208 protein-coding genes, 4 tRNA genes and 10 pseudogenes (1 of these 222 cut by a window edge) are annotated in these 230,686 nt (G+C 42.5%); 116 read left to right on the top strand and 106 right to left on the bottom strand.

All coding sequences use genetic code 11. The annotated features are described in order from the left end of the window. The first annotated feature begins 33 nt into the window (after positions 1–33). From HGD77_RS10990 to epmA, 4 genes are all read left to right on the top strand, one after another. A tRNA-Ser gene (locus HGD77_RS10990) sits at positions 34–123 on the top strand. A 273-nt stretch (positions 124–396) separates the two neighbouring features. Beyond that, a tRNA-Ser gene (locus tag HGD77_RS10985) sits at positions 397–486 on the top strand. A gap of 180 nt (positions 487–666) precedes the next feature. Next, positions 667–1,734: a 4-phosphoerythronate dehydrogenase gene (locus HGD77_RS10980; RefSeq protein ID WP_005103929.1), complete on the top strand. Its 1,068-nt coding sequence runs from the start codon at positions 667–669 to the stop codon at positions 1,732–1,734. Beyond that, positions 1,731–2,705 (top strand): EF-P lysine aminoacylase EpmA, encoded by a 975-nt coding sequence (gene epmA / locus HGD77_RS10975; protein WP_168386988.1) that lies wholly within the window; start codon positions 1,731–1,733, stop codon positions 2,703–2,705. The genes HGD77_RS10980 and epmA overlap by 4 nt, the downstream gene beginning before the upstream one ends. 83 nt (positions 2,706–2,788) lie before the next feature. Here epmA and HGD77_RS10970 read toward each other — a convergent pair whose 3' ends face one another. From HGD77_RS10970 to ahcY, 6 genes and pseudogenes are all read right to left on the bottom strand, one after another. Next, the gene (locus HGD77_RS10970) at positions 2,789–4,024 is read right to left on the bottom strand and encodes a multifunctional CCA addition/repair protein (RefSeq protein WP_168386987.1); all 1,236 of its coding nucleotides are present in this window, start codon (positions 4,022–4,024) and stop codon (positions 2,789–2,791) included. A gap of 94 nt (positions 4,025–4,118) precedes the next feature. After that, a pseudogene (locus HGD77_RS10965) lies at positions 4,119–6,397 on the bottom strand (NADP-dependent malic enzyme). 140 nt (positions 6,398–6,537) lie between these two features. After that, a complete protein-coding gene (locus tag HGD77_RS10960; protein ID WP_168386986.1) occupies positions 6,538–9,414 on the bottom strand; it encodes a putative bifunctional diguanylate cyclase/phosphodiesterase in 2,877 nt (958 codons plus the stop codon). Between the two features lie 177 nt (positions 9,415–9,591). Further along, on the bottom strand, positions 9,592–10,302 hold the full coding sequence (locus HGD77_RS10955) for a 16S rRNA (uracil(1498)-N(3))-methyltransferase (RefSeq protein ID WP_168386985.1): 711 nt from the start codon (positions 10,300–10,302) through the stop codon (positions 9,592–9,594). Positions 10,303–10,339: 37 nt separating this feature from the next. Continuing rightward, on the bottom strand, positions 10,340–11,176 hold the full coding sequence (gene metF / locus HGD77_RS10950) for a methylenetetrahydrofolate reductase [NAD(P)H] (protein ID WP_005103921.1): 837 nt from the start codon (positions 11,174–11,176) through the stop codon (positions 10,340–10,342). 181 nt (positions 11,177–11,357) lie between these two features. Beyond that, entirely contained in the window at positions 11,358–12,740 is a 1,383-nt protein-coding gene (gene ahcY, locus HGD77_RS10945; RefSeq protein WP_168386983.1) for an adenosylhomocysteinase, read from the bottom strand. Between the two features lie 228 nt (positions 12,741–12,968). On the opposite strand from ahcY, the gene HGD77_RS10940 reads away from it, so the two are divergent. After that, positions 12,969–13,502 carry an SLATT domain-containing protein gene (locus tag HGD77_RS10940; protein WP_168386982.1) on the top strand — a complete coding sequence of 178 codons (534 nt, stop codon included), beginning with the start codon at positions 12,969–12,971 and terminating at the stop codon, positions 13,500–13,502. A gap of 77 nt (positions 13,503–13,579) precedes the next feature. Here HGD77_RS10940 and HGD77_RS10935 read toward each other — a convergent pair whose 3' ends face one another. From HGD77_RS10935 to radA, 6 genes are all read right to left on the bottom strand, one after another. Continuing rightward, complete coding sequence (locus HGD77_RS10935) at positions 13,580–14,104, bottom strand: tetratricopeptide repeat protein (RefSeq protein ID WP_168386981.1); 525 nt, start codon at positions 14,102–14,104, stop codon at positions 13,580–13,582. 97 nt (positions 14,105–14,201) lie between these two features. Beyond that, entirely contained in the window at positions 14,202–14,540 is a 339-nt protein-coding gene (locus tag HGD77_RS10930) for a DUF3325 domain-containing protein (protein ID WP_168386980.1), read from the bottom strand. Next, a complete protein-coding gene (locus tag HGD77_RS10925; protein WP_168386979.1) occupies positions 14,537–16,270 on the bottom strand; it encodes a PepSY-associated TM helix domain-containing protein in 1,734 nt (577 codons plus the stop codon). The genes HGD77_RS10930 and HGD77_RS10925 overlap by 4 nt, the downstream gene beginning before the upstream one ends. Before the next feature lies 1 nt (position 16,271). Continuing rightward, complete coding sequence (locus tag HGD77_RS10920) at positions 16,272–16,628, bottom strand: hypothetical protein (protein WP_016807069.1); 357 nt, start codon at positions 16,626–16,628, stop codon at positions 16,272–16,274. A 223-nt stretch (positions 16,629–16,851) separates the two neighbouring features. Further along, complete coding sequence (locus HGD77_RS10915) at positions 16,852–17,856, bottom strand: Tim44 domain-containing protein (protein ID WP_168386978.1); 1,005 nt, start codon at positions 17,854–17,856, stop codon at positions 16,852–16,854. Between the two features lie 118 nt (positions 17,857–17,974). Next, positions 17,975–19,366 (bottom strand): DNA repair protein RadA, encoded by a 1,392-nt coding sequence (radA, locus tag HGD77_RS10910; RefSeq protein ID WP_168730844.1) that lies wholly within the window; start codon positions 19,364–19,366, stop codon positions 17,975–17,977. A 174-nt stretch (positions 19,367–19,540) separates the two neighbouring features. Here radA and HGD77_RS10905 point away from each other — a divergent pair, with 174 nt between their 5' ends. Next, entirely contained in the window at positions 19,541–19,945 is a 405-nt protein-coding gene (locus HGD77_RS10905; RefSeq protein ID WP_168386976.1) for a hypothetical protein, read from the top strand. Between the two features lie 96 nt (positions 19,946–20,041). Here the strand turns inward: HGD77_RS10905 and HGD77_RS10900 are convergent, their stop codons facing one another. Continuing rightward, positions 20,042–21,388, bottom strand: coding sequence for an alanine/glycine:cation symporter family protein (locus tag HGD77_RS10900; protein WP_168386975.1), 1,347 nt, complete (start codon positions 21,386–21,388; stop codon positions 20,042–20,044). Positions 21,389–21,707: 319 nt separating this feature from the next. Between HGD77_RS10900 and HGD77_RS10895 the strand changes: the two genes are divergently transcribed. From HGD77_RS10895 to dapF, 4 genes are all read left to right on the top strand, one after another. After that, positions 21,708–23,111 carry an amino acid permease gene (locus tag HGD77_RS10895; RefSeq protein WP_004731814.1) on the top strand — a complete coding sequence of 468 codons (1,404 nt, stop codon included), beginning with the start codon at positions 21,708–21,710 and terminating at the stop codon, positions 23,109–23,111. A gap of 132 nt (positions 23,112–23,243) precedes the next feature. Continuing rightward, entirely contained in the window at positions 23,244–23,477 is a 234-nt protein-coding gene (gene lptM, locus HGD77_RS10890) for an LPS translocon maturation chaperone LptM (protein ID WP_129716745.1), read from the top strand. Positions 23,478–23,501: 24 nt separating this feature from the next. Further along, entirely contained in the window at positions 23,502–24,746 is a 1,245-nt protein-coding gene (gene lysA, locus HGD77_RS10885; protein ID WP_168386974.1) for a diaminopimelate decarboxylase, read from the top strand. A 12-nt stretch (positions 24,747–24,758) separates the two neighbouring features. Next, positions 24,759–25,604 carry a diaminopimelate epimerase gene (gene dapF, locus HGD77_RS10880; RefSeq protein ID WP_005103901.1) on the top strand — a complete coding sequence of 282 codons (846 nt, stop codon included), beginning with the start codon at positions 24,759–24,761 and terminating at the stop codon, positions 25,602–25,604. A gap of 54 nt (positions 25,605–25,658) precedes the next feature. On the opposite strand, the gene HGD77_RS10875 is transcribed toward dapF, so the two are convergent. Then, entirely contained in the window at positions 25,659–25,988 is a 330-nt protein-coding gene (locus tag HGD77_RS10875; RefSeq protein WP_005103900.1) for a hypothetical protein, read from the bottom strand. Positions 25,989–26,166: 178 nt separating this feature from the next. Here HGD77_RS10875 and xerA point away from each other — a divergent pair, with 178 nt between their 5' ends. Together xerA and HGD77_RS10865 are read left to right on the top strand one after the other, a co-directional pair. Further along, positions 26,167–27,084: a site-specific tyrosine recombinase/integron integrase gene (gene xerA, locus HGD77_RS10870; RefSeq protein WP_168386973.1), complete on the top strand. Its 918-nt coding sequence runs from the start codon at positions 26,167–26,169 to the stop codon at positions 27,082–27,084. 230 nt (positions 27,085–27,314) lie between these two features. Continuing rightward, positions 27,315–27,698, top strand: a complete 384-nt coding sequence (locus tag HGD77_RS10865) for a hypothetical protein (protein ID WP_004731804.1) — start codon at positions 27,315–27,317, stop codon at positions 27,696–27,698. Positions 27,699–27,906: 208 nt separating this feature from the next. Here the strand turns inward: HGD77_RS10865 and HGD77_RS10860 are convergent, their stop codons facing one another. After that, the gene (locus HGD77_RS10860; protein WP_035341055.1) at positions 27,907–28,401 is read right to left on the bottom strand and encodes an Lrp/AsnC family transcriptional regulator; all 495 of its coding nucleotides are present in this window, start codon (positions 28,399–28,401) and stop codon (positions 27,907–27,909) included. A 112-nt stretch (positions 28,402–28,513) separates the two neighbouring features. Between HGD77_RS10860 and HGD77_RS10855 the strand changes: the two genes are divergently transcribed. The 6 genes from HGD77_RS10855 to HGD77_RS10830 all read left to right on the top strand — a co-directional run bounded on the left by HGD77_RS10855 (position 28,514) and on the right by HGD77_RS10830 (position 35,952). Beyond that, complete coding sequence (locus HGD77_RS10855; RefSeq protein WP_005103894.1) at positions 28,514–29,119, top strand: LysE family translocator; 606 nt, start codon at positions 28,514–28,516, stop codon at positions 29,117–29,119. A 523-nt stretch (positions 29,120–29,642) separates the two neighbouring features. After that, positions 29,643–30,395 carry an electron transfer flavoprotein subunit beta/FixA family protein gene (locus tag HGD77_RS10850; RefSeq protein ID WP_004280496.1) on the top strand — a complete coding sequence of 251 codons (753 nt, stop codon included), beginning with the start codon at positions 29,643–29,645 and terminating at the stop codon, positions 30,393–30,395. A gap of 18 nt (positions 30,396–30,413) precedes the next feature. Further along, the gene (locus tag HGD77_RS10845; RefSeq protein WP_004645709.1) at positions 30,414–31,346 is read left to right on the top strand and encodes an FAD-binding protein; all 933 of its coding nucleotides are present in this window, start codon (positions 30,414–30,416) and stop codon (positions 31,344–31,346) included. A gap of 208 nt (positions 31,347–31,554) precedes the next feature. Continuing rightward, positions 31,555–32,220: a hypothetical protein gene (locus tag HGD77_RS10840; protein ID WP_005103891.1), complete on the top strand. Its 666-nt coding sequence runs from the start codon at positions 31,555–31,557 to the stop codon at positions 32,218–32,220. Between the two features lie 256 nt (positions 32,221–32,476). Continuing rightward, positions 32,477–35,458 carry a DNA gyrase subunit A gene (gene gyrA, locus HGD77_RS10835; protein WP_168386972.1) on the top strand — a complete coding sequence of 994 codons (2,982 nt, stop codon included), beginning with the start codon at positions 32,477–32,479 and terminating at the stop codon, positions 35,456–35,458. Between the two features lie 68 nt (positions 35,459–35,526). Then, positions 35,527–35,952, top strand: coding sequence for a hypothetical protein (locus HGD77_RS10830; RefSeq protein WP_004280487.1), 426 nt, complete (start codon positions 35,527–35,529; stop codon positions 35,950–35,952). A 27-nt stretch (positions 35,953–35,979) separates the two neighbouring features. Here the strand turns inward: HGD77_RS10830 and HGD77_RS10825 are convergent, their stop codons facing one another. From HGD77_RS10825 to HGD77_RS10810, 4 genes are read right to left on the bottom strand one after another with little or no spacing between them, the layout of a single operon-like run. Next, positions 35,980–37,080, bottom strand: a complete 1,101-nt coding sequence (locus HGD77_RS10825) for an ABC transporter permease (RefSeq protein ID WP_168386971.1) — start codon at positions 37,078–37,080, stop codon at positions 35,980–35,982. After that, entirely contained in the window at positions 37,077–38,207 is a 1,131-nt protein-coding gene (locus HGD77_RS10820) for an ABC transporter permease (protein WP_168386970.1), read from the bottom strand. The genes HGD77_RS10825 and HGD77_RS10820 overlap by 4 nt, the downstream gene beginning before the upstream one ends. Beyond that, positions 38,207–39,337, bottom strand: coding sequence for an HlyD family secretion protein (locus tag HGD77_RS10815; protein ID WP_168386969.1), 1,131 nt, complete (start codon positions 39,335–39,337; stop codon positions 38,207–38,209). Before HGD77_RS10815 ends, HGD77_RS10820 begins: the two co-directional genes overlap by 1 nt. Positions 39,338–39,348: 11 nt before the next feature. Continuing rightward, on the bottom strand, positions 39,349–40,809 hold the full coding sequence (locus HGD77_RS10810; RefSeq protein ID WP_168730843.1) for a TolC family protein: 1,461 nt from the start codon (positions 40,807–40,809) through the stop codon (positions 39,349–39,351). Positions 40,810–41,169: 360 nt separating this feature from the next. On the opposite strand from HGD77_RS10810, the gene serC reads away from it, so the two are divergent. Next, entirely contained in the window at positions 41,170–42,249 is a 1,080-nt protein-coding gene (serC, locus tag HGD77_RS10805) for a 3-phosphoserine/phosphohydroxythreonine transaminase (protein ID WP_168730842.1), read from the top strand. 581 nt (positions 42,250–42,830) lie between these two features. Here the strand turns inward: serC and HGD77_RS10800 are convergent. Further along, positions 42,831–43,763, bottom strand: a complete 933-nt coding sequence (locus HGD77_RS10800) for a hypothetical protein (protein WP_005247636.1) — start codon at positions 43,761–43,763, stop codon at positions 42,831–42,833. Positions 43,764–44,013: 250 nt separating this feature from the next. Between HGD77_RS10800 and HGD77_RS10795 the strand changes: the two genes are divergently transcribed. Together HGD77_RS10795 and HGD77_RS10790 are read left to right on the top strand one after the other, a co-directional pair. After that, positions 44,014–44,499: a YaiI/YqxD family protein gene (locus tag HGD77_RS10795; RefSeq protein ID WP_171260766.1), complete on the top strand. Its 486-nt coding sequence runs from the start codon at positions 44,014–44,016 to the stop codon at positions 44,497–44,499. Between the two features lie 21 nt (positions 44,500–44,520). Further along, positions 44,521–45,435, top strand: a complete 915-nt coding sequence (locus HGD77_RS10790) for a DMT family transporter (protein WP_004645697.1) — start codon at positions 44,521–44,523, stop codon at positions 45,433–45,435. A gap of 9 nt (positions 45,436–45,444) precedes the next feature. Here HGD77_RS10790 and HGD77_RS10785 read toward each other — a convergent pair whose 3' ends face one another. Continuing rightward, the gene (locus tag HGD77_RS10785) at positions 45,445–46,008 is read right to left on the bottom strand and encodes a PilZ domain-containing protein (RefSeq protein ID WP_004279140.1); all 564 of its coding nucleotides are present in this window, start codon (positions 46,006–46,008) and stop codon (positions 45,445–45,447) included. Between the two features lie 26 nt (positions 46,009–46,034). On the opposite strand from HGD77_RS10785, the gene HGD77_RS10780 reads away from it, so the two are divergent. The 3 genes from HGD77_RS10780 to HGD77_RS10770 all read left to right on the top strand — a co-directional run bounded on the left by HGD77_RS10780 (position 46,035) and on the right by HGD77_RS10770 (position 50,495). Further along, a complete protein-coding gene (locus HGD77_RS10780; RefSeq protein WP_004645695.1) occupies positions 46,035–47,270 on the top strand; it encodes a lipoprotein-releasing ABC transporter permease subunit in 1,236 nt (411 codons plus the stop codon). Further along, the gene (gene lolD, locus HGD77_RS10775) at positions 47,263–47,946 is read left to right on the top strand and encodes a lipoprotein-releasing ABC transporter ATP-binding protein LolD (protein ID WP_114540849.1); all 684 of its coding nucleotides are present in this window, start codon (positions 47,263–47,265) and stop codon (positions 47,944–47,946) included. Before HGD77_RS10780 ends, lolD begins: the two co-directional genes overlap by 8 nt. An 86-nt stretch (positions 47,947–48,032) precedes the next feature. Beyond that, positions 48,033–50,495: a DNA internalization-related competence protein ComEC/Rec2 gene (locus tag HGD77_RS10770; protein ID WP_168730841.1), complete on the top strand. Its 2,463-nt coding sequence runs from the start codon at positions 48,033–48,035 to the stop codon at positions 50,493–50,495. Here the strand turns inward: HGD77_RS10770 and HGD77_RS10765 are convergent. Continuing rightward, positions 50,484–51,458 (bottom strand): lysophospholipid acyltransferase family protein, encoded by a 975-nt coding sequence (locus tag HGD77_RS10765; protein ID WP_004279136.1) that lies wholly within the window; start codon positions 51,456–51,458, stop codon positions 50,484–50,486. The genes HGD77_RS10770 and HGD77_RS10765 overlap by 12 nt on opposite strands. A gap of 125 nt (positions 51,459–51,583) precedes the next feature. On the opposite strand from HGD77_RS10765, the gene sppA reads away from it, so the two are divergent. Together sppA and HGD77_RS10755 are read left to right on the top strand one after the other, a co-directional pair. Beyond that, a complete protein-coding gene (gene sppA, locus HGD77_RS10760; protein ID WP_168730840.1) occupies positions 51,584–52,606 on the top strand; it encodes a signal peptide peptidase SppA in 1,023 nt (340 codons plus the stop codon). Further along, a complete protein-coding gene (locus HGD77_RS10755) occupies positions 52,603–53,406 on the top strand; it encodes an alpha/beta fold hydrolase (RefSeq protein ID WP_168730839.1) in 804 nt (267 codons plus the stop codon). The genes sppA and HGD77_RS10755 overlap by 4 nt, the downstream gene beginning before the upstream one ends. 65 nt (positions 53,407–53,471) lie before the next feature. Here HGD77_RS10755 and purN read toward each other — a convergent pair whose 3' ends face one another. Both purN and purM read right to left on the bottom strand, forming a co-directional pair. After that, entirely contained in the window at positions 53,472–54,101 is a 630-nt protein-coding gene (gene purN, locus HGD77_RS10750) for a phosphoribosylglycinamide formyltransferase (RefSeq protein WP_168730838.1), read from the bottom strand. A 6-nt stretch (positions 54,102–54,107) separates the two neighbouring features. Next, positions 54,108–55,178, bottom strand: a complete 1,071-nt coding sequence (gene purM, locus HGD77_RS10745) for a phosphoribosylformylglycinamidine cyclo-ligase (protein WP_168730837.1) — start codon at positions 55,176–55,178, stop codon at positions 54,108–54,110. A gap of 135 nt (positions 55,179–55,313) precedes the next feature. On the opposite strand from purM, the gene cxpE reads away from it, so the two are divergent. From cxpE to HGD77_RS10725, 4 genes are all read left to right on the top strand, one after another. Further along, entirely contained in the window at positions 55,314–56,534 is a 1,221-nt protein-coding gene (cxpE, locus tag HGD77_RS10740; protein ID WP_004645686.1) for a chloramphenicol efflux transporter CxpE, read from the top strand. Between the two features lie 14 nt (positions 56,535–56,548). Beyond that, complete coding sequence (locus HGD77_RS10735) at positions 56,549–57,253, top strand: DnaA regulatory inactivator Hda (RefSeq protein WP_168730836.1); 705 nt, start codon at positions 56,549–56,551, stop codon at positions 57,251–57,253. Positions 57,254–57,373: 120 nt separating this feature from the next. Beyond that, positions 57,374–59,173 (top strand): rhombotarget A, encoded by a 1,800-nt coding sequence (gene rbtA / locus HGD77_RS10730; protein WP_005247619.1) that lies wholly within the window; start codon positions 57,374–57,376, stop codon positions 59,171–59,173. A gap of 9 nt (positions 59,174–59,182) precedes the next feature. After that, positions 59,183–61,594, top strand: a complete 2,412-nt coding sequence (locus tag HGD77_RS10725) for a CSLREA domain-containing protein (RefSeq protein WP_168730835.1) — start codon at positions 59,183–59,185, stop codon at positions 61,592–61,594. Between the two features lie 56 nt (positions 61,595–61,650). Here HGD77_RS10725 and HGD77_RS10720 read toward each other — a convergent pair whose 3' ends face one another. The 5 genes from HGD77_RS10720 to HGD77_RS10700 all read right to left on the bottom strand — a co-directional run bounded on the left by HGD77_RS10720 (position 61,651) and on the right by HGD77_RS10700 (position 64,949). After that, positions 61,651–62,061 (bottom strand): DUF3106 domain-containing protein, encoded by a 411-nt coding sequence (locus tag HGD77_RS10720; protein WP_153566694.1) that lies wholly within the window; start codon positions 62,059–62,061, stop codon positions 61,651–61,653. Continuing rightward, complete coding sequence (locus HGD77_RS10715; protein WP_004279120.1) at positions 62,051–62,368, bottom strand: hypothetical protein; 318 nt, start codon at positions 62,366–62,368, stop codon at positions 62,051–62,053. Before HGD77_RS10715 ends, HGD77_RS10720 begins: the two co-directional genes overlap by 11 nt. After that, positions 62,365–62,979, bottom strand: coding sequence for an RNA polymerase sigma factor (locus tag HGD77_RS10710; protein ID WP_004645678.1), 615 nt, complete (start codon positions 62,977–62,979; stop codon positions 62,365–62,367). Before HGD77_RS10710 ends, HGD77_RS10715 begins: the two co-directional genes overlap by 4 nt. A 167-nt stretch (positions 62,980–63,146) precedes the next feature. Next, a complete protein-coding gene (locus HGD77_RS10705) occupies positions 63,147–63,923 on the bottom strand; it encodes a TrmH family RNA methyltransferase (protein ID WP_004279118.1) in 777 nt (258 codons plus the stop codon). Positions 63,924–63,974: 51 nt separating this feature from the next. After that, the gene (locus HGD77_RS10700; RefSeq protein ID WP_044112048.1) at positions 63,975–64,949 is read right to left on the bottom strand and encodes a class 1 fructose-bisphosphatase; all 975 of its coding nucleotides are present in this window, start codon (positions 64,947–64,949) and stop codon (positions 63,975–63,977) included. Positions 64,950–65,129: 180 nt separating this feature from the next. Here HGD77_RS10700 and HGD77_RS10695 point away from each other — a divergent pair, with 180 nt between their 5' ends. Beyond that, positions 65,130–65,315, top strand: coding sequence for an NF038105 family protein (locus tag HGD77_RS10695; RefSeq protein ID WP_004645674.1), 186 nt, complete (start codon positions 65,130–65,132; stop codon positions 65,313–65,315). 79 nt (positions 65,316–65,394) lie between these two features. Here the strand turns inward: HGD77_RS10695 and pal are convergent, their stop codons facing one another. The 7 genes from pal to HGD77_RS10660 form a co-directional block, all read right to left on the bottom strand. Then, a complete protein-coding gene (gene pal, locus HGD77_RS10690) occupies positions 65,395–65,967 on the bottom strand; it encodes a peptidoglycan-associated lipoprotein Pal (protein ID WP_005103853.1) in 573 nt (190 codons plus the stop codon). A gap of 54 nt (positions 65,968–66,021) precedes the next feature. Beyond that, positions 66,022–67,305: a Tol-Pal system beta propeller repeat protein TolB gene (gene tolB, locus HGD77_RS10685; RefSeq protein WP_171488346.1), complete on the bottom strand. Its 1,284-nt coding sequence runs from the start codon at positions 67,303–67,305 to the stop codon at positions 66,022–66,024. Positions 67,306–67,509: 204 nt separating this feature from the next. Next, positions 67,510–68,805 carry a cell envelope integrity protein TolA gene (tolA, locus tag HGD77_RS10680; protein ID WP_071850622.1) on the bottom strand — a complete coding sequence of 432 codons (1,296 nt, stop codon included), beginning with the start codon at positions 68,803–68,805 and terminating at the stop codon, positions 67,510–67,512. Between the two features lie 3 nt (positions 68,806–68,808). Beyond that, a complete protein-coding gene (gene tolR / locus HGD77_RS10675; protein ID WP_004731735.1) occupies positions 68,809–69,258 on the bottom strand; it encodes a protein TolR in 450 nt (149 codons plus the stop codon). After that, on the bottom strand, positions 69,258–69,956 hold the full coding sequence (gene tolQ, locus HGD77_RS10670) for a protein TolQ (protein ID WP_004645669.1): 699 nt from the start codon (positions 69,954–69,956) through the stop codon (positions 69,258–69,260). Before tolQ ends, tolR begins: the two co-directional genes overlap by 1 nt. A 27-nt stretch (positions 69,957–69,983) precedes the next feature. Continuing rightward, on the bottom strand, positions 69,984–70,391 hold the full coding sequence (ybgC, locus tag HGD77_RS10665; RefSeq protein ID WP_004645668.1) for a tol-pal system-associated acyl-CoA thioesterase: 408 nt from the start codon (positions 70,389–70,391) through the stop codon (positions 69,984–69,986). 267 nt (positions 70,392–70,658) lie between these two features. Next, positions 70,659–72,002, bottom strand: a complete 1,344-nt coding sequence (locus tag HGD77_RS10660; RefSeq protein ID WP_168731001.1) for an amidohydrolase — start codon at positions 72,000–72,002, stop codon at positions 70,659–70,661. Positions 72,003–72,307: 305 nt separating this feature from the next. Here HGD77_RS10660 and HGD77_RS10655 point away from each other — a divergent pair. After that, a pseudogene (locus tag HGD77_RS10655) lies at positions 72,308–72,889 on the top strand (hypothetical protein). Between the two features lie 66 nt (positions 72,890–72,955). Here HGD77_RS10655 and HGD77_RS10650 read toward each other — a convergent pair. The 6 genes from HGD77_RS10650 to HGD77_RS10630 all read right to left on the bottom strand — a co-directional run bounded on the left by HGD77_RS10650 (position 72,956) and on the right by HGD77_RS10630 (position 78,795). Next, positions 72,956–73,342: a hypothetical protein gene (locus tag HGD77_RS10650; RefSeq protein WP_168730834.1), complete on the bottom strand. Its 387-nt coding sequence runs from the start codon at positions 73,340–73,342 to the stop codon at positions 72,956–72,958. Between the two features lie 73 nt (positions 73,343–73,415). Then, positions 73,416–74,423, bottom strand: coding sequence for a Holliday junction branch migration DNA helicase RuvB (ruvB, locus tag HGD77_RS10645; protein ID WP_168730833.1), 1,008 nt, complete (start codon positions 74,421–74,423; stop codon positions 73,416–73,418). Positions 74,424–74,758: 335 nt separating this feature from the next. Further along, positions 74,759–75,361 carry a Holliday junction branch migration protein RuvA gene (gene ruvA / locus HGD77_RS10640; protein ID WP_168730832.1) on the bottom strand — a complete coding sequence of 201 codons (603 nt, stop codon included), beginning with the start codon at positions 75,359–75,361 and terminating at the stop codon, positions 74,759–74,761. Positions 75,362–75,478: 117 nt separating this feature from the next. After that, on the bottom strand, positions 75,479–76,819 hold the full coding sequence (locus HGD77_RS10635) for a deoxyguanosinetriphosphate triphosphohydrolase (protein ID WP_005106412.1): 1,341 nt from the start codon (positions 76,817–76,819) through the stop codon (positions 75,479–75,481). Positions 76,820–77,014: 195 nt separating this feature from the next. Beyond that, the gene (locus HGD77_RS16915) at positions 77,015–77,146 is read right to left on the bottom strand and encodes a putative transporter small subunit (protein ID WP_004645659.1); all 132 of its coding nucleotides are present in this window, start codon (positions 77,144–77,146) and stop codon (positions 77,015–77,017) included. Between the two features lie 11 nt (positions 77,147–77,157). Further along, positions 77,158–78,795, bottom strand: a complete 1,638-nt coding sequence (locus HGD77_RS10630; protein WP_005265803.1) for a sodium:solute symporter family transporter — start codon at positions 78,793–78,795, stop codon at positions 77,158–77,160. A 1,300-nt stretch (positions 78,796–80,095) separates the two neighbouring features. On the opposite strand from HGD77_RS10630, the gene purL reads away from it, so the two are divergent. The 3 genes from purL (at position 80,096) to HGD77_RS17160 (ending at position 85,214) form a co-directional block, all read left to right on the top strand. Then, positions 80,096–83,929, top strand: a complete 3,834-nt coding sequence (purL, locus tag HGD77_RS10625) for a phosphoribosylformylglycinamidine synthase (RefSeq protein ID WP_168730831.1) — start codon at positions 80,096–80,098, stop codon at positions 83,927–83,929. A gap of 120 nt (positions 83,930–84,049) precedes the next feature. Beyond that, positions 84,050–84,793 carry an abortive infection family protein gene (locus tag HGD77_RS10620; RefSeq protein ID WP_005097594.1) on the top strand — a complete coding sequence of 248 codons (744 nt, stop codon included), beginning with the start codon at positions 84,050–84,052 and terminating at the stop codon, positions 84,791–84,793. A gap of 295 nt (positions 84,794–85,088) precedes the next feature. After that, the gene (locus HGD77_RS17160; protein ID WP_004645654.1) at positions 85,089–85,214 is read left to right on the top strand and encodes a KGW motif small protein; all 126 of its coding nucleotides are present in this window, start codon (positions 85,089–85,091) and stop codon (positions 85,212–85,214) included. A gap of 42 nt (positions 85,215–85,256) precedes the next feature. On the opposite strand, the gene HGD77_RS10615 is transcribed toward HGD77_RS17160, so the two are convergent. After that, the gene (locus tag HGD77_RS10615; protein ID WP_168730830.1) at positions 85,257–86,999 is read right to left on the bottom strand and encodes an FAD-dependent monooxygenase; all 1,743 of its coding nucleotides are present in this window, start codon (positions 86,997–86,999) and stop codon (positions 85,257–85,259) included. Between the two features lie 170 nt (positions 87,000–87,169). Here HGD77_RS10615 and HGD77_RS10610 point away from each other — a divergent pair, with 170 nt between their 5' ends. The 3 genes from HGD77_RS10610 (at position 87,170) to HGD77_RS10600 (ending at position 89,996) form a co-directional block, all read left to right on the top strand. Next, on the top strand, positions 87,170–88,051 hold the full coding sequence (locus HGD77_RS10610; protein ID WP_114540868.1) for a LysR substrate-binding domain-containing protein: 882 nt from the start codon (positions 87,170–87,172) through the stop codon (positions 88,049–88,051). A gap of 17 nt (positions 88,052–88,068) precedes the next feature. Further along, positions 88,069–88,386, top strand: a complete 318-nt coding sequence (locus HGD77_RS10605) for an NGG1p interacting factor NIF3 (RefSeq protein ID WP_168730829.1) — start codon at positions 88,069–88,071, stop codon at positions 88,384–88,386. Positions 88,387–88,526: 140 nt separating this feature from the next. Then, complete coding sequence (locus HGD77_RS10600) at positions 88,527–89,996, top strand: carotenoid oxygenase family protein (protein ID WP_168730828.1); 1,470 nt, start codon at positions 88,527–88,529, stop codon at positions 89,994–89,996. A 227-nt stretch (positions 89,997–90,223) separates the two neighbouring features. Here HGD77_RS10600 and HGD77_RS10595 read toward each other — a convergent pair whose 3' ends face one another. Further along, positions 90,224–91,018, bottom strand: coding sequence for a nitroreductase family protein (locus HGD77_RS10595; protein WP_071850390.1), 795 nt, complete (start codon positions 91,016–91,018; stop codon positions 90,224–90,226). A 70-nt stretch (positions 91,019–91,088) separates the two neighbouring features. Beyond that, on the bottom strand, positions 91,089–91,889 hold the full coding sequence (locus HGD77_RS10590) for an enoyl-CoA hydratase-related protein (RefSeq protein ID WP_168730827.1): 801 nt from the start codon (positions 91,887–91,889) through the stop codon (positions 91,089–91,091). Positions 91,890–91,992: 103 nt separating this feature from the next. Here HGD77_RS10590 and HGD77_RS10585 point away from each other — a divergent pair, with 103 nt between their 5' ends. After that, on the top strand, positions 91,993–92,562 hold the full coding sequence (locus tag HGD77_RS10585) for a nicotinate-nicotinamide nucleotide adenylyltransferase (RefSeq protein ID WP_004731698.1): 570 nt from the start codon (positions 91,993–91,995) through the stop codon (positions 92,560–92,562). A gap of 5 nt (positions 92,563–92,567) precedes the next feature. On the opposite strand, the gene HGD77_RS10580 is transcribed toward HGD77_RS10585, so the two are convergent. Then, a complete protein-coding gene (locus HGD77_RS10580; protein ID WP_168730826.1) occupies positions 92,568–93,473 on the bottom strand; it encodes a LysR family transcriptional regulator ArgP in 906 nt (301 codons plus the stop codon). A 104-nt stretch (positions 93,474–93,577) separates the two neighbouring features. Between HGD77_RS10580 and HGD77_RS10575 the strand changes: the two genes are divergently transcribed. Both HGD77_RS10575 and HGD77_RS10570 read left to right on the top strand, forming a co-directional pair. Next, positions 93,578–94,183: a LysE/ArgO family amino acid transporter gene (locus tag HGD77_RS10575; protein WP_005265788.1), complete on the top strand. Its 606-nt coding sequence runs from the start codon at positions 93,578–93,580 to the stop codon at positions 94,181–94,183. 409 nt (positions 94,184–94,592) lie between these two features. After that, positions 94,593–95,156: a YceI family protein gene (locus tag HGD77_RS10570; protein WP_168730825.1), complete on the top strand. Its 564-nt coding sequence runs from the start codon at positions 94,593–94,595 to the stop codon at positions 95,154–95,156. 87 nt (positions 95,157–95,243) lie between these two features. Here the strand turns inward: HGD77_RS10570 and HGD77_RS10565 are convergent, their stop codons facing one another. The 5 genes from HGD77_RS10565 to dapD all read right to left on the bottom strand — a co-directional run bounded on the left by HGD77_RS10565 (position 95,244) and on the right by dapD (position 98,580). After that, positions 95,244–95,702: a peroxiredoxin gene (locus HGD77_RS10565; protein ID WP_138742572.1), complete on the bottom strand. Its 459-nt coding sequence runs from the start codon at positions 95,700–95,702 to the stop codon at positions 95,244–95,246. Positions 95,703–95,783: 81 nt separating this feature from the next. Further along, positions 95,784–96,197 (bottom strand): hypothetical protein, encoded by a 414-nt coding sequence (locus HGD77_RS10560; protein ID WP_004645640.1) that lies wholly within the window; start codon positions 96,195–96,197, stop codon positions 95,784–95,786. Between the two features lie 16 nt (positions 96,198–96,213). Beyond that, positions 96,214–96,882: a 7-cyano-7-deazaguanine synthase QueC gene (gene queC, locus HGD77_RS10555; RefSeq protein WP_005097579.1), complete on the bottom strand. Its 669-nt coding sequence runs from the start codon at positions 96,880–96,882 to the stop codon at positions 96,214–96,216. Between the two features lie 34 nt (positions 96,883–96,916). Continuing rightward, positions 96,917–97,627: a 7-carboxy-7-deazaguanine synthase QueE gene (gene queE / locus HGD77_RS10550; RefSeq protein WP_168730824.1), complete on the bottom strand. Its 711-nt coding sequence runs from the start codon at positions 97,625–97,627 to the stop codon at positions 96,917–96,919. 131 nt (positions 97,628–97,758) lie between these two features. Then, the gene (gene dapD, locus HGD77_RS10545) at positions 97,759–98,580 is read right to left on the bottom strand and encodes a 2,3,4,5-tetrahydropyridine-2,6-dicarboxylate N-succinyltransferase (protein WP_004645637.1); all 822 of its coding nucleotides are present in this window, start codon (positions 98,578–98,580) and stop codon (positions 97,759–97,761) included. Between the two features lie 319 nt (positions 98,581–98,899). On the opposite strand from dapD, the gene carO reads away from it, so the two are divergent. After that, positions 98,900–99,631 carry an ornithine uptake porin CarO gene (gene carO / locus HGD77_RS10540; protein ID WP_168730823.1) on the top strand — a complete coding sequence of 244 codons (732 nt, stop codon included), beginning with the start codon at positions 98,900–98,902 and terminating at the stop codon, positions 99,629–99,631. A gap of 58 nt (positions 99,632–99,689) precedes the next feature. Here carO and HGD77_RS10535 read toward each other — a convergent pair whose 3' ends face one another. The 8 genes from HGD77_RS10535 to HGD77_RS10500 form a co-directional block, all read right to left on the bottom strand. Next, positions 99,690–100,919 carry an OmpP1/FadL family transporter gene (locus HGD77_RS10535; RefSeq protein ID WP_168730822.1) on the bottom strand — a complete coding sequence of 410 codons (1,230 nt, stop codon included), beginning with the start codon at positions 100,917–100,919 and terminating at the stop codon, positions 99,690–99,692. An 89-nt stretch (positions 100,920–101,008) separates the two neighbouring features. After that, positions 101,009–101,932 carry a CysB family HTH-type transcriptional regulator gene (locus tag HGD77_RS10530; RefSeq protein ID WP_168730821.1) on the bottom strand — a complete coding sequence of 308 codons (924 nt, stop codon included), beginning with the start codon at positions 101,930–101,932 and terminating at the stop codon, positions 101,009–101,011. Between the two features lie 53 nt (positions 101,933–101,985). Further along, entirely contained in the window at positions 101,986–103,047 is a 1,062-nt protein-coding gene (locus HGD77_RS10525; RefSeq protein ID WP_004645633.1) for a sulfate/molybdate ABC transporter ATP-binding protein, read from the bottom strand. Between the two features lie 11 nt (positions 103,048–103,058). Further along, the gene (cysW, locus tag HGD77_RS10520) at positions 103,059–103,952 is read right to left on the bottom strand and encodes a sulfate ABC transporter permease subunit CysW (RefSeq protein WP_004279077.1); all 894 of its coding nucleotides are present in this window, start codon (positions 103,950–103,952) and stop codon (positions 103,059–103,061) included. After that, a complete protein-coding gene (cysT, locus tag HGD77_RS10515; protein WP_004279076.1) occupies positions 103,949–104,782 on the bottom strand; it encodes a sulfate ABC transporter permease subunit CysT in 834 nt (277 codons plus the stop codon). Before cysT ends, cysW begins: the two co-directional genes overlap by 4 nt. Positions 104,783–104,868: 86 nt before the next feature. Next, on the bottom strand, positions 104,869–105,474 hold the full coding sequence (locus HGD77_RS10510; RefSeq protein ID WP_004731675.1) for an RBBP9/YdeN family alpha/beta hydrolase: 606 nt from the start codon (positions 105,472–105,474) through the stop codon (positions 104,869–104,871). A 32-nt stretch (positions 105,475–105,506) separates the two neighbouring features. Continuing rightward, on the bottom strand, positions 105,507–106,520 hold the full coding sequence (locus HGD77_RS10505; protein ID WP_004731673.1) for a sulfate ABC transporter substrate-binding protein: 1,014 nt from the start codon (positions 106,518–106,520) through the stop codon (positions 105,507–105,509). A gap of 175 nt (positions 106,521–106,695) precedes the next feature. Then, a complete protein-coding gene (locus HGD77_RS10500; protein WP_004279073.1) occupies positions 106,696–107,703 on the bottom strand; it encodes a sulfate ABC transporter substrate-binding protein in 1,008 nt (335 codons plus the stop codon). 159 nt (positions 107,704–107,862) lie between these two features. Between HGD77_RS10500 and pabC the strand changes: the two genes are divergently transcribed. The 3 genes and pseudogenes from pabC to tmk form a co-directional block, all read left to right on the top strand. Then, entirely contained in the window at positions 107,863–108,675 is an 813-nt protein-coding gene (pabC, locus tag HGD77_RS10495) for an aminodeoxychorismate lyase (RefSeq protein ID WP_004279072.1), read from the top strand. A 1-nt stretch (position 108,676) separates the two neighbouring features. Beyond that, positions 108,677–109,735, top strand: a complete 1,059-nt coding sequence (mltG, locus tag HGD77_RS10490; RefSeq protein WP_004279071.1) for an endolytic transglycosylase MltG — start codon at positions 108,677–108,679, stop codon at positions 109,733–109,735. Between the two features lie 2 nt (positions 109,736–109,737). Continuing rightward, positions 109,738–110,043, top strand: a pseudogene (tmk, locus tag HGD77_RS10485) (dTMP kinase); the annotation flags it as partial. Between the two features lie 1,193 nt (positions 110,044–111,236). On the opposite strand, the gene HGD77_RS10480 reads toward tmk, so the two are convergent. Further along, positions 111,237–112,169, bottom strand: a complete 933-nt coding sequence (locus tag HGD77_RS10480; RefSeq protein ID WP_081408502.1) for an IS5-like element IS17 family transposase — start codon at positions 112,167–112,169, stop codon at positions 111,237–111,239. Positions 112,170–112,326: 157 nt separating this feature from the next. On the opposite strand from HGD77_RS10480, the pseudogene HGD77_RS10475 reads away from it, so the two are divergent. Continuing rightward, positions 112,327–112,483: pseudogene (locus HGD77_RS10475) on the top strand (IS982 family transposase); the annotation flags it as partial. A 32-nt stretch (positions 112,484–112,515) separates the two neighbouring features. On the opposite strand, the gene HGD77_RS10470 reads toward HGD77_RS10475, so the two are convergent. The 3 genes and pseudogenes from HGD77_RS10470 to HGD77_RS17240 form a co-directional block, all read right to left on the bottom strand. Further along, entirely contained in the window at positions 112,516–119,247 is a 6,732-nt protein-coding gene (locus HGD77_RS10470; RefSeq protein WP_168730819.1) for an Ig-like domain-containing protein, read from the bottom strand. A gap of 88 nt (positions 119,248–119,335) precedes the next feature. After that, a protein-coding gene (locus HGD77_RS10465) for an IS5 family transposase (RefSeq protein WP_415877826.1) occupies positions 119,336–120,087 on the bottom strand; the annotation gives its coding sequence in 2 pieces (ribosomal slippage) (positions 119,336–119,853 and positions 119,853–120,087; 753 coding nt in all). Positions 120,088–120,150: 63 nt separating this feature from the next. Then, positions 120,151–120,267: pseudogene (locus tag HGD77_RS17240) on the bottom strand (ATP-binding protein); the annotation flags it as partial. 45 nt (positions 120,268–120,312) lie between these two features. On the opposite strand from HGD77_RS17240, the gene HGD77_RS10460 reads away from it, so the two are divergent. The 5 genes and pseudogenes from HGD77_RS10460 to HGD77_RS17235 all read left to right on the top strand — a co-directional run. Beyond that, positions 120,313–121,245, top strand: coding sequence for an IS5 family transposase (locus HGD77_RS10460; RefSeq protein WP_168730818.1), 933 nt, complete (start codon positions 120,313–120,315; stop codon positions 121,243–121,245). Positions 121,246–121,445: 200 nt separating this feature from the next. Then, positions 121,446–122,909 carry a TolC family outer membrane protein gene (locus HGD77_RS10455; RefSeq protein WP_216077182.1) on the top strand — a complete coding sequence of 488 codons (1,464 nt, stop codon included), beginning with the start codon at positions 121,446–121,448 and terminating at the stop codon, positions 122,907–122,909. After that, a complete protein-coding gene (locus HGD77_RS10450) occupies positions 122,906–125,047 on the top strand; it encodes a type I secretion system permease/ATPase (protein ID WP_168730817.1) in 2,142 nt (713 codons plus the stop codon). Before HGD77_RS10455 ends, HGD77_RS10450 begins: the two co-directional genes overlap by 4 nt. Then, positions 125,044–126,231 (top strand): HlyD family efflux transporter periplasmic adaptor subunit, encoded by a 1,188-nt coding sequence (locus tag HGD77_RS10445; RefSeq protein WP_168730816.1) that lies wholly within the window; start codon positions 125,044–125,046, stop codon positions 126,229–126,231. The genes HGD77_RS10450 and HGD77_RS10445 overlap by 4 nt, the downstream gene beginning before the upstream one ends. 39 nt (positions 126,232–126,270) lie before the next feature. Further along, a pseudogene (locus HGD77_RS17235) lies at positions 126,271–126,404 on the top strand (IS3 family transposase); the annotation flags it as partial. A gap of 162 nt (positions 126,405–126,566) precedes the next feature. Here the strand turns inward: HGD77_RS17235 and tnpC (HGD77_RS10440) are convergent. The 3 genes from tnpC (HGD77_RS10440) to HGD77_RS10430 all read right to left on the bottom strand — a co-directional run bounded on the left by tnpC (HGD77_RS10440) (position 126,567) and on the right by HGD77_RS10430 (position 128,961). After that, entirely contained in the window at positions 126,567–128,171 is a 1,605-nt protein-coding gene (gene tnpC / locus HGD77_RS10440) for an IS66 family transposase (RefSeq protein WP_005100285.1), read from the bottom strand. Between the two features lie 74 nt (positions 128,172–128,245). Then, complete coding sequence (tnpB, locus tag HGD77_RS10435; protein WP_004282310.1) at positions 128,246–128,581, bottom strand: IS66 family insertion sequence element accessory protein TnpB; 336 nt, start codon at positions 128,579–128,581, stop codon at positions 128,246–128,248. Beyond that, complete coding sequence (locus tag HGD77_RS10430) at positions 128,578–128,961, bottom strand: transposase (protein WP_005100287.1); 384 nt, start codon at positions 128,959–128,961, stop codon at positions 128,578–128,580. Before HGD77_RS10430 ends, tnpB (HGD77_RS10435) begins: the two co-directional genes overlap by 4 nt. A gap of 387 nt (positions 128,962–129,348) precedes the next feature. Between HGD77_RS10430 and HGD77_RS17230 the strand changes: the two genes are divergently transcribed. From HGD77_RS17230 to HGD77_RS10400, 6 genes and pseudogenes are all read left to right on the top strand, one after another. Continuing rightward, positions 129,349–129,639, top strand: coding sequence for a transposase (locus HGD77_RS17230; RefSeq protein WP_415877825.1), 291 nt, complete (start codon positions 129,349–129,351; stop codon positions 129,637–129,639). Positions 129,640–129,705: 66 nt separating this feature from the next. Continuing rightward, positions 129,706–130,625, top strand: a pseudogene (locus HGD77_RS10420) (IS3-like element ISAcsp5 family transposase); the annotation flags it as partial. A gap of 81 nt (positions 130,626–130,706) precedes the next feature. Continuing rightward, on the top strand, positions 130,707–131,090 hold the full coding sequence (tnpA, locus tag HGD77_RS10415; RefSeq protein ID WP_004646130.1) for an IS66-like element accessory protein TnpA: 384 nt from the start codon (positions 130,707–130,709) through the stop codon (positions 131,088–131,090). After that, positions 131,087–131,422, top strand: coding sequence for an IS66 family insertion sequence element accessory protein TnpB (tnpB, locus tag HGD77_RS10410; protein WP_159373125.1), 336 nt, complete (start codon positions 131,087–131,089; stop codon positions 131,420–131,422). The genes tnpA and tnpB (HGD77_RS10410) overlap by 4 nt, the downstream gene beginning before the upstream one ends. 74 nt (positions 131,423–131,496) lie before the next feature. After that, on the top strand, positions 131,497–133,143 hold the full coding sequence (gene tnpC / locus HGD77_RS10405) for an IS66 family transposase (protein ID WP_168730815.1): 1,647 nt from the start codon (positions 131,497–131,499) through the stop codon (positions 133,141–133,143). 8 nt (positions 133,144–133,151) lie between these two features. Continuing rightward, positions 133,152–133,397 (top strand): annotated as a pseudogene (locus HGD77_RS10400) (integrase core domain-containing protein); the annotation flags it as partial. 167 nt (positions 133,398–133,564) lie between these two features. On the opposite strand, the gene HGD77_RS10395 reads toward HGD77_RS10400, so the two are convergent. The 5 genes from HGD77_RS10395 to HGD77_RS10375 form a co-directional block, all read right to left on the bottom strand. Then, entirely contained in the window at positions 133,565–134,845 is a 1,281-nt protein-coding gene (locus HGD77_RS10395; protein ID WP_168730814.1) for a site-specific integrase, read from the bottom strand. After that, complete coding sequence (locus HGD77_RS10390) at positions 134,811–135,821, bottom strand: hypothetical protein (RefSeq protein WP_168730813.1); 1,011 nt, start codon at positions 135,819–135,821, stop codon at positions 134,811–134,813. Before HGD77_RS10390 ends, HGD77_RS10395 begins: the two co-directional genes overlap by 35 nt. Continuing rightward, positions 135,818–137,848, bottom strand: coding sequence for a tyrosine-type recombinase/integrase (locus HGD77_RS10385; protein ID WP_168730812.1), 2,031 nt, complete (start codon positions 137,846–137,848; stop codon positions 135,818–135,820). The genes HGD77_RS10390 and HGD77_RS10385 overlap by 4 nt, the downstream gene beginning before the upstream one ends. Beyond that, a complete protein-coding gene (locus HGD77_RS10380) occupies positions 137,841–139,919 on the bottom strand; it encodes a hypothetical protein (protein WP_168730811.1) in 2,079 nt (692 codons plus the stop codon). The genes HGD77_RS10385 and HGD77_RS10380 overlap by 8 nt, the downstream gene beginning before the upstream one ends. Positions 139,920–140,036: 117 nt before the next feature. Continuing rightward, positions 140,037–140,840 (bottom strand): deoxynucleotide monophosphate kinase, encoded by an 804-nt coding sequence (locus HGD77_RS10375; protein ID WP_168730810.1) that lies wholly within the window; start codon positions 140,838–140,840, stop codon positions 140,037–140,039. A gap of 168 nt (positions 140,841–141,008) precedes the next feature. Here HGD77_RS10375 and HGD77_RS10370 point away from each other — a divergent pair. Both HGD77_RS10370 and HGD77_RS10365 read left to right on the top strand, forming a co-directional pair. After that, positions 141,009–141,320, top strand: a pseudogene (locus tag HGD77_RS10370) (dTMP kinase); the annotation flags it as partial. Between the two features lie 95 nt (positions 141,321–141,415). Continuing rightward, the gene (locus tag HGD77_RS10365) at positions 141,416–141,832 is read left to right on the top strand and encodes a PaaI family thioesterase (protein WP_004279069.1); all 417 of its coding nucleotides are present in this window, start codon (positions 141,416–141,418) and stop codon (positions 141,830–141,832) included. 109 nt (positions 141,833–141,941) lie between these two features. Here the strand turns inward: HGD77_RS10365 and nadB are convergent, their stop codons facing one another. Then, on the bottom strand, positions 141,942–143,576 hold the full coding sequence (gene nadB, locus HGD77_RS10360; protein ID WP_167513710.1) for an L-aspartate oxidase: 1,635 nt from the start codon (positions 143,574–143,576) through the stop codon (positions 141,942–141,944). 229 nt (positions 143,577–143,805) lie between these two features. Here nadB and HGD77_RS10355 point away from each other — a divergent pair, with 229 nt between their 5' ends. From HGD77_RS10355 to HGD77_RS10305, 11 genes are all read left to right on the top strand, one after another. Next, positions 143,806–145,191: a Do family serine endopeptidase gene (locus HGD77_RS10355; protein WP_004279067.1), complete on the top strand. Its 1,386-nt coding sequence runs from the start codon at positions 143,806–143,808 to the stop codon at positions 145,189–145,191. A 120-nt stretch (positions 145,192–145,311) separates the two neighbouring features. Continuing rightward, positions 145,312–145,764 (top strand): acyl-CoA thioesterase, encoded by a 453-nt coding sequence (locus tag HGD77_RS10350; RefSeq protein ID WP_004279066.1) that lies wholly within the window; start codon positions 145,312–145,314, stop codon positions 145,762–145,764. 250 nt (positions 145,765–146,014) lie between these two features. Next, complete coding sequence (gene lepA / locus HGD77_RS10345; RefSeq protein WP_004279065.1) at positions 146,015–147,832, top strand: translation elongation factor 4; 1,818 nt, start codon at positions 146,015–146,017, stop codon at positions 147,830–147,832. 20 nt (positions 147,833–147,852) lie between these two features. After that, the gene (gene lepB, locus HGD77_RS10340; protein ID WP_004279064.1) at positions 147,853–148,680 is read left to right on the top strand and encodes a signal peptidase I; all 828 of its coding nucleotides are present in this window, start codon (positions 147,853–147,855) and stop codon (positions 148,678–148,680) included. A gap of 23 nt (positions 148,681–148,703) precedes the next feature. Beyond that, on the top strand, positions 148,704–149,075 hold the full coding sequence (locus HGD77_RS10335) for a DUF4845 domain-containing protein (protein ID WP_004279063.1): 372 nt from the start codon (positions 148,704–148,706) through the stop codon (positions 149,073–149,075). Further along, positions 149,047–149,745, top strand: coding sequence for a ribonuclease III (gene rnc, locus HGD77_RS10330; protein ID WP_004279062.1), 699 nt, complete (start codon positions 149,047–149,049; stop codon positions 149,743–149,745). Before HGD77_RS10335 ends, rnc begins: the two co-directional genes overlap by 29 nt. Continuing rightward, on the top strand, positions 149,745–150,773 hold the full coding sequence (era, locus tag HGD77_RS10325) for a GTPase Era (RefSeq protein ID WP_004279061.1): 1,029 nt from the start codon (positions 149,745–149,747) through the stop codon (positions 150,771–150,773). The genes rnc and era overlap by 1 nt, the downstream gene beginning before the upstream one ends. A 38-nt stretch (positions 150,774–150,811) precedes the next feature. Continuing rightward, the gene (locus HGD77_RS10320) at positions 150,812–151,009 is read left to right on the top strand and encodes an NF038104 family lipoprotein (protein WP_005263469.1); all 198 of its coding nucleotides are present in this window, start codon (positions 150,812–150,814) and stop codon (positions 151,007–151,009) included. Positions 151,010–151,020: 11 nt separating this feature from the next. Then, on the top strand, positions 151,021–151,731 hold the full coding sequence (gene recO / locus HGD77_RS10315) for a DNA repair protein RecO (protein ID WP_005263466.1): 711 nt from the start codon (positions 151,021–151,023) through the stop codon (positions 151,729–151,731). Between the two features lie 13 nt (positions 151,732–151,744). Further along, positions 151,745–152,470 (top strand): pyridoxine 5'-phosphate synthase, encoded by a 726-nt coding sequence (gene pdxJ, locus HGD77_RS10310; protein ID WP_004279058.1) that lies wholly within the window; start codon positions 151,745–151,747, stop codon positions 152,468–152,470. Positions 152,471–152,483: 13 nt separating this feature from the next. Beyond that, positions 152,484–153,137 carry a tRNA-(ms[2]io[6]A)-hydroxylase gene (locus tag HGD77_RS10305; protein WP_004279057.1) on the top strand — a complete coding sequence of 218 codons (654 nt, stop codon included), beginning with the start codon at positions 152,484–152,486 and terminating at the stop codon, positions 153,135–153,137. A 194-nt stretch (positions 153,138–153,331) separates the two neighbouring features. On the opposite strand, the gene HGD77_RS10300 is transcribed toward HGD77_RS10305, so the two are convergent. Further along, positions 153,332–153,407, bottom strand: a tRNA-Asn gene (locus HGD77_RS10300). A 236-nt stretch (positions 153,408–153,643) separates the two neighbouring features. On the opposite strand from HGD77_RS10300, the gene HGD77_RS10295 reads away from it, so the two are divergent. Beyond that, positions 153,644–154,099: a hypothetical protein gene (locus HGD77_RS10295; RefSeq protein WP_004731657.1), complete on the top strand. Its 456-nt coding sequence runs from the start codon at positions 153,644–153,646 to the stop codon at positions 154,097–154,099. Positions 154,100–154,134: 35 nt separating this feature from the next. Here the strand turns inward: HGD77_RS10295 and HGD77_RS10290 are convergent, their stop codons facing one another. Then, the gene (locus HGD77_RS10290; RefSeq protein ID WP_004279054.1) at positions 154,135–154,572 is read right to left on the bottom strand and encodes a PaaI family thioesterase; all 438 of its coding nucleotides are present in this window, start codon (positions 154,570–154,572) and stop codon (positions 154,135–154,137) included. Positions 154,573–154,839: 267 nt separating this feature from the next. Between HGD77_RS10290 and HGD77_RS10285 the strand changes: the two genes are divergently transcribed. Further along, the gene (locus HGD77_RS10285) at positions 154,840–156,186 is read left to right on the top strand and encodes an MATE family efflux transporter (RefSeq protein ID WP_004279053.1); all 1,347 of its coding nucleotides are present in this window, start codon (positions 154,840–154,842) and stop codon (positions 156,184–156,186) included. Between the two features lie 63 nt (positions 156,187–156,249). On the opposite strand, the gene HGD77_RS10280 is transcribed toward HGD77_RS10285, so the two are convergent. Further along, a complete protein-coding gene (locus HGD77_RS10280) occupies positions 156,250–157,485 on the bottom strand; it encodes a pyridoxal phosphate-dependent aminotransferase (protein WP_004279052.1) in 1,236 nt (411 codons plus the stop codon). Between the two features lie 254 nt (positions 157,486–157,739). Continuing rightward, complete coding sequence (gene map / locus HGD77_RS10275) at positions 157,740–158,567, bottom strand: type I methionyl aminopeptidase (protein WP_138742588.1); 828 nt, start codon at positions 158,565–158,567, stop codon at positions 157,740–157,742. A 206-nt stretch (positions 158,568–158,773) separates the two neighbouring features. On the opposite strand from map, the gene rpsB reads away from it, so the two are divergent. The 3 genes from rpsB (at position 158,774) to HGD77_RS10260 (ending at position 161,185) form a co-directional block, all read left to right on the top strand. Beyond that, positions 158,774–159,520 (top strand): 30S ribosomal protein S2, encoded by a 747-nt coding sequence (rpsB, locus tag HGD77_RS10270; protein WP_004279050.1) that lies wholly within the window; start codon positions 158,774–158,776, stop codon positions 159,518–159,520. Between the two features lie 142 nt (positions 159,521–159,662). Then, positions 159,663–160,538, top strand: a complete 876-nt coding sequence (gene tsf / locus HGD77_RS10265) for a translation elongation factor Ts (RefSeq protein WP_004279049.1) — start codon at positions 159,663–159,665, stop codon at positions 160,536–160,538. A gap of 146 nt (positions 160,539–160,684) precedes the next feature. Beyond that, entirely contained in the window at positions 160,685–161,185 is a 501-nt protein-coding gene (locus HGD77_RS10260; protein ID WP_026056543.1) for a DUF3465 domain-containing protein, read from the top strand. 33 nt (positions 161,186–161,218) lie between these two features. Here the strand turns inward: HGD77_RS10260 and HGD77_RS10255 are convergent, their stop codons facing one another. From HGD77_RS10255 to HGD77_RS10225, 7 genes are all read right to left on the bottom strand, one after another. Next, positions 161,219–161,674, bottom strand: a complete 456-nt coding sequence (locus HGD77_RS10255; RefSeq protein ID WP_005106461.1) for a DUF962 domain-containing protein — start codon at positions 161,672–161,674, stop codon at positions 161,219–161,221. Between the two features lie 240 nt (positions 161,675–161,914). After that, positions 161,915–162,529, bottom strand: a complete 615-nt coding sequence (locus HGD77_RS10250; protein WP_004279046.1) for a septal ring lytic transglycosylase RlpA family protein — start codon at positions 162,527–162,529, stop codon at positions 161,915–161,917. Between the two features lie 287 nt (positions 162,530–162,816). Continuing rightward, positions 162,817–163,818, bottom strand: coding sequence for a lytic murein transglycosylase B (gene mltB, locus HGD77_RS10245; protein ID WP_005265760.1), 1,002 nt, complete (start codon positions 163,816–163,818; stop codon positions 162,817–162,819). 304 nt (positions 163,819–164,122) lie between these two features. After that, a complete protein-coding gene (locus HGD77_RS10240; RefSeq protein WP_004645603.1) occupies positions 164,123–164,776 on the bottom strand; it encodes a hypothetical protein in 654 nt (217 codons plus the stop codon). Between the two features lie 19 nt (positions 164,777–164,795). After that, the gene (queF, locus tag HGD77_RS10235) at positions 164,796–165,611 is read right to left on the bottom strand and encodes an NADPH-dependent 7-cyano-7-deazaguanine reductase QueF (RefSeq protein WP_005265759.1); all 816 of its coding nucleotides are present in this window, start codon (positions 165,609–165,611) and stop codon (positions 164,796–164,798) included. Further along, complete coding sequence (locus HGD77_RS10230; protein WP_004279041.1) at positions 165,611–166,384, bottom strand: ABC transporter permease; 774 nt, start codon at positions 166,382–166,384, stop codon at positions 165,611–165,613. Before HGD77_RS10230 ends, queF begins: the two co-directional genes overlap by 1 nt. Further along, positions 166,381–167,316 (bottom strand): ABC transporter ATP-binding protein, encoded by a 936-nt coding sequence (locus HGD77_RS10225; RefSeq protein ID WP_005265758.1) that lies wholly within the window; start codon positions 167,314–167,316, stop codon positions 166,381–166,383. The genes HGD77_RS10230 and HGD77_RS10225 overlap by 4 nt, the downstream gene beginning before the upstream one ends. A 189-nt stretch (positions 167,317–167,505) precedes the next feature. On the opposite strand from HGD77_RS10225, the gene HGD77_RS10220 reads away from it, so the two are divergent. Continuing rightward, positions 167,506–167,581, top strand: a tRNA-Arg gene (locus tag HGD77_RS10220). A gap of 35 nt (positions 167,582–167,616) precedes the next feature. Here the strand turns inward: HGD77_RS10220 and HGD77_RS10215 are convergent. Beyond that, complete coding sequence (locus tag HGD77_RS10215) at positions 167,617–169,188, bottom strand: sensor domain-containing diguanylate cyclase (RefSeq protein ID WP_005265757.1); 1,572 nt, start codon at positions 169,186–169,188, stop codon at positions 167,617–167,619. Between the two features lie 225 nt (positions 169,189–169,413). Between HGD77_RS10215 and HGD77_RS10210 the strand changes: the two genes are divergently transcribed. Beyond that, complete coding sequence (locus HGD77_RS10210) at positions 169,414–169,743, top strand: helix-turn-helix domain-containing protein (RefSeq protein ID WP_168730809.1); 330 nt, start codon at positions 169,414–169,416, stop codon at positions 169,741–169,743. A 31-nt stretch (positions 169,744–169,774) separates the two neighbouring features. Next, positions 169,775–170,023 (top strand): annotated as a pseudogene (locus HGD77_RS10205) (hypothetical protein); the annotation flags it as partial. On the opposite strand, the gene HGD77_RS10200 reads toward HGD77_RS10205, so the two are convergent. Continuing rightward, complete coding sequence (locus HGD77_RS10200; protein ID WP_004282341.1) at positions 170,020–170,721, bottom strand: IS1 family transposase; 702 nt, start codon at positions 170,719–170,721, stop codon at positions 170,020–170,022. The pseudogene HGD77_RS10205 and the gene HGD77_RS10200 sit on opposite strands and share 4 nt — an antisense overlap. Before the next feature lie 974 nt (positions 170,722–171,695). On the opposite strand from HGD77_RS10200, the gene HGD77_RS10195 reads away from it, so the two are divergent. Next, positions 171,696–171,914 (top strand): hypothetical protein, encoded by a 219-nt coding sequence (locus HGD77_RS10195; RefSeq protein ID WP_004645598.1) that lies wholly within the window; start codon positions 171,696–171,698, stop codon positions 171,912–171,914. A 252-nt stretch (positions 171,915–172,166) separates the two neighbouring features. Here the strand turns inward: HGD77_RS10195 and HGD77_RS10190 are convergent, their stop codons facing one another. Beyond that, positions 172,167–172,517, bottom strand: coding sequence for a hypothetical protein (locus HGD77_RS10190; RefSeq protein WP_004731641.1), 351 nt, complete (start codon positions 172,515–172,517; stop codon positions 172,167–172,169). Positions 172,518–172,775: 258 nt separating this feature from the next. Here HGD77_RS10190 and HGD77_RS10185 point away from each other — a divergent pair, with 258 nt between their 5' ends. Continuing rightward, entirely contained in the window at positions 172,776–173,477 is a 702-nt protein-coding gene (locus HGD77_RS10185; protein ID WP_004282345.1) for an IS1 family transposase, read from the top strand. Positions 173,478–173,512: 35 nt separating this feature from the next. On the opposite strand, the gene HGD77_RS10180 is transcribed toward HGD77_RS10185, so the two are convergent. Together HGD77_RS10180 and HGD77_RS10175 are read right to left on the bottom strand one after the other, a co-directional pair. After that, complete coding sequence (locus HGD77_RS10180; protein WP_004279028.1) at positions 173,513–174,178, bottom strand: hypothetical protein; 666 nt, start codon at positions 174,176–174,178, stop codon at positions 173,513–173,515. 101 nt (positions 174,179–174,279) lie between these two features. Then, positions 174,280–174,978 carry a DUF3820 family protein gene (locus tag HGD77_RS10175; RefSeq protein WP_004279026.1) on the bottom strand — a complete coding sequence of 233 codons (699 nt, stop codon included), beginning with the start codon at positions 174,976–174,978 and terminating at the stop codon, positions 174,280–174,282. Positions 174,979–175,309: 331 nt separating this feature from the next. Between HGD77_RS10175 and HGD77_RS10170 the strand changes: the two genes are divergently transcribed. The 7 genes from HGD77_RS10170 to ahpF all read left to right on the top strand — a co-directional run bounded on the left by HGD77_RS10170 (position 175,310) and on the right by ahpF (position 183,918). Next, on the top strand, positions 175,310–176,554 hold the full coding sequence (locus HGD77_RS10170; RefSeq protein ID WP_004731639.1) for an alpha/beta hydrolase family protein: 1,245 nt from the start codon (positions 175,310–175,312) through the stop codon (positions 176,552–176,554). Between the two features lie 154 nt (positions 176,555–176,708). Next, positions 176,709–177,959: a serine hydroxymethyltransferase gene (gene glyA / locus HGD77_RS10165; protein WP_004279023.1), complete on the top strand. Its 1,251-nt coding sequence runs from the start codon at positions 176,709–176,711 to the stop codon at positions 177,957–177,959. 505 nt (positions 177,960–178,464) lie between these two features. Then, positions 178,465–178,869, top strand: coding sequence for a nucleoside diphosphate kinase regulator (gene rnk, locus HGD77_RS10160; protein ID WP_004279022.1), 405 nt, complete (start codon positions 178,465–178,467; stop codon positions 178,867–178,869). Positions 178,870–179,210: 341 nt separating this feature from the next. Beyond that, positions 179,211–180,002 carry a hypothetical protein gene (locus HGD77_RS10155; protein WP_004279021.1) on the top strand — a complete coding sequence of 264 codons (792 nt, stop codon included), beginning with the start codon at positions 179,211–179,213 and terminating at the stop codon, positions 180,000–180,002. A gap of 16 nt (positions 180,003–180,018) precedes the next feature. Continuing rightward, the gene (locus HGD77_RS10150) at positions 180,019–181,152 is read left to right on the top strand and encodes a toxic anion resistance protein (protein ID WP_004279020.1); all 1,134 of its coding nucleotides are present in this window, start codon (positions 180,019–180,021) and stop codon (positions 181,150–181,152) included. A 37-nt stretch (positions 181,153–181,189) separates the two neighbouring features. Then, positions 181,190–182,107 (top strand): hypothetical protein, encoded by a 918-nt coding sequence (locus HGD77_RS10145; RefSeq protein ID WP_004279019.1) that lies wholly within the window; start codon positions 181,190–181,192, stop codon positions 182,105–182,107. Positions 182,108–182,352: 245 nt separating this feature from the next. Further along, positions 182,353–183,918 carry an alkyl hydroperoxide reductase subunit F gene (gene ahpF / locus HGD77_RS10140; RefSeq protein WP_004279017.1) on the top strand — a complete coding sequence of 522 codons (1,566 nt, stop codon included), beginning with the start codon at positions 182,353–182,355 and terminating at the stop codon, positions 183,916–183,918. Between the two features lie 249 nt (positions 183,919–184,167). Here the strand turns inward: ahpF and HGD77_RS10135 are convergent, their stop codons facing one another. From HGD77_RS10135 to HGD77_RS10125, 3 genes are all read right to left on the bottom strand, one after another. Then, positions 184,168–184,422: a YfhL family 4Fe-4S dicluster ferredoxin gene (locus HGD77_RS10135; protein WP_004645588.1), complete on the bottom strand. Its 255-nt coding sequence runs from the start codon at positions 184,420–184,422 to the stop codon at positions 184,168–184,170. Positions 184,423–184,424: 2 nt separating this feature from the next. Continuing rightward, positions 184,425–185,834, bottom strand: coding sequence for a tRNA 5-hydroxyuridine modification protein YegQ (gene yegQ, locus HGD77_RS10130; RefSeq protein ID WP_004645587.1), 1,410 nt, complete (start codon positions 185,832–185,834; stop codon positions 184,425–184,427). 133 nt (positions 185,835–185,967) lie between these two features. Then, positions 185,968–186,378, bottom strand: coding sequence for a Cd(II)/Pb(II)-responsive transcriptional regulator (locus HGD77_RS10125; RefSeq protein ID WP_004279012.1), 411 nt, complete (start codon positions 186,376–186,378; stop codon positions 185,968–185,970). A gap of 86 nt (positions 186,379–186,464) precedes the next feature. Here HGD77_RS10125 and HGD77_RS10120 point away from each other — a divergent pair, with 86 nt between their 5' ends. From HGD77_RS10120 to HGD77_RS10110, 3 genes are all read left to right on the top strand, one after another. Beyond that, positions 186,465–187,088: a cation transporter gene (locus HGD77_RS10120; protein ID WP_004279010.1), complete on the top strand. Its 624-nt coding sequence runs from the start codon at positions 186,465–186,467 to the stop codon at positions 187,086–187,088. Between the two features lie 171 nt (positions 187,089–187,259). Continuing rightward, positions 187,260–187,511, top strand: coding sequence for a hypothetical protein (locus HGD77_RS10115; RefSeq protein ID WP_004279009.1), 252 nt, complete (start codon positions 187,260–187,262; stop codon positions 187,509–187,511). Between the two features lie 18 nt (positions 187,512–187,529). After that, a complete protein-coding gene (locus HGD77_RS10110; protein WP_004279008.1) occupies positions 187,530–187,712 on the top strand; it encodes a hypothetical protein in 183 nt (60 codons plus the stop codon). Positions 187,713–187,776: 64 nt separating this feature from the next. On the opposite strand, the gene HGD77_RS10105 is transcribed toward HGD77_RS10110, so the two are convergent. Continuing rightward, positions 187,777–188,556, bottom strand: coding sequence for a ferredoxin--NADP reductase (locus HGD77_RS10105; protein ID WP_004279005.1), 780 nt, complete (start codon positions 188,554–188,556; stop codon positions 187,777–187,779). A gap of 105 nt (positions 188,557–188,661) precedes the next feature. On the opposite strand from HGD77_RS10105, the gene tsaA reads away from it, so the two are divergent. Next, positions 188,662–189,381, top strand: coding sequence for a tRNA (N6-threonylcarbamoyladenosine(37)-N6)-methyltransferase TrmO (gene tsaA / locus HGD77_RS10100; RefSeq protein WP_004731629.1), 720 nt, complete (start codon positions 188,662–188,664; stop codon positions 189,379–189,381). A gap of 1 nt (position 189,382) precedes the next feature. On the opposite strand, the gene HGD77_RS10095 is transcribed toward tsaA, so the two are convergent. Next, the gene (locus HGD77_RS10095) at positions 189,383–190,633 is read right to left on the bottom strand and encodes an MgtC/SapB family protein (RefSeq protein WP_005103613.1); all 1,251 of its coding nucleotides are present in this window, start codon (positions 190,631–190,633) and stop codon (positions 189,383–189,385) included. A gap of 209 nt (positions 190,634–190,842) precedes the next feature. Here HGD77_RS10095 and HGD77_RS10090 point away from each other — a divergent pair, with 209 nt between their 5' ends. From HGD77_RS10090 to HGD77_RS10075, 4 genes are all read left to right on the top strand, one after another. Continuing rightward, positions 190,843–192,600 carry a GspE/PulE family protein gene (locus tag HGD77_RS10090; RefSeq protein WP_004279001.1) on the top strand — a complete coding sequence of 586 codons (1,758 nt, stop codon included), beginning with the start codon at positions 190,843–190,845 and terminating at the stop codon, positions 192,598–192,600. 93 nt (positions 192,601–192,693) lie between these two features. Beyond that, complete coding sequence (locus HGD77_RS10085; RefSeq protein WP_004645581.1) at positions 192,694–193,059, top strand: NirD/YgiW/YdeI family stress tolerance protein; 366 nt, start codon at positions 192,694–192,696, stop codon at positions 193,057–193,059. 135 nt (positions 193,060–193,194) lie between these two features. After that, entirely contained in the window at positions 193,195–193,860 is a 666-nt protein-coding gene (locus HGD77_RS10080) for a response regulator transcription factor (protein ID WP_168730808.1), read from the top strand. 4 nt (positions 193,861–193,864) lie between these two features. Beyond that, positions 193,865–195,199: a sensor histidine kinase gene (locus HGD77_RS10075; protein ID WP_004278998.1), complete on the top strand. Its 1,335-nt coding sequence runs from the start codon at positions 193,865–193,867 to the stop codon at positions 195,197–195,199. Positions 195,200–195,272: 73 nt separating this feature from the next. Here the strand turns inward: HGD77_RS10075 and hemP are convergent, their stop codons facing one another. Beyond that, complete coding sequence (gene hemP / locus HGD77_RS10070; protein WP_004645578.1) at positions 195,273–195,443, bottom strand: hemin uptake protein HemP; 171 nt, start codon at positions 195,441–195,443, stop codon at positions 195,273–195,275. A gap of 138 nt (positions 195,444–195,581) precedes the next feature. On the opposite strand from hemP, the gene HGD77_RS10065 reads away from it, so the two are divergent. Beyond that, positions 195,582–196,481, top strand: coding sequence for an NUDIX domain-containing protein (locus HGD77_RS10065; protein ID WP_005103610.1), 900 nt, complete (start codon positions 195,582–195,584; stop codon positions 196,479–196,481). A 58-nt stretch (positions 196,482–196,539) separates the two neighbouring features. Here the strand turns inward: HGD77_RS10065 and HGD77_RS10060 are convergent, their stop codons facing one another. Further along, positions 196,540–197,085, bottom strand: a complete 546-nt coding sequence (locus tag HGD77_RS10060; protein ID WP_005103606.1) for a hypothetical protein — start codon at positions 197,083–197,085, stop codon at positions 196,540–196,542. 14 nt (positions 197,086–197,099) lie between these two features. Then, entirely contained in the window at positions 197,100–199,490 is a 2,391-nt protein-coding gene (gene mrcB, locus HGD77_RS10055; protein ID WP_005103605.1) for a penicillin-binding protein 1B, read from the bottom strand. Between the two features lie 191 nt (positions 199,491–199,681). Between mrcB and HGD77_RS10050 the strand changes: the two genes are divergently transcribed. Both HGD77_RS10050 and HGD77_RS10045 read left to right on the top strand, forming a co-directional pair. Further along, on the top strand, positions 199,682–200,620 hold the full coding sequence (locus tag HGD77_RS10050; RefSeq protein WP_004645573.1) for an NAD(+) kinase: 939 nt from the start codon (positions 199,682–199,684) through the stop codon (positions 200,618–200,620). A 3-nt stretch (positions 200,621–200,623) separates the two neighbouring features. Next, the gene (locus HGD77_RS10045; RefSeq protein ID WP_004278992.1) at positions 200,624–200,896 is read left to right on the top strand and encodes a YeaC family protein; all 273 of its coding nucleotides are present in this window, start codon (positions 200,624–200,626) and stop codon (positions 200,894–200,896) included. 85 nt (positions 200,897–200,981) lie between these two features. On the opposite strand, the gene HGD77_RS10040 is transcribed toward HGD77_RS10045, so the two are convergent. Beyond that, positions 200,982–201,983: a glycosyl transferase family protein gene (locus tag HGD77_RS10040; RefSeq protein WP_004278991.1), complete on the bottom strand. Its 1,002-nt coding sequence runs from the start codon at positions 201,981–201,983 to the stop codon at positions 200,982–200,984. A 409-nt stretch (positions 201,984–202,392) separates the two neighbouring features. On the opposite strand from HGD77_RS10040, the gene HGD77_RS10035 reads away from it, so the two are divergent. Next, on the top strand, positions 202,393–203,736 hold the full coding sequence (locus tag HGD77_RS10035) for a dicarboxylate/amino acid:cation symporter (RefSeq protein WP_004278990.1): 1,344 nt from the start codon (positions 202,393–202,395) through the stop codon (positions 203,734–203,736). Positions 203,737–203,895: 159 nt separating this feature from the next. Further along, entirely contained in the window at positions 203,896–205,038 is a 1,143-nt protein-coding gene (locus tag HGD77_RS10030; RefSeq protein ID WP_004278989.1) for an acyl-CoA dehydrogenase family protein, read from the top strand. Between the two features lie 51 nt (positions 205,039–205,089). On the opposite strand, the gene HGD77_RS10025 is transcribed toward HGD77_RS10030, so the two are convergent. Next, complete coding sequence (locus HGD77_RS10025) at positions 205,090–206,241, bottom strand: IS4-like element ISAbe18 family transposase (protein ID WP_168730807.1); 1,152 nt, start codon at positions 206,239–206,241, stop codon at positions 205,090–205,092. 161 nt (positions 206,242–206,402) lie between these two features. Beyond that, complete coding sequence (locus HGD77_RS10020; protein WP_004731605.1) at positions 206,403–206,921, bottom strand: DJ-1/PfpI family protein; 519 nt, start codon at positions 206,919–206,921, stop codon at positions 206,403–206,405. A 487-nt stretch (positions 206,922–207,408) separates the two neighbouring features. Here HGD77_RS10020 and pheA point away from each other — a divergent pair, with 487 nt between their 5' ends. The 5 genes from pheA (at position 207,409) to HGD77_RS09995 (ending at position 212,918) form a co-directional block, all read left to right on the top strand. Continuing rightward, the gene (gene pheA, locus HGD77_RS10015; protein WP_004278987.1) at positions 207,409–208,518 is read left to right on the top strand and encodes a prephenate dehydratase; all 1,110 of its coding nucleotides are present in this window, start codon (positions 207,409–207,411) and stop codon (positions 208,516–208,518) included. Between the two features lie 66 nt (positions 208,519–208,584). Then, positions 208,585–209,676 carry a histidinol-phosphate transaminase gene (hisC, locus tag HGD77_RS10010; RefSeq protein ID WP_004645569.1) on the top strand — a complete coding sequence of 364 codons (1,092 nt, stop codon included), beginning with the start codon at positions 208,585–208,587 and terminating at the stop codon, positions 209,674–209,676. Positions 209,677–209,679: 3 nt separating this feature from the next. Beyond that, positions 209,680–211,926 carry a bifunctional prephenate dehydrogenase/3-phosphoshikimate 1-carboxyvinyltransferase gene (locus tag HGD77_RS10005; RefSeq protein ID WP_004278985.1) on the top strand — a complete coding sequence of 749 codons (2,247 nt, stop codon included), beginning with the start codon at positions 209,680–209,682 and terminating at the stop codon, positions 211,924–211,926. 99 nt (positions 211,927–212,025) lie between these two features. Continuing rightward, positions 212,026–212,388 carry a hypothetical protein gene (locus HGD77_RS10000; protein WP_004278984.1) on the top strand — a complete coding sequence of 121 codons (363 nt, stop codon included), beginning with the start codon at positions 212,026–212,028 and terminating at the stop codon, positions 212,386–212,388. Then, the gene (locus tag HGD77_RS09995; RefSeq protein WP_004278982.1) at positions 212,376–212,918 is read left to right on the top strand and encodes a GNAT family N-acetyltransferase; all 543 of its coding nucleotides are present in this window, start codon (positions 212,376–212,378) and stop codon (positions 212,916–212,918) included. Before HGD77_RS10000 ends, HGD77_RS09995 begins: the two co-directional genes overlap by 13 nt. 32 nt (positions 212,919–212,950) lie before the next feature. Here HGD77_RS09995 and HGD77_RS09990 read toward each other — a convergent pair whose 3' ends face one another. Beyond that, a complete protein-coding gene (locus HGD77_RS09990) occupies positions 212,951–213,583 on the bottom strand; it encodes an alpha/beta hydrolase (protein ID WP_004645565.1) in 633 nt (210 codons plus the stop codon). Between the two features lie 123 nt (positions 213,584–213,706). Here HGD77_RS09990 and yaaA point away from each other — a divergent pair, with 123 nt between their 5' ends. From yaaA to HGD77_RS09970, 4 genes are all read left to right on the top strand, one after another. Beyond that, positions 213,707–214,489 (top strand): peroxide stress protein YaaA, encoded by a 783-nt coding sequence (gene yaaA, locus HGD77_RS09985; RefSeq protein ID WP_004278979.1) that lies wholly within the window; start codon positions 213,707–213,709, stop codon positions 214,487–214,489. Positions 214,490–215,696: 1,207 nt separating this feature from the next. After that, positions 215,697–217,019, top strand: coding sequence for an NCS2 family permease (locus tag HGD77_RS09980; protein WP_004278978.1), 1,323 nt, complete (start codon positions 215,697–215,699; stop codon positions 217,017–217,019). A 76-nt stretch (positions 217,020–217,095) separates the two neighbouring features. Then, positions 217,096–218,097, top strand: coding sequence for an adenosine deaminase (locus HGD77_RS09975; RefSeq protein ID WP_004278977.1), 1,002 nt, complete (start codon positions 217,096–217,098; stop codon positions 218,095–218,097). A gap of 46 nt (positions 218,098–218,143) precedes the next feature. Next, on the top strand, positions 218,144–218,497 hold the full coding sequence (locus tag HGD77_RS09970; protein WP_004278976.1) for a hypothetical protein: 354 nt from the start codon (positions 218,144–218,146) through the stop codon (positions 218,495–218,497). Between the two features lie 43 nt (positions 218,498–218,540). On the opposite strand, the gene HGD77_RS09965 is transcribed toward HGD77_RS09970, so the two are convergent. Next, positions 218,541–219,104, bottom strand: a complete 564-nt coding sequence (locus HGD77_RS09965; RefSeq protein ID WP_004278975.1) for a cytochrome b — start codon at positions 219,102–219,104, stop codon at positions 218,541–218,543. 217 nt (positions 219,105–219,321) lie between these two features. Here HGD77_RS09965 and HGD77_RS09960 point away from each other — a divergent pair, with 217 nt between their 5' ends. Both HGD77_RS09960 and rnhB read left to right on the top strand, forming a co-directional pair. Continuing rightward, complete coding sequence (locus HGD77_RS09960) at positions 219,322–219,693, top strand: hypothetical protein (protein ID WP_004278974.1); 372 nt, start codon at positions 219,322–219,324, stop codon at positions 219,691–219,693. Between the two features lie 59 nt (positions 219,694–219,752). Then, positions 219,753–220,340, top strand: coding sequence for a ribonuclease HII (rnhB, locus tag HGD77_RS09955; protein ID WP_004278973.1), 588 nt, complete (start codon positions 219,753–219,755; stop codon positions 220,338–220,340). Positions 220,341–220,435: 95 nt separating this feature from the next. Here rnhB and csrA read toward each other — a convergent pair whose 3' ends face one another. The 3 genes from csrA to alaS form a co-directional block, all read right to left on the bottom strand. Next, positions 220,436–220,690, bottom strand: a complete 255-nt coding sequence (gene csrA / locus HGD77_RS09950; RefSeq protein WP_004278972.1) for a carbon storage regulator CsrA — start codon at positions 220,688–220,690, stop codon at positions 220,436–220,438. Positions 220,691–220,940: 250 nt separating this feature from the next. Then, a complete protein-coding gene (locus HGD77_RS09945; RefSeq protein WP_004278971.1) occupies positions 220,941–222,221 on the bottom strand; it encodes an aspartate kinase in 1,281 nt (426 codons plus the stop codon). A 64-nt stretch (positions 222,222–222,285) separates the two neighbouring features. Continuing rightward, the gene (alaS, locus tag HGD77_RS09940) at positions 222,286–224,979 is read right to left on the bottom strand and encodes an alanine--tRNA ligase (protein WP_171526258.1); all 2,694 of its coding nucleotides are present in this window, start codon (positions 224,977–224,979) and stop codon (positions 222,286–222,288) included. Positions 224,980–225,367: 388 nt separating this feature from the next. On the opposite strand from alaS, the gene HGD77_RS09935 reads away from it, so the two are divergent. Continuing rightward, the gene (locus tag HGD77_RS09935) at positions 225,368–226,390 is read left to right on the top strand and encodes a type I glyceraldehyde-3-phosphate dehydrogenase (protein ID WP_004278969.1); all 1,023 of its coding nucleotides are present in this window, start codon (positions 225,368–225,370) and stop codon (positions 226,388–226,390) included. A 192-nt stretch (positions 226,391–226,582) separates the two neighbouring features. Beyond that, positions 226,583–226,879 (top strand): hypothetical protein, encoded by a 297-nt coding sequence (locus HGD77_RS09930; protein ID WP_004278968.1) that lies wholly within the window; start codon positions 226,583–226,585, stop codon positions 226,877–226,879. Positions 226,880–226,921: 42 nt separating this feature from the next. Here the strand turns inward: HGD77_RS09930 and HGD77_RS09925 are convergent, their stop codons facing one another. Together HGD77_RS09925 and HGD77_RS09920 are read right to left on the bottom strand one after the other, a co-directional pair. After that, positions 226,922–227,221 carry an AzlD family protein gene (locus tag HGD77_RS09925; protein ID WP_005263421.1) on the bottom strand — a complete coding sequence of 100 codons (300 nt, stop codon included), beginning with the start codon at positions 227,219–227,221 and terminating at the stop codon, positions 226,922–226,924. Then, a complete protein-coding gene (locus tag HGD77_RS09920; protein WP_005263420.1) occupies positions 227,218–227,967 on the bottom strand; it encodes an AzlC family ABC transporter permease in 750 nt (249 codons plus the stop codon). Before HGD77_RS09920 ends, HGD77_RS09925 begins: the two co-directional genes overlap by 4 nt. A gap of 147 nt (positions 227,968–228,114) precedes the next feature. Here HGD77_RS09920 and HGD77_RS09915 point away from each other — a divergent pair, with 147 nt between their 5' ends. The 3 genes from HGD77_RS09915 to HGD77_RS09905 form a co-directional block, all read left to right on the top strand. Beyond that, positions 228,115–228,570 (top strand): Lrp/AsnC family transcriptional regulator, encoded by a 456-nt coding sequence (locus HGD77_RS09915; RefSeq protein ID WP_004645552.1) that lies wholly within the window; start codon positions 228,115–228,117, stop codon positions 228,568–228,570. 206 nt (positions 228,571–228,776) lie between these two features. Next, positions 228,777–229,943 (top strand): ATP phosphoribosyltransferase regulatory subunit, encoded by a 1,167-nt coding sequence (locus HGD77_RS09910; protein ID WP_004278964.1) that lies wholly within the window; start codon positions 228,777–228,779, stop codon positions 229,941–229,943. A 70-nt stretch (positions 229,944–230,013) separates the two neighbouring features. Beyond that, positions 230,014–230,686: the 5' portion of an adenylosuccinate synthase gene (locus HGD77_RS09905; protein WP_004278963.1), read on the top strand. Its footprint extends 647 nt past the window's final position; the window shows 673 of its 1,320 coding nt (coding positions 1–673); it begins with the start codon at positions 230,014–230,016; its stop codon lies off the right edge, out of view.

The following is a 230,686-nucleotide window of genomic DNA, read 5'->3' as shown; positions in this document are numbered from 1 at the left end:
AAGCGTGATTTTTGTTTATATCATGTCGGCCATGGAAGCGTGGCAGAGCGGTTTAATGCACCGGTCTTGAAAACCGACGAGGGTGTGAGTCCTCCGTGAGTTCGAATCTCACCGCTTCCGCCAAATTTTAAAAACCCAGTCAATTTGACTGGGTTTTTTTATGTCTGAATATTTTTTCAGTTGTTGATCCGCTTGATGCTGAATGTGGTTATTTCTCTCATTATTCTCTACTGAGTTAAATACAACTCAAGATCATTTCAAGATTCAAATCTTTGAATGAAAATGCCCAGGTTGGCTTTGATTCCGGATGATTTTTAGCTGAATAAGCCGCTTTTTATAGAAGTTTCGCTAAATTTTATTGCCAAAAATCTAATTTATTTATATGATGGCGACCAAGGAAGCGTGGCAGAGCGGTTTAATGCACCGGTCTTGAAAACCGACGAGGGTGTGAGTCCTCCGTGAGTTCGAATCTCACCGCTTCCGCCAAATTTTTAAAACCCCAGTCGAAAGATTGGGGTTTTTCTTTTTAGGCTGCAGATATTGAATACTCAATTCCTCAGTCCTGAACTCAAGGCATAAAATCTTGAAAAATGGGCGTATCGGCCAAATATAGAGTCAGAGGCGCCAACGCGCTATCATACGCCCAAGCATCATATGGATTTCATTATGAAAATTGTCGCAGATGAAAATCTGGCATTTACCGATTATTTCTTTTCCGAATTTGGTGATATTCAACATCGTGCAGGGCGAACCTTAAGCGCTGATGATGTCAAAGATGCCGATAGCCTGTTGGTACGTTCAGTGACTCAGGTCAATGAAGTATTGCTACAGAATAGTTCGATCAAATTTGTGGGCAGTGCCACCATTGGTACGGATCATTTGGATATTGCTGCATTAGAACAACATGGGATTCAGTGGAGTAATGCAGCTGGCTGTAATGCGCAAGCAGTGGCTGAATATGTGATTACTGCGTTATTGCAGGTACGTCCTGAATTACTCGATGCCAATGCGACATTTACTCTGGGTATTGTTGGCTTGGGTAATGTCGGAACTCGACTGGCCTATATGGCGAAGCTCTTGGGCTGGCGTGTGCTCGGTTACGATCCTTTTGTGCAAAGAGAGCAGATTAATCAAGTTGAATTTAATAAATTGCTGCAACAAGCCGATGCAATTTCGATTCATGTCCCTTTAACCAAAATAGGCACATATCCAACTTATCATTTATTCAATGCTGCTGCATTGGCAAAAATGCAGCCTGATGCAATCCTGATTAATTCAGCACGTGGGCCAGTCATTGAAGAGGCCGCGCTAATCCAGGATATACAGGCGACACACCGAACCGTGATTTTGGATGTCTTTGAACACGAACCGCTGATTTCAGCAGAGCTTCTGGATCTAGTAACCTTGGTGACTCCGCATATTGCCGGTTATAGCTTGGAAGGCAAAGCGCGCGGTACTCAGATGATTTATGAGGCTTTTTGTCACATTTTTGGTTTTGCAGCCAATAAACAGTTTGAATCTCAGCTGCCTGTCTGTGAGCAGTTTTTTCAGGGGCAGGATTTAAAAATGGCTTTGCAACAGCATTTATCCCAAATTTATGACATTGCTTGTGATGATGCCAATCTACGTGCCTGTCTCAAAGAAGGTAAAGTCGATCAGCAGGCATTTGATCATTTACGTAAAACCTACCCACTACGTCGTGAGTGGGCAGCACACGGTGGGCCGAAGGCATGACAATGACGTATCAACCCACTTGTGACCTTCAAGCCATGCACGCGCGGGCGAATTTATATCGTCAAATCCGTCAGTTTTTTGCTGAGCGCGATGTATTAGAAGTCGAAACACCGATTTTATCTCAAGCCGGTGTGACTGATGTGCATTTAGCCTCGGTACAGGCCCAGCGCCATGTGCTGGGTAAAGTGCATACGCATTATTTGCAAACCTCACCTGAATTTGCCATGAAGCGCTTATTGGCAAGTGGTTCTGGACCCATTTACCAGATCTGTAAAGTCTTCCGTGATGATGAGCATGGGCGTAAGCACAATAGCGAATTCACCATGCTGGAATGGTATCGTCCGGGGTTCAGTTTAAAAGATTTGATGTTTGAAGTATCTGATCTGTTGAATGTGACTTTGAAAGCACGTTTTGGCGAAATCCGTCCGACCATTCTGAGTTATAAGCACGTGTTCATGGATCGTCTGGATCTCAATCCGCTTCAGGCAACTTTACAAGAATTGAAAGATTGCTGCCGCCGCGTTGGTCTTAATCTGGATCTGGGAAATGACCGTCTTGGCTATATCGACTTGTTATTTTCACATATGGTTGAACCGAGTCTGGGGTTTGATACCGCAGTATTCCTGACCGATTTCCCCCCTGAAATGGCTTCTTTGGCCAAAACCCGAATCGATGAAGAGGGTGAACTGGTCGCCGCACGTTTTGAGCTGTATATCGAAGGTTTAGAATTGGCCAATGCTTATGATGAACTGATTGATGCTGACGTATTACGTTCGCGCTTTGAGGCGGATAATGCTGAACGAGCCAAACTTAGCTTGCATGTCATGCCCATCGATGAATATTTACTGGCGGCTTTACCGAAGATGCCGGAATGTTCAGGGATTGCCTTGGGAATTGACCGTTTATTGATGATTGCAACTAATCAAATGAAACTGGAAAAGGTGATTACTTTTCCGGCAGATATTTCCTGATCCAGCGAATTAGATAGTTTTAATTCCTTTTTTGATAAAGAGAAATTAAGCTATAAAAAAAGCACCCGAAGGTGCTTTTTTTATTATTCAATTGTTGCGGTTTGTTGTGCTTTAAGCTCACCAAGTGCCTGAATCCGTCGTTCAATCAGCATTTCGCCAATATCCGGTCCCTGAATATCGGCAGGCAGGTCTTGTGCCTTGATGGCACGTACGGTCTGCATGGCATCAAGGACATATTGCCCTTGTGGATAGGCACGATCTTCCAGACCTAGACGGCCACGTGAATCACATTCACAAGCCTGTACAAAAGCTTCAACACGTTCAGGGCGACGTAACACATCCAGACGTTGCAATAATCGCCATAAGGTTCCCGGCTTAAGATTAAAGGCCTGATGGCATTTTAGATGCTCTTTACACACAGCCAAAGCCAGTTGCTTGGTATACGTCGGTACTTTTAAGCGATCACACAGTTCATTTACTGGCTTGATGCCACGTTCTTCATGCATGATATGTCGCGGTAATTCGTCAACCGGCGTCAAAGCTTTTCCTAAGTCATGCACTAAAACGGCAAAACGTACATCCAGACTATAATTTTGACGACACGCCTGCTGCAAGGACATCATGGTATGAATGCCACAGTCAATTTCCGGATGATATTCAGGGCGCTGTGGAATGCCATATAAGGCGTCAATCTCAGGGAATAGCACCTTTAAAGCACCACACTGACGTAATACTTCAAAATACACATCAGCATGACGTTCAGATAATGCACGGGAGGTCTCTTTCCAGACGCGTTCCGGTGTCAATGCATTTAATTCACCGGTTTCAGTCAAGCGTTGCATTAATGCCAAGGTTTCATCGGCAATCACAAAACCTGCACTGGTATAACGGGCAGCAAAACGGGCAATTCGTAGCACGCGTAATGGATCTTCGATAAAGGCATCGGAAACATGACGTAGAATCCGGTTTTCTAGATCCTGTTGACCACCATAAGGATCATAAACCTGGCCGGCATCATCCATGGCCATGGCGTTAATGGTCAGATCGCGACGAATCAGATCTTGCTCCAGGGTAACGCTGACATCGGTATGAAACTCAAAACCATGATAACCGGAACCAGATTTACGTTCGGTACGCGCCAGTGCATATTCTTCTTTTGTTTGGGGATGTAGAAAAACAGGGAAATCTTTGCCTACGGGCTGATAGCCTAAGTCAAGCATTTGCGCGGGGGTTGCACCAACGACTACATAATCTCTTTCGTGATAGGGGTGTCCGAGCAAATGATCTCGAACTGCGCCGCCTACTAAATAAACTTGCATGAAAAAACCTCTATTCTTACAAGCATCATGCTACAGAATAGAGGTTTTCTCAAGTTAAGAAACGAGGCTGATGCGTCGTTATCTTGTCATTGGCTTAAAGTGCATCTTGTTCCGCTTGCTGGATTTCTGCAACAGTCAATGCAGTCATGTTGATCACACGACGCGTAGTTGCAGTCGGTGTCAAGATGTGCACAGGTTTCGCAGCACCTAGAAGAATTGGACCAATCGTTACGTTGTTGCCTGAAGTTGCCTTTAACAGGTTAAACGAGATATTGGCAGCATCCAGATTCGGCATGATCAGCAAGTTTGCAGAGCCTTTGAAACGTGAATTCGGGAATGCAAACTGACGAATGTTCTCATCCAGTGCGGCATCACCGTGCATTTCACCTTCAACTTCCAGCTCAGGCGCGATTTCAGACAAGATGTCATATACCTTACGCATTTTTTGCGCGCTGGCATCATGCTGGTCTGAACCGAAGCTTGAGTGAGAAAGCAGGGCAATACGTGGCGTCATACCAAAACGGCGAACTTCTTCAGCAGCTAGAATCGTCATTTCAGCTAGCTGCTCAGCCGTTGGATTAGTGTTGACATAGGTATCGGCAATGAACAGGTTACGGTCTTCAAGCATCAAGGCATTCAGGGTAAAGAAGGTGTTATGACCATCTTTCTTGCCAATGATGTTGCTGACGAAGTCCAGGTGAATGTCGTAGCTTGAATACGTACCACACAGCATACCGTCTGCCATACCATGTTTCACAAGCATCGCTGCGATCAGGGTCGAGCGACGACGTGCTTCACGCTGTGCATATTCAGGCGTTACACCCTTACGCTGCATGATGTTGTAATAATCGTCTGCAAACATTTCATAGTTCGGGTTCTTTTCCTGATCAACAATCGTGATATTCACGCCATCTTCAAGACGCAGACCCAATTTTTAATGTTGGCTTCAATTACAGCTGGGCGACCCACCAGAATTGGAATTGCCAAACCATCATCTACCGCAATTTGAACTGCGCGAAGTACACGCAGGTCTTCACCTTCCGCATAAGCAATACGTTTAGGATCAGATTTGGCTTGTTCGAAAATCGGTTTCATCATGAATGCAGAGTTGTAGACAAACTCAGACAAACGTTGACGATAATGCGAGAAATCCGTGATTGGACGTGTTGCCACGCCAGAATCCATGGCTGCTTGTGCAACAGCAGGTGCGATTTCTAGAATCAAACGTTGATCCAGTGGTCCCGGAATCAGGTATTCACGGCCAAATGATGCAGATTTTTCACCATAAGTCGCCGCATCAGCTTCAACGTGTGCCATACGCGCGATCGCGTGGACACAGGCAATTTTCATTTCTTCGTTAATGGTGGTTGCACCAACGTCCAATGCACCACGGAAGATGTACGGGAAGCACAGTGCGTTATTCACCTGGTTCGGATAGTCAGAACGGCCAGTTGCCATGATCACGTCATCACGTACTTCATGCGCATGTTCAGGCAGAATTTCTGGATCCGGGTTTGCCAAGGCAAAGATGATCGGATCTTCAGCCATGACCTTGACCATTTCTTTGGTCAGAATGCCCGCAGCAGAAAGACCGAGGAACATGTCTGCACCCGCAATCACGTCACCGAGCTGAGTAGCTTCGATGTCTTGTACATAGGCTTTCTTGGATTCATCCAGGCCTTCACGATGCGTAGTCAGCAGACCGCGTGAATCGGCAACGATGATGTTCTCTTTTTTAGCACCCAGAGCGCAAAGCAGATTCAAACAAGACAGTGCAGCAGCACCCGCGCCTGAAGCCACAATCTTGATGTCTTCAATTTTTTTGCCGTTGATTTGTAACGCATTGAGAAGTGCAGAACCCACAATAATCGAAGTACCGTGCTGATCATCATGGAATACCGGAATATTCATGCGTTCACGCAATTTTTGCTCGATATAGAAACACTCTGGCGCCTTGATATCTTCAAGGTTAATCCCGCCGAAAGTCGGTTCTAATGCAGCGACAATATCCACAATTTTGTCTGGATCATTTTCAGCAATTTCGATATCGAATACATCAACGCCAGCAAATTTTTTGAATAATACGCCTTTACCTTCCATAACAGGTTTAGAAGCCAAAGGACCAATATTACCCAGGCCAAGCACGGCAGTACCATTGGTCACGACAGCAACCAGGTTACCACGAGCCGTATACAATGCAGCAGTTGAAGGGTCGCGTTCAATCTCAAGACATGGTGCAGCTACGCCAGGCGAGTAAGCAAGGGCCAAGTCACGTTGGTTGACCAATTGTTTGCTTGGTGTAACGCTGATTTTCCCCGGGGTAGGAAATTCGTGATAGTAAAGGGCCTGTTGCTTTAAAGATTGTTCGTCCATCAGTCTCTCGATCGTTGTAAAGATTACCCGGTCAGCGGGCAAAAAATTTATTTATGTTCCTGAATATACCATTTGTTGGCCAGTTCGGACAGACAAAGACGGCCGTTTTTCCAACAAACTTATTGTGCTCGGGTATGGACTTAGACTTGAGATATATAAGTCTGATGCGTCTTGTCTCGTACTAAATAAGCGGTTGCATCCTGCTCAGGAAGCGGTTTGGAAAATAAGTAACCCTGGGCAATATCACAATCTAAATCACGTAGATATTCTAGCTGTTCTTCAGTCTCGATCCCTTCCGCGACCACGGTCATGCCCATGGCTTTACCCATGGCCACCATGGCGCTGACAATCGCTGCCTGTTTGTTTTCCCCAATCTTGCAAACAAAACTGCGATCAATTTTTAAGGTATCAATTGGAAAATCAGCAAGATAGGAGAGAGAAGAATAACCTGTACCGAAATCATCTAGGGCAATATGAATATGTCGCTGTTTAATTTCATTCAGCAGGTTTTTGACCGCTTCCGAATTTTCAATTAAAGAAGATTCGGTAATTTCCAGCTCCAGGCTGGCGCCAGAAATATGGTTGTCTGCAATGGCTTGGTCCAGATCATCAAGTAATTGACCACGACGCAATTGCTGCGCCACGATATTGACTGATACACAAATATGATTAAAGCCCAGATCATTCCATTGGCGAATCTGTTTAGCGGCCTGCTGGATCACCAGACGGCCAATGTCTGAAATCAGGCTGGTCTGTTCAGCTAAGGGGATAAACAGCCCGGGTGCAATAATGCCTTTTTCTGGATGGTTCCAGCGAATCAGCGCTTCGAAGCCATAAATGCTTTGATCGCTGAAATTAATTTTTGGCTGATAATACACCACCAGTTCATTATTCTGGATTGCTTTGCGCAAATCACGTTCCAGGAAAACCCCTTTGTTCTGTAAAGCATTATTTTCACTGGAATAAAAGTGAATAGTATTGCCGCCGAGATTTTTGGCTTCGTTCAATGCCTGTTCAGCGCAGTTATTTAAATAATCGAGCTGACGGCCATGATCCGGATAAAATGCCACTCCCATGGACAGGGTAATCACATGCTCCTGACCGTAAATATTAAATGGTCTGCTAAAGGCCTGAGCAATGCGTTCACAATGGTGCTGAACTGAAGGGCGAATATGCGAAATTTCATAGAGAATGGCAAAATCATCACCGTTTAGATGTGCCACAAATAGCGCTTCTGCATTGGTCATGCGCAGCCGCTGCGCCACCTGACGTAAAAGTTCATCACCACCGTTATTGGACAGGTATTCATTCAATGGCCGGAAACGGTCGATGTTAAGCCGAATCACAGCCATCTCTTTAATAGAGTCTTTTTGCGAAACTAGATATTGATGTAGCTGATAGTTATAGTAGAAGCGGTTTGGTAAATCGGTCAGTGTGTCGTAATTTTCCAGATAGGACAGGCGCTGTTCCTGTAATTTACGTTCAGTCAGATCCGAGACAATGCCAATATAATGGGTAATCCGGCCTTCATCATCAGTCACGGCATTAATATGCAGCCATAAGGTCGACTCTTTGCCAGACAGAAATTTGGCATAGACCTCTCCATCATAAGAGCCAATCTTTTGAATCTGTTTGACAATATTGGCCTGAAAAGTACGTTGCTGGGATTTATTTTGCACCGCAATATCAAATAAGGATTTACCAATAATCTCGTCACGCTCAAAACCGCTCAAGTATTCGTAGTGAGGATTGACATCGATATAATCTAATTCAGGATTCAGAATGAAAATCCCTTCCGCAGCCTGTTCCAGTACACTGGCCACCAGCTTTAAACGTTCTTGAGACAGACGTTCCTGCTGGATATCACGACGGATGCCCACCATACGCAAGGGTTTTTTATTTTTAGGATCACGACTGATCACCCGGCCAATATCATGTACCCAACTCCAGCCACCTTCACTGAGCTTGATCCGGTAAGTGGCATCATAGCGTTCAATCTGGCCACGCAGATGCTGCTTCATATTGCGCTTAAAATAGGCCAGATCTTCAGGGTGAATCAGATACTGTAATTGCAGATGATGATCTTTGGAATCGCGCAGAATCTTTTCGTCTTTATGATTGGTTAAGGTGATGCTGCGCTCTTGAATATTCCAGTCCCATGGCCGAATACCGGCAATTTCATGTGCAAGTTTTAGATTGTGCTGCTGATTCTTCAGGTCATGATTGATCTGTTCAATATCATAGGTACGTTCCCGTACTTTTTGCTCCAGCAATTGGTTACTGAGCTGTAATTGCTGTTCAATATCTTTGGATTTATTGACTTCAGTTTTGAGTTGCTGGCACAGTTCATCAGTCCAATACACTTGCTGTTCTGCATTTTTCACCAAAATATCATTTTCCGCATACAGACGTGAGGTGCGGCTGTGAATTCGATAACTACTTGTCGCGCACAGCAGAATCACTATGAGCGCAAAGTTTAAGGCCAGACCAAAAAAGGGATTGGAATGACCGACATGGTCAAGCTGCGACAGTAAAAAAGGGAATAAGGACGGCAAAAAGACCAGACAAAAATAGCTCAGTTTCTGGGTCAGGTAGGTCAGGCCAAATGCTTGGCTTACAATCAGCAACAAGGCAGACAAGGTCAGTGCTTCAATATCTTCAAATACAGGATTGGCCTGCGGCAAATAGTAATAAATTGTATAAATACCGGCCGCGATACAGCTTCCGACTGCAAGGCTCTGCATCTGTAACCAGCGGTGCGCGCTTTTCTGATTATATTGTTCGGGTTTGAAATACAGCGTATTCACCAGCCAGCACATGCTGACCAGAAGTTCTGTCAGAATAAACCAGGTATTAAAATACGTATTAGAAGGGCTATATTGAATGTGATAAATACAAAAAATATAGAGGCAGATCACCATGATACTGAGCAAAAAATAGCGACTATGGCGAAGCGTATTCGCAATTTGAGCATCATGCAAATGCTGCTGAATATAGTCGTCCTGATTATCAACCATGTGATTCAATGCCTGTATTCATCCTAAACGGTTTTCGTCCTTGTGCATTGTTGTTATAAAAACCCCAGGAAATGTGTGAAATCAATTAATAAGTATTTGTTATTCTTTAGTCGAGATTAGATGTCTTAAAAATAAAAATCAACAAAATTAAAGACAAATTTTTACCCATCCGATGAACTAAAGCACATAATTCAAAATTGACAGGGCAACAACAGGAGCAGTTTCGGTACGTAGTACACGCTCGCCGATACACCAGTTGAGAAAACCTTTCTGGTTTGCGGCACTAATTTCTGCCTCACTCAAGCCACCTTCGGGGCCAATCAGCAGGGCAAGATCTAAAGTCGCATCTGCCAGTACATCTGTTTCATCTTTATTGGGTGCTAAAACCAGTTTGGTGTTCGGAAGTTCAGTATCCAGCCATTTTTCAAGTGACATGGGCGCTAAAATTTCAGGCACAATGTTTAGACCACATTGTTCACAAGCCGCAATAGCAATGCCTTGCCAGTGATCCAGCTTTTTCTGGTCGCGATCATACTTTAAACGCATTTCACAACGATCCGAAATCAGCAGCTGAATTTCGGAAACGCCCAGTTCGACTGCTTTCTGAATCGCATAATCCATACGGTCGCCTTTACTCATCACCTGACCGAGCAAAGCCTGGAACTTTGGTGTGCGATTGGCAGGATTAAATGCATTGACCGAGACAGTGGCTGATTTTTTAGCAACCTCGGTTAAAGTCACGTCATATTCGCCACCCTGTCCATTGAACAGGGTCGCGCTTTCACCGACTTGCGCGCGTAAAACCTTTACCCAATGATGAAATACAGTTTCCGTAAGCTCAAGGCTGACATCAATAGTTAAATCAGCATCTATATAAAAACGTGGCATTGATCGTTCTACTCAAAAAATCGGTGAAATAAAGGGCTTAAGCTAAACCAAGATCGGTGACCAGCTGACGGGTCGGGTCAGTAGTATTCATGGTGTAGAAATGCAAGCTTGGCGCACCACCTGCAAGTAGACGCTCACAGAATTTAACCACAACTTCATGGCCAAAGGCTTTAATGCTGGCAGTATCGTCACCATAAGTTGCCAGTTGCTTGCGAATCCAGCGTGGAATTTCAGCACCGGTACCATCAGCAAAGCGAATCAGGTTGCTGGAATTGGTAATTGGCATGATGCCTGGCGCAACCGGAATATCGATTCCTGCTTTCTGGATACGATCTACAAAGTAAAAGTAAGCATCTGGATTGAAGAAGAACTGGGTTAAAGCGGCATTGGCACCGGCCTGAACTTTTTCAACAAAGTGCTGAATGTCTTTGTCAAAGCTTTCTGCCTGTGGATGCATTTCCGGATAAGCTGCGACTTCAATTTTAAAATGATCGCCTGAATGTTCGCGGATAAAGCGAACCAGATCAGCTGCATAAGGTAATTCACCCAAACCCACTTGGCCTGAAGGCAAGTCACCACGCAGGGCAACAATACGGTTAATGCCTTGAGATTTGTACAGGTCTAGAAGTTCAGCAATACGTGCTTTGTCATCGCCAATACAAGACAAGTGAGGGGCAACAGGTGCGCCTTTGCCATTAAAGTCATTGATAGTAGACAGGGTGCGTTCACGAGTGGAACCACCAGCACCATAGGTCACAGAGAAGAACTCTGGATTTAAGAGTTGTAGCTCTTGATGCACAACTTTGAGTTTTTCCGCACCTACATCAGTTTTGGTCGGGAAGAATTCAAATGAAATTGGAATCTGTTTAGACATGTTCAAATCCTTTTATAAATACTTTTTAATTAGTTTTACCTCTCCTAAATCCTCTCTTGCGCTGAGCTTCAAAGCAGTGCTTTAAGCACGCTCAGGAGAGGATTTACCCTCGATGACATACATTTGGTAATGAATGTTCCCTCTCCCTATGGGAGAGGGTTAGGGAGAGGGTGGAGTTTAATTAGTATTTATAAGCATCAGACTTGAATGGACCTTCAACTTGAACGCCTAAGTAATCCGCTTGTTCTTGAGTCAATTGAGTCAAGACACCACCGAAACCAGCAACCATCGCAGCAGCAACTTCTTCATCTAATTTCTTAGGAAGAAGTTCTACACGAATTTGTGCAGCTTTTTCAGATTCTGGAAGATCAGCAAATTTCTCAGCGAATAAATGCATTTGACCCAATACCTGGTTGGCAAATGAACCATCCATAATACGTGATGGGTGACCAGTCGCATTACCAAGGTTCACCAAACGGCCTTCAGAAAGAAGGATCAGGTAATCATTTTCATTTTCTGAACGATACACCTGGTGTACTTGAGGTTTAACTTCAACCCACTTGTAGCCACGTAGGTAAGCTGTATCAATTTCAGTATCAAAGTGACCGATGTTACAAACAACTGCGCCAGCTTTTAATGAATCAAGCATTGCAGCGTCACATACGTGGTAGTTACCTGTTGTAGTTACGATAAGGTCAGTGTTTTGAAGAAGGTCAACATTGATGTCTTCTTTCTTGCCAGTTTGCACGCCATTTTTGTATGGAGATACAACTTCGTAACCGTCCATGCATGCTTGCATTGCGCAGATTGGATCAACTTCAGTTACGCGTACAATCATGCCTTCTTGACGAAGGGATTGCGCAGAACCTTTACCTACGTCACCATAACCGATCACAAGTGCACGACGGCCAGATAAAAGCATATCTGTACCACGTTTGATTGCATCGTTCAGTGAGTGACGGCAACCGTATTTGTTGTCGTTTTTAGACTTGGTTACTGAATCGTTTACGTTGATTGCAGGAACTTTTAAAGTGCCATCACGAAGCATTTCATACAGACGTTGAACACCTGTCGTTGTTTCTTCAGTTACACCGTGAATTTTTTCAATCACTTCTGGGTATTTTTCATGAACAAGTAGTGTTAAATCACCGCCATCGTCAAGAATCATGTTGGCATCCCAAGGCGTGCCATTTACATTGATTTGTTGTTCAAGACACCACATGTATTCTTCTTCAGTTTCGCCTTTCCAAGCAAACACAGGAATGCCCGCAGCAGCGATAGCAGCAGCAGCATGGTCTTGAGTCGAGAAGATGTTACATGAAGTCCAGCGAACTTCTGCACCCAATTCAACCAGCGTTTCAATTAAAACGGCAGTTTGAATGGTCATGTGGATACAGCCGAGAATTTTCGCGCCTGCAAGTGGTTTAGCAGCAGCATAGCGTTTACGCAGACCCATGAGGGCTGGCATTTCAGCTTCAGCAAGTTTAATTTCTTTACGGCCGTAATCAGCAAGTGAAATATCAGCAACTTTGTAATCTGTAAATGAAGCAGTAACCGCGTTCATCAGGATCTCCTAGGAAAAAATAGATTGGATCGTTCTGTTCGCGGATGCCGTTGTTGATCAGAACGAATGTCTGACCGATGGTCGAGCCTAGCGATTTTACATTTAGTGCCTGTAAAACGTCGCAGCATCCCTCGACTAGCGCAGTATTGTACTTGTATTTAATTTTATATCCAAGTTATAAAACAGTTACAATTAATTAGTTGCTTAATAAATAGAAAAGGAAAAAGTATGGTCGAGAAAGTTAATGGGGCTTTAATAATTTTAGAAGAGCTCAGATTAGATTCTAAAATAGGCAAAAGTAAGCACTTCTCGGCGAGTGATAGACAGAAAAAATATCATAATCTAATTGGCATCCCTGCAATTTGTTTTAATATTTTTATTGGGACTGTGCTTATAGCATTTCTAACATCTGAATATAACAATACAATTCTTTCAATTGTAGCTGCATGTCTTTCTTTTCTTAGCGCCGTATTGGGAGCGGTACAGACATTTTTTAATTTCAGTAAAAATTCAGAAGGTCATCGATCAATAGGAAATAGATATTTAGAAGTTTCTAGAAATTGTAAAATGTTAATAATGAAACATGAAGATAAGCCTTTTACCTCAGAAGATTTATGGGGTGAAGTTATAAACTTACAGAAAGTATACCTTCTTATTAACCAAGAGGCCGAAGCTTTTCCGACATCAGAGAAAGATCTAAAAAAGGCTAGAAGTTCAGTAGAGATAACTCCTTTTAAAAAGGGCTATAATTTAAAAAATTGAATTTAAAAATAGGCAACTATTGGTATAAATATGGGAGCAATAAGAAAAAAAGCCCATCATCTGACGGGCTTTTCGTTTTATTTAGCTTCTTGCTCAGCAGCATCCGCTTTTTGGGTCCAGAACTCAGCTAGTTCTTCATCGCCATCTACACCTAAACCATTTGCATAAATAAAAGCAAGATCGCGCATGGCCTGAACTTCACCCCATTCCGCAGCCTGTTTGACTAAAGAAATTGATTTCTCTACATCTTTTTCAATCACATCACCGCGACGGTAGAAACCGGCCAGCTCTAAAGTCGCAGCAGGGTGCTTCTCGATATTGGCCTTGCTTAACCAGTAATAGGCTAACTCAAAGTGAGCTTTAGATTCTTCCGGATCTTCTTCTGCTAATTCTTTGGCATACACGGTGTAACCTTCACCTAGCCAATACATTGCATCCACCAGACCGCCATTTGCTGCTTTTAAAGCCCATTCTTCAGCAAGAATGATGTCATCATCATGCTCGCTTTGCATATACAGTTCAGCCAGTTCAAATTGCGCTTCAGCATTGCCTGCTAAGGCAAGATTGGTCAGGACAGCAGAGGGAGAAACACGCTGGGTCATATCAACATCTCAAAAATATTGTGCGTAGACTAAAAGGTTTAAAGCAAAAAAGCCAATCCGAAGGCCAGCTTTTTAAAGAGATTGGTCAATCAAATGATTAGATCAAGCAAAGAATCCCTGAGATCGAGGCGATGAACACACAGAACATTACGATCACTTTAATTCTACTTGCCAGATAACTCAGGCTTAAGCCGACCACCAGTGCTGCAAAAGTCAGACTACCCAGCCAGTAACTGATCATATTGCTGATAGCTCCTGTACACAGGCACAGAATTAGGGCGAGTATGAGCAATACCCAACCGAGAATAGTCGCAAGTTGTGTTTTTGCAGGGTTGAGTTCTGTGTCAAAAATCTGTTTTTGATGTTTGGACATCGACGTTGTAAGCGCAAAGAAACCCAGTGAAGTTAAAGCCCAAATCAGTAAGAAAAACATCATGACTGATTCTCCTTGAGAGCAACCTTGGCTTTTTTAGGCGACAAGCCTTTATGGTTTTTCACTTTTTTAAATGAAAACCAGAACAAGATCGCAAGCACCCACATCGCTAGATCAAAAGAAGCAATGACCCATTGACCATGCATAATGGTGTTCCAGATCGCCTGACCGCCGGTCAGAAAATTGACGATTGGGAGCAAGGCAAATGTCCCAGTTGCAAGCATGAGAAGCTCTAGCCAAGCTTGTCGATGACTGCGAATCATGGCATACAGTAAAGTCAGTAACCAGACAATAAAGAAGCTACGTATTTCCCAGTTCAGACGCATGTCCATGTCTGCCGGAATAAAACGGTTGGCATAGAAATAGGCAGCACAGGCAACAGGTAAACCAATAATGGCAGCGATATTGGTGACTTCCACAAGACGATAACCAAACGATTTATAGCCTTGTTTCTGTTGCTGTGGTGCACGTTTGACACACCATAGAATCAAGCCGGTGGCAATCATCAAGGTACCCACCACACCTGACATGAACAATAACCAGCGTAACGCCAGATCTACGCCACGTGCTTCATGCAATGTGGTGAATACATTATAAATACCATTTGCGATTGAAGGCATTTTCAGTGTGGTTTGATCTGGCTTTAATTCACCTGTTACGCCATTAAAAGCAAGGCTCGGATAAACATTGCGATAAGCTACGCTGACTCCGTTTAAGGCACGAAGCTCAATTTCTGCTTTTACGGTATTTGGCTGGATAATAGTTATCATACCCACCGGATTATTTTTCCATTCTTTTTCGGCTGTTGCCAAGATCGGAGCTAGATCGGTTAACGGTGCAGGAGGTGCAGCTTGCATTTCATCACGAGAGCGGCGACCTTCACTGCGTGCAGACATTTCACCGCGCTCGCCACGATTTTCTCTCTCAGCTTGCGGTCGACGTTCTTTGCGCTCACTATGGCTTTCACGGGATTCAGCCTGAATACTGTTGTCTTGAACCAAACTCTTACGTTGATCCTGAAGGAAAGCACCACGATTTTCATAAATCTGGTTTACGCCCCAGGGCATGAGGGTAAAAAGCAATAATAATAAGCCACTGAAGGTAATCATGATGTGAAAGGGCAGGGCAAATACCGCAGTAGCATTGTGTGCATCCAACCATGAACGCTGACCTTTGCCGGGGCGGAAAGTAAAAAAATCCTTGAAAATTTTCTTATGGGTAATGACACCGCTGATGATTGCCACCAGCATGAGCAGGGTCGCAACGCCGACCATCCAGCGCGCCCAGATTCTTGGCAAACCATACAATTCAAAGTGGAAACGGTATAAGAATGAACCACCGCGTGTTTCACGCGCTTGCAAAACTTCGTCGGTGGCGCTGTCAATCGTCACGCGGGTACCGCCACGACGGGCACGCGGATCTTCGCCGGCACTACGAATAGTCAGGGTGGTAGTATTTTGGCGTGAGTTAGGAAGCTGGATTGCCCAGCTGCCAGCATCCGGATGGTGCTGTTGCAGATAAGCCAGTGCCACACGGGTTTGTTCGATTTGAGTCTTTGGTGGAACTGATTGATGAAATTCCGGTTTCATCCAGACGGTAATTTCGTTCTGGAAAAAGCTTAAGGTTCCGGTCAAGAAAATCGCATATAAAAGCCAGCCTAAAATCAGACTGGCCCAGGTATGCAACCACGACATCGACTGGCGTGGACCTTCGGGTTTTGCATCTACTCTCATCTCAATTTCCTAAAAGCTTATAGGCGATATAGAGTAAAACACCGGGAATCGCGATCCCGAGCGTAGCTTTGAGCGTCTTATTCACCATAAATACCCAGATAAATGCAGCAGCATTCAAGCTAAAGCCAATCAGGGTGGCGGACATGGCTGCACTGCTTCCACTGTCGATAAAAAGCTGGGCAATCACGATCGTTGCCAGTGTAGCCAGTAGATAACCGCCAGCACCCGCCAGAATAAAGCGATATAAAATCATCCCACGATAAGCCAGCATACTTGCTTTGACTTTATTTTTGCTTGATGGTTTCGGTGCAGTAACTGTTCCAGTCGCTATGGCTTGCATATTCGGACTATTCATCATCGAAAATTCTATTTACAAACTTATGAAGTAATTAATGATAATGATAACAATTATTGTTTAGATTTTAAATATGGGTTGTTGAACTATTTATATGAAAAATAAGTAAAACTGGAAGTTAGGTTAAAAAAGAGAGGGGAAAGGGAATTAAAAAAGATCAAAATGTAAGGCTTGAAAATAAAAACAGCGGCTCGAAGGCCGCTGTCTAAACTTCATTTATTCACGATTAGTCTTGCTGAATACCTGCAACCACCCAGTCCTGATTTGAACCTGCTGGTTTGGTGAAATGCCAGATTTCTGCGAACGGTTGCGGCAAGCTGTTTAAGTCTTCGCTTACCGTACCTGTAAAGCGTACGCTGACAATATACTGGCCATTGTCAGTCGATGAGTCGACGACCATCGCATTCAGATTTGAAAACTCGGCAACATCCTGATCCTGATTGCTCATGATGTCGTTATACATTGACTGATAAAGTTCAGGAGTCAGATAACGCTGAATTTCAGAAATGTTGCTTGCTGTATTCATGGACTGAATATGGTTAAAACGCTGACGCGCTACACGCAAGAATGCTGCAGGTTCAGTACCATCCGGTAACTGGCTGCCACTTTGGGTATAAGCTGCACCAAAAGGCGCGTTATTTACCGGAGCAGAACCGAACGGCGCATTATTGCTTGACGTTTGACCGCCTACGTTCTGGCCAAAAATATTGGTACTGTCACCACTGCGAGGTGTGGTTGGTGCCTGACCAAACGGCGCTGCATTGGCAGCACCGCTATTTGGCGCAAATGGATTAGACGCTACTTTTTTTTTTGCGCCCATCTTACGGAAAATGAAGAAGGCAACAGCAGCAGCGAGAAGGATCCAGATCCAGCTCGGAATACCACCTTTTTCCTCTTCGGCTTGAGCAGCTTGAGCTTCAGACGCTGCTACACTTTGATCATCCGCCAAAGCATTGGCAGCGACTGCACCAATTGCGGCACCCGCTACACCCGCAGCAACCATACCACCCACACCCGGGCCAGATTTTTGCTGGGTTGCAGCACCCGCTGTTGGCGCTTGTTGAGCAGGCGCAGCTTGACGAGGTTGTTGATAAGATTGAGTAGGCTGTGCAGAACGTTGCATACCGTGACTTTTACCGCCACCAGCACGTTTTGCTTCAGCAGCAAAAGGCGCAATCAATAAAACTGCTGTCAAGATACCTGTGATCAAACCGCGCTGTCGAACTTCCATTCATTTTTCCTATGAGAATAAAACCTGTTTGTACAGTCTATTTATATAGGCTTTGTGTGGAATTTCAATCAAAAATCTGTATTTTTTTGCTCTTTGTACGAAATGAGCCGGTTTACAGTTAATTGAGTTCATCACTCAGCGCCATTGCCTCGCTCAAGGCTTCATGTAAACGCGCAACTGCAATAATTTGCACGCCCTCAATGGATTTTTGCGGTGCATTGCCGCGAGGGACAATAATGTATTTAAAACCATGTTTAATCGCTTCTTTCAGCCGTTCCTGACCGTTCGGCACAGGGCGAATCTCTCCAGACAGTCCGACTTCCCCAAAAACCGCCAGCTGTTGCGGTAAGGCTTTGCCACGAATGCTGGAAGCGCAGGCGAGAAGTACCGCCAGATCCGAACCTGTTTCGGTGATTTTCAAACCACCGACAATATTGACATAAACATCCTGGCCGGAGGTTTGCACACCACCATGCCGATGCATGACTGCAAGGAGCATATTTAGACGGTTCTGATCCAGGCCGAGCGCTACACGTCTTGGTTGGCCATGTGCATCATCGACCAGTGCCTGAACTTCAACCAGAAGCGGGCGCGTACCTTCGCGGCTGATCATTACAATCGAACCGGGAATCGCTTCATCATAACGGCTTAAAAAGATGGCTGAAGGATTGGAAACTTCGCGCAGACCTTTATCGGTCATGCCGAACACACCGAGCTCATTGACCGCACCAAAACGGTTTTTGACCGCTCGGATCATCCGGTAACGTGAATCCGACTGGCCTTCAAAATACAGCACACAGTCCACCATATGTTCCAGTACACGTGGGCCGGCCAGTGCGCCTTCTTTGGTGACGTGACCAACCAGAAATAAAGAGGTACCGCTATTTTTGGCAAAACGCGTCAACAGGGCCGCGGATTCACGAATTTGCGATACACCACCCGGAGCAGATTGTAAGGTCTCGGTATACAAGGTTTGAATAGAGTCTAGAATAGCCACCGCAGGGCGTTGTTGGGCCAATACTTCACAAATACGTTCAACACAGGTTTCGGCCATAACTTTGAGCTGATCGGTCGGCAGATCCAGACGCTGGGCACGTAGCGCGACCTGAGACAAGGATTCTTCGCCGGTGACATATAAGGCCGAATTTTTGGCAGAAGCCATGTGCGCGGCTGTTTGCAGCAAAATAGTCGATTTACCAATTCCGGGATCACCGCCAATCAGAACGACGGAACCTGTTACCAGTCCGCCACCCAGAACCCGGTCAAATTCACTGATCCCCGTCGGCAGACGGGTTTCGTGAGAGACTGAGACCTGATTTAAAGTCGTGATGCTGGACGCCTGGCCTGCATATCCACCAGCGATTTTTGGCTGAGCCCGATGTATAACCGCAGGTGCAATGCTGACCTCAGTCAGGCTGTTCCATTCCCCACATTCCGAACATTGCCCTGACCATTTTGGATGATCCGCGCCACATTGTTCACAACGATAGACACTTTTTGCTTTAGCCATATTTTAAGATGAAGCGATTGAAATTGACTGACAGCATAGCGGTGAATGTAATCGAAAACCAAGCCTTTCACCTGAAAATTCATGGTTTTTACGACAAGGCTTGTCGTTTTTATTTACGCTTATTTAGATGTTGTGCATCAACGCCGTCTATAATACCCGTCTTGTTATGCTGAAATGGAACAGATCTTGTCACAATTGCTGAAACATATTGATGCGATCGCACGTGAAAAAAACCGTGATGTGCTGTTTGTGCATTTTGATCATTATGTACATCCAGATCGGGACGCAAACTCGGTTCGGCAGATGTTGATTGACTGGCTAGAGCAACAGGGCATTGTCTATATGCCGTGTTTAGGTGTGGATCAAACCGTCCATAGTGAAATCTACCTGGGTGGGCTTTACTTAGATGTACCTTTTGATCTGCATCATAAAACCTATCAAAAACTGAGTGGATATCTGGAAGATGAACAGGGCAATATGAAAATTAAAGGCATTCAGTTTTTTGTTTTATCTTTGGGACTAGCACTGGAGCTTGAATCTGAGTGGGACAAGCTGGCTTGTAGTGGTTTACGTTGCTAAAATTTCATAATGAAAAATGGGAAAACTGAAGTATAAAAAAGCCACGATTTACGTGGCTTTTTTATATGTGAATTGAATATTTACACCACTTATCAATTAATAAAGTTCACCAGATTTACGTCTTGCAATGAAGTCTTTCGACTCTTTGGCAATAACACCAGACAGAAGTAATAAGCCAATCAGGTTTGGAACCGCCATGAGCCCATTAAAGGTATCGGCGAAGAGCCAAACCAGATCAAGGGTCGCCACACAGCCAATAAATACCGAAGCGATATAAATAATGCGATAGGGCAGCACAAACTTCTCACCGAGCAAATAAGTGGCACATTTCTCGCCATAGTAGCTCCAACCCAAGATGGTGGAATAAGCAAAGAAAATAATCCCGAGGGTCACAATCCAGCCGCCGATCCCAGGCAACAGTTTGTCAAACGCGCTGATGGTCAATACTGCGCCGGTCTGGTCACCGAATGAGTTGCCGGCCATGATATAACCCATCACCAGGACAATACCGGTAATTGAACAGACAATAATCGTATCAATGAAGGTACCGGTCATGGATACCAAACCTTGACGGGCCGGATGATCGGTTTTTGCCGCTGCGGCAGCAATCGGCGCAGAACCCATGCCGGCTTCGTTGGAGAATACACCACGTGCCACACCATAACGAATCGCCGCACCAATCGCACCGCCTACTGCAGCTTCACCGGTAAATGCATAGGTGAAGATCATTTTCAGTGCCGGCACGACCAGTTCCAGATTATTTAAAATAATAATCAGACCGCCAGCAACATAACCCACCGCCATAATCGGCACGATCACAGAAGAAGCTTTGGAAATCGATTTAATCCCGCCCAAAATCACCAGTGCTGAAAAGGCAGTGATAATGATCCCCGTCATCCAGGTTTCAATGCCCAGGCTGTTTTCAACTGCCAGTGCTACGGTATTCGACTGTACTGAACTGCCGATCCCAAAAGAAGCCAGTGTCCCGAACAAAGCGAAAATCAGTGCCAGCCATTTCCATTTCAGACCACGCTCGATGTAGTACATCGGACCACCGGACATTTCACCTTTCTCATTTTTGACTCGGTATTTGACTGCGAGAACACCTTCGCCATATTTGGTCGCCATACCAAATAGGGCAGTCATCCACATCCAGAACACGGCGCCCGGACCACCGAGAACACAGGCAGTGGCTACACCGGCAATATTACCGGTACCAATCGTGGCAGAGAGTGCGGTCATCAATGAAGCAAATTGGGAAATATCACCTGAATGCTCAGGGTGCTTGCCAAAGACCTGTTTAAAGGCTAAAGGCAACATGCGGAACTGCCAGAACAATAAACGGAAGGTGAGAAATATCCCGGTACCGACAATCAGTACCAGCATATAAGGGCCCCAGACCCAGCCGCTTAAAGTTTCCATTAAACTTTGTAAATTTTGCATAAAATTCTTCTTATTGATCCATGTCTGTGTAGTTCGAGGTATTGATTAAAAAGCAATTGCTATGCCAGATGCATTCATCCTGAATGCATAAATTGGCTGAATAGTGTTCTATTTTTTACACAGTTTTAAAAATTTGACAAGAAATTACTGGAATATCGCAGGTCAAAAATAAAGCAGAAATGTAACTGTAGAGCGATATAAGAAAAATAAATTAACTTCTTCAATTAATCAGGAAATACAAATGATGCAAATTTTATTTTTGTATTCAGCATTTTTTACGTTAATTTGTCGCGAGTAAAACTCAAAGTTGTAATTAATAATGTCAGAAAAATATAACAATTCGTCGGCAGAGCACGGTGAATTAAAGCGGAGTTTGTCCAATCGGCACCTACAGTTAATTGCCATTGGGGGCGCCATTGGAACCGGCCTGTTTATGGGTTCGGGTAAAACCATCAGTCTCGCAGGTCCTTCGATTCTGGTGATCTATATGATCATCGGTTTTATGGTCTTTCTGGTGATGCGAGCATTGGGTGAGCTGTTACTCTCCAATTTACAATATAAATCATTTATTGATTTTGCCACGGATTTGATCGGGCCTTGGGCCGGATACTTTGTTGGCTGGACCTACTGGTTGTGCTGGATTACCATCGGGATCGCGGATCTGTCAGCCATTATTTACTATCTGCAATTCTTCAATAATGGCTTGCCCTTTAGCCCTGAAGAAGGCGTCATGATCAGTGTTGCCGCGATTGTGTTTATCATGGGCTTGAATCTGGTCACGGTAAAACTGTTTGGTGAAATGGAATTCTGGTTTGCCCTGGTCAAAATTATCGCCATTGTGGTGCTGATTGCCGTTGGTCTGTGGATGGTATTTACCGGCTTTACCAATGATGTCGGTACGGTCGCATCCTTTAGTCATATCTGGGAGCATGGCGGTTTGTTCCCGACGGGTGCCATGGGCTTCCTGGCCGGTTTCCAGATTGCCATCTTTGCCTTTGTGGGGGTGGAACTGGTGGGGACTACCGCGGCTGAAACCAAAGATCCGGAAAAGAACCTGCCAAAAGCGGTGAACTCTATTCCGATCCGTATCATTATTTTCTATGTATTGGCACTGCTAATTGTGATGTCAGTAACTCCATGGAACCAGATTGACCCGAATGTCTCGCCTTTTGTAAACCTGTTCAGTCAGGCTGGCATTGCAGCGGCTGCGATCATCATGAACCTGGTGGTATTGTCCTCGGTGATGTCATCGATGAACAGTGGCGTATTCTCGACCAGCCGTATGCTGTTTGGCCTGTCGCGTGAAGAGCAGGCACCGGTTGCTTTTGGTCGCTTGAACCGTCGCGCAGTGCCTGCAAATGCCCTGTATTTTTCTGCCGTGTGTTTGTTGCTGGGTGCAGCACTGCAGTATTTCGTTCCGGATACTGTTCGGGCCTTTACCTTGGCCACGACTTTATCCACGATTCTGTTTATTTGTGTCTGGATCATCATTATCTGGAGCTATATCGTGTATTACAAAACACGTCCAGAGCTGCATGCCAAATCGACCTTTAAGCTGCCAGGTGGATTGGTGACCTGTTGGATCGTGATTATTTTCTTCCTGAGCATGATCGTGGTTTTGGCGCTGGAAGAGGATACCCGCCAGGCACTGATGATCAGTCCGATCTGGTTTATCCTGCTGATCATTGGATATTTTGGTTTCTATAAACAGAAACATAAATAAACCTTATCAATAAAAACGTCAGCGATCTGCTGGCGTTTTTTTTTGTCTAAAGATACTCTCTAGCGTTTAACGCTTGGGTCATGCCGAATGATCGCGTTATACTTCATCGAAACTATTACATTAGGTGGTCAGATGCGCCAAGTCATTTGCTACATCAGTATCTTAGCGACAGGTCTTGCTCTTGCAGGTTGTGGACAGTCAGGTGCTTTGCACTTGCCGAATGATCCGAATTACGACAAGCGTGCCAAGTATCTGTTATACAAGAATACTGACACTGAGCCTAAAGCGTCCGATGAAGAACGCGAGGCACCTGTGCAACAACAGTTTGCTGCACCTACCGATTCAGACGTTAAAACCACACCATAACGCTTTCACAGAAAGGATACCTTCATGAGTTTCACCCGCATTAATGGGGTATTGCACGCTGAGCAATGTTCATTACAACAGCTCGCGGAGCAATTCGGCACACCACTCTATGTTTATTCTAAAGCCACTTTGGAAAAGCATTTTTTAGATATGGATCGTGCTTTTGATTTTATCGACCATCAAATCTGTTTTGCGGTAAAGTCCAACTCTAATCTTGCGGTATTGAATGTATTGGCCAAACAAGGCGCCGGTTTTGATATTGTGACCGGCGGTGAATTGGCGCGTGTGCTGAAAGCCGGTGGTGATGCATCAAAAATCGTATTTTCGGGTCTGGGTAAAACTGAAGCAGATATCAAAAAAGCGTTGGAAGTCGGGATTGCCTGCTTTAACGTAGAATCTTATGCCGAGCTGGATCGTATCCAGAAAGTTGCGGCTGAATTAAATGTCAAAGCGCCGATTTCATTGCGTGTCAATCCTGATGTCGATGCCAAAACCCATCCTTATATTTCAACCGGCTTAAAAGAAAATAAATTCGGTATTCCATCGGATAGCGTGTTTGAAACTTATCAATATGCAGCGTCATTGCCAAATCTGGATGTGGTTGGGATTGACTGCCATATCGGTTCACAGCTGACTGAAACCCAGCCATTTGTGGATGCACTGGATCGTGTCATTGTGATGATCGACCAGTTAAAAGAGCTGGGCATTCACCTCAAACACATCGATATCGGCGGTGGTCTGGGTGTGACGTATAAAGATGAAACCCCGCCGTCGGTTGAAGAATATGCCAATGCGCTACGTCCAGCTTTAGAAAAATTGGGCTTGAAAGTGTATATGGAACCGGGACGTAGTATCTCTGCCAATGCAGGTGTGCTGCTGACTAAAGTGGATCTATTAAAACCAACGAATCACCGTAATTTCGCGATTATTGATGCTGCGATGAATGACCTGATTCGTCCTGCTTTATATGAAGCATGGATGGACATTCAATTTGTTACACCTCGTACCGATGTCGAAACGAAAGAATGGGATGTCGTGGGCGCAATTTGTGAAACTGGTGATTTCCTGGGTAAAGAGCGTGAGCTTGCGATCAAGGAAAATGATGTGCTGGCAGTACTCGGTGCAGGTGCGTATGGTTTCGTGATGAGTTCAAATTACAACAGCCGTGGACGTGCTGCTGAGGTAATGGTCGATGCTGATCAGGCACATTTGATTCGTGAACGTGAGACGATTGAATCACTTTGGGAACGTGAGCGTTTATTGCCTTAAGGATAAATCAGGATGTTATTAGAATTTACCAAGATGCATGGTCTGGGCAATGACTTTATGGTGGTTGACCTGATCAGCCAGCGTGCTTATTTAGACACTTTGACCATTCAGCGTTTGGCCAACCGTAACTTCGGCATTGGTTTTGATCAACTCTTGGTGGTTGAGCCACCCGATGTGCCAAGTGCAGACTTTAAATACCGGATTTTTAATGCCGATGGTTCGGAAGTGGAACAGTGTGGCAATGGCGTGCGCTGTTTTGCCAAATTTGTGCATGATCGTCAGCTGACTACCAAAACCAAAATCAAGGTGCAAACCAAATCTGGTATTGTAGAGCCGGAATTGGGTGCGAATGGCTGGGTACGCGTCAATATGGGCTATCCAAAATTCCTGCCTCAGGAAATTCCATTTGTGGCTGATGCACCGGAGAGCCTGTATGACATCGAGCTTGCTGGCGGTGAAAAGCTGACCATTGATGTAGTGAATATGGGTAATCCACATGCGGTGACGATTGTACCGGATGTGATTGCTGCCGATGTCGCACGTATTGGCCCACAAGTTGAATCGCATGTGCGCTTCCCGGCACGGGTCAATGCTGGCTTTATGCAGATTATTGATGAAAAACATGCGCGTTTACGCGTATATGAGCGTGGTGTGGGCGAGACCTTGGCTTGTGGTACAGGTGCCTGTGCTGCCGCAATTTCAGGTATGCGCCGTGGTCTGCTTTCGAGTAAAGTTGAAGTTGAGCTGGCAGGCGGCAAGTTGCAAATTGAGTGGAAAGAAGGTGATGTGGTCTGGATGACTGGACCAACGGCGACCGTATATGAAGGGCGTCTGGATTTACGTTATTTCCAGGGTTAAGCGGTATTACTTTGAAACAAGCCTATCCATGAGATAGGCTTTTTGCTTTCTATTTTATTGATCTAATTCTGCTTGCAGGTCTGCCATCATTTGTTCATACGTGGCTTCAAATATCATTCGATCGCCACCAATGCTGTAGAAACTTGGAATGATAAAAGTCACTAGATTGCTAAATTCAGGGTTGGCATAAAGCATGTCTACAAATACTTCAATTTGATCATCTTGAATGCCAAAGCTTGAGGCAATTTTTTCAAATTCAGGATAGAAGTCTTGGATATTATCTGGATTAAAGCGCTTTTGTAACTCCTTTAATTCATTGGTGAGTTCTTCGACCTGTAGGCTGTTCAAATTAAAAGATGCTGCAATTTTTTCAAATGAATGCATTTTATACTCGCTATGAAATCGTTTTTATGTCATGTTTTTTGGTAAGTGATTTGATATTAGCAAAAGCTGATCAGAATTTATCTTATAAAATGAATTTTAAATGATTGATTTTTTAGATACAAAATATAGATAGATGTAATATTGAGAAAGGTGGATTGGTGTAGGAAGGTTTATATTAATGGATGCAACACAATTATTATCCATCTGGCTAAAAGAACGTGAAATTCAAAACCAGTCCAAACATACCTTGCAAGCCTATGAACGTGATGTCTCGGATTTTTTAGAATTTTGCCAGCATGAACAGCTCAATTTAAATGATGTAGAAGCTACCGATTTACGCCAGTTTCTGGCTGAGAAAGTGGAACAGCATCAGTTAAGTCCCAGCAGTCTGCAACGTATGCTTTCGGCTATTCGCCAGTTTATGAAATGGGCCGAGCAGGCTCAGCATATGGCTTTTAATCCGGCGGATGATTTTCAGTTAAAACGTCAATCGCGTCCTTTGCCGGGCATGGTGGATATTGAAACAGTCAACCAGATTATTGATCAGCCTGCGCCCGAAAATGAAATACAGCAGCAAATGTGGCTCCGGGACAAAGCGATTTTGGAATTGCTTTATTCGAGTGGGTTGCGTCTGGCAGAACTGCAAAGCCTGAGAATTAAAGATATTGATTTCAACCGGCAGTTATTACGCATTACTGGTAAAGGCAATAAAACCCGGATTGTGCCTTTCGGTTCCAAGGCCAAAGACAGCGTGATGGCTTGGTTGCAAGTCTATCCCTTATGGAATGGCGATTTTGTACCGGAGGCGAATGTATTTATTACCCAGAAAGGCAATCCGCTCGGTGCAAGACAGATTGAGAATCGGGTTAAATTTCAGGCGCAGCGCGCAGGCGTCAATGTGGATCTGCATCCGCATTTGTTAAGACATTGTTTTGCCAGTCATATGTTGTCGAATAGCCGGGACTTACGAGCGGTGCAGGAAATGCTAGGGCATAGCAATTTGACCACCACGCAAATTTATACTCATGTCGATTTTGATCATCTGGCCCAGATTTATGATCAAGCCCATCCACGTGCACAACATAAAGAAGATTGATCATGTGCCAAGTGTTATAGAATAAAAATCATGAAAATTGTATTTTTGGCACAAAACTTTCATATATAAATCTTAAAATGGAATTAAACTGAACACTGGCGTTCGGGTAAGCATTTCACTATTGTCTTATTCGTTAAATGCGCCATTTCAGGTATAACAATAAATAGTATTTAATATTTAAAATGAATATTGCTGAGTAACATCTCAGTATTGGACCGATGGGAGGTGACATGGACACACTGGTAATTGCAGATATAGAGCAAAAATATGCACAGTTAAGTGAAGCTCAAAAAGAAATGTTTGCAGGTTATGGTCTGCGACAAATCAAGCATTTTGTGGACATTAGCTTACCCAATCTTGAAGCGACTTTACCTGAAGGCGCCATCATTCAAGGGATCAATGCCGATGGGAAAGTTCAGGCCTTTAATGCGGCTACTGGGCAATACTATTTATGGATTTCTGACCTGCAATGGCAATTGTCGAATCGTGCGACCCAGGCAGTGGATTTAAAAGAAGATGCGATTGCGATTTGGCAAATTTTTGAATTGGCAGACTATGAACTGGTGGATTTGAGCCATGTACATCGTGATTTTTTAGCACAAGAAACTGAGTAAATTCTGAAGTATCCACACAGCATAAAAATAAGATTCAGTCCTGTGGTTTGGCTTTGCTCAAGAGGAAAAAGTTGTCTTCTATAGGCAACCTTTTCTTATAGTAGAACTTGTAATCTATGCGCTTGCAGCACAGGTTATAGTTTCAGCAAGCTACGATTATTTAAACCGCAAATTAAGAACATAGCTTCGTTATCTAAAATCAGTTTGTCTATAAATCTTCTAAAGGTAGCTGGAAACTCTGTTTAATAATCTGGCTGGGTAAATCTGTTTTGACACTGGTAATACCATTTTTTTTGGTTAGATGTGTGGACTGAAATTTACGGTAACTTTCCAGATCAGGTACCACGACTTTCAGCATCGCATCACTTTCCCCCAAAATAATGTAGCACTCCATCACCTGAGGCAGTTCTTTCATTGCCTCAATAAAGGTATCAATAGTTTCGGCATCCTGACCGACCAGCCAGATGCGTGAAAATAAAATCAACTGAAAACCAATTTTTTGTTGATCGACAATAGTCGTGTAATTCTGAATGACGCCTGCATCTTCCAGTAATTTCACCCGGCGTAAACAGGACGAAGGTGAAAGTCCGATTTCACGTGCCAGATCATTATTCTGAATACGGCCATTGGCCTGTAAATGTCGAATGATATTTTTATCAATTCGATCAAGTTTTACCCGCATAGACTTGGTGGATATTTTCATAAATTAGAATAATATTCGAAAAATAATACTTATTATAAAATAAATTGAAAGCCAATTTTGTAAAAAATTGCAGATACTTATTTCACTTTCTGGAGTTTGAAAGGAAAAGGAAATGTCTGTATTTGTACTCTTTGCACTGACCGTGCTTCCCCTGATTTTTACGCCTGGACCCGATATGTTATTTATCCTGTCTCAAGTGATGGGTAAAGATGCAAAAGCAGGCATGATGGCAACCTTAGGGGTGTGTTGCGGTTATCTGGTGCATTCTATTCTGGTAGCACTCGGGATTGCGGCTATTATTGTCTCTTTTCCGGTGCTGTTTGAAACGATTCGCTGGCTTGGAATTGCTTATCTGCTGTATTTAGCCTTTGGTTTGCTCAAATCGGTATTCAGTAAAAATGCGCTGAACATTGAGAAAAAGACCTCAGCCAATCCGATTAAAAAAGGTTTTTTTACTGCGCTGTTAAATCCGAAAGGGATGTTGATTTATTTTGCGATTTTGCCGCAGTTTATTGATAAATCGGCCAATACTATCAGTCAAGGTTTGATTCTGTCCTTTATTTTTATCAGTCTGATTTTTGTGGTGTATTGTGGCTTAAGTATTTTGTTCAGCAAAATCAGCCAAAAAACTCAAATGGATGAACGTAAACAAAAATGGGTGGATGGAACTTCTGGTGGTTTACTGGCACTTGCTGCAAGCTGGCTCATCATTAATTAATCTGGTTGCAAAAAAGCATACTGTTCGCAGTATGCTTTTTTTTATAATTGCGAAGATTTGAAATTAAACATTCACTGTGTAGGCGTAGAATTCAATGCGCTGGTTTATTATTTGGTCAATTTGTCTTTATATGGGGTTTAATTCGCTCTCAAAAATAGTTCTGTCCAAAATGACAAAAGCTGACATATCTATATTCCGGCTGTTTTGCTTCAAGCTGCTTTAAATCAATTTAAATTAAATGTGATCAATCAAAACTTCTGATGTGATTAATCAGATAAAAAAATAATATAAATCAATAATTAAATTTTAAGTAAATATTGATACATTTCATTGTAATAAAACGATAACAATTAATTGTGAACGCATCGTTCAGGGAAAATTACGCATTTTTACACCTCTTTGTTGAATTGTGACTTGACCGAAATGCCGTACACATTGCAAGATAGGGCACCTAAAAAATTTAAGTGAAGAGTTACACTAACTTTTCTCAACATTTACATTTGCTAAAACAGCCGAGGATTACATGAAGGCTCTTGTTGCTGTAAAACGTGTGGTTGATGCCAACGTTAAAGTTCGTGTTAAACCGGACAACAGTGGTGTTGACTTAACTAACGTTAAAATGTCAATTAATCCATTCTGTGAAATCGCAGTGGAAGAAGCGGTTCGTTTAAAAGAAAAAGGAACTGTTTCAGAAATCATTGTTGTTTCTATTGGTCCTAAAGAAGCCCAAGAACAGATCCGTTCTGCAATGGCGCTTGGTGCTGACCGCGGTATTCTGGTTGAAGCTGATGACAGCCAACTGGGTGCGCTGGAAATCGCTAAAATTCTGAAAGGCGTTGTTGACGCTGAACAACCACAATTGATCCTTCTGGGTAAGCAAGCAATTGATGATGACTCGAATCAGGTTGGTCAGATGCTTGGCGCTCTAATGGGTGCAGGTCAAGGTACATTCGCTTCTGAAGTAAAAGTAGATGGCGATAAAGTACAAGTAACACGTGAAGTAGACGGCGGTTTACAAACTGTTGAGCTGAAACTTCCAGCAATCATTACCACGGACTTGCGTTTGAACGAGCCTCGTTATGCGGCACTTCCAAACATCATGAAAGCGCGTAAAAAACCGCTGGATACCAAGTCACCTGCAGATTTCGGTGTAAACCCTGCAACTAAACTAAAAACAGTGAAAGTTGAATCACCTGCAGAGCGTAAAGCTGGCGTACAAGTGAAGTCTGTAGACGAGCTTGTAGAAAAATTGAAAAACGAAGCGAAAGTGATCTAATACAGAAGGATAAAAATCATGAGTATTTTAGTTATCGCTGAGCACGACAACAAAGCATTAAACGCTGCTACTTTAAACGTTGTTGCTGCAGCGCAAAAAATCGGTGGTGATATCACTGTATTGGTTGCTGGTTCTGGCGCTCAGGTAGTTGCTGACCAAGCGGCTAAAGTTGCGGGTGTAAGCAAAGTATTGCTTGCTGATGACGCTGCTTATGCAAACCAATTGGCTGAAAACGTGGCTAAACTTGTTGCTGAATTAGGTAAAGGCTATACACATATCCTTGCTGCTTCTACAACAACTGGTAAAAATATTTTACCACGTGCAGCTGCGCTTCTTGACGTAAGCATGATCACTGACATCATCGCGGTAGATGGTCCTAAGACTTTCAAACGTCCGATCTATGCAGGTAACGCAATTGCGACTGTAGAATCAGGCGAAAACATCGTATTGGCGACTGTTCGTGGTACAGCATTTGATGCTGTAGCTGCTGAAGGCGGTTCTGCTGCTGTTGAAGCTGCTGCGTCTACTGGTGATGCGGGTATTTCTAAGTTTATCAACGAAGAAATCGTAAAGTCTGAACGTCCTGAACTGACAGCTGCGCGTATTGTGGTTTCTGGTGGTCGTGGTGTAGGTTCTGGTGAGAACTATCACAAGATCCTTGATCCATTGGCCGACAAGCTTGGTGCTGCTCAAGGTGCATCACGTGCTGCGGTAGATGCTGGCTTCGTACCAAACGATATGCAAGTGGGTCAAACTGGTAAAATCGTTGCACCTGACCTGTACATCGCGGTAGGTATCTCTGGTGCGATTCAGCATTTGGCGGGTATGAAAGAGTCTAAAGTGATCGTTGCGATCAACAAAGATGAAGAAGCACCAATCAATGCAGTCGCTGACTACTGGTTAGTCGGTGACCTGAACACTGTAATTCCAGAATTGGTTTCTAAAATCTAATTCCTGAATCAGCTTTAAAAAAACGCTCTTGCGCAGGCAGTGAAAGCAATGCTTTCCTGTTTTGTGCAAGGGCGTTTTTTATTTTCTAATCCTGAAAATACTTTATCTAAACTGTGAAGTCATGGATGGCAGACTCACAATTTCAGCTGTTGTATAATTTATGTTAATATTATTCTTTTTATAAACTTGCCACTTTGGCGGAGTATTCGTGAAATTTGATGTTCAGTTACCAGTAAGTATTTTGGTGCTGATGATTTGCTGTTTGATTTTCCCCTTTCTCCCGAGTCTACATCTTCCTCTGCTAGATGGTATGGCTGTAACAGCAGTTGAGTCAGTTCAAGCATTCATGTTGCTTGGTTTTGCAGTATTTAGTTTCTTCTATATACGTCCATTCGAATTGAGCCAGGGACAAAAACAGTTTTGGCTTTGGTCAGTCGTATGGTGGATTTTGCTGTTCGGTAGAAGTACCAGTTGGGGCCGTGACTATTTCCCGGAAGTGCCAAAAATTTATTTCCGTGGTATCTCGATCCTGGTCATTGCTCCGGTTGTTTTCATGTTGTTTTTAGCGCCTTTGCGTCAAGAGATTGCAAATAAATTCAAGCATGCAAAATTTTCATTCTGGGCTTTAATCCTGGCAATTACCGGGTTGGTTATTTCAGATGCAATTGAGCATAATCGGTTTTTTATTCATATGATCTTTACTGATCTTGTATATAAAGATCTTCTGGAAGAGTTGTACGAATTTCCTCTTATTATCGGTTTGTTCCTGGTAGCTTATCCATTGCTGAAACAGGACTGTGCCAATGCTAAACGAGCCGAATTGATAATGGCTAAAGATGATTTACATGAAGTGGATTCAAAATTAAGCATTTAAACAAGTTCTATTGCTGAACAAAAAACAAACCTCTGCTCGTAGAGGTTTTTTTGTCATTATAACTTTGTGAAGTGGTTAAAATTGCTACTAAAAATCCTGCAGATAGTTGAGGTTGTAACAGGTAAATTTAGACTGAATTATGCTATACTGTGTGACTAAATTTTAATATTGGTTCAGCTTTTTTTGAACCGATTTATAGCTGGATTTACGACATATAAATACAAGTCAAAATTGGCTTGTAGAATAAGGAGTATGCATGAGCGTATCGGAAATTAGACCGATTGCCATTGAGGATGAACTTAAAAGCTCATATCTCGATTATGCGATGAGCGTGATTGTGTCACGTGCATTGCCCGATGTACGAGATGGTTTAAAACCTGTTCATCGTCGTGTGCTTTTCGCAATGCACGAATTAGGCAATGACTATAACAAAGCTTATAAAAAGTCTGCACGTGTAGTCGGTGACGTGATCGGTAAATATCACCCGCATGGTGATTCTGCCGTATACGAAACCATTGTACGTATGGCGCAAGATTTCAGCTTGCGTTACCAATTGGTTGATGGTCAAGGTAACTTCGGTTCGGTTGATGGCGATAGCGCAGCAGCCATGCGTTATACCGAAGTGCGTATGCGTAAACTGACCCACGAACTGTTAGCGGATCTTGAAAAAGATACCGTCGAGTGGGAAGACAACTATGATGGCTCTGAGCGTATTCCTCAAGTCATGCCAACCCGTGTTCCGAACTTATTGATTAATGGTGTCACTGGTATTGCAGTTGGTATGGCGACCAATATGGCGCCGCATAACATGACTGAAGTTGTGAATGCGTGTCTGGCCTATGCCAATGATCCTCAAATCAGCATTGAAGGATTGATGGAACATATTTCTGGTCCGGATTTCCCGACAGGCGGCATCATTTACGGTAAATCAGGTATCGTCGATGCATACCGTACCGGTAAGGGCCGTTTGCATATCCGTGGTAAATACCATTTCGAAGAAGATCCGAAGAATGGCCGCACCACGATTGTCTTCACTGAAATTCCATATCAGGTTAATAAAGCAAAAACCATTGAGCGTATTGCTGAACTGGTCAAAGAGAAAAAACTGGAAGGCATTTCAGAGCTTCGTGACGAGTCTGACAAAGACGGTATGCGTATCGCGATTGACCTGAAGCGCGGTGAAAACGCTGAAGTGATCGTGAACAACCTGTTCCAGAACACCCAACTTGAAAACTCTTTCAGCATCAATATGGTTTGCCTGGACAATGGCCAACCAAAATTGATGAACCTGAAAGACATCATTGCCGCGTTTATCCGTCACCGTCAGGAAGTAGTCACGCGTCGTACCATGTTCGAATTACGCAAAGCGCGTGAACGTGGTCATATCTTGGAAGGTTTAACCGTTGCTCTGGCAAATATTGATGCCATCATCGAAACCATCAAGAGTTCTGCAAATCCGGCTGAAGCGCGTGAGCGTTTGCAGGCAGGTGAGTGGGCAGGTGGCGGTGTTTTGGCCTTGTTGGAAAAAGCCGGTTCAGTTTCTGTGCGTCCGGATGAGATTGAAGGTGAAGACCCAAGTCGCCCATTTGGTTTGGATGGCGAGATTTATCGTTTGTCACCAACCCAGGTGAATGCAATTATGGAACTTCGCTTGCATCGTTTAACTGGTCTGGAACAAGACAAGTTACATGCTGAATATAGTGAAATCCTGTCACAAATTGCTGAACTGACTGCAATTTTGAATGACTTTAATCTGTTGATGAACGTGATTCGTGAAGAATTGGCATTAATTCTTCAGCAGTATGGCGATGCACGTAAAACGTCGATTGTCGAGTCACGTATCGATTTCTCTCGTGAAGATCTGATTCCTGAAGAGCAAATGGTGCTGACGGTATCGAAATCAGGTTATGCGAAAACTCAACCATTGTCTGACTACGCTGCACAGCGTCGTGGTGGCCGTGGTAAGTCTGCGACCAGCATGAAAGAAGATGATTACATTCAACATCTGATTGTGACGTCAAGTCATGCGACGGTACTTTGCTTTACCAATGTTGGTAAGGTCTATCGTCTGAAAGTCTATGAAGTGCCGCAAGCATCACGTGGTGCGAAAGGTCGCCCAATGGTGAATTTGTTGCCACTGGATGAAAACGAGACCATTACTGCGATCTTGCCTGTGATTGACGCGCCGAAGAAATTCAAAGAACGTCTGGCTGCCTTCAAGGCATTTGTCAAAGCCAATGCAGCGCAGTTGCAAGCCAATGAAGTGATCAATGCTCATTTTGCCGAGCTTGAAGCAGCGCTGACAGAATCTGAAGATGGTGCGGATGATATTTCTGATGCATTGCGTATTCAATTGAAACAGTTGGGCTTGGAGCTTTCTGCAACAGATCTTGATGATGACATCATCAATGACTTTGCTCAGCAGGCTGAAGCGGTACGTAAAAACTTCTATGTGTTTATGGCAACCGAATACGGTACGATTAAACGTGTAGAGCTTGAGCAGTTCTCGAATGTTCGTTCAAACGGTTTACGTGCGATTGAGTTGAATTGTGACGATACCCTCATTGGTGTGGCGATTACTGATGGCGAACAGCAAATCATGTTGTTCTCGAACGAAGGTAAAGCCATTCGCTTCGCTGAGACGGATGTACGTTCAATGGGCCGTTCTGCCAAAGGTGTACGTGGTATGCGCGTGACCATTGGTGCAGCTGCACAGCTAGAAGAAAATGACGAAACTGAGATCGAGTCTGATGACGAAGATGGTTCAGATTCAGCATTGATTAGCCGAATCGTATCACTGGTTGTTGTACCTGAAACTGGCGAAGTACTGTGTGCATCTGAAAACGGTTATGGTAAACGTACTCCAGTAGATGATTTCCCGACCAAGAAACGTGGCGGTAAGGGCGTGATTGCGATCAAGACCTCTGAACGTAACGGTCAATTGGTGGGCGCTGTTGCCATCGATGCTTCTAAAGAACTGATGCTAATCTCTGATGGCGGTACGCTGGTTCGTACCCGTGCATCTGAAGTGGCGCAAACCGGTCGTAACGCACAGGGTGTTCGTCTGATCCGCCTAGGTAATGAGGAATTGCTGGTTGGTGTCGTTTCAATCGAAGCGGTTGAAGAAGATGAGTTTGTTGAAGCGATTGAAGGTGCAGAATCTTTAGTAGCAGAAACAGATGTAGCAGCTGAAACTGAGCAAGTTGCAAAAGATGGTGAAAATTCAGTAGAAGAATAAGTTTTTTACTGATAAAAAGGGCGCTTCGGCGTCCTTTTTTATAAACCTTGACTGCATAAGGGTAAGCGATGAAAACCAAATTAATGTTGTTGGCAGCAGCGGTTGCATTGACTGGCTGTAATTCAATGGACAATATTCCGAATCCGAGTCCTGAACAGGAAAAGGCGGCACAGCTGGCTTATGAGGATTTGCGTGACGGGAAATATGAGGAATTTCTGGATCAGTTAGAACCGCAGTTGCAAACCCAGTTTAAGGATAATGAAAAGCTGATGAAACGCTTTTCACGTTCAATTCCTCAAGGTGAATACAAGTCTAAGACTTTAATGACCAAAGAGATTGAAGAAGCAACCAATCAGCCTGGACAATATAAGGTCAGTTATGAAATTGCCTATCCGGAGAATCTGGTTCAGTATGATGTGAGTTTTGATAAGCCGAATGGTAGCAACAAGATTCGTAATTTCAATATTCAGGTCTTTGGCGAATCAAGTAAATAAGTGGAATAGGCGCATTGCTATAATGTTCTATCTGCTTTGATGACCAGAAATTAAACGTCGATAAGCCAAGAAAAAGCACAAGCTGCCGATCATTCCGAGATAAAGCAATTTAGGCAAGACTAGCTCTGTAGGTACACCCATCTGATTGAGTTGAATAAACATCTGCACAATTTGGGTGGAAGGCAGGATTTCGCCAACGACTTGCATCCAGATAGGCATTGCAGCATGCGGCCAGGCCGCACCAGATAAAAAGAACAGTGGAATGGAAGTGAATACAATTACATGACCCGCACGTTCTGGCAGATCCAGAAAACTGGCAAATAGGCAGGTCATACCAATTATCGTGTAGATAAAAACCGGAACAGCCAGTAGCATCCCGAACAGGTTGCCACCACGTGGATAATCAAATAGCCAGAAGCTAAAGCCGAATAAATAGAAACATCCCAGACAGCCAATAGTAAAGACCGCTAAACACATCCCAATCAATGCATTTGTGTTTAATTCTACTTTTCTTTCCCGATATACCAAAATCAGCATACTCAAACCCAAAAGAATGGTTTGGTGGATAATTAAGGGTGCAACCGCAGGAAAGACATAACTGCCATAGCCGGACAGCGGATTAAATAAAGGAATTTGATGCACAGAAAGGGCCGGTGAAAAATCCGAGACCTCACCAAAGCGTTCAGTATAGTCTGCTAAAGTTTGCTCAACCGATGTGGCTAAGCCCAGACCAATTTGTTTGGTCACTAAAAAGTTGGCTGTACTTAAATACAGTCCAATGCCACCTGTTTCACCATGCCTTAAGCTTTGCGATAAATTGTCCGGCAGCAGTAAAATGCCATCGGCTTTTTGTGACTCCACCCATTGTTTGGCTTCGGCAAAATTTCCGGTAATCGCCTGAATTTCGACATTGGGGCTTTGTGCCACCTGACCAATAATACGGGTGCTTAAGCTACTTTGTTCTTCATCGACAATAATAATCGGTAAGGCTTCAGCCTGCTGTGCCTGATAAGCGGTTGGATAAAAAAAGCTGTAAAACAAGACGGATAGAATCAGCGTGGTAAAGATCGTGCCGTGACTGACGATATCTTTAAAGCTTTGTAGATAGTAAAACCAAAGGGATTTCATGGTGTTGCTCCTTTGGCGATTTTTTTAAGAAACAGATAAGCCAGCAGAGCGTAGACTAGGGCATAGATCAGCAGCATTAATCCAGCTTGCAGTGAAATATACATTGGACTGCCAATCACCCATTGTTCAGTTTGTAATTTGGCATAGGGCGTAAACGGAATAATATTGGACCAAAACTGGGTGAATAGGGGCGCATTATTTAAAGGTAAAGTCACACCGGCAAAACTTAAAGATGAACCACCATAGACCGCAATGATGCCAAAAGATTTACTTAAATCTTTGGTTGCCAGAACCACTGCACTGCTTAAAAATGCATAAGCGCTATATAGCAGAAATTGTGCCGATAGAATCAGAGCGAGCGAGCCGGCAACAAACCAGCCGCGAATTTCAATCAGCCAGAACATCCAGATCCAGGTCCATAGACTAAAAATAGCCACATAGACCAGGTTCTTAGACAGTAATGCCATCCAGATGGATGAGTTGCTGATCCAGCTTGTTAAGGTCTGCCGCTTCAGTTCCTGACCGACGGAAAATGCCACACAACAACACAGTAGTAAATGCAGAATTGCCGGAATGACATAGGGCTCCAGATAGAATTCATAATTCAGCTGCGGATTATACAGCGGCGATATTTTGATATGCGGTGACGGTGCTTCGAGAGAAGGCAACCGGTTGCCCAAATATTGTTGTCCACTAAATTCAGCCAGTGCTTGAAGGGTACTGACCAGCATGGCAGAGGAAATGGTATTTCCGATACTGAAATAACTCTGGTTAAAGGCAATACTGATGTCAGCATCCTGAGCACGAACCAGACGTTGCTCGGCACCGCTTGGAATATGGATATAACCCCAAATTTTATTTTGATTTAGCAGGCGCTCAATCTCAGCTGTTTGTTCCGACACCGTAGCAATTTTAAGAGTATGATTCAGCGCCACATGCTGATAAATGCTTTGACTCAGCGCACTCTGGTCTTGATCAATAATCGCAATCGGTAAATGATCCGGTTTCCCTTGAGCAAACATGCTGCTGAATAAAATAATCACCAGTGCAGGTGCCAGCGTGACCAGACACAGATCCCATTTTTCGCGGAGCAGATAGCGCAGTTCGCGCCATATACCCGTCCACATTATCGGGTCTCTTTCAGTTTAAATAACACGCTCATCCCAACTTTCAGTTCAGGAATCGCTGGTGCGGGCACAAGATGCAGCTTAAAACTGCGCACATCATAACCACCGGTTTGGCGTGTGGTCTTAATGGTGGCAAATTCGCCCTCGGCACTGATCTGCTTGATTTTAAAAGTAGCGGTTTTATCTAGGGCGGGAATATAACCTTCAATACTGCTCATTTTCTGAAATGGGGCATATTGATCTTCACGAATATTCAGGCTCACCCACATTTGATCTTCAATCAGGCTGACCACAGGGACTGCGGTGGCTACCAGCTCTGAGACTTTGCCATAGGTTTTAGACACCGTTCCGTTTATAGGTGCAACTAATTGGGTTTCTGTTTCTAAAGCATTGGCTTCATCCAGCGCAGCCTGGGCAATATCTACCTGTGCATCGGCGGAACTCTTTTGCTGCGAGGTGCTGCCACGTTTGGCACGTGCATATTGCTGATACGCCGCTTCTGTCATTTGCGCCGCTGATTGACTGGCTGCATACAATTCATCACGGCGCTGGCGTGAAATCACACCTTCCTTAAATAAATTTGCACCACGCTCATAAGAAACTTTGGCTAAATTTTGCTGTGCTTTCAGCGATTGCCAGTTGGCATACAGGCTAGCGATATTTTCTTCCTGCGAGCCACGTTCAGCAGTCGATTGTAAAGCCAATGCAGATTGTAAAGCCGCTACGGCTTGCTGTTTTTTTGCTTGAATCTCCGGGCTGTTTAAGCGCACCAGTACATCACCTTTTTTGACCCGCTGACCTTCTTCTACATAAATTTCTTCAATACGGCTTGGCACTTTGGTCGCTACCTGAACCGTTTCAGCTTCTACACGACCCTGCAATTCCAGCGGAGCAGGTTGGTAGCTTTTCCATAATCCAAAAGCGATGACTGCCAGTAGAATTGGAATCAGGGCAAGCAATAAATATTTTTTCTTTTTGGAGATTTCAGGAGCTTGTTCATGCTCGGTCGAAGTCGTCGCGTTATTTTCTATTTCAGTTTTTGTTTCTACCTGTTGTGCAGGCGATTTTTCTGTATCGCTGGATGAAGCCGCTTCATTCACAGGATCATTGGGTTTTTGATCTTCGTTCATGTTCGGCTCCATTAGCGAATATAGTGGGTGTTGGTATGTTGGATGTAGTTCGGAAATTCTGCAATCGAGCCATGGCTTTGTAATAGGGTGGCCAGTGACATCACATATTTGTAGGCATTCAAGGCAGTTTCAGCTCGTAATCCGCTCAGCATATTTTGTGCATCGATGACCTGTGTGGCGGTGCCCATATCTTCTTTAAAAGACAATTCTTGGATGCGTAAATTTTCCTGTGCGGCTTTCAAGTTTTGTGCCAGAAGCGCATCACTTTGCTGTGCACTGAGTGCTTCGCTATAAGATTTATAAATCAGATTTTCAATTTCCTGCTGGGTGCGTGCAGTGAGAAGTTCTGTGGCAGAGCGTTTGAGTTCGGCAGCCTGAATATTTTTGTTTTTATCGATCCCGGAAAAGAGGTTATAGCGTGCGGCAATCCCGACAATCCAGTTTTCATTTTGATCCAGACTATATTCGCCAAAAGCAAAAACATTCGGTTTTTTTGCCGCTTGCTGGGCTTTGACATTGGCTTGAGCTAATTGAGTATCCAGCTGCATTTTTTGAATCAGCGCAGAGTTCTGACTAAAGGTTTTCAGCAGATGATTTAAGGCCTGTGGCTCGGTTTTATTGACAAATAAAGGCGTCGAAAGTTCGGTGATGCTACTTTCCTGAAGCAGATTATTCAGCTGGAACAGGGCAGCATTCAAATTGGCCTGCGTATTTTGCTGGCTGCGCTCGGCATTATTGCGTGCCACTTCAAACTGCATGCGCTGGCCTTTACTGATAAAACCTTGCTGTTCCATCTTTAAGGCATTGCGATAATGCTGCTGCATGGCATTCAGATTAAACAGCGCAGCTGCATGCAGTTGCTTTTGGAGCTGTACATTAAAATAACTTTGAATCAGTTCAAAACGCTGCGTATCTTGCTGCTGTTTGTTGCTGAGCTGACTGCGACCGACCTGAATATTGGCGATTTCTTTAGCGCTACTTGTCAGTCCACCGGTATAAAGCGGCATCATGACTGAAACCGTCGGGCGAATCACCTGATCATCCAGCACGACATTCGAACTATCAGGAATTAAGCCAACTCCATTTTGAATAGGTTGTCTTAAACTATTTTTTAGTGGGTCAGCCAGATCACCTAAGTTCAGTTCATCAATTCTATTATTTACACCATCCGTTAGAGATTGCTCTAAATTATTTTTTAATGCACCTAAAGGCAGATCGAGTTCATTATGAAAGGCATACGCACGAACATTCAGATCGACACGCGGCAGACCTACGCCTTTTACTGCTTCAGCTTCAAGTTTTGAGGCCTGTTCCAGACTTTGATAGGCTTGGCTGCTATAAGAATTTTGCAACAACTGACGTTCAGCGTCCTGAAAGCTGATGCTCTGCGCATGAGTAAAGCTGCCATACATCATCGATGCAAGCAGATTTAAACCCCAGACAAGCTGTCTTTTATTTTTCTTTAAGTTCATAAAGTCGCTAAACTGATTTAAAGCCGGTGATGTTATCCGGCTAGTATAAATCAAAGGTTCGCAGATAGAACTAGTGTAAAGTTATAGTATTGTTTCTTTTACATCTGTATTTCAAATACTTATCGGCTGTTTTTAATGGAATATCTAGAATCAAAAAATGGCTTAATCTTGAATATTTTCAATTGTTAGTTCAAAGATGATAAAAACAGTAGGCTAAAATACTGGTCAATTTATCTTGTGAATCTACATTGATTTTTTGACTCTATCTTGACTCATAGATTGAAATAATTTTGTGCAAGACCCTGCCAGATATGGTTAAATGCCATCATTTGATTGTGTTTCACTCTGAAAGGAAAAATCATGCGCGCGTACAACTTCTGTGCTGGTCCTGCTGCATTACCGACTGCCGTACTTGAAAAAGCTCAAGCTGAAATGCTCGACTGGCATGGCAAAGGTCTTTCGATCATGGAAATGAGCCACCGTAGTGCCGACTATGTTGCCATGGCTGAAAAAGCGGAAGCAGACTTGCGCAAACTCATGAATATTCCTGAGAACTACAAAGTATTGTTCTTGCAGGGTGGGGCATCACTACAGTTCTCGGCAATTCCATTGAACCTGCTTGGCAAAAACAACAAAGCAGACTATATCGATACCGGTATCTGGTCTGAAAAAGCCTTGAAAGAAGCGCAACGTTATGGCGATATCAACGTTGTAAAAGCGGGTATCCAAATTGATGGCAAATATGCGATCAGTGCACAAAGCGAATGGAACCTGTCTGCGGATGCAGCTTATGTACATTATGCGGATAATGAAACCATTGGCGGTCTGCAATTTGCTTCAATTCCTGAAACAGACAAGCCATTAGTTTGCGACTATTCATCTAGCATTTTATCTGCACCATTAGATGTCTCTAAATTTGGTTTGATCTATGCGGGTGCGCAAAAGAATATCGGGCCTGCAGGTTTAACGCTGGTGATCATTCGTGAAGATTTACTCGATCAAGCTAAACCTGAAATTCCAAGCATCTTGAAATATTCAGATCAAGCGAAAAATGGCTCAATGGTCAACACACCATCAACCTATGCATGGTATTTATCTGGTCTGGTATTCGAGTGGTTGCTGGAAAATGGCGGTGTAGATGCCATGCACAAAGTGAACCTTGAGAAAGCCAACCTGCTTTATGGTTATATCGATCAAAGCGATTTTTATGCGAATCCAATCGCAAAAGCAAACCGTTCGATCATGAACGTACCATTTACCTTGGCCAATGCAGATCTTGAGAAACAGTTCCTGAAAGAAGCCGAAGCGCAGCATTTATTGAATCTTGCTGGTCACCGTTCGGTTGGCGGTATGCGCGCAAGTATTTATAATGCCGTGCCTTTAGAGGGTGTGCAGGCATTGGTGAACTTTATGGATGACTTTGCCAAACGCAATGGTTAATTCCTGAAACGAAAAAACCCAGCACAGGCTGGGTTTTTTATGCATTCAATAATTTTAGAAAATAAAAGTATGCAGGATGAATCCGCAGATCAGCATCCCCAACATGAAAAAAAGGCATGACATCATATCAATATTATAGCGGGAGCTAAGATGATGCTCGACCTGTTGTAATGTTTCTTCTTGCACGATTTTCATAGATATTTATTGTCCGATCTATTTATCGTTAATACTAATTTGTTGTGAGTATTTTTATCATAAAAAATTGATTAAATAAAGTACATTTTTAATTAAAGAGCATAAATTTTCATTTTATTTAAATATCAGATTTGCACGACATCAGATTATTTATATGAGAAATCAATCGCTTATTTTTACAAGGTTTTTAGGGTTATTTTAAATATTTAAAATGAATTTATTTGAATTTAAAAATGTGGATAACTCGGTTTTTAATGAATTTAAATAGATTATTAAGCCAGAAAATATGTATAAAAAATAATCAAAAATTAAAATGACAAATAAGGATATAGATGGATTAAAAGAAGATACCCATCAAAATGAATATCTTCTTTTTCTGTTTGAACTTAGGCCGCTTTTCTATAAATATTGGCCTGAATCCACAAGTTGCCACGAATATACTGGCCAATCTGAAAGTCTCTGTACTGGTCATTCCGCGTTGCAATCCGGATCAAGGTCGCAGGCTGGCCTTCATCATGAATGAGGGTGACATCATACAGGGTATAGTCCTGACCCATAAACTGCATAGTCGTTTTACCGACAATATTGCCCTGGAACCAGGCTTCATCTTCCTGACCCATGGTTTCGCCGTATAGATAAGCCACCATTTTAGAAAAATCTACGGTTACAGGTTCTTTATCTTCTTCGCACTGCGGCTGCCAGGCATCAATCTGTTCCTGCAAATTATCCGGTGCTACACCATTATTGGCAGCCAGAATATCATTCAAGGCACGGTGGTGCTTGATCGAAGCCGGATCATCAACCACCAGATGCTCATGATCTGCGACCGCTTCAAGTTCATAGGCCCAGCCATTCAGATTCACCACATAGGACTGGTCTTTTTCATAATGCGGATGATTGACGCTATACAGGTTATCGAAAGCGTAAATAATATTATTAGCACCCAGATTCAGGCGCAATACAGCCTGAGTATTGGATTTACAGCTAATAATCCGGTCAATCGTGGCTTTCACCTGATAAGGACTGTCAAAGCACGGAAATGCAGTTTTTACTGCTTGAGGTTTGTTGTTTTCGACGGCAATCACTTGACTCAACTGTACCGCAGCTTTGCTCGGTCCCTGAATCAGCCAGGTCTCTGCATCCATATCACATTCTTGTGTACAAAGGCCCATCGGCATGATTGGTTCATCAAGAGCTTTGCCTAACCACTGTGGAACATCTGTGCCAGGGTTGTCGGTGAGCAAGGTCCAATGTTCGACATGACTACCGAAATTTTGATCATCAATGGTGATGATCTCTGGGCTATTCTGATTTTTCATATGCACAATTGATCTTGGATGATGTATTTATAGTTAATCGAGGGTCATTGCGATTTTTCAAGTCAATCGAATGAATTTTAAAATTAAAATGCCAGTCAAATGAAGTCAATTTTTTTTCTCGCGTGAATCATGCCAGTTTTACCGGGCACATACTTTTTAAAATATTGATGACAGATGCAATGAAAATGGAGCGATTTAATCATCAACCTGATCACTGCAATTTGCTAGAATAACCATGATTTATACCTTAATGGGAAGCCCTGTGTTGCCATTCAAACTTTGGGTCGATGCCGATGCATTGCCCCGTATTCTGCGAGATGTGATTATTCGTGCTTCGGATCGCTATCAGCTAGAAGTCACTTTTGTTGCCAACCAACCAGTTGGAATAACTCCTTCGATCAGAATTAATTCAATTCAGGTGATGAGTGGGGCGGATGCTGCGGATAAAGAGATTATTCTGCGCATGAAAGAGCATGATATTGTCATGACCCAAGATATTCCTTTGGCTGCGGAAGTGATTGAAAAAGGCGGAATTGCGATTCATCCCCGTGGTGAAATTTATACTACGGCCAATGTCAAAGCGCGCTTACATCTGCGCGATTTTATGGACAGCTTACGCGGAGCGGGCGTGCAAACGGGCGGTCCGCCACCGATTTCAGAACGGGATAAACGCGAATTTTCCAGCGCACTCGATCAGACCATCCAAAAACAAAAACGTAAAACTTCCGCGCTTTAAGCCTTATTCAGAGTGACTCGCATGCCCACACAAACCAATATGATTGCCACCTATCTTTTATTGGTTTTTATCTGGGCGACGACACCGCTAGCTATTGTCTGGAGTGTGACGGATTTGCATCCGCTCTGGGCTTTGGCATTGCGTTTCTTTTTGGCTTTGCCTTTTGCATTTGCCTTGTTGTGGCTATTTAAAACCCGTTTTCCCTTAGATAAATTATCCATGCACAGTTACCTGGCTGGCGCATGCAGTTTTATCGGCTCACAGATTTTCACTTATCTGGCCACGGATTATCTGAGTTCAGGCATTATTGCCCTGATGTTCGGACTGGCGCCGATTATTACCGGTTTAATTGGCCGTTTTGTATTTCAGCTTAAGCTCTATCCTTCGCAGTGGGGTGGTATGGCGATTGCCTTGCTGGGTCTGGGCATTATCTGTGTCGGTGGCAAAGATCAGCATATTCAGCCGATTGGCATAGGCCTGATGTTGCTCAGTGTTTTTATTTACTGTGTTTCGATGTTCTGGGTGAAAAAAGTTAATGCACCTCTCGAACCTATGGCACAAGCGGCCGGTTCTATTGCTGTTTCAGCGGTCATGGCCTGTACCATGTTGCCATTTATCTGGCAATTTGCACCAACCCAGATCCCACAGGCAAAATCGCTAATTGGACTCAGTTATGCTGTAATCATGGCTTCCCTGATTGCGATGTTCTGTTATTTTAAACTGGTGCAGAAAATCAAGGCGACCACTTTGTCATTGACCACCGTATTGACGCCGATGCTGGCCTTATTTGTCGGGGTGATTCTGAATGATGAAAAATTATCGGGTGGAGCAGTCTTTGGCGTCGTTATCTTACTGGCTGGTTTGTTGTTATATTTTTCCAGAGAAATTAAAGCGAGCTATAACGCTCGCCTTTCATCACCCAGCAGCACTGACTAAAGCAGTAATTTAAACAAAGTGAGCCTTGACGCATTCACCCAGTTTGACACGGTCTTGGGGATGCATGGTAATAAAATATGCACCAGTCCGATATTTGCCATTTTCTTCTTCGCGACTGTAGGCCACCTGAGCGGTTGCTGCAATATGGAAGAAATTTTCCGGATGACTCAAAGTCACGTGCAGATAGGTGCCTTCAGCGATAGGGCGCTCATTAAAGAAACTAAAACCGGTTTCTGAAAAGTTCACTTGCTCTGGTACAGGTAACATGCTTTGTACAATTGCGTCATACAAAGAACCGGTAATAAGGTTTAACTTTTGATTAAATAAGGATAAGATTCGAGCAATTTGTTGATCTTTTTCAGATAATTGTTCTAATTCGTAGTTAACCGCATGATCAAATTGATCTAGTTCTGCAAGTAGTAGAAAATAGCGGGGCAAGACGAAGTTAGGATCGTAAGGATCATTCAAGGCAACATCATCGGAAATAATCTGATAATTAATTCGTAAGGCAGCATCGATTCGAGACATGACGCGTCTTTCCGTAAATCCGTTTGGATGCTGTACATTTTCCATAATTTATTACCTCGGACTAGATGGTTATGTTCAAACCAATCTCGCTGTATATAGGGTTGAAATATACTCGCGCACGGCGTAGTAACCACTTCATTTCTTTTATCGCGTTGGTCTCAATGATCGGCCTCACACTCGGTGTGGCAGTCCTCATTACAGTGTTGTCTGTGATGAATGGTTTTGACCGAGAGTTAAAGAATCGTGTCTTAGGAATGATACCTCAAGCGACTGTTTCCTCAACACAAATTTTAACAAATTGGCCAGAACTTGCAAAGCAAATTGAAGGGCATGAGCATGTTCAGGGAGTCGCACCTTTTACTCAATTACAAGGCATGCTGACCGCACAGGGTCAGGTCGCCGGCATTATGGTCAGCGGGATTGAACCCGAGTATGAGAAAAAAGTTTCAATTATACAAAACCATATGGTTGAGGGCAGTATCGACAGCCTGAAAAAAGGTGAATTTGGTATTGTTTTGGGCAAGCAAATGACCGATGCCATGGGTGTGGGTTTAAATGACAATATTACTCTGGTTTTGCCAGAAGCCACCCCATCACCAGCTGGTGTCGTCCCGCGTTTCAAGCGTTTTAAAGTGGTGGGAATCTTCAGTATTGGTGCTGAAGTTGACTCGATGATGGGTTATATCGCTTTAAATGATGCCTCGACCTTGCTGCGTCTACCGGATGGTGCGCAGGGTGTGCGTATGAAGCTGGATGATATTTTCCTGGCACCACAAGTGTCTCAGGAAATTGTGCGTGATTTGCCGGGGAATTTCTATGCTTCGGACTGGACTTATACCCATGGTAATCTGTTCAGCGCGATTCAGATGGAAAAAGCCATGGTCAGCCTGCTTTTATTCCTGATCGTTCTAGTCGCGGCATTTAATATTGTGTCTTCACTGGTGATGGTGGTGACGGATAAAAAATCGGACATTGCCATTTTAAGGACTTTGGGGGCTTCACCTGCCACCATTACCAAAATCTTTATGGTGCAAGGTACCGTGATTGGGGTGATTGGAACTTGTGCAGGGGCCATCCTCGGGATTATTGCGGCAACCAGTATCAGTAGCTTTATTGGCTGGCTCAACAATACTTTAGGCCTGAATATGTTTGATGCCTATTTTATTAACTACTTACCTTCGTATCTGCGCTGGCAGGATGTCTTGGTGATTGTAGGCTTGTCACTGGCACTCAGTTTTGTCGCGACAATTTATCCGGCTTTACGTGCAGCAAAAATTCAACCGGCAGAGGCTTTGCGTTATGAATAATCTGATTTTAGATGCCCAGAATATTCACAAATCCTTTACCGATGGCAAGGCCACTGTCGATGTGATTCGCGGCTTGTCGCTACAGGTAAAAGCAGGTGAGTTTGTTTCGATTGTAGGTTCAAGTGGTTCAGGCAAAAGTACCTTATTACATGTTTTGGGTGGATTGGATCGCCCGACGTCAGGTCAGGTCATGGTGAATGGCCGCCGTTTTGATACCTTGTCTGAAGCAGAACGCGGTTATGTGCGGAATGAGCATTTGGGCTTTGTTTATCAGTTTCATCACCTGTTGCCAGAATTTACGGCACTGGAAAATGTGGCCATGCCGCTGATGTTACGCGACAACATGAAGTTTAAGGAAGCCAAACAGCAGGCCGAATATTTGCTGGAACGTGTTGGTCTTTCGCATCGTCTGACTCACAAGCCGGGTGAATTATCCGGAGGTGAGCGTCAGCGTGTAGCTTTGGCGCGTGCAGTGGTCGGTAAACCTAAACTGATGATGGCCGATGAACCGACCGGAAATCTAGACCGCAAGACTGCAGCAAAGATTTTTGAACTGCTGACCGAATTGCAACGTGAGTTCAATATGGCGATGCTGATTGTGACGCATGATGAACAGCTAGCCCATGCAGCAGATCGGATTTTACATATGCAGGATGGTCTCTGGATTGAACCATAAATAACGAGAATATTCGCATTTGATTGAAGCTCACTCCGGTGGGCTTTATTATTGGGCAAAATAATAACAAGACAGAATAAGATTCAATGTTGCAGTGGCTATGTATTGGCTGGATTTTAGGCCTTGCGTGTATGGGGAAAAGTTTCCTGTCTGTTCAACTGAGCGGAACGGCAGTTTTGATCGTTGCGCTGTTGTGGTATCTGTGTTGCCATAAATTAAAGCTCATCTTGAATACACCACTGCGAAGCTTGTTGATCACTGGATCAAGCCTGCTTTTGGGACTATTTTTAGGTCATGCTTATGCCAATCTGCAATTGGCTGAACGTTTATCCAAACGAGAGCACGAGGTCTCTGAAAAAGAAATCGTGGTCTATATCAAAGAGCTGAATAAACTGGGCGATCAGAATATCCAGCAAGCCCTGCATGTGCTTAACCCTGATGGCACTACAGTCAAATGGATGGGTTTTCTGCCAGTTTCAGATCCTGTCACATCCAGTTTAGTAAATGATGAAACCAAACAGCAGACTCTTGAACTGGAACACTATTATTTATTACAAGGCCAGATTCGACCTAACCATAGTTATGCCACACCGGGTGCTTTTGATGCAGAAAAGTGGGCATTGCAGCAAAATGTTATGGCCGGTTTCCGGATCAAAAGCATTCAGGAGTTGCAACCGCAACAACTCTATGCACTAGGTCATGGCAAATATCTACGCCAGCAACAAAAGTTGGATCAGCGATTTTTGCTTTGGGTAGAGCAACAGCGACTGGCTTTAAGAGAGTTTGTGGCCAGACAGCCGGTACAGCAGAAAGGCTTGTTACTGGCTTTATTAAGCGGTGATGAAAGTTTTTTGGATCAAGCAACTGAGCAGAAATTCCAGCGTTTTGGCATGAGTCATTTACTGGCGATTTCCGGACCGCATGTCCTGATCTTTGCCTTTATTGTCTGTGGTACGTTGCAATATCTGATTTCAAGGTACACACCGCAGATTTATCTGAAATGGCCAAGGCAGTATTTTTTGAGTCTGCCTTTTTTATTATGTGTACTGCTGTATTGTGCCTTCGTCGGTTTTGAAATTCCGGCGTTACGCACTTTACTGATTTGTGTGATTGTGACTTTTACGCTGTTGCTCAGGCAAAGTGTGCAGCCATTAAAACTGTTGATTTTAAGTGCTGCCTTATTGTTGTTATTTGACTCTTTTAGTATTTTATCGGCCGCATTCTGGCTGTCTTATGGAGCCTGTTTTGTCTTGCTGCGAATCTATCAAACCATTCAGCAGCAACCGCATCAAACAATACAAACAGCATTACAATGGCTGTATTTTGCAATGAAAGTTTTAGTGGAGTCGCAGTGGAAAATTTTTCTGGCCCTGTTTCCCTTAATGATGTTGTTTTTTAAGCAGGTGGCTTGGATTACCCCGCTAAGCAACCTGGTGGCTATCCCGTGGATTGGCCTGCTGATAGTTCCCGTAGATATTCTGGCGGCTTTATTATTTTTCATTTCTGAACCACTTTCGAGTCTGCTGTTTCAGCTCAATGATATTTTTATTCATATACTGCTGGCATTTTTGAATCTGCTTGATCGGCTGTTTGCACCGCAACTGATTCCTGTGGCCATGAATTTCTGGATGATTGCTCTATGTATTTTGGGCTTATTAATTGTCTTTTTGCCGCGTGGCTTAGTGCCCAAAAGCTGGACAGCACTTGCCTGTTTACCACTGTGCATTCCTCAACTTAATCAGCATGCATTTCAGCTGTCTGTTCTGGATGTCGGGCAGGGACAGGCCATCTTCATTCGGGAAGGGCAAAAGAGCATGATGATCGATATGGGCGGTTATTATAATGAAGAAAAATTCAGTATTGGTCGGCAAGTGATTATGCCATTTTTGTCTGTGCAAGGTGTTGGAGAACTGGATCAACTGATTTTGACCCATCTGGATCAGGACCATAGCGGTGCATATCACAGCATTAAAGATCAACTAAACATCCGACAAGTGTCATCCAATCAGATGCCTGAAACAGCTGCTTCTTCAAGTTTTCAGTTTTGTTATGCAGGACAGCAATGGCAATGGTCTGAGACGATTAACTTTAAAATTCTGGCACCTCGGCAGCAGCAGTTAAATACGCCAAACTTCAATAAAAACGACCGCTCTTGTGTGATATATCTGCAAGTTAAAAATGCCGGACCGTATCAAAACTTTTTACTGATGGGGGATGCGGGTTGGGAAACTGAATATCAGCTGCTCCAAGACTATCCCGAACTTCAGGTCGATGTGCTGATACTCGGGCATCATGGCAGTCAGCACAGTTCAGCCTATCAATTTTTAGAAGTTTTGCGGCCTAAATTGACGATTGCCTCGGCTGGGAAATTTAACCGTTATGGCCACCCGAGCCAACTGACCCAGCAACGGTTGAAAGCACTTAATATTCCCTTATTGACCACAGCAGAACAGGGGAGTGTGCACTTCCAGCAACAAGGCTCAAAACTGGTGCTTTCTGCCGAACGACATGAATGGCAGTGGTTGTATCGTCAGCCCTTAAGTGACTGATTCCAATATGGGCGAAACTTTATGTAGTTCTTGAGTTCTTAATGCATTTACTTTGCCCAAAGCTTGTTCATGCTCAAGTTTGTAGAGATTTCCCAAGTCTTGATGCGCATTAAAGCGTTTATAACTCCAATGATAATGTTCCGGATGGCGACGAATTAAATTTTCAATACTATTGATAATGACTTGTGTGCCTTGATTGGCATTGCCATTATAAATTTTTTCATCAACTGCTTCGATAAAAATATCGAATCCATCTTCAGTATTACGTAGAGCATATAAAAACAGGGCACGCGCTTTGGTCTTTTGAATCAGCTTGGCACTTAAATTACTGGTGGCCAAAGGCACGCCGAAATAGGGAATATATTCACCACCGATATTCGGGGTATGATCCGGAAGGATGACCGTAGTGCCACCTTGTTTTAAGGCTTTAAAAATCTGACGGACGCCAGATTCATCGGTCGGCACCAGATGCGCCTGTTCACGACTACGGGCGGCCCGTACAAATTGATCTGCAGCCTGATTTTTCACAGGTTTGTACATAATGGTCATTGAGGTGAACTGGGCAATATAGGCATTCATAATTTCCCAGGTACCAAAATGCGGCACGATTAACACGAGGCCTTTATTTTGTGCAATGGCATCATGAAGTAGATCTTCGCCAATAACGCGATGAACGCGTTTAAGATTTTTCTGATTGCTTGAGCCCCAAATAGTAAAGAACTCGAAATATGACATTAATTCATTGCGAACCGCAGCACGGTTAATCTGTTCACGTTCCTGATTAGACAGTTCTGAAAGACTGATTTCAAGGTTGAGACGAATGACTTCCGAAGTTTTAGTGACTTTAAAACTGTTCACAATAAAGGCCAGAATACGGGCCATCCAGCGAGAAACCGGAAGCGGTTGGCGGCTAATGTATTTGAGTAATCCGTAAGCTGAATTCCGTGAGCCCTGTTTCGTCATTGATTTCGTCTAAGTACAAAAAAAGAGAACAAAATTTATTATAGGCGAAAACGTTTTGTTTAGACAGAATTACCCGATTCAGTGTATATAATGGATTCAATATAAATCAATTTATTGGATTATTTATGTCCGATTGGCCACCAAAACCTGAAAATCAAATACAAAATACGCAACAGCCAGTTCAACCGACTGGTCCGGAATGGAAATTGCTTGAAAAAGCAGTTTTAGCTTCGGTAGAAGAACAGCGCCGTGCACGCCGTTGGGGAATTTTCTTTAAATTTCTGACTTTTGCTTATCTGCTTGTTGTCATTTTGGCATTAGGCAAAAGCTGTAGTTCAGTTTCTTCAGATGCTAGCGCTGCTGCGGGTTCGCATATCGCAGTCGTGGACATTGTGGGTACGATTGCAGCTGACAAACAGAGTGTCAACAGTAGCAATACCATCAAATCATTGAAAAAAGCCTTTGAAAATAAACAAAGTAAAGCGGTGGTGCTGAATATTAACTCACCTGGCGGTTCACCGGTACAGTCTGATGAAATCTGGCAGGAAATTCAGTATCTGAAAAAACAGCATCCTGGGAAAAAACTGTATGCGGTAATTGGTGATACCGGTGCTTCAGGGGCCTATTATATTGCCTCTGCTGCGGATGAAATTATTGTCAATCCATCGAGTCTGGTCGGTTCAATTGGGGTGATCATGCCGAATTATGGTGTGAATAATCTGCTGCAAAAGTTAGGCGTTGAAGATCGCACCATGACTTCAGGTGAAAATAAAGCTTTACTGTCGATGACTCAGCCAGTTGATCCTGCGCAAAAAGCTCATGTACAGGGCGTGCTGGATAATGTCCATGGTCACTTTATTAATGCAGTGAAACAGGGGCGTGGGGCTAAGTTGAAATCCAATGACCCTGCCATTTTCTCTGGCTTGTTCTGGACCGGTGATCAGGCGGTGAAATTAGGTATCGCAGACCGTATTGGCAGTTTAAATACTTTAAAACGTGAACTTAAAACTGAAAAAGCGTTGAATTACACCATTGAATATAGTCCATTTGAATCCGTCTTGGGTCGTATGGGTTCATCGATTGGGGATGGAATTGCTTCTTCGGTTGCACAAAAGCTTCAGTCAGAAAATAGTACAACACTGCAATGAAACCATTGATTCATTTCGCGCACGCCAATGGCGTGCCATCCAAAGTCTATCAAAAGCTGTTTGATGGATTGCAAGATGATTACGATATTATCTATGTGCCGCTTTTGGGGCCGGATAAACGTTATCCGGTTGATAACCACTGGAAAAGCCTGACCCAGCAAGTGATTGATAGTATTGTGCGCCAGTCACATGGGCGACCTGTCATTGGTCTGGGGCATTCTTTGGGATCTGTGTTAACTCTGCAGGCGGCTTTGCAGCGCCCAGAGCTGTTTTCGCAAATGATCATGCTGGACCCGCCGATGATTATGGGTAAAGAAGCCTTTGCCTTACATATTGCCAAGACTTTGCGCTTAAAAGCTTTGGACAAGATGTCTCCGGCAGGTTTGTCGAAACGCCGTCGCGACCATTGGGATTCACGGGAACAAGCCGCTGAATTGCTGCGCCCTAAAGGTTTTTATCAGGATTTTGATGCAGATTGCTTCCAGGCGTATATTGATTATGCCTTACAGGATGATCCCATCCGGGGTGGAGTAGAACTTACTATCCCTAAAAGGGATGAGGTCGCAGTCTTTAGAACCAATCCGTCACTCTGGTGGTTGCCTCAGGCGAAACCAAAAATTCCTGTGCATCTGGTCGTTGCCGAGAAAGGTCCATTTCTGGCCCGCAAGTTCCCGCAGCAAGTGCAAAAGAAGTTTGGTATTCCTTTTACCGTAGTCGATGGCGGGCATATGTTCCCATTGGAACAACCCGATCAAGTCGCGAGCTTGCTCAAACAATTGATTCAGCAACAGTCTGCCTGAGTCATTGAATATATTGGAAATAAAAAAACGCATCCTAGGATGCGTTTTTTATATCTAAATTTTTTTTAAAACTTGCAGAATTGAACAGGCGCTTGCATTTTCTCATTTCGATATAACACACCATCTTTAGTATGTTGAATCGTTCCGCTACAAATCCATTCTACGACTTGTGGATAGATCACATGCTCGAGGCTATGCACACGTGTTGCCAAACTTTCTACCGTATCGTGATGAGAAACCTTGAGAACACCTTGCGCAAGCGCTTGGCCTGCATCCAGTTCAGCCGTGACATAATGCACCGTACAACCGTGCAGAACATCACCGGTATTGAGTACACGCTGATGCGTATGCATGCCTTTATAATGAGGTAACAGAGAAGGGTGAATATTCAACATTTTACCTTCCCAGGCTTTCACAAATTTTTCACTTAAAATTCGCATAAAGCCGGCAAGCACCACCAGATCTACATCCCAATCGAGTAACTGTTGATGCATCACATCATCAAAAGCTTCACGATTCGGATATTGCTTGTGTTCAATAACTGCAGTCTGAATGCCTGCCTGCTGTGCACGCGTTAAAGCAAAGGCTTCAGGTTTGTTGGAAATCACCCCTACAATTTGCCCGGAAAGATTGGCATCCATCAAGGCTTGCAGATTTGATCCGCTACCTGAAACAAGTACAGCAATTTTAATCATGCGAAATTACGCGAAGATCACACGAATTTTTTCGTCTGCACCTGCAACCGATTCAGCATTCTCTTGAATCTGACCCATTGCCCATGCTTTTTCGCCGAGCTTGTTGAGTAATTCAACGGTTTTGTCTGCATCAGCTGCATCAACAACCAGCACCATACCGACGCCACAGTTGAAAGTACGATACATTTCAAACTGTTCTACACCGCCTTCACGTTGTAGAAGCTTGAATAGTTCAGGCCATTCCCAAGAAGATTCATTCACAAGCGCTTGAGCACCGTTTGGAAGTACGCGAGGTAAGTTACCTGGTAAACCACCACCAGTGATGTGTGCCATCGCATGGACATCAACGTGTTTTAACAGTTCAAGAATTGATTTGACATAAATACGTGTTGGTTCCATTGCAGCATCTGCAAGTGGGCGACCATCCACGATTTGATTCAGGTCAACGTTTTTCACGTCCAGGATTTTACGAAGCAGTGAGTAGCCGTTTGAGTGCGCACCTGAAGAAGCTACACCAATTAAAACGTCACCCGCTTTGACTTTAGAGCCATCAATAATTTTGCTTTGCTCAACAACACCGACACAGAAACCTGCAAGATCGTAATCTTCGCCTTCATACATGCCTGGCATTTCAGCAGTTTCACCGCCAACTAATGCACAGCCAGCAAGTTCACAACCAGCGCCAATACCAGTGACTACATTTGCAGCAACATCAACATTTAAGTGACCAGTTGCATAATAATCAAGGAAGAACAGTGGCTCAGCACCACAGACAAGAAGGTCATTCACGCACATTGCAACCAGGTCTTGACCAATTGTGTCATGACGGTTCAAATTCAGTGCCAGACGTAATTTTGTACCAACACCATCTGTGCCAGATACGAGAACAGGTTCTTCATAACCTTTAGGAATTTTACAAAGTGCACCAAAGCCACCTAGACCGCCCATAACTTCGGGACGTGAGGTACGCTTAGCGACAGATTTGATACGATCGACTAACGCGTCGCCCGCCTCAATGTCGACACCTGCATCTTTGTAGCTTAAACCAGTGTTTGGGGTAGAAGTTGAGTTGCTCATAATGAAGTCTCCGCATTCGCGGGTGCGATTATAACCTGAATATGTAAAACTCTTATGGTATTTGTGGCCTAAAATGCTATCTTTATTAAAATATTTTAATTTTTAGAATGATTAATAGAGAAAAGGCAAGATTCTATGGTCGATCGTACTTTACGGCGCATTCTTATACTTGCTGGTATAGCATTGATACTTTGGGTTTTATATCTGCTTAAACCAGTTGTAGTTCCTTTTGTTGCAGCTTTTCTAATTGCTTATTTATTTAGCCCCTTGGTTAATGTTTTGCACCGCATTGGGCTGGCTCGATGGCTCTCGATCAGTATCGTATTTATCGGGATTGGGATCGTGGTTACATTGGTGATGTGGTATCTGGTGCCACTAGTCTGGCAGCAGCTGATGTATGCGCGTGATAGCATTCCGGCCGGGATTCACTGGATCAATTACACGTTCCTACCTTGGCTTTCCGATAGCTTTAATCTGGTTCCGATGGAGATCGATACTGACCAGATTTCCTCAGTAGTAATGGACTATGTCCAGACCAATTATAGTGCTGACAGTATTCAGGCAATGCTGCTGAAACTGGCACAATCTGGTCTGAACTTTATCCAGATTGGTGGCACGATTGTCCTGATTCCGATTATTGCCTTTTATTTCTTGCTGGATTGGGATCGTATGTTAGACAGCTTACGCCGTCTAATTCCCCGTCCTTATGAAAAAACAACCTTAACTATTGTGAGTGAATGTCATAGTGTGTTAGGTGCCTTTGTTAAAGGTCAGTTCCTAGTCATGGTTCTGCTGGGCGTAGTCTATGCAGTGGGACTGCAACTGATTGGCCTAGAGATTGGCCTGATCATTGGGATGATTGCCGGATTGTGCAGTATCATTCCGTATCTTGGTTTTGCGGTTGGAATTATTGCCGCAGTCATTGCAACCTTTTTCCAATTTGGAATCGACTGGTGGCAACTGGTATTGGTCGGGATTGTCTTTATGGTCGGGCAGGCCGTCGAAGGCTATATTCTGCAACCGTTCTTGCTAGGTGATAAAATCGGTCTTTCTCCTGTAGCTGTAGTGTTTGCAGTTCTGGCAGGTGCACAACTGGCCGGTTTCTTGGGCATGCTGATTGCCTTACCGGTGGCAGCCGTGATTGTGGTACTGCTGCGGCATATCCGTGAGTATTATGAACATACGCCATTTTATGGTGATCGGGCTGTTATCATACAAGATGCCTCTACCGGTTCAATCAATATTGAAACAGCAGACTTAGATGTTGATATTGAAATGAAAAAGCCACAGAAAAAACCGCTGCAAGCAGAGGAGAACTCAAGTAAAATTCACGATCCACATCGTAAAGACTCATAAGGCCAAAAAATCGTATGCGTCAATTGCAGTTAGATATAGAACCTCAGCTCGATGCCCGAATCAGTGATTTTTCAGGGCCGGGTTGGGGGCATGTCATTGATGCTGTCCGTCAATTACATGCAGGCCTGATCAACCAATTTTATGTCTATGGGGGAGCCGGTACAGGTAAAAGTCATTTGTTGTCTGCCATCTGTGACTCTTATCTGGAAGTAGGTAAATCTGCAATTCAGGTATCTTTGCTTGAGCTTTTAGATGCACCGACTGAGGCGATTACTTCTCTAGATCGTTTTGATCTGGTAGCACTTGATGATATCGAAGCGATTAGTGGCGTACCCCATTGGCAACGCGCAGTATTTCACTTGATTAATTATAATAATGAAGGTGGTGGGCAGTTGGTGTTTTCGTCACGTTTTGCACCTATCGAACTCAAACTCGAATTGCCAGATTTACAATCCCGTCTCACGCAGGCGGTCAGTGCCCGTGTTCCGAGTGGCAGTTTGTATGCTGATCGCTATGCGCTGGTTTCCTCGGTACTCGATCGTCGTGCGATCCATTTAGACCCTCAAATCTTTGACTATTTACTCAGCCATGGGCCACATCAAACTTCAGTGCTGCTTCAAAGATTAGAGCAGATTATTCAATTGCTTAAAGGGGAAAAATTGAAAGTCAGCAATGCTAATCTGCGGCAGATATATGCCTTGATTGACGAATATCGGTAAAATATAAAAATTCTTGAGTAATTACTCAGTCTATGACACAGTAAGGCAAAATAATTCGCTGTTGCAAGGATTCTGCAACTTTAGAAGAAAAAGAAAGAAATAAAAATTAAGGAGAAGGTTATGCTCAAGAAGAGCATAGGCATAGCTTTGCTATGTATAGCGGGGCAGTCGTATAGTGCAGATATTATTGTAACCACTACAGAAGATATTGAAAAAGATGACAAGGAATGTTCACTTCGAGAAGCTGTTGAGTATGTTAACCGTGGCTTAGCTAAATCAGGTTTTATGGGGTGTGGTGGGGAGAACTCATCCAGTACCATTATTTTAAAAGAAAAAAATACCTATGTGTTGAACCAGCATATCGCGATTAAAAAATCTCTTACCATCCGTGCGGTCGCAGAAAGTGATGGCGAATTCAGTACGGATGAAAAAGCATTAGGCTTGCATAATGCTCATATTCAAATGAAAGGTACTGATAACCTTTTCCGGATTAACAGTACAGATACATTGGTTCAGTTAAATTTGAAAGAACTGGATCTTGAAGGCTGTGGTAAAACCAGTTGTGCTGAACAAGGTGGCCTAATTTATAATAAAGGTCAGCTAATTCTAGAATATAACCGTCTATTTAATGCTGCTGCCAACTTGGGTGGGGCAATTTATAATGCTGGCAAGTTTGGTCAGAACTTAACAAGCCGTGCACAAATTAAAAATAGTCTGATCGAAAATAATAAAGCCCAACGAGGCGGGATCCTGTATAGCGAGCTACCTGCTTTCCTCATTTATCAAAGTGTACTTAAAAATAATCAGACACTGGATAATTCCGCGACCAATATTTATAGCGCGGGACAGTTTGCTGACTCCAGTAAAGATCAAGGTATTAGTGGGGAGGTATTAAGTAGTACGATACTAAAAAATAAGGGTGTATTTATTAATGTCCTGGACGGGATGGGATTGAATAATCTCACCATAGTTGACAATGAAAATACTGCTTTAAATATTCATGCACCGTATGGAAGAGCTTATGTAGCGAATAGTATTATTTTAAGAAATGGTACACAGGATTGCCAAATTATCACTGGTGACAAGTCTGTGTCGCAAAATAATCTGCTGACAGCCTCGTGTGGTGTAGGGGATGCCGTCGCGCCGAACCAGTTCTGGAATGGTACACGACTTTTTGCTGAATCCTCAGATAAAAGTGAAGGTATTTGTCAGACCCTACAAGAAAATAATAATGCCATACTTTGTCCATATAGCGTTCCTAAAGGACAATTTCTCGGTTATATGCGCCCACGAATTTTGTTGAACTATATCCTTGTGAGTGAATCACCGATTGTGAATAGAGGCACAGGATTGAGTTTAGCAAATCCAACGGTAGCATGTGAAGCGGCAGATCAGCGCGGGATCAACCGTTTGATGGATAATCTGTTTTGTGATCGTGGTGCTGTTGAAATCACGATACCAATCTCAGGCAGTCTGGTGGGACAAGATCTGTTAAAGGGTGAAATTGCCAAGTTTTCAATTGAATCTTATCTGGGAGATAGTGATTTAATTCCAAAAGAACAGTGTAATGCCATTGTTGGTCAGAATCCGACGGGGGAGCCTTGGCAAGATGGCTGTTTGAAAGTGGTACAAACCAAAACAGCTTCCAAGGGTAAAACAATCATCGATATTCATGGCAATGTCGTTTATACCCCGGATTCTACCTGGCATGGAGCAGATATTTTCGAACTACAAGTGGTGACCTCATCGACACGGTTTAATAAAAGTAAACCTTATTTGACTATTACTACTCAAATTGTTCAGGAGCCAAAAAATGAAATGGAAGACAAAGCAGTCAAAACTTCAGGCGGCTCATGGGGTGGTGGTGGGCTACTGATTTTACTCGGATTAATAGGTTTACGCCGTGGATTAAAAGATTAAGGAAAAATCATGAAAAATTATAAAAAAGGACTGCTTGCGGCCATGATTTTATCTGCCATGAGTTTGATGGCAGCCGAAGATAAAACGATATATGTAACTACTTTTGCTGATGAAGATGGCGAGAATAATAATGCCTGTTCTTTGCGAGAAGCCATTAAAACTGCAAAACTGGATAAATCTTATGGTGGATGTAATGTAGGACGTACGCTTCGATTGGATGGTTCAGCTGCAGATGTGATTCAGCTTGAAGCAGGCGAGTACAAATTAGATAAAGAGCTGATCGTAGAGTCAGCGCTCAAAATTTATGGGAAAACTCCGCTTAACTATGCTAGTCGTAGTCCGATTACGCTGTTATATCCAACCCGGGAGGCTTTAAAAAGTACTATTTCAGGCCAGGGGAAAACCAGATTATTTAATAGTATGGCTAGCCAATCCAGTCTGGAAATTCATCATCTGATCTTAAAGGATGGTTATGCAGCAATAAATACCTTGGATAAAGGTAATGGCGGTACTTTTTATGTAGCTGGGCCTTTAAGTATTAATACCAGTGAAATAGTAAATTCCCGAGCAGCTGCAGAAGGTGGGGCGATTTATAGTGTAGCAATGAATACGGAAAGGAATATTGTCATTCAGGATTCTTTGATTCAAAAAAATCAGGCGAGTTCATATGGTAGTGTTCTGGCGATGGATTGTCAGGGAAATTTAGGTACAACTCAAACCAATGTGAAAATTAATTCCAGTAGTATTGTTAAAAATGGTTCAGACACTGCTAACAGTATTATTGATTTTTGTGGCTATGCCACAGTAGAAATTGTTAACTCTACTATTGCGAAGAATACTGCCAGTACCACAGGACATATTGTGCGTATGACGAATGAAGTTAATCGTCCGCTCAGTAAATTCTCCAGTTTAACTGCATTAAGTAATACTATTGTTGAAAATACAGCCCAATCTACTTTATTTTATGACAATACCGGGTTTAGGTATTTTAATTTCAATATTTTAGCCTTTAACCAAGGCCTGTCTTGTGAATATGCCTTAAATCAGGGAAATCCGACCAAGGCACAACGTGTTGAATTTTCTACAATTCGAAATGCAATTCAAACGACTGGGCCATCACGTTGCGTATTGCCAGAATTAGACGAAGATACTACTTCAAATAATCTTGATGTCTCTAACAATATAATCAGCAGTTTATTAACAAATTATATTGAGCCTGCTATTGATAATCGCTATTTAGGGCTGTATTACCCGCGTGATAATCAGACCGCAACGGATTTGGTAGATATCGGGGTGAGTGGCTGTATTGAACAAGACCAGCGTGGTATTGATCGTGTGATTGGATCCACATTAACATTTGATCCAAGTGCAAAAAATACCTGCGAGATCGGCTCAGTTGAAATCCGACGTTTGACTGCAGCCGATATTACGGACTTGCAAAATAAGAGTTTGGTAGAACTCAATGACTTTTATCAGGAGAATATAGATGATCTCGAAGAAATCATTGCTGATAAAAATACTCCAGAAAATGAGCTTCCTGGTTTAAAGGAAGAATTGAAAAGTTATCAGGATTTACTTAAATATACCAAGCAATATCAGAAATATCGTGCAATCTATATTAATCCTTTTATCTTGGCTATGCCTCAAGAAACTCTAACCAATGATAAGATTCAAATTAAAGCCTTAAATTCACAAAATTATGAGGTCAGTGTAAAAACTTTAGGTGTTGGTAAGTTAATTGGTACAGGTAATTCAACCACTGTGGAAGGAAATCCAAATGATCCAAATCTTAAATGTGAGTGGAAACCTGATTTAAACCGGATCATGATGTATCGCACTGATGGTAAGCAGACCAGTTCGGTTGATATGGAGTTCTGTAGTTATACCCTTAAAGACCGGGCTACAGGTGCGAGCAGTGCTGGCCTCTTAAGAGCAGCTTTTAACAACATTGCACCAATTGCAAAAGATGATGAATATCAGCTTAGTCCAGAGAATAATCTTACAGTGGCGGTAAATCCGCTTGAAAATGATAGTGATGATGGGGATGGGCCTCTACCATCAGGAAAGTCGGCTTTTTATCAAGATAAAGATGGAAAAGAGATCCCGATTCATATTGTTAAGCTGCCTGCGGGAGTTTCACTGAAGGCAGAGCGACAAGGAGCCTGTCCTGATACCTATCAAAATCAGACCTGTTATGGGGGACAGCTGACATTTAGTGTAAAAAATAATTTAAGCCAGGCAAATTACAGCATGGATTATGCGATTTTCGATGCTGATGAAAAAATGTCAGAAAAAGCGACAATCTTGTTACGTAATACAGTTAAAAATACGAATACGTCCTCAAGTGGTGGTGGGGCAATTGGAATGTGGGGGCTACTAGGATTATTAGGGCTTGCAGGTTATCGCCGCTTAAGAAAATAAAATATGATTGAAACATCAAAAAAGCCTCCATATGGAGGCTTTTTTATATTAAGTTTTTAATGCGAGTTAGGCTGCTGAGTCACTTGCTGATATTTGAGAATATATTCTTCACGAATGGCGAGGCGTTGCTCAGGAGACGCTTTTTGCATACGTGCGCCCAGTTCTTTGCGTTCCTGACTGCTCATCATTTGCCAAGTCTCACGCATTCTCTGTTTTTCCGCATCAGGGAGTTGGGTAAACCAGTCCATGCGCTGCTGCAAGCTGACACGTTGTTGTTCGGGGATTTCTTTGAGAGATTGGTAACGTTTAATCAGTGCCAATTGTTCAGAATCAGAAAGACTATCCCAAGTATCAGTTACTTGGGTATTCGCATCCTTGGAAAATAGCCAAAAACGTTCAAATCCTGCAAAGCTGGTTTGCAGAAAACTGAATGCACAAAAAGCAATCACCAATTTTTTAGCTGCCATGTGGAACTTTGTCCTCACCTAAAACCATTAACATTTCTAAATCTTCAAGCATTTGCGGAGACAGTTTTGGGACTGACACCATTTGAGTTTGCGGTTCGTTATGGTCCGAAAGATTCGGTAATACCACAATGCCTGCAATCGCAGCTGCCAAAGCAAAACCTGACATTTTTAGAAATGCAAAGCGTGAATGTTTTGAATCCTGAATTTCTTCAAGAACATGGTGCATGACAACAGGTTTATCTTTATGTTGTTGTGCCAGTCCATCAAGTTTGGAAGTTACTTGTTTTAAGAAATCATCTTGATTCATTCGGATGACCCTCCCAGATATGGATTTAAATGTGCTAAAGAGGCACGTAAGCCTTGGATAGCACGGTGATAATGGGTTTTTACACTGCCTTCTGTGCAGTTCATAATTTGTGCGGTAGTATGCGTATCAAATCCTTCCCAGGCTCTGAGCATAAATGCCTGTTGCTGACGCACAGGCAATTTTGCAATCGCTTCCTGGATTTCTTCAGCAGTGACTGCCTGATCGAGAAAGTCCAGCGGCGTTGGTGTTGATTCATCGACGACATCATCAAATTCAATTTCGTCGTCATCGAGACTGACTTTCTTGAAAAATGAAAACATTTGACCACGCCGTGATTCTTTACGACGCCAGTCCTGTAACTTATTGTTGAGAATGGTATAAAACAGGGGATACCATTCTTCAGTGCTTTTTTCTGCATAGGATTTGTGTAAGGAAATGAAAGCTTCCTGAACCAGATCCATGGCAATACCATGATGACCTTGAGTCGCACTTTCCATCATCACCAAGGCGCGCCCAGTCACATCCTGCATGAAATTCTTCAGACGTGCTTCAGCCGTACTCTTCAGAATACTTACATCATGTGTTTGCAGCTGTTTTGGTGCTAAATCCATAGAGATGGAAAATCCTGTCATTGGACACCCACCATTATTCCCAAGTTCATAATCATATAACGTTGGGAATTCTGGTTTGGTTGACAATTAAGTTTATTATTTTTGTAGTTTAATCTATTTTATACATGGGCAGGCCCGTATTAAAACACTGTAACCTAAATCCTTAATTAGATACGTTGACGTACCATTTCAAAGAAACAGATCGAACCTGCAATTGCGACATTCAGTGATTCCTGGCCCCCAGGTTGCGGAATGCTCACGGCTTCAGCATGTTGCATCGCATAGTCAGACACGCCTTGGCCTTCATTACCCAGAATCCACACGCAAGGTTTACGTAAGTCTTTTGAATATAGGCTTTCAGCACGGTGTGAGCTGGTTACATAGACAGGGATTTGAAATTGCTCAAGAATTTGTTCAAGCGCGATATTTTCAAAGGTTTGTAGTGTGAAATGCGCACCCATACCGGCACGTAATACGCGTGGAGACCAGAGCGATGCAGAACCTTTGGTACACACAATCTGTTCAATACCGGCAGCAGCAGCAGAGCGAAGCAGAGTGCCTACATTACCCGGATCCTGTACATTTTCCAGAATCAAAGTGTCTGCTTTAAAATCCAATGCATAATTTGCTGTCGGTAGAGTCACCACAGCTAAACAGGCTAAAGACGTTCCTAAGGTGCTTAAATCTTTGTATAAAGACTCGCTTAGAACAAAGACCATACCTGTGTATTTTGCGAGAATTTTCTCGAAATCAGGATGTGAAAGTGCATGTTCAGTAGTGAAAATCGAATCAATCTTACGGTTTTCATGTAGCCAGGCCAGAGACAGATGTGTGCCTTCTAAAACCGTTTGACCTTGTTTTTTACGATAGGTATTTTGTTCGATTAAACCACGTAAGTGTTTAATCTTTGGATTGTCTTTTGAATCAAGAAAAAAAGTTGGCATGGGAGATATAATCCACGGCAGCCGATTCAATATCGACTGCCGCTATAAAAATTAGTTGTGGTAGCTGGTCACAAGATCAACTTCGTTTTTAGAACCAATGATTACTGGCACACGTTGATGTAGATCTGTCGGTTCGATCTCAAGAATACGGACACGACCTGTAGTTGATGCACCGCCAGCCTGTTCCATGAGCATGCTCATTGGGTTAGCTTCATACATTAAACGCAGACGGCCAGCTTTAGCCGGATCTTTAAGGTCATATGGATACATGAAGATACCGCTACGGCAAAGAATACGGTGAATGTCGCCCACCATACAAGCAACCCAACGCATATTGAAGTCTTTTTCACGAGGACCGGTTTTGCCTGCTAACAATTCATCGATATAACGCTGTACTGGTGCTTCCCAATGACGTTGATTCGACGCATTGATCGCATATTCTTTAGTATCTGCAGCTACCTGAATTGCTTCAGAAGTCAGTAGGAATTCTTGAGTCTCAGGGTCATAGGTAAAGAACACTACGCCTGCGCCGACGGTCAATGCCAACATGGTCGATGGACCATAAAGCACATAACCTGCAGCTACCTGATGAACACCGGCTTGCATAAAGTCTTCTGCCTGAGTCACGGCATTTTTTGCAGGAAGAATCGAAAAAATGGTACCAACACACATATTGATGTCGATATTGCTTGAACCGTCTAATGGATCGAACAATACCAGAAATTGACCATTTTCTTGTGCAGGGGTGAATTCATCCAGTTCTTCTGAGGCCAAACCACCCACATTTGGATGTTGCTGCAAGGCATCAATCAAATAGTCATTAGAAATGACATCTAGTTTCTTTTGCTCTTCGCCTTGAACGTTTTCATGCTGTGCACTTCCCAATACACCCGCTAAAGCACCTTTTTGCAGTAATTGATCAATATCTTTGCAAGTGTTTGCAATTGTTTCAATAACTTGCGCAAGTTCAGGTGTGAGATTCCCGCTTTGTTGTTGTAAAAACTGGGATAAAGTGCGGTATGACATAGGGGAAACTCCAAAACTTAAATCGGGAAAAAATGATCAAAACGATATGCGGCTATATTTTAGATGAGAACGTACTAAAAGAAAAATTAAACTGGATTATTTGTATCGATTTTGCCCTTGCAACTCCTGCGGAAAGTGCTATGTTGAAGACAAAGGAAAATTGAGAATAGGAGCACAGATATGACAACATTGAAGTTTGATGCGACTCCAACGCCAAGCGAAGGCATTACTTTAGATGATATCTCTGAAGACAAGATGAAAGAAGCCTGGCGGGATTATGAAGCAAAACCAGAGTACAAACAATTCAATAAACATGACCTGATCGAATCGATGCATCCGGCTGAACAAGATCAGCTTCCCAAGTAGACCGATTCTTTCATTGAAGCAAATAAAAAGCACTCATGATTGAGTGCTTTTTATTTGATGAAAGCATCATGAATGAAAATTATTTCAACAATGGTGGTACTGCTTCATAATTAATTTCTACACGGCGGTTTTCTTTCCATGCATTTTCATCATGGCCCGCATTGATTGGCATTTCCTTGCCATAGCTGACTGCTTCTAATTGACCAGGATTAACACCCGTCGTCACCAGGAAGCTTTCTACTGCTTTGGCACGACGCTCGCCAAGTGCCATGTTGTATTCACGAGTACCGCGTTCATCGGTATGGCCGGTGAGTGCTACACGTGAATTGGCATTGGCCATCAGGAACTGCGCATGGGCTTGCAGCGTATTTAAATCTTCATTGCTGAGTTCAGTACTGTCATAGTCAAAATGCACCACGCGTTTTGCCAAGAATGCTTTATTTTCTGCAGTAACGCCTTTTGCAGAAGCACCTGCCATGTTTTGTGCATTCAGTGCTGCATCTTCACTTAGGCCTGCAGTATTCACAGTTGTTGTACCAGTCGTATCTAAACCGCCCGTTTGAACTTCAGCTGCAGGCTTACGGCTCGCACAACCTGTCATGACAACCGCTGCTGCTAAAAGTGGCAAGGCAAATAATTTTACTTTGTTCATCTTCATCTCCATGAAGTTTGATTATGGGGTAAAGGGTTTATCAATATAAAAATCTTATTTTGGTGCCCAAGCCGGTTCACGGACTTCGCCCGTTTCACTTGGCAAATTCATACGGAAGCGGCCATCCAGCGACATGATCGACAAGAGTCCGCGTGCACCTTCACGGGTGGCATAGACCACCATCTGGCCATTTGGCGAGAAGCTTGGCGATTCGTCCAGCGTTGTTGGTGTCAAAATGTTGTTCACACCAGAGGTCATGTCCTGAACCGCAACTCGATAGTTACTGCCGCTTGGGCGATGAACTAATGCAAGTTTTTTACCATCTGCGCTCAGCGTGCCGCGTGCGTTGAATGCACCACGGAAGGTCAGGCGTTTATTGCTACTTGATTCAAGATCATGGCGGTAAATTTGTGGAGAACCCCCACGGTCAGAAGTGAAAATAAAAGATTTTCCATCTGGTGAATAACGTGCTTCAGTATCAATGGCACTGTCATTGGTCATACGTTGTAGCTGACGCGTTTCCAGATTCATCTGGTAGATTTCCGGATTGCCGTGCATAGAAGCAGTAAACAGCATGCTCTTGCCATCTGGAGAGAAGCTCGGCGCACCATTCAAGCCGCGGAAGCTGGCCAGTTTTTCACGTTGTCCGGTCGCCAGATCCTGTACATAAATCGCCGGGCGTTTGGTTTCAAAGGACACATAAGCGATTTTTTTGGCATCTGGTGTCCATGCTGGAGAAAGGATCGGATCACGCGAGGTCAAAATGGTCTTTGGCTGTTCGCCATCGGTATCGGCAATCTGCAGCGTATAGCGTTGTTCCGGCGTAGCAGGATTACGCAGCACATAGGCAATACGTCCGCTAAAGTCACCCGGAATACCGGTCAATGCCTGATAGATGGCATCACTGATCATATGCGCTGCCTGACGGGTGCGTGAGGCTGGAACAGTTAGCAATTCATTTAATAGATATTGTTTTTTTTCGACATCATAAAGCTGATACTGGATTTCAAAAGAACCATCGGCTGTGGCCTTGGATGAACCAGTGACCACATAGGGAACACCAGCCGATGCCCAAGCTTCTGCATTCGGATTATTCAATGTTGCTGTTGCAGGCAGGTTTTTTGAAGCACTGGTAAAGCGGCCAGAACGATTCAGGTCATTTTCCACAATAGGATAAATGCTCTGATCCTGGCTGAAAGGTACAACGGCAATTTTAGGTGCTGCCTCAGGTGCCTTGGTAATTTCCAGATGCAATTGGGCATAGGACTGGGTTGCCAATACAGGGCTTAAAGTGCTAATGATTGCGAGGCAGAGTAGATGTTTGCGAGTCTTTTCCATCATTCGTTATTTACTCAAATCAACGGATTTATTGTATAGGTGCTTGGGCTACATCATCGCATGGATTTAATAGAATAAAACCATGAATTTATGACCAAACTGTTATGACACTGTGAAAAGTGAATATTATTCAATCAATTTGAAGTGAAGTTTAGCTTAAAAAATAAAAGCCATCACAACATTATTTATGTGATGGCTCCGTTTTTATTGTGCAGTAAAGGTTGAGGTAAAGCTTCGTGCTTCACGGCGTGCATCTGGATCGGAAGGCATTGGATAAGGTGCAGCAGCACGGACTGCAGCTTCTACACTGGCTTTCATGTCTGAATCACTTGAATTCACAATGACCGAGACCACACCGCCATTATCATTCAGGGTTACACGTGCAGTCGCACGCTGGCCTGATGATCCGACTGGTGTATCCCAGGCGCGTTTGATCTTATTTTCAAAATCGCGCTTCGCAGTGGATGCAATCCGTTTTGATTCCGCTTTTTTCTGTGCAGCTTCTTCAGCAGCCTGTTTAGCGGCTGAAGCTTTGGCCTCTGCATCAGCTCTGGCTTTTGCTTCGGCATCTGCTTTGCGCTTGGCGTCTGCATCCGCTTTTGCCTTAGCGTCGGCATCTGCCTTGCGTTTGGCATCAGCGTCGGCTTTTGCTTTAGCAGCCGCATCCGCTTTGGCTTTCGCATCAGTGTCCGCTTTGCGTTTTGCCGCTGCATCATTTTTAGCCTTAGCTGCCGCGTCTGCTTTGGCTTTAGCCGCTGCATCGGCTTTAGCTTTCGCATCCGCATCTGCTTTACGTTTCGCCGCTGCATCATTATTGGCTTTTGCTGCCGCATCTGCCTTTGCTTTAGCAGCAGCTTCAGCCTTACGTTTGGCATCAGCCTCTGCTTTGGCTTTTGTTGCAGCATCCGCTTTTTGCTTGGCAGCTAAGTCAGCTTTTTTCTGTGCTTCCAGTTTGGCTTTTTGAGCAGCATCGGCTTTGCGTTGTGCATTCAGTTCAGCTTGGCGTGCAGCTTCGGCTTCCGCCTTGGATTTTTGCGCTGCATCGGCTTTAGCTTTGGCTGCTGCCTGTTTGGCCTGTTCAGCGGCTTGGGCACGTTTTGCTGCTTCCGCTGCTTGCTGCGCAGCCTTGGCTTGTGCTGCCTCTGCCGCTTTTAGCTCCTGCTGCGCTTTTTGTGTATCGACTTTTGGCGGAGGTGGAGTCACAGGTACAGCAGGGGCAGCAGTTGGAATGACAGGAGCCGGTTCTATACTGGGTTCAGCAGTTTGGGTAATTTCTTCTGCGACGTTTTCATGTGCAGTTTCCTCAAATTCGGTTTCTTCGCGAGTCACCGGTTTAAGGTCTTCTGGCTTGATCAGAACGGTTTTGATCTGTTTTGGCGGTTCAGGGGGTTTACTCATGCCCAGATAAAGTAAGCCCACCAAAGCCACTGCATGGATGCCGAGCGTAAATCCAATCGCAATTGCTTTTTTTTGAAAGGGCGGTTTCTGATAATTTTTCATACTTTATTCTAGGGGTTTGGTCAGTAAACCGACTTGAGAAAGGCCAGCATCCTGCAGGCTGGACATCAAGGCCATGACATCGCCATATGGACGGGTATTATGGCCATTGATCACGACATTGAGCACCTTGTTTTCATTTTGTGCCTGGGTTTGGGCATCAACCAGAGTACGCGTCAATTCTTCCAGTGTGACCGGACCAGTCGCCTGATTTTTATATTCTAGATAATATGAACCATCTTCTTTCAGTGTGACAATGGTCGGGGCATCCTTGGATTCGATCGGTAATCCGTTGGCCTGAGGCAAGTCAACCTTGATGCCACTGGTAATCATCGGAGCGGTGACCATAAAGATCACCAGAAGTACCAGCATGACATCGATATATGGTACGACATTCATGTCACTTTTCAGTGGCTTTTTAATACGCTGAAAGCGTCCTGAACCTTGAATCGCCATTAGTCTTTGTCCTGAGTTACGCCCACAGACTGACGTTGCAATAGCGCCACCATTTCTTCGGCAAATAGCGCACGGTCAGAGTAGACCGTTTCACCTTTGGCCGTGAAGTGGTTAAAGGCCAATACCGCTGGAATGGCTGCAAACAGACCGATCGCTGTTGCAATTAGTGCTTCGGCAATACCGGGTGCGACTGTCGCCAAAGTCACCTGATCAACATCTGCCAGGCCAATAAAGGCGTTCATGATGCCCCAGACTGTACCGAACAGACCAACATAAGGTGCAACAGAACCAATACTTGCCAATGCACCCAGACCTTGTTCCAGATGACCTTGGTCACGGCTTAAACCGACACGCAGAATACGTTCAGTTCCTTCAATCGACTGGGCAGTCGGCGCATGGCGTTTTTTCAGTTTCAGGAACTCGCCCAGACCCTGATAGAAAATATCTTCAAGGCCGGTACGTTTGGAGTTGAGTTGTGCATTGTTATACAGGGTATTCAGTTCAGCACCAGACCAGAAGATTTTCTGGAAATGTTCATCATCGGCCTGGGCTTTTTTATAACTCATATAGAGCCTGGCAATCAGATACCAGCTATATATTGAGGCTAACAGGAGAGAAAGCATCACCAGTTGTACGACAGGGCTTGCTTGTAAAATAAGATCTGAAACTTGAAGAGATGATTCTAACTGAGTCGCCATAGTTGTTACGTGTGCCAATAAATTTTTTTAGTCTTGTTCCAATTCTTTTTGAATTAGTTCGCGGATTTCATCCGGGAGTCGACGTGGTCGCATCTCTGCACTGATACATGCCAACTCAACCTCACCTGATGCAAGCATGATTTCACCACGATAAATATTTTGTTGCAATACAAATGATGAAGCTTTACATGAAATGACACGTGCCGTAACAGTAATTAAATCATCCATCAGGATCGGACGCATGTATTTGACATTAATTTTATGCACCACAAAATTGTAGTCTGTCTGATGCCAGTAATGGCTTACTCCAGCGGCACGTAACCATTCGGTACGGGTACGTTCCATATAGCGAATATGATTGGCGTGATAGACAATGCCACCCGCATCAGTATCTTCAATATAAACGCGGATATTGAATTCAAAGTGATTCGCCATAGTTTTGTTCCATGCAGATTTTCGAAATTTTTGCTTGTTTTTAGATGCAGGAAAGGTATTAGAGTTTGCCGGATTCCTGCCAACAGTCAAGCAATTTAGCGGTTCAAAGTTTAGCATTGTGAGTCTTGAGACCAATGGCACAAGGTGTCAAATCTGGAGAAAAGTCGCCAAGATGAAGTACTGAGCGCTTAACAGCTCATTTATAAAACAGCAGCAGATACTAAAATGCGCGAGTCCTTGGAGCCGCGCATTTTTAGTAATAGAAGATTAGCCTTTATTTTTCTGTTTCCAGTTGGCCTGAACCTGCTCGGCCACTTTTGGATAGTCCAGAATAAAACGGACATGGCTTTCGACACCAGTTTTCAAGGTCGCATCATCGACAATGAAATTCGGGTTGTGGTTCGGTGCGGCTTTTGCCGGATCCTGATCTGCTGGTGTGGCACCAACAAACACGAAGAGTGATGGCATGAGCTGGCCATAGTAAGCAAAATCTTCACTGGCGCTGGCATTGTTGTCTAAAACATGTAATTTATCTTCACCATGTACACTCGCCAATGTCGGGCGCATCAATTCAGTCAAGGTTTTATCATTGGTGGTCACTGGTGCATAAGGTGCAATTTCGACTTTCACCTTAACGTCATTGGCTGCGGCATTGTGTTCCAGCATTTTCGGCAAGTCTTTTAAAATGCCCTGACGTACATCTTCACTATTGGAACGGATAGTGCCGACCATATTGACCTGATCTGGAATGACGTTACCGGTGGTGCCACCCTGAATACTCCCAATACTCACCACACCCATCCCTTTGGTCAGGTCGGCTTTACGGCTGATCAGGCTTTGTAAATTGGTGACCATCTGGGCAGAGGCATAAATTGGGTCTTTACCTGCCCAAGGCATGGAGCCATGCACCTGACTACCATTGACCTGAATACGTAAATGATCGGCACTGTTTAAAATCGCACCATCTTTGTAGAAGATATTGCCGCTTGGCATGCCTGCCATGACATGCATCCCGAAAATCACTTCAGGTTTTGGATTTTTTAAGGCACCGTCGGCAATCATTTTACGTGAGCCAATTTGATCGCCATGAGTGAAGTTATCAATATCTGCACCGCCTTCTTCAGCCGGCTGGAATACAAACAGCACTGTCCCCGCAATTTTATCTTTATTGGCGGCCAGAACTTTGGCTGCACCCAATAACATGGCGGTATGTGCATCATGTCCACAGGCATGCATCACATAAGATTCTTTGCCTTGATAAATGGCTTTTTGCTTGCTGGCGAAAGGCACGGGCGCAGTTTCTTTAATTGGCAATGCATCCATATCTGCGCGTAAGGCCATCACAGGGCCGGGTTTTACACCTTTTAATACACCGATTACACCAGTTTTGGCATAGCCTTTACGTACTTCAATGCCGTAGGATTTTAATTCTTTTTGGACCAGCTCCGAGGTTTTGAATTCCATATTGCCCAGTTCAGGATGCTGGTGGATATGTTGGCGTAATTTGATGGTATGTGCTTCAGCAGCTTGTACAGAATCATCAATCCAGTCGGCCAGGCTGAACTGGCTACAGAAAAGAAGAGGAAGACAAAGGGATATCTGCTTATACATATTCATACTTCGGGAGAACCTTAAGAATTTGAAATGGTTAAAGTGATTCTTTAGGATGGCATACTGATCTAATTCGACCAAAACCCTCTAAGTATTTTTCGATACCTTAAAGGTATTTTGGGTGTTAATAGCTGTTCTCAAAGAGCTTTATTTGTTCTTTTACATTGTAAGAATATGTATTTCATGTGAAATTGAGTTTATAAAATTTGTATATGGTACTTGCTTTTCGGATTTATACTTAGTGATTTCATTTGATTCACCTAGGGGATAACCCTTTATATTATGGATAAATATTCGAGTTTAAAATGAACCGTTTTTTGAAATATCTTATTATTTTCGTCATGGGTTTTACACTGTGGTTCTATTGGCTAAAACCGGATAAAGGTATTTCAGATGCTACTGATTATCAAGTCACAGAGGGCATTCATCAGTTTCAGGGTTATACCATGACAAATTTAGAACCTTATGCGGGAGAGTTTCGGGTTTTATCACGAGAAGATTATAGTTTTGGGCGAGAAGCGGAACTTAGTCCTGTCGATTTTGCCCTGGGCTGGGGAAGCATGACCAATCCGGCTGTTTATAAGCAGTTGTCGATCCGGCAAAGTAACCGCTGGTATTATTGGCGTTATGAAAATGCGCCTCCTATTCCGGTACGTGAAATTGAAATTCAGAGTGCTAATACTCATTTGATTCCTGCAAGCAAAGCGATTGCTCAACAACTCGCTCAAATCGATCAAGATGATTTGATTTATTTAAAAGGGCAGTTGGTGGAAGTGAAGTCTTCAGATGGATGAACCTGGCGTAGTTCTTTAAGTCGTGAGGATACTGGCAATGGTGCATGTGAGTTGATGCTGGTGGAGGAAGTACGTGTTGTTTCTAATTTATAAATGTCGAACTGATGAGGAAAATCACTCTAGATGCTCAACATAAAGCAGTTTCTAATCAGAGCCATTTTATTCTGGTGTGCAGTTTAATGGTAGGCTAAAACCTTCTCCCAATAAAAATCCCGTATGATTTCGGGTATCGATGCCTAGCAAAAATGCTTCAGCTTTTGATGTGTGCTCATTCCAAGTTAATGTCTGGGTAGAATAGCTAGTAAAATGCAGATGTTTTGTGGAATTGGTTTGTCCCGACCAACAGCCTGAATAGGCGCAGATGCTGATTTTATTGTCCTGCGCAATGTTAATCTGGAAAGGGGTGAAACTTTCAGTTTTAATATCACACTGATGTTCTGTGCAGGAAATTTCAGTCAGTGTATTGCTGCATGACCAGCTCTGAGCCGCATAAAGGTTTGGAGCTGTCATCAAAAAGCTGATTACAACAAAACGAGATAATTTCATTAAAGATCACGAGCAAAATGGTGCGAAATAAAGGTAATTGAATACTATTAAAAGCAGCCTAAGCTGTTTTTAATCATTTATCTTTTGGCTCAGGTGGAGTCATACCAAACTGCAAATAGGCCATATTGGTGGCAATACGACCACGCGCAGTACGCATCACATAACCTTGCTGAATCAAGTAAGGTTCAATTACATCCTCCAACGTACCAGAATCTTCCGCCATGGCAGCAGCCAAGGCTTCAACACCGGCAGGACCACCATCAAAACGCTCAAGAAGCATAGATAAATAACGACGGTCGAGTGTGTCTAAACCATCTTTATCGACTTTGAGCATATCCAAAGCACGTTGGGCCATATCCTGGTCGATTTCACCGGTACCTTTGACCTGAGCATAATCACGCACACGGCGTAATAAACGGTTGGCAATACGTGGTGTGCCTCGTGAACGACGGGCAATTTCTTTTGCGCCATCTCCGGTCATAGGCACATCCATCAAGTTGGCTGAACGTTTGACAATGTGGGTTAAATCTTCAACCGAATAAAACTCTAAACGTTGCACGATTCCGAAGCGGTCACGCAGCGGAGAGGTGAGTAGACCGGCACGTGTAGTTGCAGCTACCAAGGTAAATGGCGGTAAATCCAGTCTAATCGAGCGAGCAGCAGGGCCTTCACCAATCATGATATCGAGCTGATAATCTTCCATCGCCGGATACAGAATTTCTTCAATCACGGGTGAAAGACGGTGAATCTCGTCAATAAACAGCACATCGCCTTCTTCCAGATTCGTTAGCATCGCGGCTAAGTCACCGGCACGTTCCAGTACCGGGCCAGAAGTTGACTTGAGATTGCCACCCATTTCTCGGGCAATAATATTGGCCAATGTCGTTTTACCCAGACCTGGCGGGCCAAAGATCAATGTGTGATCAAGAGCTTCTTCACGGCCACGGGCTGCACCAATGAAAATTTCCATCTGCTCACGAACCACCGGCTGACCGATGTAGTCATCGAGGGAAGTCGGGCGGATGGCGCGATCGAAATGATCTTCGGGTTTTTCAGAACTACTGATGAGACGGTCTTGCATAACGTTTATATACCAATGTTTTAGTGATCCTTTGAGCTGGTAATTTTGACACGGCCTCAAATATGGATCTGAATCCTAAGATTTTCGCCTAGGCGAGGAATTGAATTTTTGCAGAGTCTTTCCAATCAGATTTATATCTGAGTATTAACCTGCGGTTCGCCTTACTTTTGTTTCGGCAAAAGTAAGCAAAACCACTGTCATTCGCAAAACTCGTCGAATATTGATTCTTATCGAATATATCGCAGAAACATTTAACTATAAATGTCTCCTGCCTCAAACAGTTGCGAATGACTTTTACACGTATCAGACTTTATCCTGTAACTTGGATATCATCTCTATTTATTCATCGACTTTAATGCAGCCCGGATAATATCACTGGCTTCAGTAAATTCACCTTTGGCAGCATTCACCAGTTTTTGTGCTTCAGCAGGTTTATAGCCCAAGGACTGTAATGCAGCTTCCGCTTCAGCCACGGCTGAATTGCCCATAAACTGAATTTGTGGTGCAGTTGAATTGCTTGGTGCAGCACCTGAAGCCATGGCTTTAAAGCGGTCACGCAATTCAATCATCAAGCGTTCTGCAGTCTTTTTACCCACCCCCGGAACTTTTACCAGAGTGTTGATATCTTCATGTTCAACGGTATGGATCAGCATTTCCACACTTAAAGTTGAAAGAATACCAAGCGCCATTTTCGGACCTACGCCGTTCACCTTTAATAAGGTACGGAAAATGGTTTTTTCCTGCGTATTGATAAAGCCATAAAGTAACTGGGCATCTTCACGAACAGCAAGATGGGTCCACAGGGTAATTTTCTGGCCTTTTTGCAACTGACAGAAAGTGGTTAAATGGGTGTCAATCTCATAACCTACGCCGTTTACATTTAATAAAACAGTCGGTGCTTCCAGCGCCAGCACTTCCCCAATCAGGCATCCAATCATTTTTTATACATACTCAAATTTAATACAGGCATAGTAGTCAGCATTTTTGATAAAGGCAAAACTCTATCATTCAAATCCAGTGATTTTGCTGAGATTATCATCAGGCGCTCGTTCGTGTTAGAGTAACCCGGCTTTATTGCCATGCAGTTCCTGCGCCAGATTATAAGCCTGATGATCCGAGAACTTGGAGACAATATCTAGCACCTGCATAATGTTGTCATAATGATCAGCGCTAAACTGCGCACCCGAGCGTTTTAAAATAGCCATTAAACGCTGCTCTTTAAAGCTTAAAGTTTTGTGCGGCGTGGTCAGTGGAATAAAGGCATCCAGAATCGTTTGCAGACTTTGATGCGCGATAATTTCCAGACCGGCTTTTTGCGGATGTTCGAAGATCTTGTCTCGCGCCAGTTCTTTGGCCCGGTTAATGCCAATCTCAATGTCGGCACTACAATAACCCAGCAATGAGCCTTGCAATTGGCCCATCAGAATTTCCTGCTGATGTCGGGCAAAGGCTGTGGTGACTTCATCTACCAGACGTTTCATGACCCGACCACGTAAGGCGGCAATTTTTTGTTGCCAGGTGGTATTAGGCAGATTGATTTCTTCAGGTGTGCCATATTCTCCCAGCAAGTTCAGGAAAACTGGCTCGACTTCGGTGTAACTGAGCATATTCAGGCTAATACCATCTTCCAGATCAATCAGGGCATAGCAGATATCATCCGCAGCTTCTAGAAGATAGGTCAGCGGATGACGACAATAATGATATTCACCAAGCTGGATTAATCCTAGCTGTTCAGCAATTTCCTGCAAAATCTCTTTTTCAGACTGGTAACAACCAAATTTAGGACGTCGGCTGGCAGGGGTGTTGCCAGTCGGGTCAATCGCCTCAGAGAGCCACGGATATTTAAGATAGGCACCGAGCGTGGCATAGGTCAGGCGCATGCCGCCATCATAAGGATGGTAATCGATCTTGGTCAGCAGGCGCAGGCCTTGGGCATTGCCTTCAAACTGGCGTACATCGGCTTCCTGTTCAGGACTCAAATCTTTTAAAAAGTCGGTATGAGATGCATCGTCAAACCATTCCCGAATGGCGTATTCACCGGCATGCCCAAAAGGTGGATTACCGATATCATGTGCCAGACAGGCGGCCTGAATGATGGCACCGACATCAGCCGGAGAAATCCAGGCAGGTAAATTATCTTTGATTTTCTCGGCAGCCAACATACCGAGTGAACGGCCAATACAGGAAACTTCCAGCGAATGGGTTAAGCGGGTATGAATGCCATCATGCTGGGTCAGTGGATGGACCTGGGTTTTGCGGTTTAACTGCCGGAAGCTTTGCGAAAAAATAATACGGTCATAATCTTTATGAAACGGGCTGCGTGCCAGTTCAGTGCTCTGCTTTTTACTACCAATCCGAACTGTCGAAAGCAGTTCTAACCAACGCATTTGAGTCATTTATCATTATTCAGTGATCCACTATTTGCATCATGCCAAAAAACTAGCTCCTGCACTAGGGCAGTGCGACATGAATTGTCATGCTGCATATGGTTATTTCAGTCAGCTGGAAAAGACTGAGATTAAAAATCGAAATCATCAAATGAACAATAAAAAAGCAGACTCAATGGCCTGCTTTTTGTTTAGGATGAAGAATCAAATTAGCTCTTCGCCATTTTTCTTGGCCTGTTGTGTGTCTTTATAGACATTCAGGCAAATCGTGAACAGGACCAGGCTTGCCACCAATGGCCAAAAAAGTACATATAGGGTCAATAATTGACTTGTCATCTGAAATCTCCTTATTTACTTTTCTCAGATAGCTGGTGAAATTCAATCACCATCTTATTGATTTGTTTAAAATCAAATCGTTCTTTACTGTAGACCAGCGTCAACACAGTACATACCAGCGCACTACTGCCATAAGCTGTTAGTGAGCTTAACAAGGTGCCGTATTCACGCAGGAAACCGATGGTCCATGGCATGAAGCCAATACTGGCCAATATGCCAACGACCAAGCCCACTTTCTTGCCGAAGAAACCAAAGGTCATCAGACCCAGCACAACACCAATCCCCAGGGTCGCAACGAGTTCAAAGCCAAGTGCGATCAATCCCTGAATCGGAAGCCATTCAAAACGTACAATCAGAAAGCTGAAAAATGCGAGGCCCACTGACCAGTTAAAGGCCCGGGCATTCACCTTGTCCCAATACAGGCTAACAATCACCGGGAATACAATAGAACCCCAAAGTGCACCCACAAAAATCAACATCGATAAAATGTCAAATTTCAAGGTGGCAATCACAATCCCCAGCATGGTGGCAACGATCATGGTCATCCGGCCAATAAACAGCATTTTCTTTGGATCAGGGCGGTTTTTCGCAATCTGTTTGCCATAAATGTCCGTCATGACAATCGCAGACAGGGCAGACAGATCCGAGTCAGCGGTAGAAGAAAGGGCTCCAATCACCATGATGAATAAAAGCGCGACCATAAATGGCGAAAGATAAGTCGCTGCCATTTGCGGAATCAGGTTATTCAGGTTCCCATCAATGGGCTGAATACCTGCAAATAGTGCCAATAACCCCAGCATGCCTAGACCAATAACAATTGCAGCATAACCAATGGTTGCAGTGATAAAACTCGGTTTGATCAGGTCTTCACGGACTGCAAACAGGCGCTGGGCAATGGTCTGATTACCAATCGCGTAGGCCAATACAGCAACAAAAAACGGCGCGCCTTGTTCCAGAAACGCTGTTTTAGAGAAAAAATCCAGCTGCTCCGGTTGCAGATGATGAATCCCGCTTTGAAACAGGGATGGCCCACCTAGGGTAAAGAATAAGGTTGGAATAATAATCACAGCCGCGACAATCATCGCCACCAGTTGACCAAAATCGGTAAACACCGAAGAACGGAAGCCCGACCAGAGGGTATAGGACAGCACACCGATACCGGTAATCAGCACGCCATGGATAAAGCTTAAAGGAGATAAAATCTCAACCAGTGCCCCAGCGGCGGTAAAGTTCACCATCAGGCTGATCACGCTGCCCACAATATTGGAACCTGCCAGAATCATCTGGCTTTGGTTGCCATGCCGGGCATGCATAATTTCTGCCAAGGTGTGGGCATTAGGCGCCAGTTCACGAAAGCGCTTGCCAAAGGGATAGATAAATAAAATCATCAGCGCACCCCACAAACCATAGTGTAGGGCACCGGAAACGCCGTATGTATATCCGGATGAAGCTGCTGCATAAAACGAGGCGGCCCAGATCCAGGTGGCGGTCATACTGGCCGCAGACATTCCAAATCCGATGGAGCCATTCGAGACCATGTAGCCATCAACATTTTCATTTTTCTGTTTAATACGTAACGATAGTAAAAAAGTGATGCCATAGAAAAGCACCATCAATAGTACAGTTGCTGTACTAGTGAATTGAAACATACATACTCCTTAAGCGGGTCACCTTTTGTTTTTGAAAATTAAATCATTGGTGACAGATTAAGGCTCTAAAATAGACAGAGCAGTGAAGCTATAGAACATCAAAAAATTAGTGTCCGAATATAGAATTTATATTCATCTCTACAGCAGAAAGGAAAAACCATTGCCAGGCCCAGAATTTGGACAATTCCTCAGCAATTCGGCTAGAGCTTAACATAAAATCATCAAATTTACTGATGAAGTGTCTATTTGGTAAGATTTTTAGCTGATATAGACGTGTGGGCCTGTTATTCTGTTAGTTGAATAAAAAAGAAAATTTTTGATATTTTTCTATTAATTACAAATATTTATTTTAAATTTTCAAGTTAAATAAAACATGGTAATAAGGATTAAATAAAAAGTAACAAAATTTTATTATTAATCATTTCTTCATTATTTTTTTATATGAGCCTCATAATTCCTGGTGAATTTTCTTATAAATACGAGTGGTGTTTTGCTATTTATATTGTGCTTTTTACGCATAATAGAACTAATGAATAAGTGATGAAATTTCAAAATATTAGATATGGTGGAGTAATTTTATGGATATGATTTTTGGTCTTTTAGATGAGTAAATTCCGCTTAATTATGATCTGAGAAGATAAACATCAAATATGAAAAAATAAAAGGCCCAAATAAGAAACTTTATTTTTATTCTTTTAGAAGGTGAGAATAGATGTCCGGTTTTTCCCCCGCAGATGATGTCAGATTAAAATACCACTCAGTATTAATTATTTGTTTATAGAGGGTAGTAATTTGCCTCTGTTACTGTAATGGCGGAGATCAGCGGAGAACTGTTCCTTGTGGTGCAGAACAGCAGAAGACTTTTAACCAGTTTTCTAATCTTAGAAGTCAAAGTTAAGAGTCAATCAAAAGAATTAAAAACAGTCCGTAAAAAATACGACTTCATGAAATCTTGTAATTAAGTATTTCATTTTGGCCTAAATCGAAGCTTTGACAGGTCATGACAATAAAACCTGAATTTGATTTTGCACTGATTGTTATTGAAAAATAATACAATTTTTATGCAGAAAATTATTCTGAAGCGGTTTTGATTTTTCTTGAAAAAAATGTGTTAACCTGTGCGACTACATTCAATTTTCCTACCTGAAAATAAAAGAAATATTTTAAAAGTCCAGGATATTTCAGACGTAGTTTTCTGATTTGGCATCTAGCCGATTTCCTTATTTCACAGTAGAATATGCGCTCTCTCAAGTCACATTGTGGCATGGTCGCTCGATCATCCCGTGGAGCCAAAATCAGCATGTTTATCGTTGCCGGTGCACCTGCACATTCTTCTTTTAAGAAAGCTCAACTATTATCGCGTTTATCGTCAATTAGTTCTGTTCAATCACTAGAAAGTCAATTTGTTTATCTTTTTGACCAAGCGCTCAACGAGCAACAACAGCAATCCGCTTTACAGCTTCTCAACGATGGTCAATCATTTGAACTGCACCAGGCTGCAAGTGATGAAATCCAGATTCTGGTGACACCGCGTGTCGGCACGATTTCACCGTGGTCATCAAAGGCAACTGATATTTTTGCCAACTGTAATACACCGGTTCATCGTTTAGAACGCGGTGTTTTGTTTACTTTGAAGGGCGAAAAAGAGCTTTCTAAAGAAGCATTACAAATCTTGCATGACCGCATGACTGAAAGCGTTTTCAATGCGATTGAAGATGCTGCAGTATTATTTACTGAAACTGCTCCGAAACCTTTGAACTCGATTGATATTCTGGGTCAAGGTAAAGAAGCACTGGTTAAAGCCAATAATGAGTTCGGGTTTGCGCTGTCTGAACAGGAAATTGATTACCTGACTGATGCATTCACCAAACTGGGCCGTAACCCGAATGACATCGAACTGATGATGTTTGCGCAAGCCAACTCTGAGCACTGTCGTCATAAAATTTTTGGTTCGGAATGGACGATTGATGGTGAAGTTCAGCCATTATCATTGTTCCAGATGATCAAGAACACCTATAAAGAATCACCAACAGATGTATTGTCGGCTTATAAGGACAACGCTTCGGTGATTGTTGGTTCAGATACCCAGCGTTTTTATCCAACTCAAGAAGACAACGGCCATCAGGTTTATAAATACAAGAGCCAAGGTGCTCACATCCTGATGAAAGTGGAAACCCACAACCATCCAACTGCGATTGCGCCATTTGCCGGTGCAGCGACAGGTTCAGGCGGTGAAATCCGTGATGAAGGCGCGACCGGTCGTGGTGGTAAACCGAAAGCAGGTTTAACCGGCTTTACGGTATCTAACCTGAATATTCCAGGCTTTGAACAGCCTTGGGAAGAAAACTACGGCAAACCATCACGTATGGCATCGCCGTTACAAATCATGATTGAAGGCCCATTGGGTGGTGCTGCGTTTAACAACGAATTTGGTCGTCCAGCTTTAAACGGTTACTTCCGTACCTTTGAACAAAACGTGAATGGCGATGTTAAAGGTTTCCATAAGCCAATCATGATCGCTGGTGGTTACGGAAATATCCGTCCAGATCACGTTGAAAAAGATCCGATCTTACCGGGCGATTTGCTGATCGTACTCGGTGGTCCAGCCATGCTGATCGGTCTTGGTGGTGGTGCTGCATCTTCTGTAGATAGCGGTAAATTGGGCGAGAACCTTGATTTTGCTTCGGTACAACGTGAAAACCCGGAAATGGAACGCCGTTGCCAAGAGGTGATCGATACTTGCTGGCGCATGGAAGACCATAACCCAATCGTGTCGGTACATGATGTAGGTGCGGGTGGTGTATCAAATGCCATGCCTGAACTGGTGAATGATCACGAGTTAGGTGCAGTGCTGGATCTTCGTAAGATTCCATCTTTAGAACCTGGCATGTCGCCAATGGAGATCTGGTCAAACGAAGCGCAAGAACGTTATGTATTGGCGATTCGTCCATCTTCTTTAGAATTATTTGAGTCAATCTGTGCGCGTGAACGTTGTCCGTTTGCAGTACTGGGTGAGGCGACTGAAGCACGTCACTTAACCGTTGAAGATCCATTGTTCGGCAACAAACCAGTGGATATGCCAATGCAGGTGATGCTTGGTGGTACGCCACGTATGAGCCGTACCTATGAAACGATTGAACGCAAAGGCGATGACTTTGATGCGGCTAAAGTCATCGATTTAAAAGATGCGATTTATCGCGTTCTTAAAAACCCGACTGTTGCTTCTAAATCATTCCTGATCAGTATTGGTGACCGTTCAATTACCGGTATGGTCGCACGTGACCAAATGGTAGGTCGCTGGCAGGTTCCTGTCGCAGATGCTGCTGTGACTACAACAAGTCTTGTCGGTTACACTGGTGAAGCGATGGCAATGGGTGAGCGTCCTCCAGTAGCCTTGTTAAATCCTGCTGCTTCTGCACGTTTATCGGTGGCTGAATCGATCTCGAACATCATGTCTGCGAAGATTGAAAAAATCAGCGACATCAAATTGTCTGCAAACTGGATGGCTGCTGCGGGTCAACCGGGCGAAGATCAGGCATTGTTCGAAGGCGTGAAAGCCATCGGTATGGAAATGTGTCCTGCACTGGGTATCGCGATTCCAGTCGGTAAAGACTCATTGTCTATGCGTACCACCTGGAATGATGAAGGTGAAGACAAGTCTGTGACTTCTCCAATGTCGGGCGTGATCACTGCATTTGCGCCAGTGACTGATGTGCGTCAAACATTGACTCCTGAACTGAAAGATATTGAATCTATATTGGTTCGTATTGATCTGTCTAAAGGTCAGTTCCGTTTAGGCGGTTCGATTCTGGCGCAGGTATACAAAGCAATTGGTTCAGTTACTCCTGATGTGGATAGCTTCGATGACTTCAAAGCATTCTTCGCATTAGTTCAAGACTGGAACAACCGTGGTTTGATCAAGGCGTATCATGACATCGGTGATGGTGGTTTATTGGCGACTGTTGCAGAAATGATGTTCGCATCACGTCTGGGTGTTGCTCTAGAAGATCAATCAACTGCAAGCCTATTTGCTGAAGAGATTGGTGCAGTTCTACAAATTGCCAAAGCAGATTGGGAAGCATTACAAGCTGAAGTTGCAGCATCTACGCTTAAAGATGCAATTGCAGTGGTTGGTAGTGTAAACAATACGGACCAATTGTCTATCAATGGTCTGGTACTTGAACGTGCTGACCTGCAAGTGGCATGGACTGAAGTTTCTCATCAAATCCAGCGCCTACGTGACAACGTACAAACTGCAGATCAGGAATTTGCCTTAATTACTGATAAAGCGCACAAAGGTATTATCGCCCAACCAACATTCGACTTGAACGAAGCGATTGAAGCACCTTTCATTAACTTGCGTCGTCCAAATATGGCAATTCTGCGTGAGCAGGGTGTGAATGGTCATATTGAAATGGCGGCAGCTTTCGACAAAGTCGGTTTCAATACCGTTGACGTCCACATGAGTGACTTGCTGGCAGGTCGTATCAGCCTGGATGATTTCGAAGGTTTGGTAACGTGTGGTGGCTTCTCGTATGGTGACGTGATGGGCGCTGGTGGGGGTTGGGCGAAATCCGTATTGTTCAATGCTAAATTGCGTGACCAGTTTGAGAAATTCTTCAACCGTCAAGAAACCTTCTCGCTCGGTATCTGTAATGGTTGTCAAATGTTGTCTCAATTGGCTCCATTAATTCCGGGTGCGGATGCTTGGCCACGTTTCCATCGCAATACGTCTGAAGTATTTGAAGCGCGAGCAGTGAACGTTCGTGTGGAAAAATCGAATTCAGTATTGTTACAAGACATGCAAGGTTCGATTCTGCCGATCGCTGTGGCGCATGGTGAAGGTCGTGCAGTTGCAACGGCGGAAAACTTTGCTGCACTGAATGCATCGAATCAGGTGGTTCTACGTTATGTCGACAGCCATGGCAATGCAACTGAACAATATCCGTTGAACCCGAATGGTTCACCGGAAGGTATTACCGGTGTAACCTCTCAGGATGGCCGTGCAACGATTATGATGCCGCACCCTGAACGTAACTTCCGCGCGCTCCAGCATTCCTGGAAACCAGAAGACTGGGATCAAGACGGTGCTTGGTTACGTATGTTCCGTAATGCACGTAAATTTATTGGCTAATTGATATAATCAAGAATTAAAAAAGCCCCGAAAGGGGCTTTTTTAATAAGCAAATTATAGATTTATAGGTGATTAGATATAGAATTGAAAAAGATTAAAAAATGAATAAAGAGTCCTCAAATGTCCGATTTAATTGAAAAAGTTTTACTTTTACAAGAATTGCTAATAGCTAGAGCTACTGATACTTATGAAAAAGGTTCTTCAGAGGCATTTATGCAGCTTAGACAAGAGTTACTGACATTTAAAAACTTTTATGAATATATTCCATTTTTTATTAAAGACACACGCACATTAGATGAATTTGAAGCTAGGATTAAGTGGGATTTTGAATCTTACGCTGAACGTGAAAATTATATTTATTCGGAATTTAAAGAATTCTTTAATGTATTAGAAAGTCTAGATGTTCCTCCATTGGATCAGGTAGTACAGTTGAAGATTGCTGAATTAAGCTCGGATTATATACATCAAATATGGCAGAAAGCATTAGAGCGAAGAAGTACAGATCCCGAAGGTGCGATTACATTAGCTCGAACACTTTTAGAATCGACCTGCAAATATATTCTTGATGAATACGAAGTCGGTTATGGCAATGCTCCAGATATAAATCAACTGTATAGATTGGTGAGTAAAGAATTAAACCTTGCTCCATCTCAACATACGGAGCAGACTTTCAAACAAATTCTCGGAGGATGTAGTTCCATCATTGAAGGTTTAGGATCATTGAGAAATAAAGTGGGTGATGCTCATGGGCAAGGTAAAATAAACTTTAAACCTTCTCCAAGACATGCAGAATTAGCAGTGAATTTGGCTGGTACAATGTCCGTGTTTTTATTCTCATCTTGGAAATTAAAACAAGGTGAATGAATTTTTTATTATAAATATTGTTTTTAAATAGTATCTTAATTTTACTGTATGGAAAAATTAAAATAAATTCACTAACATAGGATTATTCAACCACCAATTTGGTGGATTTTTGCTTTTTAAGCATTCTGATTTTTTAATTTTTTTTCTTCCTGCTGAGTTGGTTTAGATTTTGCTTTTATATTGTATATAAAGTGCTATGGTATGTTTTATGCACAACTTTATTGCACTATAAAAGAAGGATGGAATAGATCGGTTCAGTATCAATTCTCAAAGATCTCAAAGATGAGGTGATGACATGGCTAAAACACTTAGAATAATGGATAAGGCGGCAATGCGTCAGAAAGGCTGGATGTTGTTTTGTATTGTTGTAGGACTACAAATATTGTTCGTTGTGGGCAGTTACTTGCTGCAGGGTTCTTGATCATCAGCTTTAAGAAAGCCACCATTAAGGTGGCTTTATAATTTAAATAACCAATTGAACCTGCTTCAATACCGCCTTTAACGTATTTTCATAATCAAAAGCTTTATTGGTACTGTCCTGATAACGCCAAGCCACATAACCATCCGGACAAACCAGTACTGCACCAGATTCATGAATTTCAGACTTGGCATTCCAGGTTCCATACACATCACGATAGTCACGTGAACCAATCTGAGTCACATCCAGATATGGCAAATCCAATGCTTCTGCCGCCTGTTTCCAGCCTTTACCGGATAAACCTGTGAGCAGGGTAAAACGACCTTTACCCGTAATATCCAGTGTCGACTGCTTTTGACCTTTGGCATTGATCAGCCAAGTATGCGGAACTTTAGCGCCTGGGCGAGTGGTTGCCTGTAAATAAAGCTGCTCATCTTTTTCAAAAATCTCAGGCTCGGATTCTGCAATCACCGTATTGGAGCTATATCGCTGGTTCAGTTCTACACCTTGTGCATTAAATTCGAAGTTTTTAATTTCCAAAGCTTCAAATAGTTTTTGACGGATTTCAGCACCTTGCTCATCTTCCGCAAAGATACGTTCCAGCATTTGCTTCTGAGTCGTCACACCTTGATCAAAACCAAAGACTTCTTTCAGGTATTTATAATCAAAACGTGACTGGTTCGCACGCGCTACAATCTGCTTGCCGACCGGTGCACGCTCGGTGGTATAGGAATCCAGCAGGGAAGGTGCAGCCCAGCCTTTTACCGCGTATGCCAGTTTCCAGCCTAGATTAAAGGCATCCTGCATGCAGGTATTTGAACCTAGGTCACTCGATGGTGGATGACGGTGTACTGCACCACCACCACAGAACACTCGACCTTTAGAATATTCAGTGGCCCAGGTCTGGTTCACATACCAGTACGATAATTTCTGGATTTCAACTTCTTCGACTTCAGTACCAACAAAAGCATTCAGGCGGGCACGGACCTGTTCTTCAGTAACTTGTGGTTCGCCTTTGGAAATGTCAAAGCCCCAACCCATGATCCATTCATTCCATGGCGTAATGGCACGTAACAATCCCATACCGAGATCGCCAAAGCTGGCTTCAGGATTCACGATCCATTGCAGAATCGCAGGACGGTGCTGAACGTATTGAGAAAGATCAGCTTTAAAGGTCACATAGACGGTACCGGCACGTGCCATCACGCCTTCCAGTGGCAAGCCGAGCTGTTCCAATACACGAGATTTAGCACCATCCATACCCACCAGATATTTTGCTCTTAAGCTAAATTCAGTATTGGTAATGCGGTTCAGGAAAGTAGCAGTCACGCCATCTTCGTCCTGCACATGTGACAGGTATTCAGTATTGAAGTTATAAATTGCACCACGTTCACCGGCATTTTTCACCAGTAAAGCTTCCATTTTTGGCTGAATCAGATCGACTAATGGACATGGACTGCCTTGGATATAGTCACCATGACGTTCATCACCGGTACCCCATGCACTTAAACGGGCGATTTCTTCGCCGACCAGACTGGTGGTAATCAGGCTTTCACCCATCTGTTCCCATGGTGTTGCAATCTCTTTAACCTGTTCTTCAATACCTAAATCACGTAATACTTCCATGGCACGCTGATTGGTAATATGGGCACGTGGACTATTGGCCAGCCAGCTAAACTGGGTAAACAGTTGTACCTTGATACCATAATTCGCCAAAGCCAAACCTAATGTTGAACCTGCAGGACCAGTACCAATGATCAGAACATCAGTGTCATAGTGTTGTGTCATACAAGACTCCATGTGTATAGGTGAAGAACAAGCTATCTATATAATCAGGCAGTCTAGTAAAACAGGATCTGTTGATATAGCGATATTCATATAAACTATCGACCTATTCTTATTTGCAATACGTGGGTCATAATCTTAAGATGCTGACCTGATCAGAAACCGGGCAGGCTATGGAACTTCGACATTTACGCTATTTTATTACTGTGGCGCAGCAACAAAGTTTTACCAAGGCTGCCGAAAAACTGTTTACCGCTCAGCCGTCATTAAGCCAGCAAATTAAGGATCTGGAGCAGGAAGTAGGCGTCATGCTGTTTGATCGTTCATCCAGAAAGGTCAAACTCACCGATGAAGGGCAGGCTTTTCAGATCTATGCCGAAAAAGCACTGGAAAATGCCAAACTGGCAGTAGCAGCAGCGCGTCAGGTTGCGCAGCAGAAAAATAACCAGATTCACATTGGCTTCCTGAATGTCGCAGAAATAAAAGTGATGCCACAGATTCTGGCTCAGCTTAAAAAAACCATGCCGGACTTAAAAATCCATCTGCATAGCCTGACCTGTATGGAACAGATTCAGCGGCTAAAAAATGCTGAACTGGATTTATGTATTACCCGCTTTCATCTGGACCATCCAGATTTTGAGAATATTCATTTATTAACCGAGCAAATTTATCTGATAGCCGCTCAGCACTTACATTCTACAGATCGAATCCTGAAATTACAGGAACTAAAAAACCATAATATAATTATGTGTGAGCAGAATGCTTCACCAGTATTTTATGAAAAGCTGGATAGACTACTCTGCATTGATCAGCTTGAGCATGAACAGCTGTTGTGGGTGACCAATGTCTTGCAACACATCAATCTGACCAATATGGGAATGGGCTTTAGTTTTGCGCCTGAATATTTACTGCGGTTTTTGAATGATCATGTGAAAATTGTCCAGACTGATCAGGCACTGCCAAAACTGGGCTTGTATGCAACATTTAACAAGAATTCCCAAAATCCTGCATTGAAGATGATTACCCAAGCCCTTAACAATACGACAAGTATCTGAATTGCAGGAAGGAATATATGTTAAAGCTGATTTATTACGTACCGGATGAAAATTTGGAAGACACCAAGAATGCGATATTTGCAGCAGGGGCAGGCGGCATTGGTGAGTATACGGACTGTGCCTGGCAGGTTTTAGGAACCGGACAGTTTAAGCCGCAGGAAGGTGCAGATCCTCATATTGGTGAAGTGGGTAAACTGGAACAGGTGGAAGAATGGCGGGTAGAAATTCTGGTGCCGGATGAAAAAGCAGTCAAAGTGGCCAAGGCGCTGAAAGAAAGCCATCCTTATGAAGAGCCAGCTTTTGAGTTTATTCAACTTCTGGATATCAAAGTCTAAAATTATAAAATTGATGCTCTGCTGCGGCGCGTTTGACTTGGCGCGCCGTTAGTCTAGATTCAGAAACCATCCAACCTGTTTTTGTTATTATCATCTCTGCCAGAATAATCCAAAGAAAAAATATAATAAGGAAAATAACAATGCCGTGGCCAAAACCGCTGAGCAGCGTGCTTAAGAATGCCCTCAGCAAATCTATCCAGTATGGGGCAGAAATCCTGCATCAGCGCATTCCATATTCAGCGGATAATCCCTATCTGGAAGGTATATTTGCACCAGAGCGGCAGGAACACTTTTCCACAAATTTAAAGGTTGAAGGGCAAATTCCTGCAGAACTGGATGGCGCATTAATGCGGATTGGTCCAAATCCTATTAATGTTAAAAACCCACGCAACTATCACTGGTTTACGGGCGATGGTATGTTGCATGCGCTCAGACTGAAGGGTGGCGAGGCACATTGGTATAAAAGCAGTTATATCGGTTCTGCCAGTGTGCAGAAAAAACTTCATCGACCACAAATTCCAGGTAAAACCCGAGGTGTCGCGGATGCAGTCAATACCAATATTATCCACTTTGCCGGAAAAATCTGGGCACTGGTAGAAGCGGGAGCTTATCCAGTTGAGTTGAATGCTGCACTGGAGTCAAAACGACATCATTTGTTTGAAGATGATCAGGATCTGCCATTTACTGCCCATCCGCATATTGATCCTGAAACCGGCGATATTCATGCAGTTTGTTATGATGCTTTAAGTCAGAACAAAGTTTTTTATTTGCTGATAGATTCAAAAGGTAAGTTGAAACATCACGTCGACATTCCAGTGAAACATGGTCCGATGATTCATGATTGTGCCATTACCAGATCTCAGGTGCTGATTCTGGACCTGAATGTGAACTTTTCTGTACGCAGTGCTTTAAAGGGTTCAATATTGCCATATCAATGGAATCCAAAACGGCAGGCACGCATGGGTATATTGCCTTTTGGCGGTAAGGCAATAGATATTCGCTGGTATGAGATTGATCCCTGTTTTATTTTTCATACCGTGAATGCTTATGAGCTGGATTCTGGTGATGTGGTTATGGATGCGGTGGTGCACTCCAAAGCATTGGTCAGTTCGATTCAGGGACCGATTGAAGATCAGGATATTCGGCTAGAACGATTCATTTTTGAACACGGTACTGGAAAAGTGGTTCGGACGATATTATCCGAGATGAAACAGGAATTCCCACGGATTAATGAAGCTTATACCGGACGGCCTTATCGCTATGTCTACACTATTTCCTTTGGCGAGTTTGATGATCCTCCTCATGTCAGCAGCAATAATCTTTTGAGCCATGATGTGGAAACTGGCAATTCAGAAAGCTATTCTTTTGGAGAGAATTGGGTGACAGGAGAGGTGATATTCGTCGCACGGGAAGGGGCGCAAGCTGAAAATGATGGCTGGCTGATGTCTTATGTTCATGCTTTAGATGGATGCCCATCCAAAGTGGTGATTCTGGATGCACAGCATATGGCTGAAGGGCCGATTGCAACCATTCATTTACAGGTACGTGTACCCGTCGGGTTTCATTGTAACTGGGTTGATTATCGGAAATTGAGAACCCACTATTCATAGGTTTTGATTATTTACTGGCATTTTTAAGATGGCATAGCCTTCATATAGCGTGAAGACTTCACTCTCTGTTTGCAGGCTGATAGGGCTTTAAAGAACGAAAAATATATTGCATAGGATAAGCAAAATTATGTGTTAGGCAGAAATTCATTCTTGAATCTCTGCCTAAGCGCGATATCCATATCACCAAATGAGGTAGAACTTAAGGCTTTGTTTTTCTATAGCTGCTATTAAACCTTCTGAATAAACAGCTCACGATCAAAACGGTACTGAGGGAAGAATACTCCATCTTCGGCACGTTCACCTGCACCAATTACCATGACCGGATACTGTTCATCATTTAATTTCAGAATTTCACGAACCATCGGCTCATCAAAACCTTCCATCATACAGCTGTCAAAACCATAAGCACGTAAAGCTAAGACCAGATTTTCACAAGCGAGCGCCGTTGTTTTGGTCGCCCACAGTTTCGCATCAGCTGGGCTGAAAGCAGACACTGGCATTTGTTTGTCCAGTGTACGGGCAACTTTGAAAGCCACTTTCTTAAAGTTACCAAAAGCATTCAGATAACCAGTCTTATAGTTGTAAGGAATATATTTATAGTATTTCTTAATCGCGGGCGGTGCTTCAGGAAATGGAAATTCATTCACATTACGTTTCGCCATTTCATCGATACGATCGGTACGTGCGATACAGACAATTAGCTCAGAAGCAGTTTTAGCTGCCAGTTGACTCATACAGGCTTTGACCAGACGTTTTTTCTTGCCCGGATTTTGTACCACATAAAAAGTCCAAGGCTGCAAGTTCGACGAATTTGGTGCCAACAACGCCAGATCCAGACAGGCATCCAGCACTTCGACAGGAATTGGCTTTTTGGTAAATTTACGCACTGAACGTCGACTTTCAATCACTTTACGAAAATTATCGACATCTATATCTTGAGGTGTAGGTTCGTAATAACGTTTCTTTTCTGGATTTGAACTATCTGTTGTTTCGGAAGAGTTTTGAGAGTTTTGATTTGGCATATTCAAATTCTTGGAAAAATAAAAGATTGAGGCAGTCTAAACTACCTCACTGAACTCATAAGTTTGAAAATTAGTTGAATTGTGTGAAATCAGGTTTACGTTTTTGCATAAAGGCTTGAACCGCTTCCAGCATTTCTGGCGAGCCGACACGCTGCATGAAAATTTCTGCTTCATGGTCAATCCATTCCACAATTTCATTCACATTGTGTTTCATCAAGGCTTTAGATTGCACCAGTGATGCCAATGGCAGAGCAGAGAGCTGGGCAGCTTGTGCTGCTGCTTTAGTGTAAACATCTTCTTCAATGTTATTCACCAGACCTGCGTCGAGCGCTTTTTCACTATTGAATTTTTGCGCAGTCAGCAATAATTCGGCCGCTTTATGATAACCCGCTTGCTGAATCAACAGCTTGCTTGAAGCACCTTCAGGCGATAGACCCAGACTGACAAATGGAATCTGGAACAGGGCGGTATTGTCACTATAGACCAGATCACAATGCAGTAAGATCGTCACGCCAATGCCGATTGCAACACCACGCACGGCTGCAATCAATGGCTTGGAAAATTTTGCAGCAGATTTCAGTAAAACAAACGGTGGGCCTTCAGCGGCGGGTGCCTGACCTTTCTTCGCAGCAGATTTCATAAAATCCTGCATATCATTGCCCGCACTAAAGTCTGCATCCTGACCACGTAAAACGACCACACGAACTTCAGGCGCCTGATCTGCTTCATCTAAAGCTTTCGCAATCCAGAGATAAAGTTCGCTATATAACGCATTTTTCGCTTCCGGACGATTGATGGCTAAAGTGAGTACACCATGTTCTAAATTCGCATTCAAATGCTCATGAGGTTGTTGAATACAGCTCAGTGTCATCGTACTATCCTTGCTTTAAAACTTAATTTGATTTTATGGGAATGATTATGTCGCATATTTATTGGGGCAGCACAACTCATGAGTCATAAAAAACTGATCCCTTATGAACTATACATTTGATTATCTGGTTTTCATTGGCCGCTTTCAGCCTTTTCATCTGGCGCACATGCAAACGATTAACATTGCCCTGCAACACAGTCAACATGTGATTTTGGCTCTCGGCTCTGCGCAAAATGAACGCAATATCAAAAATCCATTCTTGGCTTCGGAGCGTGAAGCCATGATCCTGTCAAATTTCAGTCCTGAAGATCAAGCTCGGATCAAATTTGTAGAAGTCATTGATGTTTATAATGATGAAAAATGGCAAAAACTGGTGAAATCGCTGGTGAATCAGGTTATTGAACCGGATGCCAAAGTTGGGCTGATTGGGCACTTTAAAGATGATTCTTCTTATTATTTAAAGTTTTTTCCAGAATGGGAAATGGTCGAACTTGACAGCCTGGAAGATGCCTTATCCGCCACGCCGATGCGTGAAGCTTATTATCGTGGCGAAATTCAACGAGATAAATTTCCACAAGGCACGATTGATTTTCTAGAGAATTTCCAAAAAACCACGACCTATCAGCAACTCAGTGAAAAATTTGCCCAGAATGATAAAACCAATCTGCTTTAAAAGTATCAGGTTGTTATGGGTTGATTCATGGTAGTTTGAGCATGCTGTTTCAAACACTCCCCAAGGATTTCTAGACCAGGAGACTGTTCTTTCCAGTGATGCCAATACAAGGGCACTTCAATTCGCATCTCACTTGAAAGTTCAAGCAGTCGACCTGACTCCAGCAAATTCCTAGTTTGATAGTCCGGCAGCCAGCCATAGCCTAGACCCATGACAATCGCATCAAAAAATGCATGAGTCGATGGAATAAAAAAGTGAGGATATTGTGCTAGATTCAGGCCAAATTCGTGCTGAATAAATTGGGTATGGAGTTGGTCTTTTTCATTAAAAATAATGGCAGGGGCAAGGCGTAGCGCATCCCGATGTACGCCTTGATGAAACCAGTTTCGGGAAAATTCAGGCGTAGCAACGAGACGGTATTGCATCTGTCCGATCAATTCTGCCCGGCAACCTTTCATTGCTTTGGCTTCAGTACTCAAACAGGCATTGACGAGACCTGCTTCTAACAGATGATGAGTCTGTGATTGATCATCCACCTGAAAATGCAACACAATTTTATGCTGGATCAGCTGGGCTTGTAAGGTTGGTAATAGCCAGGTCGCGAGCGAATCAGCATTGGTGGCAATATTCAGACAATAGAAACCTTCCTGTTGCAATTGTCCACCCAAATCCTGCATCAGATTCTGTTCTAGCAAACGTTGATGCTGTAAATAATGCAATAAGGTTTGTCCGGATTGAGTCACACGGCAAGGCCGATCTCTCACCAGAAGCAATTGTCCCAATTTTTTTTCCAGACTTTGAACACGAAGGGTCACTGCCGAGGCAGTAATATTTAGCTGCTCGGCAGCAAGATCGAAACTTCCCGTTTTTGCAACTGCGTAAAAAGCATCACATTGTTTTGCATTCAGCATATCTGTTATCTAAAAATAATTTAGTTAAATTGATATTAACTTAGTTTTAATTAATCGCACTCATTTTTTTGCATAATTCATTTATTCAAAAAAAGGGGAATGTGATGTTCAGTTATATGATGAGTGGTTTTGCTGTGGGAATGAGCCTGATTGTCAGTATCGGTGCACAGAATGCTTTTGTATTAAAGCAAGGTTTAAAACAGCAGCATGTGTTCTGGGTCTGTGTGATTTGTGCCTTGTCTGATTCCATTTTAATTCTGCTTGGCGTACTGGGCTTTGCGCGTGTCATTGAACATTATCCGGATATTATTATATTTTCTAAATATATTGGCGCAGGATTCCTGTTTTATTATGGTTTGCACCATGCGATCAGCGCATTTAAATCAACAGAGGTTTTGGCACCAAGTGATCAGCTCACAGAGCATTTTCTACAAGTACTGATGATCTGCCTGGCTTTTACCTGGCTGAATCCGCATGTTTACTTAGACACAGTTATATTGATTGGATCAATTTCAACTCAATACGCCTTAGGAAAATGGTGGTTTGCTTTAGGCGCTGTCTGTGCTTCCTGGTTTTTCTTCTTTAGTTTGGGATATGGGGCAAAGATACTGACGCCTTGGTTCCAACATCCAAAAGCATGGAAAATACTGGATGCTATTATTGCCTGTACCATGTGGGGCGTCGCAGTGTCATTAATTCTCAGTATTTGATTCAGGCTACGAAAGCTGATAGATCGGTTAAGAGTTGTCTAAGCGTGTCATTTTAGATAGTGATCGTGAATAGGCAGCGTAGAAAACAACTCTTTTCAGTGCTGCAAGCACATGGATATTTCCAATATAAATTGAACTTAAAATAAAGGATCTGGTTTGTATAAAAAATTTATAAAATCAAAATTTTATAAGATGAAACCAGTCTCCTGCTAGGCTAGCAGGGCCACTTATTAGAGAAAAATCAAAGCAAGTATTTTGTCCGTTAGTCATGAATGATTTTACAAAAACTTCAATAAACTGGTATAAAAATAACGAAAACCTGTTCGCTCAAAAACAAGAAAGTTTAGTTTCAGATTAAGCGGTGTACTTAAATCCGATCAATAAGAAATTAAACAAGGTGGATTTAAAATTGAAAACAATAATAAAAACTGGGCTCCTTAGCCTAGCGATCTGTTTAGCTTTGACCAGTCAGTCTTTTGCAAGATCATGGACCTTAACTCCCAAAAGTGATGTCGGTTTTGAGATTAAGTCGATGGGTCTTACTGTAGTTAAAGCCAAGTTCAATCAGGTTCAATCCACGATGCAGTTTGACGTTAAAGCACCGCAAAATGCCTCAACTCATCTGGTCATGGATGTGGAAAGTTTAAGCTTTAGTAAACCGCTATTTAAACATATGATTTTGGGCGAAGACCTGTTTTATGTAGAAAAATATAAGACTGTAATTTTTAAAAGTATCCAGTTTAAAGACTTGGGTAATGGCAAATACAATGTTTTAGGTCATTTAACCCTACGTGGTGTGACCAAACCTGTGATTTTTGAAACCACGTTTAAACCCAGTATGTCAAATGCCAACCTGCTTGATGTTCAGGCATCAGCCGTGATTAACCGTGGGGATTTTGGTATGAAAAAAGGAATTGCCGGGGTAGGGGATAAAGTTAATCTTCATCTATCAGGCCAGTGTGAAATGAACTAGGGTAGATATAAAATACTTGATGATATGAACGTTATTGTAAAAAAAGCTCGAATATTTCGAGCTTTTGTCTATACGGTAAGCATGCAATTAAGCAGCTTGCAAAGCTTTTAAATCTTCCAGAACTTGTTCTGCGTGACCTGCTGCTTTGACCTTACGGTATTCTTTGACCAGTTGGCTATTATGGAAAATAAAAGTTGAACGCTCAATGCCCATTACTTGTTTGCCATACATGTTCTTTTCTTTAATCACATCAAAGTGATTGCACAACACTTCTTCTTTATCGCTGATCAGATTGATACTCAAATTTTGCTTTTCAGTAAAGTTCTGATGCGCTTTTACCGAATCACGTGATACGCCAAGAATTGTGGTGTTTAAAGCATCGAACTGATCTTTTAAACAGGAAAAGCCAACTGCCTGAGTCGTACAGCCTGGCGTAGAATCTTTAGGATAAAAATAAATCACCAGCCATTCTGTATTCAACTGGGTTAAATTGATTTCGCCTGTCGTCGCAGGAAAATTCTGGTCAAGCAAACTCATTTCAGACATAAAAACTCCTGTTTTCTTTAAATTTTTTTAAAAAAATAAGCCACACTATAGTGGCTTATTTTATCAAAGAATAAGCAGATCTTATTTCTTTGGTGCCGCTTGAGCTGATTTCATTGCTTCTTCAGTCAAAGTTTTCAGTTTGCCTGTTAACTGTGGACCAAAGCATGCTTGAAGATCTTTATTCTGCTTCTGTACAAAAGCTAAAGTGCCTGGGCTTTTCTTCTGGTTAATAGTGCTTTGAATTTCCCATTTTTGTGCATTGGTTAATTTGCCATCTGCTTCAATAGCACAACCACAATATTTGCTGACTTCAGCAGATGTCAATTTTTTGCTTTTGCCAGTTTCATTTTTACAAACATTGATCAATGCAGATTTTACATTGGTGCTTTTATAAGCTTGTTGTAATTTGTCATCAGCCGCTTGAGCCGTAGTTGCGAACATAGCAGCAGCTGAAACAATTGCTGAAAGCACGATGCTTGATTTTAAATTCTTCATAAACTCTACCTTGTTATTACGGTATATAACGTGTCGGGTCTTCAACACCTGCGTCCGCAAAACCCTGTTTACGTAAACGACAACTGTCGCATTTGCCACAGGCACGTCCTTGGTCATCTGCTTGATAGCATGACACCGTTTGACTGTAGTCTACGCCATGTTCAATACCTAAGCGAATGATATTTGCTTTGGATAAATGTAACAAAGGTGTTTCAAATTTGAGCGCCTGACCCTCTACGCCAACCTTGGTCGCAAGGCGTGCCATGTTGGCAAATGCGTCAATAAATTCCGGACGGCAATCCGGATAACCGGAGTAATCAACCGCATTAATTCCGATCACAATCGCTTCAGCTTCGAATACTTCTGCCGCGGCCAGAGCGTAAGACAGGAAGATAGTATTACGTGCTGGAACATAGGTAATTGGAATGCCAGCCTGTTCATGGTCAGGTACCTCAATACTATGATCGGTAAGGGCTGAACCACCCAGATTACCCAGATCAATATTGATCACTCGATGTTCCACACCCGCACGTTGTGTTAAAGCTTTTGCTGCATCCAGCTCGGTCGTTGAACGCTGACCATATCGAAAACTGAGTGCGATACATTCATAGCGTGCCTGCGCCCAAGCCAGACATGTTGTTGAGTCTAATCCGCCAGATAACAGGACAATGGCACGAGGGCGCATAAGCTGATTCTCCAAAAAAATACTTTACAAAAAATTAACGACCAGTTTCATCATTCCATAACAACTTATGTAGCTGTAACTGGAAACGAACAGGGAGATGGTCTTCTAAAATCCACTGAGCCAAATCACGTGCCAGTGGTGGTAAACGAACCGCACCTTTTTCAACCGCAAATGCAGGCGAAAACCAAACTGTACTCACTTTGTCTTGAAGTTGGTACAGCTCTAACTGCTGCTTTGACCATTCATAGTCTTCACGATTGCATATCACAAACTTGATTTGATCATGTGCAGTTAAATGAGCGAGATTAAAAAGCAAATTTCGTGCAACTTCACCTGAAGTTGGCGTTTTTAAATCTAAAACTTTGGAAACACGTGAATCCACTTTGGACACATCTAAAGCCCCACTGGTTTCAAGTGAAACCTGACATCCTAAATCTGCCAGTCGCTGCATCAGGGGTAGGGCATTGGGCTGCGCCAGTGGTTCACCGCCGGTCACACAGACATAAGGGGTTTTAAAATCAAGCGTGGTCTGGATAATATCGTCCAGAGACTGACGCTCACCGCCTTCAAAGGAATAGGTGGTATCACAATAGCTACAACGCAATGGGCAACCGGTTAAACGGATAAATACTGTTGGCAGTCCTGCAGCATTGGCTTCACCTTGCAATGAATAGAAAATCTCCGTAATGCGTAAACCCGCAGACGGATCAGAGACAGGAATTGCAGAAGATCGAAGCGTATTCATAACAAAACTAACCAATGAGAAATAAATAACCGGGTATAAAAATAAAAATCCCTACGATTATTACTAATCGTAGAGACGAGGAGCGGTTGAAGCTCCGAGGAACACGAATGTATCCTCTAAGTTAAGACATCTTAGTCTTCGCGTAATAGATCGTTCAGGCTTGTTTTAGAACGAGTTTGTGCATCAACTTTTTTCACGATGATGGCAGCATACAAGCTGTAAGTACCACACTTAGAAGGGAGGCTACCAGCAACAACGACTGAACCTGCTGGTACGCGACCATAATGAATTTCGCCAGTGGCACGGTCATAAATCTTGGTCGATTGACCAATGAATACACCCATTGAAATTACAGAACCTTCTTCAACGATTACGCCTTCAACGATTTCAGAACGTGCACCGATAAAGCAGTTATCTTCAATAATGGTTGGATTCGCTTGAAGCGGTTCAAGCACACCACCAATACCTACACCACCTGACAAGTGAACATTTTTACCGATTTGCGCACATGAACCTACAGTTGCCCAAGTATCAACCATCGTGCCTTCATCTACATAAGCACCGATGTTGACATAAGAAGGCATCAAGATTACGCCTTTGGCCTGAAAAGAACCTTTACGTGCGACAGCAGGTGGTACGACACGTACACCAGCAGCCTTGAATTGTTCTTCAGTCCAACCAGAGAATTTCGTCTCTACTTTGTCATAGAAACGAAGATCACAAGCTTCCATTGGTTTGTTGTCGTTTAATTTAAATGATAACAATACCGCTTTTTTAATCCATTGATGAACAACCCATTCACCATCGATTTTTTCAGCAACACGTAAAGTACCATTGTCTAGACCAGCAATTACTTCCTCAACTGCTTGACGGATTTCAGCAGAGCAATCTGCAGCTGTAAAATTCGCACGGTCTTCAAACGCTTGTTCAATGATTGTTGAAAGCTGCGACATGATCTTCCTTCCAGAAAAAAATTTTCTAGATTTTACACTATATTGCAGGAAAAATAGTTGAAAGCACTAAAAATAGATGAAAAATAACCAGAAGTGTAGAAAACGTGAAATTATTAAAGTGATAAGTGTACTTTTTCATTATGTTGAAATGTAGGAGAAGTGTTAGAAAACACTTGGTTCTCAACAAGAAAAATTAATTTGTATCAAAAAATAACAAAAGATGAGCAAAATGTGAATAAAAAATATTTTTTAAGTCCTTTATATTGAGCCTATCACGAATAACTAATGATCAAAATAAGTTCTTTTGAGGAGAGAAATAATGAAATCTTTACATAATATTTTAGCAGTATCAGTCTTAGCTCTAGCAGCGGGTTCTGCGATGGCTGCTGATGAAACAATCGTAACAGATGAAGGCGTTGCTGAATTCTCTTTCTTTAAACCAGCTTCTGTTCGTGCTGAAGTCGGTACTACCGGTTATGGTGGTGCAATTTCCTGGAGTGCTAACCCATATGTAGGCGTCACTTTAGGTTATAACGGCGGTGATATTTCCTGGTCGGATGATTTATCAATCAATGGTTCTGATTATGACCTGGATATGGACAATAACCTGACTTACCTAAATGCTGAAATCCGTCCTTGGGCAAACTGGTTCTATATGGCGGCTGGTGTAGCTTATGTAGATAATCAATATGATATCGATCGTCGAGTTCGTTCGGGTGAAACCTTCTCCGTAAATGATGTTGAATTCAAGGCAGTAGGAGATGCACGTATTAGTGGTGACCTATCTTATAAAAATAATATTGCACCCTACCTAGGTATTGGTTTCTCTCCAGCGATTACTAATCGTTGGGGTGTGTTTGGTGAAATTGGTGCTTACTACAATGGAAATCCAACAGTTAACTTAACTTCAAGTGGAGTTGCTACTCCTACAAATCCTGGAGTTATTGCTGACTTTAACCAACAAGTTCAGTTGGAAGAAGATGATATTCGTAACGACAATGAGTACGAATGGCTACCAGTCGCTAAACTTGGTGTAAGCTTCCGCTTCTAAGATTTAACCTCATAAAAAAACGGGCTTCGGCTCGTTTTTTTGTTTTTTTAGAACAATTTTAAAAGTGGTAACCCAGTTTCAAACCTGCGATCCAGGCACTATTGTCAGAAACAGCGGATAAACCCGCTATTTGAGGAGTAAGCGAATCAGATATTGCAACCTCAGGTTTCTGAAATTTTAAATAATAGAGTCCTGTAGCAATATCCCAGGTCTCTTGGATCTTATAAAGATGGCCTAGTCCGATGCCCCAATATCCATCACTCGGATTTAATGTTGAAGCCGGATTTCCTGTACCGGAATCCCATAAAAGTTCGATAGAATTTATGCCAAAAGATGGCCATTGATGGGCAAGTCCAATTTTGCCAGACCATTGATCCTCACGATAATCAATCATTCTAAAAGGTTTTACTTCAGGGAACTGTAAGGCCGCATAGTCAATTACAGCGCCAAATTTAGGTGGCTGGATCACGAAATTTTGCCAGTTCGACCAACGCAGCGTGCCATAGAGCGCATTTTGATCAGTTAAAGCTGTCTGAAAATCCAAGTTCACAGACTGTGGAGTTTGAATTTCTGTATAAGGTGCTGGATTTGTACCTACAATAATTGATTCAGTGGTTTTATTGTGATGAGTAATTGCAGAACGATAGGTCAGTGCGGTTCTAAAAAAATATTCAGGAATCTGATAACTGATTCCTGCAAGCCAGCCCCAAGCGGGATCTCGTTCAAATGTGGCTCGATAACCATTGAATATATAAAATGTCTGCCCGGCTAAATATAAATTTCCCTCTAAGCTTTGATAACTTAGCCCTGTATAAAAATTCCAGTCAGCGTCTGGTTGAAAGCCAATTAATGAGGTCAAATTATGGCTCTCAAACTGAATGGTAGCAGCCTCAATGGGAAGTGCCGCACCTGCAAAAACAGGATCATAATGATAAGCGATATCTATAGAATAAGGCTGATCGTAAATCAGTCCCCACGACACTTGAGGATGCAACTGGAATTTTAATGCGACATTGGAGATCAATTGGTTATGGGCAAGATTTCCTGTTGAAAAATCGGTAATGCCTAATTGTTGCAGCTCTTCGGTATGTTGTACCTGACCGCTGGTATCAGGGCGAATCCAGGCCAATGAAACTTCAGCATAATGATTTTTTTCAAAAAACGATTGGATGCTTTGGTTAGATTGTTCAAACGCTGCTGCATAACCTGACCCGGAGAAAAACAAGCCCACGGAGAAAAGAGCAAATTTATTATTGATCATCTTGGTATAATTCAATTTATTATGCATGTGATTATGCTTGATATTTATATTCTTTATCTACTCAAAAAATAAAAAAGAGGCCAATGAGCCTCTTGAGTTTAAAGCCTGAATTTAGTTCAGTCGTCTGGATAGGCGACTTTTTTAAGTGCTTTAATATTGGCATCTGGCGAGCATAGGGAAATAAACTCGTAGCCATAGCCACGCAGTAAATGTCCTTTACGTACCGCAATCCAGGTGGTATTGACACCAAAAATGTCGGTTTTAATTTGCTTTAAACGATAATCGCGCTCAGGGTTATAAGCGACATCGTTGACGATACCCACGCCCATGTTCATTTCGACATAGGTTTTAATCACATCGGCATCAAGTGCGGACATCACAATATCCACATCAAAACCAGCTTCTTCAAAGGCGGTATCAATCTTGGAACGACCGGTAAAACCACCATGATAGGTAATAATCGGGTAGTGAGCCAGATCTTCAATCCGGATGTTTTCCTTACTCGCCAGCGGATGATTTTGCGGCGTAATAATACTGTGTTGCCAGTTATAATAAGGCACGCTGGCCAGATTGTCTTCAGTCGTCAGGGCTTCAGTCGCAATACCGATATCGGCTTGGCCTTCCAGCAGCATTTCCGTAATTTCCATCGGGCTGGCCTGTTGCAAAATCAAATGTACTTTAGGGAATTCTTTTTTGAATTGGCTGACAATTGGTGGTAACACATAACGCGCCTGGGTATGTGTGGTGGCAATGGTCAATGTGCCTTCATCGACTTTATTGAAATCATCGGCCAGACGTTTGATATTGTCGGCATCGACCAGCATGCGTTCCACAATGCCTAAAAGTGCCTGACCCGGTTCGGTTAAGCCCAGTAGACGTTTACCTTTGCGGATAAATAGCTGCACCCCCAGTTCATCTTCCAGATCTTTAATATGCTTACTGACCCCGGACTGCGAAGTATAAAGCGCAGCGGAAGCTTCAGTTAAATTAAAGTTTTGTCTAACCGTTTCTCGTATAATTCTTAATTGTTGGAAATTCATAATTCTTTTACCCTAGAAGAGGATGGGGCATTTTAAAGCCCCATCTTTTGATCTTAAGCGACCTGGTTTTCAAATAAATGCAAGTTCACCGCACTTAACCAAACAGTTTGATTTGGGCGGAATTGGTGCGCTCTCGCTTCATCAGGCGTCAGTAAAATTTCAATCAGATTGCCTTGACGGTCATTTAGCTCTGCAACGACTTTACCCGCGATCCATAATTCACGAATGAAGGTCGCCTGAATGGCATTGTCGTGTGGCTGTGCATGGATGCGTAGTTCATCTGGACGTGCGAATAAAATCACTTCACCTTGAGCGGCATTTTTTGCACCCTCGAATTGAATACGGTCTTCACCGAGCTGGATGATGCCTGCATTGTTTTGACCTTCAAAACGGTTCGCCTGACCCAAAAAGTCGAATACAAATGGAGTTTTCGGGGTTTCATAGACCTCACGCGGTGAACCGATCTGCTCTACATTGCCTTTGTTCATTACTACGATCTGATCTGCAACTTCAAGTGCTTCTTCTTGGTCATGCGTCACGAAAATAGAGGTGATGTGTAATTCATCATGGAGGGTACGTAACCAGCGACGCAGTTCTTTACGGACTTTGGCATCCAGTGCACCGAAAGGTTCATCTAGTAATAATACACGTGGTTCAACGGCCAGAGCACGTGCAAGGGCAATACGCTGACGCTGACCCCCAGAAAGTTGAGCTGGATATCGGTCAGCCAGGAAACCGAGCTGAACCAAGTCGAGTAAACGTGTCACACGTTTTTTAATTTCCGCTTCGGATGGACGGGTTTTACGTGGACGCACACGCAGGCCAAAGGCGATGTTGTCAAATACCGTCATATGACGGAACAGGGCATAGTGCTGGAATACAAAACCGACTTCACGCTCACGCACATGAACATTGGTGGCATCCTGACCTTCTAAAATCACTTGGCCACCATCCGCAGATTCCAGGCCGGCAATAATCCGTAGCAAAGTGGTTTTGCCACAACCAGATGGGCCAAGAAGCGCGACCAGTTGACCATCTGGAAAATCCAGCGAAATGTTTTTTAGTGCGTGGAATGCACCAAAGTGTTTTTCAATATTTTGTACTTGAATACTCATGTGGGCATTCCTTAAGAAACTGTTGAATCTTCATTACGTTTGTCTTGTTTTTCCTGGCGCAGTTCCACCCATGTTTTTAAAATCAGGGTTACAATTGCGAGGAGAGCCAGGAGTGATGACACGGCAAACGCAGCACTAAAGGTATATTCGTTATATAGAATTTCGACGTGTAGCGGCAAGGTGTTGGTTTCACCACGGATATGGCCGGAAACCACCGACACCGCACCAAATTCACCCATGGCCCGCGCATTACACAGAATCACGCCATAGATCAGACCCCATTTGATATTGGGCAGGGTCACTTTCCAGAAAGTCTGCCAGCCAGATGCACCGAGTACAATCGCAGCTTCTTCTTCTTCGGTTCCTTGTGCTTCCATTAACGGAATTAGCTCACGCGCAACAAAAGGTACCGTAATAAAGATAGTCGCTAGGACAATCGCAGGCACTGCATAAAGGATCTTGATATCGTGATCCATCAGCCAAGAACCCATCCAGCCTTGGGTACCGAAAATCAGCACCAGCATCATACCCGCGATCACAGGTGAAACCGAGAAAGGGAGATCAATAATGGTGGTCAGGAATGATTTCCCCGGAAAGTTGAACTTCGCTACAGACCAGGCTGCCGCAACACCAAATACGACGTTGAGCGGTACTGCGATTGCAGCCGTCAGCAAGGTAAGTTTTACTGCCGACAGAGTATCCGGATGCACCAGCGCTTGGGTATAAACGCCAACCCCTTGTTTAAAGGCTTCAACAAAAACCAGAATCAAGGGCAGAATCAGGCAGCTTAAAAAGAAGATTAAGGCAATAGTGAGCAGCGTATAACGTACCCAAGTTGGCTCACGGGTTGCATCACGGGATTGCAACTTTTCAGCCAGCGCATTGCTGTTGGTATTTAAACTCATCGCGCAGTTCTCCCGGTACGACGGCTAGCCCATGCCTGTAATAAGTTAATCAGGAATAGCATCACGAAGGAAATCAGTAGCATGACGACAGCAATCGTGGTTGCACCGGCATAGTCATATTCTTCTAGGCGAGAAATAATCATTAAGGGTGCAATTTCCGTTTCAAAAGGCTGGTTACCAGCAATAAAGATCACTGAACCATATTCACCGACACCACGGGCAAAGGCTAAAGCGAAGCCAGTGATCAGCGCAGGCAGCAGAATTGGGAAAATCACTTTGGTCACAATCTGAAAACGGTTGGCACCCAATGCAGATGCAGCTTCTTCCAGTTCGGTTTCCAGATCGCTAAGGACTGGCTGAACCGTACGCACTACAAAAGGCAGACCAATAAAGATCAATGCCAGTGTAATACCAATCGGGGTATAAGCGACTTGAATGCCAATCGGTTCTAAATATTGACCAATCCAGCCGGTCGGTGCATATAAAGAGGTCAGGGCAATACCCGCAACCGCAGTGGGTAAGGCAAAAGGCAAATCTACCAGGGCATCGACAATACGTTTGCCCGGAAAGCTGTAACGTACCAGACACCACGCCAGTAACAGGCCAAACACTACATTGACCAGTGCAGCGACAATGGCCGCGGTGAAACTTAACTGCAATGATTTCAAGATACGTTCAGAGCTCAGGATTTCCCATAAGCCATCCCAGCCAATGCCCAGTGATTTAATAAAAACAGCTGACAGCGGGATCAAAACGATTAATGACAAATACGCTAGGGTAAAGCCTAGAGAAAGACCAAATCCTGGCAGCACTCGGGATCGCTGCGACATGATTACTCCTCAGAAGAGAGAAAGCTGATTGAAGTCAATCAGCTAAAATAAAAAAACAATTTGGGCACAAGCATAATTTGCAGCGACTAAAATGCAAATTTAAAATAACACTTGCTCTCATCAACTTTGCTGATATGGGGCATAGTGTTTTCTGAAATCAAATAGTGTTCAATTTCAGGAAAAGGGCCAAAACCAGAAGCGACATTGACATGACCGACTGCACCCAGATTAATTGGTTTGATTTTCCAGGTTTGGGCCAGTATGTGGGCATCTTCAAAACTTAACCAGGGATCATTTTCACTGATCAATAACGTGGTGGGCACCTGAAGCTTGAGCTGTTGAAAATAGGTGCTGTAGTCAGTCTGACTGTCGCGCGAAAAACCATTTTCCCCAAATCGTGCCGGATTAGCTGGTGCCACCAATAGCAGATTTTTTACTTTTGCATTGAGTTCGGGATGTCGGGCAAGGGCCGCAATACTGGTCAGACAGCCAAAGCTGTGTGCGACAATCTGAACCTCTGCTGGAATGGCTTGCAGAGTTTTGACAAATTCTGCTACCCAGATATCCAGTACCGGATGATTCCAGTCCTTTTGCTGCACACGGGAGCATCGCATCAGCCGGTGCTGTAAGCAGGTTTGCCAGTGGTTGTATTCACTGCCACCTACACCAGGAACGATAAGCGTATGAATCATGTCGATGCTCCTATATCAATCAGCTTGGAAAATTATTTCGCGCTGTTGGCTTTAACGATCTGGTCAAATACACCACCATTTTCAAAGTGAGCCTTTTGTACTTTGTTCCAGCCGCCAAATTCCTGATCAACCGTCACCAGTTTTAATGGCTTAAATACTTGGCTGTATTTGGCCAGTACTTTGGCATTACGTGGACGATAATAATGTTTACCTGCCAGGTCTTGACCCAATGGCGAATACAGGAAGTTCAAATAACCTTGAGCCAAGTGCTGGTTGCCTTTTTTCTTGGCATTTTTTTCTACAATCGCCACCGGTGGCTCAGCCAGAATCGACAGAGAAGGGGTAATAATTTCAAACTTGCCCGGCTGTTCGCGAAGGGCTAAATGCGCTTCGTTTTCCCATGCGAGTAAAACATCCCCAATGCCACGTTCAGCAAAGGTCGTGGTTGAACCACGTGCCCCGGAATCCAGAACTTTGGTATTTTTATAAATTTTACGAACAAATTCTTGCGCAGTCTTATCGTTGCCGCCCGCCTGATGTTTGGCCCAAGCCCAAGCCGCCAGATAATTCCAGCGTGCACCGCCTGAAGTTTTCGGGTTTGGGGTAATGATCGCTACGCCCGGTTTGACCAGATCACCCCAGTCCTTAATCTCTTTCGGATTGCCTTTACGCACCAGGAACACGATGGTTGAAGTATAAGGCGTCGAGTTTTGCGGCAATTTCTTCTGCCAGTCCGCAGGTAACAGTTTAGCTTTTTCTGCCAGCACATCAATATCGGCAGCCAATGCTAACGTTACGATATCTGCATCCAGACCATCAATCACGGCACGTGCCTGTTTGCCTGAACCGCCATGCGATTGCTTGAAATTGATTTTTTGACCGGTACGGCTTTCCCAATATTTGCCAAAATTCTTATTTACATCTTCATACAGTTCACGGGTCGGATCATAGGATACATTGAGAAAATCACGTGCTGCTGCACCAAATGAGGTTGCCGAGATAACAGCTGCTAAAACCCCAAGTTTTAATGTGTTTGAAATGCTCATCTGGACTGAATCTCTGATATGTTCTGTAACATAAGCGCAGAATAAACTTATTCTTTATGCATAAAAAATAATTAAAAATGAATTTTATATGAAAAAAAGAGATAAATAAGCTCTTAAGTGTTTGAAATAAGAATGGCCTTATGAATAAAGGCCATAATGAACTGCATTTAAAGTATTATTTTGCGTGATTGGTTTTGACAATCTGATCAAACACACCACCATTGTCAAAATGCTGTTTCTGAACCTTGGTCCAGCCACCAAATTCTTTATCAATGGTGACCAGTTTTAAGGACTTGAATACGGTACTGTATTGCTTTAATACATTCGCATTACGTGGACGGTAAAAGTTTTTCGCCGCCACAGTCTGTCCAGCAGGTGAATAGAGGTAATTTAAATAGGCTTTGGCCAGATGTTCATTACCATCTTTCTTGGCATTTTTTTCTACGATTGCCACGGGTGGTTCAGCCAGAATAGACAGAGAAGGAGTAATGATTTCAAATTTTCCCGGCTGTTCGCGGACGGCCAAATGTGCTTCATTTTCCCAAGCCAGTAATACATCCCCAATCCCGCGTTCAGCGAAAGTCGTGGTAGCACCACGTGCACCCGAATCCAGTACTTTGGTTTGTTTGTAGATTTGACGGACAAAGTCTTGTGCTTTGGCATCATTGCCACCTTTCTGGTGTTTGGCCCACGCCCAGGCAGCCAGATAATTCCAGCGTGCACCACCTGAAGTTTTTGGGTTCGGGGTAATAATGTCTACGCCTGGTTTAACCAGGTCTCCCCAGTCTTTGATTCCTTTTGGATTGCCTTTACGTACAAGAAAAACGATGGTTGAAGTATAGGGTGTCGAATTCTGCGGGAATTTCTTTTGCCAGTCTTTAGGCAGCAAACCACGTTCTGCAATTTCATCAATATCTGCTGCCAGTGCCAGTGTTACAACATCGGCACCCAGTCCGTCAATCACGGCACGTGCCTGTTTGCCTGAACCGCCATGTGACTGTTTATAGTTAATATCCTGACCGGTGGTTTTTTTCCAGTATGCGCTGAATTCCTTATTGAAATTGTCATATAATTCACGAGTCGGGTCATATGAAACGTTTAGGAAATCTTTTGCAGAGACACTAAAAGCGCTTGCTGATACCAGTGCTGCCAATACCCCAATTTTTAATTTACGAATGCTCATTTTTTCCTCAAGTTTTTTAGCTTTTGTTAGATGAGGCAAGAATAGCTTGAGTTTTTTTGCATAAAAAATAATTAAAAAAGAATTGGATGTGAGTAAAAAAGATATATAGGTGAAGCCTGAATCTGACTGCTCAATTTTTCATTTTAGAGGCTGCAAAATATGCTGTATTTAAAAAATGCCCAACAGGTCAGCCAGATAGATGTGCTGGATCGTGGCTTTCATTATGGTGATGGCTGTTTTACCACGGCCCGGATTCGGCATAACCGGATTGAATTATATGATCGTCATCTGGCACGTTTGCACATTAGCAATCAGAAATTAAGCCTGAATGCCAATCTTGATCTGATTGCAGAAAGCTTACAGATTTTACGTGCATCAGAACATGAACTGAATGGCACATTGAAAATCGTGCTGAGTCGTGGAATTGGTCAGCGCGGTTATAGCTTGCCGGATCATCCTGCAGATCTCTGGCTATTTTATTATCCTCAAACCGTACAGGATTTTAAGTTTGAACAGATTCAAAGTGGCGTATTGCAGCAGGCAGTGGGATTGACTATGCCCAGTCTGGTTGGACTGAAAACCCTGAACCGCCTGGAGCAGGTTTTACTGAAACAGGAAGCAGATCAACGCGGCTGGCCTGAGGCAATAGTGACAGATGTACAAGGTGGCATTGTCGAAGGGGTGAGCAGTAATTGTTTCATTCTTATAAAGAATACATGGATTACGCCAGAACTCCGTTATAATGGCGTCTTCGGTGTCATGCGTGCAGAAATTCTACAACGTATGCAAGATCAGGGTATTGTCTATGAGCAACGATATATCGGTATGGATGAAATTTCCCATATTCGGAGTCTGTTTTTCTGCAATGCACTCAGCCCGATGAAAATTGTCACACAATTTGAGCAGCGCGCCTTGGATGGCAATGCTTGTATTGAACTTTTTAACCGTCTTCGATTAAACCAGATGTCTTAATATGTCAGCTTCCAAACCTAAAGCCAAAAAGAAAAATAAAGCGAGATTCTCCTCATCTTTCAAAGGAATTGCCTTGGTCCTGATGGGGATTGTTTTGATCTTGGCGTTGATCCTGAAAAGCAGTTTGTGGAAGGATTATCCTGTAGAAGGAAAAAAACAGCTGCTCGCGATCGAATCTGGTCAAACCTATTCCGGTTTTATTGATCGTCTGGCCACAGAAGATCAGGTGAGTTTCCCGATCATTCTCAAGCTGTATCAGCGCATCATGATTCATGACACCATGAAAGCGGGCGTGTATGAAGTACGCCAAGGCATGAGCATCCGTCAGGTCTTGGAGATGATTTCCGATGCAGACAATGCCCAGATGAGCCGGATTCTGGTAATTGAAGGCACGACCTTTAAGCAACTGATTGATGCCCTGAAGAAAAATGATTTAGTCACCAAAGAAGTACTGCATCTGCCTACTGAGCAATTACTCAAAGAATTGAATATTCCGTTTTCACATCCTGAAGGGCTGTTTGCACCGGATACTTATTTCTTTGCCAAAGGTGAAACTGACCGTAAAATTCTGACCAATCTGTATCAGCGCCAGATGAAAGCACTGGATGAGGCGTGGGCGAAGCGTGCAACTGATCTGCCGTATCAGAATAAATATGACGCGCTGATCATGGCCTCAATCATTGAAAAAGAGACCAGTGTGGATCGTGAATTGGAACAGGTTTCTGGGGTATTTGTACGCCGTTTAAAAATTGGCATGCGTTTACAGACCGATCCAACAGTGATTTATGGCATGGGTGACAGCTATAACGGCAATATTACTCGCAAGGATTTACGCACACCGACGCCGTATAACACCTATACCATTTCAGGTTTGCCGCCAACACCGATTGCCTTGCCAAGCAAGAAAGCCATTGAAGCAGCCATGCATCCGGATAATTCTGACAACCTGTATTTTGTCGCTACCGGTAATGGTGGGCATAAATTCACGAGCAATCTGAATGACCACAATAAAGCCGTACAGGAATATCTGACGATTTTACGCTCGAAAAATAAGGAATGAGTATGTTTATTAGCTTTGAAGGCACAGAAGGTGTAGGTAAAACCACGCTCATTCGTTCGATCTATGAAGATTTTATCGCACAGGGCAAAGATGTTATTTTGACTCGTGAACCCGGTGGAACCCCGATGGCTGAGCAGATTCGCTCGCTGTTGCTGGCTGTGAACCATGAAGAAGCCATGGCGCATGATACCGAGCTGTTATTGATGTATGCGGCGCGTGCCCAGCATCTGGCACAAGTGATTCTGCCCGCATTAGAAGCTGGGAAAATTGTCTTATGTGACCGTTTTAGCGATGCCTTATATTCCTTTTTCTCTAATGTAAATGTAATAAGTAGGCTATAATATGCATGTTTTTTAAAAGATTTTTATTTAATAGCTTGTTTTAATGTAAACATGTAAGATTTTTTAGAAGTTTGTTTGTTAGTGGAAACCTTTGTAACTGTATTTATAACCAGAATTTAGCTATTTATCTTCTATAAATGTAAACACAATTTAAACTTAATTAGCTTCAGGAAGTGTTGTAAGTCTTTTTTCAACTGGATTTTGAGTTTATGGCTTTTAACTCAAAATACAAAAGTTCTAAATTTAATGCTCAATTTCTTGTATTAAAAAACAACTTTCAAAAATTATGTATAGATTGCAACGGCATAAATTTGCATGATCGTAATATCCCCACTGTAATTTCATACGATCTTCCAAAAATGTGAATTTTCAATGTTTAATTTTTCATAGATAGAAGCAATTTCATCATTTAGTAATATGAAAGTATGGAAATATGCTTTATTTAGAGAGAAATGTTTTTTTATGCCTTGGCGACATGAAAAAAGAACGAGCTGATCAGTGTATGTTTGATGAAAACTTTAATCCAGTAACATTAGATGAATTTAGGTTGAAGTAAGCTTATCATCGTCATAGGTTCTAAGTATCCAAAAATATACTGATCCAAATTCAAGCTAGAAATATCAGCTTTAATGGAGAGTGAGGGAGTTTAGGAAAAATTTCTTTCTTTGCTTAGAGGTTGCTCGCTGGGAAATTCTTGAATAACCCTTGCAGCTTTAATTTCATCTAAAATGAAAGATACAGATAGAGCCTCTATCTTATGATTTTGGAAAAAATCCTTATCCATGATCCGAGTTAATATAGTAACTGTTATAAATGTTTATTTTTATTAAATTTTTATTAGAAATCATCTGTTGTGTATTTTAATAATCTTATCTATTGTTTTTATTTTTAGGTTGCAATAATCAATCTGATAATCAATTTCTTCTCTATATTTTTTTATTGAATAGCAAAATTCTGGGTAAGATAAAGTTAACTCATTAATGAATTCAGCCTGTTTTATCAAAAAAATTAACTCTTTTTTAGTTTGTTCTTTTGAATATTTAAAGGATTTCTTGATTCATTCTCGATCAACTGCTTTCTCAATTCTTTTAATTTTTGAGTTTCACTAGGCTTTGTTGCACAAAGATTTGAAATGCAAAGCGCCCCTAATTGAGCCAAATTTAAGGCGTAACTTGGGTAAGTGGTCGACCTAATTCCGTAAATCTGTTGAGGACTGCTACACGTGCATGAATTTCATTCACCTGACTAGGAAAGCTTCTTGCCATTAATTTATCGCCTAATAATTTGATGCAATGCATCTTGGTTTCCACCAAACTGCGGCGATGATAGCCTGACCATTTTTTCCATAATGTCCTGCCTAAACGTTTAACTGTTCGAAGTAATTCATTTCGCTCTAGCGAGCTACTCTTTGTATCTTTCCATGGTTTCGCATTTTTTCTAGGTGGAATCACCGCATGTGCTTGCCGATCTGCAATGACCTGACGGCATTGCTTGGTGTCATAAGCTCCATCGGTATAAACAGAGTCAATCTGCTCATCTTGTGGAATCTGATTAAGTAAATCACCAAGCACCTGTGAATCACTGACATTATTGGTTGTGAGCTGAATAGCGCGTATTTGTAGGGTTTTGGCATCTATACCAATATGTAGTTTACGCCATTGGCGACGATATTCAGCTCCATGTTTCTTGCGTTTCCATTCGCCCTCACCTAGAAACTTCATGCCTGTAGAGTCTACGAGTAGATGCAGCCCATCGCTACTTTTTTGGTAGCTGATTGCAATATCAATATGCTTTTGTCTTCTACAAAGCGTACTGTAATCTGGTGCGGTCCAATTTAATCCGCAAAGTTTAATCAGACTTTGCACAAAGCCAGTGACCATACGTAAAGATAGACGGAATAAGGATTTAATCATTAAGCAGCATTGGATGGCTGCGTCGGAGTAGGTTTGATTTCGCCCTTGTTTGCCTTTTGATGGCGCATACCATTGCGTAGCAGGATCAAACCAAATGGCAATATTTCCGCGACTCATGAGTGCTCGGTTATATGCGGGCCAATTGGTTGTGCGGTAGATTTTCTGTGTAGGCTTATTCATTTGGAAATTATATCGCTGAAAAAGCCTTTACAGATAGGTTTGTGCAACAAAGCCGGTGTTGTTCAAATTTCCTGATCCACCTCTGTTTTGTGTGGTAACTCAACTGATGGCTGTAGTCCTTCTGTTTTTCAAGTCCATTTCTTATCCGCGATTCGGGTTATTTAGCTTATTGAAAGGTCAATACAATTTAGTAACGAGTAGAGCACGTAGTATTCATGGATTCCTTAGCGGAATATATGCTTCGTTATGTGCATATCAATTAACCCATCGGAAGGAATAAGCCAATAATTCAAATTATGGAATCATCGGCTTAAGCAGGATTCGGGTTACTTAAAACTGACCAATATTAGATGCTCATTGTATTTGGCATCAACAGATCATCATACACATCTACTCGATAATTACTAACTAATGTAGCGGCATCAACACCCGATGCTGATACAGTCGTTGCAGTTACATCATCAACAAATGGAGTTAAGTCAATTTCGTTATCAGTTGATTCAATTAACAATGATGTCACTAGGTTCTCATTGAATAACATCTCATCAGCAGAATGATCGAATAAATCAGCATCTTCTACACTCAATACATCATGTAGCGATTCTTCACCTATTGAGAACTGTGCATGTTGAGGCGCACTGACTTTATTTAAGATGGTTTCACGATCCCAAATAGTACCATCATCAAATTCGATTTCACTGATCCCATAATTTTTATAAATTTCTAGATCAGACAAATGATTTTCAACCTTTAACGGTTTGCTATAACCATTGACATAGATCTCTAGAGTACTACCAGCCTGTTTTAAAATTACCTCTGAAGTGCTATAACCTTTAAGCTGTAGAACATTTTTATCTTGATCAGAATTACTATCAATAATAGTAATTAATTGATTTGCATCTTGATAGATATCTGCCTTTTCAAAAATATATGTATCGCTACCTTCACCACCTCTTAATGCTGAAGTCGTTCCGCCTTGAGCATTCAAGATATCATCACCCTCTTCACCATATAGGAAGCTCTGACCACCACCACCGAGTAAAATATCATCGCCAGCGCCACCATAAAGATGGTCATCATTATCAAACAGCCCTAAATCGTACGAGTTACCTACCAAAGTATCGTTACCATTACCGCCATAAACATAACTATTTGGACCTTTTGCTTCTAAATAGTCATCTCCATCATATCCATAGATCGTAGCGCTTTCTTCAGCGATAAGGATATCATTCTGATCTGTCCCATCAATTCTATTGACTAACATATCAAGGATGGTTTCACGATCCCAAATAGTGCCGTCATCGAATTGAATTTCACTAATTCCGTAATTTGTATAAATGCTCAAATCAGATAGATGATTTTCAATAACGATTGGTTTACTATAACCATTGACATAGATCTCTAGAGTACTACCAGCCTGTTTTAAAATTACCTCTGAAGTGCTATAACCTTTAAGCTGTAGAACATTTTTATCTTGATCAGAATTACTATCAATAATAGTAATTAATTGATTTGCATCTTGATAGATATCTGCCTTTTCAAAAATATATGTATCGCTACCTTCACCACCTCTTAATGACGATGTCGTTCCACCTTGAGCATTTAAGATATCATCACCTTCTTCACCATAGAGGAAGCTTTGACCACCTCCACCAAGCAAAATATCGGATCCTGAACCACCATAAATCCAATCAGTAATCTCTGTACCTTTTAAAATATTAATTTCAGAGGTATCTGTAGGCTTGTAAGTACCAGTTGCCAATCCAATATTAAAAATTTGTTCCGCTGTATTTCCTGCTACATCAGTTGCAACAATTTTATATTTGGCTGAATCCCAACCTACCGTATTGTTCAGCTTCACAGCCTGCCATTCATCATTTACCCATTTGTAAACCTCATATGCATCTGTTGGCGCATTAAAAATGACTTGATCTTTCTGCGCATCATAACTAAATACAGATTGCAACTCAGGTGCAGTCAAATCAACTGTAATGGTTTTCGTATCGGTGTAGCTTTCATTGCCTACAAAATCGGTTACTTTCGCTCTAAAGCTATATGTACCTTCATTGAAGTTAAATCCATCACCCCAATAATCAAATTGACGATCAAATTTAGTCCAAGTCACACCACCATCTGTTGAATACTGATACTCGACTTTACTATTTAGCTCATTGCCTTGAATCGCCAAATCAAATGATGAATCATTCGTGATACCATCAATCTCCGAGATACCAGAATCATCTAAACCAGTAAAGATCAATTCACCAGCAACAGGTGGTGTAATATCCGTGGTGATATAAACTTGATAATCACTTTGGATCTGACCATCCATACTGCTAATTTGAATGTTGAGTTGATCATTCAAACCTTTTGCATTTAAACCTGATTCAGACCAACTTGACTGATATGTATAAGAACCATTGGCTTTTAATGTAAGAGAACCATGCTGAGTATGATAGGTGATGGATTCTACGTCGCCCTTACCATTTTCAACTCGGATTTCTTGGTCACCTACTTTTAGAATATAGCTTTGTGGGGCTGAAACTTTACCATTTACATCAGCAAAAATATGACCGACTACAGTTTCATAGCCTTCGAACACCAATTCATTTACGAGTTTTTCTTGTTTTACGACTAACTCAAAATCCGTATTCCAAGAATATGCATCGAGCTGTAAAGTGTAATGACCAGGTGCCAACCCTTCAGCAACAATCACTTCTTGATAAGTTAAACCTACACTTGAAAGTGATTGAGAACCAGTAGAACTAAGCCCATTACCATAGATACTATAGTTATAAGAACCATTTATACTGCCCGATGCGTTAGTTAAGCTGAGAAGAATTAATGAATTTTCACCTGTGACTTCAAAATCAACATAAATATACATCGAGCTTTGATCTTGCTGACTATAGACGATGTCATCTTTCAATACCGTCTGTGTTTCAAATATTTCAGCTAATTCAAAGTGTGCATCTGCATTTTCTAACTGAGCAATTGGAGCATATAAGTTTTTCGTTACTGCATTATCCGCCTGATCTTTAGCAATAATTTCAAGTTTCTCACCATTGTTATACACTTTGTCCAAGGTCACGCTGTATGTGCCATCAGTACCTGCAACTGCAGTGCCAATCACTTTACCTTTATAACTCACCATCACTGTCGCATTTGCTTCGGTCATACCTGTTACGGTTTTATTGTCTGCTGACAATACTTGCGTCAAGGTTGCTGGGGCTGTCGTATCCGGTGCAATGATCGTGTTTGGTTTGGTGCTGTTATTGGCTTTATCTGTTGCCGTGACTTGCAGACTTTCACCATTGATGAAGGCTGGGTTCAAGGTCAATGTATATTGACCATCTGTACCCACAACCGTTTTACCAACAACTTTTCCATTATACGTTGCTGTAACTGTTGCACCTGCTTCGGTTTGACCTGTCACTGTTTTACCATCGGCACTGATCACTTGCGTCAAGCTCACAGGAGCTGTCGTATCTGGTGCGGTGATACTATTTGGTCCAGTGCTGTTATTAGCTTTATCGGTCGCAATCACTTCAAGCTTTTCACCATTGCTATAGGCTTTATCTAAAGTAATGCTGTATTTGCCTTCAGCATCTGCAACCGCAGTGCCAATCACTTTACCTTTATAACTCACCATCACTGTCGCATTTGCTTCGGTCATACCTGTTACGGTTTTATTGTCTACAGCAAGCTCTTGGGTCAAGGTTGCTGGGGCTGTCGTATCCGGTGCAATGATCGTGTTTGGTTTGGTGCTGTTATTGGCTTTATCTGTTGCCGTGACTTGCAGACTTTCACCATTGATGAAGGCTGGGTTCAAGGTCAATGTATATTGACCATCTGTACCCACAACCGTTTTACCAACAACTTTTCCATTATACGTTGCTGTAACTGTTGCACCTGCTTCGGTTTGACCTGTCACTGTTTTACCATCGGCACTGATCACTTGCGTCAAGCTCACAGGAGCTGTCGTATCTGGTGCGGTGATACTATTTGGTCCAGTGCTGTTATTAGCTTTATCGGTCGCAATCACTTCAAGCTTTTCACCATTGCTATAGGCTTTATCTAAAGTAATGCTGTATTTGCCTTCAGCATCTGCAACCGCAGTGCCAATCACTTTACCTTTATAACTCACCATCACTGTCGCATTTGCTTCGGTCATACCTGTTACGGTTTTATTGTCTACAGCAAGCTCTTGGGTCAAGGTTGCTGGGGCTGTCGTATCCGGTGCAATGATCGTGTTTGGTTTGGTGCTGTTATTGGCTTTATCTGTTGCCGTGACTTGCAGACTTTCACCATTGATGAAGGCTGGGTTCAAGGTCAATGTATATTGACCATCTGTACCCACAACCGTTTTACCAACAACTTTTCCATTATACGTTGCTGTAACTGTTGCACCTGCTTCGGTTTGACCTGTCACTGTTTTACCATCGGCACTGATCACTTGCGTCAAGCTCACAGGAGCTGTCGTATCTGGTGCGGTGATACTATTTGGTCCAGTGCTGTTATTAGCTTTATCGGTCGCAATCACTTCAAGCTTTTCACCATTGCTATAGGCTTTATCTAAAGTAATGCTGTATTTGCCTTCAGCATCTGCAACCGCAGTGCCAATCACTTTACCTTTATAACTCACCATCACTGTCGCATTTGCTTCGGTCATACCTGTTACGGTTTTATTGTCTACAGCAAGCTCTTGGGTCAAGGTTGCTGGGGCTGTCGTATCCGGTGCAATGATCGTGTTTGGTTTGGTGCTGTTATTGGCTTTATCTGTTGCCGTGACTTGCAGACTTTCACCATTGATGAAGGCTGGGTTCAAGGTCAATGTATATTGACCATCTGTACCCACAACCGTTTTACCAACAACTTTTCCATTATACGTTGCTGTAACTGTTGCACCTGCTTCGGTTTGACCTGTCACTGTTTTACCATCGGCACTGATCACTTGCGTCAAGCTCACAGGAGCTGTCGTATCTGGTGCGGTGATACTATTTGGTCCAGTGCTGTTATTAGCTTTATCGGTCGCAATCACTTCAAGCTTTTCACCATTGCTATAGGCTTTATCTAAAGTAATGCTGTATGTGCCATCAGTACCTGCAACTGCAGTGCCAATCACTTTACCGTTATAACTTACCGTCACCGTTGCATTTGCTTCAGTCGTACCTGTTACGGTTTTGTTGTCTGCTGACAATACTTGCGTCAATGTCACTGGGGCTGTCGTATCCGGTGCAATGATCGTGTTTGGGTTGGTGCTGTTATTGGCTTTATCTGTTGCCGTGACTTGCAGACTTTCACCATTGATGAAGGCTGGATTCAGTGTCAATGTGTATTGACCATCTGTACCTGCAACCGCTGTACCAACCACTTGACCATTGAATGTTGCTGTGACTGTTGCGCCAGCTTCAGTTGTACCTGTGATCGTTTGACCATCAGCACTGATCGCTTGCGTTAAGCTTGCTGGCGCTGTTTTATCAGGCGCTATGATGCTATTTGGTGTTGTACTGTTATTGGCTGTGTCTGTTGCAATAACCTCTAGCTTCTCACCATTGTTATATACCTTGTCCAAGGTCACGCTGTATGTGCCATCAGTACCTGCAACTGCAGTGCCAATCACTTTACCGTTATAACTTACCGTCACCGTTGCATTTGCTTCAGTCGTACCTGTTACGGTTTTATTGTCTGCTGACAATACTTGCGTCAAGGTTGCTGGGGCTGTCGTATCCGGTGCAATGATCGTGTTTGGTTTGGTGCTGTTATTGGCTTTATCTGTTGCCGTGACTTGCAGACTTTCACCATTGATGAAGGCTGGGTTCAAGGTCAATGTATATTGACCATCTGTACCCACAACCGTTTTACCAACAACTTTTCCATTATACGTTGCTGTAACTGTTGCACCTGCTTCGGTTTGACCTGTCACTGTTTTACCATCGGCACTGATCACTTGCGTCAAGCTCACAGGAGCTGTCGTATCTGGTGCGGTGATACTATTTGGTCCAGTGCTGTTATTAGCTTTATCGGTCGCAATCACTTCAAGCTTTTCACCATTGCTATAGGCTTTATCTAAAGTAACGCTGTAATTACCGTTTGCATCTGCAACTGCAGTGCCAATCACTTTACCGTTATAGCTTACCGTCACTGTCGCATTCGCTTCGGTCATACCTGTTACGGTTTTATTGTCTACAGCAAGCTCTTGGGTCAAGGTTGCTGGGGCTGTCGTATCCGGTGCAATGATCGTGTTTGGTTTGGTGCTGTTATTGGCTTTATCTGTTGCCGTGACTTGCAGACTTTCACCATTGATGAAGGCTGGGTTCAAGGTCAATGTATATTGACCATCTGTACCCACAACCGTTTTACCAACAACTTTTCCATTATACGTTGCTGTAACTGTTGCACCTGCTTCGGTTTGACCTGTCACTGTTTTACCATCGGCACTGATCACTTGCGTCAAGCTCACAGGAGCTGTCGTATCTGGTGCGGTGATACTATTTGGTCCAGTGCTGTTATTAGCTTTATCGGTCGCAATCACTTCAAGCTTTTCACCATTGCTATAGGCTTTATCTAAAGTAATGCTGTATTTGCCTTCAGCATCTGCAACCGCAGTGCCAATCACTTTACCTTTATAACTCACCATCACTGTCGCATTTGCTTCGGTCATACCTGTTACGGTTTTATTGTCTACAGCAAGCTCTTGGGTCAATATCGTTGGGGGAGTTATATCTCCTGATGTACTACCACCTCCACCACTACTTGCTGCAGCCACAACCCCTGCTGTTAAAATTCCACCTCCACCATACGTAATAAATTTATTATCGAACCAAAAATTTGATTCCTGTGCTAAAAATTTTTCTAATTCACTCAGGCTTTCTAGATTAGAAGAATCTAGTCGCAGTATGCTTTCATTATTCTCCAAAACATCAATAGAAAATTTTTCATTTTTAGATAGGATAATTTGCTCACCATTCTTGAGCTTTACAACAATTTGTTCCGACTGCTGAACAATATTTTCTACTTGGCTAGCCTCTAAAGTTGTTTTAATGCCATCTTTTAAAATTAAAATTTGCTTTGACACGAATTAATCCTCTGTTTTACAGAAACAAAACTATAAGATTACATTAAATAGACATGAATACAATTTTATTAATTACTAGGGCGTGTGGTCATTTGGCTTTGCACCAAATAAATATGCAAGCAATGTAGATTATAGACTGATAATTTCGTGCAAGCTTATCAAATCGGGTGGCAATAGCACGGAAATGTTTTAATCTCGCAAATGCATTTTCAACTAAATGCCTTAATTGATATAGATATTTATCAAACTCCTTATTCGACCTCTTCCTATTTGATCTTATTGGAATAATAGGAATCATATCCTTATTCTGGGCATATATTCTAATGTGCCCAGCATCATATCCCTTATCAGCAATAAGATAAGTTGCCTCATCTACAGTATCAATTAGTTGTTTTGCAACTTGACTGTCGTGGACGTCACCCCCAGTGATTTTAAAATCAATCGGTAATCTATTCGCGTCGGTTGCAAGATGTATTTTTGTTGTTCGTCCACCACGTGATTGTCCAATTGCTCTTTTGAAACCATGCCGAGCTCCACTTGCATGTTGATGCACGCGTATGTAGCTTCCGTCAATGAATACCCATTCTTGATCCAGGACGCCTCGTAATCTAAAAAAAATTTATCCCACAATCCCTTGCTTGCCCAACGATTAAAGCGATTGTAAGCAGTTTGCCAAGGACAAAATTCTTGGGGAATATCTCGCCATGTGGCGCCTGTACGCAGTTTCCATAAGATCGCTTCCATGATATTTTTACTATTCTTTGAACAGTAGCAACCATGTAATCGCATAGTATCTTGAATTTTCTGCCAGATATCATCGGTAAGAAGAGTGCGTGCCATTAAAAAAGTTAGAAAGAAAGCCAATCATCTCAGCAAGATAATTGGCTTAAGCGATAGTTACGCTTATCCTGTTATTCGTCGATCATCCCAATAACACGATACTACAATTAAATGGTTCTCATGTAACCGTGACCATAATCGGACACCTAAATCCCGCTGTATATTTTGGACGGCTTTGTTGCACAAACCTATCTGTAAAGGGTTTTTCAGCGATATAATTTTCAAATGAAGAAGCCTACACACAAAATCTACCGCACAACCAATTGGCCCGCATATAACCGAGCACTCATGAGTCGCGGAAATATTGCCATTTGGTTTGATCCTGCTACGCAATGGTATGCGCCATCAAAAGGCAAACAAGGGCGAAATCAAACCTACTCCGACGCAGCTATCCAATGCTGCTTAATGATTAAATCCTTATTCCGTCTGTCTTTACGTATGGTTACTGGCTTTGTGCAAAGTCTGATTAAACTTTGCGGATTAAATTGGATAGCTCCAGATTACACCACGCTTTGTAGAAGACAAAAGCATATTGATATTGTAATCAGCTACCAAAAAAGTAGCGATGGGCTGCATCTACTCATGGACTCTACAGGCATGAAGTTTCTAGGTGAGGGCGAATGGAAACGCAAGAAACATGGACCTGAATATCGTCGCCAGTGGCGTAAACTACATATTGGTATAGATGCCAAAACCCTGCAAATACGAGCAGTTCAGCTTACAACCAATAATGTCAGTGATTCACAGGTGCTTGGTGATTTACTTGATCAGATTCCACAAGATGAGCGGATTGACTCTGTTTATACCGATGGAGCTTATGACACCAAGCAATGCCGTCAGGTCATTGCAGATCGGCAAGCGCATGCGGTGATTCCACCTAGAAAAAATGCGAAACCATGGAAAGATACAAAGAGTAGCTCGCTAGAGCGAAATGAATTACTTCGAACAGTTAAACGTTTAGGCAGGACATTATGGAAAAAATGGTCAGGCTATCATCGCCGCAGTTTGGTGGAAACCAAGATGCATTGCATCAAATTATTAGGAGATAAACTCAGTGCAAGGAGTTTTGATAGCCAAGTGAATGAGATCCATGCACGTGTAGCAGTCCTTAACAGATTTACGGAATTAGGTCGACCACTTACCCAAGTTACGCCTTAAATTTGGCTCAATTAGGGGCGCTTTGCATTTCAAATCTTTGTGCAACAAAGCCAAGGAAGTCTAATGTATATTTTTTTAAATTTTGATATATTCATTGCAAAATACGAAACACAAGAAATCATGTTATTTAGGATCCAAAATAGGAATAAAAATCGAAAGAAAAATTTAGGAAAAAGAAAAATAGTAATATTTTCTCTTTTTTGTTGAAAATTTCTTTAAGTCATGCGGAAACTCCACAAGATTATTTTGCCAATCTCAAAAATGGCTTGGGGCAGCTGATTGCACCCAAGCCGACACGGTCAGCGCATAACATAGATATTACCTCGCTTGGTCATTATTCATTAGATACATCAAAAGTAGCTGAGCTGCCGCAAATTACCCGGCCACAGTCAGAACAGCCAGCTTTAAGTTCTACGATCACAGCTGGTATTCCAAAGACAATGAATCTGGTGGAAGCCGTACACCGGGCAGTGCAACGACGACCTGAAATTACCCAGAGTATTTCGAAATTATCTGCACAGGCCGCGAATATTGATGTGGCGAGATCGGGTTATTATCCGCAGTTATCCGGAGGTATCGGGACAGGGGATCTCACTTCAGGTGAACGTGGACGACAAATCGTTTCTTTGAATGCCACCCAGATGCTGTATGACTTTGGCAAAATTAAAACCAATGTCAGTGTGGAAGAAGCCCGTTTAGCAGAAGAACAGGCAAGGGTACTGGTCAGTCTGGATCAGATCGCATTTGAAGTGGCTGATGCCATAGTGAATATCAAACGCTATCAGCAAATTACCCAGATTGCCCAGCAGCAGATTCAGGGCATTGGACGGATTGCAGAAATTGCCAATTTGCGTGCCCGCGCCGGGATCAGCAGTCAGGCTGACCCGATTCAGGCCCAGTCCAATCTGGAAGCAGCACAATCGAATCTGATTGTTCAGCAGACCCAGCTCAGACAATATCAACAACGCTTGCGTACCTTGCTAGGATTTGATGTATCTGCAATTGAATGGGAGATTCCTGAGCGTATTGTGGCACAGGCTGATCTTTATCAGGATCCGGAATTTACCCAGATTCCGAACATGATTCTGGCCCATGCCGGGGTCAATGTTGCCCGTTTGCAAAAAGATCAGGCGCGATTAAGTCCTTATCCGACTATTAGTATTAAAGGCAGTCTAAGTCAGGCGATGAATGGGCGGAATCCAAATAATAATGAAGATGATGGCTTTTATAATTCAGTCATGATTGAAGCCAGCAGTAATTTGTATCAGGGTGGTGCAATACGTTCACAGACCCGTGCCGCCAGTTATGCCGAAGAAGCTGCACGCGCACAGGTCAATACGGTCTATCTGGATGTGCTGGATCAGGTGCGCTTGATCCGAGAACAGATTGAAAATAAACAAAAACAAATGGGAGTTTTATCCCAGCGCCGCGCAACCACGGTACGCACCAAAGAGCTGTATCAAGAACAATATAAATTGGGTACCCGAACCGTGGTGGACTTGCTGAACGCAGAGCAAGCCATTCATAGTGCCGCGCAGGAAATTGAATCGGCGCGCTATGACATTTATTCGGCGATCGTACAGTACATTCAGGTCACGGGCCGCACACGGGATATTTACGCGCTTAACAGTATTTCTATTCAGGGGTTTGAAGTTCAGCCATGAGTACTACAATAATAAATTATCAACCTTGGCTTCAGGCAGTTTTAAATATTGCCCGGCATTACCGGATCGAACCTTCTGAGGAACGGATTCGCCTGCAACTGGACTGGAACCAACATCATGACATCGATGACATGCTCAAGATAGTCAGTCGTCAGATGGGTTTAAACGTCCGTAAAAATAAATTTGACCACAGCCTGCTGAATCCATGGCGTTTACCTTTACTGGTTGAATTCGATAGTGGTGATGTGGGGGTGATCGAACGCATCGACACCCAGGGCAATGTCAGCATTCAGCTCAGTGGAGATGAAGGTTTATCTCAAAGCTTTACAGTTGAACAGTTAGAGACGGGCATAAAGCATCTTTATGTGCTGCGTCCTGAATCTTCAGTTCCAGATGCGCGGGTGGATGAATATATCAAACCCTTTGAAAAGAACTGGTTCTGGTCGATTGTCCTGAATGACTGGAAGCGCTATATCGATGTGATGTTTGCGTCTTTAATTGCCAATATTCTGGCACTGGCCACGATAGTCTTCTCGATGAATGTCTATGACCGTGTCATTCCATCACAATCTATTCCGACGTTATGGGTGTTGGCCGGTGGTGTGCTGATCGCCGGGATTTTCGAGTTTATTTTACGTGTCTCGCGGATCTATCTGTCAGACATCATTGGTAAACGCGCGGATTTAAAAATTTCTGACCGGGTTTTTGGTCATTCATTACGTATCAAAAACAGTGAACGTTCCAAATCGACAGGAACCTTTATTTCACAAATTCGCGAGCTGGAAGGTGTTCGCGAACTGGTGACTTCAACCACAGTTACGGCCATTGCCGATCTGCCATTCTTCTTTCTGTTCTTAGGGATCTTCTGGGTGATCGGTGGCAATCTGTTCTGGGTCATGTTACTCGTTGTGCCCTTAATGATTCTTCCGGGAATTCTGGCGCAGAAAAAACTGGCACAGCTGGCCCAGTTGGGGATGCGCGAATCTGCCATCCGCAATGCCTTGCTGGTAGAAGCCGTACAAGGCATTGAAGACATCAAGCTGTTAAGGGCTGAAACACGTTTCCAGAATCAGTGGAATCATATGAATGAAGTATCAGCCGATGTCAGCATGCAGCAACGTAAAATTGTCGGCTTGATGACGGCCTGGACCCAAAAAATCCAAGGCTTGACCTTTGCCATTGTGGTATTGGTCGGTGCTTTTGCGGTGATGGACGGCGAGATGACCACAGGTGCATTGGTGGCCTGTTCGATTCTGTCTTCACGAATGCTGGCACCCATTTCACAAATTACTGGCGTGTTGGGTCGTCTGCAACAGGCCAAAGTGGCCAAAGCCGGTCTGGATGAGTTGATGAAAAAATCGGTCGATCAGCCGGATTATTCTCATTTGATTCATCGCCCAGCTCTGGATGGTCATTATGAACTCAGTGGTGTGGTATTCAAGTACGGCGAAGATGATCCAAAACCAAGCCTGATGATTCCAAAGCTTGAAATCAAACCGGGTGAAAAGATTGCGATTCTGGGCCGTAACGGTGCCGGGAAATCAACCTTGTTGCAGCTCTTGTCTGGTATGCAGACACCGTTACAGGGCAAGGTCAAGCTGGATGGTATTGACCTGACCCTGATTGATCCTTCAGATGTACGTCGTGATATGGGCTTGCTGAATCAGAACTCGCAGCTGTTTTATGGTTCGATTCGTGAAAATCTCAGCCTGGGTGCGCCCTTGGCCACCGATCAGCAAATTCTGGAAGCATTGCAAATCACCGGTGCATTCGCTTTTGTGCAGGAGAAAAAAGAAGGTCTGGATCATATCATTCTGGAAGGTGGTGTTGGTTTTTCTGGCGGTCAGCGTCAGGCGCTGTTGTTAACACGGTTATTGATCCGTCAACCGAAAATTCTACTGCTAGATGAACCTACTGCTGCGATTGATGATGTGTCAGAAAAGCAGTTGATTGATCATCTTAAAAGTTATTTGAGCCATCGTACCATGGTGGTTGCGACGCATCGCCGTGCGGTACTGGAGCTGGTGGATCGTATTATTGTGGTGAATGATGGGAAAATTGTCATGGATGGTCCACGAGATCAGATCCTGAATCAGTCACAGGGTGGCAATAAGCGGGTTGTTGGAGCAAGTGCATGAGTGAACTCAAAGAACTAAAACGTTCAAGCAAAGTCAGCTTTCAGGAACCACCTTTACCTAAATCGAGTGTCATTATCTGGATTGTCGGCATTGGTTTATTGGTATTGCTGATCTGGGCCTGGTTATTTAGCCTGGAAGAAGTCTCTACCGGTACGGGTAAAGTGATTCCATCTTCTAAAGAGCAGGTGGTTCAGTCTTTAGAAGGCGGTATTTTGACCACGCTCAATGTTAGAGAAGGTGAAATTGTAGAGCGCGGCCAAGTATTGGCTCAGCTCGACCCGACCCGTTTTGAATCCAATGTCGGTGAATCTGAATCCTTACTGATTTCATCACGTGCGACCTCAGCTCGCTTACGCGCGGAAGTGAGCGGTACGCCATTGGTATTTCCCGAAGAAGTCTTGAAATATCCAAAACTGGTGAAAGAAGAAACGGCACTGTATCAGTCACGTCGTGCCAATCTGGAGGAATCCGTGGCCGGTCTAGAACAGGCCTTGGTACTGGTACAGCAAGAGCTGGAAATGACAGCACCACTGGTGGCCAAAGGGGCAGCCAGTGAGGTTGAAGTACTACGCTTAAAACGTGAAGCCAACGACCTGCGTAATCAGATGAATGATATCCGGAATCAGTATTATGTCCAAGCGCGGGAAGAATTGTCCAAAGCCAATACCGATGTGGAAACCCAGCAACAGGTGGTTCGTGGCAAGTCGGATACTTTGAGTCGAACTGTTTTTAAATCCCCGGTTCGCGGTGTAGTCAAAGAGATTGATGTGATGACACTGGGCGGCGTGATTCCACAAAATGGCAAGTTAATGACCATCGTGCCACTGGATGAAAAATTACTGGTTGAAGCGCGAATTTCGCCGCGTGATATTGCCTTTATTCGCCCTGATCAGGAAGCATTGGTTAAAATTACAGCTTATGATTATTCGATCTATGGTGGGTTAAATGGTAAAGTTGCGATGATTTCACCAGATACCTTGCGTGATGAAGTCAAGCAGGATCAGTTCTATTACCGCGTCTATATTCGCACAGACAGTGACAAGCTCAGCAATAATGCCGGGCAGGAGTTCAATATTACTCCAGGGATGGTGGCCACCGTGGATATTCGTACAGGTTCAAAAACCGTGATGGATTATCTGATCAAGCCGTTTAACAAGGCTAAAGAGGCTCTAAGAGAAAGATAATTCTTTTATTTTTTAGTAACTTAAATAAGTAAAGAATTAAAAATAATGTATAAAACTCGAGAAATTTCCTGTACAAATGTGTTTGATTATATCGAGGTATTTTACAATCGAATCAGGCGTTAATGCCTTTCGACAGGATAAGTCCAGAAGCCTTTGAGGCAGCTTCAAAATGAGGCTGTCTCATGTCTAGGATACTGGAGTCCAAAATTTACTAATATTAAAAGCCTGGCTAACGAGTTTTATAATAACCCGATATCGAGGATAAGAAATGAATTTGAAAAACAGGGTAATTCTTTCTATCAAAAGTAAGCGTCCGCTGAACCCCATGTCTATTTTTAATTCGGTTCAGGTTTCCAGCGGTGTGGCAGTAATTCTTCTATTTGGGTCACTTTATGGGTCGGCAATCTTTTCAGCACATCACTTAAATAGGCATATGGATCCAACCCATTCAGCTTTGCTGACTGGATTAAAGTCATGATGTTTGCCGCTCGCTGACCACTACGCAGCGAACCTGCAAATAACCAGTTCTTACGTCCCAACGCCCAAGGCCGCACCTGGTTTTCCACCCAATTATTGCAAATCGGTAGATTGCCATCATCCAGATAGCGGCTTAAAGCTGGCCAACGCTTCAGAGTGTAATTGATGGCCTTGGCGGTTGGAGAACTCGATGGCACCGTCAGTTGATGCTGGTTGAGCCATTCATACAGTTGTTGCATCACTGGTTGACTATGCTGTTGTCGGTATTCGCGGCGCTGTTCTGCTGTACCATCGGTCTTTTTCCTGAGTTCTGCTTCTATGGCATACAGTTTCTGAATCAGCACTAAGGCCTGTTCAGCGACCTGACTTTTCCCGGTCACATGCAGTTCATGGAATTTACGACGCGCATGCGCCATGCAGCCCACCTCAATGACCTGGCCTGATTTAAAGCGTGCTTTATAACCACTGTAATCATCACAGACCAGATGGCCCTGCCAGTCTTTCAGGAACGCTTCAGCATGCTGGCCTGAACGACTATCCTGAAAGTCATAGATCACGGCTTGAATTGGATTATATTGGGTTGTTGCATAGGCCCAGACATAACCTTTCTTCGGTTTTTTCTCATCATCACCCATCCGCATGATGGTGACTGGTGTTTCATCGGCATGGATCACCCGCTGTTGCAGCACCACCTCTTTTAAAGCATTGGCCAGAGGCTCCAGCTCTACACCGCAGCGACCTATCCAGTCAGATAAAGTTGATCTAGAAAGCTCGATTCCCGCCCGCTGATAGATCAGACGTTGACGGTACAGCGGTAAATGATCTGCGTATTTCGAGACCAACACATGGCTAAGCAGTTCAGGACTGGCAATACCTTTATCAATCACATAGGCGGGCATCGCTTGCTGAGTCAGGGTGTCACACTGATCACAGACCCATTTGCCACGCACATGCTGTTCCTTATAGAACTGTGCCGGTCTGAAATTCAATTTTTCACTGATATCTTCGCCGATACGACGTAACTGGCAGCCACAAGCACATTGGGTTGATGTTGGTTCATGCTCGATACGGATGGTGTGTAGATGATCGGGCAGCAGTCGACGTTTAGGTTTGTTGACTGTGGCTTTCTGTGTCGCTGCATCGGTTTTATCTGCATTTAATCGTTCTAATTCTAGATCAACGGCTGCGATATCTTCTTCGACCGCTTCGTCCCATAGATGGATTTGTTTTGCGGTGAGATGTTCGTTTTTACTGCCGAATTTGTGCTTTTTAAACAGCGCCAGTTCATGCTCGTATTTTTGATTGAGAATGGAAAGATGTTGGTTGCATGCTTCAAGATGCTGAACTTTGGTATCTAATTGTTGGTTATCTTCTGCGAGTTGTTGATGCTGCATTGCCAACTGTCTGGTAAATTCCAGCAGTTGTTCATGGGTCAGTTGGCTTAAGTCAGGCAGCGTATTCATGACCGCAGTATGCCTGAGGTCATGACGCAGAGGAAATAGAACGTTTGGAGAATAGCAGAATGCACCAACCTGGTTTAGAGCATCGTCACTACCTGCTGTTGTCCAATGCGCTGCCAGGGCAAACCCTGGATCAGTGCCTGTAACTGTTCCGGGCTGAGGGCTACGCTTTCACCCTGGTGAACTTTAGCCCAGTGGAATTTTCCCTGTTCCAACCGCCGAGCACACAGCCAGATCCCCAGTCCATCATGTACCAGCACTTTCATGCGATGGCCACGTTTATTACAGAACAGGTAAGCACAATGCGGTTTGATGTAGCCAAAGGCTCTCACCACCTGAGCCATGGCCGTATCCATACCTGCACGCATGTCCATGGGCTGAGTAGACAACCAGATTTCATCGATACGGATCATGTTGTAAGTGCCTTGAGTAATTTTGCTAAAGCAGATATTTCTGATACTTGCCATTTCAAGCCAATTTCTGCTTTTGAGTGGGGTAAAGTAATTTGAACCGTTAACATGCCAGTAGAAATAGGATCTAATGGTGCAGAGCAAGATAAGGCAATAAATGCAGGTTTATTCGGTAGTAGTGAGCGATCATTCCCTGGCTTAGCATCAATTAAGCGAATCCATTTGGATACAAGATGTGTATTCAATCCATGTTGCAAAGCGACCGAAGCAATTGAAACCTCCGATGCTTTACACGCCTGAACGATCTGCTGTTTAAATTCAGCACTATATGTTCTTCGTATTATCGTAAGAGATGCGATGGATGTCTGGTTATTTGTAGTCATAAATTTAAGTTCCCACTTGTTTTTAAGTGAGGACTAAATTAAGGCTTATAGGACGAATTCATAAGGTGTGTTCAGCGGACGCTTACTATCAAAAAAGAACCGGATTATAAATACATGATCGTATTTTATCCCCTATTTAACTTATGTTCACCAAAAGTCTAGTTCATAAATAAAACACAAGATATATCTATAAAATTTAATAACTTATAAAACATTTTAATTTTCATTGAAAAATAGGTTCATGAACCTATTGGAAAATTTCAATTTTTGCAAAATAACGAGTAGAAGTGCTTCCTCAAAAGTAAGCGTCCGCTGAACACACCTTATGAATTCATCCTATAAGCCTTAATTTAGTCCCCACTTAAAAACAAGTGGGGACTAAAATTCATGACTACAAATAACCAGACATCCATCGCATCTCTTGCGAAAAAACGAAGAACATACAGTGCTGAATTTAAACAGCAGATCGTTCAGGCTTGTAAAGCACCGGACGTTTCAATTGCTTCGGTCGCTTTGCAACATGGATTGAATACAAATCTTGTATCCAAATGGATTCGCTTAATTGATGGTAAGCCAGGGAATGATCGCTCACCACTACCGAATAAACCTGCATTTATTGCCTTATCTTGCTCTGCACCATTAGATCCTACTCCTACTGATGTGGTTCTAGGATTTTAGACCACGCCTATAAGTGATAATCTACTCCCCAATAAGCATGGGAAATGCTTGTTTTTGGAGTCAACCATGACACGAAGAAAACGTCGTAATCATTCAGCAGAGTTTAAAGTTAAAGTTGCTCTCGCAGCAATTAAAGGCGACCACACACTCGCTGAACTTTCTACTCAATTCGATTTACATCAAAACCAAATCATCGATTGGAAAAATCAACTGCTTGAGCAATCAGTCAATATTTTTTCACGACCAACAGCACAACAAGAACCAGAGATTGACCTCAAAGCTCTACATGCCAAGATAGGACATCAGGCATTGCAAATTGATTTTTTAGAAGGTGCGCTCAGAAAAATAGGGCAGCTGAGCGGCAAAAAATGATCGATAAGACCCATCAACTTTCGGTACGACAACAATCGCAATTGATTCAAATCAATCGCAGTACGTTGTATTACAAGCCCAAAGAGATTTCATCAACTGATTTGAGTTGGATGCGTCTAATCGATGAAATTCATCTCGACTACCCATTTATGGGCAGTCGAATGATACGAGATATGCTACAGCGTCAAGGACATCAAATAGGTCGGCGTAAAGTCCGACGTTTAATGCGCTTGATGGGAATACATGCCTTGTATCCAAAACCCAATACCAGTAAGCCTAATCTTGCACACCGTATTTTCCCATATCTGTTGAAAAACATGGTCATCGATCACTCTAATCAAGTCTGGTGTACAGATATAACGTACATTCCTATGGCTAAAGGCTTTGTCTATCTGTGTGCAATTATAGATTGGCATAGTCGTAAAGTACTGGCTCATCGAGTATCGATCAGTATGGAAACAGACTTTTGCATAGATGCGTTGCAAGAAGCAATTGTGAAATATGGTTGTCCTGAGGTGTTTAATACAGACCAAGGCAGTCAATTCACAAGCGAGGCATTTTTGAATGAGTTAAAATTGCGAAATATCCGTATCAGTATGGATGGGAAAGGTAAGCGTCCGCTGAACACACCTTCTGAATTCATCCTATAAGCCTTAATTTAGTCCCCACTTAAAAACAAGTGGGGACTAAAATTTATGACTACAAATCACCAGACATCCATCGCATCTCTTGCGAAAAAACGAAGAACATACAGTGCTGAATTTAAACAGCAGATCGTTCAGGCTTGTAAAGCACCGGACGTTTCAATTGCTTCAGTCGCTTTGCAACATGGATTGAATACAAATCTTGTATCCAAATGGATTCGCTTAATTGATGCTAAGCCAGGGAATGATCGCTCACCACTACCGAATAAACCTGCATTTATTGCCTTATCTTGCTCTGCACCATTAGATCCTACTCCTACTGACATGTTAAAGGTTCAAATTACTTTACCCCACTCAAAAGCAGAAATTGGCTTGAAATGGCAAGTATCAGAAATATCTGCTTTAGCAGAATTACTCAAGGCACTGGCAACATGATCCGTATCGATGAAATCTGGCTTTCTACCCAACCTCTGGATATGCGAGCAGGGATGGATACTATCATGGCTCAGGTGGTGAGAGCCTTTGGCTACATCAAACCGCATTGTGCTTACCTGTTCTGTAATAAACGTGGCCATCGCATGAAAGTACTGGTGCATGATGGACTGGGGATCTGGCTGTGTGCCCGGCGGCTGGAACAGGGCAAATTTCACTGGGCTAAAGTTCACCAGGGTGAAAGCGTAGCCCTCAGCCCGGAACAGTTACAGGCACTGATCCAGGGTTTGCCTTGGCAGCGCATTGGACGACAGCAAGTGGTCACAATGCTCTAAACTAGCTTGGTCCATTCTGCTATTCTCCAAACGTTCTATTTCATTCTTCTCATGACCTCAGGCATACTGCGGTCATGAATACGCTGCCTGATTTAAGCCAACTGACCCATGAACAACTGCTGGAATTTACCAGACAGTTGGCAATGCAGCATCAGTCTCTGGCACAATCAAATCAAGAATTAGAAAAATCAAACCAACAATTAGATACCAAAGTTCAGCATCTTGAAGTATCCAATCAGCAATTAGATGCTCAAGTTCAACATCTTTCCATTCTCAATCAAAAATACGAGCATGAACTTGCGCTGTTTAAAAAGCACAAATTCGGCAGTAAAAACGAACATCTCACCGCAAAACAAATCCATCTCTGGGATGAAGCGGTCGAAGAAGATATTGCAGCCGTTGATCTGGAACTGGAACGGCTGAATGCAGATAAAACCGATGCAGCGACACACAAAGCCAAAGCAAATAAACCTAAACGTCGACTGCTGCCCGATCATCTACACACCATTCGTATTGAGCATGAACCAGCATCAACCCAATGCAGTTGTGGCTGCCAGTTACGTCGTATCGGCGAAGATATCAGTGAAAAACTGCATTTCAGACCGGCACAGTTCTATAAGGAACAGCATGTGCGTGGCAAATGGGTCTGTGATCAGTGTGACACCCTGACTCAGCAAGCGATGCCTGCCTATGTGATTGATAAAGGCATTGCTTCACCTGAACTGCTCAGCCATGTGCTGGTATCGAAGTATGCCGATCATTTACCGCTGTACCGTCAACGTCTGATCTATCAGCGGGCGGGAATCGAACTTTCTAGATCAACTTTATCTGACTGGATAGGTCGCTGCGGTGTGGAACTGGAACCTCTGGCCAATGCCTTAAAAGAGGTGGTGCTGCAACAGCGGGTGATCCATGCCGATGAAACGCCGGTCACCATCATGCGGATGGGTGATGATGAGAAAAAACCGAAGAAAGGTTATGTCTGGGCCTATGCCACTACACAGTACAATCCAGTTCAAGCGGTGATCTATGACTTTCAGGATAGCCGTTCAGGTCAGCATGCAGAAGAGTTCCTGAATGGCTGGCAGGGCCATCTGGTCTGTGATGATTACAGTGGTTATAAAGCACGCTTTAAATCAGGCGATGTCATTGAGGTGGGCTGCATGGCGCATGCGCGTCGTAAATTCCATGAACTGCATGTGACTGGGAAAAGTCAGATCGCTGAACAGGCATTACTGATGATTCAGAAACTGTATGCGATAGAAGCAGAACTCAGGAAAAAGACCGATAGTACAGCAGAACACCGCCGCGAATACCGGCAACAGCACAGCCAACCGGTGATGCAACAACTGTATGAATGGCTCAACCAACATTATCTGACGGTGCCATCGATTTCTCCAACCGCCAAGGCCATCAATTACAGTCTGAAGCGTTGGCCAGCCTTAAGCCGCTATCTGGATGATGGCAATCTACCCATTGACAATAACTGGGCAGAGAACTCAATGCGTCCCTGGGCATTGGGCCGTAAGAACTGGTTGTTTGCAGGTTCGCTGCGCAGTGGACAGCGAGCGGCAAATATCATGACTTTAATCCAGTCAGCAAAGCTGAATGGGTTGGATCCGTATGCCTATCTCAGTGATGTGCTGAAAAGGTTGCCGACACATAAAGTGACCCAAATAGAAGAATTACTGCCACACCGCTGGAAATCCGACCAAAATTAAAAAATAGGCATGGGATTCAGCGGACGCTTACTGGGAAAGGACGATGGATGGATAATGTAATGATTGAGCGTTTATGGCGCAGCGTGAAGCATGAGGAAGTCTATTTGAAGGCTTACGATACGGTTAAACAAGCGAAACAATCAATTGCTGAATATTTGGATTTTTATAACATGATACGTCCTCATTCAAGTTTGAATAAGGCAACACCGGATGAATTTTATGATCAACATTTACTAAAAGTAATGGCAGCATAATTTAAATATTTAGAGCGGATTTATCACTTATAAAACTGAATTGAGTGGTCTAATTAACGGAACCACATTAGACACCTTAATTTATCAAAGAATTTATTAAAGTGTCCAACTTGAATAACAATGGATGTTCAATTAAATGTTGATTTTGCAAACTTTAATAAGCTTCGCTATTTCATTTCATCTAACATTTCTTGAACTGTTTTTTGAGGTGAGACAAGTAATTCATGAACAGTCCTTTGATGTGCTGAATATACTAGTCTTGCCATATCGATGTAGTATTTGTAGGTGGTTTCTAAATCCTCATGTCCCATCTGATTCTTTAATGCTTCAGCAAAAGCTGCATAAAGAACCTCTGAGGAACTATCGAGAAGCTTTTCCTTAAAAAACTCAAGTGCAAACATAGTGGGCCACCAATGCCTAGCTTCATAAAATGTAATTTTTTCTCTAAAGTCTGGATAAAATTTCATTGCTCTTAATTTGGCATCATTTGAGCGTTTGGAAATCATTGTTGGCGTTATAGGTTTCCCCACTTTATTTAAAAACAAGATTGATGGTGGGCACTCAATTCCATATTTTTCTCGATATAATTTTCTTCTTTCATTGTAAAAAGGCTTGATATAAGTATTATCTAATTCTTTAAGATCTTTGATATTAATTCTGACAGTTCGAAGCTTTTTCCCTTTGCCTATTACTTCGAACCCGATGGTGGGATTATCTTTATCCATCTCAGAATATGGCATTATATGTTTATTCTCTCCATTTCCAAGGTATGGGAATTGGACAAGTTCTATAGGACGCATACCAGTGCCAAGAGACAGCTTAAACAAGGCAGAGTAGGCGGGATCAGTATAAGCATTAATCAAAGCCTTAATCTCATGATTTGTAATAAGAGACTTTGAAGAGCTCTGTCGTCTTTCTTTATCTAGAACTTTTATATTTTTCGCATCTATAACCTGTTTAGCTGTTTGTTGAATATAATTAAGCATTCTTTGATTTTTGAAATTAGCAATCCAATTCTTATGCTCTATAGATACATTAGTGATGTATCCAGAATTATGTAACCATTTGAAATAATTTAAAATAATTTTTGCATCTTCAAAAATCGTCTTTGAAGTCGGTTTATTAGACTGTTTTTGTACTCTTTTTATTTGACGATAAATTTGCCATTTTCTGATGTCACGGTTATCAGTAAGAACATGATATTTGCTGATCTCAATATCCCGGAACTTTTCATCTGTAGATAAATATGAATAAAATTGAGCTAAGATATTTGCATACCGCTTGGATGTGTTAATTGCTCTATTTGTTTCGTAGTATAGAAATAAATTAGGATGGCTAAGTAATATTTCTTTATCACCAGGAAGTATAGCTTTTAAGACAAAATGCTGACTATCATTAAGTGTATCGACGCTTTTATATTCGATCAGTATGGACTGTATTGTTATCATTAATCCCCTGATTTATTCGATATTGGCATACTTTATCAAAACCATCCTGTACTGAAGGTATAAATAGTTTATCAGCTGCCTGAAATTCAGAATTAGGGATATTTCTGAAAAAAAATTGACGTTGTGATTTAGTGATTGCCTCTGAATCTGAATGTGGAATGTAGATTTGTATTCCTGATTGGTTGTTTAGTTTTTTCAAGATTAATTTTAATTCTGATCTTGAGTGGATGGGAAGTCTGACAAATAAATGGAGGGTATCGGAATTAAATACATAATTTTGGACAAATTTATTAAAACTGCATAGATACCTTTCCATAAATATGATAACAACTACTTTTCTATTAACTGAAAGTTTATTCAATTTTGTTATTATGCGATTAATAGCACTATCTTTTTCATCTTCGAAAGTGTCAATATTGTCAGTATCTTTATAATTTTTAAAAATCGATTCAAAATTCTCTTCTAAGACTTCAAATTTAGCAGAGAAAGAGGGGATTGCAGAATTAGTACTTTGTATTATTTGTTGTTTACTTAATTCATTCTGTAAAGTATTGATCTTCTCTAGTAGTTTGTCGTTGTGTAAGCTTTGCTTCTGCAACTGTAATCTAATAGTATCTGCATCAAATGAAGTAAGATCATTGTTCATTAATGTAGTTGTCATATTATTTTTTATTTTAGCTATTTCTTTACTATGGACTTCTTCTAACCCATTAAGTTTATTCTGAAGTTCAACAATTTTTGATTGGTAGCTAGATAATAATTTGTCGGAAGAAATTTCCTCCTCACCCTTAATTAATTCACTAATAGGTTTTTCACCGTTCATATAGGGTTTCAAATCAGAATAATATCGATTAAATGATTGTCTAGATATATCTACAATTGTACAGATATCCTGTATTTTTAATTTAACACTAGGATTTTTTACATTTTCTTCAATGATAGCATTAACAAGTTTAGATCTTGTTGTTGAACTCATAATTGTACCACTTCCATTTTTAGAGCCTTTTTAACTTTGTGATGATTCATATCTAAGGTTTCTAGATGTTTTTCATTCGCTGCAAGTTTTTTACGGATCATTGCCTCTGCTTTCTGGCCAATGTTATCAGTTGACTCTAAAACACCGTGATAGAAGTTGATGTTGTCGGAGATAGCTTTCCTCGATTTTTCAAGGACAACGCAATATTGACAATCCAATTGACAATTATTCACATCAGGAGTTAAAGAAGCTCCCAAATTGTTTTTTTCTAAAAGGCATGGAAGTAGGTCATCCTTTTCTATTTCGTCACTATAAATACAATAGGAGCCTAAAGCAGATCTGTGAATAAACCAAATCTCTCCACTAGAAAGCATGTGTGATACATAATTCATAATTTGAAGTTTAAGTTGTTTTCCAACAAATTTTTCTGGAATAGAGATCATTGTATTTGCAATTCTTTCGGCTAATTTCCCTGAATAAGACTCATCTCTAATATTGCGTACTACCTCATGAAAATCCTCAGTAAAATGTACTTCAATAGCTTCTGCAATTGCATTAACCATAAAAGGATTTCTAGCTATATATTTCAGAGTCATGGCATAGCTTTCATGTCCAAACAGCATTCGGATTAAATCGATATTTTTTTCACTTCTATTAATTAATATTTCAGCTACTGTTTTTCTAAACCGATGAGTGTGAGGACTTTCGATTCCAGTAAATTGTCTAATTTCATTCGTGATGAGCTTAATTTGTCCGCTTGTGAAATTATTTAGTACTTTTCTGCTTTTGTTTGACTGAAATAAATAACCTTCCTTATTAAAATTAGATAAGCTTTTTAAATATTTAAAACAATCTATGCAGTTACCGATAAAATAAGGAATAGGCATTACTTCGGTTTCACCCTGATAATTTGGGTCATTGGTGGTTTTAAATCTTGTAATATTTATCCAATATTCATCATTTTTATCTTTGTAGGTATCGTCTAGCATGATTTGCCCAATTTCTCTTGCTCTCATTCCTACAGTAAGACCAACTAAAATAAACAAAGCATTCCTAACATGATCTAAAGCTATTGCATATTGATTTTTCCATGTATATACGTAGGGCTTACTATGGCTTTGAAGGCTAGTTTTTTGAAAACTTCTAATGCTAGACATTACATTTATTCCATCAATTGTAATGTTTGTAAGTCTTTCAAATTCTTCGTCTGGTGCCCATGAATAGAAAGGAGCATGGCTGGTATTTGATAAATCTAGGCCATCAATATAATCACGTACTTTTATCAATTCTGGTAATGCAATTTCGAGCCAGAATAATGAATACTCCATTAATTTTGAGAGTTCATCCTCAGAAAATGGCAGCCAAGTAGATAATGTACCCTGAAAATGATTAAGAACATCCTTAGATCGGTGTTTATTATCAACAGATATTGGATTTATCTTTAGTCTGTAATTCTCTGGTATGGCTTCTTGATGAGATAATGATAACCATAATCTAATGATACGAAATAGGTCACAATAATGACTTGGAGTGTCTTGATTGTTTTTTGCTCTATCGAGTGCATCGTTTAATATAGCTGGACTAATACAATCTATATCAGAAGGGTCATCTGGAGATAAATGATTATAGTGAAAAATATAGGATAGAAAGAGGTTAAAAGTTGAATTATAAGATCTAGTGGTGGCGTAACTTCTAATGTTGCCAAATGCGCAAAAATCTGGGATTACGTAATATAACAATGCACGTTTTAAGCCATTGTATTTTGTATCTTCTTTTCTGAAGTTGATTTTTACAGGGTTGCTACCAGTGGGAAATTCAAGTAACCATACATCATCTTTATATGAAGAATAGTCAGAAATAGGAAAGTCTTGATCAGGATATTCACTTAGTTTTATAGATAGTGAAATAACTGAGCTAGATATTCTCCCTCCAGTGGTTTGTAAAACATGATTGAATTCTTCACTAGCAGCCTCAGCTTGATCCTGCAGCAACGATTCAGTGGTAAAATATTCATCAAGATCAAGCATAATCATCCTCAAAAATTACTTTCAAATCATTTAAGTTTCTAGGTAACAGAGGCGCATTTTTTCTTTGGTACCGTGCGGATTGTTTAATATGATCATCATCATTCCAGTTATCTAGAATTGACTCAATAATCAATTTTTCTTCAATCAATGTTGAATCAGGCTGATATATATCGCTCATTGAATCTTCTAGATGTTGTAGTCGTTCCATTAGATAAGGAACAGATTCTTCAAAAAGGCGAATTTGTTTGCAGAAAATACAATTTTGAATTGAATAACATTTTTTTCCCTCAGGAATCTCATTTTCTGAGCCGATCCATGTTGGTTCATATTGATTAGAACACCCCCATAAAGAATTTTTTTGTCCTGGAATATGGAAAATTTTTAATCCTAGATTTGTAGTCGCACTTTGATTAGCTTGTGTTCCGATAATTCCTTTAAATTCTCGATGCCTAAGTAAAGTTACGATTTTTTCTTGTTCAATCCTTAAACGTTTTACTCTATCTTGTTTTGCTATACCAGAATTGTCGTAATATCGGTCTGTAGTATCTTTGGTCGTATGTCCTTGTATCAGTCTAATAACTGTTAAAGGAAGTTTTTTTCGTTTATTTTGCATCCACGTAATGCGAAGTCTTAAAGTAAGATCACCAATTGCTGAAATTTGCTTTCCATGTTCTTTAATTTCATGCTTGTTAATAAAATGTTTAATTGCGGTTTGAAAAGCTTTATTCTGAGATAATGAAGTATGTCTTCCTCCTTTAGAAACCCAGTCAGCCCAATATCTAAGGCATATAAATAGAGGGTTTAAATCCTCTTCTTTATGGTGCATAGGGATATAATCAAACGAATAATCCTGAAGAGGTGCTGTAATCTTTTTTGCTAATTGAATAATGTTATAGATCGAATATCTATCATCTTTGTTGCTAGGAGCTATAAACTCCTTTGAACTACTGTAGGGAAGATTAGAATCTTGGCTTCTATGTTTTTCTGAAAATATAATAGACTGGTTTTCACTCAAAGTTCCACTTAATACATGCTCATAATTGTTAGGGTCAATTGATAAAATAGTCTCTTTATTCCAGCCAGTTTGAATTGCTAGCATTAAGTAGATTGCAGCTGCATCAATCATAGATGGAAAATACATTCCTAAAAAAGCATCCCAATTGTCTATTTCAGGGTGTTTAAATTTAGATTGAGCACGAGATATACGTAATATTAATAGTTGAATAATATCCTCACACTCTCCCTTATTTATGCAAGAGTCAGCCGCATATTTGACATTAATTTCATCTAAAGTCTTATGCATTGGATAGCCGTTAACAATTAATGTTTTTAATCCTCTTGCAACATCGAAATTCCAGTGTCTTAATCCAAACCCTTGTTGTTTCCTTAGCTGTTGAATTTCTTTAGAGGTATCTATTAATTCTTTATCTCTTTCATAAATAGCTTTGAATTTATCAATCATTATAGAATTAGGCTGGTTCATTAATTCTAAAAGTTCAGGATCGATACATTTTTTTAATTTTATAGGTAGGCTTTGTACCGTAAGTTTACTAATAATTTCTTTATTGAGTATCATCTCATACCATGCGAATACACGCTCTTTAGTCATGGGTGGAGTTATGTCTAAATGAGCTTCTGATAAGGTATATGGCTCTACCTGATTAACTTTTTCAATAAAGTTTACTTTTTCGTAAAGTCGATTTATTTCTAATTTTAATGCATTAATTAAATCATTATAACAAATTTCATCTAAAGGTTCTGTTGGCTTGCTCTTGGTTTTAAAAGCAGTGACATTAGGTAATAAAGGTATTGGTATTAACATTGTATTTTGAGCAAAATCTACAATTGCTGATTTAAGCTTTGAGGGAAGCTCTAGGCTTAATTTATTTTTTTGACAATATCTTATATAGGCTCTAAAAATTTCCGAGTGTACTTTAGCAAGAGTGTCTATTTTTAGTCTGTCAGGCTGTCTCTCATTATATTTATTTATAAATTCAAAGAATGTTTCAATTGCTTGAATTAGGAGATAAGCGGATGAAGAAATTCTATCCTTAGAGTGAAAAAGGAACATTCTATGCAAATCAAAGCAAAGTTTATTATCAAGATCAAAGCCTTGAAGGTTTAAGTATCTAGCCTTTATAACATGACTAGAAGATGTTTCAACTGATCTAACCCCCGAATATTTATATCATTCACGATTAATTTTTTCCCATTCCTTTTCAACGAGTAATTCTAAATCCATTAAAGAACCATTGTTATAAATAATAGTATCCCCGTGTTTGATTTCTATTCCTTTTTCAGAAGAGTGGTTTATAACTTTTGCAGCATTATCTCGCTGAACGTGCCATATTGTGCCGTTATGAGAACGAATAAAATCAGCTTCATTCTCAAATCGAATATCTTTGATTATTACAATATTGTTTTTGCCGTAAATGGGTATTTCTTTTGACGGAAGAACCAAAGGTCTTTTAGATCTTAAAAGGTGATAATTACTAAATTCTTTGAGGGCATGATCCTGAAGAAATTCGATCATTTCATTTGGTGTCATGTCCCAGTATTTGATTTTTTTATTCAATAATGAAGGGTTCCAGGACTCTTCTTGAGTAATTCCAAAAATAGCTTGCGCTGCTAACTTAAATGGAGCTTTAGGATCAGTGAAGTCAAGTTGTGATTTATCAGGTTCATTAGTTTTATATTGGTTGAAAGCCAAATTTGCTCTTAATAACCAATGATCCGAATTTAACTCTCTAAGCCAATCTGTTCCAACTGTTTGAAAAAACTTTCTAGGTGACCATCCCCAATGAGAGATTACTTCTTCTTTTATATTATCATGCCAAGTCTCTGCATCAGTTAACCCAAATAAAATTTGGCATCCAATTTTAAGCGGGTCAGCTAAAGCATATGTGGTTACACCTTCATGTTTTAATAACATAGAAGCTACTGTGTCTTTACCTGATCTAGCTACAGCTGCAAGTCCAATGATTTGGGTCATTTTTAATTTGATTCCTAATAACTAAGCTCAATTACTATAAAACATCTCTAAGCTAGATTCTTTTAGACTTTAAAGAAGTTCATCATTTCGGTAATACTTGTATAGTTTACATTATATAGTATTAGGATATAACTACTTTTGTTTACAAATTAATATAAAGGAATATAAGATGCCAGCTTTGCCTATCAATGTGCAGGTCGGGGTCTGAGCGAAACCAAGTTGCAGTTACTGAATGACCACTTTGTCGCACGCATGCCGGACATCACGTTCTGGTTAGAAGCACCTATTGAACTGGGGATGAACCGAGCACGTGAACGTGGTGCGCTGGATCGCTTTGAACAGGAAAAAGTCACTTTCTTTGAGAAAGTGAGAGCGGGATATGAAACTTTATGGCAACGTCATCCTGAACGGATCAAACGTCTGGATGCAACTCAAACGCCTGAGCAGGTATTTGAGCAGGCCTTAAGTTATTTAAAATAAGCCGATTATTAAAATACTTTTTATTTAATTTTTCTCTAGGTTTATCTGTGAAGAATCTTCTATATTAAGGCTGATATAGAAGATTTTTTAATCATATGAAAACGACCAAAACTGAGATAGAACAATTTTTACAACAAGAATTTCCACAAAGCCTAGAGAAGTGCCGGATTGAAGCCGTTTCTCCGCGTGGAGCCACTTTGCTTTATCAGGTGAGATCAGAGGAATTGCGTCCAGGCGGCACGGTTTCTGGCCCAACCATGATGACCTTGGCGGATTTTGCTCTTTATGTTGCCATTCTGGGTGAAATTGGATTGGTCGGTTTGGCCGTGACCACTAACTTGAATATCAATTTTTTACGTAAACCTTCAGGTGGAACCGATATACGGGGAGAATGTAAGCTGATCAAGGTCGGCAAGGCACTGATCGTGGGAGAGGTCTGGATTTATTCGATAGATAATGAAGAACCTGTGGCGCATGTGACAGGAACATATTCAATTCCACCACAACGTTAATTACCTGAAAGATAGAAGACTGGCTGTAAATAGCCTAAGTTAAATTTAAGCAGATAAAAATCTAAAAAGAAAAGGAGATATCACCCAAAGATGTTATCTCCATCCACTTTTAACAATTCACCAAAGGTGTTTCCACTTCAAAATTTGGTGGGACGAGGACTGTTTTGCGTAGTTCTGGTAGCAGCTCGGGATAATCCAAGGTGAAATGCAGACCGCGAGATTCTTTGCGGTGCATGGCGCAGCGCACGATCATCTCGGACACCAACACCAGATTACGCAGCTCGATCAGATTTTTGCTGACCTGGTAATCCTGATAATACTCGGTAATTTCTTTTTTCAGCATTTCAATGCGATGTAGTGCACGTTCCAAGCGTTTGGTGGTGCGGACAATGCCCACATAGTTCCACATGGTCTGACGTAGCTCATCCCAGTTTTGCAGAATCACCACATCTTCATCCGGGTTGGTCACCTGAGAATCATCCCAAGATGGGACTGTAGGAGCTGGCTGATCGGTCTTGAAATTTTTCTGAATGTGCTTGGCCGCACTCATACCATAGACAAAACATTCTAAAAGTGAGTTACTTGCCATTCGGTTAGCACCATGCAGACCAGTATAAGAGGTTTCCCCAATCGCATAGAGTCCGGCAATATCCGTCTGACTGTTTTCATCGACCACGACGCCACCGCAGGTGTAATGGGCTGCCGGAACCACTGGAATCATGTCCTTGGTAATATCGATCCCTAGTTCAAGTAAACGGGCATACAGGGTAGGGAAATGCTCTTTGACAAAGCTTTCATCTTTATGGGTAATGTCCAGCCAGACATGACGTATACCGAGACGCTTGATTTCATAGTCGATGGCACGTGCCACGATATCACGCGGTGCGAGTTCGGCACGTTCATCAAAACGCAGCATAAAGCGTTCACCATCAGGCAGACGCAGATAAGCGCCTTCACCACGCATTGCTTCAGTAATCAGGAAAGAACGTGCTTGTGGATGATACAGGCAGGTCGGATGGAACTGGTTAAATTCCATATTTGCGACCCGGCAGCCGGCACGATAAGCCATGGCAATACCATCACCCGTAGCAATATCTGGATTTGAGGTGTAAAGATAGGCTTTCATGGCACCGCCACAGGCTAGCGCGGTAAATGGTGCCAAGAAGGTATGCACTTTTTCAGTTTTTTCATCCAGTACATATAAACCCAGCGCGCGATTATCGCCGTCTAACCCCAGCTTTTGTGAACAGATCAGGTCAATCGCAATATAATTTTCAAAAATTTTAATATTCTTTTTTTCTTGAGCGCGTTGTACCAGAGTAGTGGAAATGGCACGACCCGTGGCATCGGCCGCATGAATAATTCGGCGCTGTGAATGACCACCTTCACGGGTGAGATGTAATTGTTCCTGTTCATCGAGGGTAAATTGAACGCCATGTTTCAGCAGGAAATCAACCGAGGGTTTGCCACCTTCTACCGTCTGTTTAACCGCATCCATTTCACACAGTTGCGCACCTGCAATCATAGTGTCATCAATATGTTGTTCAATCGAATCCATTTCATCCAGTACTGCGGCCACGCCACCTTGAGCATAAAAAGTGCTGGCATCTGTCAGGGTAGATTTCGCCAACACTGCAATATTAAAATGATCTGGGAGCGATAAGGCTAAACTTAAACCGGCACCGCCACTGCCCACAATAATGACGTCAAATTGATGGGTAAGGGATAAATTAGACATGTCCATCAGCTAATTTTAAAAAAGTTTGGTAATAACAGCGCTTTTTTATACAAAAGGCAAGCGTTGAAGTGCTCATTTATTGATGAAAAAAATTAATCAAAGCCTTAACTTAATGCTTTAATAATGAGATATTGCCCAGAATAAAGTATTGAAACATATTATTACTTAAACTTTACAGTGTTTGTGATAAAACCTATTTACATAAATTTATCAATAATTTGAGTGAATAATTTATATGAAAATTCTAGACTTAAAAAAAGGATTATTTGCAGCCACTCTCACCATGAGTGCTGCACAGTTGCAGGCTGTAACGCCGGTTGATTTTTCAAATCTGGTCGAGCAGGTCAGTCCTGCAGTGGTCAGTGTCAATGTCGTTAAAAAAATGAGCGAAGAAGAGCTCTTACAACAACAAGTGCCGGAAATTCTGCGCCGCTTTTTTGGTAATCAGGTGATTATTCCGCAACAGCGTATGCCACAGGAAAAGACGGGCTATGGCAGTGCATTCTTTATCAGCAAGGATGGTTATCTGCTGACCAATCATCATGTGGTTGAGGATGCTTCCAAAGTCACCATTACCCTGAATGACCGTCGTGAAATTGATGCCACTGTTGTAGGGAGTGATGCACGAACTGACGTAGCTTTGCTTAAAGTTAATGGCTCGAATTTCCCAGAATTACGGACGGGTGATGTAGGACGCTTACGTGTTGGTGAGCCTGTACTCGCAATTGGTTCGCCATTTGGTTTTGATTATTCCGCTTCTGCCGGAATCGTTAGTGCCAAAATGCGTAATATGATGGGTGAAACTGCAGTACCTTTCATCCAGACAGATGTAGCATTGAACCCGGGTAATTCAGGGGGTCCTCTATTTAACCAGCGTGGTGAAGTGGTCGGTGTCAACTCACGGATCTTTAGTGGAACCGGTGGGTATATGGGCTTGTCCTTTTCGATTCCGATTGATGTGGCAATGGAAGTTGCAGATCAGCTGAAAAAGAATGGTAAAGTGACCCGCTCTTATCTGGGCGTGAGTTTGCAGGATATCGACCGTAATCTTGCTGAATCCTATAACCTGCCTAAGCCTGAAGGTTCCTTGGTGACTCAGGTTGCGCCAAATTCACCGGCTGCACGTGCGGGTCTGCGTGCCAGTGATGTGATCTTAAAATACAATGGTACCCCAATCTCACGTACCAGCGAGTTGTTGAACTATTTGAACCGTACTGCACCTCAGCAGCAGGTACAACTTGAAATCTTGCGTGATGATAAACGTCGTAGTATTGCAGCGACTTTAAGTGCGGCACCAGATGATACCCCAGCAAAAGCAAGCACACAGGCTCAACCCAGCAAAGGGCCAGTGATCGGGGTTTCAATTCGTGACCTCAGTCCAGCAGAGTTAGCGAGTCTGGAAATCAAAGGTGGTGTGGTGATTCAGGATGTACGTCCGGGTGGTATTGCAGCACAGGCACGAATCATGCCGAATGATGTGATCACGCAAATTAATAACCAGACAGTACTGAATTCAAATCAGTTTGTGCAAGAGGTGTCTGAACTGAAAAAGGGTAGCATCGCGCGTGTCACCTTGATTCGTCAGGGGCAGCTTGCTGTGGTCGGAATGCGTATCTCATAAGATTGCTAGATTTTCTTGAAAAACCGCTTGTAGAAGCGGTTTTTTATTTTTTGCAATTTATCCGGGCGATAAATTCGGTAGACTCTATAGCCTTAAAATCATGGAAAGGATAACAGCACAGTGAGCGGTATTTTTGATCTTGCATTAACGGTAAAAGCCAAACATATTGATGGATTGGGCCATGTGAATAATGTGGTCTATGTGCAATGGATGCAGGATGTCGCCACAGCCCATATTGAAAAGCTGGGATTGGGATTGAAGGAATATGTGGCACTGAAACATGCCATGGTGGCGGTTGAACATCAGGTGCAATATCGCAAGGCCGCTTTCGAAGGCGATGAAATTATTTTGCGAACCTGGCTCAACGATATCAACGCGCTGTATTCATTTCGACAATATGCATTCTATCGGCCACAGGATCAAACCCTGTTATTTACCGGAAGTACGCAATGGGCCTGTATTGAAATGGCCACAGGGCGCCCAAAACGCATGTCACCAACTTTTACCCAGGCTTATCAGCCACTTTCAGAACATGTAAATCCTTTTGATTTTTCAACTTTACATCTGGATTAATGAGGCAACATTTTCCAGTTTGATCAGTACACTTTGATAATATTGATGAAGAAGTGGAGTTGGGGAGCTATTTTCTAATCATGGTGATCCAGACTTCATCTGACCGATGTGTACACGACATAGGGAATAAAGGAAAAATATAATTCTTTTTCTAGATCACCATTCTGCTATAATCCTTCGCAATTTCTATTCGGCTTTTGTTATGTAATATTTTTAAATTACATAGCGCGTTTTTTTCTCAAGGTAACCCATGGCGCAAGCTAAAAAATCTGTTGATATTAAAAACATTCGTAACTTCTCGATTATTGCGCACATTGACCACGGTAAATCGACCCTAGCGGATCGCTTTATTCAAACTTGTGGCGGTTTGCAAGATCGTGAAATGCAGGCTCAAGTCCTTGACTCAATGGAGCTTGAGCGCGAACGTGGGATTACCATTAAAGCCACTTCGGTAACCTTGTACTATACGCATCCCAACGGTCAAGAGTATCAGTTGAACTTTATTGATACACCGGGACACGTCGACTTCTCGTATGAAGTCTCACGCTCCCTTGCTGCCTGTGAAGGTGCCTTGCTGGTTGTAGATGCTGCGCAGGGCGTAGAAGCACAGTCTGTTGCTAACTGCTATACCGCAATTGAACAAGGTCTGGAAGTACTTCCGGTACTGAACAAGATCGACTTGCCGCAAGCTGAACCTGAACGTGTCATTCAGGAAATTGAAGACATTATCGGGATTGAAGCCACAGAAGCGCCGACCTGTTCTGCAAAAACAGGTTTAGGTATTGAAGGTGTGCTTGAAACACTGGTCAATGTAATTCCTGCACCTGAGGGTGATCGCGAAGCGCCATTACAAGCGCTGATTGTGGATTCATGGTTTGACAACTACCTTGGTGTAGTTTCTCTGGTTCGGGTCAAGCAGGGTCGAGTGCGTAAAGGCGACAAGATGTTGATCAAATCAACTGGTCAAACGCATATTATTACTTCTGTAGGTATCTTTAACCCGAAACATACTGAAACCGGTATGCTGGAAGCGGGTGAAGTTGGTTTTGTCATTGCCGGTATCAAAGATATTTTCGGTGCGCCAGTCGGTGATACGATTACATTGGCAACCACACCTGAAGTGGCAACATTGCCGGGCTTTAAAAAGGTGAAACCACAGGTTTATGCTGGTCTATTCCCGATTGATGCCAGCGATTTTGAACCTTTCCGTGAAGCATTGCACAAGCTGCAAATCAATGACTCGGCTTTGTTCTTTGAACCTGAAAGTTCAGATGCGCTCGGTTTTGGTTTCCGCTGTGGTTTCTTGGGCATGCTGCACATGGAAATCGTACAGGAGCGTCTGGAACGCGAGTATGATCTTGACCTGATTTCTTCTGCGCCAACCGTAATTTATGAAGCGGTGATGAAGAATGGTCAGACGATTTATATCGACAGTCCATCCAAAATGCCGGATGGTTCAACGGTTGAAGATTTACGTGAACCGATTGCTGAGTGTCATATTCTGGTACCGCAAGAATACTTGGGTAACGTCATGACGTTATGTGTTGAGCGCCGTGGTGTGCAAAAAGACATGAAGTTTATGGCGAATCAGGTTTCCATTACTTTCGAAATTCCAATGGCCGAAGTGGTCATGGACTTCTTTGATAAATTGAAGTCTTGTTCACGTGGTTTTGCATCACTGGACTATAACTTTGTCCGTTTTGAAAGCTCATCTTTAGTCAAAGTAGATGTCTTGATCAATGGGGAAAAAGTCGATGCCTTGGCGATGATCTGTCACCGTAATGATGCACGTCATCGTGGTATTGCACTGGTTGAAAAAATGAAAGACCTGATTCCACGTCAAATGTTTGATGTCGCGATTCAGGCGGCAATTGGTGCGCAAATCATTGCACGTTCGACTGTAAAAGCGATGCGTAAAAACGTATTGGCGAAGTGTTATGGTGGTGACGTGTCACGTAAGAAAAAACTTCTGTCTAAACAGAAAGAAGGTAAGAAACGCATGAAACAGGTGGGTAGCGTAGAAATCCCGCAAGAAGCGTTCTTAGCTGTATTAAAAGTCGAACGCTAAAATAATAAGGATATAAGCCCATGGATTTTGATTTTAATTTGATTCTTGTTCCTGCGACCCTGTTTTTTGTCGCAGTGTGGTTGCTAGACAAGTTTGTTTTGAAGCAAAGACAAACCCGAGGCAAAGGCCATGAGAATTTCATTATCACCTGGGCTTATGACTTTTGGCCGGTACTGGCCATCGTGCTGGTATTGCGTTCGTTTTTATATGAACCTTTTAATATTCCATCCGATTCGATGGTGCCGACGCTGGAAACCGGCGATTTTATTCTGGTGAATAAATTTGACTATGGCATCAAACTGCCTATGGTCAATACCAAAATTATTGATACCGGCAGCCCGGAACGTGGTGATGTAGCGGTATTCCGTTATCCACCGCAACCGACCATCAGTTATATCAAGCGTATTGTCGGCTTGCCAGGCGATCATATTGTTTATGATCATGGCCAGTTGAGCATTAATGGTGAAAAAGTGGCGAAAGTTCCAGTAGAATTTAGCCGCGAAAAAGACCGTTTAGATACTCCAAATGCCATTTATCATAAAGAAACCTTGGGTGAGCATACCTTTACCATGCGTGAGCTGGAAGGTGTGAATGTCGCTCGTCAGGCACCTTTTATTAACTATCTGGAAAATGGTAAATATTCAGGTGAAAATGGTTTATATTGGGAAGTGAAAGTGCCAGAAGGTCATTACTTTGCGATGGGGGATAATCGCGATCAGAGTGCTGACAGTCGTTTTTGGGGGCTTGTTCCGGAAGAAAACTTAACAGGTCGTGCCTTCTATATCTGGATGCATAAAGAACCTGGCTTTAAATTGCCATCGTTTGGTCGAAACGGAACAATCGATTAATTGTTTCAATCAGGAAAATAAAAATGAGACATCAACAAGGTGCTTCTTATATTGGGGTTTTAATTGCAATCGTGGGCTTTGCATTTCTTGCAAAAGTGGCGATTGCGGTGTGGGGACCATACTTCGATGATCGTATGGTAGATGGTGAGATTGAGGCGCTGTTAAAAAGTGCTCCAGCCAATATAACGCCAGAAAAATTCCGTCAACAGATGAGTCAGCGTTTAGAAATGAATAATATTCGTGATCTAAAGTTTGACGAAATTGCCAAAGTTACCAATACCGATGGTTTACAGGTGCACAAGAATTATGAAATTCGTAAAAATTTCATAATGAATATCGATTTAGTGATGAAGTTTGAGAAAGAGTTTGATCAAAGCACAGTCAAAGCTAAATGATGAACGTCTTGCCAAACGGATCGGCTATCAGTTTAAACAGGCTGATTTGCTGAAACTGGCATTGACTCATCGTTCAGTCAGTCATAAACACAACTACGAGCGCCTGGAATTTCTGGGCGATTCTCTTTTAGGGATGATCATTGCGAATTATCTTTTTAATGCCTATCCAAGCGAAAATGAAGGCCGGTTGACGCGTATGCGTGCAACCCTGGTTCGTCAGGAAGCATTAGGAAAAATCGCCAATGATTTAAAACTGAGCCAGAATTTAATTCTCAGTACCGGTGAATTGAAATCTGGTGGTCATCATCGTGAGTCTATACTGGCAGATACGGTAGAAGCCATTATTGGCGCAATCTATGTCGACTGCGGTGATCTCACTGTGCTAGAACCGATTGTGTTAAAATGGTACGAACCCTATTTAGATCATATTGAGCCCACAGATCAGCTTAAAGATCCTAAATCTCGCTTACAAGAGTATTTACAAGCACGTAAGAAACCTCTCCCAGTTTACGAGGTTGTAGATATTCAAGGTGATGCACCCAATCAGCATTTTAAAGTGGAATGCCAGATTGCGGGATTGCCGACTATGCAAGGCGAAGGCGCGAGCCGGCGTTTTGCTGAACAAGCCGTTGCGGCGGATATTTTGAAACTTTTGGAGCATAAGTCTTAATGACTACTCATTCCGATCACATTGATGCTGATCACGAGTCGCAAAGCGACAGTCACGACCTTATTAGTCAATTTTTTAGTGCGCAAGGCACCGAAATCCCATCAGATTATCGTAGTGGTTTTGTTGCTATTGTAGGTCGCCCGAATGTGGGTAAATCTACCTTAATGAACCATATTCTGGGTCAGAAACTTTCGATTACTTCACGTAAACCGCAAACCACACGTCATAAAATTGTGGGGATTGATTCACGTGAAAAATCTCAGGCAGTATTTGTTGATACACCTGGGATGCATAAAAAAGAAGTCCGTGCCATCAATAAAATGATGAACCGTGCGGCACATTCGGCTTTGCGTGATGTGAACCTGGTTTTATTCGTAGTGGATGCACAAAAGTGGACGCCAAACGATGACCTGGTTCTGGAAAAGCTGAAAAATGCTGAAATGCCAGTCATTCTGGTGATTAACAAGCTGGATACTTTTGAAAACAAGAACGAAGCTCTGCCGCTGATTCGTGAACGCGAAAAGCTGATGAACTTTGCAGAAATCGTACCGGTATCTGCGCTTCGTGGTGCCAATCTTGAACATTTGCGTGACACGATTGCCAAGTATCTTCCATTCCAGCCACCACTGTACTCGCTGGATCAACTGACCGATCGTTCAGAGCGTTTCCTGGCATCTGAAATTATCCGTGAAAAGATCATGCGCCAACTGGGTGAAGAGCTTCCATACGATTTGACCGTTCAGATCGAATCCTTCAAAACTGAAGAACCGGTCTTGAATGAAAAAACCGGTCGTATGAAGGCAGCCTGTACCTATATTGATGCCACGATTTTTGTCGATCGTCCGAGCCAAAAAGCCATTGTGATTGGCGAGAAAGGTGTCAAACTGAAGAAAATCGGTATGGATGCGCGTCTCGACATGGAAAAAATGTTCGAGCAAAAAATCATGCTAACCCTTTGGGTGAAAGTCAAAGGTGGCTGGTCTGATGATGAGCGTGCATTAAAAAGCTTAGGTTATAGTGATATCTAAGCGATAAAAATTTGTAAGACTCTTTAAGGAATGCCGTGATGATAAAAGTGTTAGCAGTAGTTGTATGTGTTTTATTCCTGCAAGGCTGTATTCATAAAGTGGTCACGGTTCCTGTCAAGGTGGCTTATAAAACCACAAAAGTCGCAGTCAAAGGTACTGCGGCTGTTGTGGGTGCAGTGATCCCGGATGGGGATGACGAAGAAGATGATAAAAAATCAAAAAAAGATAAGGATTAAAGTACCCGCTTATGCGTAATGAAGTACTGCATGGCTATTTGATTCATCATCGTAAGTACCGTGAACGCAGTCATATTGTGCATTTATTTACCCAAGAATATGGCAGGGTAGATGGTATTCTCAGGCAAATGCCACCACCACAGTATCAGCCCATTCGCTTGCAGGCTTCAGGTAAATCCGAACTCAAAAATTTTACTAAACTGGAAATTGTCAATCAGCCGATTTTCTTTTTTGGCGATGCCTTTTTCTCGGGTTTTTATTTGAATGAAATCCTGTTACGGCTATGTCCTTTAGAAGTCGAAATGCCGCAAACTTTTGCCAAATATGCTGAGACCTTGACTGCATTACAGCAATTATCCGCACAATCCAATCCAAATTTATATTTAAAACAGATCTTGCGTCAGTTTGAGCATGTTCTGCTAGAAGAACTCGGTTATGGTCTGGATTTTTCAGTAGATGCCAATCAGGTGCAGATTAATCCTGAGCAACATTATTATTTTCAGCTCAATGCTGGCTTTATGCCATCGGCTAAGGCCTTGCGCTCCACTATGTCTGGTCAACAGATTTTAAGTATGTTGACGCATGAAAATGGTGGGGATTTTAATCCGGAACAGTTACAATTACTGACGAAACTATATCGACAGGTGATCACGGCTTTGCTCGGTGATCGACCATTAAAGAGTCGACAACTCTGGATTCAAAACTCTCAATCTCAATCGTAGTTAGGAGAAGATTATGGCTGCATTACTTGGTGTCAATATTGACCATGTCGCAACATTAAGACAAGCACGTGGTACGACGTACCCAGACCCAGTCAATGCTGCATTGATCTGCGAACAGGCAGGGGCAGAAGGCATTACCTTGCACTTGCGTGAAGACCGTCGTCACATTCAGGATGACGATGTACGTCGTATGCGTCCTGTGTTAAAAACCCGTATGAACCTTGAGTTGGCGATAACGGATGAAATGATTGCCTTTGCCAAGGAAATCAAGCCACAGCATGTTTGCTTTGTTCCTGAAAAACGTCAGGAAGTGACCACTGAAGGTGGTTTGGATGTCGTGGGCAATTTTGATGCTGTAAAAGCAGCGACTCAAGAACTGGCAGCCATTGGTTGTGATGTATCTTTATTTATTGATGCTGATTTTGCACAAATTGATGCAGCAGTTGCTTGTGGTGCACCGACGATTGAGATTCACACAGGCGCCTATGCCGATGCAGAAACTCCAGAAGCGCAACAGGCGGAACTTGAACGTATTATCAAAGGTGCTGAATATGCTGTATCTAAAGGTCTGGTGGTGAATGCAGGTCATGGTTTAAATCTGGATAATGTAACGCCAATCGCCGCGATTCCGCAGATTCATGAGCTCAATATTGGTCATTCTTTAATTGCGGATGCGGTATTTGTCGGTCTGGCACAAGCGGTTCAGCAAATGAAAGCCGTGATTAAGTCAGCGCGTTAAGATTAGAGTAATTATGTCGAATATTAATTATGATGAACTGATGCAGCCAGTGATTGCTTTCCTCGGTTGTGAAACACCGCAAGCATGGCTAGATATGGCGGTCGAAAATCTTGAAATCTTAATGCAAGATCATGCCAACTGTGAAAAAAAAGCAGCTAGCACTGCCATGAACCTGATGTTCCGCTATAGTTATTTTGTTGATCTACAGGTGAAGCTTGCGCAGCTGGTACGTGAAGAAATGCTGCATTATGAGCAAGTACTTGAATTGATGAACAAGCGCGGTCAGGCTTGGCAGAACTTGAGTGCAGGGCGTTATGCTGGTGGTTTACGCAAAGAAATCCGGACTTTTGAACCTGAAGCCTTGATTGATGTCTTGGTGATTGGTGCCTTTGTGGAAGCACGTTCCTGTGAGCGTTTCTACGCACTTGCTTCGCGTGTTGATGATGAGTTAGCACGTTACTACCGTTATCTGCTCAAGTCCGAATCTCGCCATTTTGAAGACTATCTGGCTTTGGCGATGGATGTGGCAACCACGGCGAAACTGAAAAATCCGAAAGAGGATATTCAGGAGCGAATCTTGCATATTCGTGAAGTTGAAAAACAGCTAATTCTCGCGCCTGATGAAACTTTCCGTTTTCATAGCGGTGTGCCGGCTCAAGCGGCTTAATCTCGGTGACAGCTTAAAAATCCTCCATCTATGGGGATTTTTTATATCTCGAAATTTTAAAAGAGGGGTATTTATATATCGAGTTTTATGAGGGATTGAAAATAATTATTTATTTTAAATATTTGAAAATAACAAGCCGTCAAATTTTAAGTAATAAAAAAGCCCACTTCATTATGAGTGGGCTTTCTTGAATTTGGCTCTCCAACCTGGGCTCGAACCAGGGACCTGCGGATTAACAGTCCGTCGCTCTACCGACTGAGCTATTGGAGAATCTGAAAGCGATTATAGAGAGATTTTGACAGGGGTCAAGTAAAAATTATCATATTTATTATAAATACAGCCTGTCTGTTTTTAATTTAGGCAATTGCATAAATTTCACGAAAAATACTTGTCAGAATAAATTTCACTTGCTAGATTAAAACCATAAAGTCGTTTGACCAAATGGTCAAACAGTGTGGATTTAAACCTACTTGCCAGCACAAAAATGGCTAAACCGGAGACAGCGAATGAATACGCTCAGCATCCCTCAAATTTTCTCTCAACTGGCTTATTATCAAGAAAACTATCTGCAAATTATTGCTGATCCTGCACAGTATTATATCCCGGTTAAAGACGCTCATATCACGCTATGGCCCTTGGCGCAAAAATCACTTTATTTAGGTGATTTGCTGCAATTATGGTTTGCAGAAAAATGGTTGGTAGAAACTGAACGTCAATTTAACTTTGAAGTTTTCCTGAATGCAGACTATCTGAAAGAGCGAGACAAAGATCTTTATATCTATGCCATTTCTGGGAATCTTTTGACGGGAACCAATCAGTCTAAAGCGTGGCAAGCCTCAATAACACAAACACAAGATGTGGAATTAGCCAATGTTTCCAAGCATTATTTTGAGTTTCAAGGCTTAACTCGACCACGCTTGTCATTTGTTGAAGCGGGGCAGGCGAAAAGCAGTATTATTTAAATGAATTACCTGATGAGTTGTGCAGGCTAGCAATTTCATTCAGTCCGAATAATCATACAGGTCGCAGTGGCATGAGCATACAGGCGACCTTCTTCATCCAGAATCTGACCTTCAGAAATACCTAAATTTTTACTGAGATTAATTGATTTTCCTACGGCTTTCAGTGGCTGATTCTGAGGTATAGGGCGGCACATCTTTACATTCAGATCAATGGTGCCATAACCGACACCTGCTTCAAGTAAAGTATGAATCGCGCAGCCTGTCACGGTATCCAAAACGGTTGCAGCAAAACCACCATGGACGCCGCCAAGCGGATTTAAATGTCGATGATCAGCTTTGACCTTAAATTCTACATGTCCGCTTTCAATCACTGCTGGTTGCATCGACATGGTTTCGCTAATACTTGGGGCCGGGATTTTTTCATCACGCATCGCTTCCAGTAATGCTAAACCGCTCATTTCTTTTGGGTTCATTGTACTTTTCCTTTCATTATTCTTGAGTTATTGAGGTTTAATTCAAAATTGTGACATCGATAATAGCAATCTGGTATAGGAATGGCGGATTATTTTGTAAGAAGTGCATTGCCTGCACCTGAGTAAAATCATTTTTATAAAAAATAAGAAATAGAATAATTTATGGCACGATACTGGTATACATTTCTAATGAAATATCTCAGATCTAAATAATCTGCCAAAAAAAACGAATCTTATAAAAGAATTAAAAAATCGAGTGATAGGGTGATGAAACAGTTTCTGCATCTTTGGGTGCCTATTTTTCTCAGTAATGCCATTATTATGCTCAGTAGTTTGTTCGACGTGATTTTTCTATCACATTTTTCACCTCAGCATGTGGCTGCATTGGCAGTCTGTTTGTCTGTTTATTCTTTGTGCTTTGTGACGGGTATTGGGGTGTTACAGGGCATGATGCAAGAGCTGGCAGAAGCCAATGGACGTCAGGATTATGCGGATATACAACGTATCGTGAAGCAAAGTATTTTGATTGTACTGGTGATTTCTGCTGTTGCGATGTACTTGTTTAATCATGCGACTCCTTTACTTTATTTTTTAAAGGCAGATGCGGCCTTACAGGCATTGATTGTGCCATGTCTGTGGCTGTTGGCTTGGACGATTCCAGCGCATTTATTGTTGCGTATTTTATATATTTTCACCCAAGCCTGTGGGCAGGCTAAGCGTGTGTTTTACGCCAATATGATCTATTTACTGCTCAAAGTGGCTTTGGCTTATGTCTTGATTTATGGCATTGAGGGTTATGTTACAAGCTATGGGGTTGAAGGTGCATTCATGGCACATTTAATTGTGCAGTGGGTACTGTTGTTTGTTTACTATTTTTTCTTCCTTGAGCAGAAGTTAAAGATCCAGTGGTCTGGTGTTTTCTTTCACTGGCAGACTTTGTTGAAAATTTTAAAAATTGGATTGCCCAATGCGGTGGTGACTTTTGTGGATGTATTTGCCATCAGCGCGATTGCTTTGCTGATCTTGCCTTTGGGTGACATTGTAGTGAATGCACATCAGGTGATGCTTGGTTTATTGGGCCTGATGTTTATGTTGCCGATGTCGATGGCATCCGCCTTCGGTATTTTGGTGTCGACTCAAATTGGTGCGGAGCAGATTGATGCTGCATGGCAACTCAGTAAGCGGGCACTGATGGCTGTGATGCTAATAGCTATCGTTGTCGTGTTGACTATTTGGGGCTTAGATAGTTGGATTGTGGGGTTATTTAGCAATGATGCGCAGGTGATTGCATTAGCCTTGGCATTGATCCTGTTAATGTGTTGGATGCATATCTTTGATGCGCTACTGGTGATTAGTTTGGCAATGCTACGTTGCTGGCGAGAAATTGTCAGACCGATGTTTATTTTTATCAGTACCGTGCTGGTCGTGGGCTTAGGTGGTGGTTGGTATGTGACGTATCATCCAATGACACTGTTCAATTGGCAAAGCAATGCATTGGGGATTCATGGTTTTTGGTGGATGTTGAGTATTGCGTACACGATTGCAGCAAGTCTATGTTTTGTTTGTTTGCTCATTAAATACTTGAGCTATAAGCGAATACGACTCACTGTTTAATACATGTTGAAGAACATAAAAAAACCCGCGAAATTCGCGGGTTTTTTTATCTAGGAAGCTAGATTATTTTGCAGCTTTTTCAGCTTCGATTGAAGCAATCGCAGCATCAACGCCTTCGATAGAATCAGCAGCTTTCTTGATACGAGCAAGGGCATCTACCAGTACTTCGTCAGCAGTAGCGTAAGAGATACGCATAAAACCGCCAAGACCGAATGCATCGCCAGGAACCACTGCAACGCCAGTCTCTTCCAGTAACCATGCAGAGAATTCTGTGCAAGATTTAAGACCTTTGGCACGAATCAACGGTTTGATGTTGGCATATGCATAGAATGCGCCATCAGCAGGCAAGCAAGAAATACCGTGAATATCATTCAAGCCTTTCACAACTAGGTCATGACGACGTTTGAATGCTTCAATCATTGGTTCAAGAACGTCTTGAGGACCATTCAATGCAGCTTCAGCAGCAACTTGCGAAATAGAAGTTGGGTTAGAAGTTGATTGAGACTGGATCTTTTTCATTGCACCAATCAGTTTAGCAGGGCCCGCTGCGTAGCCGATACGCCAGCCAGTCATTGCATAAGCTTTAGACACACCGTTTAACACAATCGTGCGGTCATAAAGGTCTGGAGCAACAGTTGCGATGTTGTAGAACTCGTCATCCCAACGGATTGGTTCATACATGTCGTCAGATGCGATAAATACTTCTGGGTATTTACGAAGTACGCCAGCCAGCGCTTCAAGCTCAGCTTTAGTGTAGATCATACCTGTAGGGTTAGATGGGCTGTTCAATACCACTAGACGTGTTTTGTCCGTGATTGCAGCTTCTAATTGTTCAGGGGTGATTTTGAAACGTTGTTCTTCACCACATTTCACAATAACTGGTACGCCTTCAGCGATGATCACCATGTCCGGGTAGCTTACCCAGAAAGGTGCAGGAATAATCACTTCATCACCTTTGTTTAACAAAGCAAGTGCCAAGTTAAAGAATGATTGCTTACCACCACAAGAAACCAGAATCTGGTTTGCTGCATAGTCTAGGTTATTGTCGCGTTTGAATTTAGCAATAATGGCTTTTTTAAGACCTGGCGTACCGTCAACAGCGGTGTATTTGGTGAAACCGTTGTTAATCGCTGCAATTGCTGCATCTTTGATGTGTTGAGGGGTATCAAAATCTGGTTCACCTGCGCCCAAACCAATCACGTTGTGACCTGCAGCTTTTAATTCAGCAGCTTTGTTGGTCACAGCAAGCGTAGGGGACGGTTTGATGGCATTCACACGATCAGAGAGACGTACGTCCACGGCAGTATTCCTTCTTATAGGGATTAAAAAATAAAAAGCACATTATCTTAGCCTAAAATGGTGCAGATAGGGCAAAAGAATTTGGAAAACTTTAAGGAAAAAATGGTGTATTGACCGAACTTTATCTTGAATTTCGATGCGCTGGGAGCAGGCGAGGAGAGACTTGTTACATCTCGGTCATGCATATTGATGCATGAAATATAAAATAAAAATGGCCACTTTAAAGTGACCATTTTGTGTTGTTGATGTTGTGGTTACGCACTAAAGCGTGACAAATCTTCGTCCGGGCGTGCTGTTAAAATTTCCGCGCCGGTTTTAGTCACCAGAATTGTATGTTCATATTGTGCCGACAATGAGTGATCTTTGGTGACCACTGTCCATTTATCACCGAGTAATTTGGTTTTCCAGTCGCCGCCATTGACCATTGGCTCAATGGTAAAGGTCATGCCTTCTTCAAGCACCATGCCAGTATCTGGTTGACCATAATGCAGCACTTGCGGTTCGTCATGGAAAGTCGTACCAATACCGTGACCACAATATTCACGTACCACGCCAAAACGCTCAGATTCAACATACTGCTGAATGGCATGACCAATATCGCCAATAGTTGAACCCGGTTTTACAGTTTCAATACCCCGGTACATGGCTTCTTGCGCTACCTTACATAGACGGTTGGCAAGAATTGAAGTTTCACCACCCACGATATACATCATGTTGGTGTCACCATGGTAGCCATCTTTAATCACGGTCACATCAATGTTCAGGATGTCGCCTTTTTTCAATTTTTTACTGTCTGATGGAATGCCGTGACACACCACATGGTTTACAGAAGTACAAATAGTATGTTGGAAGGCAGGTCGACCCGGTGCAGCGCCATAGCCTAAGCATGCAGGAATTGCCTGTTGTTGATTGACAATATAGTCATGACAAATCGTATCAAGTTCCAGAGTGGTGACACCTGGAACAATATGCGGTTTGATCATATCCAAAACTTCTGCCGCCAGTCGCCCTGCCACACGCATTTTTTCAATTTCGTCAGAGGTTTTGATGAGTCGACGTGGAGCTTGGTAAGTGTTGTTCATGATCTCTAAAAACTTTTGGAAATTTGTGTGTGACTATGGTATAAATAGCCGCCCATTTTATCAAATGCTTTTTCGTGAATAAATTTCACGGGCTTTGTGCGATGAGGCAAAAAATCCGCACATATATCGACACATTACTCTGGGTGCCCTTTAGGGTGGAGAATGCGGGTATATGGAGGCCTAACCCAAACTTTAAGGTAAAGAAAATGGCAGATTACAACGTAAGCATGCGCGACCTTCTTCAAGCTGGCGCGCACTTTGGTCACCAAACTCGTTTCTGGAATCCAAAGATGCGTGATTACATCTTTGGTGCGCGTAACAAAATTCACATCATCAACCTTGAGCACACTGTTCCTGCGTTAAATGATGCTTTGAACTTTGCTAACAACTTGGCTAGCAAAAAGAACAAAGTTTTGTTCGTTGGTACTAAACGTGCAGCTTCTGCGATCATCCGTGAACAAGCTCAACGCGCTGGTCAACCATATGTAGATCACCGCTGGTTAGGTGGTATGTTGACGAACTGGAAAACACTTCGCCAATCTATCAACCGTTTAAAAGACCTTCAAACTCAATCTCAAGACGGTACTTTCGCTAAGCTGACTAAACGTGAAGCTCTAGAGCGTACTCGTGAGATGGAAAAACTTGAGCGTGGCTTAGGCGGCGTTAAAAACATGGGTGGTTTACCTGACGCATTATTCGTAATCGATGTTGATCACGAAGCGATTGCAATCAAAGAAGCTAAGAACCTTGGTATTCCTGTAATCGGTATCGTTGATACAAACTCTAACCCAGACAACGTAGACTACGTTATCCCGGGTAACGATGATGCGATCCGTGCAGTAACACTTTATGCTTCTGCTATGGCTGATGCGATTCTTGCTGGTAAAGAATATGCTCAATCACAAGCAAATGCACAAGCTAAAGCAGAAGAAGCTCCAGCTTCTGAGGCTTAATGCGTTTGACGCTAGCTTGTCATTTTTGCGACATGTGATGGTGGCAAAGTAAGCGTTATGTATGCAGGCGGCCCATGAGAACTCCTCTGGGCCGTTTCTGTTCTAAAAAGAATTCATTTTCTACCGAATTTAGGAGATAAACATGACTGCAGTTACAGCAAGCATGGTTAAAGAATTGCGCGATCGTACTGGTCTTGCAATGATGGAATGTAAAAAAGCTTTGACAGAAGCGGGCGGCGACGTTGAACTGGCGATCGACAACCTACGTAAATCTGGTCAAGCTAAAGCTGCTAAAAAAGCAGGTAACATTGCTGCTGACGGCGCAATCACGATTGCTCAAGACGGCAACAAAGCACTTCTTCTAGAAGTTAACTGTCAAACTGACTTCGTTGCAAAAGACGAAAACTTTGCTGGTTTCTCTGCGAAAGTTGCTGCTGCTGCACTTGCTGCAAACGTAACTGATCCTGCTCAAATCGCTGAATTGAAACTAGAAGATGGTGCAACTGTTGAAGAAGCGCGTATCGCTCTTGTTCAAAAGATCGGTGAAAACATCCAAGTACGTCGTGCGAAAATTGTTGAAGGCGAAAACCTTGCAGTTTACAAACACGGTCTTAAAATCGGTGTTGTTGTTTCTTACACTGGTGATGAAGCTACAGGTAAAGGCTTGGCAATGCACGTTGCTGCGTTCAACCCAGTTGCTGTAAATGCTGAAGGCGTTTCTGCTGAGCTTATCGCGAAAGAGAAAGAAATTGCTGAAGCGAAAGCACTTGAATCTGGCAAGCCAGCAAATATCGTTGAGAAGATGGTTGTAGGTTCTGTTGAGAAATACTTGAATGAAGTTGTGCTTGAGCGTCAAATGTACGTAATCGACAACGACAAGAAAGTTGCGGACGTTCTTAAAGCAACTGGTACTACAGTTGCAAACTTCGTTCGTTTCGAAGTTGGTGAAGGCATTGAGAAAAAAGCAGAAATGAGCTTCGCTGAAGAAGTTGCTGCTGCTCAAGCTGCTGCAAAATAATTCCTGAGGAATTAGAAAAAGCCCTATCTGATTGATGGGGCTTTTTTATGCTGGTCTATTCTTCATCAGCAATTCAAGAGCAGGATTTGGGTCTAGTGATAGAGCTCAGATCATGTATTCATCATTTAATAAAAAGTTATAAAAAAATGCCAAATAAAACCAATCTGGGCATCGGGGCAATCATTATACTGTTGATTGCTGCTTATCTGGGCCTGGATCTACAGCAATCCCAACCACTTGTTCCATCCGCATCTGATGCTACAACTGAAACGCTTCATTCAGAGCCTAATTTAGTACCCTCTCAAACGACTGATGATCTGGACCGAATTGCACGGGCGTTTCAACAGCGCCAGAGTGATCTACAAGTGCGTTCAAGCGGGCAGGTGATTGCCGTTTTGCCAGATGATCATGAAGGATCGCGCCATCAAAAGTTTATCCTCGAATTACCAAATGGCCAAACTGTACTGGTTGCACATAATATCGATCTGGCACCGCGTATTCAGAGTATTCAAAAACAGGATCAGGTCGAGTTTTATGGAGAATATGAATACAGTGACAAGGGCGGGGTGATTCACTGGACGCATCATGACCCTGCGCGAAAACATGTCGATGGCTGGTTAAAACATCAAGGAAGAACCTATCAATAAGGTTCTTCCAATTGGATAAATCGAATATGGCGTTTAAACGCTCATAATTGCGCTGTTATGGCGCGATTTCCAGTTCGGTAGGATTTTACCTAAATAGGCATCCATGCACCAAATTGGGCCAATGAGGAGGAATTGGAGGTCTTTGAAGAACGAAGGCTTTTTACCTTCCACTTTGTGCCCATAAAATTGGCCAATCCAGGCTAAGACAAACAGGGCAATAAAGAAACCGGTACCGACTGGCAGAATCCAGATGAGCCAAGCCATCACCAGCGTTAATACAGCCATCGCTACTGCCAAAACAAGATCTAGGCGTGCATAGAAGATAAAAGCCAAAACCAGTAGCAGGGTAGTCAGCAAAGCGCTGAAATGCGCTAGAATGCCAATAATCGAAAAATAGATGGTCGGTACGCAAACCCAGTGAATCAGCTTATTGGTTTTATTTTGATGGCTGTCACTATATTCATCAAACCATTCAGATATTGTTTTCATTCTTCGCTCCATTCCATGAACATGTTTTGCTTATCTGGAAATATAAAGCAGAATCCGGATATGGTCAAAAGTTAATCATGCAAGCGAGCGAATTTTATCAGGCAGGATGAGCCTACCAAAATTTTCTTGAAAGAACTTTAAGATAGGGCGGAGCAGGAGCGTTTATATTCTTCTAGAAAATGAGCACAATAAAAAAGCCACATTGCTGTGGCTTTTGTTAAATGTGTTGCAGGTCAAATCTTAAGAATTTGGACCAGCGACACGTTCAATACTGACTTTTGCAGTACCTGCACTGGTAATACCCAACTGTTTCGCAGCACCGTAAGATAAATCAACAACACGGTTACCATGGAAAGGACCGCGGTCATTTACTTTAACCACGACGCTCTTGCCGTTATTGCGGTTAGTTACGCGAATATAGCAGTTCAATGGCAGGCTACGATGGGCAGCTGTCATTGCGTTCATGTCAAAGGTTTCACCGCTTGCAGTTTTACGGCCGTGGAATTGACGACCATACCAAGACGCTGTACCTGTCTGACTGAATTTACGTACAGTATTAGAAGCCACTGTATTCAGTTTTTCAATCACTGAAGGCTCTTCTGCAGGAAGTTCAATTTTCGCTGCAATGGTTTCACGGCGAACTTTATCGCCAGAACGCTCAGTGATTGAAAGGCTGTTCAAATTTGTGAAATTTGAATTGAAGCTTTGAGCTTCTTTATTGAGTACTCGCGTTGCAAGACGCGAATTGTCATTTTCATTGGTGAATGAAGATGACGGAACCATATCTGCCTGTGATTGCGTCAGCGTGACGATCGTGGCAATGGCCATAAAAGACTTCAAAATTGAAGAATGCATCGAATCAACTCCTAACAGCATATTTATTGGTTGTTCATAAATGGCTGAAAAACCATATAAACATGCCTGATATTTAACTTATGCAACTACATTTAACGAAATGGATAATATTCATGCCGACAATACCCTGTCTAGTGTTTAATTAAAATAGTTAAAAAAGAACGCAAAATAAACAATGAATGATTAAAAAATAATCAATATTGTAACATGATATTAAAATTGCTTAAAATACGTACAAATTAACCTATAAAAATGTTGACTTTCATAATTTATATTAATTTTCAGTGTTAACGGCTGGTAATTTCGGTACCTAATAGCCACAAAGCAGTAGCATACATACGGCTACGATTATAAGTGGTAATCACTTGAAAATTTGGATAAGTGATGTAGTAAATCGAGCCATAATTCTCTTGTAATTGAATTACATTGACCAGATCCAGATCGTCAATTTTTACGATTGGATTCATTGGGCTGATGCCTTGCGTTTTTAACACACCATAAGGTATAGGTTGAGTCAGATCTTTGGCAATCACGGCATCGGGATTTGAACCGGTATAACGTGCCGGAAAGGCAATGGGCTGATTACGCTGCCAGCCGTGCTGTGCCAGATAGTTGGCAATCGAACCAATCGCATCTACCGCTGAGTTACGCAGGTCAATATGACCATTGCCATCGTAGTCCACGCCGAATTTTGGAATGTTGCTCGGCATAAACTGCGGATAGCCAACAGCGCCGGCATACGAACCCACCACAGAAGAGGTGGCAACACCATCTCTATACGACCAGGCAATTAAAGCAGCCAGTTCATCCTGAAAATACTGGGCACGACGTTCATAGCCAAACCCTAAGGTTGCTAGGGCATCACGAGTGACAAAAGAGCCCTTGTTGCTACCAAAACCGGTTTCTACACCTAAAATGCCCAGAATGATCGCCTGTGGTACACCAAACTGCTGTTCAGCACGGTTAAGCGTTTCTGCATATTGCTGTTTAAAACGTACGCCGCGCTGAATGGTAGATTCAGCCAGGAAGTTAGTTTTATACGAATACCAAGGCTTACTTTCACCTGGGCGATTCATGATATTGATAATATTAGGCAAATTACGCGTCCCGCTCATGGCGGAATCTACTTGCTGGGCACTCAGCCCATAGCTCTGCATGGCGTTCTGCTTAAAAGCGGCATAAGAAGGGTGATATTGGAAATCGTTGGCCAGACTCAAACTGCTGAGACCAAATGCGGTAAGTGCGATTGAAAGCTGCTTAAACTTTTTATAAAAATCCGATTTCAACATCTTGCTACGATTTCCAGTTTTTTTGATGAGTTGCTGGCGATGTCATTTGAATCATGCCATGAAAAAGATTGATAAATTTTTTCAATCGTGGGGCTTAAAGTGCCAGATTAAAGATAACATTCGGATGAATAAGAGACCTAGCCGCTTATACAAAAATAGCGATGGATTGGCTATTTTTACGGCAGTCTGTCTTATAGAGCCGCTTATCTGTAACAAGCTATTTCACTGATCATAAAAAAGCCTGACCGAAGTCAGGCAAATTCCTCAAGATTTGTAGAAAATCTTGAAACCATGCTGTGCAAAACTATTCTGTATAGAACAAAGTGTCGTGATATTCGGCCATGGCGCGCAGCTCATCTTTATTCAAATTCAGAATGATTTTATCTGCTGCCATATTGATGGCCTTGATCACTGCAGATGCGCCAATATCTGCTGCCTTACGTTTGATCATGCCAAGATCCAGGGTTTTATTAAAGTCGACCATAAAATGTCGGACTGTTGCTTCACCAAATTGTTTGTACAGGTTACTGAACGCTTGTTTATCGATACTCTGACCGGCTTTAAGTTCTGCATAATGATGTTTTAAATTCGTCACCAGATTGGCATCCAGTGACTCACCAATGCGGAAATGTCCTTCAGGATCTTTAAACAGACTGCGCTCAGAGAATGCAATTGATTCTCTGACCACATCGTTCGGCGCTTTACTCAATAACTGCTTCAGCAAAACCGCAACAGTCGACTTGATATAGCCAGCCAGTTTTTCCGCAGTATCACGTTTATCGCTGGCAGGAAAGCGACGCACCAGCTCGGTGAGAATCGCATCAATAATTTCATCATTAATCATCAATGCGGTTTTATCACGCAATGGGTAAAGCGGCTCACTTGAATTTTTGTTTTTTTGTGCAGTCTGAATTGTATTTAAAAGCTCTGCAGAAGGAATAAACCCAAAAAATGGCATTGTTCAACCTCAATGTTTTTTATTGTCGCGCTAAACGAATAGGGCGAGGCATCCATGTTAAATCCGATACACGGCAAGGGTTGATATCCAATCCACCACGGCGTGTATAGGTTGCGTAGACCATCAGCTTTTCTGGTTTCAGTTGCTGCCAGATATCGGCAAACATCTGCTCCACACATTGTTCGTGGAAACCATTATGCTGACGGTAGGAAATAATATAAGCTAAAATACTCTTATAACAAGGTTTTTTACCCTGATAACGTATAAAAACTGTTCCCCAGTCTGGCTGGCCAGTGACTGGGCAGTTACTTCTGAGTAAATGTGAATATAACTGGATTTCGCCTTCTGCTACATCATCCGCATCCAAAGCCAATAAACTTGCATCTGGATGATTTTCCAGACGCTCAGGTGTAAGCTCATCAATACAGATACCTTCCGGCTTGCTAATCTCTAGCTCATCGATCTGAAACAGTTGCAGTTTGACTTCATCTTCAGCTGCAGCAGATAAATCTTTTTCGACCGTCGTGATAAAGGCATCTTGAGATGCAAATTTGGCAAAATTCAGACTATTGAAATACAGCTTCAAGGATTTGGATTCAATCAGATTCGGCGAGGACGCTGGCAAGCTAATGCGGCCAATGGCGACTTGCGGCACACCGGCTGAATTTAACCAGGAAATTTCAAACACATGCCACCAGTCAGCACCTTGCTGAATCGCTTCGACATGTGCGTATTGTTCACGGGCAGGCGCGCGCGAAATCGGAAACAGAACATCAGGCTGATATTCTGTCGGGTAATTGGTGTCTTTACCAAGGAGAGATTGTTCTACACTCATTATTCACGCATTCCTGAACCACGGGAGAGTAAATGATAGGCCACTGCATACAGCACGGCACAACATAAGGTAATCACGGTCAGTGAAATGGCAACATTGACATCGCTATGTCCTAAAATGCCATAGCGGAAAGCATTGACCATATACACGACAGGATTAATTAAAGATAAATTTTGCCAGAATGGGCTTAAGCTCGAAATAGCATAAAACACACCACCTAAATAGGTCAGTGGCGTTAACACAAAAGTCGGGATGATCGAGATATCATCGAAAGATTTGGCATAGACGGCATTGATAAAACCACCCAAGGAAAACAGCAGGGAAGTAATCAAGACTGTATATATAGTCACAAACCAGTTGGTGATGTATAAATCGGCAAAAAATAAGCTCACGGCACTGACAATAATCGCAACTAATATGCCACGAATCACACCACCCAATACATGACCCCATAAAATGGCATGCATCGGTACAGGACTCATAATCAGTTCTTCAATGCTTTTTTGAAATTTTGAGCTGAAGAAACTAGATGAGACGTTGGCATAGCTGTTGGTGATCACGGCCATCATAATCAGACCGGGCACAATGAACTCCATATAACTATAGCCGCCCATTTCTCCAATGCGTGAGCCGACCAGATTACCAAAGATCACGAAGTACAGGCTCATGGTGATTGCAGGTGGCAACAGGGTTTGTGGCCAGATGCGCATAAAGCGACGCACTTCTTTATAGATAATGGTATATAAAGCTACGCTGAGCTGATTAATGTTCATTGCGCAGCTCCATCCAGATTTTTCTCGACCATTTTCACAAAAAGTTCTTCCAGACGGTTGGATTTATTGCGCATACTGCGCACCTGAATATTCTGTGATTCCAGCAACTGGAACAGATCATTTATGCTATGTGCCTTGTCCATAGTGATTTCTAAGGTCATCGGATCGATCAGGTTAAATCGCACGCCGATAATATCCAGATGTAAAGGTTCAATCGGTTCGGCCAGATCAAAAATAAACGATTCTTCATTGAGCTGACTCAGGAAGCTTTTCATGGTGGTGTCTTCTTTAATCACACCGCGATCGATAATCGCAATACGGCGACACAGCATTTCCGCTTCTTCTAGATAATGCGTGGTCAGAATGATGGAGGTGCCTTTTTCATTCATCTCGTTCAAAAATTCCCACATCGAACGACGCAACTCAATATCAACGCCAGCTGTCGGTTCATCCAGAATCAGCAGTTTCGGTTCGTGCATCATGGCACGCGCAATCATCAGGCGACGTTTCATCCCGCCGGATAACATGCGGGCCTGAGTGGAACGCTTTTCCCATAAACCCAGTTTGGTCAGATAAAGCTCCGCCCGTTCCTGTGCAATTTTTTTAGGAATGCCGTAATAGCCTGCCTGAGTCACCAAAATATCGAAGGTTTTTTCAAACTGGGCAAAGTTGAATTCCTGAGGCACTACGCCTAGGCACTGTTTGGCCTGAGAGGGGTGGATATCCAGATTATGACCAAAAATTTCGACTGTACCGGAGGTTTTTTTTGTTAATGAGCTGATAATACCGATGGTAGTAGATTTTCCTGCGCCATTAGGACCCAATAGCGCATAAAATTCACCTTCTGGTACATTTAAGTTAATTCCTTTCAATGCCTGAAAGCCATTGCGATAGGTCTTTGACACATCCCTTAAGATCAGTGCATCAGTCATGAATATCTCAAATGGTGAAAAGTTGAGATATTGTGAGTGATCTCGCAAAATAAGCCAAGTGATTCACACGCAATTCTGTGTTGCTGTTTTGGAACATTGTATAAAGCTTAAGCATAAAAATGATGAAGTTAGAGATAGTTGCTTTACCTTATGCTTTTTTTGTTATGATGTGCGCGATCCAAAAAAGATGCGCTCATAGCTCAACTGGATAGAGTACAGGTCTCCGAAGCCTGTGGCGTGGGTTCGAGTCCCGCTGAGCGCACCATTTATTTAATCTATAAATCTGAAAAATAAATCAAATTAGTAACGCACACAGTTGCGGCCATCATCTTTCGCCCGATAAAGATTGTTATCGGCAATTTTCAAAACGTCTAGAATATTTTTAGAACTGTCTGGCCAAGAAGCAATACCAATCGAAATGCTGATGAAACCTATGTTGTGAATTTCTTTACATGCAATCTCTTTTCTGAACCTTTCTGCACTTTCATAAACTTCAGTAAGATTGCTGTTCGGTATAATAATGATAAATTCTTCACCGCCATAACGGCAGCAAATATCATCTTTACGAAATTTTTGCTGCATCGTCTTGGCAATATGCTTTAAGACAACATCACCTTGATCATGACCGTAATTGTCATTAATGTTTTTAAAATGATCAACATCCATCAGAAGCACTGAAAAAGGGATGTTCATTTTCATGTTTTGAGTCATGACATAATTCAAACCACGACGATTCATCAAGCCGGTTAAAGGATCTGTATTAATATGATGATCCATCTTGCTCATTTGTTGTGAAAATTTTCGAACACTCAGCAGTAGGGCTAACTTGAATTTTGTGACCTCATAGTACCAGGGCTGGATATCCTTAATTTTTGAGCCGATTTCTGCCTGATTCAGTAAACTCGCCATATCTGCCAGTTGGTTCAATGGGGCCGAGATAGAATCAGACAGTCGCCATACAATATAAAAAACAAGCAGATAAAATAAAAAGAATCCTGCGGCTAATTTATAGAGGATAGAATTTGCCTGTTTAAGTAAGTCATGGGTAGGTTGCTGGGAAACCACGATCCAGTTTGAAGTCGGAATATGAGAAAAACCTGCCAGATTATCAACGCCCTGGCTGTTGATTAAACGAATTTGACCATTTTTATGCGCATGCATATATTCCAGACTAGTATTATTGCTGGCCCATTGCCCAATTCTTTCACGATCCGGATGAAAAATAATTTTATTTTCATTGTTAATCACATACATATAACTATTCTTATAATTTTTATAAGTGGTTAGAAGCTGATTAATTACATTTTTTTCTTTTAAATAAATCGCTGAACCGATGAAGCCCTGATAGTGATTTGACTTGTCAAAAATAGGTTGAGATATAAACACGATCATGTTTTTTTGCACAGAAAAATAGGGTGAAGATATATAAGTCGATTTTTTATGGAGAGAGTCAATAATCCCTTGAGTATGTTGTATTTTGCTTTTATCAATATTCAGAATATTCGGTGAAAAATTGATTAGTCTGCCTTGAGTATCACTGATTACGACACTGTTATAATGTTCAGACTGATATTTTAATTTATTGACCTCGGCTTCTCTCAGCTCATTGTTATTAAAGTCTTGACCTAATATCTTGGCACTATAGTCCAGTTCAAGAAGCATATTTCTAAAATGGTTGTCTGTGCTTAATGCAATTTTATGTGCATGGTCAGCATTTAAGGCAAGGGAATTGTCGATTAACTGATTTTTGACGATCTGATAGCTAATAATGAGAGAAATAATAAAAAGGCTAGACACACTAAAAATAGCCAATAAAAGTATTAACTGCCTTAAATTGAGATCAAGGTGTTTCCTAAAATTATTAGCTGACATAAAAAATTAGATATATCTCGATGTATTTATGAGCATTGTATTGCATTTATATTCAATAGACTTCCGTCATAAATCAAAAAACGTACAATTTATTTGATCTTAAATTAATCAGCAAAATTATTTAATTCAAGAGATAATCCTTGGATGAAATTCAAAGATATTCAAAAATTATCAAACGTTAAGTTTCGTAGGCTTACCGGTGTTAGTTGGGCTACATTTAACCTCATGTTGGCCGAGCTAAATAAGCATTTACCTCGTCATATTGGTAAAGGACGACCGCATAAATTACCGTTGGAAGATCGTTTGCTCTTATGTATAGAATATTGGAGAGAATATCGAACATTTTTCCATCTTGGTATGAGTTACGGTGTATCTGAAACGAGTGCAATTCGTATCACACGGGTTATTGAAGATACCTTAATCCGTTCTGGAAAATTTAACTTGCCAAAACAACTTCCTAATCGAGATGAAGTGGATTGGGAAGTTGTTGTGATTGATGCAACTGAAATATTAGTTCAACGTCCAAAAAAAACAGAAGAAATGGTATGGCGGTAAAAAAAAGCGACATACCTTTAAATTTCAGCTATCTATGCACTATACAACAGGTGAAATACTGAGTGTATGTGGAAGTCATGGAAGCATGCATGATTTTAAAATATTTAAAAAAAGTATGAGGAAATTAAAATTTAAGCCCTTTTTTATCGTTGATAAGGGGTATTTAGGGATAAAAAAATTGGGTTTTGGATACCTCATGCCATCTAAAGCAAAGAAAACTGAAAAATTAGATTCTGAATTAAAAAAGTTGGTGGTGTTTCAAAAAGTATGCTGGCATTAAACGAATCCATTATTGATATAAAAGAACACTAAATCAAAGGCTTTGAAATGATTTTCAAGCTTTTTGGAGAAGTTGCAGCTTCTCCTAAAGCCTCGCCTGATTCGATGCCGTAATCGACAATTATTGCCTTCTATACCCACAGTGAAAAATTTACCAATCAACTGTTTGCATTCTTTAAAGGTCGTAACAAAGCTATCCCAATGGTCACTTGATATACATGTATAGCTTACACCTAACTGCTTCAATTTTAATTTAAGTCGTTTTGCAGTGGCTAAATCTCGGTTACCCCATACATAAGCAACAATTTCACCTGTTTCTCGATGATAGGCATAAATTAGCCATTGTTTATTTTGCTTATGACCAACAAAAGTCCAAAACTCATCTACTTCAAGGGTTTCATAATGACTTTGCTGTGCTCGAAGTTGATATTTTGATTGGCTAAGTGTCCGTAGAACTTTACCGATACTTACTCTTTCAATTTCTGCTATATCCCTGACACCACTGCCTCGCACCATGAGGTGTAATATTTTGGTTTTGATACCTGAGTGACAGCCTTGATAACTGAGAGCATGATCACCAATAAATTGACGTCTGCATATTTTACATTGGTAATTTTGCTTACCATCTACTTTTGTGCCATTTTTCTTTATACTGTCACTTAGGCAGGCTGGACACTTGATTTCTAGAGTTATTCGCATTTCTCTATTTTATCAAAATCCAACCTGCTTTTTTTCAGCATACTTTTTGAAACACCACCAAATTTCTATTAAGTAGGAGTTTTTATTTTGATCAAATTTAGAGTTTACAGATCGATTGCATGTAAATAGGGTAGCTTTGAAAAGCTGAGTAAGGTTCTGAATATTTAACTATGCTACAAATAAAAATATGACATTTAACGTTCAGAAAATCTATTCAATAATTTTGATCCGTCCCTCTACATGATGAAGTACTCAGACAAAAATATGGTTAATTGACCTTAATGAGGAGATTGAATTATCGCCAATTTTTGAAAATAACCTTTTAAAATTAGTCGTATAGATTCTATGACAGCAGTTTCTTTGAATATTGCGTCCTTTTCCGGAAGTATTTTTTCATAAAAAATCATATTCGAGTTTAAATTTTGAAGCGCTTATTAGAGGTTAGGAAAGAAAGTATTGAGCGGGCTATTCAATCGGAAATCGTATACTTAATAAGATATTTTTCTAGAAATCAATGAATTAAATAAAGATGATATAAATACAAAATTCTTCGGATGGCAAGCCATAAATATTCTAATCTGCTTTAAAAAAATGACAATTGAAATCTTGTATAAGTCTTCTTTTAGAAGTGTAAAAGGGTATTGTCGGCTAAAAAAATACTGTTATATTCAACTCATGGTAGGTCGTAAAATCAATAAGACGCTACCGATAAGTTGGACGGATCAATGACAGTTAGTTGAGTTTGATGTTTATCACCAGACAATAAATCTAGCACTAGCCATCCAACACAGAGCTCGCAGAAATGCGAGCTTTTTTAATGTCTGCACAATTCATTCAGTTTAATATTTTTTTTCTTATAATCCATTCAGATAAAAAAGTTTACATTGCCAAATTCGCTAACATCTTGAAGATTAATCGCTTGGCTAATTATGGTATAAAAAACTGCAAATTGGATAATGAGAGAGGAAGGAAAAATGTCAAAGATGATTGATATCAAAGTGAAAGATCAATTTAGCCAAGTGACTGAAGCGAAAGCGATGCTGCGTTCCTTTGCAGAGCACAACATTCATCATGCAGCTGAGTTGGTCAAAAAAATTGAACACATCGTGGTGGATGGTGAAACCATTCTGCCGAGTATTGAGTTGTTGTTTGAAAGCCAACAATCTTCAAATATTTATCGCGTTATCGAATAATTTAATCAGTGAACTTCAGATAGGTAGAAAAAAATTGAACTTATTTATCCGAAATCACCGATTCAGCAGATAAAAAACTCACCATTTAGGTGAGTTTTTTATACTTTGGTGTTTGCTAGCTTGGATACTACTGTATGCAGCTATAATCAGCTTCTGATTCAATATCTAAGAGAAGACAACGTGATAATGGGCTTTAATTGGCCGAAGAAATATCCCATAACAATAAAAAAGCTCGCTGGAGTGAGCAAATATTTAAATCTGTTTAAGCTGCAGATTCACATCATATTTTTCAAAATCTTTTAGAATCTGCACTAAAGTTTGCTGTGCGATTGTATGCTCAGGGCTTAAAGAAATTTCCTGACGAGTCGTGCTGTCAAAACATTCAATGGCCTGGATCAGCCAATGATGCTCAATGGGACTTTTTTGAATCAACACACGGCGCGGTTGCAAGCTGTCACTGATCTGGCGGGGAAGTACATAGGTGATCGCCAGTTGCACAAATTGCAGTTCTTCAACCGGACTTAAAAAGGTAATTACCCAATTGCCAACTTTACTCAGTTGCATGGGATTATCGAACGCATCGAATTCTAAATAATGTGACATATACATGATCCAATCGGATGTCTATGCTCACTATATGGCGGGATTATAATTCTTTTTCTATCACGCTTAAGTCGGATATTTCGAGCTTTAAATTTTGCTTAAATATAAATATATCAAATAACCAATTAGTTATCTTAAATAATTAAAGCTGCCTCATTGTTAAACTCGCTTATTTAAGAGTTTAAAAGACTAAGATATTCGGTGGTGTTTCAAAAAGTATGCTGAAAAAAACAATATGGCTTTTGATAAAATAGAGGTATGAAAATAACGCTACAAATCAAATGTCCTACCTGTCTAAGTAACAATATAAAGAGAAATGGCATCAAAGTAGATGGGAAACAAAACCATCAGTGCAAAGATTGCAAACGTCAATTTATTGGTGATCATGCATTAAGCTATCAAGGGTGTAACTCAGGTATTACCGGCAAGATATTACATTTAATGGTCAGAGGAAGCGGTGTAAGAGATATTGCTGAAGTCGAGCGTATCAGCATTGGCAAGGTATTACGAACCTTAAGTGAATCGATCTATCAGATTCAGCCTAAACAAAGCCACTACGAATGTCTTGAAGTCGATGAACTTTGGACTTTTGTAGGGAATAAGAAAAATAAACAATGGCTTATTTATGCCTACCATCGAGAATCTGGAGAAATTGTTGCTTATGTTTGGGGTAAGCGGGATTTAGCAACGGTTCAACGTCTTAAAGCTAGACTTAAAAAGCTTGGGGTTCAATATGCTCGAATTGCGAGTGATCATTGGGATAGTTTTATCACAGCATTTCAATGTTGCAAGCAAGTGATCGGTAAGTTTTTTACCGTCGGTATTGAAGGTAACAATTGTAGAATTCGTCATCGAATCAGGCGTGGATTTAGGAGAAGTTGCAACTTTTCTAAAAAGCTCGAAAATCATTTTAAAGCCTTTGATTTGACTTTCTTTTACCTTAATAACGGATTTGTTTAACGCCAGCATACTTTTTGAAACACCACCAGATATTCTTATTCAGGCGCTTCATTTTGCTGCAATTGGTCTAAAGCAAAATTGATCTGCTTCAGAATGTGATTCAATTCTTGGGGAGCAATACGGCTTTCCTGAAGGGACGTAATCCATTGCATTTGGCACAGTTTTAAACTGCGCGTATCCGGCGCCTGTAAAATCTGATGAATTTGCTGCTTGGCCATCAAGCCACAATATTTTTGTAAGCTTTCCATCATCATATATTTAAGGTCTTCAAAAGACATAGGTTGCAGTTCAGGCAGCTTTTTTGCATGGCTTGAATCCGTTTCAGCAGATGGAATGTCCTGCGCTACTTTAATGGATTCCATCTCAGGATGGAGTTCTTTTGTCGCAGAAGCTGCTGCTATCGATGAGTCCAACGATCGGTGAATCTCGGAGTGTGCCAGGTCAACTTTTGTATCTGTTCTTGCATCAGCCTGCTTTTGACTGATGGCTACCTCGCCCGTTTCAGCTGGAATAATTAAATCCATGGCATAAAGCTGATCTAAGAGTTCGGCAGGAGCAAGCTGTTGTTTTAAGCCATCATTTAATAAGTTGAAATCCTGGCTGCCGATCAGAACCAGTAAGCGGCGTTGGCGTGCGGTCAGTGGGATGGAGCGATCCTGTAGCACCTCGATCCCACGTTGAGTTTTATAAAAATGCATCATAGCTGAATAGATTGTTGCTAAAATTCAGCTAGAGCATAGTCTGTGAAAATTACATTAATATGAAGTATTTATTAAAATACTGAGGTTTGTTTTGATAAAACCTATAATGTCGTGATCGCCGTATTTTCAAGGGCCTTACGTAAATAAGGATCCAGTTCATCCTGACGCAATAGCCATTGCACATAGTCAGTAGGAAGTTCGGCGATGGCAGTACCGCGATGTTTGCCAAAATTAATCGTACGTGGAATTCGGGCATCTTCAGAAGCATCGAATAATTCCTGCATACTGTTGATTTTTAAATGATGCACAATATGCATCAAAATATTGGCAGTTAAAATAATATCCATATCGGCACGATGTGCTTTACGGATCATTTCACGCGCTCTTTCGCTGCCTTTGGTGATCATATAGATCAGTGCAGAAATATTGTGTGCTTCCGCATCTGGCCAGACCCGACGAGCTAAAGCCAAGGTGCAAATTGCCTTGATTTTTGAAGTATCTACGCCACATTTTTCGATGGCACGGACGTCATAATCAATATTATGGCCGATCATGTAGACGGTTTCATCAGGTAGGCGAAAGGTAGTGTAATGCGGCTGACCTTCCAGATCCGATTCCAGAATATGATGCACGGCCATGGCAGCAAAAGAAATGGCTTCGTCACATGAATAAAGCTGATCAAACAGGCGGCTTTTATCCAGACTGATTTTATGCTCTACAATTTCGACAGGCGCATAAGCAATTTCGATGGGTTGACCATTTAAAGTATGCGTTTCGGTATCAAGAATAATGGCCTGCATGTCGGAAATGTGCCTGAAAAGAGAGGAGAGTAAAATCTAACATTATTATTTTGCAACTGACAATTGAATTGCTTTATTTCTGTATTAATTGCAGGCTTTTTAACGTATGACGACTATTTGTATAGTTCTGAAAAGGGGAAATTCTCTATTTTTAAGTTTGCTGATTTCATAATAAATATAAACTGACGCGAATTTAATAGAAAAAATAACGCATTCTTTTCTTGATATTGTTTAGATAAATTGGGAAATTACATGTAGTTTTATCGTTTGTTAAAGATAAAACCAGAAAAACTCATTAGAGACGATAATAAATAAGATAAGGATAAGATCGATGAAACGTCAAGTATTGACCTGTGCTCTTCTCACATTAAGTGTAGCCTTAACTGCTTGTAACGATGATAGTGATAATGATCGTTTTTACGAGTCCAAACCTGCTGTTCCAGTAAATAATATCGATAATCCAGTCGTGGCAACACCTGTAGCCTATACTCAAACGGATTTCTCCGGGATCGCTGACGAAAGTGTGATCATGACTTATAAGATGTTAGGAATTAATGGTAAGGAAACACAAGCTACTGCATTAGTTTTCACACCCGAGGGAACGCCTCCAGCTACAGGCTGGCCAATTGTGGCATGGGCACATGGAACTACCGGTGTAGCTGATCAGTGTGCGCCGAGTCGAAAAGCGCTGAATGATTATATTAAAGCCATGATTGGCGGGTTTCTCCAAGCTGGCTATATTGTAGTGGCACCTGACTATGAAGGTTTAGGAGAGCCAAGTGGAAAAGAACTTCATCCTTTCTTGAATCTGAAAAGTGAAGCTTATTCTATTACTGATGCAGTTGTGGCTGCACGAAATTATTTAGGTTCACAAGCGTCCAATCAATGGGTTGCAGTAGGGCATTCTCAAGGTGGCCAGGCAGCTTTAGGCGCTGCGCAATATGCAGCACGTGCTTCTAAGATGACCTATAAAGGTACGGTAGCTTTAGCACCTGCTTCTAATTTTAGCCTGATTTTGTCAGGTGGTGAGACGCAAGCTGGACAAGAAACCGATCTGGGTAAAAAGATTGAAACTTTGGCGTCTTTAGATACGTTCACGGCATTGATTACTGCCGGTTTACGTAATCCAAACCCAAATCTGCAATATAGCCAGATTTTTAAAACACCGACTGACCAGATCGCTAAGAATGCGGAAACTGATTGCTATGATGTACTGGGTAATAAATTTGGTGCTGCAATGGGACAGTATGCTCAAAATAACGGAACTTTAGAAGGATATCCTCGTACTCAAACTAACTTTATGAGTATTCCAGTCGTAAAGAGCTTCTTGGAAAAAGATTCTCAGCCTTTACTTGTTAAAGTTTCTACGCCAGTGATTATTTATCAGGGTTCAGCAGATAGTACCGTTCCGAAAGCAGCAACAGATGTTTTGGTTGCACTCGCCAATCAGAAACAAACTTCAGTACGTTATATTACGGATGAGTCAAATGCGACTAAATGGGATCATGGTAGCGTCTATGCACTGAATATTCCTAATATTATTTCAGATGTAAAATCTCTAATGCCAATTCAATAACTTATTTTTATCTGAATGGCTCATGTTTTTTTAGATATGAGCCATTTTTATTGCAAACTGAATAAAGTTCATGATCGAAAATTTAAAACTTCATGCTACAATACGCGCCAATCTTAGCACGGCTTAAAAGCCCTAAATCAATAGGACCTCGCTAATGTTTGCCAATATCTCTATCGCTGAATTTGATCCAGAATTAGCTCAAGCAATCTCGAATGAAGATGCTCGTCAAGAAGCTCATATTGAGCTAATCGCTTCTGAAAACTACTGCTCACCAGCAGTTATGGAAGCTCAAGGTTCAAAACTTACTAACAAATATGCGGAAGGCTACCCAGGTAAACGCTACTATGGCGGTTGCGAGTATGTAGACGTTATCGAACAATTGGCGATTGACCGTGCTAAAGAACTCTTTGGTGCTGATTATGCTAACGTTCAGCCACATGCTGGTTCACAAGCAAACTCAGCAGTTTACTTAGCGCTTCTTAACCCAGGCGATACAGTTCTGGGTATGAGCCTTGCTCACGGTGGTCACTTGACTCACGGTGCAAAAGTAAGCTTCTCTGGTAAAACATATAACGCGATTCAGTACGGTTTAAATCCTGTAACTGGCGAGATCGATTACGAAGAAGTTGAGCGTTTGGCGCTTGAGCACAAGCCACGCATGATCGTTGCTGGTTTCTCTGCATACAGCCAAATCGTTGACTGGCAGCGTTTCCGTGAAATCGCGGACAAAGTTGGCGCTTATCTGTTTGTTGATATGGCTCACGTTGCAGGTTTGGTTGCCGCTGGCGTTTACCCAAGCCCGGTGCAAATCGCTGACGTTACTACGACTACGACTCACAAAACACTTCGTGGTCCACGTTCAGGTCTGATCCTTGCGAAAGCAAACGAAGAAATCGAGAAGAAACTTCAATCGGCTGTATTCCCAGGCAACCAGGGTGGTCCTTTGGTTCACGCGATTGCTGCGAAAGCAATCTGCTTCAAAGAAGCAATGGCACCTGAATACAAAGCTTATCAGCAACAAGTAGTTGTGAATGCGAAAGCAATGGCTGAAGTATTAATCGCTCGTGGTTATGACGTAGTTTCTGGTGGTACTGAAAACCACTTGTTCTTGTTGTCTTTAATCAAACAAGACATCACAGGTAAAGAAGCTGACGCTTGGTTAGGTGCTGCTCACATTACTGTGAACAAAAACTCTGTACCAAACGATCCACGCTCTCCGTTCGTCACTTCAGGTATCCGTATCGGTACACCTGCAGTAACAACTCGCGGTTTTGGCGAAGCTGAAGTGCGTGAACTTGCAGGCTGGATCGCTGACATCCTAGATGCTAAAGGCGATGAAGCTGTTATCAACGCGGTGAAAGAGAAAGTTGCAGCGGTATGTGCTAAATTCCCAGTTTATGCATAATCGCTTATAAACGGAAAGGAGCTCCCAACCGGGAGCTTTTTTTATAGCTGTAAAAATAACGATGTAAAAGATGTTTAGACTTGATCGGGCTTATATAGATCAATTTCCATGCCGTAAGAGATTGAGTCATCAATAAAATCATATTGAGTTTTTCTCAATCTGGCTTAAAGTCTTTTATCAACTATTTGTATTTTTAAATGCTTTAAAAGAATGAATGCATTCGTTGCATGCTTTGCTTGAAATTATTTACAGGAATTATTTTCAGAACCTGACACTTTAAAAATAATAGGTTATTGAGCTGAAGATCATGGTAGATGAAGCGCTTGAGTGAATCCCATGTTACTGTAAGGTGGTGCTGATATAAGCGCCGTGAATGACATCATTCTTTTTATTTAAACGTTATATGGATCGGTATCATTTGAATATGGGTAAATCCTGTATTTAAAAATGCTGCTGGCGGTTGATTGATTAATTTTTCATTTATGCATTAAACAAGGTAATAAGGATGACTAAACCCAACATTATTTTATCTGAGCAAGATTTACATCGTCTGGAAACGATGCTGGAGAATCAGAGCAAGCTGAGCGAAACCATGATCCGCTTAGAGGATGAATTGGCACGTGCCGAAGTGGTCGAGCCGCAAGCGATCGCAAGCAATATCGTGACCATGCATTCCCGTGTGTTGTTGACCATTGCACCTTCTACGGAAGCTGTTGAGGTGACACTAGTTTACCCACACGAATTTAAAGGTGAAAAGGGGCAGGTCAATGTCATCGCACCGATAGGTGCAGCCATTTTGGGCTTAGCAGAAGGTCAAACCATTGAATGGCCACAACCGGATGGTAATACCATGAAAGTGACCATTGAAAAAGTGCTGTTTCAGCCGGAGAGCGAAGGGGATTATCTTTAAGCCAGCGTTGGATCATCCTTGAAAGCCATAGCAATATGGCTTTTTTGTATATGGATTTTAAGTAAAACCTGGTGTTGTAAGCATTTAGATCAGATTGAATACATTTTAAAGTTCTAAATGCTTAAAGTTAAACAATTCTCAAGATGCTACGTAGCCATTTATCTCTGTAATTGGATTGTCTTGCCAAAATCATAATTAAAATAAAGATAAAACATGCATTTAGTTAAAGTGATGTAACGAATTTCTGGATAAATATACACAACGCAGTCTGTTTTTTTGCTACATTCGAAGATGTTCTAGACTTCTTTGTTTCACTTTTTTTAAAGGATATCGCCTCAACCATGTCGCGCTTTGAAGCTCTACCTGCCTTGACTGACATGATGCTTGATCGTGAGGAAATTCTGGCGATTAAGCGTAATGAGCTTGTGCCTGTACTGGATAATCAATATGGGCTGAATCATTATGCAGATGCTTTGATTCAGGCACAGTCCGTTCTACTGAATGGTGTAGACCCGCACTTGACCCAACAGTTAAGCCATACCATTGAGCAATTGATTCAGGCTTTGGCAGAATCTAAAAAATATCTGAAAAAACGTAAATTTAATGCCCTACAGAAATGGCTAGGCATCGATCTGGATTATGGCTCAAGTCAGGTGGAATATTATCAACGGCTAGACCGTTTGCTCGATCAGGCCGATCACTTAAGCCGTAAATTGCAGATTGAAATTCAGAAATCGCAGTCACGTTTTCAGCAGCTTTTGGGGTTGCGCGAACAGATGGCCAAGCACATTGTCGCAGCAGACGAGTTTCTGTCTGAATATCCGCTATTCGTCAAAAACCAGCATCCCTTGGATAATTTTTCAGAACGCCTCTCCAAGAAAATTAATACCTTACGTACCTTGCAAAGCAGTAATGACATCGCCATTACCCAGATGCAGCTTTCGCAGCAGCTTTCCTTTAGCCTGCTGGATCGCTTTAAGGAAGCACAGCAGGTCTTGATTCCGGCCTGGCAATATCATGTCAAACAAAGCCAGACGAAACACTCGACAAGTGATCTGGAAAAACTTGATAATAGCCGTGAGAGTCTGATTAAAACGTTAAAAAAATCCCTCGAGAAACCCTCGAAAACATAACAATATAAGGTGAACTATGACCAAGTCTGATTTAGTAAATTTACCTGTTGAAAGCTCGAATGAACTGGTCGAACAAAAATTCCAGCAAATGGACCTGAAAGAACTGGGCTTACAGCCTGCTGACTTTCAGGAGGTGCTGGCTGCACGTAAAGAGTTGCAGAACATGAGTCATAACAGCGTGGCTGAATATGGCAAAAATATTGCGACCAAAACTTCGACCTATACCGATGAATTACTGAATCTGGTGCAAAATAGAGATCTGGATGCGACAGGACAGAAGCTGAATCAGGTGGTACAGGTGGCTCAGCAGCTGAATACCAGCAGTATTCTCAATAAAAAGAAAAGTTCGGGTTTTTTTGGCAATATCATTAGCAAATTCAAAGGTGCGAAAGATAACTTTGATGCGCATTTCAATACCACTAAAGAGCAGCTAGATGTACTGGTGAAAGAGATTGAAACCTCGCAATCCGGTTTGAAAGCACGTGTTGATACCCTGGATAAAATGTTTGACGGGGTACAGGATGAATATAAACAGCTCGGGGTACATATCGCCGCAGGCCGTTTACGCGAACAGGAGCTGCAGCAGGAAATTTCCACTTTAACCGCCTTGCCGCACGATCAGAGCACCACCCAGAAAATTTATGACCTGAACCATCTGGCCAATAATCTGGAAAAACGTGTCAGTGATTTACAGGTATTGCAGCAATCTGCCATGCAGACCTTGCCAATGATCCGGATTATCCAGTCGAATAACCTGATGCTGGTCGACAAGTTCTATGCGATCAAAAACATTACTTTACCGGCGTGGAAAAACCAGATCAGTCTCGCAATTTCATTGAGCGAACAGAAGAACAGTGTACAGCTGGCCAATACCATTGATGATGCCACCAATGAGCTGCTGCGCCGTAATGCTGACCTGTTACATCAGAACTCGGTCGATACTGCTAAAGCCAACCAGCGCTCGGTGATTGACATCGAAACGCTTGAACATGTGCAAAATACCCTCATTAAAACTGTAAATGATGTGATTCAGATCCAGAAAGAAGGTGTACAAAAACGCACAGAAGCAACCGTGCGTTTGAAAGCTTTGCAAGATAATCTGAATCATTTGGTGATTGAATCAAGTACCAGTGGATCCACGCCCAACTAAATCAGGTAGGGCCAAAATCTGAAAGAAGGAGTAGAGATTGCCGCCCTTAGATGAATACGCCGTTAAGCCTCAGGACATCAAGCAGGGGGTAGTTGCACTCAAGAAACGTCAACGCAATTTGATGCTATTGGGTTTGACTACTTCTACCATATTTATAGCCTCATTGATCAGCCTATTTTTCCAGCAGGAACTGGTCTATGGCTTTTTTGGCCTGAGTACCCAAGTACAGCAATTGCATTTACCGGTCAGTGTAGATGCCACACTGGCCAGCATTGGTGATAGTCCGGATTATTTTTTTAGTTTGCTGAGCTGGTTTGGCTGGCTGATTATTAAAATTTTTGCCTCTTTTATCGGTGCATTTTTTGTGATTGGCTTACTGAAAAAGTTGCGTTTCTTTTATGTTCGCTTTCAGTCTTTTGTGCTGAAATTTGTCGCCTGGCTGATTGCTTTTATCGTGATCTGGTCAGGATTGACTTACTGGCAGCATGATCTACGTAATGATCGGGATGATGCTTATCAGCAAGTGGTGTATTATGACAGCAATATTAATGACAGTGAAATTGCTCGTTATCTGGCTGATTCAGAGATTGCAGCACCGGTGAAATCTTATTTACTGGCGCAAACGGCATTGCTGCATAAGCCGCAGGATTTATCTGCCGCAAAACCTTATGTTTTAAACCTGGTTGAAGCAGAAAAACAGGATCCTAAATTTGAACAATATGGTTTCAAGCCTGAACAAATCTGGACCATGCAGCAACAGGTCTATGGTCAAGCCATGACACCAGTCGCCAAGAGTGTAAATACACAGGTGCAACAGGCGGATCAGTTAAATCAGATCACGAATCTGGTTATTATTGGTGTTGCTATTTTATCGGCACTACTTAGCCTAATCTTGTTTTTCTTGGCCAACTCAATCAAGGGTCGATCACTCCGTATCGAACAGCGGATTCATTAATTTCCCAAAATGCTCCTGAATAGGGAGCATTTTTTTGATAAAATTTCAATGCTATTTTTAAGATAACCTATTCAACTTGCTTAACACAGCTCAAAAATTTAAATAAGGCAGTAAAAAAAACTAGGTTTAGCTTAATAATCTAAAATATCGATCAATAAAATAAAAACAACCTGTTTTACCTATTCAATCGATTGTCCTATCATGGCTGTATCAAATAAACATTTACTCCTTTGGAGACGTTAGTAATGTTAGATCAAAATACTTCAGCCCAACTTAAAACCTTATTAGAACGCCTAGAAGGCCCGATTGAACTGGTGGCGACTTTGGATGGCTCTGACAAATCAGCCAAAATCCAGGAACTGGTGTCCGAAGTGGCTGCACTGTCTGACCTGGTGACTGCACGCTTTGACGGGATCAATGCACGTGCGCCAAGTTTCGGGATTGCAAAAGCTGGTGAGGAACCACGTGTATTCTTTGCAGGCTTGCCAATGGGCCATGAGTTCACCTCACTGATCCTGGCATTGTTGCAAACCTCAGGTTATGCACCGAAAGTCTCTGATGAAGTTCTGGCGAATATCAAGAGCCTGGGTGTTCAATCTAATTTCGATGTATTTGTATCCTTAAGCTGCCATAACTGTCCGGATGTGGTTCAGGCACTTAACCTGATCGCCATCTATAACCCAGGCACTACAGCGACCATGATTGATGGGGCTTTCTTCCAGGAAGAAGTAGAAGAACGCAAAATCATGGCGGTTCCGATGGTGTTCCAGGACAACCAGCATATAGGTCAGGGTCGTATGACGCTGGAAGAAATCATTGCCAAGTTGGACAGCAATGCCGCTACCAAAGATGCGGAAAAGCTGAATGCCAAAGATGCCTTTGATGTCCTGGTGATCGGTGGTGGTCCTGCAGGGAATACTTCTGCCATCTATGCAGCACGTAAAGGCATTAAAACCGGGATCGTGGCTGAACGCATGGGCGGTCAGGTCATGGATACCATGGACATTGAAAACTTTACGTCTGTACAGAAGACCCAAGGTCCTAAATTTGCTGCCGAGATGGAAGCCCACGTGCGTGAATACGGGGTCGACATCATGAACCTGCAACGCGTGTCTGATATCAAAGGGGCAGACGAAACGGCCAATGGTCTGGTGGAAGTGACTTTAGAGAATGGTGCCAAACTGGAATCTAAAACCGTGATTCTGTCGACCGGCGCACGCTGGAGAGAGATGAACGTTCCAGGTGAGCAGGAATACAAAACTCGTGGTGTGGCCTACTGCCCGCACTGTGATGGTCCACTGTTCAAAGGCAAACGCGTCGCCGTGATTGGCGGTGGTAACTCGGGGGTGGAAGCTGCGATCGACCTGGCAGGGATTGTAGAGCATGTAACTTTGGTGGAATTTGATACCAAATTGCGTGCGGATCAGGTGCTGCAAGACAAACTGAACAGCTTGCCGAACACCACCGTGATCAAGAATGCCTTGTCGACTGAAGTACTGGGTGACGGTGCACAAGTGACTGCACTGAAATACAAAGACCGTGCTACGGATGAAGAGCATACAGTTGAACTTGCAGGGATCTTCGTGCAGATCGGTTTGTTGCCAAATACGGACTTCCTGAAAGAAACCCCAGTTGAGCTGACCAACCGTGGTGAGATCGTGATTAACGATCGCAATGAAACCAATGTGAAAGGTGTATTTGCTGCAGGTGACTGTACCACAGTGCCGTACAAGCAGATCATCATCGCGACCGGTGAAGGTGCCAAGGCGTCACTGTCTGCTTTTGATTACATCATCCGTTCAGGACAATAAAAAAATAGCACCTGGGTTCCCCAAAACCGAGGTGCTATATCTTATAAATACATTATTATCGCTTTATAGGAACTCAGGACGCTAACACCCGAGTTCCTTTTTTATATTTATTATTGGAACAGCCAAAAGTGTCCCCACGCACTTTCAGCTGTTCCTTTCCTCTGCACAGTTTTTGTTTTCAACCCTTATTTTTATACTTTCCCCAAGGTTGTTTTTATATAAAGCAATGTTTATTCCATCGCTTCATTTTTAAGATTTAAATAAGTTCAAACCCTTAAATTTTTCCAGTAATTGTTCTTGTGTTTCCCGATACTCCGGATGTGGAACAATGCATTCAATCGGACAGACATCTACACAGGTCTGATGCTCATAAAAACCGACGCATTCTGTACAACGGTTCACATCAATTTCATAAACTTTCGCACCCTCATAAATCGCGTCATTTGGGCATTCCGGTAAACACATATCGCAATTGATGCATTTGTCGGTAATTAGTAGTGCCATATTTAACTCGCTTGATAAGCCAGTGAAGATGCCGAAATATCCATAGTCGAGCTTGGCAGATTACGGATGAGCAGGGCATATTGCATATCAACATCTGCCGGAACTGGAATCTCAACGATATGACCTGAACCTTTGGCGTCTTCGATCAGATTACCTTTTTTGTCTTTCATTTCGGTTAAATTGAAAGTGATATTGCCTTTAGTCGTCATCAGTTCGAGTGAGTCACCGACGATAAAACGGTTTTTCACATCGATCTTGATGTAATCTCCATTGCGCTCCAGTACTTCACCACAGAAAATTTGATGATCAAAACTGGAAGAACCATGTTCATAATTCTGATATTCACTATGCACATGGCGGCGTAGAAAACCTTCGGTATAACCACGATTCGCTAAGCCTTCCAATTGTGTCATCAGTGACGGATCAAAAGGTTTACCCGCAAGCGCATCATCAATCGCTTTACGGTAAATTTGAGCAGTACGGGCGCAATAGAAATAAGACTTGGTACGGCCTTCGATTTTCAGTGAATGCACACCCACTTTAGTTAAGCGCTCTACATGCTGGACTGCACGCAGATCTTTCGAGTTCATAAAATAAGTGCCGTGTTCATCTTCTTCTGCGGCAAACATATCTTCATCATTCCGCTGCAATAACACAGGCTCATCAAACTGATGTTGTTCTTGCATGTGTTGTTCGTCGGCATCTTTGGAGCAGCAGCCTGAATCCAGATTTTTCACTGGAATCACATCACCGGTTTCATCTTCCTTAGCATCCAGCACTTTATATTCCCAGCGGCAGGCATTGGTGCAGGCACCCTGATTGGCATCACGTTTGTTCATATAGCCTGACAGCATGCAACGGCCAGAATAGGCCATGCACAGTGCACCATGAACAAAGACTTCAATCTCCATATCGGGCACTTGCTGTTTGATTTCTGCAATTTCTTCAATCGACAATTCACGTGACAGAATCACGCGGGTCAGGCCCATATTTTTCCAGAATTTCACGGTTGCCCAGTTCACGGCATTGGCCTGAACAGACAAGTGAATATCCATCTCTGGAAAATGTTCACGCACCAGCATGATCAGACCTGGATCGGACATGATCAACGCATCTGGCTGCATCGCCACTACAGGCGCTAAATCACGAATAAAATTTTTCAGCTTGGAGTTATGCGGCTGGATATTGACCACCACATAGAACTTTTTGCCGAGTTCATGTGCTTCTTTAATGCCAATGGCGAGATTGTCATGGTCAAATTCATTATTCCGAACCCGCAGGCTATAACGCGGCTGACCGGCATAGACTGCATCTGCACCATAAGCAAAGGCATAGCGCATATTTTTCAGTGAGCCAGCAGGTGAGAGAAGTTCGGTAACAGTGGTAATGCTCATGATCAAATCGAAAGACATATAAAAAGTACGGCTTTATTCTAATCATCTGGAATTTGGATTCAACCTAGTAAATCACTCGGAAATACGCGATTTGGATGTAAAACAAGGTTCTTTTTTAAGTAGGGAATCCTCCATAAAATATCTTCAATATTCAGTCATTTTCAGGATTTTCAAGCGTTTTTAAAATCTGGCAATGATCAATAGTGGTTGGGGTGTTGCAACGTTCTCTCAGTGTGATCAGTTGCCGTTCAAATATTTGTAATTCTTTAATTTTATTTGAAATATCCGAAAGATGCTGATCAATCAATTGGTTTACGGCACAGCACTCCTGCTCCGGATTTTGTTCAAGTTGAATCAGGGTTTCAATCTCTTTTAATGACATGTCCAAGGCACGACAACGCTTGATAAAAAGCAGTCTTTTTAATGTGTCTTCACCATAATAACGATACTGATTACTTGCTCGAAAATTCGGCTGAATAAAGCCTTTTTTCTCATAAAAACGTAAGGTATCGGTGCTTAGACCAGTTTTTTTGGCCATTTCTGAAATCAAATAAACTGACATATCGCCCTCATGCTTGACCTTGGAGTTAGTTCATAGTTTCTAATCAATTTATCGTATTTTGGATAAAAAATCATCGGGGGAGTTATATGGCCTGTAGTTGTAGTCCTGAACCGGCACCCATCAAGCCCAACAGCAAATTTAGAGCAGCGCTATGGATTGCCTTGCTGGTAAACTTCACTTTATTTGTAGTGGAGCTGATCGGTGGTGCATATGCACATTCATCAGCCTTGTGGGCAGACGCGCTAGATTTCTTTGGTGATGCCGTCAATTACGGGATTTCTTTGGCTGTACTTGGTGCGAGTCTGTATTGGCGGGCAACAGTCGCTTTGGTAAAGGGGATGACCATGGCATTGTTTGGTCTGGTAGTGATTGGCAAAGTGATTTACGCCTATCTGCAAGGCATTCCACCTGAAGCACTGACAATGGGCCTGATTGGCATCCTAGCCTTAGTGGCGAATGTATTTACAGCAGCAATTCTTTATGCTTTTCGTGAAGGTGATTCCAATATGCGGTCGGTCTGGCTCTGTAGCCGTAATGATGCAATTGGCAACTTTGCGGTCATTTTGGCAGCCGTAGGCGTATTTGGTACAGGCAGTCTTTGGCCGGATATTATTGTGGCTGTAATTATCGCTACACTCGGCATCACATCAGGTTATCAAGTGATTAAGCAGTCTCTGGAAGAAAGATCACTTAAACATAAATCCAGCTAATTTTTATATTTAAAGCTGTCCTGCAGGGCAGCTTTTTATTTATTTCCATTTTTATAATATTTGAAAAATAAAGCTTTACAAATAAACAAATTAAATTAGAATCTCTGGCGAAATTCAGAAAATATACATAAATTTTAATAATTTAGTTTTTTGCATCGTGCGAGGGTTAATGTGAATTTAATTAAAATTTTTTCAATATTGGCAATATCGGGGCTAGCCGCTTGTAGTTCCAAAGTCGTGACTTATGATGCAACAGGAAAAATCATCGGTTCATGTATGGCGACGCGTGGCCTACTTTCGACCGCAAGTGCACATTGTAGTGGTTCAGGCGATGCCTTAGGTGTGAATTACAATACGCCAGATGCGAATACAGGCCTATTACCAACGCCACCAAGCCAAAATCAGATTAATTTAAAACCGTAAATAATAAAGGGGAATATCATGAAATTATCAGCACTTATTGCACTTGTAGCGACTGTTGTATTGACGGGCTGTGCATCGTCAGTAACTACATTTGACTCTCATGGCCGTATGATTGGTTCATGTAAAGCGCAAACGGGTTTCATCATTGCAGGTGGCGCAGGCTGTTCAGGTTCTGCAAACCAGGAAGGTCGCGATCGTTAATTATTTAGTGATGGTTCCAATAAAAAACCGGACTTTTAAGTCCGGTTTTTTAGTTTAGAAAATCTTATTTTTCAACGAATGCACGTTCAATCACGTAATCGCCTAAAACGCCCATTTTCGGAGATTCTTTCAGACCGTGTTGATCAAGAAGCGCAGCAACGTCATCTAGGAATGCAGGGCTACCGCATAACATGGCACGGTCAGTTTCCGGGTTGAAACGTGGCAGACCGATTTTTTCAAACAGTTCACCGGTTTCAATCGCGGTGGTTACACGACCTTGGTTTGGATATTCTTCACGGGTGACGGTTGGGTAATATACCAATTTTTCTTTCGCGCCGAGTTCAGAGAAGAATTCATGATTTGGCACTTCATTCAGGATCAAATCTTGATAAGCCAGTTCTGAAATGAAACGGGTACCGTGAACTACGATGATTTTTTCAAAACGCTCATAAGTTTCAGGATCGCGAATAGTCGACAGGAACGGTGCAAGACCAGTACCAGAAGAAAGAAGGTAAAGATTTTTACCTGGGTTCAAGTCATCAAGTACCAATGTACCTGTCGGCTTTTTAGAAACCAAAATGTCATCACCGACTTTGACTTTCTGTAAAATCGAAGTCAGTGGACCATCAGGCACTTTAATTGAGAAAAATTCTAACTCTTCTTCGTAGTTGGCGCTTGCAATTGAATATGCGCGCATTAACGGCTTGCCATTGACTTCAAGGCCGATCATTACAAACTGACCGTTTTTAAAACGCAAAGCAGTGTCACGAGTCGTTTTAAAAGAGAATAAAGTATCATTCCAGTGGTGGACGTGAGTAATCTTTTCGACGTTAAAAGCAGCCATTAAAGGTCTCAATAAATTATCAAATTAGAACAGCTTGCTATTCTAATCTAAATTCATTCTCGATAAACTGAATATATTTAATTGAGCTTATCAAAAAAAGTGATGATGACTGAACTGACGCTGCCGATTATTGGTTATATGCGTTCTCCCTATAAAGAAAAATTTGGTATTCCTCGTCAGCCGAATCTGGTTCAGGTCGAAAGCTATATTGAAATGGTCGGGTCCTATAATGACCTGCTCGCCTTTGAGGGAATTGAAGAATTCAGTCATTTGTGGCTGGTCTGGCAATTTCATGACAATAAAAACCAGCACAACAGCCAGTTTCGTCCACAAGTGCGTCCGCCGCGTTTGGGTGGTAACAAGAAAATAGGCGTGTTTGCTACGCGCAGCATGTATCGTCCATCACCGATTGGTTTATCTGTGGTCAAACTCAAAGAAGTGAGAAAAGTGAGCAAACATGTTCGAGTGTATGTGACAGGGAGTGACTTGCTCGATGGCACGCCAATTATGGATATCAAACCTTATATTCAATATTCGGATGCCATCATTGAAGCACAAAGCGGTTATGCACAGGATGAACCACCACGTAAAACCGTCATTTGGAGCGATGAAGCGGAGCAGCAAAAGCAACAATTACTAGGAAATGGAAAAATTTCTGTGCAGACTATTCAGGAACTGGAAGCTGTCTTATCTTTAGATCCAAGACCTGCATATCAGGAAGATGAAGAACGGGTATATGGGATGAAGTTTGCAAATGTTGATATCCATTTCAAAATTCATGCTCAGCAAGTGCTAATTGTTGCTATCCAGCATATTCCTTCCTAGATTATAGGTTCCACCACAAAACCCCAATCAACACTGCCATATGCAAAATCTGCACAGGCGCAAAATAAAGGACAAACTTCCAGCCACCGGTCAAAGCTGCATTGGCTGACTTGGCCAGGGCATGAGCACCCAGACCTAAAAGCAGGGCATAAATCAGACGCATATTTGAAGGATCGCCTTGAACGACGACACTGGCCATCGCGGCATGAATCTCGAATAAAGAGGCGAGCAAGGTCCCGGCCAGTAAGCCGGCATCCCCGAGCCAGACCTCCAGTCCGTAAACTCCAGCCTGAATCAATGTTAATGTGACTGCAATAATCACAGCTTCTTTTAAGCTGAACATCTGGCTGTCTGACGATTCCATGCTCGGCGCAGGTTTTGCCTTGCGCAATAATAAAAATGCACAGGCTGCCAGAAGGATTACGGCAACTAAAGAGGGCAAGAGCAGGATTTTAAGCCAGCTCCAGGATACGCCCCCGATCACAATCAATAGCAACACAATAGTCGAGATACAGGACATCAGCGCGGCACCGGCATTCGATCGTGCATCCATTTCACCTTTACGGACCTGTAAGCCCAACTGAGCGATGGTCGCCGTACTGGAAACAAAACCGGAAGCGATGGAGGACAGCATCAGGGCATTTTTAGTCGAGAAAAAGCGTTTCGCAATATGAGCCAGAGCTTGTACCACTAAAATTAAGGTCAGTAATTTGAGAATAAGATAAGGATTAAGCACTTCGCCCCAAAAAGGCCGGTCAGGGGTCAGCGGCAGACCAATCAAAATTAAGGCCAGTAATAATAGTCCATCCCTAAATTCGGCTTCTTTAATCCATTTTCCGGCAATATTGTGCATGGTATGTTTGGCCATCAAAATACCGGTTAAGAGCACAGAAAGACCGGCTGCCAGAGGAATATTCCACAAACACATGGCGCCAACAAAATAGGTCATCACAAATGCAAGCTCTGTGGTAATGCCCGGATCATCAGGCTGATTTTTGATGGATAAAATGACCATACCACCCACGATCAAAGCACCTATTACAGCAATCACGATTCCAAACAGGAAACACAGTGCACCCAATAAAGCACAGATTGCAAAGGAACGTAAGCCGGCAAAACTCGGTTGCTGCTCACGTTGTTTATGTCGTTCCCGCTCCAGACCAATCAATAGGCCGCAGCCCAATGCCGAGGTGAGTATCGTGAGCAGTTCATGAAAAGAATGCGCATGCAGGGGAACCGCAGTCAGATCCATCTGTGACCTCAGCAAGCTAAGAGTTGATTATTTAAAAATATATGTGATGAGATCAGGTTTGCATAGATTAAAAATGTTGCGGTAACGATCAAATCCATTCTTTACTTTCTTTTTGAGATTGAAATAGAAACGTACATTCAAAAGGTGGGGAGCATGCGAAAAACTGCAAAAACTTGTTATAGTGGAGGCAAGTTTGGGGACTGATAATAATGAAATTTGACTTTGAAATGGATACGGCATGGTGTCTAGACCAACTCTTTAAAGACGGTAAAATCAGTGAACGCGACCGAATGCTGGTACAAACCACTCATCGGCAACGTGAACAATTAAAATGGCACCCTTTACAGTGGATTGCCAATTTTAATCTGGTCGATCAGTCCCATCCCCAAACGACTTTGACCCTGAACCGTTTATGTCAGTGGCTGGCAGAAAAAACCGGATTGATGTTCTATATTATTGATCCGCTTAAAGCTGATGTACAGGCATTGACCCATGTCATGTCGCAGGAATATGCACTGCGCAACCATATTTTGGCAGTAGAAATTCAGGCAGACAAAGTTCTGATCGCCACGGATCAGCCTTATAAAACCGAATGGGTGTCGAATCTCGAGCAAAATATTTCCCCGAAAAAAATACAACGGGTATTACTGAATCCAGAACAATTACAACGTTATATTACTGAATATTATCAGGTCAGTCGTGCAGTCAGTGGTTCACAAAAATCCTCTGCCTATGACCGGGAAAATAAGGGCGTCGAAGCCTTGCTGCAATTGGGTGATTCACAGAATCCGGATGCCAATGACCAGCATATTGTCAAACTGGTGGACTGGGTGCTGCAATTTGCCTTTGAACAAGGTGCCAGTGATATTCACATGGAACCACGTAAAGACACCGGCAAGATCCGTTTCCGGATTGATGGGGTGCTGCATACGATTTACAATATGCCGGCCAATACATTGACCGCCGTCATTTCCCGAATCAAGATTCTGGGCCGAATGAACGTGGCGGAAAAACGTAAGCCACAGGATGGCCGACTGAAAACCCGCACGCCCAAAGGACAGGAAACTGAACTGCGCCTGTCGACCTTACCGACAGCTTTTGGTGAAAAACTGGTAATGCGTATTTTCGATCCGGAAGTGCTGGTGAGAAGTTTTCAGCAACTCGGTTTTGAAGGTCATCTGCTCAACGACTGGAACAATCTGACCAGTCATAGTCATGGCATTATTCTGGTGACCGGTCCGACCGGTTCCGGTAAAACTACTACGCTTTATTCAACTCTGAAGCAGCTGGCGACTGAACAGGTCAACGTCTGCACGATTGAAGATCCGATCGAGATGCTGGAACCTAGCTTTAACCAGATGCAGGTCAATAATGGTATTGATCTCGGTTTTGCTGACGGCGTGCGCGCACTAATGCGTCAGGACCCGGACATTATCATGGTTGGAGAAATTCGTGATCAGGACACTGCCAATATGGCGATTCAGGCAGCATTGACCGGTCACCTGGTTCTATCGACTTTACATACCAATGATGCGCCGTCGAGTCTGACCCGTCTGCATGATTTAGGCGTACAGCCATTTTTGACAGCAGCAACCATCTTGGGTGTTCTGGCTCAACGTTTGGTTCGTAAGCTGTGTCCACACTGCAAACAGGAAAGTTTCCTGAACGAGCAGGAGTGGCAGCATCTGGCAGCCGATTATCCTTTGCCGCGACCGGAATTTGTCTTTAAGGCGGTAGGCTGTGAAGAATGTCGGCATACCGGCTATAAAGGCCGTATCGGGATTTATGAGTTTATGCCACTGAGTCTGACCACCAAACAGTTGATTGGTGCGGATGCTAACCTGAACCAGCTGCGTCAGCAGGCGAAAAAAGAAGGCGTAGAGCCGCTCAGAATTGCCGGGGCGCGCAAGATTCTGGAAGGTGTGACCACGCTTGAAGAAGTCCTGAGAGTGGTGCCCTTAAATTAATTTTGAAAATGAAGCAATCTTAAGATTCAATTCATGTTTGGCTGTTTTAATAGCATCATCGAAACAAGGCAAGACTTTAAAGAGGTAACTGCGATGAAAATGATGATAAATACGGTTTTGGCAGCTGCATTGATGGGTTCTATCGCGACAGCTACGATAGCAAGTAGTGACACGGCTGTGAATCAGGCCGCTTTTGCTAAATCGACTACAGTCAAACAGGCACTGGCCATGAAAGATGACAGCAAAGTTCAGCTCAAAGGTTATGTCGTGAAAGCAGTCGGTGATGAAAAATACCAGTTCCGCGACAGTACAGGCACCATTACGGTTGAGATTGATGACGAACTTTGGCAAGGCAAACCGATTTCAGCCAAAACACCGGTAATCATCACAGGTGAAATCGACATTGATTATAAACCGGCAAAACGTGTTGAAATTGAGGTTGATCAGGTTCGCTTCTAATATCGCCTGATTTGCTGAAATCAGTTTGAACATAGCAACAAAAAACCACATGCAAGTTACCAAAAAGCATGTGGTTTTTTTGAGTCTGCTGCTTTTTCAGGGCAAGATAGAACAAGGAAGCAAACGGAGCAGAATATGCGTATTCTTTTGGCAGAAGATGATCAGTCTCAGGCAGACAGTATCCAGACCTGGCTGGAAATGGATGGTTATGTGATTGATCGGGTAGAGCGCGGTGATCATGCGATCCTGGCGATTGAACAGCATCAATATGACTGCATTTTGCTGGATCGCGGCCTGCCGAATGCCACTGGAGACGAGATTTTGAAAAGTTTGCGCAGCCAACAGCAAGTTACGCCGGTGATTTTTATTACGGCCAAAGACAGTATTGATGACCGGGTTGAAGGTCTGGATTTAGGCGCGAATGATTATCTGGTCAAACCTTTTAGTCTGGAAGAACTTTCGGCCCGGGTACGTGCCCAGCTCAGACAGAAGCAGCAAACACCGAATCATATCCTGCTCTGGCAGGATCTCAGTCTGGATACTCAAGCCAAAACCCTGACTAAAGAAGGTCAAGCTGTGAATCTGACTGCGAAGGAATTTCAAATTCTATACAAGCTGATGCAGCAGCCTGAACATATTGTCACCCGTGAACAGCTGGAAGAATCGCTGTACGCTTGGGGTGATGAAATTGAAAGTAATGCCATTGAAGTATTTATCTATCAGCTGCGTAAAAAAATCGGCAGCCAGATGATCAAGACTATTCGCGGTCTGGGCTATCGCATGCATAAGGCTGAGGTATAAACCTATGTCAGCTGCTATTTCCTTGCAAACTAAACTGATCAAACATGCGCTGTTCAGTTCGATATTGGCTGGAATATTGGCCTGGCTGCTGTTATTGGGAATTTCCAGTTATCAAGCCAGTCAGCTGCATGATGAATTAATGGAGCAGATTTCTGAGTTGCTGCTTGGCGATGTGACCCAGGCCAAAGACGCCCAGGTCGATGAACTCAGTGAACAGTTCGATATCCAGTATGCCTTGTTGCTGGATCAGCAGGTACTGACAACTTCGATTGATGATGAATTAATTAATCCCATTCCAAAAGCACAGAACAACGGCTTCCAGTTTGCTTATGAAAATGGCCATTTTATCCGTATTCTGACTGCGGAAGATGACGACCTTCAGGTCAAAATCGTACAGCCACTTTCAGTACGTTTCGATGAACTCTGGCAAACCACCTTGGGCTTTGCCGGGATCTTATTCATCTTATGGCTAGTGCAATGGCTGATTTTGCGTGTTGCGATCAGACGCCAGTTACGGCCATTAAACAAGATTTCCCGCGCGATTGGTTCCAAGACTGCTCAGGATCTGAGTCCTATTAAAACACCTGACCCTGAAATCACTGAACTGCAACCGATCATTCGTCAGCTGAATGCCATGCTCGGCCGGCTGGAGAAATCACTGGCTGCTGAACAGCGCTTTACTGCAGATGCTTCACATGAGCTGCGTTCGCCACTGTCTGCGATTCAAATGCGGCTACAGGTTTTAAAACGCAAATATCAAGATGATGCACAGCTCCCTCAGGCATTACAGTTGATCCAAAATGATGTCAACCGCGGTACGCAGGTGCTGGAAAATTTACTCTTGCTGGCACGACTCGATCCGGAGCGAACAGGGCAATTAGCAACGCAAACGATTAATCTTAAGAATCTGGTTCAGGAGGCTTTGCAGGCCTTGCAGCCTTTTGCAGAAGAAAAAGACATTCATTGGAATCTAAAACTTGAGGATGCTGTGATCGAAGCGAATCCAGAACTGATTTTTAGTTGTATTCGCAATCTGGTCGACAATGCGATCCGTTATACGCCGCAACAGGGACAGGTCGAGATCCGAACAGTTATTGAGCAGCATCAGATACAGTTACTGATTGAAAACTCAGGAGAGGGGATTGCTGATGAGGTACTGGAACGTTTAGGTGAACGTTTTTATCGGGCTTTGGGTACGCGAACTCAGGGTTCGGGTTTAGGCCTGTCCATTTGCCAGAAAATTATGGCACTGCATGCAGCTAAAATTGACTATGCGCCGTCGGACTTGGGTGGACTTAAAGTGTCATTGAGTTTTGAGCCTGATGGCAAAATCTCATGATTAGAAGATTAAAAAGCAGTATGCGCTGATTCATACTGCTGCTTCCCACGTTTGTTATTTTAGATTGTTTTAATTATTTGGTCAGAATAAGACGGTTGTTGCGGGTCAGGCGCAAGCGGTATTCTTCGCCGGCATGCATGATCCGGATTTCACGACCCAGTGCAAACAGATTGTTGGAGTGCAGCATTGGCAAGGCATGGTGAGTATCATTGTTACGGGTGAATAGGCTAAATGGGGCGTTCATTCCGTCGACTCCGTGGTGTGTTTTGGATTGATTTAAATGATAATCATTATCGAATAGATCTGTCAACGAAATATTGAGCAATTTATAAAAAACTCTAATTTGCTTACAATCTGTAAAACTTTACCGGTTCTGTACATCATGACTAAAGCTACAATTCATGTCGCAATTGCGCTTTTATTTTATCAAAATCAGGTTCTAGTCGGCTGGCGTGAGGCCAAGCAGCATCAGGGCAATAAATATGAATTTCCAGGCGGAAAAGTTGAACAGGGCGAATTACCAGTCGAAGCCTGCCGCCGCGAAGTGATTGAAGAGGTCGGGGTTGATATCGAACGCTGGCATGCTTCTGATTTTATTTCTCATGAATATGAAGATCTCATCGTCAATTTGCATATTTTTCATGCTTCAGTACAGCCTACTCAACTGGCTGAAATCAAACAGCCTTGGCGTTGGTATAGCCGGGAAGAACCTGGTCAGCTGAATTTCCCGAAAGCCAATCAGTCCATGATTCAAAAGCTGCAATGGCCGCAGCGCATCAAGATTGCTGAGGATCTGGATATCTTATCAAGTCTGGATACAGATCAAATGTTGTATTGGCGCGTGGAAGCAACGCCTGAACGGATCATGCAATTACAGCAATATCCGGTAGATCAACTCTCCAAGTTAATCATTAATCAGCAGCTTTGGTCACAACTGAATGAATTGCAGCAGCAGACGATTCGTACGATTCATCTAAAACAGATTCAATTGATGGACTTGAAACAAGGTGAATTGAAATCTGGTTATCGTTATCTGGCAGCCTGTCATGACCTGAGTGCTTTAATGCATGCAGAACAGATCGGTTGTGAAGCAGCCTTGCTGAGTCCGGTACTGGCGACCGCAACGCATCCGGACACGCCTGCGCTAGGCTGGGAGCAATTCAAGCAAATGGCAGAGCAGGTACAGATTCCGGTTTTTGCTTTGGGTGGAATGAAGGCTGATGAGCTTGAGTATGCAAAAAGCCAGCACGCTTATGGCATTGCCGGCATTCGCTATATTTAAACACTTTATTTATAAAATAAATTTTCTATTGGTAAGTCAGTTTCTATGGAAAATTATCTTAAAGCTTTTTCAATGCCTGTTGAGCTTGCTGAATCGCTTTGGCATTTTTCCGCAACTGAGCAGATTTAAGGCGCACTTGCCAAAGCTGCTTTTTCATGGCACTAGATTGTGCATAACTCAGGCCACGTAAGGCAAAAGCATCGGCGCTTGCTGGCTGATTTTTACGGTTAGCAATCATACCCAAGTATAAATAGGTTTCCGGTGCCTGAGGGGCCAGTCGCTGTGCCTGAGTTGCAGACGCTTCAGCTTGAGCGAACTGCTGCTTGGTATAGGCCTGCTGGGTTTGCTGCATCAGACTCTTGAAAGCCGGCAGATTACGGCCATCATCAAACTTTTGGCTTTTCGGCTTCTGTTCAGGAATGACAATTTTCTGACGTTTGATGTCAGGACGGTCATAAGGCGTAATCACTACGCTGTCTGGCGTTTTTGCCTTAGGTTTTTCCGTCGCAGGCTTGACTGGGGTAACTGGCTTTTCTGGCTCAGAGATACTTTGGCAGCCCACCAGACTGAGGATGAGCAAACCAGGGAGGATTTTTCTTAACATAAACATAGACTCAATTAATGGCTATAACTTCCACTGGCGATAATACGGGTTTCGCTCTCAAGATCGCGTTCTATTTCTGTTTCACTTTCTTGTATGTAGCGACTCATATCATCCTGTTCAGCATCAGATGGCGCAGGTTCTGAATCAATATCATAAGGTTCCGTCGCATAGTGCGAGATGCCGCAGGCAGTCGCCTGATTTGGCAGGGCATGACGCGAAATCGGGATATACATGGCGCCTTCACAGCCTTGTGCAGACAACAAACCCGTATGACGATCTAGCCAATGCCATTCGATTTCATTCGGCTGTGGCAGATTCACCGGTTTCTGGCGCAACTGTTTCATGACATTGGTCCAAACGGGCAGGGCACCCGATGAACCGGTCAAGCCAGTGACTTTATTGTCATCCAGACCGAGCCAGACCACGGTCATATAATTACCTGAATATCCGGCAAACCATGAGTCACGGCTGTCATTCGTGGTACCGGACTTACCGGCAAGATTCAGACTGCGTGGCAAGCTGTTATAGGCTGCACGGCCTGTACCATTCGACATGACCTGTTGTAAGCCATAATTCAGGGCATAAGCGGAAGCAGGATCAATAGTCGGTTGTACACTCAGGCTATAACGATCCAGAGAGCGGCCGTTGGCATCCACCACAGAGCGGATGGCTTTAGTTGGATATTTAAAGCCGCCTGTAGCAAAGTTGCCGTAAATGTTCATCACTTCCATCGGGGACATATCTACCGCACCCAAGTAAATCGACGGATAAGATGGAATATCTGAAGTTACACCAAATTTTTTCAGATGATTAATAAAGGTAGACAGGCCAAATTCTTGTGCTAAACGCACAGTAGACAGGTTATAGGATTGCGATAGTGCTTGTGACATTGGAATGACACCATGTCCGCGACCACTATAGTTTTTCGGCGTCCAGGTTTTGCCATCACTCTTAATGCTGATTTCACTGTCTTCAATCGGGCTCGCCCAGTGATAACGGTTCGATTCTAGTGCGCTCAGGTAAATCACAGGCTTTAATAGGGAACCGACTTGACGCTTGGCATCGACTGCACGGTTAAAGCCGGTAAAATCTTGAGTAGAACCTAGTGCGGCCACCAGCTCACCATTTTCCGGATGCGATACCAATACCGCACCCTGTAAATCTTTCAGGCGACCCGGATTGGATTTGCTTAAACGCGCCACCGTCTCTTTAAAGCTGTCCTGAATTCTGGTTTGGGCCAAAGGATCTAAAGTAGTGAAAATTCGCAGACCCTGATTGGTCAGATCGGTTTCCTGATAATCTGTGCGTAATTGACGACGTACAATATCCAGAAAATCCGGGAAGCGGGCAGGGCCTAAAGTCGGTTTTGAAATGACATTTAACGGACGTGCGGTTTCTTTTTCATATTGTTCCTGAGTCAGATAGCCCATCACCAGCATATTATTCAGGACGATATCACGGCGTTTTTTCGCACTTTCAGGATTGCGCCATGGATTGTATAGACTCGGGCCTTGGACTAAACCCACCAAAAATGCTTGCTGGGAAATATTCAGTTCACGCAGTGGCAGGCCAAAATAAAACTGCGATGCCAGACCATAACCATTAATGGAGTAGTTACCATTCTGGCCGAGATTTACCTCATTCAGATAAGCTTCTAGAATTTCATTCTTGTCATAATGCAATTCAATCAGCATCGCCATAAAGGCTTCATTCACTTTACGTTTTAAGGTGCGCTCAGGGGTTAAATAGAAATTTTTGACCAGCTGCTGGGTCAAGGTTGAGCCACCCTGACGTTTACCACCGGTAATATTGCTGACTACGGCACGTGCAATACCACGCGGTGAAACCCCATGATGCTCATAGAACTTACGGTCTTCGGTCGCGATCAGCGCTTCGATCAAGGGCTTAGGCACTTTATTTAGCTTGATCAGCACACGGTCTTCGTTATGCTGCGGATAAATCCCACCAATTAATAAAGGTTCTAAACGCGCAATCCCGCTTGAAGACGGTTTGGTTGCGCTGACTTCTGCAATCTGTTCACCGCTGAAACTGACTTTCAATATTTGTTCCGGTTCAACCCGGTCACCAAAATCAAAGCCGCGTGTATGCACATACAGGGTATTACCCGTGGTGACAAAGTTGCCTGATTTAGTATAACTATCCGAATTTTTATAACCGAGTAATTTTAATTCTTGTTGGAAATCCTGCAGGCTGACTGGGGCATTCACGTACACTTCCATCGGACGTGCGAAGACCTTGGCCGGAATATCCCAGCGCTGACCTTCAAACTTGTCGCGTACAATATTGTCTAATCTAATCAAATAGATACTAAATGCTACAAAGATAGAAATGACAATAATAGAAAAAATTAAGGCAAGAAACCCCATGCCACGTTCAGATTTCATAAATACTTATAAGATCCTGTGAAATTGTGCTAATCATGCGAAGCTTTTCATTATTTTGCAATATTTAATCAAGAAATGCGCTTAAAATTAAAATGAAACCCCACAATTTCTCCTTAATTCGAATATATTTCAAATAATTTCCTACCTATGAAGCACTGTTATAAATTGTCATCCAGGTATAGCTTAATGTTATGATAAGCAGGATTCGTAGCGGAGCGACGACACTGGTGCAAATTTCCCATAAGACCTTTCGAAATATCGGGTTAATAGGACGTCCTGATAAATCGTCGGTGGTTGAAACCTTATGCCTTATTCACGATCATCTTCTCAATTTAGGCCTACACCCAGTTTTTGATGCAGCGACAGCTGAACTTGTTCCCTATCAAAATACCCAAACCGTCAGTCGTGCCTTATTGGGTGAGGTGGTGGATCTGGTGATTGTCGTGGGCGGTGACGGCTCGCTATTACATGCAGCACGCGCCTTGGTCAAGTACAATACCCCGGTGATCGGGGTTAACCGTGGTCGTCTGGGGTTTTTAACGGATATCAAGCCGACTGAAGTGATATTCAAGCTGGATCAGGTATTAAAGGGTGACTTTCAGACTGAGCGACGCTTTTTACTCGAAGTCGAAATTCGCTCCAAAGGTGAAGTGATTTACGATGCCATTGCTCTAAATGATGTGGTGCTACATTCAGGGAAATCGGTACATATGATCGATTTTGAACTGAATATTGATGGACAATATGTCTATCGTCAGCACAGCGATGGCCTGATAGTCTCTACGCCGACTGGTTCTACGGCTTATGCGCTTTCTGGTGGTGGCCCGATTGTACATCCAAGTATGGATGCGATTGCCTTGGTACCGATGCATCCGCATACCTTGTCTTCACGCCCGATTGTGGTCGGTGGACATAGTGAAATTAAATTACTGATTCGTGAAAATCGCGTACTGCCGATGGTTAGTGCGGATGGACAACACAGTGTGTCTTTGAATGTGGGCGATAGCGTCCATATTCGCAAGCATCCCTTTAAACTGAATCTTCTGCATCCACCGGGTTATGACTTTTATAATGCCTGTCGAACCAAACTGGGGTGGAATCAGGACTTTGATTATTTTAAGCAGGATTAAATCATGAATATTGAACAAATGCTTGCCGTACTCAATCCTGAGATTGTTGAACGTCTAAGAACAGCAGTCGAAATTGGAAAGTGGCCAAACGGTGTAGCCTTGACACCAGAACAGCGTCAGACCTGTATGCAGGCAGTGTATGCCTGGGAAATGAAAAACCTGCCTGAAAATGAGCGCAGCGGTTATATCGATCGCGGTACTAAAGAAGAGGGTGAGGAATGTGATGATGATCATCACAAAAATGAACCAGAATTCAAGCCGATTCGTTTTGTTTAAGGCTTAATTCCCAGCCAATAGCAATACAATTAAAAAAAGCATTGTTAAGTGATTAACAATGCTTTTTTTCTTTATACTATAAAGATTAAACCGTGTGGCGATTCACCCATAAGGTTTTGGCTTTTTGCATCGCAGCTTCAAAGCTGTCACACACGCCCATGGTATATAGCGCAATGCCCATAGTTTCTATCACTGCAATCTCGCCATAATCATGGCTTTGCTGACCGTCCCAGACAGCTTTAAATAGCGCCAGATCCAGTTCTTCTTCAATCGGACTGCGGTAGTCAGTTAGTTTCGGCAGTTCATGCTCATATAGTTCACCATCTTTAATGCCACAGATAAGCGTTTTGGCATCCGGATTACGCTCGAATTCGCCGCCTTCACCTTTAATCACTGCGCTGTTTTTATAGCCTAAGCGGAAAGCCGCTTGCTGATGCGAACCACGATAAGCCGGATGGAAAATTGCTTGCAGGGTCGCTTTGGCATTAAACGGATTGATCAGACGCGCCAAGGTATGAATTGGGGAGCGTAGCCCCATGACATTACGCAGCGTAATCAAGTCCGCCAGAATTGGAGAAATCACTTCTAGCGGGATATAAGCAAAATGCTGTTGTTGTAGCTGCTGTTCAACCTCGGCATCATTTTGACAGATTGGATAGCCTAAGTAAGTCAGCACCTGTTCGGTGTAAACGCGGTTCATGGTATGGCCCGAGGCACCATGCATCACAATATTATAACCATGCTTGGCCAGTGTCAGGGCTGCCAGAATAAACCATGGATAATGTTTGCGTTTGCCTGCATATGAAGACCAGTCCAGATCGACATCCAGTTTTTTGAAATTCAGCTGATCCCGTGTCGCCTGTACAAAACCGGCCAACTCATCTACAGATTCTTCCTTGACCCGCAATAACATCAAGAATGCACCTAACTGCACATCCAGCACTTCATTTTTTAAAATCATGCTAAAGGCTTGATAGGCTTCATCATAGCTGAGAGAGCGGGCGCCATTTTTCCCTTTACCCACAATGCGTACATATTGGGCAAAGGGATGTTCGAAATCTTTATAAATATTTCTTTTGGTATTCATAACTTTTTACAGCTTGCAGAAAATATTAATGTCAAGGGAGAGGGTGAAAATCCATAAACATTTCAGTATACGTAAAACAATCAGTTAAATCTGATTATCGACTAATGTCTAATCTATTCTGGTTAAAACATAAACAAGCGCATAATAAGTTATGCACATTTAGTCTGAATATTCGGTAAAATTTAGGCAATTTTTAGAGTCTGTTTAATTTTTCTTAATCTCTTTCTCCCATTTAATACTTTGGTCTGATACTTGAGTGTCAGATTCAATGCATGGCTGATTATCATTTTTGAACATTCTCTTGAGCCTTTTGAGACTTGATCCGGTTCATCCTGAGAAGGGATGAAGAGGTCAGTATATTTCTCAAAATGGTCTTTCTTATTTTTGATATCGTTCAAGTAGATTTATTATGGCGAAACAACCAATTTATAAGTCACTGTATTTTCAAGTGATTGTGGCCATTATCGCAGGTATTCTGGTCGGGCATTTTTCGCCTAGTGGTACGCAAATTATCAATGGCGTAGAACAGCATGTCCCTGGCTTGGGCGAACAGCTTAAACCGCTTGGTGATGCATTTATCCGTCTGATTAAAATGATTATCGCACCTGTGATTTTCTGTACCGTGGTCAGCGGTATTGCAGGTATGGAAAGCATGAAATCAGTCGGTAAAACTGGTGGTGTGGCTTTACTTTACTTCGAGATCGTATCCACGATTGCTTTGGTCATCGGTCTGGTCGTGATTAACATCGTCAAGCCTGGTGTGGGCATGAACGTTGATCCTGCTTCACTGGATACCACTGGCATCAGTAAATATGTCGCTTCAGGTGAGTCACAATCGACTATCGACTTCCTGATGAACATCATTCCAAATACGGTTGTGGGCGCATTTGCGGAAGGCGAAATTCTGCAAGTTCTATTGTTCGCGATCATTTTTGGTTTCGCACTGCATAAGCTGGGTGATCAAGGCAAGCCAGTCCTGAAACTCATTGACCAGATTTCACATGTATTCTTCAACATCGTGAACATGGTGATGAAACTTGCTCCAATCGGTGCATTTGGTGCGATGGCATTTACAATTGGTAAATATGGTATTGGTTCTCTTGCTCAGCTGGCACAGTTGATCATTTGTTTCTATATCACCTGTGTACTATTTATTTTCATCGTATTGGGCTCAATTGCGCGTTTTGCTGGTTTCAGCATCATGAAGATGATCCGCCTGATTCGCGAAGAACTTCTGATTGTACTGGGGACGTCATCTTCAGAGTCAGTATTACCACGTATGTTGAAGAAACTGGAACTTGCCGGTGCCGAGAAGTCGGTAGTAGGTCTGGTGATTCCAACTGGTTACTCATTTAACCTGGATGGTACGTCGATTTACTTGACGATGGCTGCGATCTTCATTGCACAAGCGACCAATACGCAACTTGATTTGTCTCATCAAATTACCCTGCTTCTGGTACTTCTGATCTCATCTAAGGGTGCGGCAGGTGTGACTGGTTCAGGCTTTATTGTGATGGCGGCAACCTTGGCTGCCGTAGGTAATATTCCTGTTGCAGGTCTGGCCTTGATTCTCGGTATTGACCGTTTCATGTCTGAAGCTCGTGCCTTGACCAATCTGGTTGGTAACTCTTTGGCGACTTTAGTGGTTGCGAAATGGGTTGGCCAGTTAGATATGGACAAGCTGAACTATGCTTTAGCAAATCCTGCAGAAATTGATGAAAAAATGGCGCAAGAAGGAAATAACGCTCACTAAGTTTGAGTCTGTCTTTCGTGTCTAAAAGGGAAGCTTCGGCTTCCCTTTTTTATTGACTGTGAAGTTAGTAAAAAGATGAATGCCGGCACATGACAGGGAGCATGAAAGTCGATAGTCTGTGAAAAGGAAACTCAAATGATAAACAACAAGGACAATAGAATGCTTGCCTACGATGCCGATCTAGAATTATTCCGCGATAATTTTAAACGCTTTATGAACGAACATGTCGCACCATACTATGACCAGTGGGAACGTGAAGGTCTGATGCCGCGTTCAGTCTGGAATGCACTCGGTGAAAATGGCTTCTTGTGTGTCGATGTTCCGGAAGAATATGGTGGCTATGGGGTGCCGACCGATTATTCATTGATGTTGATCGAAGAATCTGCACGTGCCGGATACAGTGCCATTGCCACAGGTCTGTCTTGTCATTCCGATATTGCAGCACCGTATATCCTGCATATCGGTACCGAAGAACAGAAAAAATACTGGTTACCAAAAATGGTGACCGGTGAAGTGGTCGGTGCGATCGGTATGACCGAGCCAGGCGCAGGTTCAGATTTACAAGCCATGCGCACCAGCGCTATCTTGCAGGATGAATATTATCTGTTAAATGGCTCAAAAACCTTTATTTCCAATGGTCAGCATGCTGACTTGGTGGTGCTTGCCGTCAAAACTGATCCGCAAGCCCGCGCCAAAGGCGTTTCATTGCTGCTGGTTGATACTCATCTGGAAGGCTTTAAAAAAGGCACCAATCTGGACAAAATTGGCCTGCATGCTCAGGATACGTCTGAGCTGTTCTTCGACAATGTTAAAGTGCCAAAGGAGCAATTACTGGGTCAGCCGGGACAGGGATTTGCTTACCTGATGCAGGAATTGCCGCGTGAGCGTACCGCCATTGCTGCCACCGCTTTAGGCGCTATTCGTGGCTCTATTGATGTGACTACACAATATGTGAAAGAGCGTCAGGCTTTTGGTCAGGCCATCGGCCAATTCCAGAATACCCGTTTTGTGCTTGCGCAAGCGAAAATTGATGAATTGGCGACCGCAGCTTTTTATAACCAGAATCTTGAGCTTTATATGCAAGGGAAGCTGGATGTAGAAACTGCAGCAGCATTGAAAAGCTTTTCTACCGATATGCAGATGAAAATCGCGGACAATCTCCTGCAATTATTTGGGGGTTATGGCTATATGACTGAATATCCAATTTCACGTTTCTTCGTTGATGCGCGGATCCAGCGGATTTATGGGGGTACCAATGAAATCATGAAAGAGATCGTGGCACGCGGTCTGTTAGGACGTTAATAGCTCAACCATAAAAAAAGAGTCCCGAAGGCATTGCTGTCCCACAATTTTTCACAAGAGGAAGCTCATTTGAGCTTCCTCTTGTTTTATGGGTATTTTATCGGGTGAAAATAAAGCTTTTAAAGTTCTTCTTTCAAACAAATTCACTTGAATTATTCTGAGTAAACGTTGAACTGTCCAACCTGTTTTTCCTAAATGTTGAGCGAAACTCACCAATAAATAGGCGATCATCGCAATCCAGATTTGTGTCTGAATTGCGTTCCTGCTGCAGCCTAGAAACGCTTTTAATTTGAGATTCTGCTTAATCGCCTTAAAGAACAGCTCAACTTTCCAACGATCTTTATAAATCGCCGCAATGGTGGAGGCGGCTAAATGAAAGTTATTGCTGAGAAAGCTAAAGTGCTTGCCACTTTGCTGATCTCTATATTCAATTCTTCTTAACACTGGGGCTTTTCTTTTTAGGGCATGTGCGCTATTCAGCTGAATGGTTTCATCTTTTAGAATACCTTTGGATTCAAGCACTGGATGTTGCTGGATCACCTGATACACAGATTTAGGCCTAAAACGTGTGACAAATCCAATGTTTTGAGCAGTCAGATTTGCATACCATTGGTAATCGACATAGCCTTTATCAAAAACTACAATGCTGCCAGCAGGAAACTGGAATTTGCGGCCTTGTACCATGTCATTTTCTTTGCCATTTTCAACTGCAACAAACTCAGGAATATCATTGCTGTGATTCAATCCTATGCTGAGTTTCATGCTGGCTTTTGAGTCATGAACTTTGGCCCATTCACATAAGGAAAGCGATAGGTCAATATGACTGGCATCCAAGGAATACAAGGGATTCTTAAAGCGAAATTTATGAGCTACTTTCGAGTGTTCATAGTATTTAAGCAACTTGTAAAATAGCTGTTGATACAAGGCAGCAGGCTGCTGCTCATTGATTCGTGCCAGCGTGCTTCGGGGAGTAGACTTTGCTCCGAGATGACTTAGCTTTTCCTGTTGGCACTCCAAATTGGATTGAATATCTCTCAGACTTTGCCTACAAGAGAATTGAGACATCAATATGGCAATAAACTGATCCCACCGGGAAGCCGCTCTAAATTTCTGTCCAACATGGTGTACTTTAGCAAGTTGTTCAAAATCCTGTCGCACAACAGGTTTAATTAGCTCATGAAATACGGTATTCTGATGTGACAAAACCTGAATCCTAGTCGTTAAAGTGTTTGTTTGCACTCATATTTTAACTGTTAGGACTCAGGTTTTTTTATTTAAAGCAAACTATGGGACAGCAGTGGTCCCGAAGGACTCTTTTTTATAGGGGGAGAACATAGCCAAGATGGGAAATATTTTTTAAGACTTTATGATTTTAAGACATCCAAACATTCATGAATAAAAATGGGTAAATCATTGGGTAGACGCGATGAAATCAACTGATTATTGTCATTCACCAGTTCTGCATCATAATACGTGCCACCGGCACGTTGTACGCGACTGGCATGCGCGCGAATACTGGTAATAATTCGATTTTTTAGCACATCTGCTTCACATAGTAATAATGATGCATCACATAAACTAAAGATGGTTTTCTTGGCTTGATTAAAAGCCTGAATAAACTGCAGCACCCGGAGATCGGTAGATAAGGAAACTGCAGATTCACCGCCAGGAATCAGCAAGGCATCAAAATCATCAATACTGATTTGTTCGATGCCCCGGTCAATCGTCACTGCAGAACAGCCATGCAGACCATAGACCACGTTTCCTGCATTAAACTCAATATTACAGATGCTATGCTTTGCTTCAAGCAAGGCCGCAACGGGTTCAAGATATTCCTGATCTTCAAAATTATTCGTCAAAAGTACAGCTATTCTTTTTGGCATGACTGACACCCAAACGCTTGTTTTAAGTTAGACTATCTATGATTGGTTAAAAAATCGTCTCTGCTTTGTAATGGAGTAGTGATTTAATGTAAAAAATAAGTGAAATCAAAGAGAAGTCGATAAAAATGGTGTTGCAGAGTGTGCATTTTATTGTGAAATCTATCTTAGATATGAATGGTTCAAAAATGACGTTTGCAAAGCAATTATTTTAATTTTCTTATGCTTAAAACCGCTATATAGATTAAGAAATAGTGATATTTCATCTTCCTTAAAATCAGTTAATATGGACAGGCAAAGTTTACAATTTAATAATGTAAATCAAGCAGAAAAGCTGAAGTAAATGTTACTAGATATGACCAAAAGCGATAAACGGTTAAAATCAACTGTATGTTTTTAAGACTTAATCTACCAATGTCATATTGCGTAACATTTGAAAGCTCACTATTGTTATACTGAACAGATAAGGTTTATGAAGGGCGACAGAACAATGATCAACGACGATCAAAACACCACGACTTCTCTTGATTTGGTAAAAATTCGTGAAGATATCGATTCTGTTGATCAGCAAATTCAGCAATTGATTAACCGTCGGGCACGTTTGGCTGAAGCTGTGGCAAAAGCAAAGTTTGCCTCAGAAGAGAATCCGCTGTTTTACCGCCCAGAACGTGAAGCTCAGGTTTTGCGTAATGTCATGGAACGTAATGAAGGGCCATTGTCTGATACCACCATGGCGCGTCTGTTCCGTGAAATCATGTCGGCCTGTCTTGCACTTGAAGCTCCGCAAAGCATTGCTTTCCTTGGCCCAGTCGGGACTTATACCCATTCTGCGGTACTCAAGCACTTTGGTCATGATGCTGTGGTTCGTCCTTTACCGACCATTGATGAAGTTTTCCGTGACGTGGAAGCGGGCAGTGCCCATTATGGTCTGGTGCCGGTAGAAAATTCTTCTGAAGGCGTGGTCAACCATACTTTGGACTGTTTTAAAACATCGAACCTGAATGTAATTGGCGAAGTTGAATTACCGATTCACCATCAGTTCCTGATTTCTGAAAATACCCGTAAAGACAGCATCAAGCAGATTTATGCGCATCAGCAGACTTTGGCACAATGCCGTAAGTGGCTGGATGCCCATTATCCGGGTGTGGAACGTGTCGCTTTAAGCTCCAACGCAGAAGCAGCGCGCCGTATTCGTAATGAATGGCATTCTGCCGCGATTGCCTCTGAAATTGCCGCGAGCATTTATGATCTCGAAATCATGCATAGCAATATCGAGGACAATCCTGAAAATACCACACGCTTCTTGGTGATTGGTCGTGAAAAAGTGCCGCAAAGTGGTAATGACAAGACTTCATTACTGATTTCAGCACATGATCGTGCCGGGGCTTTGCTGGAAATTCTGGCGCCATTTGCCAAGCACAATATCAGTCTGACCAGTATTGAGACGCGTCCTGCACTTCCTGAAAAATGGGCTTATGTGTTCTTTATTGATCTTGAAGGCCATATTGAGCAGGAACACGTGAAAGCAGCCATTGAAGAAATTCGTCCTTTGGTCAAAGAAGTTCGCGTGCTCGGTTCATATCCTGCAGCTGTACTTTAAGTCAGCTATCCGTGGTCAGGGCGAGGATGCTGACCACTGTTTTATACCTAAAATTGGAAGTCTAAAATGTCGTTTGTTCCAGCCAATTCAGGCATCTCAAAATTAAAGCCATATCAACCGGGTAAGCCAATCAGTGAACTTGAGCGCGAGTTGGGGCTTACCGATATCGTCAAACTGGCTTCAAATGAAAACCCGCTAGGTTGTTCAGATAAAGTCAAAGAAGCGGTAGCTGCGGAAATTGCTGAAATTGGCCGTTATCCGGATGGTGGTGGTTTTATCCTGAAAGATCAGATCAAAACCCAGTTTGGTTTTAATCATGATCAGATTACCTTAGGGAATGGTTCAAACGACTTACTGGAAATGTTTGCCCGTGCATTCGTTTCAGAAAATGATTCGGTGGTGTATAGCCAGCATGCTTTTGCAGTTTATGCATTGGTAACTCAAGCCATTAATGCACAAGCGATCGAAGTACCAGCAAAAGGCTTCTCGCATGACTTGGAAGCAATGGCGGCTGCAATTCAAGACAATACCAAACTCGTCTTCATTGCAAACCCGAACAATCCAACTGGAACCTGGTTCGAAGAAGCTGAATTTGAAGCTTTCATGCAAAAAGTTCCTGCCAATGTGATTGTGGTTCTGGATGAAGCGTATGTTGAATATTTCCCGGAAAACTTCAACAGCTTGAAATTCCTTGCGCAATATCCAAACCTGATCGTTAGCCGTACTTTGTCGAAGTGTTATGGTTTGGCTGCACTACGTGTTGGTTTTGCTCTGGCTTCAGTTGAAGTGACAGATTACCTGAACCGTATTCGTCAACCATTTAATGTCAACCATCTTGCGATGGTGGCTGCGGTGGCTGCACTGAAAGATGAAGATTTTATCGCGCGTTCTCGTGAAGTGAATAAAGCCGGTATGGCGCAACTTGAGGCTGGCTTTAAGGCTTTGGGTCTTAACTATGTACCTTCACGTGCCAACTTTATTCTGGTAGATGTACAAGCAGACCCATCAGCAACCTTCAATGGTTTGCTTAAGCAAGGGGTGATTGTGCGTCCGGTCGGTATTTCTAATCACATTCGTGTATCGATTGGTACTGAAGCAGAAAATGCGAAATTCTTAAGCGCATTGGCTAAAGTACTCGGTTTAGAGGCAAAAGCTTAAACCATGTCGCAGCCACTGTTTGAAAAAGTTGCATTTATCGGGCTTGGACTGATTGGTTCAAGTCTGGCGCGTGTCATTCGAGCTGAGCATTTGGCCAATGACATTGTTGCATCGACACGTTCACAAAAGACTTTGGAAGATGCTAAATCTCTTGGCCTGATTTCCGAAGGCTATGCAGATCCTGTGGAAGCGGTCAAAGGTGCTGATCTGGTAGTGCTTGCATTACCGGTGCGTGCCACGCAAAAGGTGCTGGAAGCCATCAAGCCTTATTTATCTGCCAATACCATTATTACTGATGTGGGTAGTACCAAAGGTAATGTGGTCGATGCAGCGAAAGCGGTTTTTGGCGATGAACTGCCTGAAGGTTTTGTACCGGGCCATCCGATTGCAGGTGCCGAGCATACCGGGGTGCATGCAGGTAAAGTTGATTTATTTGCCAATCACAAGGTGATCTTGACGCCACTGCCAAGCAGTGCAGACTGGGCCGTCGATAAACTGATTCAGCTGTGGCAAGCGGCGAAAGCCGAAGTGATTTGTATGGATGTCGACAAGCACGATGAAGTGCTGGCGCATACCAGTCATCTTCCGCATCTCATGGCATTCAACTTGGTTGAGCAATTGGCCAAGCGTGAAGACAATTTAGATATATTTCGTTATGCTGCCGGTGGCTTCCGGGATTTCTCGCGAATTGCCGCTAGCGATCCACAAATGTGGCATGACATCTTTTTTGCCAACAAAAAAGCAGTTCTGAATGCTGTTGATGGCTTTGAACAGCAGCTCGCGATTATTCGCAAATTGATTGAAGATGAAGATTCCCACGCATTGATGGGCTTATTGGGTCATGCGCAGGCAGCTCGCCAGCATTTCAACCATATGCTCGCCAAGAAACCTTTCATGGAGAAAAATAAAGTGACACAACAATTTACCATTCAGCCGGGTGCCAAGAAATTTCAGGGTAAATTTACCGTGCCAGGTGACAAATCTGTGTCACATCGCTCGATCATGTTTGGTGCGATTGCAGAAGGTACCACACATGTGACCGGCTTTTTGGAAGGTGAGGATGCTCTAGCGACACTGCAAGCTTTCCGTGATATGGGAGTCAGCATTGAAGGCCCTAAAAATGGTGAAGTCACCATTCATGGTGTTGGCATGCAAGGCTTAAAAGCGCCGCAGTCTGCCATTTATATGGGCAACTCAGGCACTTCAATGCGTTTGCTGTCGGGTATGCTAGCAGCACAGAAATTTGATTCAGTCATGACTGGTGACGCATCTTTATCCAAGCGTCCAATGGAGCGTATTGCCAAGCCTTTACGTGAAATGGGTGCGCAAATTCAGACCACTGGTGAGCGAGGTACGCCACCTGTATCCATCACCGGCAACCAAAACCTGAAAGGGATTCAGTACGATTTGCCAATGGCCTCTGCTCAGGTGAAATCAGGGATTTTACTTGCAGGTCTATGGGCAGAAGGTGAAACTTCGGTGACTGAACCAGAACCAACACGCGACCATACTGAACGTATGCTACGTGCCTTTGGTTATGAAGTGAAAACCGAAGGTAATCGAATTTCACTGCAAGGTGGCGGAAAGCTGGTTGGAACCAATATTCAGGTGCCTTCAGATATTTCTTCTGCTGCTTTCTTTATGGTCGGTGCGGCCATTACTGAAAACTCGGATGTGACCCTTGAAGCAGTTGGCATTAACCCGACCCGTACTGGTGTGGTCGAAATCCTCAAGCAAATGGGTGCGGACATTACAGTTGAAAACGAGCGTATTGCAGGCGGTGAACCGATTGCCGATATTCGTATCCGTGGTACACGTACCTTAAAAGGCATTCATATGCCGGAAGATCAGGTGCCATTGGCAATTGATGAATTCCCGGCGCTATTCATTGCGGCTGCATGTGCCGAAGGTCAAACCATCCTGACCGGTGCTGCCGAGCTTCGCGTAAAAGAATCGGATCGTATTCAAGTGATGGCCGACGGTCTTCAAACCATGGGCATCGACTGTACCCCAACGGACGATGGCATCATCATTGAAGGTAAGGGCAAGTCTGGTGACTGGTCGCCAATCTTTACGGGTGGTGAAATTGAATCGCATCACGATCACCGTATCGCGATGAGTTTTTCGATTGCCGGTTTGCGTAATTCGGAGCAGATCAAGATTGTCGGAACCGAAACGGTCGCAACCAGTTTCCCGACCTTCACAGAATTGACCTCAATCGCAGGACTGCCAATTCAAGTATCAGAATAATTTTTAAAATTATGTGAAACAGCCAAGCTTTTGCTTGGCTGTTTTGTTTATATTGCTTATGCTAAACCCATATAAGAAAAAAGCCATTTGGAAGTAGCGATGCGAAAATTAAAATTCATGGCCAATACCCAGAGCCAAACACCACGGGATGGTCAAGAAACCCAGGAATATGTAGCACATTTACTTGCCGAAAAATTAGGTAAATACGGTTTTCAGACCTTAAGCCAAAGTGGTGCTCAGGTTGCCGTCAGCGTAGAAGAACATGCGCTGCCTTTATCAGTGAGTTGCGAAACCAGAGATGAACAAGGGCATCTGGTCTGTGAGATTGCCTCATATCCTGAAGAAGAACAGGACTGGCTGGATCGTATCACCGAAAGAAGTTTGCTTAATCAGCTTGCACAGGCAGTGGAAACCTCTCTAAAAGAGCAGGAACGCTTTAGCGAGTTTGAATGGAAGAGCTAATTCAACAGACTCAATCAGCTTTGCCTACACTGCAAAGTAAACGCTTGATCCTGAATTGTTTTAAATCAGCCGATGCCAAAGAAACTTATGCTTCAATTACGCCGAGTTTGACACGTTTTATGGCGTGGGACCCACCACAATCTGAACAGGGATTTGCAACAGTCTGGCAAAATTGGCTGGAAAATATGACTGATTATAAAGAATATGTATTTGTGATCCGTCATATTGAAACACAAGAATTTATTGGGCTATGTGGTTTGCATCGACTTCATGATGAAATACCTGAAGTCGGTATTTGGATTCGTGAAACTGCACATGGTCATCATTATGGACATGAGGTAGTGCATTGTGTTGTGGCTTATGCTTTCAATACATTAGGGATTCAAGTTTTAAGCTACCCGGTAGCAGAAGAAAACTGGGCTAGCCGTAAAATTGCAGAACGCTTGGGCGGAAAAATTATCCGCTACATCGATAAGCCTAAATATCGGGCTGTGATGTATGAAATTTTTGCAGAAGATTTTGTCTTTTAATAAAAAACCCATCATTTGATGGGTTTTTTTATTTAGCCAAGCGCTAAGTACCGGGTCATTGCGATCCGTAATTGCTTTAAATAGCCGGTAAAGAAATGGTTGGCACCAGGTAATACGGTCACTAAATGGCGTTGTGGCTTTGCCCATTCAATCATATCTGAGAGCAAAGTCACTTCATCGGCTTCACCGTGAATGAACAGAATGTCGCCTTTGATGGCTGGTGTCACATAATGACGAATACCAGCTACTGTTGCAGTCGGCAGACCACATAAAATGGTTTGCTTTGGTTGCAGTTCTACCGGTAAGGCTGCATAGCTTTTTGCCATGACATGCGCACCAAAACTAAAACCGCCTGCATAAAAAGGCAGGGCAATATGCTGGTTGCGAGCGAACCGAATGACTTCTAATACATCATCCGTCTCACCGAAGCCCTCGTCGTGTATACCTTCACTTTGACCAGAACCACGGAAACTTGGACGATACACAATACAGCCACGTTCCAGATACATTTGTGCCAGTAAAACCGGAACCTTATGTTGTGGTGTACCGCCTTGCAATGGATGGGGGTGACAAACTACCGCGAATCCTTTCACTTCACCCTGAGGATAATCCACAAAAACTTCAATCTGACCCGCAGGCCCTTGAAGAAAAATTTGCTCGGGCATATAAAAACCGATGATTAACAGGAGAATCGTGCATTTTAACGATTATGGTGAATAAAAACATGAATTGGAATTAAAATAAGCAGACTGATATAGTTTGATTAATCATTTTTTGACCAGGTTGCCATGCTCGCTTTAATTTCTCCAGCCAAAACTCTCGATTACGATACTCCATTACCGACTGACCAATTTACTCAAGCGAGATTATTAGAACATTCACAGGACTTGATCAACGTTTGTCGCACACTTTCTGCAACAGAAATTTCCAGCTTAATGAGTGTTAGTGAAAAAATTGCCACTTTAAATACCGCACGTTTTAATGACTGGCAACCGAATTTTAATTTAGCCAATGCCCGTCAGGCGATTTTTGCATTTAAAGGCGATGTCTATACAGGTCTGGATGCCTATAGTTTAAAACATGAAGATCTGCACTATGCACAAGACCGTTTACGCATGTTGTCTGGATTATATGGACTCTTACGTCCCTTGGATTTGATGATGCCGTACCGTCTGGAAATGGGAACCAAATTGGCCAATTCCCGCGGGCATAACCTATATGACTTCTGGGCACATCACATTACTGATCTGATTAATCAGGATCTAGCAGCAGCAAATTCTGAAATCCTGGTGAATATCGCCTCTGATGAATATTACAAATCAGTCAACGAGTGCAAAATTCAGGCAGACATTATCAAGCCGGTATTTCTGGATCAGAAAAATGGCAAATATAAAGTGATTAGTTTCTATGCCAAAAAAGCACGCGGTCTCATGGCGCGTTTTATGATTGAAAATAAAATTGATTGTGTCGAAGAGTTGAAAGCTTTTAATAGCGATGGCTATTATTTCGATGCAGACAGTTCACTTAAGGGAGAACTGGTGTTCAAACGTGATGAACAACTGAGTGCATAAATGAGATGATTCCCAGTATTCAGCATGAGGATATATATGCCGGATATTGGGATGTCGTTATTATGGTTAGGTTCTTGAACTATGTACATGCATGTGATGTGAGTAGGGAATAATAGACAGCATCATGACAACTATAAAATCTGTAATTCTTGAATATCAGGTAGAGCTTCAAGGTAATTAAAAATAAAAAATATCGCTAAACATCTTGAAATCCCTAGCAAAATCTCCCTTATTTAGATCATTTTATTCTAAAAATTAAAGTTGAGTATTCTTGGAAAAGGCCGATAAAATAAATCGAAATAATTTCTATTGAATAGGTTAGATTTCATTTATCTCCATATCTTAATTTTGAATAAACTTCTTTTAGGTGGTTTAAAAAATATATTAAATTCAATTATTTAGTTTTTTTAAAAGGATTTTTAATAGGATCGATTTTTTGAAAAAAGAATTATAAATTAATTAAGTATTAATAAATAAAACGACATAAAATTAATATTTAGAGGATAAATAAATGCCTTCTATCGGGTTAAATGTAAACTATGTCACAAGTTTGTTAGGTTTTTTGTTAGCATAATTGCATAGTGTTACAAAGCAGCATAATAAAAATGAAAATATATGCTATCCCTGTTTTTGCCTTAATGATCAGTTTATTAGGATTTTGTGTCCATAAACAGTCCGAAATCAGAAAATATGAAAAGATCCGTCATGTCTTGAACGATGGACGTGATTCAAGCAAATTGCTGGAATCCAATCGGCATCGACATTAAGCAGCTTGTACTACCTTCCTCCCGCCAATTGGGCTGGATTAGTAAAATTAAAAACATAATAAATATAATAAAATTTTTTAAATATTCACCTGGAATATATTAATTTCTAATAAAGTGTAAAATCAAATAAGCAATAAGAAATCAATGTGTTATAATTTGCCAACGATCAGGATGAAGCAGAATTCATCTTGTTAAGCATTTGATTTAAATCGAGAAAATAAAGCTGCATAAAGGTTATGCAGCTTTTTTGTTTAGATTTTTTTTGGGTTTTTATAGCATAGCCCTGGGGCTGTAAGCTGTTCCAACATTTTAACCCGTCAAATGGCTATGCTGGCATATTCGTTGCTAACACATCCTTAAAATTGATGAATTTTTTTATAAAATTTCATTTATTTGACGGCTTGCTTAAAGCATAAAGTTTACTCAATAGGGGCTAGGTCATGACGACTCCTAATCCATCTTCAGAAAGTATGCTTGAACGTCTGTTTAAACTGAGTGAAAACAAAACCAGTTTCCGTACAGAAGTTCTTGCCGGTGTGACAACATTCTTAACGATGTGTTACATCATTATTGTCAATCCGATGATTTTGTCCGAAACGGGGATGGATCATGGGGCTGTCTTTGTAGCAACCTGTCTTGCAGCCGCGATTGGCTGTTTAGTCATGGGCTTGATTGCAAATTATCCAATTGCACTTGCACCAGGCATGGGCTTGAATGCCTTCTTTACCTATTCCGTATGTTTGGGAATGGGTGTGCCTTGGCAAACAGCACTTGGGGCTGTGTTTATCTCCGGTCTTGTGTTTATTGCGATCAGCATATTCAAAATCCGTGAAGCCATTGTCAATGCGATTCCAATGTCGCTGAAACTGGCCATCGGTGGTGGTATTGGCTTATTCCTTGCGCTGATTGCTTTGAAAAATGCCGGCCTGATTGTGGATAATCCCGCTACATTGGTAGGTTTGGGTGATTTAAAACAACCATCGGTTTTACTTGCATTATTTGGTTTCCTTCTGGTTGTTGTGATGCATCACTTTAAAGTGCGTGGTGCGATCATCATCAGTATTTTGGTGTTAACCGGTATTTCAGCAGCATTGGGTCTGAGTGAATTTAAAGGTGTGGTTGGCGCAGTGCCATCGATTGCACCCACATTTATGCAAATGAGCTTTGAAGGTCTGTTCACTGCCAGTTTAATTGGCGTGATTTTTGTCTTCTTTCTGGTTGATCTGTTTGACTCAACCGGTACGCTCGTAGGTGTTTCACACCGTGCAGGCTTGTTGAAAGATGGCAAACTGCCGCGTTTGAAAAAAGCACTTTTTGCTGACTCTTCTGCAATTGTTGCAGGTGCAGCTTTAGGTACCTCATCGACTACACCATACATTGAATCTTCTGCAGGCGTAGCAGCCGGTGGCCGTACAGGTCTAACTGCCGTCGTAGTCGGTATCCTGTTTGTTGCCTGTTTGTTCCTGGCACCATTGGCACAGTCTGTACCAAGCTTTGCAACCGCGCCAGCGCTGTTATTTGTCGGTGTCTTAATGATTCAAGGTATCGTGCATATTGACTGGGAAGACATTACAGAAGCAGTCCCTGCATTTTTAACCATTGTATTTATGCCATTTACCTATTCGATTGCGGATGGTATTGCGATGGGCTTCATTAGCTATGCACTGATCAAATTGTTAACCGGTAAGGCATCAACTGTACCGTATATGGTCTGGATTGTTGCAGTACTATGGACGCTTAAATTCGCACTATTTGGCGGCTAATTTTTCTAGATTTGGAAAGGGTGTAAACTCAGTTTGCACCCTTTTTTTATTATTTTAGGTTTCATGAGGAGAAGCGATGAACCGTCTTGAGTTGATTCGAGCTTTGCCAAAAGCCGAGCTTCATGTTCATATTGAGGGCACTTTTGAGCCTGAGCTAATGTTTGCGATCGCTCAGCGTAATAAAATTGCCATCCCGTATAAATCTGTTGAAGAAGTTAAACAGGCCTATAACTTTCATAATCTTCAGTCCTTCCTGGATATTTATTATGCTGGTGCTACTGTATTGATTCATGAACAGGATTTTTATGATCTGGCCTGGGCGTATTTTGAGAAATGTGCTGAAGACCGGGTCGTGCATATTGAAATGTTCTTTGATCCACAGACCCATACCGATCGTGGCGTTGCTTTTGCAACCGTGATCAACGGCTTGCAAAAAGCCTGTGATGATGCCAAAACTAAACTTGGTATCAGTTCACATCTGATTATGTGCTTCTTGCGTCATTTAAGTGAAGATGCTGCATTTGCAACATTGGAACAGGCCTTACCTTATAAAGACCAGATTATTGCAGTCGGTTTGGACTCAAGTGAAGTCGGGCATCCACCTTCAAAGTTTGAACGTGTCTTTGCTAAAGCGCGTGAAGCAGGTTTCTTGGTTGTAGCACATGCAGGTGAGGAAGGCCCGGCAGCCTATGTCTGGGAAGCTTTAGATTTGCTGAAAGTAAATCGTATTGATCATGGTGTACGTTCGGAAGAGGATCCGGCGTTAATGCAGCGCCTGATCGCAGAAAAGATGCCACTGACGGTTTGCCCATTGTCAAACCTGAAACTCTGCGTCGTGGATGATATGCAGCAGCATAATATCCGTCGCCTCTTACAGCAAGGTGTGCATGTCACGGTCAATTCAGATGATCCATCTTATTTTGGTGGTTATATGAATGACAATTTTATTGCCATTGCTGAAGCACTGGATTTAAGCAACGAGGAATTGAAGCAGTTGGCCATCAACTCATTTGAAGCTTCTTTTATTACCGATGCTGATAAAGAGCAATGGATCAACCAGATCCGTGCCCTGGTTTAAGTTTTTAGATAACAGGCAGGGTACGCTCTGCCTTTGTTTTTTATAAATGGATATGAAGTTGAAACATGTAATTCTACTCATCAGTAGCGTGTTGATATCTGCCTGCTCAAATGCAGATATGACTTTGACACAGCGTACTTTAAAACCCGTGATTGAATACCAATGTGCAAAAGAATTGAAAGCATCTAAATTCTGGACTGCCTCGACCTATTTTATGCAGGACAAAAATAAAGCTGAACTTGAGCAAAATGTCTGTTCATGTGTAGGTGAGCATGCACTCAAGGATATTCCGGCAAGCACTTTACTGAAAGCGACTCTGGATGAAGAAGTAAAGTCAAAACTCACGCAACAGGCTATTGCAAACAGTCTGAAAGGCTGCATGACCGAGTTCTTAAAATAAAATCAGCTTTGCAATGAAAGCTGATTGAGTGTGGTTTTGCAGATTATTTTTTAGAAGATTTGGATTGTCGGGTCATGCTGTTGAGTACATGATCTTTATCGATAAAATGATGTTTCAGTGCTGCGAAAATATGTCCAACTAAAAGTAAGCCAACTGCCCAGGAAAGCCAGATATGCAGGGGTTTTACGATCGCGGTTACAGCCGGATTTTCTGAAATCAGTGCCGGCAGGTTAAATAAATATAGCACTGGTGCTGGATAGCCCAGACTCCAGCTATATAAACAGCCGGTGACAGGTAGGGCAATCAGCATAAAATACAAAGCCAGATGACCTGCATGTGCCAAAGTTTTCATCCGGGGTGACATAGTGTCCGGTAGTTCAGGGGCAGGGTGGGTATAACGCCAGAAAATTCGCACAACCAACAGGAAAATAATGGTGGTGGCGATATTTTTATGCAGGGTGATGACATCGCCTTTAAAGCTGCCATCGACTTCATAACTTAAAAAATTCCCACTATAAAAACCAATCAGCCAGGCCGCAATAAAGATAACTGCCATGATCCAGTGCAACCATTGTACCGTGCGCGTGTAATATTGTACTTTTTCCATGTGATTTTCGATTGCCCTCAAAGATGGATGCACCTTAGCAAAGGGCGAATCAGCCCAGCAATTCCAAATCTGCAACGCTATGGTGGCTTTCATGCAACATCCATTGAAATGGCTGGGTGCAGATTAAACATTCAGGATGATTTATAGATTTCTTATTCAGGTGAATTTCGGCACAATAGCGTCACGCTTCATATATGAATAAACAAGGAACAGATCTGTGAAAAAATTATTGGCTGCACTTGCTCCGCTTACTTTGGTTTTATCGGCTTGTGCAACAACAGGCAGCCCTGAAACGCAAACCACGACTCAACAGCTGGGTGGGGCTGCGCTTAAAATCGCGATCAATGCAAAATGTACGACTGAGCTGAATAATATTCCAGCATGGCAAACAGCTACACGTCTAATGACTACGACCCAAAAGCAGAATATCCAGACTGAAATTTGTGGCTGTGTCAGCGAAAAAGCACCCCAAAGCGTAACAGCGGTAGATTTGGCGACTGCAGCGATTGACCCGGCAGCACGTGCGACGATTGTCGGCAATGTGGTTGCAAAAACCATTAACGCTTGTGTAGCTGAAGCTGTAAACTAAGCCAAGATTAAATTGAAATAGGCTGACTGGTTCAGCCTATTTTTTATGGAAAAATAGACATGAAGATTGCTGGTGTAGATGAAGCAGGGCGTGGGCCATTAGTGGGTTCGGTGGTCGCTGCGGCAGTTATTTTGGATCCGAACAACCCGATTGAGGGTTTAAATGATTCTAAAAAACTCACTGAAAAGAAGCGTGAAAAACTTTTTATCGAGATTCAGGAAAAAGCGCTGGCATGGGCCATTGCTGAGGCTTCTGCGGCAGAGATTGATGAACATAATATTTTGCAAGCTTCTTTGCTGGCCATGCGCCGTGCTGTAGAAGCTTTGCCAGTTCAGCCTGAGCATGTATTGGTCGATGGCAACAAGATTCCACAGGGCCTTGCTATGAGCTGTGATGCCGTGGTGGGTGGTGATGCACTGCATGCTGAAATTTCAGCAGCCAGTATTCTGGCGAAAGTAACCCGTGATCATCAGATGATCGAGATGGACCAGAAGCATCCGCAATTTGGCTTTGCCAAGCACAAGGGTTATCCGACCAAGGCACATTTTGAAGCGATTGCCTTACATGGCGTGATTGATGAGCATCGTCGCAGTTTTGGGCCGGTAAAAAAGGTGATTGCAGCATTACAGCAGGGTGCAGAACTTTAAGTTTTATTTTAAATTATCTAAGTATTTAATATTTTTGTATAAAATTTAGACAAATTTAAAGCGGCTCAAAAGCCGCTTTATTCTTCGCACAAACATTAACGGTTAAAGTTATTTTGTGTCTGGCTATCGTCTTCATAAGAAGGTTGGTAATCTTGATCGATATGTTGAAGATGTTCATGCATTGCACGTTCATGCTGGATACGCTGGTAAATCTCTTCACGGTGCACAGAGACTTCTTTCGGAGCATTTACCCCGATACGAACCTGGTTACCTTTTACACCAAGCACAGTCACACTGACTTGATCACCAATCATTAAAGTTTCCCCGACGCGTCGAGTCAGAATCAGCATGTTTTTCTCCTTGCAAAATGCAAAACCTGCAATCTATTGAATGTAAAACAAAAAGCACAACCAAAAATTACAAAATAAGATCTGGATAGAAATTCTGTCATCTGGGTGAAAGATTTTAATCTATCTCAGCTGGTTAAAAATCCTCAGGCTTAATATAACAGAGCCACTATAAAAAAAACTATAGTGGCTCTGCATTTTTGTAGACTTTTATAAAATACTGTCAAACAATGACAATATTCTGTCTTAACGCTTAAGCACGTGCGCTAGATTCGCCTTGTTCACGGTCTAAACCGAATGCGGTATGCAATGAACGAACCGCAAGTTCAAGATAATTTTCTTCAATGATCACAGAAATCTTGATTTCAGACGTCGAGATCATCAGGATGTTAATACCTTCATCTGCCAATGCTGTAAACATTTTGCTCGCTACACCGGCATGTGAACGCATACCGACACCTACGATCGATACTTTTACGATATCTGAACGAGTCGCAACTTCACGTGCACCAATTTCTTGAGCAGTTGCTTCAAGAATGGCTTTGGCTTTATTTAATTCGCCACGGTTCACAGTAAAAGTGAAATCAGTTGTACCATCTTCTTCAACGTTCTGGATAATCATATCCACTTCAACATTGGCATCACCAATCGGGCACAAAATTTTAGAAGCAATACCCGGTTCGTCAGGCACGCCTAAAATAGTTAATTTTGCTTCGTCACGGTTAAATGCGATACCGGAGATAATTGGCTGTTCCATATTGTCTTCCAATTCAGTCGTAATAAGTGTACCAACGTTTTGCTTAAACTCTTCGTCGAATGCGCCATCGTTGTCATTGTCGAAACTTGATAATACGCGTAAAGGCACCTGGTATTTACCAGCAAATTCAACTGAACGAATTTGCAGGACTTTAGAACCGAGTGACGCCATCTCAAGCATTTCTTCAAATGAAATACGATCAACTTTTTTTGCTTTTGGTGCAACACGTGGATCGGTGGTATATACACCGTCAACGTCGGTATAAATCTGGCATTCATCTGCTTTGAGGGCGGCAGCAATTGCAACACCTGAAGTATCAGAACCGCCACGCCCTAAAGTGGTGGTATTGCCATGTTCATCAAAACCCTGGAAACCGGCAACGACAAGTACGCGGCCTGCATCCAGATTTGAGTTTAGGACTTCAGTATCAATGGATTCGATACGTGCCTTATTGAATGAGCTGTCGGTTTTCATGCCAACCTGGCGACCTGTTAGTGATTTTGCTTCAACTCCAATTGAGTTCAGCGCCATTGCTAACATAGAAATCGTAACCTGTTCACCCGTAGATACCATTTGGTCTAGTTCACGTGGGTCAGGGGTTTCGGTAATGGCCTTCGCTAAAGCAAGCAGACGATTGGTTTCGCCACTCATTGCTGATACCACTACCACTACCTTGTGGCCGTGGTCATGCCAGCGCTTTACACGACGAGCAACATTTAAAATGCGCTCGGGAGTACCCATAGAGGTACCGCCATATTTTTGAACGATTAATGCCATAGTTGTTCCATATAAGCCATGACCCTGATGTACCCATCAGGGTCAGTTACACAAAATTGAAGTTTTATTTTGCTGCAAGCCAGGCAGTTAAATCTGCCATCACTGGAGCAAACTTCTCGTTAAGTGGCGCGCCACCTTGTGCCAAGTCAGGTTTACCACCACCTTTACCACCTAGCTCATTCGCTAAATGTTTGATGATGTCACCTGCTTTAATAGAAGCAGTAAAGTCTTTTGCCACAGATGCGATCAAGCTCACCTTGTCACCCTCTACACCTGCAAGAACAATCACTGCATTTTCTAATTTTGATTTCACACCGTCGTGCAGGTTGCGAAGTGCTTTCGCATCCATGTTTTCAACAGTTGTAATCAAGGTTGCACGACCTGCAATGCTTTGAACTTGGCTTAGAAGTTCACCGGCTTGCAGGCTAGCAAGTTTTTGATTGAGTTGTTCGATCTGTTTCTGCAAGCTCGATGCAGTATCAACCAACGCTTCAACTTTTTCTAAAGTCTGGTCTTTTTGTGCTTTGAGCAAACCGTTAATCATATTGATATCGCGATCGGCTTTTTGCGCAACTTCAACTGCTTTAGTGCCTGTTACTGCTTCAATACGACGTACACCGGCTGCCACACCACCTTCAGAGGTGATTTTGAACAGACCGATATCACCGGTACGTTTTACGTGAATACCACCGCAAAGTTCGATTGAGAAGTTTTTCTCTTCAATCACTGAACCCATAGACAGTACACGTACTTCGTCACCGTATTTCTCGCCAAACAGCATCATCGCGCCTTTAGCTTTCGCAGACTCGATATCCAGAAGTTCAGTAGACACCGCAGTATTGGCAATCACTTCAGCATTGACCAAACGTTCAATTTCTTGCAGCTGTTCAAAGCTTACAGGTTGGTCATTGGCAAAGTCAAAACGTAACACATCAGATGCAACCAATGAACCTTTTTGCTGTACATGTGAACCTAAAATTTGACGTAACGCAGCATGTAGCAGGTGAGTCGCAGAGTGGTTGCGCGCAGTTGCTGCACGAATATCTGCTTTTACTGTTGCTTCTACATTTTGAGTAACTTTCAAGTTACCCATCGTCACGATACCTTGGTGTACAAATGCGCCACCAGATTTTTTGGTATCTTGAACTTCGAAAATACCAGTATCGTTTTTAAAGATACCTGTATCACCGATTTGACCGCCGCTTTCTGCGTAGAAAGGTGTTTGGTTGAGTACGATCAGTGCTTCATCGCCTTCAAACACTTCATCAACTTGCTCGCCATCTTTGTAGATTGCGATGATTTGACCTTCACCTGCAGTTGCGTCATAACCATCAAACTGAGTTTCGCCTTCAACTTTAACTACGCTGTTGTAGTCGATCGCGAATTTACCTGCATCACGTGCGCGTTGACGCTGTGCAGCCATTTCAGTTTCGAAACCAGCTTCGTCAATAGTTAAGTCACGTTCACGTGCGATATCTGCAGTCAAGTCTGTCGGGAAGCCGTAAGTGTCGTAAAGTTTAAATACTACTTCACCCGGAATCACAGAACCTTTTAACTGTGCCAATTCACCTTCAAGCAATTTCAAACCTTGCTCAAGTGTTTTGGCAAATTGTTCTTCTTCTTTAAGAAGTTGTGCTTCGATACGTGCTTGTTGAGCAGCAAGTTCAGGGTATGCATCGCCCATCACTTCGATCAGTGGCTTCAACATTTTGTGGAAGAACGAACCTGTTGCGCCTAATTTGTTACCATGACGTACTGCACGACGGATAATACGACGTAGTACATAACCACGGCCTTCATTCGATGGATTTACGCCATCAGCGATCAAGAATGAACATGAACGTGCATGGTCCGCAACGACTTTCAATGAAGCAGGATACTGAACTGGTGTCCCTTTCTCAGCAGCTTCAGCTTCAAGTGCTGTAGTGTTCAAACCAATGATTTCAGCCGCAGCTTTAAGTAAATGCTGGAACAGGTCGATTTCGTAGTTTGAGTTGACGTGCTGTAAAACGGCAGAAATACGCTCCAAGCCCATACCTGTATCCACAGAAGGCGCTGGAAGAGGGTGTAATACACCATCCGCAGTACGGTTGAACTGCATGAAAACGTTGTTCCAGATTTCAATGAAGCGGTCACCATCTTCTTCAGGCGTGCCTGGCAGGCCACCCCAGATATGCTCACCGTGGTCAAAGAAGATTTCAGAACATGGACCACATGGACCGGTATCGCCCATTGCCCAGAAGTTATCTGATGCGTATTGACCGCCTTTGTTATCGCCAATGCGGATAATGCGAGAAGCGTCTAGACCGATTTCTTTGTTCCAGATGTCAAAGGCTTCATCATCGGTGTAGTAAACGGTTGCATAGAGTTTATCTTTAGGAAGACCAAGCCATTCTTCGTTAGTCAAAAAGTCCCAGGCAAATTTGATCGCATCACGTTTGAAGTAATCACCAAATGAGAAGTTACCCAACATTTCAAAGAAAGTGTGGTGACGTGCTGTATAACCCACATTGTCTAAGTCATTGTGCTTACCACCTGCGCGTACGCATTTTTGTGATGACACTGCACGTACATAATCGCGTTTTTCTAGACCTAAGAAGCAATCTTTAAACTGGTTCATACCAGCATTGGTGAACAGCAAAGTTGGGTCATTGGCAGGTACTAGAGAACTCGACGCGACACGTGTATGCCCTTGCGATTCAAAGTAACGCAAAAATGCTTCACGAATTTCAGCTGATGTCATAAAACGAGTACTCACAACCAAGTCACTCCATAATTTCCGATTTGGCTAAAACACCACAGTCTGACAAGCATACAAGAGCTCTGCTGCAATGCGGGGCTTAAAAATTTAAAACGCCAAATTATAACGGAAAAAGCAGTATGCACCAATCATTTTAAAACCAATTGCGAAGGATTTATTTACTCAGGTTTTTCGCTGAATAATTAAATTGAATTTTCCCACAGTAGAATTCGTGGATATCCATCACATTAAAAATAACTGGAATTTTAAATGACCCAGATACAGACGGATGGATCAGAAATAAAATAATCGAAAATCAGTATTTTCACTGAAGTTTTTTAATGTACGGCGCCAGAAATCCTTTAACATAGAAGAGTTTTAAAATAGGCATATAAAAGGTCGAGTCATGCAACGAGTGGCAATCAATGGATTTGGGCGTATTGGACGGAATGTACTGCGTGCATGGTTTGAAAACCCGAAAGATTTTAATTTTGAAATCGTTGCCATTAACGATATTGCCGATGTTGAAACCCTGATTCACCTGTTTAAATATGACTCGACCCATGGCCGTTTTCCGGGGCAGGTGGATCTCAGCTATGATACTGAACATATCTATATGCATATCAGCTATCAAGATGCTGCATTAAAAGTACAGGTTTTGTGTGAGTCGCAGCCGGCTAAGTTGCCTTGGCAAAACTTGGCGGTAGATGTAGTGCTTGAATGTACTGGACTGTTCCGTTCTCGTGAAGCCGCGACCCAGCATATTGGAGCAGGGGCGAAACGTGTGATTATCGGCGCAGCACCTTTTGATACGGTCGATGCCGCGATTGTCTATGGTGTCAATCATCATGAAGTCAAAGCATCGGACCAGATCATTTCCAGTGTTTCTTGTACTACACAGGCTTTGGTGCCACTGGTCAAAATTGTCGATGATGCTTTTGGCATCACTAGCGCCCTGATGACTGAAATCCATGCTGTAACGGCGGATCAGTCGGTACTGGATCATGCGCATCGTGATTTGCGTCGTGCACGTGCTTCAGGCCATAACATCATTCCTACGACTTCGAGCGCACTCGGTGCCTTAAAGCGTGTCATGCCAAAAATGGAAGATCGTATTGATGGTTATTCAATTCGGGTGCCGACCATTAATGTGGCCGCGATTGATTTAACGTTTGTCTCCCAGTCGCCGATTACCGATCACAAGCTGAATGAAGTGCTGATCAAGGCTGCCCAGCAGGATTTTGCGGAAATTATGGCCGTGACAGATGAGCCATTGGTATCGAGTGATTTTAATCATTCCCCATATTCATTGATTGTGGATTTGACCCAGACTCTAGTCGTTGGGCATCAAGCCAAAGTCTTTGCCTGGTACGATAACGAGTGGGGCTATGCCAACCGTCTGCTGGATTTATGTGAATCATTTCATTAAGTTCGGGTTATCTAAACCTCAAAAGCACCGAGATACGGTGCTTTTTTCTTGCCTGTAAATATTCTGCAAGCCATGTTTTAAGAGAATTTGCCGGTAATTGATCGAAAATCAGGAATTGAGGCTGAATTATTTACGTTATCTGCAGCATTTTTCGTTAAGATAAAGACAATAAAATGAAATAAGAGCAAGCACATGATGGTGGTTTGGGGATTTATTATACTGCTGACTTTGGCGGTAATTTTTCTGATCTGGCTGCAGTTTAATCAGAGTGATGAGCCACGTAGCGTGGAAGGCGTGCCAGTCGAAGAAAAAATCGTGCATCTGGAAGAAAATTTAAAAAAGACCCTGGAAATCATGCAGGATCTAGCCAAAAAAATGCATGTGCAGCAGGAAGTGCTGGATCAGACCACAGCCAAACTTCAGCAGGTTGAATTGCAAAATGCCGAACTGGTCAGTTTGCTGACCAAAGTGGTTGATCCACAGAAATAAACAAAACCCCTTTAGAGATCATTTAAAGGGGTTTTTCTAGCGTTAGATTATTAAAATTCTTAAAATTGCAGCAGAAACCATACTGATGGCGACGGTCGGTAATAATCCAAAACGTGTAGCGGCAAATAGCGTTAAAGCCAAGGCGATCAGGTCTGCAGGATGGTCGCGTACAAAATAGGGTGCAATCACTGAAATCAGCACGCAGCCGGGGACTACTTCCAGAATTTTTCGCTGGCGCTGTGTTAGTGTTTTATTTTTTAACAAGACATAGCCCAAGATCCGGGTTAAATAAGTGGTCGCAGCAATCAGAATAATGGCCACCAAGGTGCTCATCTGGATCATGTTTGATCCTCTTGAATCAGGAAAAATGCCGAAGCGATTCCAGACAAGGCGCCAATCGGTACATACCAGCCCGCAGGTAAATATAAATAAGCCAAAGCCGCACAGACTAAACTGACCAGCCATGGCCGGGCAGCCTCAAAACCTTTCCACATACTTCTCAGTAACACCAGAAATACAGCAGGAAAGGCCATATCGAAACCAAAACGGTTGATGTCACCTAATACAGGTCCAAGCATGGCGCCGAGTGTGGTAAATCCGACCCACATCAAGTACAGGCAAAAACACAGGCCAGCATAATAAGGCATGCTAAACGCAGCACGATAACCCAAGTGCGCCTGTTTCCTTTGTGCATCAGCTAGACCGAGCGCCCAGCTTTCATCGACCATAAAAAATAGCGCCGGAAAAACTTTACGATTCGGGAGATGCTTTAAATACGGCACCAAACTGGCACCCATCAACAGATGCCGGCTATTTACCAGAAAGGTAATGAACATCAGCATGAGTAAATTTGGCGGACTGCTCCAGACTTCCAAAATGGCAAACTCAGAACCACCGGCAAAGTTCAGACCTGTCAGTAACGGCACTTCGAGCAAGCTGAAATTCTTCTGTACCGCCGTCGCACCCAACACCAGCGCAAAGGGAATAATCCCTAAAAGCATGGGGATAGAATCTTTCATGCCACGTTGAAATTCGCTGAAATCGGTAGGAACAACCACCGCTGCGGTGCTTTGTCTAAACAAAAGCATGGAAATGACCTGGGTACTGCAAAACTAAACCATATTTTATGGCGATATTCAGGCTATTTGCTATTGTAATGAAAGATATTTGAGTTTTATTTGAAATTAAATTGCGCTAAATTAAATTTAAAGGGTTTTAAATGCCAAAGTATAAATATGGATCAAATAGATAAACGCATTTTGCATGAGCTGCAAAAGAATGGAAAACTACAAAATAATGAACTGGCTCAATTAATTGGCTTGTCACCGTCACCCTGTTTAAGACGGGTGAAACAGCTGGAAGATGATGGTGTGATTGAGCAATATGTCGCGCTGCTGAATCCGCAAAAGGTCAATTTGGCGATGAGTGTGTTTGCACGTGTCTGGCTCAAGTCTCAAGAAGCTGCCGTGGTCGACCAATTTGTCGAAGCGATCAAGGAAATGCCAGAAGTGGTTGAATGCCAGCTAATGGCGGGCGATTGTGATTTCTTTTTAAGAATTGTGGTGGCTGATCTGGATGCCTATCGTAAATTTCAGATTCATCATTTAACCCAAATTCCCTGCATTCAAAGCGTAAAAACTGAAATTCCATTGCAAACGGTTAAAAGCACGACTGCATTGCCTTTGGTTTAATACCGGATTTTTTCATGCTATTTGTTTTGAATGTGCATTAAAACGCTGATAGTTGACACTATTGTTGTTGATTTCATCAGGTAGCGAAAATTATAAAATTTGCGATGCACAGCCAAAACTATCGTGCTAGACTAGGAGAAATCGGGTGTGCTCCCGATTTTTTTATGCGGATTCATTCCGCGCTGACAAGAATTTAGGTTTACAACATGCCCATTTCAGAGACATGGTTATTACCTGATGGTGTAGCTGATGTATTACCAGAACAAGCGCAAGTTATTGAAAGTCTGCGCCGTAAATCACTGGATTTCCTTGCATCTCGAGGTTATCAGCTGGTGTACACGCCATTCATTGAATACATCGAATCTCTATCTTCTCTCTCAGAATCGAATCAAGATTTAGACTTAGCCACTTTTAAGGTAATCGATCAGCTTTCTGGTCGTTTGCTTGGTGTGCGTGCCGATATGACACCACAAGTGGCTCGTATTGATGCGCATGTACATCCAGTGGAAGGTGTGGCACGTTACTGCTATGCAGGAACCGTTCTGCATACCAAGCCTCGCGGTTTTAATACCTCGCGCGCGCCACTACAGTTAGGTGCGGAGCTCTTTGGTTCAGACAGCATCGATGCCGATGTGGAAATGGTCGATTTGATGATCAGTCTGATTCAGGAGACAGGTCTGGCAGATGGTATCCATCTGGACTTAGGTCATGTCGGTTTATTCCGCAGTCTGGTGGCTCAAGCAGGCTTGAACAAAGTCGCTGAACAGCAATTATCTGATTTATACCAACGCAAGGCTTTGCCAGAATTAGAAGAATTCACGGCAGACCTGAAATTTGGTCAGGATTTTTATGCCCTTGGACGCTATGCCAGCGACCTGGATGCATTACAAGCGCATTTAAGTGCTGAAGTGTTGGCAAATCCAGCATTTACGCAGGCTTTTAATGTCTTGCAAACCACCAAAGACGAAGTTCAAACCCGTTGGCCAAACTTGAGTATTGGTATTGATGTGGTTGAATTACGTTCATACCATTATCATACTGGCTTGATGTATGCAGTTTATGCACCGAACCGTGCAGCTGCACTGGCACAAGGTGGCCGTTATGATGGCATTGGTGAACATTTTGGCCGTGCGCGTCCGGCAACCGGTTTCTCTTGTGACTTATATGCTTTAAGCGCAGGCCAGTTTGATGCGGTACAGGTCGTGGTTGCACCTAAAGGCACTGATGCAGAACTTCTGAATGCAATTCAGAATATTCGTGCACAAGGCTTAAGTGTAATTCAGTTACTGGGTAATGATGATTTAAACTCGATTCCATATGCGACGCACCAGCTGGTGAATGCGAATGGTGAGTGGACAGTCAAAACGATTTAACTGCTTGGCTCAGTGTTCATGTCGCTGAGCGGGGCTTTCAACTTTAACAGCATGATGTAATGAGGCTATTATGGGCAAGAATGTTGTGGTACTTGGTACCCAATGGGGCGACGAAGGTAAAGGTAAAATAGTCGACCTGCTCACAGATCAAGCGGCAGCGGTAGTTCGTTATCAAGGCGGACATAACGCAGGTCACACTCTTGTGGTTGGTGGTAAGAAAACTGTCTTACACCTCATTCCATCAGGTATTTTACGTGAAAACGTATTGTGCTTAATTGGTAACGGTGTTGTTCTTTCTCCTGAAGCGCTCATCAAAGAGATGGACATTCTTGAAAAAGAAGGCGTTCCTGTTAAAGAACGTTTACGCATTTCTCCTAACTGTCCATTGATTCTTCCGAACCACATCGCACTTGATCAGGCGCGTGAGAAAAAACGTGGTAATGCGAAGATTGGTACGACAGGTCGTGGTATCGGTCCTGCATACGAAGACAAAGTAGCGCGTCGTGCAGTACGTGTTGCTGACCTAGTACGTGGTGGTGAACATCTTACTGCTCAGTTAACTGAACTTCTGGACTACCATAACTTCCAGCTGACTGAATACTACGGTGTTGAAGCAGTTAAATTGGAAGATGTGCTGGCACTTTGCGACGAATGGCGTAAAGTTGTTGCGCCACTGGTTGTGGATGTGACCACTGAATTGCATAACTACCGTAAAAACGGTGACAACATCATGTTCGAAGGCG

The organism is Acinetobacter sp. NEB149, assembly GCF_012516415.1.
Taxonomy (GTDB): Bacteria; Pseudomonadota; Gammaproteobacteria; order Pseudomonadales; family Moraxellaceae; genus Acinetobacter; species Acinetobacter lwoffii_V.
This window is presented reverse-complemented; position numbering and strand designations above follow the sequence as displayed.

What these genes read in the sequence shown, in the direction of transcription:
- cysW (WP_004279077.1), bottom strand. Translation starts at nt 103,952, where the DNA reads ATGAGTTTAAATACCAACAGCAATGCGCTGGCTGAAAAGTTGCAATCC.
- HGD77_RS10005 (WP_004278985.1), top strand. Translation starts at nt 209,680, where the DNA reads ATGTCGCAGCCACTGTTTGAAAAAGTTGCATTTATCGGGCTTGGACTG.
- HGD77_RS10635 (WP_005106412.1), bottom strand. Translation starts at nt 76,819, where the DNA reads ATGACTCAAATGCGTTGGTTAGAACTGCTTTCGACAGTTCGGATTGGT.
- HGD77_RS10095 (WP_005103613.1), bottom strand. Translation starts at nt 190,633, where the DNA reads ATGGATCTGACTGCGGTTCCCCTGCATGCGCATTCTTTTCATGAACTG.
- HGD77_RS10920 (WP_016807069.1), bottom strand. Translation starts at nt 16,628, where the DNA reads ATGATGAATAGTCCGAATATGCAAGCCATAGCGACTGGAACAGTTACT.
- HGD77_RS10875 (WP_005103900.1), bottom strand. Translation starts at nt 25,988, where the DNA reads ATGCATTCATTTGAAAAAATTGCAGCATCTTTTAATTTGAACAGCCTA.
- HGD77_RS10580 (WP_168730826.1), bottom strand. Translation starts at nt 93,473, where the DNA reads ATGCTGAATGCAAAACAATGTGATGCTTTTTACGCAGTTGCAAAAACG.
- HGD77_RS10820 (WP_168386970.1), bottom strand. Translation starts at nt 38,207, where the DNA reads ATGTGGACGGGTATATGGCGCGAACTGCGCTATCTGCTCCGCGAAAAA.
- HGD77_RS10710 (WP_004645678.1), bottom strand. Translation starts at nt 62,979, where the DNA reads ATGGATTTAGCACCAAAACAGCTGCAAACACATGATGTAAGTATTCTG.
- HGD77_RS10030 (WP_004278989.1), top strand. Translation starts at nt 203,896, where the DNA reads ATGCTTGCCTACGATGCCGATCTAGAATTATTCCGCGATAATTTTAAA.
- HGD77_RS10215 (WP_005265757.1), bottom strand. Translation starts at nt 169,188, where the DNA reads ATGTCAGCTAATAATTTTAGGAAACACCTTGATCTCAATTTAAGGCAG.
- HGD77_RS10780 (WP_004645695.1), top strand. Translation starts at nt 46,035, where the DNA reads ATGTTCAAACCAATCTCGCTGTATATAGGGTTGAAATATACTCGCGCA.
- HGD77_RS10605 (WP_168730829.1), top strand. Translation starts at nt 88,069, where the DNA reads ATGTTAAAGCTGATTTATTACGTACCGGATGAAAATTTGGAAGACACC.
- HGD77_RS10825 (WP_168386971.1), bottom strand. Translation starts at nt 37,080, where the DNA reads ATGAAATCCCTTTGGTTTTACTATCTACAAAGCTTTAAAGATATCGTC.
- HGD77_RS10295 (WP_004731657.1), top strand. Translation starts at nt 153,644, where the DNA reads ATGAATACGCTCAGCATCCCTCAAATTTTCTCTCAACTGGCTTATTAT.
- ruvA (WP_168730832.1), bottom strand. Translation starts at nt 75,361, where the DNA reads ATGATTGGATGCCTGATTGGGGAAGTGCTGGCGCTGGAAGCACCGACT.
- ybgC (WP_004645668.1), bottom strand. Translation starts at nt 70,391, where the DNA reads ATGGCGAATCACTTTGAATTCAATATCCGCGTTTATATTGAAGATACT.
- HGD77_RS09925 (WP_005263421.1), bottom strand. Translation starts at nt 227,221, where the DNA reads ATGATCCAGATGAGCACCTTGGTGGCCATTATTCTGATTGCTGCGACC.
- HGD77_RS10785 (WP_004279140.1), bottom strand. Translation starts at nt 46,008, where the DNA reads ATGGAAAATGTACAGCATCCAAACGGATTTACGGAAAGACGCGTCATG.
- dapF (WP_005103901.1), top strand. Translation starts at nt 24,759, where the DNA reads ATGTTATTAGAATTTACCAAGATGCATGGTCTGGGCAATGACTTTATG.
- HGD77_RS10020 (WP_004731605.1), bottom strand. Translation starts at nt 206,921, where the DNA reads ATGCCAAAAAGAATAGCTGTACTTTTGACGAATAATTTTGAAGATCAG.
- HGD77_RS10725 (WP_168730835.1), top strand. Translation starts at nt 59,183, where the DNA reads ATGAAAAATTATAAAAAAGGACTGCTTGCGGCCATGATTTTATCTGCC.
- queE (WP_168730824.1), bottom strand. Translation starts at nt 97,627, where the DNA reads ATGAATACGCTTCGATCTTCTGCAATTCCTGTCTCTGATCCGTCTGCG.
- HGD77_RS10035 (WP_004278990.1), top strand. Translation starts at nt 202,393, where the DNA reads ATGGCGAAACAACCAATTTATAAGTCACTGTATTTTCAAGTGATTGTG.
- HGD77_RS10560 (WP_004645640.1), bottom strand. Translation starts at nt 96,197, where the DNA reads ATGAAGAATTTAAAATCAAGCATCGTGCTTTCAGCAATTGTTTCAGCT.
- csrA (WP_004278972.1), bottom strand. Translation starts at nt 220,690, where the DNA reads ATGCTGATTCTGACTCGACGCGTCGGGGAAACTTTAATGATTGGTGAT.
- mltG (WP_004279071.1), top strand. Translation starts at nt 108,677, where the DNA reads ATGTCAGCTTCCAAACCTAAAGCCAAAAAGAAAAATAAAGCGAGATTC.
- dapD (WP_004645637.1), bottom strand. Translation starts at nt 98,580, where the DNA reads ATGTCGCAGCTTTCAACAATCATTGAACAAGCGTTTGAAGACCGTGCG.
- HGD77_RS10450 (WP_168730817.1), top strand. Translation starts at nt 122,906, where the DNA reads ATGAGTACTACAATAATAAATTATCAACCTTGGCTTCAGGCAGTTTTA.
- HGD77_RS10650 (WP_168730834.1), bottom strand. Translation starts at nt 73,342, where the DNA reads ATGAAATTATCTCGTTTTGTTGTAATCAGCTTTTTGATGACAGCTCCA.
- HGD77_RS10930 (WP_168386980.1), bottom strand. Translation starts at nt 14,540, where the DNA reads ATGATGTTTTTCTTACTGATTTGGGCTTTAACTTCACTGGGTTTCTTT.
- pdxJ (WP_004279058.1), top strand. Translation starts at nt 151,745, where the DNA reads ATGGCTGCATTACTTGGTGTCAATATTGACCATGTCGCAACATTAAGA.
- HGD77_RS10050 (WP_004645573.1), top strand. Translation starts at nt 199,682, where the DNA reads ATGATAAGCAGGATTCGTAGCGGAGCGACGACACTGGTGCAAATTTCC.
- HGD77_RS10955 (WP_168386985.1), bottom strand. Translation starts at nt 10,302, where the DNA reads ATGCCACGTTTTTATATAGATGCTGATTTAACTATTGATGTCAGCCTT.
- HGD77_RS10375 (WP_168730810.1), bottom strand. Translation starts at nt 140,840, where the DNA reads ATGACCCAAATCATTGGACTTGCAGCTGTAGCTAGATCAGGTAAAGAC.
- HGD77_RS09970 (WP_004278976.1), top strand. Translation starts at nt 218,144, where the DNA reads ATGGATATGAAGTTGAAACATGTAATTCTACTCATCAGTAGCGTGTTG.
- HGD77_RS10705 (WP_004279118.1), bottom strand. Translation starts at nt 63,923, where the DNA reads ATGCCAACTTTTTTTCTTGATTCAAAAGACAATCCAAAGATTAAACAC.
- HGD77_RS10445 (WP_168730816.1), top strand. Translation starts at nt 125,044, where the DNA reads ATGAGTGAACTCAAAGAACTAAAACGTTCAAGCAAAGTCAGCTTTCAG.
- HGD77_RS10260 (WP_026056543.1), top strand. Translation starts at nt 160,685, where the DNA reads ATGCCAAATAAAACCAATCTGGGCATCGGGGCAATCATTATACTGTTG.
- HGD77_RS10620 (WP_005097594.1), top strand. Translation starts at nt 84,050, where the DNA reads ATGTCCGATTTAATTGAAAAAGTTTTACTTTTACAAGAATTGCTAATA.
- ahcY (WP_168386983.1), bottom strand. Translation starts at nt 12,740, where the DNA reads ATGAACGCGGTTACTGCTTCATTTACAGATTACAAAGTTGCTGATATT.
- HGD77_RS10385 (WP_168730812.1), bottom strand. Translation starts at nt 137,848, where the DNA reads ATGCTTGATCTTGATGAATATTTTACCACTGAATCGTTGCTGCAGGAT.
- HGD77_RS10195 (WP_004645598.1), top strand. Translation starts at nt 171,696, where the DNA reads ATGTCAAAGATGATTGATATCAAAGTGAAAGATCAATTTAGCCAAGTG.
- tnpC (WP_005100285.1), bottom strand. Translation starts at nt 128,171, where the DNA reads ATGAATACGCTGCCTGACTTAAGCCAACTGACCCATGAACAACTGCTG.
- HGD77_RS10250 (WP_004279046.1), bottom strand. Translation starts at nt 162,529, where the DNA reads ATGCATTCTTCAATTTTGAAGTCTTTTATGGCCATTGCCACGATCGTC.
- HGD77_RS10980 (WP_005103929.1), top strand. Translation starts at nt 667, where the DNA reads ATGAAAATTGTCGCAGATGAAAATCTGGCATTTACCGATTATTTCTTT.
- queF (WP_005265759.1), bottom strand. Translation starts at nt 165,611, where the DNA reads ATGAGTGTAGAACAATCTCTCCTTGGTAAAGACACCAATTACCCGACA.
- HGD77_RS09930 (WP_004278968.1), top strand. Translation starts at nt 226,583, where the DNA reads ATGATGGTGGTTTGGGGATTTATTATACTGCTGACTTTGGCGGTAATT.
- ahpF (WP_004279017.1), top strand. Translation starts at nt 182,353, where the DNA reads ATGTTAGATCAAAATACTTCAGCCCAACTTAAAACCTTATTAGAACGC.
- HGD77_RS10755 (WP_168730839.1), top strand. Translation starts at nt 52,603, where the DNA reads ATGAAACCATTGATTCATTTCGCGCACGCCAATGGCGTGCCATCCAAA.
- HGD77_RS10365 (WP_004279069.1), top strand. Translation starts at nt 141,416, where the DNA reads ATGAAAACGACCAAAACTGAGATAGAACAATTTTTACAACAAGAATTT.
- tsf (WP_004279049.1), top strand. Translation starts at nt 159,663, where the DNA reads ATGACTGCAGTTACAGCAAGCATGGTTAAAGAATTGCGCGATCGTACT.
- yegQ (WP_004645587.1), bottom strand. Translation starts at nt 185,834, where the DNA reads ATGTCTTTCGATTTGATCATGAGCATTACCACTGTTACCGAACTTCTC.
- HGD77_RS09995 (WP_004278982.1), top strand. Translation starts at nt 212,376, where the DNA reads ATGGAAGAGCTAATTCAACAGACTCAATCAGCTTTGCCTACACTGCAA.
- hisC (WP_004645569.1), top strand. Translation starts at nt 208,585, where the DNA reads ATGTCGTTTGTTCCAGCCAATTCAGGCATCTCAAAATTAAAGCCATAT.
- HGD77_RS09945 (WP_004278971.1), bottom strand. Translation starts at nt 222,221, where the DNA reads ATGGCATTAATCGTTCAAAAATATGGCGGTACCTCTATGGGTACTCCC.
- HGD77_RS09915 (WP_004645552.1), top strand. Translation starts at nt 228,115, where the DNA reads ATGGATCAAATAGATAAACGCATTTTGCATGAGCTGCAAAAGAATGGA.
- HGD77_RS10850 (WP_004280496.1), top strand. Translation starts at nt 29,643, where the DNA reads ATGAAGGCTCTTGTTGCTGTAAAACGTGTGGTTGATGCCAACGTTAAA.
- lptM (WP_129716745.1), top strand. Translation starts at nt 23,244, where the DNA reads ATGCGCCAAGTCATTTGCTACATCAGTATCTTAGCGACAGGTCTTGCT.
- epmA (WP_168386988.1), top strand. Translation starts at nt 1,731, where the DNA reads ATGACAATGACGTATCAACCCACTTGTGACCTTCAAGCCATGCACGCG.
- HGD77_RS10175 (WP_004279026.1), bottom strand. Translation starts at nt 174,978, where the DNA reads ATGCAGGCCATTATTCTTGATACCGAAACGCATACTTTAAATGGTCAA.
- HGD77_RS10830 (WP_004280487.1), top strand. Translation starts at nt 35,527, where the DNA reads ATGAAAACCAAATTAATGTTGTTGGCAGCAGCGGTTGCATTGACTGGC.
- xerA (WP_168386973.1), top strand. Translation starts at nt 26,167, where the DNA reads ATGGATGCAACACAATTATTATCCATCTGGCTAAAAGAACGTGAAATT.
- HGD77_RS10505 (WP_004731673.1), bottom strand. Translation starts at nt 106,520, where the DNA reads ATGAGCATTTCAAACACATTAAAACTTGGGGTTTTAGCAGCTGTTATC.
- glyA (WP_004279023.1), top strand. Translation starts at nt 176,709, where the DNA reads ATGTTTGCCAATATCTCTATCGCTGAATTTGATCCAGAATTAGCTCAA.
- HGD77_RS10240 (WP_004645603.1), bottom strand. Translation starts at nt 164,776, where the DNA reads ATGCCATTTTTTGGGTTTATTCCTTCTGCAGAGCTTTTAAATACAATT.
- HGD77_RS10970 (WP_168386987.1), bottom strand. Translation starts at nt 4,024, where the DNA reads ATGCAAGTTTATTTAGTAGGCGGCGCAGTTCGAGATCATTTGCTCGGA.
- tnpC (WP_168730815.1), top strand. Translation starts at nt 131,497, where the DNA reads ATGAATACGCTGCCTGATTTAAGCCAACTGACCCATGAACAACTGCTG.
- HGD77_RS10190 (WP_004731641.1), bottom strand. Translation starts at nt 172,517, where the DNA reads ATGTCACATTATTTAGAATTCGATGCGTTCGATAATCCCATGCAACTG.
- HGD77_RS10480 (WP_081408502.1), bottom strand. Translation starts at nt 112,169, where the DNA reads ATGAATAAGCCTACACAGAAAATCTACCGCACAACCAATTGGCCCGCA.
- HGD77_RS10810 (WP_168730843.1), bottom strand. Translation starts at nt 40,809, where the DNA reads ATGAACTTAAAGAAAAATAAAAGACAGCTTGTCTGGGGTTTAAATCTG.
- HGD77_RS10715 (WP_004279120.1), bottom strand. Translation starts at nt 62,368, where the DNA reads ATGAATCAAGATGATTTCTTAAAACAAGTAACTTCCAAACTTGATGGA.
- HGD77_RS10320 (WP_005263469.1), top strand. Translation starts at nt 150,812, where the DNA reads ATGATAAAAGTGTTAGCAGTAGTTGTATGTGTTTTATTCCTGCAAGGC.
- HGD77_RS10845 (WP_004645709.1), top strand. Translation starts at nt 30,414, where the DNA reads ATGAGTATTTTAGTTATCGCTGAGCACGACAACAAAGCATTAAACGCT.
- HGD77_RS10180 (WP_004279028.1), bottom strand. Translation starts at nt 174,178, where the DNA reads ATGATGCATTTTTATAAAACTCAACGTGGGATCGAGGTGCTACAGGAT.
- HGD77_RS09965 (WP_004278975.1), bottom strand. Translation starts at nt 219,104, where the DNA reads ATGGAAAAAGTACAATATTACACGCGCACGGTACAATGGTTGCACTGG.
- HGD77_RS10795 (WP_171260766.1), top strand. Translation starts at nt 44,014, where the DNA reads ATGGGAAGCCCTGTGTTGCCATTCAAACTTTGGGTCGATGCCGATGCA.
- tolR (WP_004731735.1), bottom strand. Translation starts at nt 69,258, where the DNA reads ATGGCGATTCAAGGTTCAGGACGCTTTCAGCGTATTAAAAAGCCACTG.
- HGD77_RS10335 (WP_004279063.1), top strand. Translation starts at nt 148,704, where the DNA reads ATGAGACATCAACAAGGTGCTTCTTATATTGGGGTTTTAATTGCAATC.
- tolA (WP_071850622.1), bottom strand. Translation starts at nt 68,805, where the DNA reads ATGAAAAATTATCAGAAACCGCCCTTTCAAAAAAAAGCAATTGCGATT.
- HGD77_RS10040 (WP_004278991.1), bottom strand. Translation starts at nt 201,983, where the DNA reads ATGAATACCAAAAGAAATATTTATAAAGATTTCGAACATCCCTTTGCC.
- serC (WP_168730842.1), top strand. Translation starts at nt 41,170, where the DNA reads ATGCGCGCGTACAACTTCTGTGCTGGTCCTGCTGCATTACCGACTGCC.
- HGD77_RS10000 (WP_004278984.1), top strand. Translation starts at nt 212,026, where the DNA reads ATGCGAAAATTAAAATTCATGGCCAATACCCAGAGCCAAACACCACGG.
- HGD77_RS10720 (WP_153566694.1), bottom strand. Translation starts at nt 62,061, where the DNA reads ATGGCAGCTAAAAAATTGGTGATTGCTTTTTGTGCATTCAGTTTTCTG.
- rnk (WP_004279022.1), top strand. Translation starts at nt 178,465, where the DNA reads ATGACTAAACCCAACATTATTTTATCTGAGCAAGATTTACATCGTCTG.
- HGD77_RS10110 (WP_004279008.1), top strand. Translation starts at nt 187,530, where the DNA reads ATGAAATTATCAGCACTTATTGCACTTGTAGCGACTGTTGTATTGACG.
- HGD77_RS10565 (WP_138742572.1), bottom strand. Translation starts at nt 95,702, where the DNA reads ATGTCTGAAATGAGTTTGCTTGACCAGAATTTTCCTGCGACGACAGGC.
- HGD77_RS10815 (WP_168386969.1), bottom strand. Translation starts at nt 39,337, where the DNA reads ATGAACGAAGATCAAAAACCCAATGATCCTGTGAATGAAGCGGCTTCA.
- HGD77_RS10225 (WP_005265758.1), bottom strand. Translation starts at nt 167,316, where the DNA reads ATGACTGATGCACTGATCTTAAGGGATGTGTCAAAGACCTATCGCAAT.
- lepA (WP_004279065.1), top strand. Translation starts at nt 146,015, where the DNA reads ATGGCGCAAGCTAAAAAATCTGTTGATATTAAAAACATTCGTAACTTC.
- HGD77_RS10105 (WP_004279005.1), bottom strand. Translation starts at nt 188,556, where the DNA reads ATGGCTGCTTTTAACGTCGAAAAGATTACTCACGTCCACCACTGGAAT.
- HGD77_RS10200 (WP_004282341.1), bottom strand. Translation starts at nt 170,721, where the DNA reads ATGCGAATAACTCTAGAAATCAAGTGTCCAGCCTGCCTAAGTGACAGT.
- gyrA (WP_168386972.1), top strand. Translation starts at nt 32,477, where the DNA reads ATGAGCGTATCGGAAATTAGACCGATTGCCATTGAGGATGAACTTAAA.
- HGD77_RS10790 (WP_004645697.1), top strand. Translation starts at nt 44,521, where the DNA reads ATGCCCACACAAACCAATATGATTGCCACCTATCTTTTATTGGTTTTT.
- HGD77_RS10855 (WP_005103894.1), top strand. Translation starts at nt 28,514, where the DNA reads ATGTCTGTATTTGTACTCTTTGCACTGACCGTGCTTCCCCTGATTTTT.
- HGD77_RS10460 (WP_168730818.1), top strand. Translation starts at nt 120,313, where the DNA reads ATGAAGAAGCCTACACACAAAATCTACCGCACAACCAATTGGCCCGCA.
- tnpB (WP_004282310.1), bottom strand. Translation starts at nt 128,581, where the DNA reads ATGATCCGTATCGATGAAATCTGGTTGTCTACTCAGCCCATGGACATG.
- cxpE (WP_004645686.1), top strand. Translation starts at nt 55,314, where the DNA reads ATGGTCGATCGTACTTTACGGCGCATTCTTATACTTGCTGGTATAGCA.
- HGD77_RS10660 (WP_168731001.1), bottom strand. Translation starts at nt 72,002, where the DNA reads ATGTATAAGCAGATATCCCTTTGTCTTCCTCTTCTTTTCTGTAGCCAG.
- HGD77_RS10735 (WP_168730836.1), top strand. Translation starts at nt 56,549, where the DNA reads ATGCGTCAATTGCAGTTAGATATAGAACCTCAGCTCGATGCCCGAATC.
- HGD77_RS10135 (WP_004645588.1), bottom strand. Translation starts at nt 184,422, where the DNA reads ATGGCACTACTAATTACCGACAAATGCATCAATTGCGATATGTGTTTA.
- HGD77_RS10395 (WP_168730814.1), bottom strand. Translation starts at nt 134,845, where the DNA reads ATGATAACAATACAGTCCATACTGATCGAATATAAAAGCGTCGATACA.
- purL (WP_168730831.1), top strand. Translation starts at nt 80,096, where the DNA reads ATGTTTATCGTTGCCGGTGCACCTGCACATTCTTCTTTTAAGAAAGCT.
- pheA (WP_004278987.1), top strand. Translation starts at nt 207,409, where the DNA reads ATGATCAACGACGATCAAAACACCACGACTTCTCTTGATTTGGTAAAA.
- HGD77_RS10600 (WP_168730828.1), top strand. Translation starts at nt 88,527, where the DNA reads ATGCCGTGGCCAAAACCGCTGAGCAGCGTGCTTAAGAATGCCCTCAGC.
- tolB (WP_171488346.1), bottom strand. Translation starts at nt 67,305, where the DNA reads ATGGAAAAGACTCGCAAACATCTACTCTGCCTCGCAATCATTAGCACT.
- HGD77_RS10915 (WP_168386978.1), bottom strand. Translation starts at nt 17,856, where the DNA reads ATGGAAGTTCGACAGCGCGGTTTGATCACAGGTATCTTGACAGCAGTT.
- HGD77_RS10900 (WP_168386975.1), bottom strand. Translation starts at nt 21,388, where the DNA reads ATGCAAAATTTACAAAGTTTAATGGAAACTTTAAGCGGCTGGGTCTGG.
- HGD77_RS10510 (WP_004731675.1), bottom strand. Translation starts at nt 105,474, where the DNA reads ATGATTCATACGCTTATCGTTCCTGGTGTAGGTGGCAGTGAATACAAC.
- lysA (WP_168386974.1), top strand. Translation starts at nt 23,502, where the DNA reads ATGAGTTTCACCCGCATTAATGGGGTATTGCACGCTGAGCAATGTTCA.
- cysT (WP_004279076.1), bottom strand. Translation starts at nt 104,782, where the DNA reads ATGTCGCAGCGATCCCGAGTGCTGCCAGGATTTGGTCTTTCTCTAGGC.
- HGD77_RS10860 (WP_035341055.1), bottom strand. Translation starts at nt 28,401, where the DNA reads ATGAAAATATCCACCAAGTCTATGCGGGTAAAACTTGATCGAATTGAT.
- HGD77_RS09910 (WP_004278964.1), top strand. Translation starts at nt 228,777, where the DNA reads ATGCCCATTTCAGAGACATGGTTATTACCTGATGGTGTAGCTGATGTA.
- rnhB (WP_004278973.1), top strand. Translation starts at nt 219,753, where the DNA reads ATGAAGATTGCTGGTGTAGATGAAGCAGGGCGTGGGCCATTAGTGGGT.
- lolD (WP_114540849.1), top strand. Translation starts at nt 47,263, where the DNA reads ATGAATAATCTGATTTTAGATGCCCAGAATATTCACAAATCCTTTACC.
- HGD77_RS10905 (WP_168386976.1), top strand. Translation starts at nt 19,541, where the DNA reads ATGGAACAGATCTTGTCACAATTGCTGAAACATATTGATGCGATCGCA.
- HGD77_RS10075 (WP_004278998.1), top strand. Translation starts at nt 193,865, where the DNA reads ATGTCAGCTGCTATTTCCTTGCAAACTAAACTGATCAAACATGCGCTG.
- HGD77_RS10590 (WP_168730827.1), bottom strand. Translation starts at nt 91,889, where the DNA reads ATGACACTGAGCTGTATTCAACAACCTCATGAGCATTTGAATGCGAAT.
- tolQ (WP_004645669.1), bottom strand. Translation starts at nt 69,956, where the DNA reads ATGGCGACTCAGTTAGAATCATCTCTTCAAGTTTCAGATCTTATTTTA.
- HGD77_RS10060 (WP_005103606.1), bottom strand. Translation starts at nt 197,085, where the DNA reads ATGTTAAGAAAAATCCTCCCTGGTTTGCTCATCCTCAGTCTGGTGGGC.
- HGD77_RS10615 (WP_168730830.1), bottom strand. Translation starts at nt 86,999, where the DNA reads ATGACACAACACTATGACACTGATGTTCTGATCATTGGTACTGGTCCT.
- purM (WP_168730837.1), bottom strand. Translation starts at nt 55,178, where the DNA reads ATGAGCAACTCAACTTCTACCCCAAACACTGGTTTAAGCTACAAAGAT.
- HGD77_RS10935 (WP_168386981.1), bottom strand. Translation starts at nt 14,104, where the DNA reads ATGACCCAGCGTGTTTCTCCCTCTGCTGTCCTGACCAATCTTGCCTTA.
- HGD77_RS10595 (WP_071850390.1), bottom strand. Translation starts at nt 91,018, where the DNA reads ATGCCAAATCAAAACTCTCAAAACTCTTCCGAAACAACAGATAGTTCA.
- HGD77_RS10925 (WP_168386979.1), bottom strand. Translation starts at nt 16,270, where the DNA reads ATGAGAGTAGATGCAAAACCCGAAGGTCCACGCCAGTCGATGTCGTGG.
- HGD77_RS10430 (WP_005100287.1), bottom strand. Translation starts at nt 128,961, where the DNA reads ATGACTACAAATAACCAGACATCCATCGCATCTCTTACGATAATACGA.
- HGD77_RS10355 (WP_004279067.1), top strand. Translation starts at nt 143,806, where the DNA reads ATGAAAATTCTAGACTTAAAAAAAGGATTATTTGCAGCCACTCTCACC.
- HGD77_RS10800 (WP_005247636.1), bottom strand. Translation starts at nt 43,763, where the DNA reads ATGAAAAATCAGAATAGCCCAGAGATCATCACCATTGATGATCAAAAT.
- HGD77_RS10700 (WP_044112048.1), bottom strand. Translation starts at nt 64,949, where the DNA reads ATGTCATACCGCACTTTATCCCAGTTTTTACAACAACAAAGCGGGAAT.
- rpsB (WP_004279050.1), top strand. Translation starts at nt 158,774, where the DNA reads ATGGCAGATTACAACGTAAGCATGCGCGACCTTCTTCAAGCTGGCGCG.
- HGD77_RS10960 (WP_168386986.1), bottom strand. Translation starts at nt 9,414, where the DNA reads ATGGTTGATAATCAGGACGACTATATTCAGCAGCATTTGCATGATGCT.
- HGD77_RS10895 (WP_004731814.1), top strand. Translation starts at nt 21,708, where the DNA reads ATGTCAGAAAAATATAACAATTCGTCGGCAGAGCACGGTGAATTAAAG.
- HGD77_RS10770 (WP_168730841.1), top strand. Translation starts at nt 48,033, where the DNA reads ATGTTGCAGTGGCTATGTATTGGCTGGATTTTAGGCCTTGCGTGTATG.
- pal (WP_005103853.1), bottom strand. Translation starts at nt 65,967, where the DNA reads ATGAACAAAGTAAAATTATTTGCCTTGCCACTTTTAGCAGCAGCGGTT.
- HGD77_RS17230 (WP_415877825.1), top strand. Translation starts at nt 129,349, where the DNA reads ATGACTACAAATAACCAGACATCCATCGCATCTCTTGCGAAAAAACGA.
- sppA (WP_168730840.1), top strand. Translation starts at nt 51,584, where the DNA reads ATGTCCGATTGGCCACCAAAACCTGAAAATCAAATACAAAATACGCAA.
- HGD77_RS10500 (WP_004279073.1), bottom strand. Translation starts at nt 107,703, where the DNA reads ATGAGCATTCGTAAATTAAAAATTGGGGTATTGGCAGCACTGGTATCA.
- HGD77_RS09980 (WP_004278978.1), top strand. Translation starts at nt 215,697, where the DNA reads ATGACGACTCCTAATCCATCTTCAGAAAGTATGCTTGAACGTCTGTTT.
- HGD77_RS10535 (WP_168730822.1), bottom strand. Translation starts at nt 100,919, where the DNA reads ATGCATAATAAATTGAATTATACCAAGATGATCAATAATAAATTTGCT.
- HGD77_RS09975 (WP_004278977.1), top strand. Translation starts at nt 217,096, where the DNA reads ATGAACCGTCTTGAGTTGATTCGAGCTTTGCCAAAAGCCGAGCTTCAT.
- HGD77_RS10125 (WP_004279012.1), bottom strand. Translation starts at nt 186,378, where the DNA reads ATGTCAGTTTATTTGATTTCAGAAATGGCCAAAAAAACTGGTCTAAGC.
- HGD77_RS10150 (WP_004279020.1), top strand. Translation starts at nt 180,019, where the DNA reads ATGACCAAGTCTGATTTAGTAAATTTACCTGTTGAAAGCTCGAATGAA.
- HGD77_RS10380 (WP_168730811.1), bottom strand. Translation starts at nt 139,919, where the DNA reads ATGTTCCTTTTTCACTCTAAGGATAGAATTTCTTCATCCGCTTATCTC.
- metF (WP_005103921.1), bottom strand. Translation starts at nt 11,176, where the DNA reads ATGTCTAAACAGATTCCAATTTCATTTGAATTCTTCCCGACCAAAACT.
- tnpA (WP_004646130.1), top strand. Translation starts at nt 130,707, where the DNA reads ATGACTACAAATCACCAGACATCCATCGCATCTCTTGCGAAAAAACGA.
- HGD77_RS10155 (WP_004279021.1), top strand. Translation starts at nt 179,211, where the DNA reads ATGTCGCGCTTTGAAGCTCTACCTGCCTTGACTGACATGATGCTTGAT.
- carO (WP_168730823.1), top strand. Translation starts at nt 98,900, where the DNA reads ATGAAATCTTTACATAATATTTTAGCAGTATCAGTCTTAGCTCTAGCA.
- HGD77_RS10530 (WP_168730821.1), bottom strand. Translation starts at nt 101,932, where the DNA reads ATGAATTTCCAACAATTAAGAATTATACGAGAAACGGTTAGACAAAAC.
- HGD77_RS10585 (WP_004731698.1), top strand. Translation starts at nt 91,993, where the DNA reads ATGAACTATACATTTGATTATCTGGTTTTCATTGGCCGCTTTCAGCCT.
- HGD77_RS10065 (WP_005103610.1), top strand. Translation starts at nt 195,582, where the DNA reads ATGACTAAAGCTACAATTCATGTCGCAATTGCGCTTTTATTTTATCAA.
- HGD77_RS10525 (WP_004645633.1), bottom strand. Translation starts at nt 103,047, where the DNA reads ATGAGTATTCAAGTACAAAATATTGAAAAACACTTTGGTGCATTCCAC.
- HGD77_RS09990 (WP_004645565.1), bottom strand. Translation starts at nt 213,583, where the DNA reads ATGCCCGAGCAAATTTTTCTTCAAGGGCCTGCGGGTCAGATTGAAGTT.
- HGD77_RS10610 (WP_114540868.1), top strand. Translation starts at nt 87,170, where the DNA reads ATGGAACTTCGACATTTACGCTATTTTATTACTGTGGCGCAGCAACAA.
- era (WP_004279061.1), top strand. Translation starts at nt 149,745, where the DNA reads ATGACTACTCATTCCGATCACATTGATGCTGATCACGAGTCGCAAAGC.
- HGD77_RS10390 (WP_168730813.1), bottom strand. Translation starts at nt 135,821, where the DNA reads ATGAGTTCAACAACAAGATCTAAACTTGTTAATGCTATCATTGAAGAA.
- HGD77_RS10210 (WP_168730809.1), top strand. Translation starts at nt 169,414, where the DNA reads ATGTTGGCCGAGCTAAATAAGCATTTACCTCGTCATATTGGTAAAGGA.
- recO (WP_005263466.1), top strand. Translation starts at nt 151,021, where the DNA reads ATGCGTAATGAAGTACTGCATGGCTATTTGATTCATCATCGTAAGTAC.
- yaaA (WP_004278979.1), top strand. Translation starts at nt 213,707, where the DNA reads ATGCTCGCTTTAATTTCTCCAGCCAAAACTCTCGATTACGATACTCCA.
- HGD77_RS10255 (WP_005106461.1), bottom strand. Translation starts at nt 161,674, where the DNA reads ATGAAAACAATATCTGAATGGTTTGATGAATATAGTGACAGCCATCAA.
- hemP (WP_004645578.1), bottom strand. Translation starts at nt 195,443, where the DNA reads ATGAACGCCCCATTTAGCCTATTCACCCGTAACAATGATACTCACCAT.
- HGD77_RS10120 (WP_004279010.1), top strand. Translation starts at nt 186,465, where the DNA reads ATGGCCTGTAGTTGTAGTCCTGAACCGGCACCCATCAAGCCCAACAGC.
- map (WP_138742588.1), bottom strand. Translation starts at nt 158,567, where the DNA reads ATGAACAACACTTACCAAGCTCCACGTCGACTCATCAAAACCTCTGAC.
- HGD77_RS10170 (WP_004731639.1), top strand. Translation starts at nt 175,310, where the DNA reads ATGAAACGTCAAGTATTGACCTGTGCTCTTCTCACATTAAGTGTAGCC.
- HGD77_RS09920 (WP_005263420.1), bottom strand. Translation starts at nt 227,967, where the DNA reads ATGCTTTTGTTTAGACAAAGCACCGCAGCGGTGGTTGTTCCTACCGAT.
- mrcB (WP_005103605.1), bottom strand. Translation starts at nt 199,490, where the DNA reads ATGAAATCTGAACGTGGCATGGGGTTTCTTGCCTTAATTTTTTCTATT.
- mltB (WP_005265760.1), bottom strand. Translation starts at nt 163,818, where the DNA reads ATGTTGAAATCGGATTTTTATAAAAAGTTTAAGCAGCTTTCAATCGCA.
- rbtA (WP_005247619.1), top strand. Translation starts at nt 57,374, where the DNA reads ATGCTCAAGAAGAGCATAGGCATAGCTTTGCTATGTATAGCGGGGCAG.
- HGD77_RS17160 (WP_004645654.1), top strand. Translation starts at nt 85,089, where the DNA reads ATGGCTAAAACACTTAGAATAATGGATAAGGCGGCAATGCGTCAGAAA.
- HGD77_RS10045 (WP_004278992.1), top strand. Translation starts at nt 200,624, where the DNA reads ATGAATATTGAACAAATGCTTGCCGTACTCAATCCTGAGATTGTTGAA.
- HGD77_RS10695 (WP_004645674.1), top strand. Translation starts at nt 65,130, where the DNA reads ATGACAACATTGAAGTTTGATGCGACTCCAACGCCAAGCGAAGGCATT.
- HGD77_RS10630 (WP_005265803.1), bottom strand. Translation starts at nt 78,795, where the DNA reads ATGTTTCAATTCACTAGTACAGCAACTGTACTATTGATGGTGCTTTTC.
- HGD77_RS10090 (WP_004279001.1), top strand. Translation starts at nt 190,843, where the DNA reads ATGAAATTTGACTTTGAAATGGATACGGCATGGTGTCTAGACCAACTC.
- ruvB (WP_168730833.1), bottom strand. Translation starts at nt 74,423, where the DNA reads ATGCAAGACCGTCTCATCAGTAGTTCTGAAAAACCCGAAGATCATTTC.
- HGD77_RS10285 (WP_004279053.1), top strand. Translation starts at nt 154,840, where the DNA reads ATGAAACAGTTTCTGCATCTTTGGGTGCCTATTTTTCTCAGTAATGCC.
- HGD77_RS10305 (WP_004279057.1), top strand. Translation starts at nt 152,484, where the DNA reads ATGTCGAATATTAATTATGATGAACTGATGCAGCCAGTGATTGCTTTC.
- tnpB (WP_159373125.1), top strand. Translation starts at nt 131,087, where the DNA reads ATGATCCGTATCGATGAAATCTGGCTTTCTACCCAACCTCTGGATATG.
- nadB (WP_167513710.1), bottom strand. Translation starts at nt 143,576, where the DNA reads ATGGACATGTCTAATTTATCCCTTACCCATCAATTTGACGTCATTATT.
- HGD77_RS10185 (WP_004282345.1), top strand. Translation starts at nt 172,776, where the DNA reads ATGAAAATAACGCTACAAATCAAATGTCCTACCTGTCTAAGTAACAAT.
- HGD77_RS10575 (WP_005265788.1), top strand. Translation starts at nt 93,578, where the DNA reads ATGTTCAGTTATATGATGAGTGGTTTTGCTGTGGGAATGAGCCTGATT.
- pabC (WP_004279072.1), top strand. Translation starts at nt 107,863, where the DNA reads ATGCTGTATTTAAAAAATGCCCAACAGGTCAGCCAGATAGATGTGCTG.
- HGD77_RS10865 (WP_004731804.1), top strand. Translation starts at nt 27,315, where the DNA reads ATGGACACACTGGTAATTGCAGATATAGAGCAAAAATATGCACAGTTA.
- HGD77_RS10080 (WP_168730808.1), top strand. Translation starts at nt 193,195, where the DNA reads ATGCGTATTCTTTTGGCAGAAGATGATCAGTCTCAGGCAGACAGTATC.
- HGD77_RS16915 (WP_004645659.1), bottom strand. Translation starts at nt 77,146, where the DNA reads ATGACAAGTCAATTATTGACCCTATATGTACTTTTTTGGCCATTGGTG.
- purN (WP_168730838.1), bottom strand. Translation starts at nt 54,101, where the DNA reads ATGATTAAAATTGCTGTACTTGTTTCAGGTAGCGGATCAAATCTGCAA.
- queC (WP_005097579.1), bottom strand. Translation starts at nt 96,882, where the DNA reads ATGCGCCCTCGTGCCATTGTCCTGTTATCTGGCGGATTAGACTCAACA.
- HGD77_RS10940 (WP_168386982.1), top strand. Translation starts at nt 12,969, where the DNA reads ATGGTCGAGAAAGTTAATGGGGCTTTAATAATTTTAGAAGAGCTCAGA.
- lepB (WP_004279064.1), top strand. Translation starts at nt 147,853, where the DNA reads ATGGATTTTGATTTTAATTTGATTCTTGTTCCTGCGACCCTGTTTTTT.
- HGD77_RS09935 (WP_004278969.1), top strand. Translation starts at nt 225,368, where the DNA reads ATGCAACGAGTGGCAATCAATGGATTTGGGCGTATTGGACGGAATGTA.
- HGD77_RS10085 (WP_004645581.1), top strand. Translation starts at nt 192,694, where the DNA reads ATGAAAATGATGATAAATACGGTTTTGGCAGCTGCATTGATGGGTTCT.
- HGD77_RS10290 (WP_004279054.1), bottom strand. Translation starts at nt 154,572, where the DNA reads ATGAACCCAAAAGAAATGAGCGGTTTAGCATTACTGGAAGCGATGCGT.
- HGD77_RS10230 (WP_004279041.1), bottom strand. Translation starts at nt 166,384, where the DNA reads ATGAACATTAATCAGCTCAGCGTAGCTTTATATACCATTATCTATAAA.
- HGD77_RS10765 (WP_004279136.1), bottom strand. Translation starts at nt 51,458, where the DNA reads ATGACGAAACAGGGCTCACGGAATTCAGCTTACGGATTACTCAAATAC.
- tsaA (WP_004731629.1), top strand. Translation starts at nt 188,662, where the DNA reads ATGACTGAACTGACGCTGCCGATTATTGGTTATATGCGTTCTCCCTAT.
- radA (WP_168730844.1), bottom strand. Translation starts at nt 19,366, where the DNA reads ATGGCTAAAGCAAAAAGTGTCTATCGTTGTGAACAATGTGGCGCGGAT.